232 protein-coding genes, 2 tRNA genes and 1 pseudogene (1 of these 235 cut by a window edge) are annotated in these 230,686 nt (G+C 42.7%); 155 read left to right on the plus strand and 80 right to left on the minus strand.

The genetic code is table 11. The features are described 5' to 3' along the window. Positions 1-493: 493 nt before the first annotated feature. Positions 494-1,603, minus strand: a complete 1,110-nt coding sequence (locus ACFQZS_RS15715; protein WP_377101882.1) for an alpha/beta hydrolase-fold protein — start codon at positions 1,601-1,603, stop codon at positions 494-496. Between the two features lie 419 nt (positions 1,604-2,022). Between ACFQZS_RS15715 and ACFQZS_RS15720 the strand changes: the two genes are divergently transcribed. Then, positions 2,023-2,172, plus strand: coding sequence for a hypothetical protein (locus tag ACFQZS_RS15720; RefSeq protein WP_377101883.1), 150 nt, complete (start codon positions 2,023-2,025; stop codon positions 2,170-2,172). Positions 2,173-2,459: 287 nt separating this feature from the next. On the opposite strand, the gene ACFQZS_RS15725 is transcribed toward ACFQZS_RS15720, so the two are convergent. Further along, a complete protein-coding gene (locus ACFQZS_RS15725; protein WP_377101884.1) occupies positions 2,460-4,688 on the minus strand; it encodes a S41 family peptidase in 2,229 nt (742 codons plus the stop codon). A 271-nt stretch (positions 4,689-4,959) separates the two neighbouring features. Between ACFQZS_RS15725 and ACFQZS_RS15730 the strand changes: the two genes are divergently transcribed. From ACFQZS_RS15730 to ACFQZS_RS15740, 3 genes are all read left to right on the plus strand, one after another. Then, positions 4,960-6,390 (plus strand): glycogen synthase, encoded by a 1,431-nt coding sequence (locus tag ACFQZS_RS15730; protein WP_377101885.1) that lies wholly within the window; start codon positions 4,960-4,962, stop codon positions 6,388-6,390. A gap of 12 nt (positions 6,391-6,402) precedes the next feature. After that, the gene (locus tag ACFQZS_RS15735) at positions 6,403-7,665 is read left to right on the plus strand and encodes a glucose-1-phosphate adenylyltransferase (RefSeq protein ID WP_377101886.1); all 1,263 of its coding nucleotides are present in this window, start codon (positions 6,403-6,405) and stop codon (positions 7,663-7,665) included. A 189-nt stretch (positions 7,666-7,854) separates the two neighbouring features. Next, positions 7,855-8,253 (plus strand): hypothetical protein, encoded by a 399-nt coding sequence (locus ACFQZS_RS15740; RefSeq protein ID WP_377101887.1) that lies wholly within the window; start codon positions 7,855-7,857, stop codon positions 8,251-8,253. Positions 8,254-8,260: 7 nt separating this feature from the next. Here the strand turns inward: ACFQZS_RS15740 and ACFQZS_RS15745 are convergent, their stop codons facing one another. The 4 genes from ACFQZS_RS15745 to ACFQZS_RS15760 form a co-directional block, all read right to left on the minus strand. Beyond that, positions 8,261-9,130 (minus strand): sterol desaturase family protein, encoded by an 870-nt coding sequence (locus ACFQZS_RS15745; protein ID WP_377101888.1) that lies wholly within the window; start codon positions 9,128-9,130, stop codon positions 8,261-8,263. A 432-nt stretch (positions 9,131-9,562) separates the two neighbouring features. Further along, entirely contained in the window at positions 9,563-10,354 is a 792-nt protein-coding gene (gene cdaA / locus ACFQZS_RS15750; protein ID WP_377101889.1) for a diadenylate cyclase CdaA, read from the minus strand. Positions 10,355-10,403: 49 nt separating this feature from the next. Further along, positions 10,404-11,462, minus strand: a complete 1,059-nt coding sequence (locus ACFQZS_RS15755; RefSeq protein WP_377101890.1) for a TerC/Alx family metal homeostasis membrane protein — start codon at positions 11,460-11,462, stop codon at positions 10,404-10,406. Continuing rightward, the gene (locus ACFQZS_RS15760) at positions 11,462-12,433 is read right to left on the minus strand and encodes a polyprenyl synthetase family protein (protein WP_377101891.1); all 972 of its coding nucleotides are present in this window, start codon (positions 12,431-12,433) and stop codon (positions 11,462-11,464) included. The genes ACFQZS_RS15755 and ACFQZS_RS15760 overlap by 1 nt, the downstream gene beginning before the upstream one ends. A 199-nt stretch (positions 12,434-12,632) precedes the next feature. Here ACFQZS_RS15760 and ACFQZS_RS15765 point away from each other — a divergent pair, with 199 nt between their 5' ends. Both ACFQZS_RS15765 and ACFQZS_RS15770 read left to right on the plus strand, forming a co-directional pair. Continuing rightward, a complete protein-coding gene (locus ACFQZS_RS15765; RefSeq protein ID WP_377101892.1) occupies positions 12,633-12,971 on the plus strand; it encodes a zinc ribbon domain-containing protein YjdM in 339 nt (112 codons plus the stop codon). 148 nt (positions 12,972-13,119) lie between these two features. Further along, positions 13,120-15,591 (plus strand): glycoside hydrolase family 95 protein, encoded by a 2,472-nt coding sequence (locus ACFQZS_RS15770; RefSeq protein ID WP_377101893.1) that lies wholly within the window; start codon positions 13,120-13,122, stop codon positions 15,589-15,591. Positions 15,592-15,678: 87 nt separating this feature from the next. Here the strand turns inward: ACFQZS_RS15770 and ACFQZS_RS15775 are convergent, their stop codons facing one another. Both ACFQZS_RS15775 and ACFQZS_RS15780 read right to left on the minus strand, forming a co-directional pair. After that, a complete protein-coding gene (locus ACFQZS_RS15775; RefSeq protein WP_377101894.1) occupies positions 15,679-16,161 on the minus strand; it encodes a YdeI/OmpD-associated family protein in 483 nt (160 codons plus the stop codon). 27 nt (positions 16,162-16,188) lie between these two features. Further along, complete coding sequence (locus tag ACFQZS_RS15780) at positions 16,189-16,692, minus strand: protease (protein WP_377101895.1); 504 nt, start codon at positions 16,690-16,692, stop codon at positions 16,189-16,191. Positions 16,693-16,895: 203 nt separating this feature from the next. On the opposite strand from ACFQZS_RS15780, the gene ACFQZS_RS15785 reads away from it, so the two are divergent. Then, positions 16,896-18,494, plus strand: coding sequence for a glycoside hydrolase family 28 protein (locus ACFQZS_RS15785; RefSeq protein WP_377101896.1), 1,599 nt, complete (start codon positions 16,896-16,898; stop codon positions 18,492-18,494). Positions 18,495-18,754: 260 nt separating this feature from the next. On the opposite strand, the gene ACFQZS_RS15790 is transcribed toward ACFQZS_RS15785, so the two are convergent. From ACFQZS_RS15790 to ACFQZS_RS15805, 4 genes are all read right to left on the minus strand, one after another. Further along, entirely contained in the window at positions 18,755-19,183 is a 429-nt protein-coding gene (locus tag ACFQZS_RS15790) for a VOC family protein (RefSeq protein WP_377101897.1), read from the minus strand. 28 nt (positions 19,184-19,211) lie between these two features. Continuing rightward, the gene (locus tag ACFQZS_RS15795; protein WP_377101898.1) at positions 19,212-19,703 is read right to left on the minus strand and encodes an SRPBCC family protein; all 492 of its coding nucleotides are present in this window, start codon (positions 19,701-19,703) and stop codon (positions 19,212-19,214) included. After that, on the minus strand, positions 19,696-20,019 hold the full coding sequence (locus ACFQZS_RS15800) for an ArsR/SmtB family transcription factor (RefSeq protein WP_377101899.1): 324 nt from the start codon (positions 20,017-20,019) through the stop codon (positions 19,696-19,698). Before ACFQZS_RS15800 ends, ACFQZS_RS15795 begins: the two co-directional genes overlap by 8 nt. A gap of 184 nt (positions 20,020-20,203) precedes the next feature. Continuing rightward, positions 20,204-21,148: a Smr/MutS family protein gene (locus tag ACFQZS_RS15805; protein WP_377101900.1), complete on the minus strand. Its 945-nt coding sequence runs from the start codon at positions 21,146-21,148 to the stop codon at positions 20,204-20,206. Between the two features lie 76 nt (positions 21,149-21,224). Between ACFQZS_RS15805 and ACFQZS_RS15810 the strand changes: the two genes are divergently transcribed. After that, entirely contained in the window at positions 21,225-23,288 is a 2,064-nt protein-coding gene (locus tag ACFQZS_RS15810; RefSeq protein ID WP_377101901.1) for a T9SS type B sorting domain-containing protein, read from the plus strand. 83 nt (positions 23,289-23,371) lie between these two features. On the opposite strand, the gene ACFQZS_RS15815 is transcribed toward ACFQZS_RS15810, so the two are convergent. Then, positions 23,372-23,459: transfer RNA gene (locus ACFQZS_RS15815), tRNA-Ser, on the minus strand. A gap of 541 nt (positions 23,460-24,000) precedes the next feature. Here ACFQZS_RS15815 and arr point away from each other — a divergent pair. Next, a pseudogene (gene arr / locus ACFQZS_RS15820) lies at positions 24,001-24,381 on the plus strand (NAD(+)--rifampin ADP-ribosyltransferase); the annotation flags it as partial. A 25-nt stretch (positions 24,382-24,406) separates the two neighbouring features. Here the strand turns inward: arr and ACFQZS_RS15825 are convergent. From ACFQZS_RS15825 to ACFQZS_RS15845, 5 genes are all read right to left on the minus strand, one after another. Then, positions 24,407-24,694 (minus strand): hypothetical protein, encoded by a 288-nt coding sequence (locus ACFQZS_RS15825; protein ID WP_377101902.1) that lies wholly within the window; start codon positions 24,692-24,694, stop codon positions 24,407-24,409. A 152-nt stretch (positions 24,695-24,846) separates the two neighbouring features. Continuing rightward, a complete protein-coding gene (locus ACFQZS_RS15830) occupies positions 24,847-26,955 on the minus strand; it encodes a hypothetical protein (RefSeq protein ID WP_377101903.1) in 2,109 nt (702 codons plus the stop codon). A 124-nt stretch (positions 26,956-27,079) separates the two neighbouring features. Continuing rightward, complete coding sequence (locus ACFQZS_RS15835; protein WP_377101904.1) at positions 27,080-28,738, minus strand: response regulator; 1,659 nt, start codon at positions 28,736-28,738, stop codon at positions 27,080-27,082. Beyond that, positions 28,713-29,369, minus strand: coding sequence for a hypothetical protein (locus ACFQZS_RS15840; protein WP_377101905.1), 657 nt, complete (start codon positions 29,367-29,369; stop codon positions 28,713-28,715). Before ACFQZS_RS15840 ends, ACFQZS_RS15835 begins: the two co-directional genes overlap by 26 nt. Before the next feature lie 18 nt (positions 29,370-29,387). Further along, a complete protein-coding gene (locus ACFQZS_RS15845) occupies positions 29,388-29,828 on the minus strand; it encodes a hypothetical protein (protein WP_377101906.1) in 441 nt (146 codons plus the stop codon). A gap of 172 nt (positions 29,829-30,000) precedes the next feature. Here ACFQZS_RS15845 and ACFQZS_RS15850 point away from each other — a divergent pair, with 172 nt between their 5' ends. Then, complete coding sequence (locus tag ACFQZS_RS15850) at positions 30,001-30,354, plus strand: DUF4180 domain-containing protein (protein WP_377101907.1); 354 nt, start codon at positions 30,001-30,003, stop codon at positions 30,352-30,354. Between the two features lie 77 nt (positions 30,355-30,431). On the opposite strand, the gene ACFQZS_RS15855 is transcribed toward ACFQZS_RS15850, so the two are convergent. Next, positions 30,432-33,620, minus strand: coding sequence for an arabinofuranosidase catalytic domain-containing protein (locus ACFQZS_RS15855; protein WP_377101908.1), 3,189 nt, complete (start codon positions 33,618-33,620; stop codon positions 30,432-30,434). 195 nt (positions 33,621-33,815) lie between these two features. After that, positions 33,816-34,070 carry a hypothetical protein gene (locus ACFQZS_RS15860; RefSeq protein ID WP_377101909.1) on the minus strand — a complete coding sequence of 85 codons (255 nt, stop codon included), beginning with the start codon at positions 34,068-34,070 and terminating at the stop codon, positions 33,816-33,818. Between the two features lie 188 nt (positions 34,071-34,258). Here ACFQZS_RS15860 and ACFQZS_RS15865 point away from each other — a divergent pair, with 188 nt between their 5' ends. The 3 genes from ACFQZS_RS15865 to ACFQZS_RS15875 all read left to right on the plus strand — a co-directional run bounded on the left by ACFQZS_RS15865 (position 34,259) and on the right by ACFQZS_RS15875 (position 39,731). After that, complete coding sequence (locus tag ACFQZS_RS15865; protein ID WP_377101911.1) at positions 34,259-34,726, plus strand: (2Fe-2S)-binding protein; 468 nt, start codon at positions 34,259-34,261, stop codon at positions 34,724-34,726. Beyond that, complete coding sequence (locus ACFQZS_RS15870; protein WP_377101913.1) at positions 34,723-36,849, plus strand: xanthine dehydrogenase family protein molybdopterin-binding subunit; 2,127 nt, start codon at positions 34,723-34,725, stop codon at positions 36,847-36,849. Before ACFQZS_RS15865 ends, ACFQZS_RS15870 begins: the two co-directional genes overlap by 4 nt. A gap of 134 nt (positions 36,850-36,983) precedes the next feature. Beyond that, positions 36,984-39,731 (plus strand): carboxypeptidase-like regulatory domain-containing protein, encoded by a 2,748-nt coding sequence (locus ACFQZS_RS15875; RefSeq protein WP_377101915.1) that lies wholly within the window; start codon positions 36,984-36,986, stop codon positions 39,729-39,731. A 71-nt stretch (positions 39,732-39,802) separates the two neighbouring features. Here ACFQZS_RS15875 and ACFQZS_RS15880 read toward each other — a convergent pair whose 3' ends face one another. The 8 genes from ACFQZS_RS15880 to ACFQZS_RS15915 all read right to left on the minus strand — a co-directional run bounded on the left by ACFQZS_RS15880 (position 39,803) and on the right by ACFQZS_RS15915 (position 45,110). Then, a complete protein-coding gene (locus tag ACFQZS_RS15880; protein ID WP_377101916.1) occupies positions 39,803-40,228 on the minus strand; it encodes a hypothetical protein in 426 nt (141 codons plus the stop codon). A gap of 3 nt (positions 40,229-40,231) precedes the next feature. Beyond that, complete coding sequence (locus ACFQZS_RS15885; protein WP_377101917.1) at positions 40,232-40,576, minus strand: phage holin family protein; 345 nt, start codon at positions 40,574-40,576, stop codon at positions 40,232-40,234. Between the two features lie 79 nt (positions 40,577-40,655). Then, the gene (locus tag ACFQZS_RS15890) at positions 40,656-40,922 is read right to left on the minus strand and encodes a YtxH domain-containing protein (protein WP_377101918.1); all 267 of its coding nucleotides are present in this window, start codon (positions 40,920-40,922) and stop codon (positions 40,656-40,658) included. A gap of 153 nt (positions 40,923-41,075) precedes the next feature. Then, on the minus strand, positions 41,076-42,128 hold the full coding sequence (locus ACFQZS_RS15895; protein WP_377101919.1) for an AI-2E family transporter: 1,053 nt from the start codon (positions 42,126-42,128) through the stop codon (positions 41,076-41,078). Between the two features lie 80 nt (positions 42,129-42,208). Next, on the minus strand, positions 42,209-42,406 hold the full coding sequence (locus tag ACFQZS_RS15900) for a hypothetical protein (protein ID WP_377101920.1): 198 nt from the start codon (positions 42,404-42,406) through the stop codon (positions 42,209-42,211). After that, the gene (locus tag ACFQZS_RS15905) at positions 42,407-43,807 is read right to left on the minus strand and encodes a sigma-54-dependent transcriptional regulator (RefSeq protein ID WP_377101921.1); all 1,401 of its coding nucleotides are present in this window, start codon (positions 43,805-43,807) and stop codon (positions 42,407-42,409) included. A gap of 179 nt (positions 43,808-43,986) precedes the next feature. Next, complete coding sequence (locus tag ACFQZS_RS15910; RefSeq protein WP_377101922.1) at positions 43,987-44,562, minus strand: outer membrane beta-barrel protein; 576 nt, start codon at positions 44,560-44,562, stop codon at positions 43,987-43,989. Positions 44,563-44,738: 176 nt separating this feature from the next. Beyond that, complete coding sequence (locus tag ACFQZS_RS15915; RefSeq protein WP_377101923.1) at positions 44,739-45,110, minus strand: hypothetical protein; 372 nt, start codon at positions 45,108-45,110, stop codon at positions 44,739-44,741. Between the two features lie 165 nt (positions 45,111-45,275). On the opposite strand from ACFQZS_RS15915, the gene ACFQZS_RS15920 reads away from it, so the two are divergent. From ACFQZS_RS15920 to ACFQZS_RS15930, 3 genes are read left to right on the plus strand one after another with little or no spacing between them, the layout of a single operon-like run. Continuing rightward, positions 45,276-46,313 carry a sensor histidine kinase gene (locus ACFQZS_RS15920; RefSeq protein ID WP_377101924.1) on the plus strand — a complete coding sequence of 346 codons (1,038 nt, stop codon included), beginning with the start codon at positions 45,276-45,278 and terminating at the stop codon, positions 46,311-46,313. Further along, on the plus strand, positions 46,303-46,980 hold the full coding sequence (locus ACFQZS_RS15925) for a LytR/AlgR family response regulator transcription factor (protein WP_377101925.1): 678 nt from the start codon (positions 46,303-46,305) through the stop codon (positions 46,978-46,980). The genes ACFQZS_RS15920 and ACFQZS_RS15925 overlap by 11 nt, the downstream gene beginning before the upstream one ends. 45 nt (positions 46,981-47,025) lie before the next feature. After that, positions 47,026-47,499, plus strand: coding sequence for a hypothetical protein (locus ACFQZS_RS15930; RefSeq protein ID WP_377101926.1), 474 nt, complete (start codon positions 47,026-47,028; stop codon positions 47,497-47,499). Between the two features lie 210 nt (positions 47,500-47,709). On the opposite strand, the gene ACFQZS_RS15935 is transcribed toward ACFQZS_RS15930, so the two are convergent. The 4 genes from ACFQZS_RS15935 to ACFQZS_RS15950 all read right to left on the minus strand — a co-directional run bounded on the left by ACFQZS_RS15935 (position 47,710) and on the right by ACFQZS_RS15950 (position 52,009). Then, a complete protein-coding gene (locus ACFQZS_RS15935) occupies positions 47,710-48,507 on the minus strand; it encodes a succinate dehydrogenase/fumarate reductase iron-sulfur subunit (protein ID WP_377101928.1) in 798 nt (265 codons plus the stop codon). Positions 48,508-48,527: 20 nt separating this feature from the next. Continuing rightward, on the minus strand, positions 48,528-49,142 hold the full coding sequence (locus tag ACFQZS_RS15940) for a ferritin-like domain-containing protein (RefSeq protein WP_377101929.1): 615 nt from the start codon (positions 49,140-49,142) through the stop codon (positions 48,528-48,530). 99 nt (positions 49,143-49,241) lie between these two features. Then, on the minus strand, positions 49,242-51,176 hold the full coding sequence (locus tag ACFQZS_RS15945; protein ID WP_377101930.1) for a fumarate reductase/succinate dehydrogenase flavoprotein subunit: 1,935 nt from the start codon (positions 51,174-51,176) through the stop codon (positions 49,242-49,244). A 50-nt stretch (positions 51,177-51,226) separates the two neighbouring features. Beyond that, positions 51,227-52,009: a succinate dehydrogenase cytochrome b subunit gene (locus ACFQZS_RS15950; protein WP_377101931.1), complete on the minus strand. Its 783-nt coding sequence runs from the start codon at positions 52,007-52,009 to the stop codon at positions 51,227-51,229. A gap of 193 nt (positions 52,010-52,202) precedes the next feature. On the opposite strand from ACFQZS_RS15950, the gene ACFQZS_RS15955 reads away from it, so the two are divergent. Then, complete coding sequence (locus ACFQZS_RS15955; RefSeq protein ID WP_377101932.1) at positions 52,203-53,342, plus strand: TlpA family protein disulfide reductase; 1,140 nt, start codon at positions 52,203-52,205, stop codon at positions 53,340-53,342. A 17-nt stretch (positions 53,343-53,359) separates the two neighbouring features. Here ACFQZS_RS15955 and pdeM read toward each other — a convergent pair whose 3' ends face one another. Beyond that, entirely contained in the window at positions 53,360-54,022 is a 663-nt protein-coding gene (pdeM, locus tag ACFQZS_RS15960; RefSeq protein WP_377101933.1) for a ligase-associated DNA damage response endonuclease PdeM, read from the minus strand. A gap of 414 nt (positions 54,023-54,436) precedes the next feature. Between pdeM and ACFQZS_RS15965 the strand changes: the two genes are divergently transcribed. From ACFQZS_RS15965 to ACFQZS_RS15980, 4 genes are all read left to right on the plus strand, one after another. Further along, positions 54,437-54,754 (plus strand): hypothetical protein, encoded by a 318-nt coding sequence (locus ACFQZS_RS15965; RefSeq protein ID WP_377101934.1) that lies wholly within the window; start codon positions 54,437-54,439, stop codon positions 54,752-54,754. 123 nt (positions 54,755-54,877) lie between these two features. Beyond that, positions 54,878-54,952 (plus strand) — tRNA-Val (locus tag ACFQZS_RS15970). A 523-nt stretch (positions 54,953-55,475) separates the two neighbouring features. After that, positions 55,476-55,862 (plus strand): BlaI/MecI/CopY family transcriptional regulator, encoded by a 387-nt coding sequence (locus ACFQZS_RS15975; RefSeq protein ID WP_377101935.1) that lies wholly within the window; start codon positions 55,476-55,478, stop codon positions 55,860-55,862. Positions 55,863-55,886: 24 nt separating this feature from the next. Then, positions 55,887-57,698, plus strand: a complete 1,812-nt coding sequence (locus tag ACFQZS_RS15980; protein ID WP_377101936.1) for a M56 family metallopeptidase — start codon at positions 55,887-55,889, stop codon at positions 57,696-57,698. 48 nt (positions 57,699-57,746) lie between these two features. Here the strand turns inward: ACFQZS_RS15980 and ACFQZS_RS15985 are convergent, their stop codons facing one another. Beyond that, positions 57,747-60,176, minus strand: a complete 2,430-nt coding sequence (locus tag ACFQZS_RS15985; protein WP_377101937.1) for a glycoside hydrolase family 2 TIM barrel-domain containing protein — start codon at positions 60,174-60,176, stop codon at positions 57,747-57,749. Between the two features lie 109 nt (positions 60,177-60,285). On the opposite strand from ACFQZS_RS15985, the gene ACFQZS_RS15990 reads away from it, so the two are divergent. Continuing rightward, the gene (locus tag ACFQZS_RS15990; protein WP_377101938.1) at positions 60,286-60,765 is read left to right on the plus strand and encodes a hypothetical protein; all 480 of its coding nucleotides are present in this window, start codon (positions 60,286-60,288) and stop codon (positions 60,763-60,765) included. Between the two features lie 58 nt (positions 60,766-60,823). Here ACFQZS_RS15990 and ACFQZS_RS15995 read toward each other — a convergent pair whose 3' ends face one another. From ACFQZS_RS15995 to ACFQZS_RS16005, 3 genes are all read right to left on the minus strand, one after another. Further along, positions 60,824-62,374 carry an Rne/Rng family ribonuclease gene (locus ACFQZS_RS15995; RefSeq protein ID WP_377101939.1) on the minus strand — a complete coding sequence of 517 codons (1,551 nt, stop codon included), beginning with the start codon at positions 62,372-62,374 and terminating at the stop codon, positions 60,824-60,826. A 248-nt stretch (positions 62,375-62,622) separates the two neighbouring features. Further along, a complete protein-coding gene (locus ACFQZS_RS16000) occupies positions 62,623-63,471 on the minus strand; it encodes a tetratricopeptide repeat protein (protein ID WP_377101940.1) in 849 nt (282 codons plus the stop codon). A gap of 17 nt (positions 63,472-63,488) precedes the next feature. Continuing rightward, positions 63,489-63,782, minus strand: a complete 294-nt coding sequence (locus tag ACFQZS_RS16005) for an HU family DNA-binding protein (RefSeq protein ID WP_100342764.1) — start codon at positions 63,780-63,782, stop codon at positions 63,489-63,491. A 173-nt stretch (positions 63,783-63,955) separates the two neighbouring features. On the opposite strand from ACFQZS_RS16005, the gene mutY reads away from it, so the two are divergent. Both mutY and ACFQZS_RS16015 read left to right on the plus strand, forming a co-directional pair. Further along, a complete protein-coding gene (mutY, locus tag ACFQZS_RS16010) occupies positions 63,956-64,999 on the plus strand; it encodes an A/G-specific adenine glycosylase (RefSeq protein WP_377101941.1) in 1,044 nt (347 codons plus the stop codon). 23 nt (positions 65,000-65,022) lie between these two features. Continuing rightward, on the plus strand, positions 65,023-65,451 hold the full coding sequence (locus ACFQZS_RS16015; RefSeq protein WP_377101942.1) for a single-stranded DNA-binding protein: 429 nt from the start codon (positions 65,023-65,025) through the stop codon (positions 65,449-65,451). Positions 65,452-65,590: 139 nt separating this feature from the next. Here ACFQZS_RS16015 and ACFQZS_RS16020 read toward each other — a convergent pair whose 3' ends face one another. From ACFQZS_RS16020 to ACFQZS_RS16030, 3 genes are all read right to left on the minus strand, one after another. Continuing rightward, on the minus strand, positions 65,591-67,006 hold the full coding sequence (locus ACFQZS_RS16020) for a hypothetical protein (protein ID WP_377101943.1): 1,416 nt from the start codon (positions 67,004-67,006) through the stop codon (positions 65,591-65,593). Between the two features lie 2 nt (positions 67,007-67,008). Then, positions 67,009-68,208: a hypothetical protein gene (locus ACFQZS_RS16025; protein ID WP_377101944.1), complete on the minus strand. Its 1,200-nt coding sequence runs from the start codon at positions 68,206-68,208 to the stop codon at positions 67,009-67,011. A gap of 376 nt (positions 68,209-68,584) precedes the next feature. Beyond that, on the minus strand, positions 68,585-70,738 hold the full coding sequence (locus ACFQZS_RS16030) for a S9 family peptidase (RefSeq protein ID WP_377101945.1): 2,154 nt from the start codon (positions 70,736-70,738) through the stop codon (positions 68,585-68,587). Positions 70,739-70,873: 135 nt separating this feature from the next. Here ACFQZS_RS16030 and ACFQZS_RS16035 point away from each other — a divergent pair, with 135 nt between their 5' ends. Continuing rightward, positions 70,874-72,403 (plus strand): serine hydrolase, encoded by a 1,530-nt coding sequence (locus ACFQZS_RS16035; RefSeq protein WP_377101946.1) that lies wholly within the window; start codon positions 70,874-70,876, stop codon positions 72,401-72,403. A 7-nt stretch (positions 72,404-72,410) separates the two neighbouring features. Here the strand turns inward: ACFQZS_RS16035 and ACFQZS_RS16040 are convergent, their stop codons facing one another. Both ACFQZS_RS16040 and aspS read right to left on the minus strand, forming a co-directional pair. Further along, positions 72,411-72,881 (minus strand): FKBP-type peptidyl-prolyl cis-trans isomerase, encoded by a 471-nt coding sequence (locus tag ACFQZS_RS16040; protein ID WP_377101947.1) that lies wholly within the window; start codon positions 72,879-72,881, stop codon positions 72,411-72,413. 75 nt (positions 72,882-72,956) lie between these two features. Then, positions 72,957-74,702: an aspartate--tRNA ligase gene (gene aspS, locus ACFQZS_RS16045; RefSeq protein WP_377101949.1), complete on the minus strand. Its 1,746-nt coding sequence runs from the start codon at positions 74,700-74,702 to the stop codon at positions 72,957-72,959. Positions 74,703-74,897: 195 nt separating this feature from the next. Here aspS and ACFQZS_RS16050 point away from each other — a divergent pair, with 195 nt between their 5' ends. From ACFQZS_RS16050 to ACFQZS_RS16075, 6 genes are all read left to right on the plus strand, one after another. After that, positions 74,898-76,631, plus strand: a complete 1,734-nt coding sequence (locus tag ACFQZS_RS16050) for a sensor histidine kinase (protein WP_377101950.1) — start codon at positions 74,898-74,900, stop codon at positions 76,629-76,631. Positions 76,632-76,644: 13 nt separating this feature from the next. Further along, on the plus strand, positions 76,645-77,400 hold the full coding sequence (locus ACFQZS_RS16055) for a LytR/AlgR family response regulator transcription factor (protein WP_377101951.1): 756 nt from the start codon (positions 76,645-76,647) through the stop codon (positions 77,398-77,400). A gap of 39 nt (positions 77,401-77,439) precedes the next feature. Continuing rightward, positions 77,440-77,976 (plus strand): AAA family ATPase, encoded by a 537-nt coding sequence (locus ACFQZS_RS16060; RefSeq protein WP_377101952.1) that lies wholly within the window; start codon positions 77,440-77,442, stop codon positions 77,974-77,976. Between the two features lie 340 nt (positions 77,977-78,316). Beyond that, the gene (locus ACFQZS_RS16065) at positions 78,317-80,704 is read left to right on the plus strand and encodes a TonB-dependent receptor (protein ID WP_377101953.1); all 2,388 of its coding nucleotides are present in this window, start codon (positions 78,317-78,319) and stop codon (positions 80,702-80,704) included. Between the two features lie 140 nt (positions 80,705-80,844). Then, positions 80,845-81,462: a nicotinamide riboside transporter PnuC gene (gene pnuC / locus ACFQZS_RS16070; protein WP_377101954.1), complete on the plus strand. Its 618-nt coding sequence runs from the start codon at positions 80,845-80,847 to the stop codon at positions 81,460-81,462. A 12-nt stretch (positions 81,463-81,474) separates the two neighbouring features. Then, positions 81,475-82,575, plus strand: a complete 1,101-nt coding sequence (locus ACFQZS_RS16075) for an acyl-CoA dehydrogenase (RefSeq protein ID WP_377101955.1) — start codon at positions 81,475-81,477, stop codon at positions 82,573-82,575. Here the strand turns inward: ACFQZS_RS16075 and lpxB are convergent. Beyond that, positions 82,546-83,658 carry a lipid-A-disaccharide synthase gene (gene lpxB, locus ACFQZS_RS16080; RefSeq protein ID WP_377101956.1) on the minus strand — a complete coding sequence of 371 codons (1,113 nt, stop codon included), beginning with the start codon at positions 83,656-83,658 and terminating at the stop codon, positions 82,546-82,548. The two genes, ACFQZS_RS16075 and lpxB, sit on opposite strands and share 30 nt — an antisense overlap. A gap of 30 nt (positions 83,659-83,688) precedes the next feature. Beyond that, positions 83,689-84,462, minus strand: a complete 774-nt coding sequence (surE, locus tag ACFQZS_RS16085; protein WP_377101957.1) for a 5'/3'-nucleotidase SurE — start codon at positions 84,460-84,462, stop codon at positions 83,689-83,691. A gap of 111 nt (positions 84,463-84,573) precedes the next feature. On the opposite strand from surE, the gene ACFQZS_RS16090 reads away from it, so the two are divergent. Then, entirely contained in the window at positions 84,574-85,872 is a 1,299-nt protein-coding gene (locus tag ACFQZS_RS16090) for an amidohydrolase (protein ID WP_377101958.1), read from the plus strand. A gap of 14 nt (positions 85,873-85,886) precedes the next feature. Here ACFQZS_RS16090 and ACFQZS_RS16095 read toward each other — a convergent pair whose 3' ends face one another. Both ACFQZS_RS16095 and acs read right to left on the minus strand, forming a co-directional pair. Next, positions 85,887-86,270 carry a hypothetical protein gene (locus ACFQZS_RS16095; RefSeq protein WP_377101959.1) on the minus strand — a complete coding sequence of 128 codons (384 nt, stop codon included), beginning with the start codon at positions 86,268-86,270 and terminating at the stop codon, positions 85,887-85,889. A gap of 7 nt (positions 86,271-86,277) precedes the next feature. Beyond that, complete coding sequence (gene acs, locus ACFQZS_RS16100; protein ID WP_377102261.1) at positions 86,278-88,209, minus strand: acetate--CoA ligase; 1,932 nt, start codon at positions 88,207-88,209, stop codon at positions 86,278-86,280. A 92-nt stretch (positions 88,210-88,301) separates the two neighbouring features. Between acs and ACFQZS_RS16105 the strand changes: the two genes are divergently transcribed. From ACFQZS_RS16105 to bshC, 7 genes are all read left to right on the plus strand, one after another. Further along, positions 88,302-88,493, plus strand: a complete 192-nt coding sequence (locus ACFQZS_RS16105; protein ID WP_377101960.1) for a hypothetical protein — start codon at positions 88,302-88,304, stop codon at positions 88,491-88,493. A gap of 129 nt (positions 88,494-88,622) precedes the next feature. Then, positions 88,623-88,856 carry a 50S ribosomal protein L28 gene (rpmB, locus tag ACFQZS_RS16110; protein WP_022830076.1) on the plus strand — a complete coding sequence of 78 codons (234 nt, stop codon included), beginning with the start codon at positions 88,623-88,625 and terminating at the stop codon, positions 88,854-88,856. Positions 88,857-88,935: 79 nt separating this feature from the next. Further along, positions 88,936-89,118: a 50S ribosomal protein L33 gene (rpmG, locus tag ACFQZS_RS16115; RefSeq protein ID WP_022830075.1), complete on the plus strand. Its 183-nt coding sequence runs from the start codon at positions 88,936-88,938 to the stop codon at positions 89,116-89,118. Positions 89,119-89,205: 87 nt separating this feature from the next. Beyond that, the gene (locus ACFQZS_RS16120) at positions 89,206-89,370 is read left to right on the plus strand and encodes a DUF4295 domain-containing protein (protein ID WP_377101961.1); all 165 of its coding nucleotides are present in this window, start codon (positions 89,206-89,208) and stop codon (positions 89,368-89,370) included. A 246-nt stretch (positions 89,371-89,616) separates the two neighbouring features. Then, on the plus strand, positions 89,617-90,582 hold the full coding sequence (gene ftsY, locus ACFQZS_RS16125) for a signal recognition particle-docking protein FtsY (RefSeq protein WP_377101962.1): 966 nt from the start codon (positions 89,617-89,619) through the stop codon (positions 90,580-90,582). A 123-nt stretch (positions 90,583-90,705) separates the two neighbouring features. Continuing rightward, positions 90,706-92,040: a 30S ribosomal protein S12 methylthiotransferase RimO gene (gene rimO / locus ACFQZS_RS16130; RefSeq protein ID WP_377102262.1), complete on the plus strand. Its 1,335-nt coding sequence runs from the start codon at positions 90,706-90,708 to the stop codon at positions 92,038-92,040. A 95-nt stretch (positions 92,041-92,135) separates the two neighbouring features. Beyond that, positions 92,136-93,758 (plus strand): bacillithiol biosynthesis cysteine-adding enzyme BshC, encoded by a 1,623-nt coding sequence (bshC, locus tag ACFQZS_RS16135; RefSeq protein ID WP_377101964.1) that lies wholly within the window; start codon positions 92,136-92,138, stop codon positions 93,756-93,758. Positions 93,759-93,864: 106 nt separating this feature from the next. Here the strand turns inward: bshC and ACFQZS_RS16140 are convergent, their stop codons facing one another. Continuing rightward, a complete protein-coding gene (locus tag ACFQZS_RS16140; RefSeq protein WP_377101965.1) occupies positions 93,865-94,887 on the minus strand; it encodes an aldo/keto reductase in 1,023 nt (340 codons plus the stop codon). A gap of 56 nt (positions 94,888-94,943) precedes the next feature. Here ACFQZS_RS16140 and ACFQZS_RS16145 point away from each other — a divergent pair, with 56 nt between their 5' ends. Then, positions 94,944-95,273 carry a hypothetical protein gene (locus ACFQZS_RS16145; RefSeq protein ID WP_377101966.1) on the plus strand — a complete coding sequence of 110 codons (330 nt, stop codon included), beginning with the start codon at positions 94,944-94,946 and terminating at the stop codon, positions 95,271-95,273. A 260-nt stretch (positions 95,274-95,533) separates the two neighbouring features. On the opposite strand, the gene ACFQZS_RS16150 is transcribed toward ACFQZS_RS16145, so the two are convergent. After that, positions 95,534-96,514 carry an acyl-ACP desaturase gene (locus ACFQZS_RS16150; protein ID WP_377101967.1) on the minus strand — a complete coding sequence of 327 codons (981 nt, stop codon included), beginning with the start codon at positions 96,512-96,514 and terminating at the stop codon, positions 95,534-95,536. A 55-nt stretch (positions 96,515-96,569) separates the two neighbouring features. Then, a complete protein-coding gene (locus tag ACFQZS_RS16155) occupies positions 96,570-97,688 on the minus strand; it encodes a glycoside hydrolase family 5 protein (protein WP_377101969.1) in 1,119 nt (372 codons plus the stop codon). A 61-nt stretch (positions 97,689-97,749) separates the two neighbouring features. Between ACFQZS_RS16155 and ACFQZS_RS16160 the strand changes: the two genes are divergently transcribed. Genes ACFQZS_RS16160 through ACFQZS_RS16175 form a run of 4 tightly spaced genes read left to right on the plus strand, consistent with a single transcriptional unit; the run spans position 97,750 to position 104,655 of the window. Beyond that, positions 97,750-99,096 (plus strand): sensor histidine kinase, encoded by a 1,347-nt coding sequence (locus tag ACFQZS_RS16160; protein WP_377101970.1) that lies wholly within the window; start codon positions 97,750-97,752, stop codon positions 99,094-99,096. Positions 99,097-99,111: 15 nt separating this feature from the next. Continuing rightward, positions 99,112-101,193 (plus strand): cellulose biosynthesis cyclic di-GMP-binding regulatory protein BcsB, encoded by a 2,082-nt coding sequence (locus tag ACFQZS_RS16165; RefSeq protein ID WP_377101971.1) that lies wholly within the window; start codon positions 99,112-99,114, stop codon positions 101,191-101,193. Between the two features lie 47 nt (positions 101,194-101,240). Continuing rightward, a complete protein-coding gene (locus ACFQZS_RS16170; protein WP_377101972.1) occupies positions 101,241-103,085 on the plus strand; it encodes a glycosyltransferase family 2 protein in 1,845 nt (614 codons plus the stop codon). Then, positions 103,072-104,655, plus strand: a complete 1,584-nt coding sequence (locus ACFQZS_RS16175) for a hypothetical protein (protein ID WP_377101973.1) — start codon at positions 103,072-103,074, stop codon at positions 104,653-104,655. The genes ACFQZS_RS16170 and ACFQZS_RS16175 overlap by 14 nt, the downstream gene beginning before the upstream one ends. A 22-nt stretch (positions 104,656-104,677) precedes the next feature. Here the strand turns inward: ACFQZS_RS16175 and ACFQZS_RS16180 are convergent, their stop codons facing one another. Beyond that, positions 104,678-104,872 (minus strand): hypothetical protein, encoded by a 195-nt coding sequence (locus ACFQZS_RS16180; protein WP_377101974.1) that lies wholly within the window; start codon positions 104,870-104,872, stop codon positions 104,678-104,680. Between the two features lie 167 nt (positions 104,873-105,039). Here ACFQZS_RS16180 and ACFQZS_RS16185 point away from each other — a divergent pair, with 167 nt between their 5' ends. Further along, entirely contained in the window at positions 105,040-105,309 is a 270-nt protein-coding gene (locus ACFQZS_RS16185; RefSeq protein WP_377101975.1) for a (2Fe-2S) ferredoxin domain-containing protein, read from the plus strand. On the opposite strand, the gene ACFQZS_RS16190 is transcribed toward ACFQZS_RS16185, so the two are convergent. From ACFQZS_RS16190 to ACFQZS_RS16220, 7 genes are all read right to left on the minus strand, one after another. Further along, a complete protein-coding gene (locus ACFQZS_RS16190; protein WP_377101976.1) occupies positions 105,306-105,836 on the minus strand; it encodes a ferritin in 531 nt (176 codons plus the stop codon). The two genes, ACFQZS_RS16185 and ACFQZS_RS16190, sit on opposite strands and share 4 nt — an antisense overlap. 87 nt (positions 105,837-105,923) lie before the next feature. After that, complete coding sequence (locus ACFQZS_RS16195) at positions 105,924-106,283, minus strand: hypothetical protein (protein ID WP_377101977.1); 360 nt, start codon at positions 106,281-106,283, stop codon at positions 105,924-105,926. Positions 106,284-106,375: 92 nt separating this feature from the next. Next, positions 106,376-107,797 carry a hypothetical protein gene (locus ACFQZS_RS16200; RefSeq protein WP_377101978.1) on the minus strand — a complete coding sequence of 474 codons (1,422 nt, stop codon included), beginning with the start codon at positions 107,795-107,797 and terminating at the stop codon, positions 106,376-106,378. A 125-nt stretch (positions 107,798-107,922) separates the two neighbouring features. Further along, positions 107,923-108,324: a hypothetical protein gene (locus tag ACFQZS_RS16205; protein WP_377101979.1), complete on the minus strand. Its 402-nt coding sequence runs from the start codon at positions 108,322-108,324 to the stop codon at positions 107,923-107,925. A gap of 100 nt (positions 108,325-108,424) precedes the next feature. Continuing rightward, a complete protein-coding gene (locus ACFQZS_RS16210) occupies positions 108,425-108,838 on the minus strand; it encodes a hypothetical protein (protein ID WP_377101980.1) in 414 nt (137 codons plus the stop codon). A gap of 546 nt (positions 108,839-109,384) precedes the next feature. Further along, positions 109,385-109,858 (minus strand): hypothetical protein, encoded by a 474-nt coding sequence (locus tag ACFQZS_RS16215; RefSeq protein ID WP_377101981.1) that lies wholly within the window; start codon positions 109,856-109,858, stop codon positions 109,385-109,387. Between the two features lie 141 nt (positions 109,859-109,999). Continuing rightward, positions 110,000-110,350, minus strand: coding sequence for a hypothetical protein (locus ACFQZS_RS16220; RefSeq protein WP_377101982.1), 351 nt, complete (start codon positions 110,348-110,350; stop codon positions 110,000-110,002). Positions 110,351-110,437: 87 nt separating this feature from the next. On the opposite strand from ACFQZS_RS16220, the gene ACFQZS_RS16225 reads away from it, so the two are divergent. From ACFQZS_RS16225 to ACFQZS_RS16235, 3 genes are all read left to right on the plus strand, one after another. Further along, a complete protein-coding gene (locus tag ACFQZS_RS16225; RefSeq protein WP_377101983.1) occupies positions 110,438-110,608 on the plus strand; it encodes a hypothetical protein in 171 nt (56 codons plus the stop codon). A gap of 1 nt (position 110,609) precedes the next feature. After that, entirely contained in the window at positions 110,610-110,861 is a 252-nt protein-coding gene (locus tag ACFQZS_RS16230; RefSeq protein ID WP_377101984.1) for a hypothetical protein, read from the plus strand. Between the two features lie 255 nt (positions 110,862-111,116). After that, positions 111,117-112,070, plus strand: coding sequence for a hypothetical protein (locus ACFQZS_RS16235; protein ID WP_377101985.1), 954 nt, complete (start codon positions 111,117-111,119; stop codon positions 112,068-112,070). Positions 112,071-112,217: 147 nt separating this feature from the next. Here ACFQZS_RS16235 and ACFQZS_RS16240 read toward each other — a convergent pair whose 3' ends face one another. The 6 genes from ACFQZS_RS16240 to metK form a co-directional block, all read right to left on the minus strand. Continuing rightward, positions 112,218-113,195 (minus strand): DUF6371 domain-containing protein, encoded by a 978-nt coding sequence (locus ACFQZS_RS16240; protein WP_377101986.1) that lies wholly within the window; start codon positions 113,193-113,195, stop codon positions 112,218-112,220. A 283-nt stretch (positions 113,196-113,478) separates the two neighbouring features. Further along, positions 113,479-114,546, minus strand: coding sequence for an AAA family ATPase (locus tag ACFQZS_RS16245; RefSeq protein WP_377101987.1), 1,068 nt, complete (start codon positions 114,544-114,546; stop codon positions 113,479-113,481). 333 nt (positions 114,547-114,879) lie between these two features. Further along, positions 114,880-115,617, minus strand: coding sequence for a lysophospholipid acyltransferase family protein (locus tag ACFQZS_RS16250; protein ID WP_377101988.1), 738 nt, complete (start codon positions 115,615-115,617; stop codon positions 114,880-114,882). 48 nt (positions 115,618-115,665) lie between these two features. Then, positions 115,666-116,226, minus strand: a complete 561-nt coding sequence (locus tag ACFQZS_RS16255; protein ID WP_377101989.1) for an NUDIX domain-containing protein — start codon at positions 116,224-116,226, stop codon at positions 115,666-115,668. 3 nt (positions 116,227-116,229) lie between these two features. Beyond that, a complete protein-coding gene (locus ACFQZS_RS16260) occupies positions 116,230-116,730 on the minus strand; it encodes a DUF3347 domain-containing protein (protein ID WP_377101990.1) in 501 nt (166 codons plus the stop codon). 67 nt (positions 116,731-116,797) lie between these two features. Next, the gene (gene metK / locus ACFQZS_RS16265; protein ID WP_377101991.1) at positions 116,798-118,048 is read right to left on the minus strand and encodes a methionine adenosyltransferase; all 1,251 of its coding nucleotides are present in this window, start codon (positions 118,046-118,048) and stop codon (positions 116,798-116,800) included. Between the two features lie 226 nt (positions 118,049-118,274). Here metK and ACFQZS_RS16270 point away from each other — a divergent pair, with 226 nt between their 5' ends. From ACFQZS_RS16270 to ACFQZS_RS16530, 53 genes are all read left to right on the plus strand, one after another. Next, positions 118,275-119,162, plus strand: coding sequence for a diacylglycerol/lipid kinase family protein (locus ACFQZS_RS16270; protein ID WP_377101992.1), 888 nt, complete (start codon positions 118,275-118,277; stop codon positions 119,160-119,162). An 8-nt stretch (positions 119,163-119,170) separates the two neighbouring features. Then, positions 119,171-119,509, plus strand: coding sequence for a translation initiation factor (locus ACFQZS_RS16275; protein WP_377101993.1), 339 nt, complete (start codon positions 119,171-119,173; stop codon positions 119,507-119,509). A 506-nt stretch (positions 119,510-120,015) separates the two neighbouring features. Then, positions 120,016-120,849, plus strand: a complete 834-nt coding sequence (locus ACFQZS_RS16280; RefSeq protein ID WP_377101994.1) for a MotA/TolQ/ExbB proton channel family protein — start codon at positions 120,016-120,018, stop codon at positions 120,847-120,849. An 87-nt stretch (positions 120,850-120,936) separates the two neighbouring features. Next, entirely contained in the window at positions 120,937-121,551 is a 615-nt protein-coding gene (locus ACFQZS_RS16285) for an ExbD/TolR family protein (protein WP_377101995.1), read from the plus strand. Between the two features lie 6 nt (positions 121,552-121,557). Then, entirely contained in the window at positions 121,558-122,100 is a 543-nt protein-coding gene (locus ACFQZS_RS16290; RefSeq protein WP_377101996.1) for an ExbD/TolR family protein, read from the plus strand. A 48-nt stretch (positions 122,101-122,148) separates the two neighbouring features. Further along, positions 122,149-122,973, plus strand: a complete 825-nt coding sequence (locus ACFQZS_RS16295; protein WP_377101997.1) for an energy transducer TonB — start codon at positions 122,149-122,151, stop codon at positions 122,971-122,973. A gap of 4 nt (positions 122,974-122,977) precedes the next feature. Then, positions 122,978-123,208, plus strand: coding sequence for a hypothetical protein (locus ACFQZS_RS16300; RefSeq protein ID WP_377101998.1), 231 nt, complete (start codon positions 122,978-122,980; stop codon positions 123,206-123,208). Continuing rightward, complete coding sequence (locus ACFQZS_RS16305) at positions 123,198-124,103, plus strand: PstS family phosphate ABC transporter substrate-binding protein (protein ID WP_377101999.1); 906 nt, start codon at positions 123,198-123,200, stop codon at positions 124,101-124,103. The genes ACFQZS_RS16300 and ACFQZS_RS16305 overlap by 11 nt, the downstream gene beginning before the upstream one ends. A 39-nt stretch (positions 124,104-124,142) precedes the next feature. Next, positions 124,143-125,858, plus strand: a complete 1,716-nt coding sequence (locus ACFQZS_RS16310; RefSeq protein ID WP_377102000.1) for a tetratricopeptide repeat protein — start codon at positions 124,143-124,145, stop codon at positions 125,856-125,858. An 80-nt stretch (positions 125,859-125,938) separates the two neighbouring features. After that, positions 125,939-126,310 carry an NADH-quinone oxidoreductase subunit A gene (locus ACFQZS_RS16315; protein ID WP_377102001.1) on the plus strand — a complete coding sequence of 124 codons (372 nt, stop codon included), beginning with the start codon at positions 125,939-125,941 and terminating at the stop codon, positions 126,308-126,310. Between the two features lie 434 nt (positions 126,311-126,744). Beyond that, on the plus strand, positions 126,745-127,287 hold the full coding sequence (locus tag ACFQZS_RS16320; protein WP_377102002.1) for an NADH-quinone oxidoreductase subunit B: 543 nt from the start codon (positions 126,745-126,747) through the stop codon (positions 127,285-127,287). Then, the gene (locus ACFQZS_RS16325) at positions 127,287-127,790 is read left to right on the plus strand and encodes an NADH-quinone oxidoreductase subunit C (protein ID WP_377102003.1); all 504 of its coding nucleotides are present in this window, start codon (positions 127,287-127,289) and stop codon (positions 127,788-127,790) included. The genes ACFQZS_RS16320 and ACFQZS_RS16325 overlap by 1 nt, the downstream gene beginning before the upstream one ends. A 3-nt stretch (positions 127,791-127,793) precedes the next feature. Next, complete coding sequence (locus ACFQZS_RS16330; RefSeq protein ID WP_377102004.1) at positions 127,794-129,005, plus strand: NADH-quinone oxidoreductase subunit D; 1,212 nt, start codon at positions 127,794-127,796, stop codon at positions 129,003-129,005. After that, positions 128,998-129,525, plus strand: a complete 528-nt coding sequence (locus tag ACFQZS_RS16335; protein WP_377102005.1) for an NADH-quinone oxidoreductase subunit NuoE family protein — start codon at positions 128,998-129,000, stop codon at positions 129,523-129,525. The genes ACFQZS_RS16330 and ACFQZS_RS16335 overlap by 8 nt, the downstream gene beginning before the upstream one ends. After that, complete coding sequence (gene nuoF / locus ACFQZS_RS16340; RefSeq protein WP_377102006.1) at positions 129,525-130,889, plus strand: NADH-quinone oxidoreductase subunit NuoF; 1,365 nt, start codon at positions 129,525-129,527, stop codon at positions 130,887-130,889. Before ACFQZS_RS16335 ends, nuoF begins: the two co-directional genes overlap by 1 nt. Positions 130,890-131,011: 122 nt before the next feature. After that, on the plus strand, positions 131,012-132,007 hold the full coding sequence (locus tag ACFQZS_RS16345) for a 2Fe-2S iron-sulfur cluster-binding protein (RefSeq protein ID WP_377102007.1): 996 nt from the start codon (positions 131,012-131,014) through the stop codon (positions 132,005-132,007). Next, positions 132,007-133,059, plus strand: coding sequence for an NADH-quinone oxidoreductase subunit NuoH (gene nuoH, locus ACFQZS_RS16350; protein WP_377102008.1), 1,053 nt, complete (start codon positions 132,007-132,009; stop codon positions 133,057-133,059). Before ACFQZS_RS16345 ends, nuoH begins: the two co-directional genes overlap by 1 nt. A 1-nt stretch (position 133,060) precedes the next feature. Beyond that, entirely contained in the window at positions 133,061-133,573 is a 513-nt protein-coding gene (locus ACFQZS_RS16355) for a NuoI/complex I 23 kDa subunit family protein (RefSeq protein ID WP_377102009.1), read from the plus strand. Between the two features lie 59 nt (positions 133,574-133,632). Beyond that, the gene (locus ACFQZS_RS16360; RefSeq protein WP_377102010.1) at positions 133,633-134,136 is read left to right on the plus strand and encodes an NADH-quinone oxidoreductase subunit J family protein; all 504 of its coding nucleotides are present in this window, start codon (positions 133,633-133,635) and stop codon (positions 134,134-134,136) included. Position 134,137: 1 nt separating this feature from the next. Then, positions 134,138-134,467, plus strand: a complete 330-nt coding sequence (nuoK, locus tag ACFQZS_RS16365; protein WP_377102011.1) for an NADH-quinone oxidoreductase subunit NuoK — start codon at positions 134,138-134,140, stop codon at positions 134,465-134,467. Positions 134,468-134,562: 95 nt separating this feature from the next. Further along, complete coding sequence (nuoL, locus tag ACFQZS_RS16370) at positions 134,563-136,485, plus strand: NADH-quinone oxidoreductase subunit L (protein ID WP_377102012.1); 1,923 nt, start codon at positions 134,563-134,565, stop codon at positions 136,483-136,485. A gap of 1 nt (position 136,486) precedes the next feature. Continuing rightward, on the plus strand, positions 136,487-137,935 hold the full coding sequence (locus ACFQZS_RS16375) for a complex I subunit 4 family protein (protein ID WP_377102013.1): 1,449 nt from the start codon (positions 136,487-136,489) through the stop codon (positions 137,933-137,935). A 6-nt stretch (positions 137,936-137,941) separates the two neighbouring features. Next, entirely contained in the window at positions 137,942-139,318 is a 1,377-nt protein-coding gene (locus ACFQZS_RS16380) for an NADH-quinone oxidoreductase subunit N (protein WP_377102014.1), read from the plus strand. Between the two features lie 64 nt (positions 139,319-139,382). Further along, positions 139,383-140,024, plus strand: coding sequence for a DedA family protein (locus ACFQZS_RS16385; RefSeq protein WP_377102016.1), 642 nt, complete (start codon positions 139,383-139,385; stop codon positions 140,022-140,024). Between the two features lie 5 nt (positions 140,025-140,029). Further along, positions 140,030-140,581 (plus strand): inorganic diphosphatase, encoded by a 552-nt coding sequence (locus tag ACFQZS_RS16390; protein ID WP_377102017.1) that lies wholly within the window; start codon positions 140,030-140,032, stop codon positions 140,579-140,581. After that, on the plus strand, positions 140,581-141,921 hold the full coding sequence (locus ACFQZS_RS16395; protein ID WP_377102018.1) for a hemolysin family protein: 1,341 nt from the start codon (positions 140,581-140,583) through the stop codon (positions 141,919-141,921). The genes ACFQZS_RS16390 and ACFQZS_RS16395 overlap by 1 nt, the downstream gene beginning before the upstream one ends. A 13-nt stretch (positions 141,922-141,934) precedes the next feature. Further along, the gene (locus tag ACFQZS_RS16400) at positions 141,935-142,642 is read left to right on the plus strand and encodes a 16S rRNA (uracil(1498)-N(3))-methyltransferase (protein ID WP_377102019.1); all 708 of its coding nucleotides are present in this window, start codon (positions 141,935-141,937) and stop codon (positions 142,640-142,642) included. Positions 142,643-142,649: 7 nt separating this feature from the next. After that, positions 142,650-143,309 carry a DUF4159 domain-containing protein gene (locus ACFQZS_RS16405; RefSeq protein ID WP_377102020.1) on the plus strand — a complete coding sequence of 220 codons (660 nt, stop codon included), beginning with the start codon at positions 142,650-142,652 and terminating at the stop codon, positions 143,307-143,309. A 3-nt stretch (positions 143,310-143,312) separates the two neighbouring features. Next, complete coding sequence (locus ACFQZS_RS16410; protein WP_377102021.1) at positions 143,313-143,816, plus strand: acetyl-CoA carboxylase biotin carboxyl carrier protein subunit; 504 nt, start codon at positions 143,313-143,315, stop codon at positions 143,814-143,816. A gap of 146 nt (positions 143,817-143,962) precedes the next feature. Continuing rightward, positions 143,963-144,943, plus strand: coding sequence for a deoxyhypusine synthase family protein (locus ACFQZS_RS16415; RefSeq protein WP_377102022.1), 981 nt, complete (start codon positions 143,963-143,965; stop codon positions 144,941-144,943). A 228-nt stretch (positions 144,944-145,171) separates the two neighbouring features. Next, on the plus strand, positions 145,172-146,440 hold the full coding sequence (locus tag ACFQZS_RS16420) for a c-type cytochrome (protein ID WP_377102023.1): 1,269 nt from the start codon (positions 145,172-145,174) through the stop codon (positions 146,438-146,440). A gap of 46 nt (positions 146,441-146,486) precedes the next feature. Next, on the plus strand, positions 146,487-149,531 hold the full coding sequence (locus tag ACFQZS_RS16425; RefSeq protein ID WP_377102024.1) for a TAT-variant-translocated molybdopterin oxidoreductase: 3,045 nt from the start codon (positions 146,487-146,489) through the stop codon (positions 149,529-149,531). A 23-nt stretch (positions 149,532-149,554) separates the two neighbouring features. Next, positions 149,555-151,024, plus strand: a complete 1,470-nt coding sequence (nrfD, locus tag ACFQZS_RS16430) for an NrfD/PsrC family molybdoenzyme membrane anchor subunit (protein WP_377102025.1) — start codon at positions 149,555-149,557, stop codon at positions 151,022-151,024. Positions 151,025-151,030: 6 nt separating this feature from the next. Beyond that, a complete protein-coding gene (locus tag ACFQZS_RS16435) occupies positions 151,031-151,567 on the plus strand; it encodes a DUF3341 domain-containing protein (protein WP_377102026.1) in 537 nt (178 codons plus the stop codon). Beyond that, a complete protein-coding gene (locus ACFQZS_RS16440; protein WP_377102027.1) occupies positions 151,551-152,135 on the plus strand; it encodes a c-type cytochrome in 585 nt (194 codons plus the stop codon). The genes ACFQZS_RS16435 and ACFQZS_RS16440 overlap by 17 nt, the downstream gene beginning before the upstream one ends. Positions 152,136-152,147: 12 nt before the next feature. Beyond that, positions 152,148-153,416, plus strand: coding sequence for a quinol:cytochrome C oxidoreductase (locus tag ACFQZS_RS16445; RefSeq protein ID WP_377102028.1), 1,269 nt, complete (start codon positions 152,148-152,150; stop codon positions 153,414-153,416). 50 nt (positions 153,417-153,466) lie between these two features. Next, entirely contained in the window at positions 153,467-154,639 is a 1,173-nt protein-coding gene (locus tag ACFQZS_RS16450) for a cytochrome c oxidase subunit II (protein WP_377102030.1), read from the plus strand. 9 nt (positions 154,640-154,648) lie between these two features. After that, complete coding sequence (locus ACFQZS_RS16455; protein WP_377102031.1) at positions 154,649-156,535, plus strand: cytochrome c oxidase subunit I; 1,887 nt, start codon at positions 154,649-154,651, stop codon at positions 156,533-156,535. Positions 156,536-156,616: 81 nt separating this feature from the next. Continuing rightward, the gene (locus ACFQZS_RS16460; RefSeq protein ID WP_377102032.1) at positions 156,617-157,678 is read left to right on the plus strand and encodes a COX15/CtaA family protein; all 1,062 of its coding nucleotides are present in this window, start codon (positions 156,617-156,619) and stop codon (positions 157,676-157,678) included. Further along, positions 157,675-158,565, plus strand: coding sequence for a heme o synthase (gene cyoE / locus ACFQZS_RS16465; RefSeq protein ID WP_377102034.1), 891 nt, complete (start codon positions 157,675-157,677; stop codon positions 158,563-158,565). Before ACFQZS_RS16460 ends, cyoE begins: the two co-directional genes overlap by 4 nt. A 61-nt stretch (positions 158,566-158,626) precedes the next feature. After that, on the plus strand, positions 158,627-159,151 hold the full coding sequence (locus ACFQZS_RS16470; protein ID WP_377102035.1) for a cytochrome c oxidase subunit 3: 525 nt from the start codon (positions 158,627-158,629) through the stop codon (positions 159,149-159,151). 25 nt (positions 159,152-159,176) lie between these two features. Further along, complete coding sequence (locus ACFQZS_RS16475) at positions 159,177-159,905, plus strand: cytochrome c oxidase subunit 3 (protein ID WP_377102036.1); 729 nt, start codon at positions 159,177-159,179, stop codon at positions 159,903-159,905. A 20-nt stretch (positions 159,906-159,925) separates the two neighbouring features. Then, entirely contained in the window at positions 159,926-160,279 is a 354-nt protein-coding gene (locus ACFQZS_RS16480) for a cytochrome C oxidase subunit IV family protein (protein WP_377102037.1), read from the plus strand. Continuing rightward, positions 160,279-160,977: an SCO family protein gene (locus ACFQZS_RS16485; RefSeq protein WP_377102039.1), complete on the plus strand. Its 699-nt coding sequence runs from the start codon at positions 160,279-160,281 to the stop codon at positions 160,975-160,977. The genes ACFQZS_RS16480 and ACFQZS_RS16485 overlap by 1 nt, the downstream gene beginning before the upstream one ends. Positions 160,978-161,083: 106 nt before the next feature. Beyond that, positions 161,084-161,659 carry a DUF420 domain-containing protein gene (locus ACFQZS_RS16490; protein WP_377102041.1) on the plus strand — a complete coding sequence of 192 codons (576 nt, stop codon included), beginning with the start codon at positions 161,084-161,086 and terminating at the stop codon, positions 161,657-161,659. A gap of 156 nt (positions 161,660-161,815) precedes the next feature. Further along, entirely contained in the window at positions 161,816-162,388 is a 573-nt protein-coding gene (locus tag ACFQZS_RS16495; protein WP_377102043.1) for an RNA polymerase sigma factor, read from the plus strand. Next, complete coding sequence (locus tag ACFQZS_RS16500; RefSeq protein ID WP_377102044.1) at positions 162,372-163,142, plus strand: hypothetical protein; 771 nt, start codon at positions 162,372-162,374, stop codon at positions 163,140-163,142. The genes ACFQZS_RS16495 and ACFQZS_RS16500 overlap by 17 nt, the downstream gene beginning before the upstream one ends. 29 nt (positions 163,143-163,171) lie before the next feature. Further along, entirely contained in the window at positions 163,172-164,014 is an 843-nt protein-coding gene (locus ACFQZS_RS16505) for an outer membrane beta-barrel protein (protein ID WP_377102045.1), read from the plus strand. Positions 164,015-164,142: 128 nt separating this feature from the next. After that, complete coding sequence (locus ACFQZS_RS16510) at positions 164,143-165,144, plus strand: ABC transporter ATP-binding protein (protein ID WP_377102046.1); 1,002 nt, start codon at positions 164,143-164,145, stop codon at positions 165,142-165,144. Between the two features lie 86 nt (positions 165,145-165,230). After that, on the plus strand, positions 165,231-166,328 hold the full coding sequence (locus tag ACFQZS_RS16515; RefSeq protein ID WP_377102047.1) for an acyltransferase family protein: 1,098 nt from the start codon (positions 165,231-165,233) through the stop codon (positions 166,326-166,328). A gap of 65 nt (positions 166,329-166,393) precedes the next feature. Further along, a complete protein-coding gene (locus tag ACFQZS_RS16520) occupies positions 166,394-166,516 on the plus strand; it encodes a hypothetical protein (RefSeq protein ID WP_377102048.1) in 123 nt (40 codons plus the stop codon). A gap of 61 nt (positions 166,517-166,577) precedes the next feature. Continuing rightward, positions 166,578-166,709: a hypothetical protein gene (locus ACFQZS_RS16525; RefSeq protein WP_377102049.1), complete on the plus strand. Its 132-nt coding sequence runs from the start codon at positions 166,578-166,580 to the stop codon at positions 166,707-166,709. 86 nt (positions 166,710-166,795) lie between these two features. Next, the gene (locus ACFQZS_RS16530) at positions 166,796-167,653 is read left to right on the plus strand and encodes a tetratricopeptide repeat protein (protein ID WP_377102050.1); all 858 of its coding nucleotides are present in this window, start codon (positions 166,796-166,798) and stop codon (positions 167,651-167,653) included. Positions 167,654-167,818: 165 nt separating this feature from the next. On the opposite strand, the gene ACFQZS_RS16535 is transcribed toward ACFQZS_RS16530, so the two are convergent. Further along, a complete protein-coding gene (locus tag ACFQZS_RS16535) occupies positions 167,819-168,145 on the minus strand; it encodes a hypothetical protein (protein ID WP_377102051.1) in 327 nt (108 codons plus the stop codon). Positions 168,146-168,333: 188 nt separating this feature from the next. Between ACFQZS_RS16535 and rpsL the strand changes: the two genes are divergently transcribed. The 5 genes from rpsL (at position 168,334) to ACFQZS_RS16560 (ending at position 172,174) form a co-directional block, all read left to right on the plus strand. After that, positions 168,334-168,747: a 30S ribosomal protein S12 gene (gene rpsL / locus ACFQZS_RS16540; RefSeq protein WP_073405808.1), complete on the plus strand. Its 414-nt coding sequence runs from the start codon at positions 168,334-168,336 to the stop codon at positions 168,745-168,747. 19 nt (positions 168,748-168,766) lie between these two features. Then, entirely contained in the window at positions 168,767-169,234 is a 468-nt protein-coding gene (gene rpsG / locus ACFQZS_RS16545) for a 30S ribosomal protein S7 (RefSeq protein ID WP_377102052.1), read from the plus strand. 100 nt (positions 169,235-169,334) lie between these two features. Then, entirely contained in the window at positions 169,335-171,446 is a 2,112-nt protein-coding gene (gene fusA, locus ACFQZS_RS16550) for an elongation factor G (RefSeq protein ID WP_377102053.1), read from the plus strand. Positions 171,447-171,575: 129 nt separating this feature from the next. After that, entirely contained in the window at positions 171,576-171,881 is a 306-nt protein-coding gene (gene rpsJ, locus ACFQZS_RS16555; RefSeq protein WP_022830652.1) for a 30S ribosomal protein S10, read from the plus strand. A gap of 83 nt (positions 171,882-171,964) precedes the next feature. Then, a complete protein-coding gene (locus ACFQZS_RS16560; RefSeq protein ID WP_377102054.1) occupies positions 171,965-172,174 on the plus strand; it encodes a hypothetical protein in 210 nt (69 codons plus the stop codon). Between the two features lie 415 nt (positions 172,175-172,589). Here the strand turns inward: ACFQZS_RS16560 and ACFQZS_RS16565 are convergent, their stop codons facing one another. The 4 genes from ACFQZS_RS16565 to ACFQZS_RS16580 all read right to left on the minus strand — a co-directional run bounded on the left by ACFQZS_RS16565 (position 172,590) and on the right by ACFQZS_RS16580 (position 175,694). Continuing rightward, positions 172,590-173,324, minus strand: coding sequence for a hypothetical protein (locus ACFQZS_RS16565; RefSeq protein ID WP_377102055.1), 735 nt, complete (start codon positions 173,322-173,324; stop codon positions 172,590-172,592). 101 nt (positions 173,325-173,425) lie between these two features. Then, positions 173,426-174,130: a DUF92 domain-containing protein gene (locus ACFQZS_RS16570; protein ID WP_377102056.1), complete on the minus strand. Its 705-nt coding sequence runs from the start codon at positions 174,128-174,130 to the stop codon at positions 173,426-173,428. Positions 174,131-174,359: 229 nt separating this feature from the next. Then, the gene (locus tag ACFQZS_RS16575; RefSeq protein WP_377102057.1) at positions 174,360-174,848 is read right to left on the minus strand and encodes a hypothetical protein; all 489 of its coding nucleotides are present in this window, start codon (positions 174,846-174,848) and stop codon (positions 174,360-174,362) included. Between the two features lie 33 nt (positions 174,849-174,881). Continuing rightward, complete coding sequence (locus ACFQZS_RS16580; RefSeq protein WP_377102058.1) at positions 174,882-175,694, minus strand: hypothetical protein; 813 nt, start codon at positions 175,692-175,694, stop codon at positions 174,882-174,884. A gap of 121 nt (positions 175,695-175,815) precedes the next feature. Between ACFQZS_RS16580 and ACFQZS_RS16585 the strand changes: the two genes are divergently transcribed. Beyond that, the gene (locus ACFQZS_RS16585; protein WP_377102059.1) at positions 175,816-177,075 is read left to right on the plus strand and encodes a prephenate dehydrogenase/arogenate dehydrogenase family protein; all 1,260 of its coding nucleotides are present in this window, start codon (positions 175,816-175,818) and stop codon (positions 177,073-177,075) included. Here the strand turns inward: ACFQZS_RS16585 and ACFQZS_RS16590 are convergent, their stop codons facing one another. From ACFQZS_RS16590 to ACFQZS_RS16605, 4 genes are read right to left on the minus strand one after another with little or no spacing between them, the layout of a single operon-like run. Then, a complete protein-coding gene (locus ACFQZS_RS16590; RefSeq protein ID WP_377102061.1) occupies positions 177,076-177,465 on the minus strand; it encodes an acyl-CoA thioesterase in 390 nt (129 codons plus the stop codon). 11 nt (positions 177,466-177,476) lie between these two features. Further along, on the minus strand, positions 177,477-178,328 hold the full coding sequence (locus tag ACFQZS_RS16595; protein ID WP_377102063.1) for an aldo/keto reductase: 852 nt from the start codon (positions 178,326-178,328) through the stop codon (positions 177,477-177,479). After that, positions 178,325-179,974, minus strand: coding sequence for a GMC family oxidoreductase (locus tag ACFQZS_RS16600; protein ID WP_377102064.1), 1,650 nt, complete (start codon positions 179,972-179,974; stop codon positions 178,325-178,327). Before ACFQZS_RS16600 ends, ACFQZS_RS16595 begins: the two co-directional genes overlap by 4 nt. 12 nt (positions 179,975-179,986) lie before the next feature. Further along, entirely contained in the window at positions 179,987-180,556 is a 570-nt protein-coding gene (locus tag ACFQZS_RS16605; RefSeq protein ID WP_377102065.1) for a putative colanic acid biosynthesis acetyltransferase, read from the minus strand. Positions 180,557-180,689: 133 nt separating this feature from the next. On the opposite strand from ACFQZS_RS16605, the gene ACFQZS_RS16610 reads away from it, so the two are divergent. From ACFQZS_RS16610 to rplQ, 30 genes are all read left to right on the plus strand, one after another. Beyond that, entirely contained in the window at positions 180,690-181,424 is a 735-nt protein-coding gene (locus tag ACFQZS_RS16610; RefSeq protein ID WP_377102066.1) for a hypothetical protein, read from the plus strand. A gap of 184 nt (positions 181,425-181,608) precedes the next feature. After that, on the plus strand, positions 181,609-182,226 hold the full coding sequence (gene rplC / locus ACFQZS_RS16615; protein WP_377102067.1) for a 50S ribosomal protein L3: 618 nt from the start codon (positions 181,609-181,611) through the stop codon (positions 182,224-182,226). Position 182,227: 1 nt separating this feature from the next. Further along, a complete protein-coding gene (gene rplD, locus ACFQZS_RS16620) occupies positions 182,228-182,857 on the plus strand; it encodes a 50S ribosomal protein L4 (protein ID WP_377102069.1) in 630 nt (209 codons plus the stop codon). 1 nt (position 182,858) lies between these two features. After that, a complete protein-coding gene (rplW, locus tag ACFQZS_RS16625) occupies positions 182,859-183,149 on the plus strand; it encodes a 50S ribosomal protein L23 (protein ID WP_294794555.1) in 291 nt (96 codons plus the stop codon). A gap of 8 nt (positions 183,150-183,157) precedes the next feature. Next, positions 183,158-183,985 carry a 50S ribosomal protein L2 gene (gene rplB, locus ACFQZS_RS16630; RefSeq protein WP_377102070.1) on the plus strand — a complete coding sequence of 276 codons (828 nt, stop codon included), beginning with the start codon at positions 183,158-183,160 and terminating at the stop codon, positions 183,983-183,985. A gap of 2 nt (positions 183,986-183,987) precedes the next feature. Then, the gene (gene rpsS / locus ACFQZS_RS16635) at positions 183,988-184,254 is read left to right on the plus strand and encodes a 30S ribosomal protein S19 (protein WP_100342678.1); all 267 of its coding nucleotides are present in this window, start codon (positions 183,988-183,990) and stop codon (positions 184,252-184,254) included. Between the two features lie 6 nt (positions 184,255-184,260). After that, positions 184,261-184,689 (plus strand): 50S ribosomal protein L22, encoded by a 429-nt coding sequence (gene rplV / locus ACFQZS_RS16640; RefSeq protein ID WP_377102072.1) that lies wholly within the window; start codon positions 184,261-184,263, stop codon positions 184,687-184,689. A gap of 7 nt (positions 184,690-184,696) precedes the next feature. Beyond that, positions 184,697-185,599: a 30S ribosomal protein S3 gene (gene rpsC / locus ACFQZS_RS16645; RefSeq protein WP_377102073.1), complete on the plus strand. Its 903-nt coding sequence runs from the start codon at positions 184,697-184,699 to the stop codon at positions 185,597-185,599. A 150-nt stretch (positions 185,600-185,749) separates the two neighbouring features. Beyond that, entirely contained in the window at positions 185,750-186,172 is a 423-nt protein-coding gene (gene rplP, locus ACFQZS_RS16650) for a 50S ribosomal protein L16 (protein WP_377102074.1), read from the plus strand. Between the two features lie 93 nt (positions 186,173-186,265). Next, on the plus strand, positions 186,266-186,475 hold the full coding sequence (gene rpmC / locus ACFQZS_RS16655; protein WP_377102075.1) for a 50S ribosomal protein L29: 210 nt from the start codon (positions 186,266-186,268) through the stop codon (positions 186,473-186,475). A 20-nt stretch (positions 186,476-186,495) separates the two neighbouring features. Continuing rightward, complete coding sequence (gene rpsQ / locus ACFQZS_RS16660) at positions 186,496-186,750, plus strand: 30S ribosomal protein S17 (RefSeq protein ID WP_129876199.1); 255 nt, start codon at positions 186,496-186,498, stop codon at positions 186,748-186,750. A 1-nt stretch (position 186,751) separates the two neighbouring features. Then, a complete protein-coding gene (gene rplN, locus ACFQZS_RS16665; RefSeq protein WP_073405786.1) occupies positions 186,752-187,120 on the plus strand; it encodes a 50S ribosomal protein L14 in 369 nt (122 codons plus the stop codon). A 1-nt stretch (position 187,121) separates the two neighbouring features. After that, on the plus strand, positions 187,122-187,460 hold the full coding sequence (gene rplX, locus ACFQZS_RS16670) for a 50S ribosomal protein L24 (protein WP_377102076.1): 339 nt from the start codon (positions 187,122-187,124) through the stop codon (positions 187,458-187,460). After that, complete coding sequence (gene rplE / locus ACFQZS_RS16675; protein WP_377102078.1) at positions 187,460-188,032, plus strand: 50S ribosomal protein L5; 573 nt, start codon at positions 187,460-187,462, stop codon at positions 188,030-188,032. Before rplX ends, rplE begins: the two co-directional genes overlap by 1 nt. Continuing rightward, positions 188,025-188,294 (plus strand): 30S ribosomal protein S14, encoded by a 270-nt coding sequence (rpsN, locus tag ACFQZS_RS16680; RefSeq protein WP_377102079.1) that lies wholly within the window; start codon positions 188,025-188,027, stop codon positions 188,292-188,294. Before rplE ends, rpsN begins: the two co-directional genes overlap by 8 nt. Before the next feature lie 135 nt (positions 188,295-188,429). Then, positions 188,430-188,828, plus strand: coding sequence for a 30S ribosomal protein S8 (rpsH, locus tag ACFQZS_RS16685; protein WP_100342668.1), 399 nt, complete (start codon positions 188,430-188,432; stop codon positions 188,826-188,828). A gap of 16 nt (positions 188,829-188,844) precedes the next feature. Next, positions 188,845-189,402: a 50S ribosomal protein L6 gene (gene rplF / locus ACFQZS_RS16690; protein WP_377102080.1), complete on the plus strand. Its 558-nt coding sequence runs from the start codon at positions 188,845-188,847 to the stop codon at positions 189,400-189,402. 5 nt (positions 189,403-189,407) lie between these two features. Beyond that, the gene (gene rplR / locus ACFQZS_RS16695; RefSeq protein WP_377102081.1) at positions 189,408-189,764 is read left to right on the plus strand and encodes a 50S ribosomal protein L18; all 357 of its coding nucleotides are present in this window, start codon (positions 189,408-189,410) and stop codon (positions 189,762-189,764) included. A 99-nt stretch (positions 189,765-189,863) separates the two neighbouring features. Continuing rightward, positions 189,864-190,382 (plus strand): 30S ribosomal protein S5, encoded by a 519-nt coding sequence (gene rpsE / locus ACFQZS_RS16700; RefSeq protein WP_377102082.1) that lies wholly within the window; start codon positions 189,864-189,866, stop codon positions 190,380-190,382. Between the two features lie 7 nt (positions 190,383-190,389). Next, entirely contained in the window at positions 190,390-190,569 is a 180-nt protein-coding gene (rpmD, locus tag ACFQZS_RS16705; RefSeq protein ID WP_377102083.1) for a 50S ribosomal protein L30, read from the plus strand. A gap of 7 nt (positions 190,570-190,576) precedes the next feature. Then, positions 190,577-191,023 (plus strand): 50S ribosomal protein L15, encoded by a 447-nt coding sequence (rplO, locus tag ACFQZS_RS16710; protein WP_377102084.1) that lies wholly within the window; start codon positions 190,577-190,579, stop codon positions 191,021-191,023. Between the two features lie 7 nt (positions 191,024-191,030). Further along, positions 191,031-192,368: a preprotein translocase subunit SecY gene (gene secY, locus ACFQZS_RS16715; RefSeq protein ID WP_377102086.1), complete on the plus strand. Its 1,338-nt coding sequence runs from the start codon at positions 191,031-191,033 to the stop codon at positions 192,366-192,368. 6 nt (positions 192,369-192,374) lie between these two features. Then, positions 192,375-193,157 carry a type I methionyl aminopeptidase gene (gene map / locus ACFQZS_RS16720; protein ID WP_377102087.1) on the plus strand — a complete coding sequence of 261 codons (783 nt, stop codon included), beginning with the start codon at positions 192,375-192,377 and terminating at the stop codon, positions 193,155-193,157. A 192-nt stretch (positions 193,158-193,349) separates the two neighbouring features. Beyond that, positions 193,350-193,568: a translation initiation factor IF-1 gene (gene infA, locus ACFQZS_RS16725; RefSeq protein ID WP_294794535.1), complete on the plus strand. Its 219-nt coding sequence runs from the start codon at positions 193,350-193,352 to the stop codon at positions 193,566-193,568. Positions 193,569-193,576: 8 nt separating this feature from the next. Next, positions 193,577-193,693, plus strand: coding sequence for a type B 50S ribosomal protein L36 (ykgO, locus tag ACFQZS_RS16730; protein ID WP_022833269.1), 117 nt, complete (start codon positions 193,577-193,579; stop codon positions 193,691-193,693). Between the two features lie 66 nt (positions 193,694-193,759). After that, a complete protein-coding gene (rpsM, locus tag ACFQZS_RS16735; protein WP_377102088.1) occupies positions 193,760-194,137 on the plus strand; it encodes a 30S ribosomal protein S13 in 378 nt (125 codons plus the stop codon). A 127-nt stretch (positions 194,138-194,264) separates the two neighbouring features. Further along, complete coding sequence (gene rpsK / locus ACFQZS_RS16740) at positions 194,265-194,654, plus strand: 30S ribosomal protein S11 (protein WP_377102089.1); 390 nt, start codon at positions 194,265-194,267, stop codon at positions 194,652-194,654. Positions 194,655-194,721: 67 nt separating this feature from the next. Next, positions 194,722-195,330, plus strand: a complete 609-nt coding sequence (gene rpsD, locus ACFQZS_RS16745; RefSeq protein WP_377102090.1) for a 30S ribosomal protein S4 — start codon at positions 194,722-194,724, stop codon at positions 195,328-195,330. A gap of 168 nt (positions 195,331-195,498) precedes the next feature. Beyond that, positions 195,499-196,491, plus strand: a complete 993-nt coding sequence (locus ACFQZS_RS16750) for a DNA-directed RNA polymerase subunit alpha (RefSeq protein WP_377102091.1) — start codon at positions 195,499-195,501, stop codon at positions 196,489-196,491. Positions 196,492-196,673: 182 nt separating this feature from the next. After that, on the plus strand, positions 196,674-197,303 hold the full coding sequence (gene rplQ / locus ACFQZS_RS16755) for a 50S ribosomal protein L17 (protein WP_377102092.1): 630 nt from the start codon (positions 196,674-196,676) through the stop codon (positions 197,301-197,303). 258 nt (positions 197,304-197,561) lie between these two features. Here rplQ and can (ACFQZS_RS16760) read toward each other — a convergent pair whose 3' ends face one another. The 3 genes from can (ACFQZS_RS16760) to ACFQZS_RS16770 all read right to left on the minus strand — a co-directional run bounded on the left by can (ACFQZS_RS16760) (position 197,562) and on the right by ACFQZS_RS16770 (position 200,281). Beyond that, positions 197,562-198,275 (minus strand): carbonate dehydratase, encoded by a 714-nt coding sequence (can, locus tag ACFQZS_RS16760; protein WP_377102093.1) that lies wholly within the window; start codon positions 198,273-198,275, stop codon positions 197,562-197,564. Between the two features lie 8 nt (positions 198,276-198,283). Further along, complete coding sequence (locus ACFQZS_RS16765) at positions 198,284-199,882, minus strand: SulP family inorganic anion transporter (protein WP_377102095.1); 1,599 nt, start codon at positions 199,880-199,882, stop codon at positions 198,284-198,286. A 66-nt stretch (positions 199,883-199,948) separates the two neighbouring features. Next, positions 199,949-200,281 (minus strand): hypothetical protein, encoded by a 333-nt coding sequence (locus tag ACFQZS_RS16770; protein WP_377102097.1) that lies wholly within the window; start codon positions 200,279-200,281, stop codon positions 199,949-199,951. Between the two features lie 376 nt (positions 200,282-200,657). Between ACFQZS_RS16770 and ACFQZS_RS16775 the strand changes: the two genes are divergently transcribed. The 7 genes from ACFQZS_RS16775 (at position 200,658) to ACFQZS_RS16805 (ending at position 209,809) form a co-directional block, all read left to right on the plus strand. Next, the gene (locus ACFQZS_RS16775) at positions 200,658-202,199 is read left to right on the plus strand and encodes an acyl-CoA carboxylase subunit beta (RefSeq protein WP_377102099.1); all 1,542 of its coding nucleotides are present in this window, start codon (positions 200,658-200,660) and stop codon (positions 202,197-202,199) included. A gap of 47 nt (positions 202,200-202,246) precedes the next feature. Then, a complete protein-coding gene (locus tag ACFQZS_RS16780) occupies positions 202,247-203,848 on the plus strand; it encodes a S8 family peptidase (protein ID WP_377102100.1) in 1,602 nt (533 codons plus the stop codon). A 314-nt stretch (positions 203,849-204,162) separates the two neighbouring features. Continuing rightward, positions 204,163-204,573, plus strand: coding sequence for a GNAT family N-acetyltransferase (locus ACFQZS_RS16785; RefSeq protein ID WP_377102101.1), 411 nt, complete (start codon positions 204,163-204,165; stop codon positions 204,571-204,573). Between the two features lie 67 nt (positions 204,574-204,640). After that, positions 204,641-205,756: a M42 family metallopeptidase gene (locus ACFQZS_RS16790; RefSeq protein WP_377102102.1), complete on the plus strand. Its 1,116-nt coding sequence runs from the start codon at positions 204,641-204,643 to the stop codon at positions 205,754-205,756. A 47-nt stretch (positions 205,757-205,803) separates the two neighbouring features. Next, the gene (locus ACFQZS_RS16795) at positions 205,804-206,706 is read left to right on the plus strand and encodes a nucleotidyltransferase family protein (RefSeq protein ID WP_377102103.1); all 903 of its coding nucleotides are present in this window, start codon (positions 205,804-205,806) and stop codon (positions 206,704-206,706) included. Between the two features lie 112 nt (positions 206,707-206,818). Then, complete coding sequence (locus ACFQZS_RS16800) at positions 206,819-209,074, plus strand: glycoside hydrolase family 31 protein (protein WP_377102104.1); 2,256 nt, start codon at positions 206,819-206,821, stop codon at positions 209,072-209,074. Between the two features lie 45 nt (positions 209,075-209,119). Further along, on the plus strand, positions 209,120-209,809 hold the full coding sequence (locus tag ACFQZS_RS16805) for a TMEM175 family protein (protein WP_377102105.1): 690 nt from the start codon (positions 209,120-209,122) through the stop codon (positions 209,807-209,809). A 79-nt stretch (positions 209,810-209,888) separates the two neighbouring features. Here ACFQZS_RS16805 and dnaK read toward each other — a convergent pair whose 3' ends face one another. After that, positions 209,889-211,802: a molecular chaperone DnaK gene (dnaK, locus tag ACFQZS_RS16810; RefSeq protein ID WP_377102106.1), complete on the minus strand. Its 1,914-nt coding sequence runs from the start codon at positions 211,800-211,802 to the stop codon at positions 209,889-209,891. A 258-nt stretch (positions 211,803-212,060) separates the two neighbouring features. Between dnaK and ACFQZS_RS16815 the strand changes: the two genes are divergently transcribed. Together ACFQZS_RS16815 and can (ACFQZS_RS16820) are read left to right on the plus strand one after the other, a co-directional pair. Further along, a complete protein-coding gene (locus ACFQZS_RS16815; protein WP_377102108.1) occupies positions 212,061-212,795 on the plus strand; it encodes a YoaK family protein in 735 nt (244 codons plus the stop codon). 18 nt (positions 212,796-212,813) lie between these two features. Next, the gene (can, locus tag ACFQZS_RS16820; RefSeq protein ID WP_377102110.1) at positions 212,814-213,482 is read left to right on the plus strand and encodes a carbonate dehydratase; all 669 of its coding nucleotides are present in this window, start codon (positions 212,814-212,816) and stop codon (positions 213,480-213,482) included. A 79-nt stretch (positions 213,483-213,561) separates the two neighbouring features. Here can (ACFQZS_RS16820) and pruA read toward each other — a convergent pair whose 3' ends face one another. Further along, a complete protein-coding gene (gene pruA, locus ACFQZS_RS16825; protein WP_377102111.1) occupies positions 213,562-215,202 on the minus strand; it encodes an L-glutamate gamma-semialdehyde dehydrogenase in 1,641 nt (546 codons plus the stop codon). Between the two features lie 184 nt (positions 215,203-215,386). On the opposite strand from pruA, the gene ACFQZS_RS16830 reads away from it, so the two are divergent. Continuing rightward, a complete protein-coding gene (locus tag ACFQZS_RS16830; RefSeq protein WP_377102112.1) occupies positions 215,387-216,874 on the plus strand; it encodes a PAS domain-containing protein in 1,488 nt (495 codons plus the stop codon). A 4-nt stretch (positions 216,875-216,878) separates the two neighbouring features. Here the strand turns inward: ACFQZS_RS16830 and bamE are convergent, their stop codons facing one another. Continuing rightward, positions 216,879-217,268, minus strand: a complete 390-nt coding sequence (gene bamE / locus ACFQZS_RS16835; protein WP_377102114.1) for an outer membrane protein assembly factor BamE domain-containing protein — start codon at positions 217,266-217,268, stop codon at positions 216,879-216,881. 393 nt (positions 217,269-217,661) lie between these two features. On the opposite strand from bamE, the gene fdhD reads away from it, so the two are divergent. The 3 genes from fdhD to ACFQZS_RS16850 are packed head-to-tail and all read left to right on the plus strand — an operon-like array spanning position 217,662 to position 221,191. Next, positions 217,662-218,516, plus strand: a complete 855-nt coding sequence (gene fdhD / locus ACFQZS_RS16840; RefSeq protein WP_377102115.1) for a formate dehydrogenase accessory sulfurtransferase FdhD — start codon at positions 217,662-217,664, stop codon at positions 218,514-218,516. A 3-nt stretch (positions 218,517-218,519) separates the two neighbouring features. Beyond that, positions 218,520-218,873, plus strand: a complete 354-nt coding sequence (locus ACFQZS_RS16845; protein WP_377102116.1) for a DUF7009 family protein — start codon at positions 218,520-218,522, stop codon at positions 218,871-218,873. Between the two features lie 2 nt (positions 218,874-218,875). After that, on the plus strand, positions 218,876-221,191 hold the full coding sequence (locus ACFQZS_RS16850) for an FdhF/YdeP family oxidoreductase (protein ID WP_377102117.1): 2,316 nt from the start codon (positions 218,876-218,878) through the stop codon (positions 221,189-221,191). 66 nt (positions 221,192-221,257) lie between these two features. Here the strand turns inward: ACFQZS_RS16850 and ACFQZS_RS16855 are convergent, their stop codons facing one another. Next, complete coding sequence (locus ACFQZS_RS16855) at positions 221,258-221,653, minus strand: YidH family protein (protein ID WP_377102118.1); 396 nt, start codon at positions 221,651-221,653, stop codon at positions 221,258-221,260. Between the two features lie 29 nt (positions 221,654-221,682). Then, the gene (locus ACFQZS_RS16860; protein ID WP_377102120.1) at positions 221,683-222,234 is read right to left on the minus strand and encodes an SRPBCC domain-containing protein; all 552 of its coding nucleotides are present in this window, start codon (positions 222,232-222,234) and stop codon (positions 221,683-221,685) included. Positions 222,235-222,533: 299 nt separating this feature from the next. Between ACFQZS_RS16860 and ACFQZS_RS16865 the strand changes: the two genes are divergently transcribed. The 5 genes from ACFQZS_RS16865 to ACFQZS_RS16885 form a co-directional block, all read left to right on the plus strand. Beyond that, entirely contained in the window at positions 222,534-223,178 is a 645-nt protein-coding gene (locus ACFQZS_RS16865) for an RNA polymerase sigma-70 factor (RefSeq protein ID WP_377102121.1), read from the plus strand. 59 nt (positions 223,179-223,237) lie between these two features. Beyond that, a complete protein-coding gene (locus ACFQZS_RS16870) occupies positions 223,238-224,335 on the plus strand; it encodes a FecR family protein (RefSeq protein ID WP_377102122.1) in 1,098 nt (365 codons plus the stop codon). Positions 224,336-224,548: 213 nt separating this feature from the next. Continuing rightward, positions 224,549-227,968 (plus strand): SusC/RagA family TonB-linked outer membrane protein, encoded by a 3,420-nt coding sequence (locus tag ACFQZS_RS16875; RefSeq protein ID WP_377102123.1) that lies wholly within the window; start codon positions 224,549-224,551, stop codon positions 227,966-227,968. Positions 227,969-227,979: 11 nt separating this feature from the next. Next, a complete protein-coding gene (locus tag ACFQZS_RS16880; protein ID WP_377102124.1) occupies positions 227,980-229,956 on the plus strand; it encodes a RagB/SusD family nutrient uptake outer membrane protein in 1,977 nt (658 codons plus the stop codon). Positions 229,957-229,985: 29 nt separating this feature from the next. Continuing rightward, positions 229,986-230,686: the 5' portion of a DUF3823 domain-containing protein gene (locus ACFQZS_RS16885; RefSeq protein ID WP_377102125.1), read on the plus strand. Its footprint extends 61 nt past the window's final position; the window shows 701 of its 762 coding nt (coding positions 1-701); it begins with the start codon at positions 229,986-229,988; its stop codon lies beyond the right edge, outside the window.

Consider the following 230,686-nt stretch of genomic DNA (forward strand, 5'->3'; position numbering starts at 1 on the left):
AACGTAACGTAGCCGCGGCGCATTTCGTTTTGCAGCGCAAAGGCTCCGTGCGGCAAAGAAGCCTCTCTGCTGACTTGATTTTTGGTTCTTTTTATCAAGAAAAAGAACAAAGGCCTCCGCGGCCATAGCGGGGCAAGACTGTGGAAGGGCCTGAACACAACGTTAACCCCTTCCCGCCATCGCACTACCCCGCCGCACCCTTCCCCAAGGAAGGAGTTCTAAGCTGCATTATGTTTTGAAGGGCTAAGGCTGCGGGCCTTTAATGTCGTTTAGTGCTTCAGTCAATCACCCACCTATCGTGTAGAGATTGCTTCGCTCCCGCTCGCAAAGACGATAGTTGTGGATTTGAAAAGGGTTAAAAGCAAAATGGGGCTTGCGCCCCATTTATCAGGAAAAAATCATCCTCAATAATAAAAACGTCATTCTCTTTCGCTCCACCGCATAACCTCCCCTGCTCTATCGAAATGACAACAAGGGTTTACCCAAACTCACGTTATTTAAACAAAAGCGGAGCCATCACCAGCAAACTGCGGCGCCATGTTTGAAACTCGTGCGCTGTTGCGTTTGAAATGTAGGTGGCAACATTATATCCGGCGGCCTTTAAGTCGGTTTCGGCTTTTGGAATTGTTTTTGATCTGTCTTCTTTACTGCCTGCGCTAATAAATAAAAACTTAGGTTTCATTTTGCCTTTCAGGTCGGCAGGGGCATATTCGCCACCGCTTAATAATCCCCAGTAAGCAAATACTTCGGGGTTGGCTAATGTTATTTCTTTTGTTTCGCGACCACCCATTGACAGGCCCGCCATTGCACGACCATTTCTGGTGGCTATGGTACGGAAGTTAGCATCAACATACGGAACCAACTCCTTTAGTAAAACGGTTTTAAATGTATCAACTGCAAACTGCCTGACCCCATTAACGCGTACAGATCTGTTTGTCATGCCGTAGGTCATCACAATTATAAATGGCTTTACTTTTTTTGCCGCTATCATGTTATCCATAATTAGGTTGGCATGGCCCTGGTTGCTCCAGGCGGTCTCATCCTCGCCCCAGCCATGTTGCAGGTACAGAACAGGGTATTTAACGGCACTTTTATCATAACCGGGAGGGGTGTAAACAAACGCGCGACGTGGTTCGCCTGTGCTTGGCGACGGGAAAAGAACCTGTTGCACTTTGCCATGCGGCACGTTTTTAAGTGCGTAAAAATCCTGGTCGTGGGCGGGTATTTCAATGCCGCTTTCCCATCTAACAGAACCATAAAAATTTAAAGTACCCGGATCATTAAATACGCCGCCATCGGTTATCAGGTGATAATAGTGAAATCCCTCATCCATAGGGCCGGCTGTTGTGCCTGTAAAATAGCCATCGGCACCTTTTTTCAATACTGTTCCGCCTTGTCCACCCAGCCCCAATGTTACGCGCATGCTATCAGCCTTTGGCGCAAAAATGCGAAACCTGGCATACCCCTGCGAGTTAACCTGCGGATATTGCGATAATGGTTGGTTGTAGGTGGATGGCTTAAAATCTTCTTTAATAGCCTGAGCGTTGCTAATGCCACTGATTAGGATGGCCATTAAAACAACAGCTAAAAATTTTACTTTCATTTTTTAATTTATTTAGGTTTTTAATTGGTTTTGCAGGATAAATTATGGGTGACAGGCGAAATTATGAACTGCCTTTGGTTAAGATAAATGCATCATCTTATGGTAAATATATAAATGTTTTAAAGACACTTAATTATATGTTTACTAATTATTTTGTTATTGAATATTGCGGCTGGGTTTGGTTTACAACAACCTAATGCCATTAACTACTACCACAAACAAATATGGCGATGTGTTGACTAACAATGTCGCTTGGTAAGGCCTTTACGCGCTAGGCTTTCCCCGCTCAATTGCCGCGGAGGCTGTTACTTTTGGCTTGATCCAAAAGTAACCAAAAGATCAAGCCAAGCTGATCGCTCCCACCACACCATGCCAGACTCCCGGCCGCGCACCTTGGCAGGCCTTTGCGCTTCTTTTGATTGGCGGCACTTGTTAACAAAACGAAATCCGTCAGCAGATCAGCTTCGGGCGAAAACGAAATGCGCATGAGGGGCTGTGCGCAGGCAAAGGCATCAGGAACGTTGCGGTTGCAGGTTGACGAAGCGGCAGGCTATGACGCCGCAACGTAACGTAGCCGTGGCGCATTTCGTTTTGCGGGGGTAAAGGCCATGTGCGCAAAGAAGCCTCTCTACTGACTTGACTTTTGGTTCTTTTTGTCAAGAAAAAGAACGAAGGCCTCCGCGGCCATGGCGGAGAAAGCCAAGCGTGAAATGCCTCACGCAACGGAAGTAATGCTGATATGTTGTTGTTTTAGTGCTTCTTTCAATCACCCACCTGTCGTGTAGAGATTGCTTCGCTCCCGCTCGCAAAGACGACATCTGTAGATCGGCCATAGCGTGTGCATGAGCCTAACGGTTTAGTTCGCCTCAATTATTTTAACCGCCTCCTCCAACAACTCATCCTTACCTGCTTTAACGCCTGCAATGGTTGGTTTAAGCGGCTTGTCAATTTTAACACCAACGCGCTGGCTTTCGGTGCCGTCAGGATACAAAATACCGATGCCTGATATGGCAGTCCTCAAGTCGCCGGGCAGTGTTATGTATGATACGTTTCCGTCGGCACCGGCGGTGGTACTGCCTATAACGGTTACATTGGTTGAGCTTTGAAAAGCCATGGTGGTATACTCGGCATTGCTTTGGCTGGTCTCATTAACAATAACTACTACTTTACCTTTATAAGCGTTAGCAGGGGGCCTTATGCCAAGCGATTGGTCAAAGGCAAAGTAGCCGGGCTTTTCAAGGCTTGGGCGGGTAAATTTTACAAAAGACGCTTTGCCTTGCTTTATGTACTCGGTAAAGCTGAAAGACATCTCATCCGCCGGGTAACACCGCATATCCACTATAATGCCTTTGGTATTGGCAAACAGTTTTTTAATGGCGGGCAGGGTTTTATTACTGTACCGCGCAGGATAAACATAGCCTATATCTTTGTTCAGCAAGTAATAGCCCGGCGAGTTGGGGGCAGGCGTATTAATTGCTGCAAAGTCAACGTAATTGTATTTAACAGCGTCAATACTAACCTTGTGCAGTTCATTGCTGCTTAATATGTCAAACTTAAAAACAGGCTTTTGGCTACGTAGCAAATAGTCTAAAGGCATGTCGCGCATTAGCGCTGCCTGGTTAGAGGCAGATGTCAAAGGCGAATATTTTTTGATCAGATCTTCAACCGGCACGCCGTTTATAGCTTTGATAATATCGCCCTTTTTAACCTGATTTTTTACAACAGTAGAGTCTTTATGGTAGCCGGTTATTACCAGTTGGTTTTCAATAAAGCTGGCTTTAAAAGGAGGTGCATAAGCGCCAACGTAATTATCAATTATTTTATTGCTGGGTAAAAATCCGTGGGTATCATGTATACGGCTAATAAGTTCTATCACGGTTAGCGCATAGCTTTCCGCATCGGTGTTTGCTATAAATTTCGGAATAAACTCGGGCAAAACTTTGTCCCAATCGCCTATGAGATGACGGTTTGGAAAAAAGTATTGTATCATATTCCAATACCGGTACAAGCTTAGCAGGCGATAGCCTGCGTCGGGGTAAGCTTTGTCGGGATAGGTCTTTTCATGCTCAAAAATTGGATTGCCAACGTTAGGAGTTAATCTTACATAATAACTTTTGGTGATCTTAGTATTTAAAATATTGGTAAGCTTGGCCCTAAAGGCGGGAGTAAGTACGCCATCGTCAAAAATATTCCCGTAATCAGGGCATAGCTTGGCATCCTTAAAATGGTAGGGTTTACAGTTGCTACACGCCGCCACGGCTCCAAATTTATCAAACCATTGCTCTAACAAATTGCTCAAAGTTGACGCGTCTTTTGCACTAATTACTGCCGGCATCACCCTGAATAGTTCGGCATCCATATTGGCATTACCGTCGGCAACCTCTGGGTGATGATATTTAACAAAGCCCCATACTTGTGCTAAAACAGCCAGGTTTTTGGTTGTTTGTGGGGTGATATTTACACTGTTTATGCCCGAACTACTGTTAAACGCCGTATCTGCCAGGGGCTTAGCTAACGGAATTTTTGAGGTATCTGCTTGCTCAATTGGTTTGCCATCTATAAATAACCTAACGTTATCAAACCACATTTTACCTTTTCCGGCTAATATTGCGCCAGCTCTTACATAAGTAACCAGTTTTTCCTGATAGGGTATTTTTATACGATACTCTTTCCAGGCGGTAGTACCCTTAATTCCGTTAGGCCCTTGCATGCTAACCGAATAATCTTTTCCGGCGGCAAGCCAAAAGCCCGCGCTTTCTGCATTTTCTGTTTTTAGGTAGCCGCGCAGTTCTATGTTACTGCCTTCAAACCGTTTTGCAATGTTAAAGCCCAGGCTGGCATAGCTTGCCTCATTTCCTGTTTGGCTTATCATAACAGCATATTTGCCATGTTGCTTTTCCACGCTGTCAAGGGTAACACTATAACCGGCCGGTATAACCACAGCGGATGGGTGCGTCCATCCTACCGGAAGCTTTCGCGAATTATCTATCTTTTCCAGGTCGCCGTTAATGTCAACCTGTGCCTGGGCATAATTAATAAACAGAGATAAAAATATAACTGTGAGGAGTGAATGTATAGGTTTCATAATATTATTGGTGCGAACGCGGCTAAGATACCGCAAAAAAAAACCGGCAATTTTTTTTAACATCTTTTAACGTGGCTGGGTCACGTATCTTACCTCCACGCCAATTGCCAAATCACCAATAACACCCACCGTTAAAACGGTATTTCTACGTGTTCATCAAAAAAATGTACCCTTTGTTTCAAAATCGCAATTTTTTAGAACACATTTTTTAAAATATACGCTTGTTCTATTGCATAAATGTTTAGTACCTTAATCGCTGTTACTATACCCAATGAGAATATACCATTTAAGTGCCGAATGCTATCCTGTTGCCAAAGTTGGCGGCCTTGCCGATGTGGTGGGCGCGTTGCCCAAATACCAGGTAAGGGCCGGTTTAGACGCCGCTGTTGTGCTGCCTTTTTACAACCGCAAATTTGTGCAGGAAAACCTGTTCGATCTGGTTTTTCAAAGCGCTACCCTGCTGGGCACACGCAGATTGTATTTTGAGGTTTGGAAAGAGCGTAACAACGTATTGGGTTTTGAGCTGTTTTTAATTAAGATACCGGGATTGATAGACCGCGAGGAAGTTTATTGTTATCCGGACGAGAACGAGCAGTTTATTGCCTACCAGCTGTCTTTTTTAGACTGGATAAGCTACACCGGGCAATCGCCTGATATTATCCATTGTCATGATCATCATTCGGGTCTGGTGCCTTTTCTGTTAAAATATTCATCGCTGTATAAGCGTTTGGCCAAAACGCCTACGGTGTTCACTATCCATAACGGGCAGTATCACGGCGCTTTCGGTTGGGACAAGGTAAGCTACCTGCCCGAGATAGACCTGACAAAAGCCGGCCTGCTGGATTGGAGCGGCGGCATTAATCCGCTGGCTTCGGCTGTGCGCTGTTGCGCAAAATATACTACTGTATCGCCAAGTTACCTGCTGGAACTGGAGGTAAGCTCAAACGGCCTGGAGCAACTTTTTAAAATGGAAAAGGCGCGGGGTATAGGCATAGTAAATGGAATTGATACCGAGGTTTGGGACCCTGCTACCGACACCATGCTGAAAGGCAACTACAATACCGCTACGGCAGCTACAGGCAAAGAGGCCAATAAACAGGCTATTTGCGATCGTTTTAACCTGGAGCCTGACCGGCCTCTGATATCGTTTATTGGCCGTTTGGTTTATGAAAAAGGTGCTGATGTACTGGCGCAAGCCATTGCCGATAGTTTGAAAACGCTTAGCGGCCAGGTAAACTTTGTATTATTAGGTGCAGGCGAGGCTGAAACCGAACATGCCTTGCAGGAGTTAAAGGAGCAATTCCCGGATGATTGTAACGTATTTATAGGATATAATGAGGAACTGGCGCACCTGGTGTATGCCGGATCAGACTTCTTGCTGATGCCATCGCGCGTGGAGCCTTGCGGACTAAACCAGCTTTATGCTTTGCGCTACGGCACAATGCCCATGGTACGCAGTACCGGTGGCTTGAAGGATACCGTTATTGATTTTGGCGATAAGGGCGGCTACGGTATACGGTACGATCAAACCAGCGTGGCGGATATTGAATACGCCATAAGCCGGGCATTGGTATTATATAAAAACAACAAACAATTACAGCAATTACGTAAACGCATGATGGAGCTTGATTTTTCGTGGGATGTATCTGCAAAGCAATATATTGATCTGTATAAAAGCTTAATCACAACAACAACTTTATAAAACTGTATATATATGACATCAAACGTAATTTGCATCGTGTTAGGCGGGGGGCAGGGCAGTCGGCTTTCGCCGCTAACGGCATCGCGCTCAAAACCTGCCGTACCTATTGCCGGTAAGTACCGGTTGGTTGATATTCCCATATCAAACTGTCTTCACTCGGGCATAACGCGTATTTATGTATTAACGCAGTTTAACTCGGCATCGCTTAACAAGCATATAAAAAACACGTACCACTTTAGCAGTTTCAGCGAGGCTTTTGTTGATATTCTGGCAGCAGAGCAAACCCCTATGAGCGGTGGCTGGTACCAGGGCACTGCTGACGCGGTGAGGCAAAGCCTGCACCATTTGGCTGTGCATGAGTTTGATTATGTGCTGATCCTTTCGGGCGACCAGCTATACCAGATGGATTTTGAGGATATGATTGCAAAGCACGTCGAGTCGCATGCAGAAATTTCTATCGCAACCATCCCTGTACATGCCAATGATGTGCCCGGCTTTGGTATACTTAAAACCGATGATAACAGCTTTATAACCGAGTTTGTTGAGAAGCCCAAAAGTAATTTTGAAAAGCTGGCATCTGATGTAAGCGAGGAGATGAAAGAGCAGGGCCGCAACTACCTGGCATCAATGGGTATCTACCTGTTTAACCGTAAGTTGTTGTTTGATACTTTGCAAAGTAATGAGCATCCTGATTTTGGTAAGGAGATCATCCCGGCGGCTATCCATAAAAATAAGGTGCTTAGCTATCAGTACGAAGGTTATTGGACAGATATTGGTACCATCCCGTCGTTTTTTGATGCCAACCTGGGGCTTACTGATGATTTGCCGCAGTTTAACCTGTTTGATAAGAACTACATATTTACCCGCGCACGCATGCTGCCGCCATCAAAGATATCAGGCACGCATATGGAGAAAGTTATAATTGCCGATGGCTGCATAGTAAATGCCAGCCATATTAAACGTTCGGTAATTGGTATACGTACGCGTATTGGCTATGAAACGGATATTGAGAACTGTTATGTGATGGGTAGCGATAACTATCAAACGCTTGACCAGATAGACGAGGCAATAGCCAACAACGAGCCGATTATGGGCATTGGCGACAGGTGCAAAATTAAGAACGCCATTATTGATAAGAACACCTATATAGGCAACGATGTATGCATTAACTGCGGCGAACCCCTTAAAAATGGCGATTACGGTACGTATACTGTTCAAGATGGAATTGTAGTTGTTAAAAAACGCGCCGTTATTCCGCACGGAACGGTGATATAGATACATAAAAGGGTAGGTGTCATCCTGAGCTTGTCGAAGGACGTGCGTAAAGGCCTTCCGCGCTATGGTTCGACAGGCTCACCATGACATCCTTTTAAGTACGGTTCGATCCGAAACCATTTGTTAAAAATGTTAAATTACTTGCTTGTTCGTAAAAAGCATTTTAATTTAGATCAACCATTCATAATTATGAAAAAGATCGTCATCACATTGGTAGTATTAGGTTGCGCATTTGTTGCAAAAGCACAGCTGGCCCCGGGGCCGTTACTTAAACAACAGCTTTTCAGAACAGATAGTTTGGGTGCAAAGCCTGTTACAAAGATCAACGTTATTGGCAACCGCAATATTGACAATATGCCAATTGCTAATATGCCGGGAAGATCAAACATGCCTGTGATGCAAACCGATGAAACTGCATATAATATGCCTGTAGCCGGAATGCAACAGCCACAAATTTATACTATGAAAAAGCCGGGTACTAATCCTGAGGTATTACCATTTTTCGATGGAAAGGCACCGGTATTTTATGAGTTTAAAAAATACCCTGATACTCCACCGTTACCACCGGCAGATACTAAAAAGCCATAACGCATTATCAAACCTGCTCGTTCATCATTTTAACTTCGGCGCTAACCTGTACAGGCGGTTTTTCTGTATCTGTTCCGTTAACATTTGGGTTGTTTTTTACGGCCTCGCGCTGGTTAACTACCTGCTCAAATACTTCTTCGTATTTAGGGTGATTGGTTTTCATCCAGCGATCCCATAAATTAAAATATAGACCGAAGTTATATTTAACATGCTTGTGGTGCATGTTATGGTGCGTGGCGCTATTGTGCCAGTTGGCGGCTTTATTTTTAGCAAAGCTTTTCGGGAAAAACTCGTAACCCATGTGGCCCATTATATTCATCACCAAAGCGTACCCTGAAAATATGGTGAGCGCCATGTAATGATAAGGCACAATAAAAACAATAACCGGCACTATGCCCACCTCAACCAGAGCCTCAACCGGGTGGAATGCATAGGCCGAGAAAGGCGTGGGGTTTAACGACATATGGTGCACTACATGCACCCGCTTAAACAGGGGTTTCCAATGCAGCAGCCTATGCGTCCAGTAAAAATAGGCGTCGTGTATCAGTATCATCAAAAACACGCTGAACACAAAATATCCGTAGCCGTACTTATCAATAGGACGGTATATAAGGGTCAGATCTTCAGCGCTTGCCCACATCACCAATACTATTACTACACTAAAAATGATGGAGGTAGAGATGGAATATTTTATTTCGCGCGATATGTCTTTTCTTGATGGAAAGCGTTGCTGGATCTTAAGGTAAAGGTATTGCGCTTTTTTCCATACATAAAACACCATGAACAGCCCGCCGGCTATCAGCATAAAATGCAGGGTAAGCAAAATTGGCGGTGCCAGCGCAAGCCACCATTTGTATATTGAGTTAAATAGCTCCATGTAAAGGCTGCAAAGGTACAAAAACTATACCTGCATTTAATTAACGCTTAACTATTGTAATTATGGCGATAGGTTTAAATTTAGTTGTTTCCACCTGGTGGATGGTGCGATTCCCTCCCCCCCCCGGGGCGGGTATCAATGTCGTTAAGGTAAGAAACTGCGCTAGGAATTAAAGGTCGGTAGAAAAAACAGAAGTAGAGAAGCGTGCCGTAGGTACGCAACTCAAGCATGCAGCATTGTGTGGCCGCTTATTTCTACCGGCCTTTTGCGTCTATAACGCATTTATTCTTCTACAAATTCCTTAAATAACGATATTGGGGGTAAGGTGGGACTTAGCAGCTTTGTTAAACCCCTTCCCGCCATTTCACAGCCTTCCGCACCCTTCCCCAAGGAAGGAGTTTTGATGGCAATCCATATTTCTATGCCTTTAAACTAAAAATCCTTATTAAGCAGCTTTTCCAACTCGACAAAGCTGATGTTCATTTTTACGCGGCCCTGTTTAGCGTAGGATATTTCGCCGGTTTCTTCGGATACAATGATGGCTGTAGCTTCATTAGCCTCGGTAACGCCTATACCTGCACGGTGGCGCAGACCAAATTGCGCAGGCAGATCCTGCTTATCTGTAAGCGGCAAAATACAACTGGCAGATTTTATTTTATTATCAGCAATTACCACCGCGCCATCATGCAGCGGACTGTTTTTTTGAAAGATGCTTTCCAGCAATCGCTTTGATATTTTGGCCTCCATCAGCTCGCAGCTGTTTTGGTAAAACTGTTCGTCGTAATATTTGGCGAAAACGATAAGCGCGCCGGTGCGGGTCTGTTTAAAGCTTTTGCAGGCATCAATAATAGGCTTAATGCGGGCATAATTGTTTTTTTCGGCTTCGGCTTTGCCAAAAAAGTACTGCCACCAGGCTTTATTGCGTTGCAACGATGCATTTTTACCCGCCAGCAGCAAAAACCTCCGGATCTCCTGCTGAAAAACAACAACAATTATTACAATGCCGCCGCTGGTAAAATACCCCAATATGCGCGATAACAGCTGCATGTGCAGCTTATCAACCACAAAGCTTAAAGCATATAAAATAAGCAGGCCCACTAATATGTTGGCGGCTATTGTGCCCCTTATCAGGTTATAAATGTGATAGATAATAAATGCTACCAGCAACACATCAACCACGTCAATAAACGATGGCATAAACGAAGAAAGATCGCGTAACTGCATTTTACTAAGTTAGTGTTTTAAACTTAAAACGTTTTGAGCCGGCGGTATTTTAGCTTTGCTTTACGCCGGTTTGTTTTTTGGGAAATACCAGCGATGCCACTACACTTATGGTAAGAATGCCTAAAATAATAAGTAAGGAATTAAATGTGGTTAGGCCTATCTGCTCGGCATAGTGCGAGGCCAGCATTTTTAAGCCGATAAAAGCCAGCAGCGCCGCCAGGCCTACCTTTAGATAATGGAACTTCTCGATGATGTTTACCAGCAAAAAGAACATGGAACGTAAGCCCAATATGGCAAAGATGTTAGAGAAGAAAACGATGTAAGGATCTTTTGTTATGGAGAATATCGCCGGGATAGAATCAACGGCAAAAATAAGGTCGGTGGTTTCAATGATGAGCAGCACCAGGAACAGGGGTGTGATCATTTTCCTGCCATCTATTTTTACAAAAAACTTATTGCCCTCAAAATGGGGGTGGATGGATAGAAACCTTGATGCAAATTTAACCACCGGATGATGCTCGGGGTCAATCTTTTCCTCCTTATTGCGGTTAACAAACATGCTGATGCCGGTGTAAACCAAAAACGCCCCGAACACATATAATATCCAATGGAAGCGTTCAATGAGCGCTGCACCCAAAAAGATAAACAGAAAACGCATCACAATAGCGCCAATAATGCCCCATAATAAAACGGTATGGTAGTTTTTTGGCGCCACACCAAAGGCGGTGAAAATAAGCACCATTACAAAAATATTGTCTACCGATAAGGCGTATTCTACCACATAACCCGTAAGAAACTCCAGTCCGAGTGTTTTACGGTAAGCTTGCAGGCTGGTAATAAGGTTATGATTATCAATGGCGAGGCGATGGAAATGCTTTTCATTGACTTCCCGTAGCCTGGCCAGGGTATCAACATCATGCAGTAAATGGCCAAAGTTTAAAATAAGCAGATAAAAAGCCAGTGCAAGTGTTACCCAAACCCCGCTCATAATGCCGGCCTGCTTTAAACTTACCGGTTTATTGGCCTTGCCAAACAAGCCAAGGTCAATAGCCATCATTACGCCGATGAAGATTATAAAGCCGGCAATAAAAAGAAGTTCTGTAGGCATTATTTTTTCCGTTCAGTAGTGAATCGCACCAGTTGCTCAAGGCCCCGCCTGGAGTCGTTATCCGGAAATGTATGTAATATAGAAAAAGCTTCGTCCTGGTATTTTTTCATCTGGCTTTCGGCATATTGCAGCCCGCCGCGCTGGTTTACAAATGCCACAATCGCCGCTATCTTTTCCGGATCATCATTATGGTTTTTTACCAGGTTGATCATCTTTTTTTTCTCTGCGCTATCGCAGTTATTTAAAGCATAGATAAGTGGCAGGGTAACCTTTTTCTCTTTAATATCAATTCCAACGGGTTTACCCACATCATCTGTGCCAAAATCAAACATATCGTCTTTGATCTGGAAAGCGATGCCTACCTTTTCGCCAAACAGTCGCATCTTTTCAACCGTCCCGGCATCGGCACCTGCGGACGATGCCCCGCACGCGCAGCACGAAGCAATTAACGAGGCTGTTTTTTGCCGAATAACTTCATAGTATACCTCTTCGCCTATGTCCATACGGCGCACTTTTTCTATCTGCAGCAACTCGCCCTCGCTCATTTGGCGCACCGCTTCCGATACGATCTTGAGCAAAGCAAAATCATTATGCTCAACCGATAGCAGCAGGCCTTTTGACAGCAGGAAATCGCCAACCAAAACGGCTATTTTATTTTTCCATAATGCGTTGATAGAGAAAAAGCCACGGCGCTGATAGGAGTTATCCACCACATCATCATGCACCAGCGATGCCGTATGCAGCAGCTCAACCAGGGCGGCCCCGCGGTGGGTTGCATCAGATATATTGCCGCAAATACCGGCCGAAAAAAACACGAACATGGGCCGTATCTGTTTGCCTTTGCGTTTTACTATGTAGTGGGTAATGCGGTCTAACAGCGGTACCGAGCTTTGCATAGAGGCCTTGAACCGTTCTTCAAAAACGTCAATATCAGCGGCAATAGGTTTTTTTATGTCGTTGATGCTCAGCATGGTTAATAGGTAGTATCTTATATGCTATATGGCTGTTATGCCGGGAACAAACATAAGGTAAAAAACGCTATTTCTGTTTATTGACACATGTTTTTAAACAGGGCATAGTTCCGGCTAATTATACAGCCACCCGGGCCGGATTTAAATCCATTATATTTTATCGCTTTGTTTAACTTAGCGCACTCCAAAAAAGAGTATTATGAGTCAACTTCCTCCGTGCCCTGTATGTAATTCGGCTTACGCTTATGAAATGAATAATATGCTTGCATGCCCCGAATGTGGGCATGAGTGGGCCGTTGTTGTTGATGTTGACGCGCCCGGTGGTTTAGTTGTTAAAGATGTTAACGGCAACGTGCTTACAGACGGGGATAGTGTTGTTACTATTAAAACCCTTCCGGTAAAAGGATCATCACAAAGTATAAAGGCAGGAACCAAAGTAAAAAACATCCGCCTGGTTGAAGGCGACCATAATATAGATTGCAGGATAGATGGCTTCGGCGCTATGGCATTAAAATCTGAATTTGTGAAAAAGGCTTGATGCGCCGGTTCGGCTCCCGGTATCTTCTGTTTTCAGGCTGGTATATTTTGTATAATGATTGGAATATACTGCTTAATATTTTTTCGGGCTATATGCTTAAAAAATAATTAATTTGGTCAACCAATTTTATTCAAAAACCAGTAATGAAATGAGAAAAAATCTACTCTTACTCTCGCTATTATTTATATCAATAACGGGCTTTGCGCAAACAAAGCCCGGCATGAAACTGTGGTACAAAACCCCGGCCGGTAAAGTCTGGGAAAACGCCATGCCTATTGGAAATGGCAGGCAGGGAGCCATGATATATGGCAACCCCGAAAAAGAAACCATCCAGCTTAATGAGCATACCGTTTGGAGCGGCGGCCCCAACCGTAATGACAACCCAATGGCTTTAGATTCATTGGCGCTGATACGGAAGTTAATATTTGAGGGAAAAAGAAAAGACGCGGAGAAATTAGCAGGAAAAGCCATTATCACCAAAAAGTCGCACGGACAAAAATTTGAGCCGGTAGGAAGCCTTCAGCTAACTTTTGACGGGCATGATAAAGCTTCCAACTATTACAGGGAGCTTGACCTGGAAAAGGCGGTAACAAAAACATCATATACCGTTGATGATGTAACCTATACCCGTGAAGCGTTTGCATCATTCCCGGACCGCGTGGTGGTAATGCGCTTAACAGCAAGTAAGCCGGGCAAGCTGTCTTTTAACGCCGGTTTTACCACCGTTCAGAAAAGGGCGACCATTAAAACAACCGCTGCTAAAGAGCTGACTATTTTTGGAGTTACCTCTGACCATGAAACGGTAAAAGGCATGGTGAACTATAAAGGTATTGTGCGGATGAAACTGGAGGGCGGCAATCTGGCTGCTACAGATACTTCACTTGCGGTAAAAAACGCTAACGCAGTAACCATCTACATTTCTATTGCTACTAACTTTAATAATTACCATGATGTTAGCGGCGATCAGAATAAAAGAGCCGCCGACTATCTGGACAAAGCTTACGCGAAGTCTTTTGCAGCTATGTTGCCTGCTCACATAGCAGCTTATCAAAAATATTTTAACAGGGTAAAACTTAATTTAGGAACTGCTGATGCAGCTACCGCGGCCCTGCCTACAGATGAAAGGTTGAAAAACTTTAACACAACCAATGATCAGTCTTTCGCAGCGCTTTATTACCAGTTTGGGCGTTATTTATTGATCTCATCTTCTCAACCGGGTGGACAAGCAGCTAACCTGCAAGGTATCTGGAATGATAAGATCAATGCCTCATGGGATAGCAAGTACACTGTTAATATTAACGCGGAAATGAATTACTGGCCCGCGGAGAAAGCTAACCTGCCCGAAATGCATTTACCGTTTATAGATATGGTAAAAGACATGTCTATAGCCGGCCAGCAAACCGCTAAAGATATGTATGGTGTACGTGGTTGGGTTGCTCATCATAACACAGACATTTGGCGGGCTACTGGCGCAATTGACGGCGCTACCTATGGCTTATGGAACGGAACAGGCGGCTGGACCAGTCAGCACCTTTGGGAGCATTATTTATACAGTGGTGATAAAGCCTATCTGGCTTCTATCTACCCGGTAATGAAAGGCGCGGCAACTTTTTATGTTGATTATTTGGTTGAGCATCCGGTATATCATTGGCTGGTAGTTGCGCCTGATGAGTCGCCCGAGAATCCATCAAAGCAACACCAGAACTCTGCTGTTGATGCCGGTGTAACCATGACCAACCAGATAGTTTTTGAGTTACTAAGCTCTACTATAAAAGCTGCTGAGGTTTTGAAAAAGGATGCCAAGTTTATTGACACTTTAAAGGCGATAAGAAAACGCCTTCCGCCTATGCATATTGGCCAATACGGCCAGTTACAGGAGTGGTTGGATGATGTGGATGATCCGAAAGACACCCACCGCCACATTTCGCACTTATATGGCTTGTTCCCGTCTAATCAGATCTCGCCTTTACGCACGCCACAACTGGCCAGCGCAGCTAAAACTACGTTAACCCATCGCGGCGACGTATCAACAGGCTGGAGCATGGGCTGGAAAGTGAACTGGTGGGCACGTATGCTTGATGGTAACCACGCTTATAAGTTAATCCAAAATCAGCTTACACCTGTTGGTTCTGGCGGGCGCGGAAGCGGTGGTACCTATAACAATCTTTTTGATGCTCACCCACCGTTCCAGATAGACGGCAACTTTGGCTGTACATCAGGTATTACAGAAATGTTGATGCAAAGCGAAAATGGCGAAGTTCATTTACTTCCTGCACTTCCGGATGTTTGGCAAAGCGGCAGCGTAAGCGGCCTGCGTGCTATGGGCGGTTTCCAGATTGTTAGTGTGGAATGGAAAGATGGAAAACTGGCAAAAGCGGTTATCAAATCTACCTTAGGCGGTAACTTAAGATTACGCGCGCCTAACGCCATTAAAGTGGCCGCCGGAGCACCTTTAAAGAAAGCGACAGGCAAAAATACCAACGCGTTTTTCCAGGTTGAAGACACGCCTACAGCTATCATATCAGAAAAAGCAACTTTAACCCCATTAACGCTGAAAGAAACAATCGTTTATGATCTGCCGACAACTGCAGGTAAAACCTATACGGTGGTAGCGCAATAATTGCTTATCAGAATAATTATAACAAAGAAGCCTGCATTTTTTAAATGCAGGCTTCTTTGTTATACGGCTATTGATGCGTGTAATATATTAAGGCTTATCCCGCGCCATAAACCTGTTCTTTCCGAGCAGGAAGCCAATTGCCAGTTGTATGTTCTTTGCCCGGCTTTCGCTTGTCTTTAGTGAAGCAATGTAACGTATGATCTCTTTTCTGCGGGAGGGTGGGAGGCTATTAAATACCGCTTCAGCTTCCTTGTTCCGGCTCAGCGCTTCCGTCAGATCAGGATGAGGGTAGAGCGTCCGGTCGCGTTTATCAATATCAATGGATACCTCTAAAATCTCGCCTATCCTTTTTGGGGAATGCGATAACATAGTAGTGTTGATGTATAAGCGCCATTCACCCTCATAACGCAACAGCGTCTGCTCAAATGGTTTTCCATTTACTAGTCCGCATACCGGGATATGCCCCATATCTTTTCCGGCCTCGGTAAACAAAGCCAGCAGAATGTCTTGCGGAACAAAGACGAAAGGGTTTATCCCTATGATATCTAAGCGGGCTTTAAACGTTGCCATAAACTGCAATATACAGCTTGAGCGGCATTACTTATAAATGAATGCAACCGTTTTATTTGCTTTTAGGCTGCTAATGCTTTCGCTGGTATATTCAATGGTGTATTTGCCGGGCTTGCTTAACGCATAGCCTTTTAATATATCAACCTTAGCCGTCAGGCTGTCTTTTGCATTAAGGGTAATGTAAGCATCGGCAGGGGGCGGCATCATTCTTTTGGCCATGGCACCTTTATACTCAACTTCCTGACCCTGCTCATCCTTTATATCCAGGTATTTGCTTAACAAAGGTTCAAAAGGTGTTTGCCATTTCAGGAATTTTTTAGCGCTATCGGTTGGGTTGTATACGGTAAACTTTAAAAGTACTGAGTCGCCGGTGCGGATGGTATCATTAATGGACATTGCGGCGTACATGTTTTTTTCGGTGGTAGTATCCCCGGTGGTTACCTGTGTGTCATCAACCTTGTTGTTTTGTGTACTGCATGATGTAATTTCAAATATTAGAAGAGCAATCGGCAGATAAAATATTTTTTTCATAAACGGGTATGTTATTTACGGGTATAGACAAGCAAATGTGGTTAAAGTTTTAACGCTGTACAAACACCCGGCCCAAACAGCCATCTGTTGGGCGTTTGCGTTCAACCCCAATTATCCGGGCGTTAATAGCGAAATCAAATTTTTATCGCAATATTTACAAAGCCTGTAAACCATACATGCTTATAAACAAACTAAAACCATTAATGAAATCGCTTTCTATCCTCCTGCTGCTCTGTATTTCATTTTCAGCTTTTCCGGCAGATCATAACATACTTGCGTACGGCGCTAAGGCAGATGGTAAAACCATCAGCACCAAAGCCATACAAGCGGCTGTTAATAAATGCAGTGCCGAGCATGGCGGGCGGGTTATTGTGCCGGCAGGTGTGTTTATGTCGGGCACCATTGTGCTTAAAAACGATGTGGAGCTGTACCTGGCAGAGGGCGCCGAAATAAAAGGCAGTGCGAACAATAAAGATTACCCTCAGCCCCAATCGGCCGACGGCAAAAAAGCTACCTGGGCATTAATAGTAGCGCTTGATGTTCATCACATCGCCATAACCGGGCGTGGAACCATTAACGGCAATGGCGCTGCCCCGGCCTTTCAATTAGGCGATGATACCGCGCCCGGCTATACCGGTATCCGGCCCAATATCATCACCATGGTAAACTGTAAGGACATAGAGATATTGAATATCCGTCTGCGCAATTCGCCGCATTGGATGCAAACCTACTTTCGTTGCGAGAACCTGCACATTAAAGGTATACACATATATAACCACGCCAACCTGAATAATGACGGTATTGATATTGACAGTAAAAACGTGCTGATAGAAGATTGTGTTATTGACTCGGACGATGATGGTATTTGCCTTAAAAGCGATGACGATACGGTTCCTTGCGAAAACGTTACTATTCGTAACTGCATCATCGCTTCTAATTGTGGCGCTATAAAGTTTGGCACCAGCTCGCACAGCGGGTTCAGAAATGTAAATATCAGTAACATAACTATCCATAAAGCATCGCAGGACCTGTTCAGACACTGGCAACAGAAAGTTCAGTTTGTTGACCAGCCTATAACGGCTATAGCCGGGATCTCTATTGAAAATGTTGATGGCGGTAAAACCGATAATATTACAATCGACAATGTTTTTATGGAGGATGTGCAAACGCCAATTTTTATTAAACTGGGTAACCGGGGTGCCACAAAAAGCAAGGATCCTGCCTCGTTCAATCCGGGTCATTTGCGTAACGTTACCATCAGCAACGTTACCGCGGTTAGCCATAGTAAAATTACCTCCAGCATAACCGGCTTCCCGGGTTTTGATGTAGAGAATGTGATCTTAAAAAATATCAGGATCACTACACCCGGCAAGGGCACAGCTGCCGAAGCAGAGGCCCCACTCCCGGAAAATGAAACCGCCTACCCCGAAGCCCGTATGTTTGGCGTTACGCTGCCTTCAAGCGGTTTGTACGTGCGCCATGCTAAAGGTATCGTATTGCAAAACATCACCCTGCAAACCCTGAATGTTGATGCCCGGCCTCAGATTATTATGGATGATGTAAAAGACGCGCAAATAAGTTTGCTGAATATTGAACAAACCCAAATTAGCAACGCTGTTATTAACCTCGTAAACAGTAAAAATATATTGTGGCTTAACCCTAATGTTATCCCGTCTTCGCACCCCTTATTAACTGTTGATGGTGCAAAAAGCAGTGGCATAACTGTTACCGGACTAAAAAGATCAGCCGGTAAAGTAAAGGTATCAGCTACCGTGCCTGATGGTGCTGTTAGTGTTGATTAACAAAGGCCACACATGCCTAAACATACTTGTCGGTTATCTAATAAACGTTATTGAATAGACTTGGGTTTAAAGCCAGGCCATTAAATCAAAGTATAAAAAGAAAATGTCATCTCGAACGCAGTGAGAGATCCATCCACAAGCCTGTCCTGTGGCTCAACTGTGTATAGATTTCTCGCTATCGCTCAAAATGACAACCTCCTTAATTAAGACATTGTAGGTGTGAACTCCGGAACGGGTTTTTCTTCAGTAAAATTTAGCCGTTATAAACTCGCGTCAAATTCAACTATCCATTCAATGCCGTACTTGTCTCTAAACATTCCGGCATAAGTTCCCCAGGGGCTATCGCCTATAGGGCCTTCAACTTCTCCTCCTGCAGATAATCCGTTAAATATTTGGTCGGCTTCTTCCTGGCTTTCGGCGCTAACAACTATTTTAGACCTGTTTTCATTTTCGCTTACCCGGCCCATAAACTCAGGCACATCATTAGCCATTAACACATTGTGTTTACCAAGTGGTAAGGCAATGGTCATTATTTTATCGGCTTCGTTTTCGGGTACTTTAAAATCATCACTTGCCAGGTCTTTAAACCGCACTATCCTGGTAAACTCGCCGCCAAAAACTGATCTGTAAAAAGTGAATGCTTCTTCGGCATTGCCGTTAAAGTTGATCCAGGGATTAATTGTTCTCATGGTTTTATTTTTAAGTTTTTTATAATTTCTATGATAAAGTGCTTAGCAGATCTTCCAGGTTTTTTAAAGTTATGGTGAAGCCAATTTTGAAACCTTCCAGTAATTTCTCCAACCGCTCAAACGATTCATTATAAATAACAATGTGCACTTTGGTTATACCATTTTGCTCGGTGAAATTATAATCCCATTCAGAACCCGGCAGCTCCCGGTTTTCGTCTTTATCAGCAAACGCGTTGTACATTTTAAAATTGGTTTTCGGCGTAATGGATGTAAACTCCTGCACAGACCAACGCTCCTGCCCGTCGGGGCTTATCATCGCGTAAAATCTACGTCCGCCTACCTCAAAGTTCATGTACTTTGTTTTGGCGCGCATGGGCGCGGGTGCTCCCCATTGGTCCAATAGCTCGGCTTTGGTAAAGGCATCCCATACTAAAGATTGGCTGGCATTAAACTCCCGGGTTATATAAACCGTCTTCGCGGTTTTGTCAACGTTAAAATCAAATAGCAAATCGTTACTCATTATTCTGTTCTTTAATTGTCGTTAATAATTGGTCAAGCTGGTTAAATTGAGTTTCCCAGCCTTGCCTGAATTGGGCTAACCAGTGGTCAAACTCCTGCATTTTTTTCGCGTTAAAGTGATAATAGATCTCCCTGCCGCTATGCTCAGGTTTGATCAATTCGCATTCGTGCAATACTTTAATATGTTTTGATACGGCCTGGCGCGTCATATCAAATTTTTCTGCCATTGCATTTGGCGTTAATGCCTGTATAGCTATTAAGGTTAAAATGGCCCGGCGTGTAGGGTCGGCTATGGCTTGAAATATATCTTGTTTCATTTTACTCAATTAAAATACGCAACCTGCGAGTTGCAAATATATATGCAACTTTTGAGTTGCGCAAATTTATTTTGAGTTTTTTTATCTATTGGCGGGAAACGCAAATAGTAGATATTTCAAAAAGAAATAGCCTGCTAAAACATCGCTTTAACAGGCTATTACCATAATGGGAGAAATCCAGTAACTATTTCAGCACAACCCTCGTAGCGCCATAACCAAATTTTTCTTTCTGGGCATCCATAAAGGTTTGCACTTTGGGGTGCTTGCTTAATATTTTCTGCAACTCGTGCCGTAAAGTGCCGTTGCCAGCGCCGTGAATAAAAATAACATCGGGCAGTTGGTGTACAATGGCTGCATCTAATGATTTGTTAAAATGGGCCAGTTGGATCTTGAGTATCTCGGTGCTGTTAAAAAGCTGGTGATCATCCCGCAGTTTTTCTACGTGCAGGTCAATCTCGCGGGCGGGTTTTGTTAGCGTGATCTTTTCTTCGGCTGATTGGAAAAAGCTTTCTTTTAACTTTTCTGCATCAATAACTAACTCCGGTTCGTCCAAACGCAGCTGCCATCCTTGTTGATTGATTATCGGCAGATTTTTCTTACTTCCTGAAAAATCTTTGGCTTTAAATTTCTCTGTAAATGTTAATGGTGCAGGCGCTTCAACATTCTGACCGGTATAATACAAAATATTGATCACCACCTTTGGCCAGATCTGCAGATCGGCCAGTTGCGCCGAGTAAACCTTTGCCGAACTGTTTGGGCCTATAATGCCCGCATATTCGCCTTTAAAGCCCTGTTTTTCGGTAGCCAGCGTTGCTAATAACTGAAAAGAGGTATCATTGATGAGGTGAAAATGAACTACCGAATTGGCCTTCGCATCAGGAACAACGCCCAGGTAAACGCCCTTGGTTTTAAATTCAGCCGCCAGTATTGGCGATTTATCACCCGGGTTAATGATTTCTGTACCCGGCGCTTTGTAACCATGTACCAGTGTAACCTTAGCAGCAGGCACAGGTATTTCAAAATCATCCTCTACGGTTACGCCAATCATTTGCTCGTCTATAATCCGGGTTATAAAACCCTCCAGTTTCTCGTCAACAAAGCGTACAAAATCTCCTAATTTATATTTCATGGTGTTGTTTTGGGCTAAAGTATAATAATTGTAATTAAGGGTGCTAAAATTATGTAGATTAGACGGTGCATAAACTATGAGGCCTAAATTCTATCAGATACTTATCTTTTTATCTATCTTTTTACCGTCAGTTTTAAAAGCGCAAACCAGTCAAACTGTTACAGCTGGCAGCCAAACCGCAGTTGTGAATTACCCCGTTTGTACATGTACTTATCAATGGACAAATGACATGCCTGCGATTGGGATAGGTATAAAAGGTACAGGTGACATTCCTTCATTTACTGCAGTAAACACTACTAAGGTACCAATTACAGCAACAATTGTAGCTACACCTTTAGGGTTTCAAGGTCAACCACCTTTACTTTACGTACCTGTTACCAGTCGTAACATTGTGTCTTCAATCAACGCGACAACCAGTGCTTTAATTACCAATATACCGGTGGGTGATGGTCCGAAGGCAGTTGCCATAAGCCATGATTATAACAAAGTTTACGTTGGCAACTTTAATGCTAATAGCATAAGCGTTATCTATATGCCCACTAATAGAGTAATAGCGACCATACCACTTAATTCAAGCCCGCAAGCAATAGTGGTTAGTCCGGATAATTTAAAAGTTTATGTTTCCGAATCGTCTTCCAACGCTATAGCAGAAATTGATGCTTTGACCAATACCGTAACCGGTAGAATAACGGTATGGAATAATCCAAAGGCAATTTCATTGAGTTTTGATGGAAGTAAAATGTATGTAAGCAACACAGATGGAACTATATCTGTAATAAATACAGCAACAAAAGCGGTTATATCCACAATTGGAATAGATCCGGATCCACTATACTCTTTATTGAGTAAGGATGATAAAACCTTATACGTAATTGATGGTGATAAACGTGAAATACAAGTCATTAACACAATAACAGGTACAATTACAACTCGTATCAGCATTGGTTTAACTACCCAGGGAGGTATGGTACTAAGCCCGGATGGAAGTCGTCTTTACGTATCCAATTGGGCCGACGACAATCTGGCTGTAATAAATACAACTACTAATTTGATTATTGGCACTATACCGGTTGGGGCCGGGCCGGATGGTATAACAATAAGTGAGGATGGTAATTGGCTTTATGTGTCTAATACAAGTAATAACACCATGTCTGTTGTTAATACGTCATCATTAAATGTAACATCGTTCAATTTAGCAGGACAATCAAATTCAAGAGGTAATTTATATATACCGCGTGCCGAATGTGGCCCGGTAATTACTTTTAACATAACGGTTAATCCAACCGGACCAAAGATTGATGCTGCCGGTAATTTACAACCACTTACTACGGTTTATGGTACGCCATCATTACCATCAAGTTTCACGGTTTCATCAACAAATTTGACAGCAGATGTTGTAATTACTGCGCCGGCAGGTTTTGAACTGAGTATAGATAAAGTAGCTTTTAGTCATACGGTAACAGTTAGTTCCGGTTCTACGGGTAATATTACGTCTACACCTATTTACATCCGTTTAGCAAAAACAACATCTGTTAAAGCTGGGGGATATTCAGGTGATATATTATTGCAAAGTTCAGGTACGCCTAACGCTACCATAGCGATGCCTGCCAGTACGGTAACGCCTGCGCAATTACTGGTAACTGCAGGTAATCAAACCAAAATGCGTGGCGATGATAACCCGGTGCTAACCATAAGTTATGTGGGCTTTGTTAATGGCGATGATGTAACACAATTAGCTGTGCAACCTATGGTAGCAACTACAGCTACACCATCATCACGAAGAGGGGAGTACCCTATAACTGTAAGTGGCGGTGTAGCCACAAATTATACATTTAAATATGTAAGTGGTGTACTTGTGGTTGCCTCGGTACCCAATGGCCCAATAACTATACCTAATGCTTTTACACCCAACGGTGATGGGATAAACGATATTTGGGATATTGTTAATCTGGATAGTTATGCTAATATCACTGTAACTATATTTAACAGGTATGGTACCAGCGTTTATTTTTCAAACGGGTACGAGGTGGCTTGGGACGGAAACTATAAAGGCAGCAAAGCGCCGGCAGGCACTTATTATTACATAATAACCGGTGTTAATAAAAAAAAATTAGCCGGTTATGTAACGGTGATAAGATAATTTTTGTAAACCTGATCATAAAGCCAAAAGGCCTGCAAGTGTTTAATTTGCAGGCCTTTTGTTACTTAATAAGCATTTATTTGCGGAGAGGGAGGGATTCGAACCCTCGATACACTTTTGGCGTATACACACTTTCCAGGCGTGCTCTTTCGACCACTCAGACACCTCTCCGGGAAAATTATCGGACGGCAAATGTAATAAAAAAACCGCCCCGAAACGTCGGAGCGGTTAAAACTAAATTATAACCTAAAAACTATACTCTCACTTTCACCATCATGGCAATTGCGGTGTTATTGTAATAGAGCATATTAATATCAAATGGTTTAATACGGATAATTATTTTTGTAAAATGAAATTCGATCCCAACAACAACATCATAAGACTTTGCATGCAAGGTATGGGCATGGAAGAAACGGGCAAACCCGCCGAAGCGGCTGAGCTGTTTTTGAGAGCATGGAACGAAGCTGTAAACGACTTTGAAAAGTTTATAGCCGCGTACTATATTGCAAGGCAGCAAAAATCTCTTCCCGAGAGATTAAAGTGGTATCAAACAGCTTCGCAATTTGCCACTACAATTGATGACCCTGCAGTAAAAGGGGCATTGCCCGCATTATATTTAAACATTGCCAAATGCTACGAAGAATTGGGCGATTTTGACAATGCTAAAAACAACTACGAATTAGCAAGCGCGTTTGCACAGCAACCGGCAGACAAGGGCCCGTTCTATCACGGTACCAAAGCCGACCTGCAAATTGGCGACCTGCTGACTGCCGGGTATGGTTCTAACTACCAGGACGACCTGCTGATGAACCATATTTATTTTACCGCTTTACCCAACGGAGCGGGCCTGGCAGCGGCACTGGCAAAGGGCGACGGACGTGAACGCGTTTATATTATTGAACCGACAGGGGGCTTTGAAAACGACCCTAATGTTACAGATAAAAAATTCCCGGGCAACCCCACACGCTCCTACCGCACCGCAGAGCCACTTAAAATAGTTGGTGAAGCTACCGATTGGGTGAGGCAAACACCAGAGGACATACAAAAATGGCGCGAACGATTGGCCAATAATAAAGGCGAGATCATTAATTAATTGCTCAACGTGATCGGGCAGGCAGTTATTTTTTAAATCCTTCTGCCGTGCGAGGCGCATCAGGTTGCTGCTCGTCTAACGATGTACGGTACCTTATACAGCCTTTCAGAAAAACGGGCCATTCGGGTACGGCAATTTGTGGTTCTGTTTTTTCGGGTAGCAGCGCCCAAAGGTCTGGGTGGTGCCAGCATAGTTCGTGCCCCGTACTGTCCCGGTGTTTGCGGATACCATCCCGCAGTTTTATTACTTCCTCAATGAGTTGCTCACGCGAAAGGGAGTTTAAATCATTGTCTGCTACTACAATATTTCCCATAATGTTGATTTTAAGATCAATACCTATAGAAAGTATACAAATAAATAGCGCGACGTGTTTTTGGGCATCAGCCGCCGGGCTGGGTATTTAATAAAAACGGCAGGTTCTATGTACAGAACCTGCCGTTTTATGTAAGATGTTAAACCTAATGTTTATTGCGGAGCTAAAATCACATTATAAGTTTTAACCATTCCTTTATAATTAAACTTAACTACTGCCATGCTCTTAGCTGTTTCAGGCTGAGTGATGCTTATTTTAACAGCAGGGTTATTTGACGATGCGGTAATAACAGGTGCCTTGGTACCTGCAGTGTATTTATACATCGTTTCGTAAATATCATACCCTGTAATTCCGTTAGCATTGGTAGACCTTAGCGGAGTAGGCGGAATAGTTACTGCCTGTCCATCAACAGCGATGCTTACCGTTGGCACAACCGGGCGGGTAATGCTTTTTGTTTTAGAACTGAAACCCAGCCCCATCAGATCAAACAGCGGGTCAGTTCCTTCGCCTTCTGCCACCAAAAATATGGCATGTTTTTTACCCATGTTATCAACTATTTTGGCAACGTCAGCAGTAAACTGTGTTACTTCTTGTTTTGAGTTGGCAGGTACAACTATCTCGGCTATCTTCTTTCCTTTCCAGGTAGCATTATCCCATGGCCCGTCAACCCAAACATTAACTTTAAAAGTTTTATCTGTTTTTGGTGTAAGCCATAGGTTAAACTTGGTGCCGTTACCCGGTTTAGTTCCGGCAAAAGGTTTCAGGCCTTTTTGAGCGGTTTTAAGCCCGCCAAAACCAAAATATTTGTAGCCTATTATATTGCCGTTTTTTGCTTTCTCTATAGGCATGTGGTTATCCCAAATGTCCCATGAATCTTGCTGGATGCTGCCGTTAGAAAGATAAGAAGCATACCCGGCAGAATAATATTGGTAAGGATCAAGCCCATAAATATGGAAACCTTCTGAAGTTACTTCACCGCCTTTATATTCTCTTCCCTGGCTGTCTTTTGCGGTCCAAACACCATCCGCGGCATAGGGGTCGTAGCCGGTTATAGTAACCGTACCACCTTCTGATACCGGTTTATCATCCCATTTAACACTAACCGGCGCTACTACAGGCTGGCGTGCAAATCCAAAGCCACGGGGTGGCCTGTGATAAAATACATACCATTGGCCGTTTATCTCCTGTATACTACCGTGGGTATTATGCCCTGCATTGGTGGTTTGTAAGGCCGTGCCATCCTGGTTTAACACCGGCGCGCGCGAGTCAACTACTACTCCACCGCTTTTCCATGGCCCCAGCGGCGAGTCGCCTACGGCATAACGCAACGTGGAGTTAGAGCTGCTAACACCATAATCAGGACCGGAGTGGCCACTAAAAACAGTTACATACTTATTACCAACTTTACGGATAGAAGAGGCTTCAAAAAAGTTAAATGCTCCCAGGTCCTGACCTGCATAGATGTTTGGATATACAGCTGTCGGTTCGCGCAAAACGCCGTAGCGTGAGCTTGCCGGAATAAGCAAATTAATAGGCTGTGTACCCGGCCTTAAAGAATACATGGTATTCTGATCTAACTGCGCGGCCGATGATTTTTGGAAGCCCCAAAAGCCATAGGCGCGGAAACCAATATTAAAATCAGGATCTTTTGGATCTGTTATATATTCGATGTATACGGCAGGATCAAATCCTAATATGCTGCCCGCAACTGTCCCTTTTCCGTCTTCTGTCAGGTTAACCGGTTTAAAAGGCCCGTCGGGGCGGTCGCCTTTACATACCATAGCTTCCCTGTTACGGCCGCGACTGTGCGGATACAGATAATATTCTTTTTTACCATTTTTTCTTTTCACCTCAACCAGGTCAGGAGCATACATAACGTCCCATTGGTTATCTATAAAGTAGGTAAAGATAGGGCCCTCGTCGCGCCATTGGGTTAAGTCTTCAACAGGTGCAGACCATGCTCTGATGTCTGGTCCGCAATAACTGGTTAGCCTTAGGTCGTGCGAGCCTATAATATAAGCGCGATATTTTCCCGGCTTATCAGGATCTTCAAAAACGCGTGGTTCGCCGTCCGGAACGTGCTCCCATAAGGGTAAGTAAGGGTTGCCGGCTTTTGTATTTACAAATCTTTCCGACACTTTTTGCCTGGCAGCACCGGCCGCGCCGTTTTGTGCGTTTACCTGCATTGCGCCAAACAAACACGTAACTGCAATAAACAAAGCGAGTTGATGCCGTTTAAAAACAAAGTTTGATATCTTCATAAGGGGTTATAATTATTAATTGTAATTATAACAATAATAAATTTAAATCATAGCGCTCAATCGCTTTACGGGCAATTTTAGATACTCAATTTTTAAGAAAACGTTGTAGTTGTGTTACGGAAAATCAGTTTTGTGCTGCGATGGGGGTCTGCTTCAACACTGTGTATAAGAGGTCTAATTTTAGCGGTTTGCCTAAAAAGTCATCCATGCCGGCGGCAAGGCATTCCTGTTGTTGCTCTGTTATCACATTAGCCGTCATAGCCACAATGTGTGGCTGCCAGGCACTGTTTTTACGTATATGCCTACAGGCAGTAAGGCCATCCATTTCGGGCATTTCAATGTCCATCAACACCAAATCATACCGTTGCTTATCCAGCAGCGCGATCACTTCAAGTCCATTTTCGGCAAGGGCAGGGGCATATCCCAAACGCTCAAGGATCTTTAAAATAAGCATTTGGTTTATCTTATTATCTTCGGCCACAATGATATTTAGCGGATGCGCGGCCGCGAATTCTTTATTTAGCAGGCTATTGCTTTTAGGCGCGGCGGGAGCACCTTTGTTAAGCGCCGATAATAAAGTATGAGCTAAGGCCTGTTGCTTAACCGGCTTGGTTAACACTGACGAAAACTTTTCCCTTTCATTCCTTTCAAACTCTGCACCTGCTTTTACCATTAATATTACAGGTATTGCTGCATTGGTTATCCGCGCCGAGGTCAGAAACTGTTCTTCTCCATGTTCGGGCAGGCCCGCGTCAGTTATTATCAGATCAAAACTTTTGTTGCTGTTTATCAGATTAATTGCAGCCGGGGCATTGTTTACCGCCGTAACAGCTATTTGCCAGGAGCTTAATTTAGCGCTTAGCAACTGCAATGCAGTATCATTATCATCAACTAACAATATACGCAATCCCCGTAAACGGGTAACATCCACGGCATCATCGCGCTGCCGCGCATCGCTAACAAAGCCACAGGTTATTGTAAAATTAAAAGTGGTGCCTATTTGCGGCTCACTTTTAACAGCGATATCGCCGCCCATCAGGTTTACTATCTGCTTACAGATCATCAACCCAAGGCCAGATCCGCCATATTTACGCGCTGTTGAAGCGTCGGCCTGTGTGTAGGGTTCAAATAAGTGGGGCAGCTTATCTTCGGGCACGCCTATACCGGTATCTCTTACTTCAAAAGCAAGTTCAATTTTATCATCATAGGTTGATTTAAGGGCTACGCTTAAATATATTTCGCCATGATGGGTAAATTTTATGGCGTTACCTATTAAATTTATAAGTATCTGCCGTAAACGCATGCTGTCGCCCAGTAAGCGGGGTGGTAGCTGCTCATCAATGCTGTACAGCAGTTCAACATTACTGTTGGCCAGTTTTACAGAAAATACGCCCAACAGATCTTCCACGCAATCCAGCAACGAGAATTCGTGGCTTTCAAGCACCATCTTGCCCGATTCGATCTTTGAAATGTCCAGCACGTCATCAATCACGTTCAGCAGGGCCTCGCCACTTTGTACTATAGCCTGCACATACTCTTTTTGCTCGTCGTTCAGGTCTGTTTCCTTCAGCAGTGTTGCCATGCCCATTACGCCGTTCATAGGCGTGCGTATCTCGTGGCTCATGGTGGCCAAAAAAACACTTTTAGCCTCGTTAGCATTTTTATGCCTGAAAGCGTCTAATTGTTTGCGGTATATAACTATCAGAAAACAAATAACGATGGTGAATGAGCACATCATGGCTACAATCACCAATACATCAATATTTTCTGTTATTCCGCTCATAATTAATTGCCCAGAAAATTAGCAGGTACATAATCAATACAAAAGTACCATGCAGATCCCATATTAACAGCTTTATATTACTGCTCGCGTGTTTACTTATTTCGTTTGAGAATATAAACTGAAATAAGGAGCTGCAAAAATAGATCATAAACCCCGCAGCTACCAACCTTCCCGACCTCGTTATCAGTTCGCGATTCTTAAAGCTGCTTTGCATGGTCATGTAAGCAGTTGTAAACAGAATAATAATTATGGCGCTTAAAGGCCGCGTAAAGGTATTGAATGTATAAATGCTTTGAATAAAAGAAAAATTGATAATACAGATAACAGGGAATATTACCATTACAGCTTTTATCCACTTACCTATATCGCCCTTGCCGAAAGCATATAGGTAATAAAGCATTACCGTTAACACTTCAACAATGGTGTAAACATGCAGCAGGGGCAAGTTGTTAATGTTATGCGATGCCAAAATGCTGCCGGCTGTATTTATTATAAACGATGCGATTAAATAAACCTGCAGCGTTCGCAACGGCTTATTTAATCGCTTATAATAGATCAGGCCCGCAATAATAGGTAGTAGTGTGGCCCCGGGTACAATGTATCCCAGGTAAAACGAAGAAAAGGATCTCATTATCAATAAAAAAAATTATTAGCCGCCGTAAAGAGGACTGTCAGGATCGCAAACGTCGGGGCACGGCTTTGTAAAGTCGTACACATTTGATGGTTCGCCGCCCGGGGCACCATTCCCATTGTCTGAAGACGCGTAAAGTACATCATCGCCAAAGGCTTTACTTTCGCTCACCCTTACCAGCACCATTACAAACTTAACTTCGTTTTTTATGGTCTCTGAAAACTCGTTGTTAAGGGTAAAATACGCGCGTACACCCGCAATGCTCTCATCTGCTTCGCATTGCTTTGCCATATCTATTATGTCTGTTTTGGATATGTACACGGCTTTAGGGATTTTTCGCACATCAGAAGCGGCCGTTTTTTCCTTCATAAAATTGCGCCAGTGGGTAGTTCTTTCAATGGCGGTTTCTACAGGGATAATTACTCTTGTGGGTTCGGTCAACCGGTTTTTTGATTCCATTTTTTAGGGTTTTTAATTGTGATTGTGGTATAACAGCAAGTTTTATTTTGCCTGTGTAATAATAATGGAATTTACTTAAAAAAATAATATTGATGCAAGTAAGTTGAGCAGATAAAAGTGCGATTCCTTCCGGACGAAAATAATTCACTATTATGCGTATAAAAAAAATGAAATGGAATTTACAGAAATTGACAATACAGGCATAACAGAAATAATTGCAGACGGCATAATCATCAATAATGTAGAAGACGGAACAGACCTGGTAGGAAACATCCGCTATCAAGGATACGACAAGGTGATAATACGTAAGGCCAATATCACTCCCGATTTTTTCGACCTCAAAACAAAACTGGCCGGAGAGATACTGCAAAAGTTTTCTAATTACCGGGTTAGGGTAGTTATTCTGGGCGATTTTAGCAAAGTTGAAAGCAAGAGCCTGCAGGACTTTATTCGCGAAAGCAATAGGGGCAAACTGGTTAATTTCTTATCCTCAAAAGAGGAGGCAGTAAGCAGGTTATCCATATAACAATTCCGTATCGCTTAAAACCAAAACACCCCACAGCCGTAAGGTTGTGGGGTGTTTTATATTGTAATATTAAATCTCTACTTCTTCACCGCATAAACATTAGCCGCTCCGGGTGTTGGCCCTGCGCTGGCTACCTGTGTTCCTGCATTGTGGGCCTTGGTTAGAGCCGCAGCAAGTGTAACACCACTGCCCGATACCTGCACCCCTGCCGCCTGCGCATTTTTAAGCGGAGCGGTTAAAGTAACAGAATTACCCGGCGTTGCAGCAGCGCCCGCTGCTGGCGGACCGCCAAAACCACGGCGTGCCGCGGTAACAGTGCCAATAATAGCTGTTTCCGTAGAAGCGCCGCTGCCTATGGTAATGGTTTGGCCAACGGCAAAGCCCGCCACACTGCTAACCGGTATCAGGGTTTCGCCTGCGTTAATGGCGGCGATTGTTGTGGTTGCGCCGGTTGTACCCACATTGCTTATCACAATATTCTCCGCGTTTGCACCAGAGCCGATAATAAGCTTTTGGCCAGCGGCAAGATTGGCTACACTTGCCACCTTGATATTATTTGAGCCCGCCGCTGCCGGAACTACAATATTTACGGTGTTTTGTACATAAAAATCGCCGCAGTTGCTGTCGCTGTCGTTACCGTCGGGGTAGCGGCCAACGCTGCGGTTGGTAAGGTCGGTAGCCGAAGCCCTTGATGGTTGAGGCCGCGCGGTTGACCACGGCAGCACTACAATGCATCCGCCCATACCTTGTTCTCCCTCCAGCGTAGCAATCTCTGTACTGGCTATAGTGCCGTTAGCACTCGAGCTGCTTTGTTGCGAGCCGTATACCATACCATCAACCAACACTTTGCCGCTGGCATCCATCAATGCTATTGAGCCTGCGTTGTTAGATAACGGAATGCCAAACCATTGGTTAGGTTGCCCCTGGTAGCCAAACGATGCATCGCCCGCGTGGTGCAGCGGTGCGCCTTCCTCATGCGCTCTGGCTACATAATTATTCAGCGTAATGCCGCTGCCCAATGCCTGCACCAGATCAGCGCTTTTATGATCAAAGCGTAACGCCGGTGTAAAGCTAATGCCGGTACCCTTTCCGAATACATCAACGTCAACCATATGATCTTTTTTCAGCGGAGCATCTAACTCAATCTCGCCGCCTGCGCCGGGAGCAGCGCCACGGGCCGGAGCGGTATACGTGCTGATTATTCTTTTAACCTTTACATTTTCAATGCGTGCACCTGTATTGATGCTTAAGGCGTCGCCAACATTTATGGCCGAGTTATCCGTTACTTTAATAACGGTTTCACCGGCTTTGGCCGCCACAGAAAGGTTAGCTTGTGTGCCTGCTTTTCCTACCGCGGTCACCATGGCCACTTCATATTTGCCACCCATGTCAATGCCTATCTTTTCGCCAACCACAAAACCTGCCGCGCTGGTAACCGGAATATTGGTTGAACCGGCCGGAATGGTTAGCCTGGAAGAAGTAGAAACCGGAATATAAACAGTGGTTGCAGGAGCGGCTGCTGTGCCTAATCTGCTTATCCTGCGGGTTTCGCCATCTACATCCAGTACCTGGCCTTCGGCCAGGCCATCTATGTTTTGAACATATATGTCGCCATCGCCCGCTTTTACGGGAGCAACTATACCAGAGGTAGCCAAACCTAGCACATAAAAACCACCGGCCTTAATTTTTGTGCCTGCCGGGATAGTAGCCATTTTAACCGCGCCCCACTCGCTGCGGGTGTTGATTAGTTTCCAGTTTGAAATATCTACCGAAGATGATGATGAATTGTAAAGCTCAACAAATTGGTTACTTAAATTATTGCCGGTGCCAAAGCGCACTTCGTTAATTTTTACCGGTAAAGCGCTGCGTACACGCTGGGTAGTAATATCAGACTGTGCGCCTGCCCAATCTGCTTTGGCGCTTAAAAATGCAAGTTCAGCATTAGCGGGGGCAGTTACTTTAAAAGTAACGTTAACCGTTGCCCCTGCCGGTACCGGATAAGTAAATGTTTTTGATGTGGTTGCGGTACCGTCAACAGTTGCTGTCCAACCTTTAAGCGGCACTATGCTTAATTTCAATCCACTAACAGGAGCGCCTGTAGTATTGGTGAATTTTACATTCACATCCTGCGATGCCTTAGGCGTAAAGGTTTTAGCGCGAGAAACGCTTAGTCTTTCCACATCATATTTAGCAGCTACTATATTGGCCTGCACGGCATCGGTAGTAGCCATTGTAGGGTATCCCGTTGTCATTACTCCCTCGTAAAATGTGCCTGATGAACCGGCACCGTTATCGCCGCCGTTACCTAATAATACGCCGCCTTTTTTGTGCATAGGATAATAGGCGCTACTGCCCGGTGTTCCGGGACGAACGCCATCATAATACGTAGTTAACTTGCCTTTTTGCGCGTCGCCGCCACGCAGATCCCACTTGTTGCCGCCACCGCCATCAACAAAAGCGCTCACAAACCGCCACCCGTCAATACTCGGAACGTCATTCTTTTTAGCATTAAAGCCAGAGAAAAGGCCCGCCTCCATGTCGGCCATTATCCATGGGCCTGCACCGTTACCACTGCCCCAGGCCGTGGCATTACCGTAATAGGTGGTTTCCATGGTGCCGGTACCTACCGCACGGCTGTTGGTTGATGAGTTGCCGTAATCAAAACAGCAACCGCTATCGTAATGCTTACCATTAATAACATAATATATCCCTTCCGGTTCATCGTTGATAGCGAGGTCGCGCGCGTTGTTGTTGCGTAAGCCCATACCCGGCATTATAAATACGCCGTATGCTTTATGCCCGCTTACGGTTACCGGTGCCATATCTGCTATTGGTAAAGCATCATAAGCGCCTTTTTCAGGGCCCTTAAATGTACCCGGAGGGGCTTCGGTCAAATGATTTCCCTTGCCCGATTGATCATATAAGGTTGTAATACGGCAGAGTGCACCGGCACAAAAAGCATCCTGTGCGGCAGCGTCGGCGTAGCCGCCTGCATCGCCATCAGTAGCCTTAACTATGCCTATATCCAATGATTGCCCGTCGCTTTCGCGCATAACCCGGTAAAGCGGGCCGTTGTAGGCTTTGTACAAAGCACGTGTGGTGCTGTGCGCAGCCACACAGGGTGTGCCGCCGCGTGCATAAATATCGCAGGTTCCTTCTGGGCGCTCAAGCGCCGCCATTGGGTTTCCTGACATGGACATTACCATCAGTGCTGAGGGTAATGTAACCGCCGTTATCTTTAAGGTTGTTAGTAGTTGATTTATCATGATAGCAATGCTTTTGGTTAATCTGCAACACCGCCAACAATAGGGCGTTATGTAGATTGTTTTTATTGAAAAACCGGTTTATAATTAGTACTAAGGTATTACAAATATGAATAAATGCCTATTTGCTTTTTTATCAAAAAAAGACTGTTTTTTATCATGGCTAATTTCAACTGTAGCCTTCGCACACAGGGGGGACTATTCGTGTGTGCTGTGTTCCGGCTTCCAAAAACCGTAACTTTTGGTCCAGCCGCGGGTTTTGTATCTGTACCAAAAATGCAGGCATAACGATGCGATAATTAATAGCGAAAAAACCAATCCGAATGAGCCGCCATTCCAAAGCATGCAACCCAGGAAAATAAACAGGCAATACTTGGTTATTCTGAACCACAGGGGCTGTGCGCGCTTTGAAAACGCCACCTGCAATTCACGCTTTATAAGTTTGGTATTCATTTTTTATGCCTGCCGAAAGCCGAAATTATTACAATATCAGAATTCAAACGAGTTGTTGGGGAGATTTTATACTAAGCTTTTAATTAGACGTTGCCGCAGCGAATAATAGTATAATTTTAGTTACGAAATAGGGATAGTTTTGATATCTAAAGCTATTAATTTTTATATTTGAGAATAAACTTAATGATATGGCCAGTTATAACCTTAATATCAACGGTAAAACCATGACCGTTGAAGCCGATTCGGATACCCCAATGCTGTGGGTATTGCGCGATCATTTAAACTTAGTGGGTACTAAGTTTGGTTGCGGCATTGCGCAATGCGGCGCCTGTACCATTCATGTTAACGGTGTAGCAACACGCTCATGCCAGTTACAGGTGGCATCAGTAGGCAATAATAAAATAACCACTATTGAAGGCTTGAGTAAAGATGGTAATCATCCTTTACAAAAAGCGTGGGAAGAAATGGATGTTGCGCAGTGCGGTTATTGCCAGGCGGGCCAGATAATGGCTGCAGCTTCCTTGTTAAAAACAAAACCAAAACCAACCGATGCTGATATAGACGCGGCTATGAATAACATATGCCGTTGCGGCACACATTACCGTATACGCAAAGCCATTCATTTGGCTGCAGAGAAAGGAGCGGTAGCGAAATGATAGAGCAAACAACATCAAGACGTAACTTTTTAAAGATCACCTCAATAGCCGGTGGCGGTATGCTGGTTGGCTTTAATCTGGTATCAGACTCAGCAGCAGCTGCTGACGACGCCGTTTTCGCGCCCAACGCATTTGTGTCCATCAGCTCTAAAGGCGTGGTAACGTTGATGTCGCCTAATCCAGAGATAGGGCAGGGTGTTAAAACCGCTTTGCCGATGATCCTTGCCGAAGAGCTGGAAGTGAAGTGGGATGCCGTAGAAGTTGAAATGGCACCGCTTAACCAACAAAAATACGGGCAGCAAATTGCAGGGGGTAGTGGAGCTGTTAAACAAAGATACATGCCTATCCGCACCGCAGGTGCTACCGCTAAAACAATGTTGGTTACAGCAGCTGCTCAGCAATGGGGCGTGCCAGCCGAAGAATGCTATGCTGAGAATGCTACCGTTATACATAAGCCAAGCAAAAAGAAATTATCTTATGGCGATCTGGCGGCCAAAGCGGCAGCACTACCTGTACCAACTGATGTAAAACTTAAAGATCCGAAGGATTTTAAAATTATTGGTACCCGGGTACCTAATATTGATAATCATAAAATTGTAACCGGGCAACCTTTGTACGGTATAGATACCCGCAGAGAGGGCATGCTTTACGCAGCCGTATCACGTCCGCCCGCATTTGGTAAAGCTTTAAAATCATTTGATGATACAGATGCCCGCAAAGTAACAGGTGTTAAAAATGTGGTAAAAGCAGGCAATGTGGTTGCCGTATTAGCAACCTCTAACTGGGCTGCCAAGAAAGGTAAAGCCGCGTTAAAAGTAGAATGGGAAGACAAGGGAAAACTGGAAAGTACTACCGACCACGATGCTAATTTTGCTGAAATGTTAAGCAAAACACCTGAACGGGCAGGAAGAAATGACGGCGATGTTGAAGCTGTGTTGAAAGACAGCAAAAATAAGATAGTTGAGGCTGTTTACGAAACACCTGCATTATCGCACGCCAACATGGAGCCGCTTAATTTTTTTGCTGATGTAAAAGGTGATAAGGCTGAGTTATACGGCCCTACACAGGTACCGGGAAATTTACGTTCATCTGTAGCAAGGGCATTAGGTATACCCGAAGCTAATGTTACCCTGGCTATGCCAAGGCAAGGAGGCGGGTTTGGTCGCAAACTGCAACCTGATAACGGCGTTGAGTGCGCTCTCATTTCGCAAGCGGCTAAAGTTCCGGTGCAAATGCTTTGGGCACGCGAGGATGATATGCAGGGCGATTTTTACCGTCCGGCATCTATGTTTAAATATCGTGCAGCGATTGGACCCAATAATGAGCTTTTGGCCTGGCATTTAAATGCAGGTGTATTAGCTGGTCCTACAGGCGGCAGGGCTGCCGCCCCTGATGCGTTTCCGGCCGCAAGTATAGTTAATTTCAGGGTTGACAACCAGGCACAGACAAGTAACATACAGTATGGCCCATGGCGTGCACCAACTGCCAACTCGGTTGCTTTTGCCGATGAAAGTTTTATTGATGAGGTGGCTCATCAAATGAAGAAAGACCCTGTTGCGCTGCGCCTGGAACTGATAGAAAAAGGTAAGAACCAACCTGTAGGTAAAGCTTTAAGCTATGATCCGGTTAAGTATAAAAGCGTTATAGACCTGGTAGTACAAATGAGTGGCTGGGGTAAAGCCAACAAGCCTAACGTTTACCAGGGTTTTGCTGCACATTATTCGTTTTCAACCTACGCGGCACATGTTGCCGAAGTTACCAAAATGCCCGATGGCAAATTACGGGTAACCAAAGTTTACAGCGCCATTAATTGCGGCAGGGTAGTAAACCAAAGCGGTGCAGAGAACCAGGTAGAAGGTGCAATTGTTGATGGTTTAAGTCATGCGCTATTTAGCAAGGTTACTTTTGATAAAGGAGCGGTTGAGCAAACCAACTTCCACACCTACCGCTTTATGCGCATGAAAGACGCGCCAATTGAGGTGATTGTGAAGTTTGTCCCTTCGGAAGATGCACCAACAGGTTTGGGCGAACCAGGCTTACCGCCGATAGCCCCTGCAGTGGGTAACGCTATTTTTGCTGCAACAGGCAAGAGGTACCGTAAGCTCCCTTTTGAATTAGGATAAATAGTTTTGTTACTATAAATAAAAAAGCGATTGGTTTAAACTGATCGCTTTTTTGTTTAACAAGAATGCATTTTATTTGCATTGACTAATCTTTTAGTTTATCTTCGGTTTAGCTCATTTTAAACCTTGTTGACGTGAAGTTATTGGCACTTAAACTATGCATACTGATTGCTATTATTAGCTGTGTTAATAATTATACCTACGCCCAGCAAACACCGGCGGTTAAACTTAGCAATTATGCGAGCGCTTTAAATAACCTGCGCGAGCTAAAACCCATTGAAAAGCTTTACCTGCAAACTGATAAGCCATATTACAACTCGGGCGATACGCTGCGATTTAAAGGGTACGCGTTAAACGCAGACTTTTTAACCCCATCTGTACAAAGTGGCATGTTGTACATTGAACTTGATGATGAGAAAGGTAAAAGCGCAAAAAGGGTAATGGTGCCTTTAGCAAATGGGTTAGGATGGGGTAATATAGCTTTGGACAGCGTTGAAGTACCCAACGGAGCTTATACCCTGCGCGCTTACACCAACTGGATGCGCAACTTTGGCGAAGACTATATTTTTAAAAAGACCATTAACGTAGCTAAAAGCGCGGATAACCCATTATTGATTAAGGCTAACTTTAAACAGCAAGGCAGCAACGTAGTGGCAGGACTACAGTTTAGTTTGCTTAATGGCGCGATACAGGCTTTTAAGGATGTTGAGCTTAAGGTAATGAACGGCCGACGAAACCTCTCAAAAGATAAAGTTATTACCGGTGCAGACGGTACGGTAAACGTCAACTTTCCTATCCCAGAAGGTAGCTCGGCTTTAAATATACAAGCTGCTGTTGCAGGTAGCGGCACGTTTAATATTCCGGTAAGCATTAACCGTACAGAAAATATTGATGTACAGTTTATGCCCGAAGGGGGGCGGTTGGTGGCCGGCCTGCCTATTAAGGTTGGTTTTAAAGCGATAAGTGAAAACGGCAAAAGTGTTAACCTAAAAGGCTCCCTATTGGATAGTAAGAATAGGCAGGTAGCCGCCTTTAGTGTCACATATGCCGGTATGGGGACTTTTGAGTTTACCCCGTTGGCAGGCGAAACTTACTCAGCGAAAATGGAGGGAATTACTAAGATGTATGTGCTACCCGCTGTTAGAACAGGCGGCACAGTTTTGTCAGTTGCAGCCATTCACCCCGACTCGTTGCAGGTTACAATATCAGCAACGGCTGATGCAAAAGGTGTATATAACCTGGTGGCCCAGGCAAATGGCATAGTTTGTTTTGCGCAGGCTATAAAACTAGACGGTGTAAGCAGAATCAGCATACCTAAAGATCTCTTCCCCACGGGCATAGCACATTTTATACTATTTGATAATTATCAGCCATTGAATGAGCGATTGGTTTTTGTTGATCATCATGATGAACTTAAAGTGAGCGCAAGCGCTGATAAACCGTATTATTTTACAAGAGATAGCATTGCGCTAACCATAAACGTAAAAGACAAGGACGGAAAGCCCGTTAAAGGCAATTTCTCGGTAGCTGTAACAGATAACAGCCAGGTTAAGCAGGATAGTTTGGGTAGCAACATACTGAATCATCTTTTATTAACATCAGACCTGAAAGGAAATATAGAAGAGCCGGATCATTATTTTAAGGCAGGCAATGAAAGCGATCTGGACAATTTGCTGCTTACCCAGGGTTGGGTGGGTTATAGCTGGCAGGAGGCTTTTCATCCCCGGTTACCTTATACTTACAAGCCCGAAAAGGAGTTTGTTATAACCGGACGGGTAAGCACTGCCTTTGGCAAGCCTATTGAAAGATCAAATGTGGTGTTAGTAGCCAACAGGCCGCTTACATTTAAAGATACATTGACAGACAACGCCGGATGCTTTATTTTTAAGGACTTGTTCCCGGTTGATACCGCGATATTTAAGTTACAGGCCCGCAATAAACGGGGCAAAGAGATGAATGTAAAAATAGATATGGACGAGTTTGCTCCGCCCGTATTTGGACAGGGCAGAATGCCCGCCCCCTGGTATTTAAATACCGACAGTATTTTATTGAATAATTCTAAAAACAGGATAGAGGAAGCCAGGGCATTGTCGGGTTTTAGGGGAGAGGGCAATGTTTTGAGCACAGTTAATATAAAAGCCAAAAGAATTATACCCGGTTCGAAAAACCTGAACGGGCCCGGAGAAGCAGACCAGATAATTGACGAAGAAGAGTTGGTAAAGGCCAATAAAATGACGCTGGAAGAGCTGCTGGTTCAAAAAATAAAAGGATTTCAAATTTTTGGTGCAGGGAAAGAGTTTACCCCATACGTGATCAATCGCAATAAAGTGAGTTTAATAATTGATGGCTTTAATTTGAACTACTTTTATACCGGCCATAGCAACAAGGAGCGTTATTTTTTTATGAAGCAATACCTTGACTATTTCACGGCCGAAGATGTTACCGGAATTGAAGTAATGTATAACCTTAAATATATCGCAAATTATAATGTGGAATATTTCAACTCGGGCGGTATAGAACAGATGAGGATGCCGCCGGCAGCCCACGCTCCAATTGCCTATCTGGAAATAACCACCCGCTCAAAAAAAGGCCCTTTTATGCAGGTAACACCGGGAACGTATCTATACAAAACTTTGCCGTTTAGCGTAGCTAAGCAATTTTACAGCCCTAAGTATACTATTGCAAATAAAACAACGGCTGTGGGCACAGACCTCAGATCAACCCTGTTTTGGGAACCTAATGTGGTGACCGACCAACAGGGCAAAGCCACCCTCTATTTTTACAGCGCTGACAAAGCAGCCAACTACACTATTATTATGGAGGGTACAGATATGGATGGGCGGGTGGGCTATGGCAAGCATCAAATAGTGGTAAGAAAATGATGTGCAGAAAATAAAAAAGGTATGCGGTTATTTAAACAGCATACCTTTTATTAAACGATATAAATTAAGCTTTAATCTTTCTTTATCTTTTTAAAAGATGGAGCCGTTTTTTTTTCTTTTTTGCTTAAAAGGCCACCCAATACACCCTTGGCTTTATCCCAAATACCGGTAACAGTATCGGTTGATACGTAGCTGGATGCTTTTTGTGAGGCAATGCCCACCAAAGCTTTCATTAAAAAGCCCGAGCCACGAAACAGCGTTTTATTTAACACCACAGGTATGATAAAGCGGGATAAAAAGCCCACCCAATCTTGCTTCGGTTCCTTGTCGTCAGATTTTGAATCGCCACCACCGGTTAGCAAACCAAAAACAGTTGATATCACTGCTCCGGGACTGCTAAAATGTTGTTTCAGCGCTATCTGTTTTTCAAACTTAACCTGTTGCAGCCTGAATATCTCAGCCCTAAGCTCACTTTGGTTTCTTATCAGCGTATTCATAGCTTATTCGTTAATTATTTTGTTGATCATCTTATCAGCTATGCGGGCTTTAATGGCCTTGCTGCTTGCTAAAAGTATCAGCACTAAAATAAGGTACAGTCCGGCTACGCAGCCAAAACCGGCCCAGAAAGATTGCAGCACATCTGCCAGGTAAAACCCTAACGCAGTACTGGCAAACATAACGAGAAAAATAACCAGCAGTGCAAGCAGGGTACCCACTATTGCAGATGCTATCACTCCAGAACTCCCGTCAATTGCCTTGTACTTGGCAATTTTTATCTGTAACTCAATGTATTCTTTTATCTGATCAATAAGAGATTGAGGTTGCGTATCTTTTTGGTCTTCCATTGATAGTAGGTTAGCCGGGCATATACATTAAGCCCGGATATTTTGTAAGCCAATCGGGGCTTAATGGGTTTACTTTAATTTACGCGTGCTCCAGGTCGTCCTGGTATTCTTCTTCAGCACCTTTAATTTTGGTTTTGATGTTCTCAACTATCTTGTCTTTTAAACCTACCAGGTTATCAATTTCGGCAGAGGCGGTTTCTTTTATTGAGTCGCCAAGGTTTTTTAATGATTCAGCTAGTTTATCGCGTGTTTCATCGCCTTTGTTAGGAGCAAACAATATGCCAAGGGCAGCCCCTGCCGCCAAGCCGGCAAGCAGCGCAACAACTACTTTTGTGTTATCTTTCATAATAATGGTTTTTTAAGTTGAACATTCTGGTTTTATAACGACTAAATATCTTGCCAAAATATATAAGGCGATAGATTTTATTTGAATTTAGATAAAAAACGCCGTTTTTTAAATTAAAGGGATCAAATTATTGTTCAGAAAACTGTCCATGTGTCAGGTCGCGCCCTCTTCGTTTGCCGATTGAATGCGCTCCAGCCTTTCAGCAGCCATACGGTTGGTTTCATAGATCTCTACCAGTAATAAAAAATACGAAAACAAAAGCGGCCCGAAAACCAGGCCCAATATGCCAAATAACGGCAAGCCAATAAATACGCCTATTACCGTAATAATAGGGTGGGTGTTTGATACGCGCTTGTTTATCATCATGCGCAATACATTATCAATATTGCCTATAAAAAGCACGCCGTAAAGCAGGAGTAGAATACCCTTGGCAGGATGCCCCTGGGCGTATAAAATAGCCCCTGCGGGGATGGTTAGCGTAGGCGCCCCCACAACAGGTAAAAACGAAATGAAAGCACCTATAACCCCCCAAAAAAGCGGGTCGGGTATGCCGCATATCCAAAAGCCGTTGGCCAGCAGCGCACCTTGCACTACCGCTATAAGCCCCTGCCCCAATACGTTTGAATAGGTAGAATTACGCAGCTCTTCGGCAAATTTTAACGCGTATTGCTCCCGAAAGGGGGCATATTTAAGCAGCCCGGCCTCAAACTGCTTTATCTGTACAAACATAAAGTACATTAAAAAGTAACATACCAGCAGCATCAGCACAATATTAACCACACTGCCAATAAGCGACGGAAACAACTCGGTGGCGTAAGTGCCTAGTTTTTGAACAGTTTCTTCGGCAAAACGGGGTTTTCCTATTGTTCTGCCGGTAAACTCGTCAATTTTAACCAGCCAATCCTGTATCGGGAAGTTCTTGCTGTTCAGCTCGGATATTTTGCCTATTACCATAAAGCTAAGCGCCAAAAACGGCAGCACTATTACTACAAATGAAAACAGGATAATGAGCACGGCAACAAGCGGGCGGTTCCAGCCTTTTTTGTCAACCATATATAAATAAAACGGCCTGAAAATGGTAAAAAGCACAATGGCCCCTAATATGGAAGGAAGAAAATCGCTTAAAGCATAAAATATAAAGCAGCCTAATATAATTATGCTTATCAGTATTATTATGTTGCGCTGTTTATAGTTAAAAATTGACATGCGGTAAAATATATAAGCAAAACAAAAATGCGCCCAAAAGTTTTAGCGCATTTTTATAAATATTTTCCCTGAAACCGTGGTTAAGGTATCTGCTTTATTAAGGCATCAATTTTTGCCGCGCTGGCAGCAATGGTGTCAACACAAAATTTAACGTCTTCGTTGGGGTTGATCACCTCGTGTTTAATAGTATCTAAAGCCAGATGGATGTTTGAAAGCTGGTTCTTTATATCATGTTTAATTAAACGTATAGCCTTCAGGTCAACCCGTTCGTTTTCCATTTATTTTAAATTAATGGCCTTCATTTTATTATAAAGGGTTTTTCGGTCTATCTGCAAAATTTCGGCAGCTTTGGTTTTATTAAAATTCACTTCGCGTAGCACCTTTAGTATAGTTTCGTACTCGGCCTCCAGGGCAGCGTTCTTCAAATCATGGCGCGGCTCTTTAACCGCCTGTTGATCTGCCGACTGCCCCTGCGCCGTATCAATAACAGGCATGCGGTAGTTGGATATCTCTAAAGGTAATGATTTGGTAGTTATCTCGGTACCCTCGCTTATTAAAGCCGCCCTGCGCACTATATTTTTAAGTTCGCGCACATTGCCCGGCCAGCGGTAGTTCATAAAGCACTCCATGGTTTCGGCGGCAAATGTGGTAACATGGCGGCCCAGTTCCTTATTGGCTTCTTCCAGAAAAAACTCTGCCAGTAGTAAAATATCGTTGCCCCGCTCGCGCAGGGGTGGCATGTAGATGCTAAACTCGTTAAAGCGGTGGTAAAGGTCCTCGCGGAAACGGCCTTTCTGTATGCCTTCCTGCAGGTTCTCGTTGGTGGCTACAATAATGCGTACATCCAGATCTATCTCTTTGGTGCTGCCAATTCTTTTTACTTTACGTTCCTGCACGGTTCTTAGCAGCGCGGCCTGTATCTCGTAAGATAGGTTGCCCACTTCATCTAAAAACAAAGTGCCGCCGTTAGCCATTTCAAAGTGACCAATTTTGGTGGCAAAAGCGCCGGTAAAAGATCCCTTTTCGTGCCCGAAAAACTCGCTCGCTGCCAGTTCTTTGGTTAATGATCCGCAGTCCATAGCTATAAAGGGTTGGCTATGGCGATGGCTGTGCAGGTGAATGCTTTTAGCCACTTCCTCTTTACCTGTACCGCTTTCGCCTAAAATAATTACGCTGTAATTGGTTGGGGCAACCAGTTCTATCTGCCTGTAAAGCTCTTTTGATGCCCGGCTGGTGCCCACCACAAAGCCAGACAGGTTTTGCTTTTTATTAGCCTTTGCCACTGCCGGTGTACTACTTTCATCCTCAATTAAGGCATGGTGCGTTTCAATAGCTTTGGTAATGGTATTTAGTATCTCGTCGGGATAAAGAGGTTTGGTGATATAATCATACGCGCCCATCTTTATCAGCTCTACCGCCATTTTTATATCAGAGTAGCCCGTAATAATAATAACCCCTGTTTTTGGATACTGGGTTTTTATTTTTTTCAGCATTTCGCGCCCATCAGTATCTTCCAGCCTGAAATCGCACAAAACAAGATCAAACTCTTCGTTTTTCAGAATTTCCATACCGCTGTTACCGCTTGAAGCTGTGCTTACATCAAACCCGTTGCGGGTTAAAAATTTAGACAGCAATAAGGCAACATTCACTTCATCGTCAATGATGAGTATCTTTTTCATATGGGCTTAGTATTATTAGGCAGATGCACTAAGGGCTTAATTTACACAAAAAACGGAAATATGGTAGAATTAAGCAAGAAAAAACGATTTCGAGATCAATTTACACCCAATTCTGCTTAAACAAAAAAGGGGAGCGCTTTAAAACGCTCCCCTTTGAGGGTAAAAATTACCGGTACTAATTACTTAGTGTCAAAAGCGTAGGCTAAACGCAGACCTAAAAAGTTGATCTTGCTATCTTTAACCAGGCTGTTAAATTTGGTGCTGGCCTCGTAACGGATGCCTGCATCAAGGTAGCTTTTATTGCCTACCGGGAATTGGATACCCACCTGCGGTGCCCAAACAAAAGCGGCTGAGTTATCAAAACCCAGGTCTTTTTTGTTTAGCGCTATGCCTGCACCGGCTTCGCCCTGGATGTAGAAGTTACTTACAGGGAAGAATTTTAAACCAGCTTTAACCGGCAGCAATTGAATATCAGTTGCTGATACTGCGCCAACGGTTTTACCGAAGATGTTGTTGTAACCCGCGTTAACGGTAACAAACAATTGTTGTGCAACCGGGATGTCGGCTTGTACAGATCCGCCCAGGTTCCAGTTGTGCGAATCATTTAGTTTGCCTGTAGGGATTCCGGTTTCCACACCGATAGATAAACGTACGCCATTTGCATTGGTAGATGTAGGGGCGGTTTGTGCTTTTGCGGCGAAGGTAAGACCGGCAAAGGCCACAACTAATGCCGAAATTTTTAATGTACTTTTCATGGTATATAAGATAAATTGTTGTGTGTTTTTTTAAACACGGAGCAAATTAAAGCAACAAATTATATACGATTTATCAGGCAAAAGTCACGAATATTTAATCGATTGATTAACAGAATTTTAATTTTTGACCGAATGGGGATTTTGGTCAGGATTGTGTAAAAATTATTTGAAAACTGCTATTTAATTGAATAGGAATTGGAATACGTTAGCAGATCAGCATAAAAAGACAACGCTAACGCCATAAGAATAAAAAGGAAAAACAAGTGCCCGAATAAATAAAACGCACGATATTTATTATAAGGCTCTTTAGCTGTATAACTTTTAATGGAGTAAAATATGCCTACAGGTGTTATAATATAGAGTGCCAACGTCGGTATCGCCATAAAAAAAGCATCCATTATGCCGCTTGGCCAAATTGCTTTAGCTATTTGAGGATATAAAATTACCCATAGAAAAATATAAGCCGAATACCGGTAAAACCCCTTCGACTTGCTGAAGTACTTAGGTGATATGTAGGCACTTTGATCATTGATAACGGGTTCAGTCATAATTTAAATATAGGGTGATAAGCCTTAAATCGCAAGTTTAACTTCCATTTCCATTTAACCCATATTATCCCCATTTTGCCAGCTAAACCCACCCGCTTGCAGAAGTTATTATATTAGGGGCATGTACAAACCGATTTTTAACATGTTAAACTAAATCAACACAACATGAAAAAGTCAACCGTACTTATTGTTTTAATGCACCTTGTTTACTGGTTCTCGCCACTGGCACGTTTTTATTTTTTAAGTTTACCTACCTCCGGCGCCGGTATTGATTTCGAGATCAGCTATTTCACTTACACCAGCGCATCGCTACTGTCTGTTGTCGTTTTTTATTTGTTTTACTTTTTCCTGTTCCCGCGGTTTTTATACAAACCCCAATTAATAAAATTTACTGCGTGGAGTTTAGTAACTATGGCAGCTGCTGTAGTGCTGGGTTTGGCGTTCGCTTTGGTGTACGTACGCTATTATTATAACCCCGGCGTAGTTAGAAGCATCATTGGCGTTGGCAATATGTCTATGTTATTGGTTAGGGTAGTAAGCGCGGCAACGGCGGCCTGCGTAATGAAGGGCTTTATAACCTGGTTTACAGAGATCCGCTATAAAGAGCAATTAGAAAAGCAAAATGTGGCAACCAACCTTGAACTGCTAAAGGCCAAGATCAACCCACACTTTTTGTTCAATACCTTAAATAATATTGATGTGCTGATAGAGAAAGACGCGGCCACCGCATCGGTCTATCTTAAAAAACTGTCGGATATTTTGCGTTTTACACTGTATGAAAGTCCGTCTGATACGATACCATTAAAGAGGGAACTGGATTATATTTTACAGTATATTGATCTGCAGAAGATCCGCACCAGCAACCCCCATTTTGTAACGGTTGATTTTGGCAATGCTAATCAGGATATGGAGATTGCGCCGATGTTGTTTATGCCATTTATTGAAAATGCCTTTAAGTACAGTACCAATAAAAAAATAGATAACGCTATAGTCATAAGTATAGCGGCAAAAGCAAACACGGTTGTGTTTAACTGCAGCAACGTATATGATGCCAACGAACAAATTACCGGCGAAGGAGGCTTGGGAATGACTATAATGACAGAGCGTTTGCAGTTGCTTTATCCCGGCAATCATCAGTTAGAAATTAACAAAACGGCTGATCGTTTTATAGTAAATTTGACCATAACCCTGCATGATAATTAATTGCATTATAATAGAGGATGAGCCACTGGCTATGGATCGCATTAAAAGCTTTGTGCTTAAGGTGCCTGATCTGAACCTGCTGGCTTGCTTTGATAATGCTGTAGCGGCTATAAGCTTTATAAAAGCCAATAAAGCCGATCTGTTGTTTCTGGATATACAAATGGATGGCTTTACAGGCATACAGCTGTTAGAGGCGCTGCAAAAGCGCCCGGAGGTTATAATTACCACCGCGTTTGACCAATACGCCCTTAAAGGGTTTGACCTGAATGTTACCGACTACTTGCTGAAACCATTTACATTTGAACGTTTTATGCAGGCTGTAACCAAGGTTTACGACAGGCTTTTACCTGCCGAAAGCAGTAAGGAAATAATTTTTGTTAAAACAGAGTATCGCCTGGAGAAGATTGTATTGAATGACATTTTGTTTATTGAAGGCATGCGTGATTATCGCTGCATCAGGCTGCCCGGTAAAAGTATAATGACCCTGCAAACTTTTAGCGACCTGGAGCAGGAACTGCCGGCCGCCAAATTTTGCAGGGTTCATAAATCTTACATCGTGGCGATTGATAAAATAGAACATGTTGAGCGGGACAGGATAAGGATTGGAAACGAAATAATACCTGTATCTGATACGTTTAAGGATGGATTTTATAAACGGATAAGATAGAAATCATGGGTTGTAACAAAATACATTATAACACGGCATATTGATATGAAATTACGCTACGGTGGTTTAGCCTTTTGTTTATTATTGTTTGCTTCGTGTTATTCAAATTATAAAGCGGTAGCTATTGCAAATGCTGATAAGCAACCTGTTGCCTTAAACGCCCGCCTGATTGGTTCAACGGTTAGCTTATTGCCCAAACCACGTGCAGAAGGTTACACCGCATACCTTGAATTTGAAAATAAAAGCGACACAAGCTACCGTATCAGCAACTTACACGTGAGCTTAAAAAATGCTTTTCCGAGATCCGAAACCCCAACCAGAGGAAATGCAGACACTGTGATTGTTTCCCCGGGAGGAAATATCTCGCTGAAATATGATTTTTATGGCAAAAGCCGTTTGTTTCCTCATAAGGTTGCCGTGCAAATAACCGGAGATATTCAACAGGGTAATCAGATGTATACCCTTGCGCAAATGTTCCATTTTAAACGATATATGTATGTTAATGTAGGGGGGATTTAACCTTATTCATTTTCTTAAAGTGTTCCTTTTGCGATGGAGTGGATTGTTTTATAAGTTATTGATATAAAAGCCATTGGTCGAGTTTTAAAGCTAACCTTCCTGACTTATAAGTTGCTTCGCGTTGTTCCGCCTGTTCCGGAGCACCGCCGCCAACAAAAAAAGCCTCCCCGGAATCCGGGAAGGCTTAACTTATATTGCTTTAGGAATTGCTTATGCGCCGCCACCTATATCACCGCTATGCACACCTTCCTCGCGGAATAGCTTAGCGCTTAGGTAGTCATTATTCATGCGGCTGATGTTGGTCAGCGTAATTTCTTTAGGGCATTCTGCTTCGCAGGCGCCGGTGTTGGTACAGTTACCAAAACCTTCTTCGTCCATTTGGGCAACCATGCTTTGCACACGGCTCCAACGCTCTGGCTGGCCCTGTGGCAACAAAGCAAATTGCGATACCTTAGCCGATACAAACAGCATAGCCGAAGCATTTTTACAAGCAGCTACGCAGGCACCGCAACCAATACAGGTAGCAGAGTTAAAGGCCTCGTCGGCAATTACCTTAGGGATGGCTATCTCGTTAGCATCAGGCACGCCACCTGTGTTTACAGATACGTAGCCGCCTGCCTGCTGTATGCGGTCAAAAGCAGAACGGTCAACCGCCAGATCCTTTATAACCGGGAAAGCAGCAGCGCGCCATGGCTCAATAGTAATGGTCTCGCCATCATGAAAGCTGCGCATGTGCAGCTGGCAGGTAGTAATGGCGCGTTTTGGCCCGTGCGGCTGGCCGTTAATATATAAAGAGCACATACCGCAAATACCTTCGCGGCAATCGTGATCAAAATGTATAGGGTCCTCGCCTTTTTTTGTTAAGCTTTCGTTCACCACGTCAAGCATCTCTAAAAATGACATATCAGGCGAAATGTTTTCGGCCTTATAGGTTACCATTTTACCCGAGGTTTTGGCGTTTGCCTGTCTCCACACCTTAAGTGTGAGGTTCATATGATTGTTTTCCATGCTTTGGAATATTTGTATTATTAAACTTGTTGTACTGCTTTATCAACGGGAGCGTGCGCTTGCTTTTTCTCTCCGTAACCAGGGCAATACCTATTCGTATCTTCTAAATAAAAACCTGCATCCAGGTCTATGTCATTCTTTTTATTATTGTTTCCCCATTTAAAGAAGCGCTCAAAAAACGGGAGCATTTTGCTGTTCTTTATACTTTCGTAAAAGTACACCTCGTGCTCCTTCTCCTTTAAGCTCATTTCATATAAAACAGCATCGTGCTCTGTTATATCCAACGCGTTAAAAAGGCGTTTCATCCGCACGTATTCGCATACGTTGCCGCTTTCCAGGTTCCCGGCAAAATAGAAGGGCATAAACCAACCTATTACGTAACAGCTCGCGCTTATTACTTTGCCTATCAGGTAGCTTTTAGCTTCCTGTAGCTTAGAAACCGGCACACCGTATTGCTGCATCATTGCCAGCACTTCGGCACGGTGGTTCCACTCGTCTATTTCAATTTGCCTGATGGCCAATTTCTCATCGGCACTTTTTACTGATCCCGCATGTCCCTGGTAAGCAAAAGCAGCGGCCTTTTCGCCGGAATATGCTTTTTGCAGCAGGTCTATCAATACAGGATCTTTTAACATATCCTTTTAATTAAAACTCACTATTCACAACTCACCAATCGATAATTATAATTTAAAACTATTAAGTCTTGATTCTTGCATCTTGACTCTTGGTTCTTTCTACTTATAACTCCGTTGTGACGGATGCACCGTCTCAAATATCAGTTCTTCTTTATGCAATTCTTCGGGCTGATTTTCGCCTTTAAACTGCCACGCGCCAACAAACAGGAAGTTCTCATCGTCACGCAATGCTTCGCCTTCTTCTGTTTGCGATTCCAGCCTGAAGTGGCCACCGCATGATTCTTTACGCATCAGCGCGTCGTCAACCATCAGTTCGCCCAGTTCAATAAAGTCGGCAACGCGGCCGGCTCTTTCTAATGAGGCATTCATCTCTTCGTTAGCTCCCATTACCAAAGCGTTTTTCCAGAAATCAACCTTAAGCGCGGCTATCAATCCTTTTGCTTTGGTCAGGCCCTCTTCGGTGCGTGCCATACCGCAATACTCCCACATAATGTGGCCAAGGTCGCGGTGGTACTCGTTAACTGTTTTGGTGCCTTTAAGCGCCAGTAGTTTATTTATGCGTTCTATTACTTCCGTCTTAGTTTGCGCAAAAGCAGGATGGTTAGCATCAACCGGTTTTGGACCGATGGTAGCCAGGTAATCGCCTAAAGTGTATGGTATAACAAAGTATCCGTCGGCCAGGCCCTGCATCAACGCCGAAGCTCCTAAACGGTTAGCGCCGTGATCAGAGAAATTACATTCGCCCAAAGCGTATAAGCCCGGTACGGTGGTCATCAGGTTATAATCAACCCAAAGGCCGCCCATGGTATAGTGTACCGCAGGGTAAATACGCATTGGCTGGGTATACGGGTCCTCGTTGGTGATCTGATAGTACATATCAAACAAGTTGCCATATTTGGCAGCTACGGCAGGCTGGCCAAGACGCTTAATAGCATCAGCGAAGTCAAGGAATACGGCAATACCTGATCCACCAACACCACGGTTATCGTCAACCATCTCCTTGGCGTTACGTGATGCCACGTCGCGCGGTACCAGGTTACCGAATGATGGATATTTACGTTCCAGGAAGTAATCCCTGTCTTCTTCTTTAACATCGCTGGCCTTTAACTGGCCCTTGCGCATTTTCTCGGCAGTTTCAACCGTTTTTGGTGCCCAAACACGTCCGTCATTACGTAATGATTCCGACATCAGCGTTAATTTAGACTGATGGTCGCCGGTTACCGGGATACAGGTTGGGTGAATTTGCGTATAGCACGGGTTAGCAAACAAGGCACCGCGTTTGTGCGCGCGCCATGCTGCTGTTACGTTAGAGCCGATAGCGTTGGTTGACAGGTAGAACACGTTACCGTAACCACCTGTACACAACAATACAGCATGACCGGTGTGGGTATCAATTTCGCCTGTTGTTAAATTACGGGTGATGATGCCTTTGGCGTGTCCGTCAATAGTAACCACGTCCAGCATTTCGCTGCGGGTATACATTTTAACTTTACCTTTATGAATCTGGCGGTTAAGCGCAGAGTAAGCGCCTAACAGCAACTGCTGTCCCGTTTGACCACGGGCATAAAACGTCCGTGATACTTGTGAACCACCAAATGAACGATTATCCAGCAAGCCGCCATATTCGCGGGCAAAAGGTACGCCTTGAGCTACGCATTGGTCGATAATATTTACAGAAACCTCGGCCAAACGGTGAACGTTACCTTCTCGTGCGCGGTAGTCGCCACCTTTAATGGTATCATAAAACAAGCGGTAAACACTGTCACCATCGTTCTGATAGTTTTTTGCCGCGTTTATACCACCTTGCGCAGCTATAGAGTGCGCGCGACGCGGACTATCCTGAAAGCAAAAAGCTTTTACATTATAACCCAACTCGCCTAAAGTGGCTGCTGCCGAAGCACCGGCTAAACCTGTACCTACCACAATAACGTCATACTTACGTTTGTTGGCAGGGTTAACCAGCTTTAAGTTAAATTTATGCTTGCCCCATTTTTCGGCCAGTGGGCCGGCAGGGATCTTCGCGTCTAACTTCATATTTTCTTTATTTCTTAATTCTCTATCCTAAAACAATAACCTCTGTCTGCCTATCTGCAGAAAAAATAAACTACTGGCATCAACGCGAAACCAATAGGTATAATAACGGCGAAGAACCACGTACCTATAAACTGAACTACAGGCGTATATTTTCTATGCGTCCAACCCAGGGTTTGAAAAGCGCTCTGGAAACCATGCAGCAGGTGAAACGATACAGCAATCATTGCCAACACATAGAATGCTACATACCACCATTGCTTAAAAGCGATCTCAACGGTTTTGTTAAGGTCTTTGGCAATCATTACCTCGGTAGTGCCTTCTGTGTAAACAGCATATTCGTATTCGCCGGCCGGAAGATCAATAGCAGATATTTGCTTGCCGGTGGTAAGGTCAGTTTTGTATTCTTTATAAGTTACGGTTGAGTTGCCTGCAAAATCATGATAATTAAACCAAAAATCTTTCATGTGTATAACAATGAAAAGCAGCAACACTGACCCCAGCAATCCCATGTTTTTTGATGACCATGACGCAGGTGATTTTGATTGTGAAGCATACGCTATCGGACGAGCCTTGCGGTTCTTCACCGTTAAAACCAAAGCGTAAACAGAGTGAACCGCTATTGACAGGTACAATAAATACGACACTACCTTAATTGGCGGGAAATGCGTCATGAAATGGGCATACGCATTAAATGCCTGTCCGTTATCGTGCTTAAACAACGATAGATTACCGCTAAGGTGTACAATAATAAACGTACACAAAAACAGGCCCGTTAGTGCCATTACCAGTTTTTTACCCAGCGATGAGTTTAGAGTTTGTTTAAATTCACTCATTATGTATCTAAAAATTTTTTGTCAAAAGTATTTATTAAATGCCGAAAGATAGAAAGGCAATCAGGGTTTTACCTATCAAATAGTTATTTAGAATCAATCTAAAAAAATGACGGGGTTTTGACCATGTAACATTTTAAAATCAGCTTTAAAAAATGCATTACTTTAGATAAATTGCCTCCGCTAAACTTTATATATGCGCTACTTTTTTTTCTTTTTAGCTGCCGTTTTTTTATTGACAGGCTGTGGCAACAACACGGTTGAATTTACAGGAACAGTTTTGGGTGCCAACACCGGTAAGGTGATGATAAGCAATTCTGCAAACGAGATAATTTACCAGGGCGAAATAACCAAAGGCAAATTTTATATTAATAAACAGGCCCTGCAATCCGCGGGTTTTTATCAATTGGTATGCTTTGCAGGTAATAGCCAGTCTGCAAAACATGAAATTTACCTTGAACCGGGTGTTTACTATACTATTGATATCGACGCGAGAAGTGCAAATGCATATCCAAAGATAACAAGCACATCAAAAAAGCAGGCTGATCTTTCAGCTTATCAGGATATGCTGAAGGCTGCTAAAGAATCAGCGCGAGCCAAAGTAATGTCGTATGATGCGGAAATGCACAAGCTTGACGACGAGGCATTGACCTTTACCGAACGCGACACCAGAATGCAGCAACTACGCAATAAGCAGTTAGACGCCAACGTGGTTGATATGGTTGCTTTATTTAATGCTTTTGTAAAGCAGCATGCTGATAGTGAAATTACGCCTCATTTGATGTTGAACACCGAGTACCAGTTAAACCCGGTTGGTTATAACGAGGTTTTTAAGAAGCTTAGCAGCGCTGCAAAAAGTACCGATGAGGGAAAACAGTTAGAAGAAAAATTGAACCAGCTTACCCGTTTAGCCGCTGGTGGAGAGGCCCCCGAAATTGAGGGCACTACACCCGACGGAAAAACGGTAGACCTGAAGGCGCTTAATAAAAAGGTTATTATAGTTGATTTTTGGCGGGCACTCAATTCGCAAAGTTTGCGGGACCATATAGAAATGGCAACAAACCTGCTGCCTAAGTATAAAGGCAAGGGCCTTGATGTTGTAAGTGTATCGTTTGATGATAACCGTGTTAAATGGCTGGCCTATATTGCCAAAAGCAACATGACCTGGACGCAAGTTTCTGATCTGAAAGGTGACGCATCGCCCAATGGTGAAAATTGGGCTATTACAAAAATACCTACTTACTATTTGTTGGAAGGCAACGGCCGCATAATTAAACGTTGTACAGACTACTATGAGCTTGAAGTAGCTGTTAACGATTATATGGCGAAGCATTGACAGCAACGCATTTTAAGCTAACACGGTATCACCTTATCTTTCAGCACCGCAAATATTTTGTCGGTTTTACAGGTTTGTACGGCTACGCGGCCTGTAAATTTGCCGAACGAGGGCAGTATAGCCTGTTTACTGCCAAATGCGAAGCAGGGTAATGTGATGCTTTGCCGGCCTTTTCCGGTTAAATTAATGCCGGGATGAATGTGGCCACAGAAAGCATATTGCTCAACTAATTGCAGATCGGCTTCGGTTAGCGGGTGATGCAGCATTAAAAATGGCCCCATTATCATTTGTTTATGCAGGGCGATATTTAACTGATCATAATACTTATCCGCAATAATATCATGATTACCTCTTACCAGATCAATTATAAGTTGGGGGAACTGTTGCCGCCACATAGCAAACCATTCCCAGTCGGCGTTGATATCGCTGTGGAACAGATCGCCTAAAAAAATAATACGGTTGGGTTTAAACTCGTTCACCAGGTCTGATAGCGTAGCCAGATCATTTTGTTCCATATCGCGCGGAACGGCTATTCCGGCTTTTCTGAAATGCCCGGTTTTACCCAAATGTACATCGGCCACCAACAGCGTTTGTTGCTGCTGCCAGTAAATAGCTTTTTGGGGTAGTAATAACAGATCCTGATCAAGTAATTTAAATGATGCACCCGCGCTTATCGTCATCCGGCAAAAATAATAAATTGGATGTAATCTGTTTTGCGGCGTTGATGGGTGATGACAGTTTTTGAGGCATAAAAAAAGGGTCGGAAAACTCTCGCAGTTTTACGACCCTACATCTACCTATGAAAAACAGCCCTTTGGGTGGGCCTATGGCTTTACGTCATCCAAAAAAAATGCCAAGAGTATTTTATGCGTTTTTGGGTCAAAATACAACTACAGGGTGTGGAAATATTTTACTAACAGGAAAATACTTCCCCTAATTGGGTAATTTTTGCCATAATTCCCCGCGCTTTTATTTAACTATTACTAAATGTCGTCAATGGGGTGTGATGAGAGGCGATATAGCACCGCTATAATAATTGCCACTAAGCAAAATAATTGTGAAACCTTTCGCATCAAACTATTGTTAGAAGAAATATGGAGTACAATGTGTATTTATTAGCTACCGACCCGAAAAATCCTTGCAGAGACGTAATACACTCAAGAGATACCGGTTTAAAGATCAGGGTTTACTGTTTGGATAGCGATAAAATAAGCGCGGATCCGAACGAAATACAGCTTTTTGGCTATGCCCATAATAAACTTTACGCTTTTGAGACCATTGACATAACCGCCGAGGATGCGCTGGATGTAGTAGGCGCGATACAATGGTACGCGGAATATATTAACTACCCCGAAATGGAAATTTTACCCGAAGACCCGCGTCCGGGCCATAGCAATGATATTGCCATGTAACCATAAACAGCCATTTTCCAGGCTAGCCGAACTGTAAATAACACTATATGAGGGTGATAAAATAAAGTGAAAATTATTTTTGCAGAGTTGTTTGCGAATTCTATATTTGCAGTCCCAAAACAAGGGAGTTTAGCTCAGCTGGTTCAGAGCATCTGCCTTACAAGCAGAGGGTCACTGGTTCGAACCCAGTAACTCCCACTTAAAAGAAAAGTCCGACAGAAATGTTGGACTTTTTTGTTTACACGTTTTTTGCTGGTTTAGTGCATCCCGATTACATCGGGAGAGTCACTATCGTCGCAGCCGCAATCGTCATAAGGTGTTAAACAATGGCATCCCATTAAATTTTCGCCCCCATTTTCATGGAAAACCCAATAATTTTTAGGCTCCCAATTTTCAAATTTGTTAGTTCCCATGGTTATATTTTTTAGAAAACAAGTTAAGATAAAGGGTGCCCGGAACGAGATTCGAACTCGTATAGCCGAGGAGGGACTCGAACTATCTTCGGGCACATCAATAATAACTTCATTTTTTTAAAAACAATTCTCACCTGCGCAAATACTAAAGGTTTTTTTTATTACGCCTAACTTTCATATCCTTTCAAAGTGTGTTCGCAAAGCCCTTTTAATCTGTACGAACAACACGAATTAAAAAATATTTTCAAAAAATTATCCTAATATTTGCTTCGTACGAAAATGTTCCTACCTTTGATCTATTCGATATTATGGAAGATCAAAACAAGAGGGTGGAACCCACCAAATCTGAACTGGAAATATTGCAGGTGCTATGGGAAAAAGGCCCGCTGACCGTTCGCGCGGTTAATGACGAGTTGCTTAAGCAGAAGGATGTAAACTATACTACTACCTTGAAGCTAATGCAGATCATGGCTGAAAAGCGCATCCTAAAACGCGATGAGAGCCAGATGAAACACATCTATCACGTAATAGAAGCAGAACACAAAACCAAAGATCACCTGCTGGACAGATTTATCGACTCGGTGTATCAAGGGTCGGCAGGCAAACTGGTTATGCAGCTGTTAGGCAACAAAAAAGCGTCAAAGGAAGACCTTGATAGTATCCGTCAAATGTTGGATAAATTAGAAAATAAATAAACACTTACCTAAACCTGATAAATTATGTTAGCCTCTGTAATTACCCCCGCCTTACTTGATAAAATAATGATGGCGCTAAGTACCACATTGCTGTATTCATTAGTTTTGGGCATTGTATTGGCCGCGTTTGCGGCGCTGGTAATTTTGCTTACCCGAAAGACAAGTTCGGCCACGCGTTACAATTTACTGGTAGGCCTGTTGGTATTGTTTAACATTGCATCCGCAGTAATATTTGGACGAGAGTTTAGCAATATTCACCGGTCGGCCGTTGCTTTATCTACAGGTAATTTTACGGGCAGTATTTACCCGGCGACAACGGTGGTTACATCGCCACTGCAGGTACAGCACAATTATCTAACAGATGTTTCTGCCTACGTCGCCAACCATCATGATACTATAGTACTCATCTGGTTTCTTATCATTTGCATTAAGGCTATTCAAATGGGGGTGGGTTTACAGGATGTTTACCGTTTAAAGCGTAGAGATACTCACCAGGCAACAGAACAGTGGAACACAACTGTACAGCAAATGGCGCGGCGCCTGGGCATAACACAAAAAGTTGAACTACTGGAATCGGGCGCGGCAAAAGTTCCTATGGTAATTGGCAATTTAAATCCGGTTATACTGATGCCGATAGGGCTGTTAACCGCTTTAAGCACTGCTGAGGTGGAAGCCATATTAATGCATGAACTGGCGCATATCTCCCGTCGCGATTATTTGGTTAACCTGCTGCAAAGCTTTGTAGAGATAATTTTCTTTTTTAACCCTGCTGTATTGTGGGTATCACATTTAATTAAAATTGAGCGCGAAAACTGTTGCGACGATATTGCGCTAACCAACGGCACCGGCAAACATAATTATATACAGGCACTGGTAAGTTGCGAAGAATACCGGCAAGCTAAACCTGCTTATGCGGTAGCTTTATCGGGCCAAAAAGACAGTTTAATGAGCCGGGTAAAACGTATGGTAAACAACAGTAACCATAGCCTCAATACATTTGAAAAGACCTTGCTCACTATCTGTGTTGTTATAATTGGCTTGTGCCTGTCGGCTTTTGAACAAAAAGAAACTATTAAGAATACCATTAAGCAGGTAGTTAATACTATTACACAAAGGGATGAGAGCAAAAATAATGTTGCTGAAAGGGTGGCTCCTGCTCCAATCAGGTTAAAACAAAAGCCCGCGCAGATAGATACCATCCCTAATAACACCAATAAGCAAGTCCCTTTTGATGAGGCAGCGTGGTTTAGACGGGTAGATTCACTTAAGAAAAGTATTACAACAGGCGGAGTAATTGTCAACGAAACGAGTACAGTAAGTGTTTCGGTAACCAATTCACCCAAAACGAACACAAATGCGCTAACAAGGTTGGATTCTGCAAACAGCTCTGCTCCACTAACACCACCAGCTACAACCGTTAATGCAAATACACCAAAAGCCACCGGCCCTATCTGGGAAGAGATGGTAAAGGATGGTTTAATGCAAGAGGGCAAACCCGTACCCTTTAGTATTAACGAAAAGATATTTGTGGTAAATGGGAAGGTACAATCTGAAGCCCTGGCTCAGAAATACCGGGCACTATTTAAAAAGGATATTCCAAAATTTGATAGAACGCAGCAGCGGGAAACCATAAACCAAATTATTTTGGAAATGGCAAAAGATAAACTTTACACAAAGGGCGAAGACAGTTTTTCTTTTACGCTAAATAATGATGAGTTTATAGTAAACGGCAAAAAGCAACCCGACGAAGTTTTCCAAAAATATTTTAATGACTTTTTAAAAAATGCACCGGGTGGTCAAAGTGGCTGGAACTACAGTTCTGTCAGAACCCAGTAATTACCGTAGAAAGAAGCCCTACGGCAGCGTAGGACTTCTTTTTTCACATTATTTCAACTCAACCACCACTTCTCCGCTGCTCAATCCTGCAGCATCAACCTTTAATTTAATACTTCCCTTTTTGTTGTTTGCTAATGGCCGTAATATTGCCAGTGCCTGGCCCCGGTAAGTTTTGCAGATGGGGCTGTTTACGCTTTCCATATCGTTAGGAGATGCGCTGCCTGATCCTGCTATTTCCCCATCGCCAGAAATGGTGAGTTTTACCGGGATGGTTGCATCAGGTATAATATTACCCTGCGCATCTGTAATAACGATCTTAACGTACGACAGATCATTGCGGTTAGCCTTAATGCTCTTTCTATCTGCAATAAGCTTGATCCTGGCGGGAGTCCTGGTAGTTGTAAGCAGCCTCGACTCCATCTCCTTTCCATCTTTAATACCTATCGCTTTGAGTGTGCCCGGCTGATAAGGCACTTTAAATGTCGCTATCAGTTTGGTGTCGTCACCTGCTTTTTGCTCAGCTATAACCTTTCCGTTTAACTCCAGGCGTACCAGCGGATAGCGTGTAAATACCCGTACATCCATGGTTTTTCCTTCGTTACCGGCCCAGTTCCAGCTTTGCCATTCATCCGGCCAGCCCCACTGGCTAACAATTTCTCTTTTCCCTTCGGGGACAGGAGCATGCACGGCCATTTCTAACTGGCTGTTTCGCCATATTACGTCCCTGTAAAGCATTTGGGTCTTTTTGGTTCCGGTGATGTCAATATCACCGCAAAAGCCGTTAAACCACGGGAACGGCCTTAAAATGCCTCTTACGGTTTCATCGTTCAGCCTGCTGTTGCCCAATCCTGTTTCGCCAAAATAGTCCATCGCTGTCCAAACAAAATCACCTATTATATAAGGGTTTTTCTCCACTAAGTTCCAGTAATCATAAGCTTCTTTAGGATATGATTCTGTACCCATCATCACCCTTTGCGGAAATTTCTGATGGTCGGCCTCGTACTCTTTCCACATATAGTTATACCCGCCAACGTCAAGCATGGCAAATGCCGGAATAGTACTTTCCCACTTATAACCCGGATGATCCCAAAAGCTACAAATGGCTTCGGTAACAGGCCGGGTGTTATCCAAACGCTTTACCTCTGCAACCAGTTCTTTCTCAATAGCCAGGCCCAGCGAGTCTACACGTTCATTGATCTCGTTGCCTATGCTCCAGAAAATTACCGAAGGGTGGTTCCTGTCGCGGTGAATTAATGCTTTCAGATCCTTTTTCCACCACTCTTTAAAATACAGGTGATAATCCTGTGGGTTTTTGGGCCGCTCCCACATATCAAAGGCTTCATCAATAACCAATATGCCATTTCTGTCGCAGGCATCTAAAAACTGTTTAGATGGCGGGTTATGGCTGGTGCGGATAGCATTGAAGCCATTAGCCCTCATCAGCTCAACGCGGCGCTCTTCGGCACGGTCAATAGTAGTAGAGCCTAAAAAGCCATTGTCATGATGCAGACAGCCGCCTTTTAACAGCACCCTTTTGCCGTTTAACGTAAAACCTGTGGCAGCATCAAAATGAATGGTACGTATGCCAAATGCAGTGGTGCTTTTATCCAATGTTTTGCCGTTGCGGATAACTTCAACACTGGCGGTATACAGATCCGGCTTTTCAACCGACCACGCTTTTGGCTTATTAACGATGATTAATTGATCTGTCTGTTTTCCGGCAGTAACAGGAACGGTTGCAGTTTGAGCAACTTTACCATCCGGACCGATAAGTTTAATTAAAAGTTGGAGTGCAGAAGTTTTAGCTGCACTTTCTACAATGGCCGAAACTTTAACCTTAGCCTGATTGGCTGACAGGCTTTCTGTATTTACCCAAACCCCGTTTTGTGCCAGGTGCACAGGCTGCTTCCTGATCAGATAAACGTGCCTGTAGATACCTGAGCCACTATACCAGCGCGAATTTCTGCCTTCGTTGGGCACTTTTACAGCTATTAGGTTGGGTTGCCCGGCCGGTTTCAGCGCAGCACTGATATCCACATCAAATGGGGTATAACCGTATGGCTGTTTGGCTAATAATTTCCCGTTTACATATACTTCACAATTCATGTATACACCATCAAAGTTGATGATGGTTTGTGTGTAAGGCTCACCGGCTTTTAGGGTAAACGTTTTTCTGTACCACGCTGTGCCCCCCATAACGTAGCCGGTAGCTGTATTGCCGGGACTTTGTTTAGAAAAGGGCCCAACTATTTCGCCGGGTTTTTGATCAGGTAAGTTTTCAATGCTCCAATCATGCGGCAGGTCAATATTTCTCCACGTTGCATCGTTAAAGGCATTTGCTTCTGCGCCGTTTACGTCTCCCCTATAAAATTTCCAGTTTGCGTCAAAAAGCGATTCATTTCTTGCATTTTGCGCATTGGTGCTTAAATTTATAAAAACAAAGCAAAGAGTTATAAGCAATATAACGTTAGGTTTCATAACAGATTGGTTGTTATTGGGTATTCAATTATACTGTTTTTTTGACAATCTATTAAGACTTAGCAAGAAAAATTACATCGATGTAGTATATTTAATGGTATAAGATAAAATGATGAAGGAGGGCAAATCAATCAGGCCGGAGTGGGTGCCGCAAGCTTATCAAGAAGCTCAACATAATGAAGCAGTAATAATTCCCGCTATAGAAACATTCAGTTACCGTCGTGAAGGAGAAAAGGAGTATTGGTTTGCCTTATCTGAAACTATTGTGGCTACGAACAAAGTTGAGCTTAGTTTAATTACTCAGAATAAACGGGCACCTACCAGTAATCAAATAATGCGTCTTGAAGAAGTTCTTAAAGGACTCGGTGAATATGAAGATGCTTTGTATACTCATTTAAAAGACGCGCATGACGAACTGTCTTTGGTGGACCTTAAAAAAATGTACTTATTAGTTGCAATAGAAATTAAGATTAATGCCGACGAATTGTGGTTTACCCTTGAGCCTATGCATAATATCCTTTCTACATATGATCAATTTAAACGTTTTACAGTAATTGGAAAAGAGGTTGTTTGGAGTAACCTAAAATAAAAATGTGCAGATGCTTTTCAAAACATCTGCACATCTGCATATCCTCTCATCCGCACATCTACAGCTTAATCTCTTCGTCTTTTGATGAGAAAAAATGAAACTCAGTTATCTGGTATGCCGGGTTGCTTTTAACTTTTATCCACTGGTGATATTTAAAGTACCACTTACGCTGTATATTGAATAATCCCTTTTTAATATATGCCTCTATATACGGGTGTACACAAAGGGTTATGCCGCGCTCGTTTTGCTCAAGCAATATGTAGTTAAAATTATTCTCAATATCGTCTATCAGCAATACAGTTGGGCGTATGGTGCCGGTGCCGTGGCAGGCCGGGCAAACCTCGCTGGTTACGATATTCATTTCGGGCCTTACCCGCTGGCGGGTAATTTGCACCAGGCCAAATTTGCTTGGCGGTAAAATGGTGTGCTTGGCCCTGTCGTGCGCCATTTCTGCGCGCAGGTAGTCAAACAACTCCTTGCGGTTGGTAGGCTTGTGCATGTCAATAAAATCGATCACCACAATGCCGCCCATATCGCGCAGGCGCAGTTGCCTTGCAATTTCCTTAGCAGCTTCTTTATTCACCTGGAAGGCGTTCTCTTCCTGGTTTTCTTTGCTTGCTGTGCGGTTGCCGCTATTAACGTCAATAACGTGCAACGCTTCGGTATGTTCAATAACCAGGTAGGCGCCGCCTGCCAGGTTAACGGTTTTACCAAACGCTCCTTTTATTTGCTTGTCAATACCGTAATGTTCAAATATCGGTTCTTTGTGCTTGTGCAGCTTAACGATACTTTCCAGATCCGGAGAGATGTCTCGTATATACGATTTCACCTCTTCAAACAAACTTGGGTCGTTTAAATAAATATTCTGAAAATCAGGGTTTAATATATCCCTTAAAATTGTTGAGGTACGGCCAATTTCGCCCAATACCTTCTTCCCCGGCTCTACCGTTGGCAGGCGCGTAACAAAGGCTTCCCACTTTGATATCAGATCAAGCAGGTCTTTTTGCATTTCGCTTACACCTTTCCCTTCGGATACGGTGCGGATAATAACCCCAAAGTTTTTGGGTTTAATGCTTTCCACTATCTTGCGCAGGCGTGTGCGTTCTGTGTTGCTCTTTATCTTTTTTGATATGGATATCACATCAGAAAAAGGCACCAGTACAACGTAACGGCCTGCAATTGACAAATCTGAGCTTAAACGCGGGCCCTTGGTAGATATAGGTTCCTTGGCTATCTGCACCGGAACAAGCTGATTTTTTACCAATACTTCAGAGATCTTTCCTCCCTTACTTATATCGTCATCAAGCTTTAAACTATCTAACAATTTAGATTTGTAGCTGCCGCCACGCACCTGCTTGGTCAGTTTAAGCAGGCTTTGCACCTGCGGACCAAGGTCTAGATAATGCAGAAAGGCATCTTTCTCGTAGCCAACATCAACAAAAGCGGCATTTAGCCCGGGCATTAGCTTTTTAATGCGCCCGAGGTAAATATCGCCAACAGTATAATTGTTGCTTATTTGTTCTTTATGAAGCTCTACGAGTTGTTTATCCTGTAATAATGCAATGGTAGCCCCGTTGGGGGATGAATCGATAATTAATTCTTTTATCAACTGCTACTCCATTTCTTATAGCCTGTTTTGAGCAAGGCTCAAAAGGCATATTAATTTGAGGGTAAAAAACAATAAATGCTATCTGCTTTGGCTATAAAGCAAACAAAATAGGGGGCTTAAAAGCCCCTTATCTTATTTCTTTTTGTGCCTGTTTTTTCTTAAACGCTTTTTGCGTTTGTGCGTAGCCATTTTATGTCTTTTACGTTTTTTACCGCTTGGCATAATAATAATTTTTTAATGTGTTTAACTTAATTTTGTAATTCCTTTATATACTGGTCAATGCGCTGAGTAAATGTTGGGTCAGGCATTAATTCCTTGCATTTTTGGTAAGCCGCAATAGCTTCCTGTTTTTTGCCGATTTGCTTGCAGCTTTCGGCTAAATAAAAATAAGCTTCAAAGTCAGGCTTAATAGCTATCAGCGTTTTAAAGCGTGCAACAGCCTTATCATACTGGCCCGATTTCATTGAAAACAAACCCAGGTTCATGTTAGCCGCCACGTTGTTAGGGTCCTTATCAACTACCTCGCGCAATAGGGCAATACCCTGCATTGGCGATGCGCCACCGTTTACATAAGCCACACCCAAACCTGTTTTTGCATCAAGGCTTGATGGGTTAATTTTGGTAGCATTTTGAAAAGCCTCAACAGCGTTGGCAACAAATGTAGGCGCAGCAGCCGTGTCTGACGACATTTTGTAAGCGTCGTTAAACCGGGTACCGGCGTTCATCCATTGACCGAAAGTGTTTTCTTTACGCGCAGCCGCCAAATAATAAAACGCCGCAGGCGCAGGCTGATTCACATCGTCCCAGGTTTTTGCCAGTTGTTTTTCAAGATCTGTTTTTTCAGCATCAGCTGATGCTTTTTGAAGCTTTGCTTCCAGATCATTGATCTTTACCGACAAACCTTCGCCTATAGCAGCTTTTGCAGTGGCAGAAACGGTTTCAACCGTAACATTTGCTGCCGGGGCAACACCTGCATTGGCGCTCTTAGGGGTATCATGGCTGCTATCAGCCTTGGTTAAAGCCTTTAGGGGTTGAACGTACAAATAGCCCATAACAACCAAAATGGCGGCGGCAAATGCTATTTGTTTTGTTTTCATCCTTTAAAATTGATTGCTTATTTAGAAGCTTTGTTGCCGGTTTTAACTTTCTCAACAAAGGTTTTTGCTGGCTTAAAGCTTGGAACAAAATGCTCCGGGATAATGATGGCGGTATTTTTTGAAATGTTACGCGCTGTTTTCTTTGCTCTTTTTTTGATAACAAAACTACCGAACCCTCTAACATAAACGTTCTCACCGCTTACCATTGAGTTTTTCACTACTTTGAAAAACGCCTCAACTGTTTCCTGAACGTCAACTTTTTCTATACCTGTTTTAGAAGAGATCTCGGTAATAATTTCTGCTTTAGTCATGTTTTTATTTTACTTTAATATATTATTACTTAACTGATTTGGGGTTGCAAAAGTATCTCTTTATTGGCAAAGTTTGAAATAAATAGCGCTTTTTTTTTCCCAGGGTACCTAATACACATATATATATTACAAATGCCACACAATTAGCTGTATAACTTATACTTTTGCCGGTCATGCACGTTACAGAAGAGCTTATAAGCTGGTACAACGCAAACAAGCGCGATCTGCCCTGGCGCCACACTACTGATGCCTACACCATATGGCTGTCTGAAATTATTTTACAGCAAACCCGGGTAGAGCAGGGGCTGCCTTACTTTTACCGGTTTTTAGAAAAATACCCTACGGTAGCTGACTTTGCCGCTGCGCCCGAGGATGATATATTAAAGTTGTGGCAGGGCCTTGGCTACTACTCGCGCGGGCGCAACATGCTTAAAACGGCTATACAGGTACAGCAGGAATATGGCGGAATATTCCCAACGGCATATAACCAACTTATAAAACTAAAAGGGGTAGGCGAGTATACCGCCGCGGCTATCGCATCCTTTTCGGTTAACGAGGCGCGTGCCGTGTTGGATGGCAATGTATTCAGGGTATTGGCGCGCTACCTGGGGATAAGCGAGGCTATAGACACTACTACCGGGAAAAAGATCTTTCAGCGGGCCGCTGCTGATTTTCTTAACACCGAAAATCCGGCGGCACATAACCAGGCTATGATGGAGCTGGGAGCGCTGGTTTGCAAACCTAAAAACCCCGCCTGCGGCACCTGCCCCATAAAATTGGGCTGTTACGCCTTTTTACATAATGCTACTACCGCATTGCCGGTTAAATCAAAAAAAGTAAAAATAAGGGAGCGGTATTTTAATTATTTCCTGATAGCGGAGGATGACAGGATATTAATAAATAAGCGGGGCGAAGGTGATATATGGGCCAATATGTACGACCTGCCTTTGATAGAAACCACCCACCCAACCACCGTTGATGAGCTGTTATCCATGCCCCAAACGCTTAAAACTTTTAGCTCTAATTTGATAATTAGTAAAATATTACCCACAACGAAACATATTTTAACTCATCAGCATTTGTCCATCCGGTTTATTGTTTTAGCAGAAAAGCCGCATGTAATGGATAAAAACTGGGTTTTCATAGAAGTAGAAAATTTAAAAAAGATGGCGCTACCCAAGCCTATTTTTATATTTTTAGATAATTTTTTAAATTAGAAATAAATATCTACTTTTATGGCATGTCTGGAATTAATAAAGTAATACTGGTGGGTCACTTAGGCAAAGACCCCGAAATTAGATATTTAGAAGGTGGTGTATCTGTAGCGAGTTTCCCTTTGGCAACTTCAGAAACGTACAATAAAGACGGAAAGAAAGTAGAGCAAACCGAGTGGCACAATATAGTATTATGGCGCAGCCTGGCTGATGTGGCTGCAAAGTATCTGCAAAAAGGAAAGTTAGTTTACATTGAAGGTAAACTGCGTACCCGCTATTTTGAGGATAAAGAGGGCGTAAAGAAATACACTACCGAAGTAGTTGCAGAGAACTTTACCCTTTTAGGAAGAAAGACAGATTTTGAAGCAGATAATTCACAGCGCCAGGGTATAAAGCTACCCGAAGGCCCGGCAACCTTTGATGATGCCGCAACCGCCGACGATATACCTTACTAAACACAATTATAAACCAAACGTAGAGAGCCTCCCGACATTCCTGTCGGGGGGCTTTGTTTTTAATTACGGTCCGCAGCATCTGTCATAGAACACCCTGCGGACCGTAACAATAAGTATTAAGCTAAGGTTTGTACAATGGCTATTTAACGCCGGTAACGCTTACCAGCGACATTTCATTGTTATTAATGGTGCGGCCGAAAAGCAGGCTGCCTTTATCAGGAAAATAAGCAACCAACTGATTTATAAAGCGATTACTGGTATTGCCATAGGGGTCGCCCGGATAAAAATAGATCACAGATTCGCCACGATCAAATGTTTTAGTTAGCTGATAAACACCGTTCCCCCCTGCATTAATGTAATAGTTGCCCTTTATATTCAACACGCCAAAAGAATGGTATGACTCACCCGCCGCTTTGCCATCTGTGTATAGCTTTTTTGTCGCTTTTAACTGACCATCAAAAGATAGCACGTATAAATAGCCCGGTCCCCAGTTATAGGCCACGTCAAAACTACTCATATTTGAGAAGCCGTTACCGGTTTGTGGCGCGGGCGCTTTTGCATCTGCAAATACGTGTATCTCATTGTTTTGGAGTACTATATCGCGGATATCAACATCTGTAAGCTGTTTTACCGAGGCAAAATCGCGGGTTTTTGTGTTGTTTAATATTTTGCCGCTTTTAAGGTCATATAACATTAAGTTATTGTAATAATCTTCGCGGAAGTTTTTATTGTCTGAATTAAAAGCCACCAGGTATTCATCGGCGCCAATGGATATGGCTTTCATACTATTCAGAAATACCTGCGCTTCAAAGTGCTGGTCCTCCTGCTTGTCTGCCGAAATTATGCTCAGATAGGTAATCCCTTTTTTAGAGCCCTTCATGTCCCGCATCATTACTACCTTGCCCGAGTTGGTAACGGTATAATTTTGCGAAGTGAACTCATCATTAAATGTAAGCTCTTTCTGCCAGGCAACATTAAGGGTATTGGCGTCAATAACAATCAGCAGGTTTTTATCGGGTGCGGCTTTATCACGGTAGTTGTGGTAGTTTACAGCAATGTATTTGCCATTTAATGATCGTTCTGCGTAAGCATTACCCGCTTTCATTAGCGAGGCAATACTATTCTCTGCCAATACTGTGCTTGTAAATTTTGATGTTGCCTTATTAAATTCAAACTTGTAAATTATACTTTTAGCAGCATTGCCTGAATGGGCCTCGGCAAATACAGCTACCTTACCGGTAGCAGCGCTTTCGGCGTATCCCAAATAGTCATATAAAGTACCCAGGGGTTCAATTTTAGGATAATCAAAAGTAAAGGTTTCAACCAGGGTGTTTTTCTGATCAAACTTTCTAACAATCATCTGGTGCCCGGCACCAATGCCATCTACATTTAAATTGGTAAGCAAATAAGTATTGTAGTTATCCTGCAACACAAAATGCGCGTCTTTCTCGTTTTTTACATCGAAAGTGAATTTTTCGCCATATTGATTCTGCATTTGCGCCAGGCTTAAGTTAGCAAAGCAAGCCGCCAGTATAAAAGTAACCAGATACTTCATAATTATTTTTTGTTTTGATAGATGTTCTTTTCCATGCGCTTCAAGTCGTTATTCTCGTCATACGATAGTTTGATGTAAACAAGGTTTTCTTGTAGGGCATTAAGATATTTTTCGGCCTCGGCAAGTTTATTCAAGGCAATATTAAGGTTGATCAAGTTAAAGTAAATGTATTTGGCAATCTTATCGTTAAAATCGGCCTTGTCATTTTTGTATTCAATTTTGGCAAGCGTTTGCACCCATATATCAATACCTTTTTGCATGTTGGCAAATGCCGCGCTGTTTATTTCGCTGTTGGTAGGCTGCAACTTGCGCAAATTGGTTTTTACATATATATCGGCTCGCTCCAGGTCGTCAAACTTGCCTTTATTTTTAACACTAAGTATTTTTACAGTTTTAGGGATAGCCTGAAAACCATACATGTTATTGATATAATCATTCAAAAACCTGATAACTTTTGTAAGGCTATTTTTTTCCTCGGCTTGCTTATCAATATTATTGGTTGGCGAAGAAGACAGGAAAGTGTAGTCTTGAAAAAAAGTAGTGTTAACCTTCTCAACCCCTTTTATTTTAATACTTAATTTTGTTGGCTGGTTAGCAAACGTTTGCCCGGCGTTATCCTGAAAGTTTACCGCTTTAATATCTACGTTAATATCAATATCGGCAGCGCCCCGCGTAAAACCACTAAGTGATATTTGAGATGCCAACACATTATTGTCTACAATGGTATAATTGTTTAGGTCGGGTTCAACGTATACAGGTGGCGCGGGTTTTACATATCCGGGTTTTGCAGGAAGCACCAGTTTGGGATTTTTATTGTCATTAGTTAAAGATAAGCGCTCTAAAATGGAGTATTTTTTAAATTGCTCTGATTCTATTGCAAACTTTTCTTTTGCTTTTGCAACTTCAGCATCATAGTCTTTCAGTTTTTGCTGATATTCTTTTTCGCTATTGATAACTGTAGCACTGTAATTATTTACCTCACTTTGAAATTTGGCCTTTGCTATTCTTACTACATCTTCTGCAGTAAGATTATATGGGGATGTAACGGTAACTTTAAAACTGCGTACGCTTTCATCTAAAGCCACCTGGGGCTGTTTAAGATATTGAAAGTCGACGGTTTCTGAAGAAATGCTTTGCGCGTGTAAGCTAAACGGAGATAGCGCGAATGCTATCAAAAGCAACCAAATATGTTTAGGTTTCATTTTAAATTTTTTGCAAATATAACCATTTTGCGCTTAGCGTGTAACGTGGTTCAGTCAACACTTGTGAGTAACTGTTGCCATGCTGCCCGGTTTTTTTGGTGAATGTGTATGTGAAAAGCGGTTAATAAAGGCAATTTTTTGTCCCAAAGCGGGACAAAAAAATTGAAAATTACAGGTTGTTGTTAATCAGTATTTTAAGTAAATTTTACAGCTAAATTTCCTGACTTATAAGTAGTCTCACTTTGTCCCAGGCGAAAACTTTAAATAGTTAATTAACAGCACATTATAGTAAATATTGTCCCAACGTGTCCCACTTTGTCTCACACGCACGTGAGACAAACAAGCCACTCATCTCCAATTACTGATCAACCAATTACTATCTGCCTCCCGGCGGGCAATGCTCCTTTAAAAACTTGGTAAATATGGTTTGCAAATGCTTGGTGGTTCCCTCGCCTTCTGATATGGAGTGCGTACGGTTTGGGTACAGCATTAGTTGGAAAGGTTTGTCGTACTTCACCAGCTCGTTAATCAGCAGCTCGGCGTTTTTGTAATGCACGTTATCATCGCCAGTACCGTGAATATACAGCAGGTCGCCTTTCAGATTCTTAGCATAAGTAACCGGCGAACCTTTTTTAAATACCGCCCGGCCCTCATCTGTAGTAGGTACACCCATGTAACGCTCCTGGTAAATGTTGTCATAAGTCAACTGATCATCTACCGCTGCTACTGCAATACCCGTTTTGTAGATCTCAGGGTACTGGAACATCAGGTTCAATGTGGATGAACCGCCGCCGCTCCAGCCCCATACAGCAATGCGGGTAGGATCAACAAAGGGCCATTTCATTATCTCGGTAGCGGCCATAGCCTGATCGCGTATGTTGATAAGGCCTATGTTTTTATAAATAGCCTGGCGCCATGCCGCCCCCTTGGGCGCCGGGGAGCCACGACCATCAACAGATATGTAGATATAGCCATCGTCGGCCATACTGCCCGCGTATCTGGAGTTTTTACCGGCGCCGTAGGTGTCGGCACTGGTTTGGGTTGCGGGTTCGCCATATACATAGAACACAACGGGGTATTTCTTATTCGCATCAAAATTGGTGGGTTTAACCATCCATCCGTCCATCTCAATGCCATCAACGGTTTTAACTTTAAAGAACTCCGGCTTATTCTTAGCTGCGAGGTTGAGGATTATGCGGGTCCCGCTTATATATTGGTGATCAGGCAAACTTACAACGTCGCCTGCATTGGCAGTATAACTGTTCTGAAAGCCATGTAAAGCCACCTTTCCGTTAGGCGAAATATCATAGGTATGCGTTCCCGGTAAAGCATATGGCGAAAGCCGCTCTGGTTTGCCGCCACCTATTTTAACCCGGTGCAGGTAACGCTGTGTAGCATTCTCCGGCGAAGCGATAAAGTAGATGTAGCCGCCTTTCTCGTCAATTAAACTAATGCTTATTACATCGTAATCGCCGGGCGTTAGCAAGGTTTCTTTGCCGTCAATGCCTACCCGGTAAATATGCTTCCAGCCGTCTTTTTCCGTCAGGAGCAAAAATGCCTTGCCCTGGCTTACCCAGTCCCAGCCCACGGCCTTTCCGCGCACATCAACCCAGGCATTACTTTTTTCCTGGTAAATGGGTTTGGCAGCACCACTTTGCGCGTTGCATATAAATATCTTCTCCTCGTTTTGAGCGCGGTTAAGTTGAAGTAGTATCAGTTCGTTGGCGTTGGTGGTCCATTCCATACGCGGTATATAGTGCTGAATGGCATCGCCCGGTACATCCATCCATTTGGTTTGGGCGTTGGCCACATCAACCACACCTACTTTGCAGGCGCTTGGGTCTTCGCCGGCAACCGGGTATTCTACGGGCACTACAAAAGGGTAGGTAGCGTCGGTAGCGTTCAGCATCAGGTAGTTTTTTATCTTGCGGGCATCTATCTGCCAGTAAGCAATGCTCTTACTATCCGGCGACCAACGGAAACCGTCGCGGCAATCAAACTCCTCTTCGTATACCCAATCAAAAGTACCGTTTATTATCCGGTCCGTTCCATCAGTAGTTAATGCTTTGACAGTGCCGCCTGCAACATCCTCCACATAAATATTGTTACCGCTAACGTAAGCCACCTTGCTGCCATCAGGCGATAGCTTGGCAAACATTAATGACGATGCGGGTTTATCTTTGCCTATCTGCTTAAGGGTTTGGTTTGTGGCGTCAAACAGCCAATAGTCGCCACGGGTATCCTGCCGCCACACTTTTTTTGTATTGGTGTTGATCAGGATCTTTTGCCCATCGGTTGTAATGGTAAAACGGCGTACGTTGATAGCCTTGCCACCCTGAGGTGTAAGCTGTGCCACACTTGCTAAAACGGTTTTCTTTGTCGCGTCGCGCGCGTCAAGGGCCACTATTTCGCCATTTTGTGTGGTATAATACTGATAGCCATCAGGCGCCCAATAACGTTGGGCGGTGGCTACATGCACAAACAATAAGATCGCCAAAACAGGCGATAAAAATTTTATGAAAAACTTCATGAGAATATGTTCAGTTAATGTAAAATAAGCTAATGCTTAATTTAGCGTTAAAATTAATATTTTATTGCGTTATTTAAACCATCGCAAACCTAAATGGCGTTTACGTTATTATAAACTTATATAGATCCTGTTTTAATGAGAAGAGTGGTATTGATAATTGGCTGCATATGCCTTGCTATTAATGTATTTGCCCAGCGTGCAGACAGGAGTTCGTTTATAAGGGATAGCCTTGACGTTTACATAAACCGCGCCATGACCACCTGGCGAATACCGGGTGTGGCGGTTTGTGTTGTGAAAGATAATCAGGTGGTATTGATGAAAGGTTATGGCATTAAAGAGATGGGGCTTAATGAGCGCGTGGATGAGAATACCTTATTTATGATAGGCAGTAATACCAAGGCTTTTACCGCTACAGCATTGGCTACGCTTGCGGATGCGGGCAACCTTTCTTTAGATGATAAAGTTACCAAATACTTCCCCTGGTTTAAGCTGGATGATAAAGCAGCGGGCGAAATGGCTACGGTGCGCGATCTGTTGTGCCATCGCCTGGGTTTAAAAACGTTTCAGGGCGATTTTACTTTCTATAACAGCGACCTTACCCGTTTGCAGATCACCCAAAAAATGAGTCAGCTTAAAGCGGCTTATCCTTTCAGAACCAAATGGGGATATGCCAATTCGGCATTTTTAACGGCGGGCGAGATCATTCCGCGGGTTTCCGGGAAATCCTGGGAGGCTTATTTAAAGGATAATATTTTTGCGCCCCTGGGCATGAGTAATACCATAGCGTTAACCGCCGAAATGCCCAAGTCAATAAACCGCACCGTTCCGCATACTTTTATGGATGAGCGTTTAAGCCCTGTGCCATATGGACAATTGGATAATATGGCGCCTGCAATGAGCATTTCATCATCAGTAAACGATATGAGCAAATGGGTGATGATGTTGCTGAACAACGGCAAGGTGGGAACAAAGCAGGTTATACCGGCAGCAGCAATTGCGGCCACGCGGGCTCCGCAGGATGTTGTGGGCACGGTACGCCGTTTAAACGGACAAACCAATTATTCGTTGTATGGCTTAGGCTGGCATCTGGAAGACTACGCAGGCCATAACCTGGTGATGCATGATGGCGGGGTTACCGGCTATGTATCGTCGGTAGCATTGGTGCCTGATGAGCGTTTAGGCATTATTGTTTTAACCAATACAGACCAGAATGAATTTTACGAAGCTTTAAAGTGGGAACTTATGGACGTTTTTCTGAAGTTGCCATTCCGCAATTATAGCGAGCAGTACCTGGCCCGTGCTAAAAATGAAAAAGCTGTACAACAGCAGGCAGATAGAAAACTGCGCGACTCGGTTGCTTTAAACTTACAGCCCGTACCTTTTGTAAGCAATTATACAGGAACCTACCAAAATGAGCTGTATGGCAACTTAACTATAACGCGAGGTTTAAATAACGATCTGGAAATGCGGTTTGAACATCATCCGCGCATGTTTGTTAAACTGCAGCCGTTGGGTGGCACACGCTTTTATGCTACTTTTTCTGACCCGATATATGGTAAAACCGTTTTCCCGTTTACCATTCAAAACGGAAAGGTTGTTTCAGTAAGGGTGAAAGTGGATGACTTTATAGAATCAGACCCTTACGAATTTAGGAAAATTAACTGACCAGTTTTTAATTAAAATTGATCAGCGTAATATCAAATATCAAAACAGAGTTAGCAGGGATGCTACTATTGTCCTGATTTTTGTAACCAAGGCCCGAAGGGATAAACAACATAATTCGCCCTCCTTTTCCTATCTTAGGTAAACCTATTTTCCAGCCCTCAATTAAGCCGTCAAGTACGCTGAAATATTGGGGACTAGTTGACCTATCTTCAAAAACGGTGCCGTTTGACATTAACGAGCCTTTATATGTTATATATGGCCCATTGTTTAATGTAGGTTTTTCTGATGAACCAGGTGTAATTATCTGATAATATAGTCCTGAAGCATCCTTGACAGCAGTAATGTTATTTTTAGCCAGGTAGGCCACTATCTGCGCATCGTCAAGCTTCGCTTGCGCTTCGGCATCAAATTTCTCCGTCTTTTTACAGGCTGAAAGCGTGGTTATTATCAGGCAGAAAAAAAGTAAATATCTTTTCATATAAATTTATGGTACTTGCTATGCAAGTGTAACGCAAAAGTACTTTAACTATTTTGTTTATACTGTTAAAGAATGTTAAAGCGCGGTTTTAATTTTTAGTTCATTTAACTGTGCATCGGCAATGGTTGATGGCGAATCTATCATCACGTCGCGCCCTGAGTTATTTTTAGGGAAAGCTATCACGTCACGAATAGAATCCAATCCGGCAAAAATAGAGCATAACCTGTCAAACCCGAAAGCTATACCACCGTGCGGAGGAGCGCCATATTCAAAAGCATCCATTAAAAAGCCAAACTGTTTTTGAGCTTCTTCTGTGCTAAAACCTAAATGTTTAAACATAAGGGCCTGCAAGGCACGGTCGTGAATACGGATGGAGCCACCGCCTATTTCTGTTCCGTTTATTACAAGGTCATAAGCGTTTGCACGCACTTCGCCGGGTTTTGTATCCAGCATAGCAATATCTTCCGGCTTTGGCGAAGTAAACGGATGGTGCATAGCATGGTAGCGTTCTGTTTCTTCATCCCACTCTAACAGCGGAAAATCAAGCACCCAAAGCGGCGCAAATGTATTTTTATCGCGCAGGCCTAAACGGTTACCCATTTCTAAACGCAGCTCATTTAATTGCTTGCGTACTTTATCGGTATTACCGGCTAGCACCAGCATCAGGTCGCCTTTTTCGGCACCGAAAGCTGTAGCCCATTTATTAAGCTCTTCTTCGCTGTAAAATTTATCAACGGATGATTTAAGCGTACCGTCAGTATTATAACGGCAATAGATCATGCCGGTAGCGCCAATTTGCGGGCGTTTTAGCCACTCGGTAAGCTCATCAATCTGTTTGCGGGTATACTCGGCACAGCCTTTGGCGTTGATGCCGACTACCAGTTCGGCATTATCAAAAATGCCCAGGCCTTTGCCTTTAACAATATCATTCAGCTCAACAAACTGCATCCCGAAACGGATATCAGGTTTGTCTGAGCCGTATAAGCGTGCAGCATCAGCATATTGCATCCTTGGGAAGTTATCAAACTCGACACCTTTAACGGTTTTAAATAAATGGCGGGTTAAACCTTCAAAAATGTTCAGGATATCTTCCTGGGTGATGAAGGCCATTTCGCAATCTATCTGTGTAAACTCAGGTTGCCTGTCGGCACGCAGGTCCTCATCGCGGAAGCATTTTACGATCTGGAAATAACGGTCGAACCCGCTAACCATTAATAACTGCTTAAACGTTTGTGGCGATTGCGGCAAGGCGTAAAACTCACCCGGGTTCATGCGGCTTGGTACCACAAAGTCGCGTGCACCTTCGGGTGTTGATTTGATCAGTACCGGGGTTTCAACCTCAATAAAGTTCAATCCGTCCAGGTACTTGCGTATTTCCTGCGCCATTTTATGGCGAAGCACCAGGTTATTACGTATAGGATTGCGGCGCAGATCAAGATAGCGGTATTTGGCGCGAAGCTCTTCGCCGCCATCCGTATCATCCTCAATTAAAAACGGAGGGATCTTAGCTGCATTTAATACTTCTATATCGCTAACGGCTATCTCAATTTCGCCGGTAGGTATTTTAGTGTTTTTGTTGGTCCGCTCAATTATAGTGCCTGTAACTTTAATTACAAACTCGCGGCCCAGCTCGCGGCTAACTTCACGCAGTGCTGCATCGGTATCGGTGTTAAAAACCAGTTGGGTTAATCCGTAACGGTCGCGCACATCAATAAAAGTAGTGCCGCCCAGGTCGCGCGATTTTTGCACCCATCCGCATAAAGTAACCGACTGGCCTAAATGACTGATATTTAATTCGCCGCAAGTATGTGTACGTAGCATAGCAGTGTTTTGTGTAAAGTTTGCAAAAGTAATGTTTTGAGGTGAAAGGCAAAAGGGAAAAGGCACCCTGTTAATCAAAAACCATTTTAAGTTTAGGAATACTCACCAAACAGGGCGGTTTACTCATTGTGTATTGGCTTGGTTTTTTAATTAATTGAGTTTTGGGTATTAAATATTACTTTCAAAACGTATAGCATGAAAAGAACAACTCTAATATTAATTTTTGTTACGCTTATTAGCCCTGTATTTGCGCAAATCACCACTGCGGTAGTTTATCGGTCAAACGCAAAAGATGAACGTGTCATAACATTCGATGGACACCAAAACAGGCGGGTAAGCGGCATGGGAGATGTTTGGGTGAGCGTTATGGAATCCCGGATTGATGATATATACCAGTCAATGAAGGAGCCTGTATACGCGCCCGGCTATAAACCCACGCCGTATGACGTGACCGGTAAGTGGACACCTAAAACACCAATTATATTAGGAGTAGCTTATGCAAGAAAAGAAAATAAGTATCCGCCAAGATACACCGTAACGTCACTTTCAAAAAATTATACCGCTTATATGATGAGTGATGAGAATTCGGCTGTTGAGGTTGTGGGTATGGGAATAAATAAAAGTAACCTGAACGAGTACCGTTTTAGAGTTATTGAAAACGACAGCACCGAACTAATACCCTGGACAACTCCAACACTTGAGCAGAAACACGGGGCGAAGCACACTTATGGTTATTTGGGGAAATTTTATTCGCCCGGCAAGGAAGTAACTGTTGAGGTGGTTAATATTAAAAATTACAACAATAGAGACGGGATTGTACTTAATTGGCGTAGTAATTTACGACCTGCAATACATGGTGTTGTTGGGTTTATACACGGAAAGGGCGCTAACGGAGTGCCGTTGTTAAGTTTGAACAAAAAAAGTAAGCAGTCAATACTTTTAAATCCTGACAGCGTACAATCGATCAATATTATTTTAAAAGATCACCAAACGGTGCCATATAATATTTACTGGGTGCAAGAGCGAAGCATGTTCCGGGCAACAACTGATACCATTTGTATTGGAGCGGGCATAAGGGATAGTATTTTTGGTTTTACCAGCCAATACTATATGAGTGACGGAAAATACCGTTTGCTAATATATCCCATCGGCACAAAGGATAAAAACAGAGAATCCAGTATTGATTTTACTGTGCAAGGGCGGTCAGAATATAAAAAGGGGTACACTGTTTTGCAGCTATTGCCTTATCTATTATTAGCCCTGCTGGCATTTGGTATTTATTATCTATTTAACAAGCGCCGGGTGCGCAACCTTGGCAGGCAGAAGGAAATGGCCAATTTAAAATTAGGATCGGTACGTGCCCAGCTTAACCCGCATTTTATGTTTAACGCGCTAACATCTATTCAAAACCTGATGAACCAGCACGATGCTGCCGGCGCAAACCACTATTTATCTAAATTTGCTAACCTAACCCGGCAAGTGCTTAATGCAACCAGTAAAGAACTGATAAGCCTGGAGGATGAGTTAAAAATAATAAACGACTACCTGCAAATTGAGCAGCTTCGTTTTGGTTTTATTTACAGTGTTGATGTGGATAAAAGCATTAACGTGGCTAATACGCAAGTACCGGCAATGTTAATGCAGCCTTTTATTGAAAACGCTGCTAAGCATGGCATAGCCGGGATGTTGCATGCAGGGAAAATTGATATCGCCATAACCAAGCAGGAAAACAACCTGATGTTTACGATTGCCGACAACGGAAAAGGATTTGACGCGCAGGCCAACGTTTCTGCCGGCTTTGGTTTAAAACTTGGCCGCGAACGTATCGCTTTACTCAATCAGATATATAAAAGCCAGCTTATTAAATTACAAATTGACAGCAACGCAACGGGGACAACAATTATAATTACGCTAACCAAGTGGTTTTAACGAAATTTACGACATGGAAATAACCAGTATTATTATTGATGATGAGCCTAACAATATCCAAAATTTGCAAACAATATTGCAAGCCAACTGCCCTGCAATAAGCGTGATAGCTACGGCTCAAAATGCCGACGACGGTATTGCAGTCATCAAGGAACACCAGCCCGCGCTGGTGTTCCTTGATATACAGATGCCCCAAAAATCGGGTTTCGAAGTATTGTCAGCATTTGCAGAGCCCTGGTTTGAAGTTATATTTATTACCGCTTATGATCAGTACGGAATACAAGCCATTAAATTTTCAGCGCTTGACTATTTGCTAAAGCCCATAGATATTACCGAATTAAAAACCGCGGTTGAAAAGGCGGCAAAAAAGATCGCAGCGAAAACAAAAGACCATAAACTGGAAAACTTGCTCAACTACATAGCACGCGGACAAAAAGATGTGCCAAAAATAGCATTGCCTACGTTTAAAGAAATACGTTACGTTAAGGTTGATCAGATTACCAGGTGCGAAGCTTCTGATAATTACACATCGTTTTATATTAAGTCTGGAGAGACAATATTGGTGAGTAAAACACTTAAAGAGTTTGCCGAAATATTACAGCACCATGGTTTCACGCGTACCCATCAATCGCACCTGGTAAACGTTGAATTTGTTAAGAGCTTGCTTAAAGAAGACGGCGGCGTGCTTTTAATGACGGATGATAAAAAGATCCCCATATCAAAGCAAAATAAAGATGAAGTTAAGCTGGCCTTAAAAGGAATGCTTTAAGGTTTGTTGATGGGCTGAGGTATATTTGAATAACACATCATGGAACTAAAGAAACCCATCATCATTTTATCAGGCCCCATAGGGGCAGGCAAAAGCACCGCAGCGTGCGAACTGGTAAAGCTTTTGCCCCAACCGCTGGTACATATTGAAGGCGACAGCTTTTGGGAACATATTGTAAAAGAGCGCCCTGATTTTAACGGCAAGGAAAATTTGCGTATGACCGCCGCCGCCATATTTGCAGCGGCAATACCTTACGCGCTATATGGGCATACCGTATTACTTGATTTTGCCTTTACACCCGGCGCTTTGAAAAAAGCGCTCGAGATAGCCGCCAGGCGACAAATCCCTGTAAAATATATTGTGTTACGGCCCGATATGGAAGTTTGCGCAGTACGAGCCGCCAACCGCAAGGAATGGGCTTTTGCAGCATACGATGAACCGTTGCAACGGTTGTACCGTGCTTTTGATGACGCGCAATCGCATACAATTTATGACAATACCGGTGATGCTGCCGAAATAGCATCAAAAATTATAGAGGGACTGGATGAAGGAGCGTTTGACGCAGACAAGCTTTAGAACGCCAAATTCAACAAATCCGAAATCGCACATCGTAATTCCGAAATCATTTCTACCTTTGCCTCATAATTCTCAAGGGGTGCCTTGCTTTGGTTATAAGATAAACTGCAGGTTATTTTACCAAACATAAAGACAGGCTGAGATCAAACCCAAGTTGAGTTGAAAGTTACATGTTGAAGGTTGTAGGTTAAAACTTACAACACACAACTCGCAACATACAACACAACTGCACCTGATCCGGGTAATGCCGGCGTAGGGAGAGGTAATAACAAGTTAAGTGTACTGCACATTCAACCCTGGTGGGCAGATGGTTTAACGTTTTTTTTATTTAATAACCATTTTGAAAAATTTATTTACGGCATTATTTGCCCTGCTGCTGCCTGTCCTGGCATCGGCCCAATTCTCTATTTCCGGAAAAGTGAATGACAGCTACGGAAACGCTTTGCAGGGAGCCACGATCAGAATTGAAAACTCAACTATCGGAACCACATCGGATACAGACGGAAATTTTAACCTAAATAATCTAAGACCCGGTAAGTACAGTTTAAAAGTAAGTTTTATTGGATTTGAAACGGAACAAAAAAATGTTTCCTTATCAGCCAATATTCGGTTAAATATTGCTTTAACTGAAATGCTTTTTACGGAAGAACAAGTTGTTATAACCGGCGTAAATGCATCCTATAAAACCCCTGTAACGTTCACCAACCTGCACAAAGCTGACATCGCAAAGAACAACTCCGGTAGAGGTTTTGAATATCTTTTAGAGCAAACGCCATCGGCGGTAGTAAGCTCAAATGCTGGCGCGGGTGTGGGCTACACAGGTATACGCATCCGTGGATCAGATGGTACGCGTATTAACCTGACTGTTAACGGTATTCCCATTAATGATGCCGAATCGCAAGGCTCCTTTTCTGTAAATCTTCCTGATCTGGCCTCGTCTATTAACAGCATACAGGTGCAGCGTGGTGTAGGCACATCTACCAACGGTGCAGGTGCATTCGGGGCAAGTATCAACATCCAAACCAACACCCGGCAGGATACTGCTTATACTGAGCTGAACAATTCAGCAGGATCATACGGAACGGTAAAAAATACCGTAAACATGGGTACAGGCTTATTGGGCGGCCATTTTAGTTTTGATGGCCGTTTATCGCGTACCGTGTCCGACGGATATATCGAGAGGGCTTCGTCTAATTTAAGGTCGTTTTTTTTAAGCGGCGCTTATTACGGCAAGAATGATCAGCTTCGTTTGAACGTGTTTTCCGGTCACGAAAAAACCTACCAGGCCTGGAATGGTGTGTTAGAAGAAACTGTAACTGCGGGCAATCCCCGATATAACGAGGTGGGTTACATTGCCAAAACAGGTGGATTTTATGATAACCAAACTGATAATTACACGCAAAACCATTACCAGTTATTGTACGATAGAAAGTTGAGTGACAAGCTAACCTTTAACGGTGCCTTGCACTATACCCGCGGCTATGGCTATTACGAAGAGTATAAGAACGACGCTAAATTTAGTAACTACGGTTTAACACCCGTTGTTATTGGCGGTGTAGCCATTACCAACAGCGATTTGGTGCGCCAGCTTTGGTTAAGCAACCATTTTTATGGCACCACCTATAACTTTACCTATAAGCCCAACCAACGCGTTAAGTTTATTTTAGGCGGCGCGTATAACGAATACAAAGGCGACCATTATGATAAGATAATGTGGACGCAGCAAAGCACCAACATTCCGCCCGGATATGAGTATGCGCGTGATTTTGCCAAAAAAACAGACTTTAACGTTTTCGGGCGGTCTGAGGTAACTTTAGGGGGCTTTCTGTTATACGGTGATCTGCAGTATCGGCACATCAACTATTCGTTTTTAGGGTTTGACCGTAATCTGAACAATGTACAGCAGCAGGCCTTGCTTGATTTTTTTAATCCTAAAGTAGGGGCAACTTACAGCTTTGGCAACAGTAACGTTTACGCTTCATTTGCGGTAGGCAATCACGAACCTAACCGGAACGATTTTACTAACTCCACCCCGGCAAGCCGCCCCAAATCAGAAAACCTGAAGGATTTTGAAGCCGGCTACCGTTTTGATTCCAGAAACTTCAGCGCTACCGTTAACGGATTTTATATGCTGTATAAAAATCAGCTGGTGCTAACCGGATCATTAAATGATGTAGGAGCTGCCATACGTACCAATATTGATGATAGCTACCGTGCGGGTGTTGAGGTAAGCACACGTGTAAGAATTGCCGGGCAACTTACCTGGCTGGCCAACGCTACGGTAAGCGCTAATAAGGTTAAAAACTTTAACCAGTACCTCTACAACTATGATACGGACACGTATGATCTGACACGTTATACAAAAAGCGACATAGCCTATTCGCCTGCATTTATAGCAGGCAGTACAATTAGCTACAAGCCCATAAAAAATACAGAAATAGCCTTCATTAGTAAATATGTAAGCAGGCAGTATTTGGATAACACCTCAACAAAAAGTCGCTCCTTAGCTGCTTATTTTGTAAACGATGTGCGCCTTGCCTACAACTTTAAGTTTGCGGGGGTTAAAAATATAGGCCTTGGCTTATTGATCAACAATGTGTTTAGCGAAAAGTACCAGTCGGACGGCGCTACTTACCCGGATATTGAAAGTGGCGTAGTGAAGAACTATAATTACTGGTTTCCGCAGGCACCGATCAACTTCCTGGGAACATTGAATGTGAGGTTTTAAGGGGGGGCTCACAGGGGGCTCACAGGGGCTCACAGGGGTGCACGGGGGTGCACGGGGGCTCACATAAACTGTGAGCCCCCCTCCTCCCATAAGCGATTCAAGATTATTAGCTATCGCTCAGAATAATAACTAAAAAGACAATGCAAGCAGACCATTGGTTACACTTATTTAAAGAACAGGTAAAGCAAACCTCATTACTGGAGTGGGCTTCTGTATCTTTCAGCGTGGCCGAAGTTTTACTGGCTAAGGTGAATAACGTGCTGCTGTACCCAACGGGTATTATCGGCATTTTGCTGGGCACTTATATTTTGCTGGATGTTGGTTTGTATGCCGAATCTATTTTAAACGGCTATTACCTGGTGATGAGTATTTACGGCTGGTGGTACTGGATAAAAAAACGTAACGAGCCACCAGTAAAAATATCGATGACTAATCGACGCGAGTGGGTAATAACATTACTGATTGTTTTTGTGGGATGGGGTGTACTATACATATTACTCAAGCACTTTACAGATTCTACAGTACCTGTTTGGGATGCCTGGGTATCGTCAACCGCATGGGCGGGTATGTGGCTGTTGGCAAGGCGTAAGCTGGAGAACTGGGTTTTATTGAACGTGAGCAACATCTTCGCTATACCTTTATTATGGCACAAACAACTGGTAATGTTTTCGGTACTCACCCTGTTTTTATTTATTGTAGCCATTTTTGGTTTTTTTGATTGGCGGGCTATCCTTAAAAAAGATAAAGCCGCCGCATAATCCTAAATTATTATGGGAGAGATTCTTCACCCTTCAAAATATATTGATCCGCGGTACGTGGATGTTATTCGCAGTAATGCTGCCGAAGCAGAGCAAGGGGGCATGTTAAATGCTCCCTCGCTTGAAATTGTCTGCAAAGAAAAATGGTTCCGGTTGCTGGTGCCTGAGGTTTATAACGGGCGGGAAATTACTTTACCGGAATTGGTGCGTTTACAGGAAGCCATAAGCTGGATTGATGGTAGCACCGGATGGGTGGTTACCCTATGCAGCGGCGCGGGCTGGTTCGGTGGTTTTATCGACCCGGAAGCTGCTAAAGTTATATTCAATGCCGAAAATGTTTGCCTGGCCGGGAGCGGAGCGGCAAGCGGCACAGCAGAGAAAACCGGTGAGGGGTATTTGCTTAAGGGCACATGGAACTATGCCAGCGGAGCACACCATGCAACGCACTTTACGGCTAATTGCTTTATTACCCAAAACGGCGAAAAGATTTTAGATGAAACAGGCGAGCCGATCATCCTTCCTTTTGTGGTTGATAAAAAAGACGTTACCCTTTTACCCACCTGGAAATACATGGGTATGGTAGCTACGGGCAGCCACTCTTTTGAAATGAAGGATGTGCAGATATCCGCTAACCGTTGCTTTAAAATTGATGCCGGGCACGCTAAAGTTGCAGGCAAATTGTATCAATACCCTTTTATGCAACTGGCCGAGGCCACTTTAGCGGTGAATCTGTCGGGCATGGCGGTACATTTTGTTGATCTGTGCAGGGATGTTTTTGATGAAAGAAAAGCCCATCCCAGGATCACACCATCGCAGCATCAATTAATGAATCAAACTTTGCTTGATAATACAGAAGAATTGAACCTGGCGCGTATGGCGCTTTTCGCTGCTGTTGACGTGTCGTGGGAAGAAACTATTGATACCAATTTAAAAGAGGTAAGCAGAACAAGCCGCATTTTGGCGGCAAAGGTTAGGGAAGTTGTAGCCGCGCTTTATCCATATTGCGGATTAAAAGCTGCTGAAACAGGCACTGAGCTCAATCGCGTTTGGCGCGACCTGCACACAGCAGGGCAACATTCCCTATTAACTTTTCTGGATGTAGCCGACGATTAGCGCAGCCGTTTTTGCCGATGCGCCGGGCTCGCCCATTAGCTTATCCAACTCATCATATCCCGCAAGCATTTGCTGGCGATAAGCATTATCATGCAAAATGCTTTCTAACTCTGCCGATATTTTATCGGGGTTGCAATCTTCCTGTATAAGCTCTTTAACTATCAGCTTATCCATTATCAGGTTAACCAGCGAAATAAACTTCAGCTTAACAACAATGCGCGCCAGTGTAATAAATATTGGGTGCCCCTTATAAACTACAACCTGCGGGGTGTTCAGCAGCGCCGTTTCCAGTGTTGCTGTGCCCGATGCTACCACCGCAGCTTCTGCATTGTTTAAAAGGTCGTACGTGGAATTAAATACGATAGGGATATTCTTGCCATTTAGGTAAGGTCTATAATATTCCGCATCAAAAGATGGGGCTCCTGCAATTACAAACTGATAACCTTTAAAGCGGTCTTTAACCGCCAGCATATCAGGCAGCAATTTGCTGATCTCCTGTTTACGGCTGCCGGGAAGTAAGGCTATCAGTTTTTTGCCGGTAAAGTTGTGTTTAATCAAAAAAGTGTTATCGGGTGTAAATGCGGCAACTGCATCCAACAATGGATTGCCTACATAGTTAACCTCCATGCCCCATGTTTTATAAAAATCAACCTCAAAGGGTAGTATGCAAAACAGGTGATCAACAACGCGCTTTATTTTTAAAACCCGTTTTTGGTTCCATGCCCAAACTTTTGGCGAGATGTAAAAGCAAACAGGTATGCCTTGTTTTTTTACAAACTCAGCTATTTTTAAGTTAAAGCCAGGAAAATCTATCAGTATTACCGTATCAGGCTGCCAGGATAAAATATCCTGTTTGCACTGCTTCATGTTGCGTAAAATGGCAGGCAGGTTCATTACCACCTCAACAACGCCCATGTAGGCCATTTCTGTGTAATGCTTTATTAAACTGCCCCCTTCTGCCAGCATCAGGTCGCCACCAAAAAAGCGGAACTCGGCCTGCGGGTCAAGTTTTTTTAGTTCCTTCATTAAATTAGCCCCATGCAGATCGCCCGAGGCCTCGCCGGCTACCAGGTAGTACTTCATGCGTTGGGGTTATTTAATGGCAGCATATTATTAAATATTAAACTTCCAGCTGTTTAAAACAGGTATGGCGTGATGCGCGGTCATATCAAAATGCACCGGCACAACAGACACATAGTTATTATCTAAAGCCCACGAGTCGTTATCCTCGCCGTTATCATTCAACTGAAAAACGCCGGTAAGCCAGTAATAGGGGCGGTTATGCGGATCAAGTCTTTCATCAAACTCCTCGGCCCATTTGGCGTTGGCCTGGCGGCAAATTTTTATGCCTTTTAAGCCGTCGCCTTTAGGGAAGTTAACATTCAAGAGCGTAGCTGTTGGCATGCCGTTTTGCAGAACCTGTAAAGCTATTTCCTTAATGTATTTAACGCAGTGTTTAAAATCGGCTTGCAGGGTGTAATCGTCTAAAGAAAAACCAATAGCAGGTATGCCTTCAATAGCGGCTTCAACGGCTGCCGACATTGTGCCCGAGTACAATACATTAATGCCGTTATTTAAGCCGTGGTTTATGCCCGATACACACAGATCAGGCTTTTTGCCTTTAAATATTTTATTAACGGCAAGCTTTACACAATCAACCGGAGTGCCGGAGCAGCTGTACATTTCAATGCCATGGTAAACGCTTACAGGATCTAAACGCAAGGGCTTGCCTATAGTAATGGCATGCCCCATACCCGATTGTGGACTGTCCGGGGCTACCACAACCACACGGCCAATTGTTTTCATTACATCCATTAAGGCTTTTATTCCGGGCGCGGTAATGCCATCATCATTTACTACCAGTATGGTGGGTTGGTGCTTTTTCATTTTGCTGCGAAGTTAGCTATTATTAAAATAAGCTATTGCCACAGTCCGAAATTATAGAAAGGCGCCTAAAATAAATCGCTATATTTAAGGCAGATACTTAATTCTGCCTGCATGAAAAAGTTTTTCCTTTTTGCCTTCGCCGCAGCTTCGTTTTCTGCATCGGCGCAAACTACGGTTATTAGCACTAAAGCCGATGCGTTGAAAGATAAGATCATAGCGTGGCGTCGTGATTTCCATGAGCACCCTGAGTTGGGCAATCGTGAGGTGCGCACCAGCGGTATAATAGCTAAACATCTACAATCTTTAGGTATTGAGGTTAAAACCGGTGTGGCCACCACAGGCGTTGTTGGTGTTTTAAAAGGCGATAAGCCCGGCCCTGTAGTGGCCCTGCGTGCAGATATGGATGCTTTGCCCGTTATTGAGCGTACAGCGTCGGCTTTTGCATCTAAAGTAAAAACACAGTATAACGGCCAGGAGGTGGGTGTAATGCATGCCTGCGGGCATGATTCGCACATGGCTATATTAATGGCGGTCGCCGAAATCCTTTCCGGCATGAAGAAGGATTTGGCTGGGACAGTTAAATTTATATTCCAGCCTGCAGAAGAGGGTACACCGTTAGGCGAAAAAGGCGGCGCCGAGCAAATGGTAAAAGAGGGCGTATTGGAAAATCCAAAAGTTGATGTTGTTTTCGGGTTACATATTGATTCACAAATAGAAGTGGGTAAAATTACTTACCGTCCCGGCGGCACAATGGCAGGTGTAAGCGATATGCAAATTATAGTAAACGGACGGTCGGCACACGGAGCCAGCCCATGGAGCAGCGTTGACCCGGTGCTGGTATCGGCACAAATTGTAAATAATCTGCAAAGTATTGTGAGCCGGAATGTTAACGTAACCCAGAACCCGGCGGTTGTAACTATTGGTACCATAAAAGGCGGCACTCGCTTTAATATTATTCCGGAAAATGTAGTGATGGAGGGCACCCTCCGTTACTTTACAGCAGGTGACGAGAAGATACTAAAAGATAATGTACGCCGCATAGCTACAAAAACTGCTGAGGCCTACGGTGCTACCGCCGACGTGAAAATACCCTACAGCAACCAGTACCCGGTGACTTATAATGACCCGGCGCTTACGGCGAAAATGCTGACTACGCTTGAAGCAAGTGCAGGCAAAGGGAATGTATTATTAAAACCCGCTGTAACAACAGCCGAGGACTTTAGCTTTTACCAGCAAAAAGTACCCGGATTGTTTTTCTTTTTAGGCGGCATGCCCAAAGGTGCTGATCCGCTAAAAGCCCCATCGCACCATACCCCCGATTTTTATATTGACGAAAGCGGGTTTACCTTAGGCGTAAAAGCGCTTTGTAATTTGACGTTGGATTATATGGCGGGTAAGTCAGGCAAATAAGAGTAACACAGCAGTTATTTAACTCTTTTCCAATCAGGCGGATTCTGAGATTTTATTTTCTTATCTATCCATTTGCCTTTAACCAATTCTCCCGAGCTTATACAAAATAGTGCTTTGTTTCGGATCAGGTATTTATATCTGTGAAAGATTACCTTCCCTCCATCCTCTTCGTGAGAATCATCTGGTTCTGTTAAAAACAGTGTATCTTTTACTATTTTATAAGTGCAATTAAATGTATAATCCAATTCACAATCATAGGAGTCGGCTTTGCCTTTTGCTTTTAGCTTTAAAGTATTAACACATCCTTTAGCAACGGGATATACCCATACAGAATTGAGATAATCGCTACTGTCTCGTAAGATGATTACTATAAAAAGTGTTAAAACCAGTTTCATCATAACGGATCTACAGCGCCCCAGTCTTTATCTCATCCACAACAGCCGGATCCAACAGTGTAGAGGTATCACCCAAATTACTTGTATCGCCTTCCGCCACTTTACGCAGTATGCGGCGCATAATTTTGCCCGAACGTGTTTTAGGCAATCCGCTTACAAACTGAATTTTATCGGGCTTGGCAATAGCGCCTATAATGCGGGCTACGGTCATTACAATATCTTTGCGGGTAAGCTCGTCATCTTCGTGTTTATTAGGGCAAACCACAAAGGCATATACGCCTTGTCCCTTAATATCATGCGGGTAACCCACTACTGCTGACTCCACCACGCTGCTGTGCATGTTAATTGCGTTCTCTACTTCGGCTGTGCCAATGCGGTGCCCCGATACATTCAATACATCATCTACCCTGCCGGTAATACGGTAATAGCCGTTCTCATCGCGCATGCAGCCATCGCCGGTAAAATAGAGGTTTTCATAAGCCGAGAAGTAAGTAGTGCGGCAGCGCTCATGGTCGCCATAGGTGGTGCGCAGCATGCCCGGCCATGGAAACTTGATACACAGATTGCCATTTACACCATTGCCTTCAATTTCTTTACCGTACTCATCAACCAAAATAGGCTGTACACCAGGCAAAGGCAGGGTAGCAAAGCTTGGTTTAAGCGGAGTAACATTGGCTATAGGCGATATCATAAAGCCGCCGGTTTCGGTTTGCCACCAGGTATCAATTATAGGACAATTGCCATGACCAATCTTTTCATCAAACCAATGCCATGCCTCTTCATTAATAGGCTCGCCTACGGATCCTAATTTGGTTAGCGAACTTAGATCCTTATTTTTCACCACATCATCGCCAAAGCTCATTAACGAGCGGATGGCAGTTGGGGCGGTATACAGAATATTTACCTTAAACTTCTCTACAATTTCCCATAGCCTACCCGGACTTGGGTAAGTAGGTATACCCTCAAACATTACCGAAGTTGCACCCTGGGTTAATGGCCCATAAGCAATATAAGAGTGGCCGGTTATCCAGCCTATATCAGCAGTACAAAAATATACTTCGCCCGGTTCGTACTGAAACGCTGTTTTAAAAGTGTAGCCGGTGTAAACCATGTAACCACCGCAGGTGTGTACCACGCCTTTAGGTTTACCTGTTGAGCCTGATGTATATAAAATGAACAGCATATCCTCCGCATCCATCTCTTCAGCCGGGCAGCTTGGGTTTCCCTGTGTTTCTACTTTCTTTATTTCATCTTCCCACCAAACGTCACGCCCTTTTATCATGGCAACAGGGGTGCGGGTACGGGTAAGTACTATAGTTCTTTCTACTGTAGGGCATTGTACCAATGCATCGTCAATAATTGATTTAAGCGGCACCTCTTTATTCCCGCGGAAGCTGCCATCGGCAGTTATAACAATATTGCAGCTCGCATCCTGTATACGGTCGGCAATTGATTGTGCCGAAAATCCACCAAATACAACCGAGTGTATAGCGCCAATGCGCGCGCAGGCTAAAACAGCAATAGCCAATTCAGGCACCATAGGCATGTAGATACAAATGCGGTCGCCTTTTTTTGCGCCGTTATTTTTTAACACGTTGGCAAACTGGCAAACTTTTTCGTGCAGTTGTTTATAAGTAAGTACGCGGTGCTCATCTTTCGGGTCGTTAGGTTCCCATATAATGGCCGCTCTGTCGCCATCCTTTTCCAAATGGCGGTCAAGGCAGCTTTCGGTTATATTAAGTTTACCACCTTGAAACCACTTAACGTTTGGCTCTTTAAAGTTCCATTCTAAAACTTTGTCCCACTTCTTTTTCCATTGAAAAGTTTCGGCTATACCTGCCCAAAACTCTTCGGGCTGTTCAACACTGTGCTTATATACTTGTTTGTATTGGTCAAATGATGTGATCTTCATGATTTTAAATTGGTAGCGCAAATTAGTGATTTCCCGAAGATGTATAAACTGAAATAATTATTGCAGCCATATTTTTTACGAATACGAAAGAGTTGTTTGTATATTTATAAAATATGCAACAAATGTTCACAAGGAAATTATTTCGTCAGGTGTACATACCCTTAGGAATTGCTTTCATACCCTTTGCATTAGCGCTTGAGTTTTGGGTAGGTTTTAAGAGCATGGATGTAGCTATTACCTATGCACTAGCTGTTATTATGGCGATATTGGGCCGGGTTATCTGGTTAAAAGTGAAGCAAAACAGTGCTATTTGAACTTGCTTTGTGCTCAGTTTTTGAACTAACAGAAAATTTTAAAATATTTTCAATCCGCTGTTGCTCATTTCATTCAAAATCCTGATATTTGCAAACTCTTTTAATAAAAGGGTATTAAAATTAATTGTCATGTCAAGAATTTGTGATCTAACAGGAAAAGGCTCTATAGTTGGTAACAACGTTTCTAACTCGAACGTTAAAACCAAACGCAGATTTCATCCAAACCTGAAACTTAAAAAGTTTTATATTCCTGAGGAAGATAAATGGATTACCTTAAAGGTATCTACGTCAGCAGTAAAAACCATCAGCAAAAATGGTATCACTGCCTGCATCAATAAATTTGTAAAAAAAGGATACATATAGTAGAGAAAGATTGAAGATCGGTGCTTTTGCTTAAGCAAATCACTTATTCACTCATTCACTCCTTCAATAATTAAATCAGATGGCTAAGAAAGGTAATAGAGTTCAGGTAATTTTAGAGTGCACAGAGCATAAAACCAGTGGTATGCCGGGCATGTCTCGTTACATTACCACCAAGAACAAAAAGAACACTACCGAGAGATTGGAGCTTAAAAAATTCAACCCGGTTTTACGTAAAGTAACTGTACATAAAGAAATTAAGTAATTAATTAGTTGTAAGTTGCATGTTATAAGTTGTATGGTTTAAATACTGCTTACAACCTAAAACTTAGAACTTTCAACACATAAAGACATGGCAAAGAAAGTAGTTGCAACCCTGAAAACAGGTCAAGGAAAAGAATACTCAAAAGTAGTTACAATGGTTAAGTCGCCTAAAACCGGTGCTTACTCATTCAAAGAAGTAATTGTGCACAACGATCACGTTAAAGACGCGATCAACGCTGCAAAAGGTCAGTAATTATTTTTGATGATGATATAAAAGCCGTCTTGTGTTAACGAGAGGGCTTTTTTTGTATGTGGGCTAGATGTGCGGATATGCAGATATGCAAATGCCTTAATTATTAAATTGATTTGATAATTCTTAAAATACAAACCATGATATTTGCAGATATGCTAGTTAAGCGGATATTTCTTAGACAGATAGATTTGAATATCCGCACATCTGCATATCTGCACATCTAAAACAATCTGCACATCAACAAGCATGGGACTATTTGATTTTTTTAAAAAGAAAGAAAGCACGCCGCAAGAGCAGGAGGCGCTTGATACCGGCTTGGAAAAAACCAAGGATAGCTTTTTTTCAAAGATCACCAAAGTAATAGCCGGTAAATCAACCGTTGATGATGACGTGTTGGATGACCTGGAAGAAGTGCTGGTAACATCAGACGTTGGCGTACAGACCACCCTTAAAATAATTGAGCGCATTCAGGCCCGTGTTGCCCGCGATAAATATGTAAGCACGGCCGATCTTAACGGTTTGCTGCGCGATGAGATACAGCAACTATTAGCAGAAAACAACAGCAACGATTTTTCAAGCTTTGAATATGGTACCCATAAACCTTATGTAATTATGGTGGTGGGTGTTAACGGCGTGGGCAAAACCACTACCATTGGCAAACTGGCCAATAAGTTAAAACAGGCAGGCAACAAGGTGGTGTTAGGCGCTGCTGATACCTTTCGTGCTGCCGCGGTTGACCAGATAAAACTTTGGGGCGAGCGTGTTGGTGTAAAGGTAGTAGCGCAGGCAATGGGATCAGACCCGGCATCTGTAGCGTTTGACACATTACGTTCAGCAGTTGCAAACGGGGATGATGTTGCTATAATAGATACTGCGGGCCGTTTGCATAACAAAGTGGGTTTGATGAACGAACTCACCAAGATTAAAAATGTAATGGAAAAGGTAGTGCCAGGCGCTCCGCACGAGATTTTGCTGGTGCTGGATGCATCGACCGGGCAAAATGCCATAGAGCAATGTAAGCAATTTACTGAGGCTACCGCCGTTAATGCTTTAGCATTGACCAAGTTAGATGGTACTGCAAAGGGTGGTGTTGTGATAGGGATATCAGATCAATTTAAAATACCCGTAAAATATATAGGTGTAGGCGAAGGGAAGGATCAGCTGCAGTTGTTTGATCGCAAAGGTTTCGTCGACTCGCTTTTTAAAAACTAAAAAAGATAGATTGTCATTCTGAGCTATAGCGAAGAATCTTATACGCCTTGCTACTGAGCGCTTTGCTGGTACCGTTTATAAGATTCTTCGCTATAGCTCAGAATGACAGCAAGGAAAAGATTAATGCGTACAAAATCGATAAAATCCCCAATAGCTATTAAAAAGCCGCGCGTAAACGTGGTTACTTTAGGCTGTTCAAAAAACATCTACGATTCGGAAGTTTTAATGGGCCAGCTTAAGGGCAACGCTTTTGATGTAGTGCACGAAGCTAATAAAGTGGGCAAGGATGATATTATTGTAATAAATACCTGCGGTTTTATTGATAATGCCAAGCAGGAATCAATTGATACCATTTTACAATACAGCGAACTTAAAGAGCAAGGCAAAGTAGGGAAAGTAATTGTTACCGGATGCCTGAGCGAGCGTTACAAACCTGAGCTGGAAGCTGAAATAACCAATGTGGATGCCTACTTTGGCACCAACGATCTGCAAAACCTGTTAGGCACTTTGGGTGCCAACTACAAGCACGAACTGATTGGCGAGCGCTTGCTTACAACACCATCGCATTTCGCTTACTTTAAAATAGCAGAGGGCTGTAATCGTCCGTGTTCATTCTGTGCCATACCGTTGATGCGTGGTACCCACGTATCCACACCAATGGATGAGTTGGTAAAAAATGCGGAGAAATTGGTGCGCAACGGCACTAAAGAACTGATACTGATAGCACAGGACCTAACCTATTACGGCCTTGATGTGTATGGCAAACGGAACCTGGATGAGCTGCTTCGCCGCTTATCAGATGTTAATGGTGTGGAGTGGATCAGGCTGCAGTACGCTTATCCTTCAGGCTTCCCTATGGAGATACTTGATGTGATGAACGAGCGTAGCAACATTTGCAAGTACCTGGATATGCCGCTACAGCACATCACTGATAATATGTTAAAATCAATGCGCCGTGGCATTACCAAGCAAAAAACCATTGATGTCGTTAATCAGATCCGCGATAAGGTGCCCGGCATTGCCATGCGTACCACGCTAATAACCGGTTATCCCGGCGAAACCGAGCGCGATTTTGAGGAAATGCAGCAATGGGTAGCCGATACAAAATTTGACCGCCTGGGTTGCTTTACGTATTCGCACGAGGAAAAAACCCACGCACATAGTTTAGTGGATGATGTACCTGATGAAGTGAAACAGGAACGTGCCGACGCCATTATGGAAATACAGCAAGGGATATCGTTTGATAAGAACCAGGAGAAAATTGGTAATACCTATAAAGTACTAATTGATAAAAAAGATGGTGGCTATTTTGTTGGCCGTACCGAGTTCGACTCGCCCGAGGTGGATAACGAAGTTTTGATCAATTCAGCTATAGATTATGCTACAATTGGCAGTTTTGTGCAGGTTAAAATTGATTCGGCAGAAGACTTTGACCTTTATGGACATATTGTAAAATAATCGGGATTTACGTTAGCCATTATATTTTTAAGATTTTAAAATCTAAATTCGGCATTCGGTAAATCCGAAATAGAACATCCGAAATCCGAAATCAAATGGACGTTTCCTGTATAAGCTATAAAGACACCGGTTTTTTTTCTTCGGGCCTAACCGATTACCTGGAGGGTAAAGCCGAGCTTGACCCATTTTATAGTTATCGCCCCAATTTTGAAGGTTTTGCAGAGCTGCTAAAAAGCAAGAAGGTTATTGCGGACCGCGGAGTGCTTGCCGGTGTTTTAACGGAACAATATCAAATAATAACCAAATACGCCCGTATCTGGGACCCTTCTTTTGAAATTCCTGATGCTGTTCGGCAAAATATTGAACGGCTTCGTCAAAACAATAGTTATACTATTACTACCGGCCACCAGCTTAATATTTTTGCCGGTCCGTTATATTTTATTTACAAGATAGTTACCGCCATTAAACTGGCGCAGCAGTTAAAGGAAAAACATCCGGATAAGGATTTTGTACCGGTTTACTGGATGGCCTCAGAAGATCACGACTTTGCAGAAATAAGTTATACCTACATCGGCGGTAAAAAAGTGCACTGGTGGCTCGAGGCATCGGGTGCTACAGGCCGCATTAATCCTGAAACTTTAAGACAGGCGCTTAATCAATATAAGGGAGTTTTAGGTATGGAAAACTTTGGCCCTGAATTAGCCGAAGTTGTTGAAACCGCTTATACCCGCTTTGACAAACTGGCCGATGCTACCCGTTACATGGTTAACGCCTTGTTTGGCAAATACGGGTTGGTAATTATTGATGCGGACAATAGTCGCCTTAAACACCAGTTTGCGCCTATTGTAGAACGCGATATTATTGAGCAAAACAGCTTTAACAACATCAATGCTACCAATAAAAAATTGCACGATCTTGGGATGCACATTCAGGTAAACCCGCGCGAGATCAACTTTTTTTACATGAAGGGGGGCACCTTGCGCGAGCGTTTGGTTTTTGAGGATGGTGTTTACAAAGTTTTAGATACCGAGATACGCTTCTCTGAAGAAGAATTGAAGCAACAAATTACCAGGCATCCCGAGCGTTTTAGTCCCAACGTGGTGATGCGGCCGCTTTACCAGGAGTGCATTTTACCCAACATAGCGTATGTTGGAGGCGGTGCCGAGATTATTTACTGGTTAGAGCTTAAAGCAAACTTTGACTTTTATAAAGTTGATTTCCCGATATTGATATTACGTAACTCGGCTATGGTGGTACGTAAAGAGTCGGCAGGGAAAATAAAGCGAATGGAACTGACGGTTGCTGATCTGTTTAAACCAACAGATGCCATAAAAACCAAGTGGATAAAGCAGCACAGCGTGAGTAACCTGTCTATACAAAGCGAATGGCAGCAAATGCAGGCTGCTTTTGATCAGATAAAAGTTAACGCGTCTCGTATTGACGTATCGCTTGTGCCATCAACCGAGGCGGTGCAGGCCCGCTTAAAAAAGGCGATGGATAGTTTGGAGAAAAAGTTGATTAAAGCCGAAAAGCGCAACTACCAAACGCGCTTAGAGCAGATAGATCAAATAAAAGAGGAACTTTTCCCTAACGGGGGTTTACAGGAGCGCACCGAAAATTTTGGAATGCTGTACGTACGTTGGGGGCAAAGTTTTATTGACGAATTGATCCGCCACTTTGAACCGCTTAACTTTGAGTTTGCGGTGGTAACGGAGTAGTTTCAATTTTAAGTCATGCTGAACTTGTTTCAGCACCTCATCAAACAGCCAGCGCATTGCTTAGCGCGTGAGGTACTGAAACAAGTTCAGTATGACCTGTCAGATTTTATTTCCGCTTTTCTATCCTAGCATAAAACCCACCGAAAACATTTTCCTTAACCGCTGCTTCCCTAAAAAACTCGCCCGGGAAACCCAGGTCTATTTTACTCACCTCATCTAATTTTTGCAGATGTTCTGCACTTAATTTTACATCAACTGCCTTCATGTTTTCTTCCAACTGACTCACCTTAGTGGCACCAGCGATAGGGATAGATGAAAAGCCCTGACTCATGGTCCATTGCAATGCAACGTGACTTGCCGGTACGCCTAACTCATCAGCTACAGCAACTACAGCCTCTGCAATTTTTGTACTCCTGTCATTGCGTCGGTTGCTTTCAGCTTTAACACGGCCTTGTTCACCGCGCAAGTATTTACCGCTCAAAACGCCGCCACCCATCGGGGCCCATGGTGTAACCGTCATGCCGAAATGCCTGGCCATAGGTATCAAATCGCGCTCGGGGGTGCGTTGCAAAAGGCTGTACTCAACCTGCAAAGCAATAAACTGGCTCCAGCCCATCAGCTCAGCCATGGTATTGCCTTTGGCTATCATCCAGGCTGGGGTATCGCTTATGGCAGCGTAGTTTACCTTGCCCTGGCGGATGAGATCATCCAATCCGCGCAACACCTCATCAATAGGGGTAAGGTCATCCCAAATGTGCAGGTACAAAACATCAATAAAATCTGTTTTTAATCTTTTCAGGCTTTCCTCCACGCTGCGCATCATATTTTTACGGTTGTTGCCGGATGCGTTGGGGTTGCTAATGTTGTCTTTTAAAGAATACTTGGTAGCCACAACAAAATAATCACGGTCGTGATTAGACATGTATTCCCCAATTATCTTTTCGCTGGTACCAAGTTTGTAAATATTCGCGGCATCTAAAAAATTGCCTCCTGCTTTGGTAAAAGCATCTAATATGGCAAAGCTGGTGTCTTTATCTGCACCCCAGCCAGCTTCGGTGCCGAAGCCCATAGTGCCTAAACATAATTCGGAAACTTTAAGGCCGGAGCGACCTAATAATTTGTAGTTCATAACGTAGTAGTTTAAAGCAAACTTAAACAATAATTGCCTTGGCTTGTACAATAAGTATGAAAGTAATCACCCTACACCAGCGTATAGCAATTGATGAGCTTTTCAGTCATCTGCAGCAAAGATTGAACCCCCTGTTTAAAGAACAGCGACAAACCGATATCGATCTGCAGATATTTAAGGCAGATGACGCGGTTGAAATAGCCATACCGCAATTATATGAAGGTGCGCTTTTCCAGATAGCCATTAACGGCACTGAGCTTTGGATAACACGCAATGAGCATTACGTTGACGACGTTAACTCGTTGACTATCGAGTCTATCCTTAATTCTTTATTTGAAGACCTGACGGGTGATATACGCGGGACGGACCTGGTACAGGAAGGATAATTTTACAACTTTTAGAAAATCCTGACGGCCCCTATTTGTCATCTTGAGCGATAGCGAAAGATCTTGTAAAACTGACAGATAAGCCGTCGTTAAGCCACAAGTTCAGCATGGAGTATAAGATCTTTCGCTATCGCTCAAGATGACATGAATTTATCCAGAACACTGTAGCTCGTGTGATTAAAAAAGCTTTGGAGTGCTCCCATAAAAAAGGCCAAAACTATGTAGTTTCAGCCTTTTAATTTGAATACTTTTAAATGTAATTACCCGTATATCCAGCTAAACTTATACTCCAGCATAGGGTTTTTCATGCGCTCAGCCACGCGAAGCAAACGTGCAGGTAATGCTAAAACATAATCGCGGGCTTTTTCGCCTTGCTCGTTTAAGCCGGTAACTTTTTCTATTTGCCATTCCTCTATCAGGTCTTTTAAAATATCCACATAGTCAACAGCTGTGTAGATACCCAGGCGTTGCGCAGCATCAGTAAAGTGACCAAAGGTCTGGCCTATCTTTAAACCCACTTCGCGTAGAAAATGCGCGGGCATCACTATCTTTTTACGCATCATATCTTCAAATGCCAGCATAGCTTCGTTGGCATCAACCTCAAAAATGCGTTTTATAAAGTAGGTGTAGGCTTTAGCATGGCGGGCCTCGTCTGACGCGATAACACCACACATTTTTGATAGCAGCGCGTCGCCATCTTTTTTAGCTTGCGATGCCACCCTGCGGTGAGATACGTTGGTAGCCAGTTCCTGGAAAGAAGTATAAATAAAATTGCGGTACGGGTCATGCCCGGTGCCAATGTCAAATCCATCAGCAATTAAATATTGTGTTGATACCTCCATGGCGCGCATGTTAACGCGGCCGGTTAGGTAAAGATATTTGTTAAGCAAATCGCCGTGGCGGTTTTCTTCGGCGGTCCAGTGACGGGTCCACTTCATCCAACCACCCTCTTCGTTGTCTGATACGCCTTCAACCATGGTTAACCATGATTCATAGGTAGGTAAGGCCTCCTCGGTAATTGTATCGCCAATTAATACGGCCATCAGATCATAAGAAAGACCTTTGGAGCTTTCGCGTAACTCTTTAATTTCGGCAAAAAATGTCTCTTTTGAAGAATCGGGCAAAAAATCAGTTGGCTGCCAAATGGTGTCTATGGGCTTTAAGTATTCGTGCATTTTTTCGAGCATAAATTGCTCAATATGCTTCATTACTTCCCGCCTTTTTTCTTCAAAAAATCTCATAATAATGTATTAGCGTGCAAAGGTAATGATTTAAATGTTTTGTAGTTATCAAATTTTAACGGTGTACCCCCAGTGCTTGTTTCATACAATCCGGCAAAGTTTCCATTGATGGCTTATCCGTAAAAATAGAAAAAGTTCCGTTATAGTCCCATAACATTCCGGGTATGTTTAATGTTTTAAGTGTGCTGCGCATTGCCTTTATGTAGCGGCAACGGCTGTCAAGATCGGCATATTTATTATATACGCCATATTCCCCACATAAAATGGGCACCTTATATTTATCGCCCCACTTTTTAACCAGGGTAAGTTTATCAAATAAGGCCTGCTCGGTACCTTCTGGTTTGTACTTGTAATAATTGGTTTCGCCCCACGTGTTTTTAGCTTTAGCATTAAGTGCAGGAAATTTTTCCGCATTATAAGGAAATGGCACCCCAGTGGTAGCCATTTGGTCGCCCACCCATTCCGCACCTTGGTGGGTAAAGAAAAAAGGTTCGTAAAAATGGAAAGTGTATATAACATTTTCATCGGCAAGCCGTACAAAACGGCTCAGCTCGTATATGCTGTTATAGTTGGATGCACCCACAATAAGCGTTCTTTTTTTATCGATTTTGCGTATAGCGGTAGTGATATTATAAGCGGCATCCTTCCATGTCTGCGGGTTCATTGGAGGGGGCTCATTGTATATTTCAAAAAATAAATTGTCGGCGCTTACGCTTTTGTACCTTTTAGTTAAAATAAGCCATAAATTGATTATTTTGGGCGTTTCAGTTAAGAAATTGTTGTCATTAAGGTCGCCGTAATGGTAATCAAGTACTAGTTTAAAGCCATATTTATTGCACAGATCAAGCACACGGTCAATTTGGGCCAACACGTTGTTAAGAGGTATTTTTTGCTGCTCAATAAAGTTAAACGCAATAGGTATCCGCACGCTTTTAAACCCCAGGGATTTAAGCAAAGCAAAATCCCGTTGGTCAATATCAGCTTTTAATATATCTTTATTCCAGGTTTGCTCAAGCCATGATATACTTATGCCATTATCTAAACTTTTAGCCCGTTTGAAAGCCATTGCACGCTCAACCGGAACACTTGGTTTGCTTTTTGCATGGGGTTGGGCCAAAACATTTGATTTAGCAAGTGGAATAAATATAGCAAGTGCTAATAAAATATTTTTCATCAGGTATTTTTCAATTATTGATAACAACCGTCTAATCTTTTCATAATTTTAGAAACTAATAATGTTTGTTCAGATAACAAAAGAAGAGTTTTCAAAAGAAGTTTTAAAAAAAGCATGGTACCAAACCAACAACATTGTTTGGACCCTTATTTTTTTATATCCTTTACTTGTTGTTGTTGACTTTATTTATGCCCCGGATTTCTGGGTTCAGTTCTTAATAGTACGTATAATAGTTGTTATTGTTGTTTACGGTTTATACACTTTTTTTAAAACCAGTAAATACAATTACCGCATACTGCTACATTGCTGCTTTTTCCTGGTATCGTGTACTTCGGCCATCTTTTGCAACCTGGTACATATAGATCATTTAACCGTTTACTGCCTTGTTTACTCGGCGGCGCTTTTGTTTTTCAATATACAGGTTTTTTGGGAGCCGGTGCATTCTATAGTGCAATCGCTGGCTGCGCTGGTATTGTTATCGGTGTTTTTTAATACTTTGAATACCGGAACCGCGGAACAATTTATTAATGGCGGCGGGCAATTCTTTTTCATCATTGCGGCTATATCCTGCCTTATACCCGGTGCCCGTTTTAAAGTATTAGAACGCGAAGCCAGGCAACAGCTGCAGATAGAAAAATCTAACGAGCAACTGAAGGACCAAAACCAGGATATTATTGAAAAGAACCGCATTATTGACATGCAGTATGAGCGCATGCTTAAAATGGACGAGCAAAAAAACAGCTTTATTAATATTGCAGGGCACGATCTTAAAAACCTTATCGGGTCGATAGTGATGAGCTCTAACATGATAAAGGAAGAGGAGTACAGATTAAGTACAGATCAGCGGGAGTTTTTGGGCTATATCACTGAGTCATCAGAGAAAATGCAATACATGCTTAACAAATTGATGGATGTTAAGGAGATCGAATCGCCTGAGCTGAAGTTCAATATGGAGATATTTGACATTAACGTAGAGGTGCGCCGCATTTATCGCGGCTTGATAGAGACCGCGCAGATGAAGAACATCCACCTGATGGATAACATTCTTAAACTGCCGCTTAATGTTAAATTAGATAAAGTATTTGGCGGTCAGGTGTTTCAAAACCTATTGTCAAACGCTATTAAGTTTTCGCAAACAAACAATACCATAAAGGTTATAACCGGTTTACAAAGGCAAAAGTTTGTTTTTGAGATAGTTGACGAAGGTATCGCCATCGGGCAGGACGAATTGGACATGATGTTCAATAAACTGCAAACACTTAACGAGGCATCAACCAGCCCGGAAAGCCGCCTGGGGTTGGGCCTTTCTATAGCTAAACTAATAACCCGCGAAATGGGTGGCGAACTGTATTACCGTAGCGACGAGAACGGCAATTACTTCAGAGTAGAATTTAATGTAATAAACTAAATATATCAGCAAGCGATGAACAAATTTTTAAGCTTATTAACCTTTTTATTTTTACTGAGCACTGTTTCCTTTGCTCAGAAGATAGTATCGTTTAAAGCAATGGGGCATGAGGACGAGGCGGTGCAGGGAATGAGCGGCAGTACGGCCTATTACATAAAAATAGATCCGCTTATTGAAATGAACGGAAGTAAGCTGGTATTATTTTTTGAACCTTCGCAGGCGCTTATTCGCGAGAAATCGTTTGTTAACGTAATTATTAATGACAAGTCTGCATATAGCTCGCGTCTTACCAAAGATTCAATACAGCAAATTAGCCTTAACTTAAGTCGTAATGATCTTTCAAGCGACAAGTTTCTTAAAATTCAGGTAAAAACGTTGCTTACCGTATCTGACGAAAAATGTAAGGATCTGGATAACCCGGCCATGTGGTTAAGAGTAAAATCATACTCATACCTTAACCTGGTTAAAAGCAATGCCAACTTTTTTGCCAACGTAAACATTGGTAACAGTTTTGAAACCATGCGCGCTATCACTTATCCGGCCAATCCTTCGCTGCATGATCTTAAAGCAGTAGCCTGGGCTTATTCGCGTTTAAAGAAAGCTGATGCTAAAAATATTCAGGTATATCAGGAAGGCCACCTGCCTGATAGTGTGAAAAATTATGTAGTAGTAGGGCAACTTTCGCGCCTCAACGCAACGCAACGCAGCCTTATAAAAGTTACTCCGCAGCGTGGCGAAGGCTTAATGTATTTAAATAAAGCAACCGTTAGCGTAGCCGATACCATTGTACGTTTGGTAAATGCAGGCGGCAAAATAATGGCAATAAAATCATTAGCTGAAAGTACGGTGCCATCAGAAATATTATTTATTACCGGTGCTGACGAAACAGGTTACGAAAAATCAATCACAGCCTTAGGTAACATCAATATTTTGAATTCCACTTTCGGCGATTACCTGTTGATCAACAAGGCAGAGAACACTTTCTTTAAAACTATTGACGAGAACCGCTCAAAACTGAGTTTCAGACAGATTGGTGGTACAACCAACTTCCTATCGGGTATTGGTAATCTAAGCAGTGTATATAATTTTAAGAATAGCGATTTTAGCTTTACTCCAAAAGAAGTGGAGATACGTGTTATAGCTAACTACAGTAGCCTGGCTCCGGGCGACAGAGGTTACCTGAACATTTATTTGAACGGGATGCTGATCCAATCTGAAAGGCTGGATGGCTCTGGCAAATTGAATACCGCGGTAACTATTAACCGTTACCAGCACCATAAATATAACACGCTTGAAACGGAGTTTAGGTTTTACTCAAGCGGCGGTAACTGTTTAAACAGCTTTAACGGTTTCTTTGCCGAGGTGGATGTAGATAAATCATACTTAGAATCAAAAAACCCATTTGTTACCAGTGATCTTAGCTTTTACCAATATCCTGAAGCATTTAATAATGGCACAACACGTATAGTTATCAGTAAAAAATACGCGCCTTTTGCCGCCGGCGCTTTGGGCGAAATAATTTACGAGTTAAACAACAACATCAACGCCAATAATTTCCCTGAGTTTACTTACTCTGGCGATATGGATGTAAATGATCTAAAAAAGAACCACATCATTGCGCTGCTGGCTGCAGACGATCCTTTAATGAAGGAGTTTCCGGATGCGCCTATACAATTTGACCGGAAGTTTAGGTTATATAATAACGAGAACAACAAGATTGTATATGAGCTTTCAGACTCGGTGTCTAACGGTTTAGCGCAGATCTTTTACGGGCGAAGTAACAATGCGGTGCTGGTTTTAACAGCAACAGGTAAAAACCTGTCTGAGGCCTTCAGTTCTGCTTCGCGCTCTATTACAGAGCAGCTTTCAACCTTGTCAAGTAACGTGGCTATATCAGATGTAAATAACAACAAGTATCTGTTCAACATCAGCAAATCCAGCGAAAATCTGGAATATATAGATACCAAGAGCGTTCTTACCCGTTTCTGGGAAAGTTACAACCTGTATATATTATTGGCTATGCTGGTGCTGATATTGCTGTCGTTCCTTTACATACGCGCCAAGGTTCAAAAATCACAGGACATATTCACCGACTAATTGCACACGCTGGTTGCCCCCGGCAACCAGCGTATTTATTATAATACATGAAATTATCTGTCCCGAAAATTTTACAGCGCGACGGCTTTTTAACGCAAGCCGACCAGGACAGGATCGATGATTTTTCGCGACGTTCCGGGTTATCTTTTATTAAAATAGCGCTTAACTTTGGTTATATATCCCGCAAAAACTATGAGCGCTCGCTAATTAACGAGGGTTACGTTTTTCAGCAGATACGTGAAGAGGCATTTGACCAGGATGTGCTGGATAAAATTGAGCTCATGTTTGCTGATGAGCACCTGGCTTTACCGTTGCGTATAGAAAGCAACAAGGTGGTTACCCTGATGGCCAATCCTACTGATGAGCTTTTTATTGATTACATCAGGTTTACCTATGATCTTGAACCCGAAATAATAGTAGCATCAGACCTTGATATCACCTGGTTAAGCCACGTTTTACTGGGGCAAAAATATGTTAAATCTGCAGTTTTTGAATTGCTGAACCGCGACCCCAAAAACTCCGCCCTTACCACGTTTACGACCCCGCAGCTAATCTTCACGTTCGGGTTGCTTGGCGCTTTAGTTGCCGGCCTGGTTTTAAGCTTTTCTAACACAGCTATTATTCTTAATGTAATGCTAAGTAGCTTCTTTTTAGTGGCTATTGTTTTTAAGCTGTTCCTGGCGCTGGTAGGTTCGCGTTTTGAGTTAGACGAAGCGGTTACCAAGCAGGAGGTGCGCGAGGTTGTTGATGATGAGCTGCCTATTTACACTATACACTTGCCGGTATATAAAGAAGATAAGCTGATAAAAAAGCTGATCTGGAATTTGCAAAGTATAGACTATCCGCGCGAAAAGCTTGACATTAAGTTACTGATTGAAGAGGACGACGACAAAACCCTCAACGCGGTACGTAATTTGGATTTTCCGGCGGTATTTGAGGTAATTGTAGTGCCGTTCCACATGCCTAAAACTAAGCCCAAGGCATGTAACTATGGCCTGCATTTTTCAAGGGGTAAATTTCTTACCATTTATGATGCGGAGGACGTACCCGATACCGATCAGCTTAAAAAAGTAGTGGCCTTGTTTAATAAACTGCCCGATAACTACATCGTTATTCAATGTGCGCTGAACTATTTTAACCGCAACGAGAATTTCCTTACCCGTATGTTTACGTTGGAGTATTCGTACTGGTTTGATTATATGTTGCCGGGCCTTGATACGTTTGATATCCCTATTCCGCTGGGTGGTACCAGTAATCATTTTAAATTTGAATACCTGATCGAGCTGGGCGGCTGGGATCCCTTTAATGTTACCGAAGACGCCGACCTGGGTGTGCGGGCGTATGATAAGGGGTATAAAGTAGCTATTGTAAATTCAACTACCTACGAAGAAGCTAATAACGAGATGTTCAACTGGGTGCGTCAGCGTTCCAGATGGATTAAAGGTTATATGCAAACCCACCTGGTGCACATGCGCAACCCTGTAGCCTTGTGGAAGAAGATAGGTTGGAAAGGCTTTTTAGGTTTTAACTTCTTTATAGGCGCTACACCCATCACATTTTTAGTGTACCCGCTGCTACTTGGCATTTTTTTCTGCTACGTGGTTTTTGACCTGGATACTATACGCACGCTTTTTCCGGATTGGGTGTTGTTTATGTCTATCATTAACCTTATGGTGGGTAATATATTAATGATATATGTAAACATGATGGCCGTATTTAAACGCCGGTATTACGAGTTGATATTGTTTGCAGTAGCCAACCCGGTTTACTGGTTGTTGCACTCGTGGGCGGCTTATAAGGGCCTCTACCAACTTGTTGTAAAACCCTTTTACTGGGAAAAAACTAACCACGGCTTAAGTAAAACCCATAGTCCTACAAATGCGGTTCAGTAAAATAAAAATTAGTAAAAGCCAATCGTTGCTGATAATAACATTGCTGCTGGCAGTTTATTACCTGGTGTGCGGTTATGTGCTTAATGATATGGGCTACAGCAACCTCGAGTCGCTGTTTTATGTGGAAAAGGTGCGTATCATATTTGAGGGAGTTGGCTATAAACTAAAGGTTATAGGCCTTACAGCGCCCATCATACCGTTTTTTGCCACCATTGCATTTACCATCATTAACCCGTTGCTGGCTCCTGTAATAGCATCGTGCATAGGTACGGCCTTTCTTTTTTACCTGATAGCCGGCACTCTTGTAAGAAACCTTAAGGACGACTTTTACCTGTTTTTACTGCTCGCGTTGTTTTTATTTCATCCCGGGCTTGTTTATACAGCGTGTTCGGGAAAGTCTATATACATGGTGTTGGTGTTCTTCTATTTGTTTTTTTTCAACCTGTTCAGATACTATACCTCAAACACAACGTTTCACATATCAATTGCCAGTGTATGTTTAGTAATGTTGCTGTTTTGCGATTATAAATTTATTTGGCTTACCTTATTCTTTATACCGCTTATTTTCTCAATGGCTATACACAGCCTTAACCTGGCCGAAAAGGAATCTATTTTCCGGATGACGATGAGCTTTAATAATCCCTCATTGCGCCGTAAACTCATTAATAAAACTTTCGCGCTGTATATTATACTTTTCATTTTACCTATAGCGTCTGTTATATGTTACAAGCTGCTTAACCTTACCAACGCTAACGACGTTGATTACTTTTTGCAGAGCCCCTACGCCACCTGGACAGTACTGGCAGATCGCCTGAACTATGATCTGGCAGCAGCCGACCCGAAAGCTGAAGTGGCGGAAATTTCTTTGCTTGTTTCGGCTAAAGCGGCAATGTTTTGTCCGCTTATTATTGTAATGATGTTTTTTTTCAGGGATAAGCTTTACCAGATACTTACCTTGTTTACACCCTTTGCATTTGTTGAGTTTCTGCATTTAAAGTATGAAAAAACGCCGATAGCCTATCAGTACTACCTGATTTTTTTGGTGTTGGCCATTTTATGCATAATTATTAAAGGGGCATCTATTAAGCAGCAGTTTGCATTTAAGATTATACTTGGCGTAGTTATAACGCTGCAGGTTTTTACCGGGTACTATTTTCTAAAAAACTCAGCTTCGGCCGAGGAAAGGAAATTCATTGCCGCATTTATTGACAAAAAAGCGGATGAGAACGATGACGAGCAGGACGAGGATAAGGAGATGGCCAATTATATTAACGGCTTGCCGGAAAAGTCGCGTGTTTTACTTGATGACGCGGTAGCTTATAAAATAGTTGCTTTTACAGATAATATAGGTGGTTTAATTTTGCCTTATCAGGAAACCTACCTTGGCGCGGTAGAAACACCGAGAGATTATGCGGAGTACATATTGGTTACTACACCAAAAAATTTAATGTCGGGCTACACACTGCTAAGTTCTAAGTATCCGCCGCTGCTCTATCAGGCAACAAGTAATTACGCTACGCTGCAAAAAGTGCACGAAACCCCTAACTGGGCGCTTTACAGATTTTTATAGCTACAATAACAGCCGCGTTTTTTTATTTTTTTTGTGCCTTTAGCGTAATATTTATCTTAGCCAGGCTGTCTTTAATCTCAGCATTTTGCGTTTTCAGGCTATCTACCTGCTGTTTAAGCTCATTTAATTTCAGTGTCATTCTGCCCTCGGGCGATGATTCAGGTCCGCACGCTGTTAGTGCGACGGATAATATTAGCAACAGTACTACTACTTTCATGATGGGGTTATCTATTAGGCGCAAATAGGGTGAAAATATTACATCCTAAAACGTTTTTAATTATGTTTAATTTGCGCGTGTCTTTTAAACATAGCCGGCAAATGTAGCCGCGCCGGTAAAACATAAAGAATAAACGTACGTTCTAAATCAAATATAACACTTTAAAGATGAGTAAGTTTACCATTCCGGGCAATACCTTATACATTTGCACAGGCAGCAAGTGCGCTAAGCGTGGCGGCAAGGAGGGTTATAAAGCAGCTAAGAGTTATCGTAAAATGTTGTCTGCAGAGATTGATCTTGAGATCATTCGTACAGAATGCACAGACCGTTGCGATTACGCGCCCGTCTGTGCATTGCAGCCAGGTAATACCTGGTTAAAGGAGTATCGTGTTAAACATGTGCTTGCCCTTATGGACGAGCTTGCAGCAGGTAATTAAGCTTCGCTGTCGTATTTAATATCGCCAACGTGCTTGTCTATCTGCCAACGGCCTGTACCTTCTTCGCCAATAACTTCAAACAGTTCAAGCGCGCGGCGTGCCTTAAATTCTTCTTCACGCTGCTCTTTCAAAAACCAGTTTAAAAATTCATTAGTAACAAAGTCCTGTTCTCTGAGGCAGGTAGCGTAAATGTTTTTTATAGATTGGGTAACGTTGATCTCCTGTTCTAAAGCTTCCTCAAACACCTCGCGGAAAGAGTTGTACTCGTGCTTGTTTACAGTAACATCCGGCGATACCGCGTTGCCGCCCATATCTAATATATATTTGTAGAATTTTAGCTGATGCGTTCTTTCTTCTTCGGCCTGTTTAAAAAAGTAGGTTGATGAGTAATCATAGCCGTTGCGGTTACACCATGATGCCATAGCTAAATATACTGCAGAAGAGTAAGCTTCCATTTTAACCTGCTGATTCAGCAGTCTTTCAACGTTTTCAGATATAAGCGTTTTCACGCGGATAAGATCTTTCATAGTCTTATGTTTTAATTGAATATAATAGCAATAATAGTGCTAATATGTATCAATCCGGAAAAACAAAGTAATATGAAATTAATCTAATTAAAGCGGTAGGCGGTATAAAGTGTTGTAAATTATCTGGTTAAGTTCCAGCATTACAAAAGTGCCCTGCAAAAGTTCGCGCAGATTAATTACCTGCAGAAGTGACAGTACGTAAGTATGATCGCAGGCGCAAATAAAAATTATTTCAACATCAGGAGCCGCAGCGTGGTGAAGCAGTTTTTCTTCAACATCAATGCGGTAAAGGCAATCGCGCAGCTTAAGCAGGCAACGGTAATCAAAATTGGCTTGTTTGCCACCAAAATCAACTACCCAGCAGCGAGCGGCATCATTTTGATAAACAGCACCATGTACTGTTGAAAAAACCTCGTTAACTGAAACCTGCTCTAAAACGTTTACCATCTTGATGCTGCAAATTTGCACCTTATTTAGATTAAATCCAAATGTTAAGTGGAATTATTCTAAATAAATTTACAGCAGGAGCCTGCGATGTTTTAGCTTGAGGGTATGGTGTTTATCTCCGCAAGCAGAGCGGCATCCAAATCACCTGTTTTTTTATATTTTTCTGCCAGTTTTGCAATGCGTGCATGCCGGTTAGTTGCCCTCCGTTTTTCAAGAGCCAGCGCTACCAGGTAAGTACGCAGATCAGAAATTTGCAAGGGCTGAGTGCCCCCGGCAGATTCCATATACAAAACTGTATAATAATCTTTTGTTTGTACCGGCATGGAGCTTTGGCCGGGCTGCAGTCTTATCAAGGTTTTTCTCAATGTGTCAATAAGCTGCTTACTCCCTTCGTCAAATTTGATGTGCCGCTTTTCTGACAGCGCATTTTTTAACCGCGTGGTATCAGTAGGTTTTAGTCGTAAAGTGTTTTGCGCCTCAATAGCGTCCTGGAAATTGGCAAACGTAAAAAAGCCGTAAACAATTTGGGTTGGCCTTAGCATATAACCCTTAACCCCGTTGTAAGCACTTAAAATCTCGTTTTCGGTTACTTTCGGGTCACCGGTTAATTGCTCGTCCTGGTATTTACGGAATACTACATTATCAGTAAAATTCTTTTTGCTTAGTTTAAATTCGGGGTTGTCCAGCACCCCCATTTTTTTTGCGTCGTTAATTATATAAATATTAGAGGCCCAATTCTGTATATATTCCAATATAACTGTAGTATCAACAATAGGGAGCTTAATGGGTAAATTATTATAATAGTCTGCAAGATCAGCCACCCTTAACGCTATAATTTTATTTTCGGGGTTACGGTAGGTAGCAATATCAGCATTTAAAATATCGGTTATATCTGCTTTTTTTATCTCGTGTGCTTTTTCATATTTTGCCAGGGCTTTGTTTAAAACAGCCACTACCTGTTTGTCTGCTTTAACGGTTGACCTGATCTTTATTTTTTCGTGGTAGTTGGCAATGGCCTTTTGCTTTAAATTATTAGTAACAACATTTATGTTAACCCCCGGCTGTGCAGCTACAGCTTTTTTTACCTCATCCGCGCTAACGCCTTCCATTATTTTTTTATCTATTATTCCGTTGGGCTGTGTAAGCATCATAACAGCCACACTTTCCGCAGTGCTTTGTACATCAGCGCGATCATAATATCCCTGGGCGCGTGCATCTGCTAAGATGTATGCGCGTTCAATAAAATCATTCGCCCATAACTTCACGTCGCCCTGACCCGGGTAGCGCCCGCTTTTTTGTGTAAAATTTTGCGTAAACATTTTAAAGTGTTTTTGCAATTCAAACACCGTAAATTTTTCTGAACCAACTTCCAATATCACTTTCTCATCAACGTCCCCTGTAGCTGCCCCGGTAGGGGTTGCAGACGCGTTATTCGCAGCATCCTTTTGTTTACACGAGCTTAAAGCAGTTATACTAATAAGAAAAATTAATGTCGAAAATAGATACGATCTCATAAAAGGCATTCGTTAAAGGGTATTAATAGTAGATAAATTATTAGTAGATATAAAACGTAAAATTGCCGGGAAAGGTTGATTTCCCGGCAAACGGGTTAGTGCTAACACCGTATCAATTAATTTTCTTACCAGCTGGCCGATACCGAGGCGATTGATCCGGTTCCGTAGGTGGTGGCTGTAAGATTAAGCCAGCCCTCAAATAGCCAACCGTAAGCTTCGGAATAGTATGGAATAGTTCCGGAATATGGTCCGGTACCATAATAGTGATAAGGGTGGCCTGAGTTACTTGCCCAATTAGCTGTGCCATAAGCAAGGTGATCCTGGTCGTCAGTGGGTACGTAAGCATAAAAGTAAACCTGCAGATCCAGGCCTGTTGGAGTTACCCAAAAGTCGCGAGTCGCGGTAAAACCATCAGTTGCGCTGCAATATGCGGCATTACCACTCTGATAACAACCAGACGTGGCCCGGCTTGCATTTACTAATAATAACGAAGCAAAAATTAAACTAAATATTGTTGTCTTTTTCATAATTAAGTATAAAGGTTAATGATTATTAGATGAAGTAATTGCCGGGAAGCTTTAAGTTCCCGGCAAAGGGTTAACGCTAACTAAGTAGTAATAAAATTATTTACCAGTCGGCCCACACTCCGGCATATGAACCGGGTCCGTAGGCAATAGCGGTAAGATTAAGCCAGCCCTCAAATAGCCAACCGTAAGCTTCGGAATAGTATGGAATAGTGCCGGAATATGGTCCGGTACCGTAATGGTGATAAGGGTGCCCCGAGTTACTTGCCCAGTTGGCAGTGCCGTAAGCCAGGTAGCCTTCTGCTTCACTGGGTATATAGGCTGAAAAGTAAACATGCAGATCCAACCCTGTTGGAGTAACCCAAAAATTGTCAATAGCGTATGCTGCACTAAAAGAACCGGCTGTTACCGTACAACCGGCAGTATTGCCGCTCTGATAGCAACCAGGTGTAGCCTGACTGGTATTCACTGTTAACAGCGAAACGAAAATCAAAACAAAAAATGTTATCTTTTTCATAATTTAATGGATAAAGGTTAATAATTAGTATGTAAAGGGTGTTAGCGTAACTGCATTTATAATAGGATAAGGCTGATGTTTAAGAAACCGTTGGGGGAGGTATCTTTTTTGTTACAACTAAGGTAGACGGCCTTTATTGAAAAACATAGCGTTTTTTTTAAAAACAGACGTATTAGTAAGTGAAAATCAAATAATTACGATTTTTTAGCTTCACTAAATAAGCGATGCATTTCTCTGGCATTCCTTTTGCGAACGGCTAAAACCATGCTTTAAGGGGTGTAATGGAGTACTATCCCGGGCTAAGTTTTAGTCCATATTTAGCACTTTGCGTCTTGTTAATTACCGGTAGCGGGTTTCGGGAATTTAAAGTAGTAGCGTCCGGGGGATTTATAAATTGTAAAAGCTCCTTCCGCTGGGGATTGTCCGAAGGAGTGCTTGTAAGGTTTGGTAGGCTGTGGAATGGCGTGAAAGGAGTTTAGTGTCTTTGCTAAACCCTTCATGTACCCTGCCAACGCGAGGTGTGATAAACAGGGTTATTAACGCATCTTAAATCATAATAGCAATAGCATATATACACAAGCCCCATGCAGCAGCTTCGGGCAGTAACCTTAGCGGACTTAACCCCACCCACCATTTAACAATACTACGCAGGCGGTTGGGTTCAACATGTTCGGGTTTCATTATATAGCGCAGCATTACGGGTATAAAATAACTGAAAGTAATTACCCGCGATATAAATATAATAACCGCCGCGGTAAGCCAAACGCACCTGGCAGGGCCATCATGCAGATAAGCCATCGTGATGTTGGCTACAGAAAGTAAAACCTGCGCCGGCGACACCAGCGGCCAAAACTTTGTGCCCGCCAGCATTTGGCCCGAGCTGTGCAGCTTTGCTAATAACGTTGAGGGATGCACATCTTTTTTCCAGTTGGGATAGATAACCAGCGTTTCGTACAGGCCGCCACCCAGGCTTAAAGTGATGGTAAGCAGCAAAAGTGTTAAAAGGATCAAGTTTGTCATGCCGCGAAAGTAGCACTGCGCTGATTACCCTGAAATGATTATCAGGCGAAAAGCTATATTAAATCGGCAAAGTGCGGATTGTTTCGGTGAGGATGAGTGTTTGTTCGATAAGGATGCCGAACAATTTGCAACAGCCGAACACTAATAATGATAATGCCTGCGCTCGGCAGGGCATAGGCTTGATGCTTTGGGGATGCTTTTTACAAACAGATCTGTCCCTAAAACCGAGTGGAAGAAAAAATCAACACCGGCCTTTAGTTGGTCCGCGTCAACCTCGCCGTTGGTTAAGTGGTTAACGGGGTTAATCAGCTCAAAAAAGTAGCTGCATTTGGGTACAAACCCGCCTTGCTCAATATACAAGGTAGCTTCAATAACGGGCGTATCGCCGGGCAGGGTGGTGGTGGCGGCATCAAGTACCCGCAGTTGTATACCCGTTTCAATGGCTGTTATAATTGTAATTCCCTGCGCTGCTGCTACTGTAAACTTATCCATTGTTGAAACTTTTAACTACACAAAATTGCTAAAAATATTAGTATTTTCAAAGTGTATTCTTTTAATTTGTGATAAATATTTACGGCGATGGCAGATGCAAAACAACACCAAATAACACACCAGCAACTTTTAACTGATGCCCTTGATCTGCTGGGCGACATGCAGCACCGCATGGGTATGTTTGAGAACCAGGACTATTGGAAGATTAAGCTAAAAGCCGAAGTGTTAAACCAAAAAGCTACCGAGGAGGATAAATAGTATGGCACGCCGTAAGTTTAAAAAGGTGTTTTTGATATGCGAAAACAATAAAATTTTTGGCGACTACAACTACCAAATGGTTAACATGTACCGCGAACGCAAACATGCCGAAAGCGTATGCAAAAGCCAAAACCAGTTAGCTGTGGGCGAAGCGCAAAAACTTTACAACAAAAGCCAAACTATAACCCAAGGCACCGTGCATGCTTATTACCTGGTGCACGAGAGTTATTTTGATGAAAAGGAGAATAAATAGTGTTTGTTTGGTAAGGTTGCAAACATTTTGCAACAGGTTGAACACCCATACCCACCACGTCATTGCGAGGAACGAAGCAATCCCCGAGGGAGAGGAATAGCAGGTTTATGTCACGAGTACTCAGCCCGCTGGCCTGCGCTGCATACTCGCGCCAGCATGGGGACAATAATGTCCGACATCATTGATTTGTTGGAAAGAATTGGATAACTTAGCATAGAAACTCAACGATTTATCACAATTGACGATAGCTCCGTAATGTTATTTAAGAAAAATATTCAGCTTGCTTTCGGTGTGGCTTTTACTCTGATAGGAATTTTACTTCTGTTTTTGAGGGATGATTTAGCTTATTTTATATTCGCAAATAAAGATAGCACTATTACTATTGCACTTGCGGCAGTAGTTTTTTTACTATCCGGAGTTGGAAATATACTTTACAGCTATTTGCAATTCAGTCAAAAGGTACCATATGAGGATTTATCGTCCTTAAAAACAAATGCTTATGAAAAAGAATTAGAAAGAATTAAATTGGACCTACTAAAGATTAAGAGTAGTGTCAATTCTAACGATATCAATCAACAAGAAATAGATGGCCTGATTAAAAAGATTGTTGAACAAAATTTGGAAAAATCTAGTTTTTTGAAAATATTAGAAACTAAATTCGGGCACAACATAATAGAAGCTAATAGAATTGATCAAATTACAAACGATTTTGAGACTATTGGACAAAGAATTAATTCGGAGATTCAACGCCTTACTAAAAGCGCAAATCTAAATTTGGTTTTTGGCAGTATCACTACGTTGATAGCTATTGGCTTTTTAGCATATGAAGTTCTTTATAAGGAAGTCAATTTTACAGAGCTTATACCACTTCTTTCCCACTATATTCCTAGAATTGCAATTGTTATTTTTGTTGAAGTATTTGCTTTTTTTTTCCTCAAGATATATAGAGCTAACTTAATCGATATAAAATATTTTCACAACGAAATGACTAATGTTGAGTTAAAGTTTGTAGCAATAAAAGCCTCTATAGCAAGTAAAAATGAAACAATTATTCAGATGGCAATTCAGGAACTAGCCAAGACAGAGCGAAATTTTGTTTTGAGAAAAGATGAGTCAACTATTGAATTAGAAAAGGAAAAGATTGATTTGCAATCGAGCAAGGGCATAATAGACGCTCTTAAGGATATAGTAAAGTTAAAAGGCAATTAGTTCCTCCCTCTGGCGCGAGTATGCAGCGCAAGCCAAGCGGGCTGAGTACCCGTGACAAACAATTTCCTATTCCTGTCTCTCGGGGATTGCTTCGTACCTCGCAATGACGCGTGGAGAACATGTTCGTTCTCGCCCCACACACAACAATCAAACACCCCAAACACCCGTTAACCAATCCGCAATATCAACGCCATTGGGCATTTCATCTACCGGCATAGCGCCTTCGGTGTAGCGGGCCATGCCAAAGCGTACATCGGGCAGGCGGATGCGCAGTTGCCGCACGCGTTCTTCCCATTTATCGTACATACCCGCATCGGGGAAAAGCAGCACCTGTCGGCCTTTTAACGGCTTGCATTTTTCAAACGTTAGTCCTTCAACACCACCGGCTGCCAGCCAGCAATGCTCTGGCATGTAGCCTGATGCTATTACGGCCGTTTTCTCGCTCTCAACAATAGCAACCAGGGCATCGGTATCGTACTGTAGCAGGTGCTCGCCAAAAAAGCATTGCTTCAAGTTAAATTCTGTACCTGTTGAAGTGCGGGCGGGTATGGCGCTGCCCTCCCTTATTTCGCGGTTAACGCCGGGCAGCGTATGTACCCATGCTATGTGCGAGTAAGGCTCTTTAACACGCTTGCCGGTAACAGCATCATACAACATAATTTTGCCGGTACGTACCTTTTCGTTACGGTCAACCTGCCAGAATATTACCGAGCCGGGCCAGCGTTTTGCGGTGCCAATGTGGTAGTCTTCAATCAAGCGGTTAACGGTTTCCTCCTCAAAAATATTAAGCAGGTATTGCACAAAATAGTTATGCTCATAAGCCTTTAAAGTGGCCTGTAACGATGCCATTGATATGGTGCTTGGCATTATTACCCGCGGCGGTGGTGGCCGCCACGATGCTGTGCTGTAGTTATAGGGCTGTTGGTGGGGATTGGCTTCAAAGTATTGCTTTGGCGTGTAATGGTAGCCGCATTTATCAATACGGTCGCATTTGCCAACGTGGTCGGCAACGTGGGTTTTGGTTTCTACATTAATATACCGTGTAAACTTTTTATGCTGCCCGCATTGCGGACAGGTAAACCGCGATGACGGCGTTTTGTAAGGTTGCAGGGTGAAGCGGTGCATGGGGGCTGGTTAGTTAGAGAATAGTTGATTTGGTTTTAGTGGTTGATAGCATAAAAACTCCCTCCCCCGGGAGGGGCGCGGCTGGTGGTGTTGTGGCGGGGAGGGGTTTAACACGCGACTAAACCCCTCCCTACACCCTCCCGAGGGAGGGAATCGCACGGGGCCTAAGCTTTGTAAGTGTTCGTTCGTTCCATTGTGCCTGGCAGCCGAAACAAACGAACAGTTGGTGATTAGCTGACTGATTGGTGAGATCTAGTCAACTAATTAACCGGTCTCTAATCAACTAATCTACCGGTTTAGCCGACGCTGCTTTGAGCAACCTATCTACCTTTGAAAAATGGATGCCCATAATGGCAGCGGTTTCGCGCAGACTTTTGCCTTCCAGTTTAAGGGCCACGGCCTGCTCCACCAGCTTCTGGCTCAACCCCTCGCTGCGCTTGCTTAGGTGTTCCCACTCTTTGCCGTAGGTTAAAAACTCGTACTGTAAAAAGTTATGCGGTTTGGCTATGGTAAACAGGCAAACCTTTTCGGCACCGTATACCTGCTCGGTATTGCGCTGTTTAATCTGCTTGAGGTAACGCAAGCTGTTATCCTGCTGACTTTCGCCAATGGCGAATGAGCTATCGCAAAAGTTCATCAGCATTTTGCTGCCCTGCAAATCGTTTCGGGTTATGGCCTGCGTCATATCGCGCTTGGGGGTATGCGCCAGTACCAAAATGGATAGATCGTACTTGGTTTTTAAGGCTTTAAGGTGCTTCATTAATGGTAAGGCATCCTTAGCCTGCTCATTCTCGGTACCCAAATAAGTAATGTTATCAATTACAATTACTTTGGCTTTTGTTTGTACTATCGACCGCTCTAACGCATGGTTTAGGTACTGGTTAAAATTGGTAAAGCCATCAGGCAGTTCCATATCATTCAGTTGGCCACGATACAGATCATCCCTAAAAATATAATGGTCTGCAAACTCACGGCTGTAGCGTGCCTCAAGCTGCTTGCTGGTTAGCTCAAAATCATAATACAAAACCGGTTGTGCATCCGCCTCAAACTCAAAAGGGGCAATGGGCACACCACGATTGATGGAATTGGCAATTTGCACCGCAAGGATAGATTTGCCCAGGTTGCTATCGGCAAACATAATGCAGAGTTCGCCCTCGTACCAAAACCTGTCGAACAGCATTTTAGGCACCTTGTGGGTGGCAGCTTCGGCCAGCCAGGTGTTGGCGCTTCGTATTTTAAACAGGTCGTCGCTGTCGGCAAGGTCTTGCACTTCCAGCTTAAAATGCTCGCATTGTTGTTGCAGGGCATTTACTACCGCATGTGGGTAGGTTGGGGTTAAATCTTGGGTCATGTGTATGGTAAATTATTAAATGGCAAAATTTATAAAATACCCCTCCTACAGCCTACCTACAGGTTAAGTGGCTGTTATTGCAGGTTTGATGTGCAACTATGCAGACTATGTATTTGGTTGTGGTGTTTGTTCGGCAGAGATATGCAACACTTTGAAACGAACAAACACTAATTAGAATAGGATGCGTAGGTAATACTACCAGTGAGGGTTATATTCACCACAAATATACAGATTAATCTTTATAATCAAAGAAAAATCTTTAAAAAAGAATTAAATAGGTGTTCGTTCGTTGCAGATGTAGTGGTTTATGAAACAAACACAACAGCCGTAGGGCTATGCCTGCCCCAACCGTTCCCTTATACGGCTTTCTGCCAAAGCCACCAACTCATCAACGGGGGCTCCGTTAGGCTCAATAGGTTCAAGCACTTGCAGGGTAACGCTTATAAATGTGTTAAGCGGGTAAATGCCATAGCGCACCACTTGCCACGAGTTATTAATGGCGATGGGTACCAGCAGGGCGTGGGGGCATTTCTTCAATATAGTAGCAATCCCCGCCGACTGGAACTTGCGCACAACTCCATCGGCAGAACGGGTACCCTCGGGGAAGATAACGGCAGACCAGTTGTTGTCTTTCATGCGTTGGCCCAGTTTCATTAACTCGGTTATAGACTGGCGCTGGTCCTTACGGTCAATATTAGCGCCGCCGCCTACCTTTAAGTTGTAGGATATAGAGGGAATGTTTTTGGTAAGCTCTATCTTAGAGATAAACTTAGCGTGATACCTGCGCAGGTGCCATATTAACGGTGGTATATCCAGCAAACTTTGGTGGTTAGCCAAAAATATAATGGGGCGGCCTACGGGTAAGTTTTGATGGTTGGTATAAGTTACTGTATCGCCCAAAAAGTAAAAAGTAGCGGTAAGGCAAAAGTTAAGTATATCAACCGAGCGCTTATGCGCGGCATACCCGCCCAGCCTGTAGCAAAGCCACTGTACGGGCTGGAAGATGCACAGCACCAAAAAAAACAATACTATAGTTATGGGCGATAAAAAGTAGCCTAAAAGTTTCCTCATGCCGGTAATTGCGCCTGCTAAATTAGAAATATTTTATCTATTGTAAGCTCAAATGCTGCCTTCCAGCATCATCAGTTTCACCCGCAATATTCCCGCTACCGTAACCGAGTCGGTTATGCGGCCATCGCACACCATTTGGTAGGCCTCGTTAAAAGGCAGCTTGCGGGTTTGCAATTGTTCAGTGTCCTCGGGTTCGGCCTCAAACTGTTCCAGGCCTGTTGCCAGGTAAATAATACAAAGTTCATCACATACCGAGTTGCTTAGGTACATGCGCTGTATCTCTGTCCAGTTACTGGCTTTAAGGCCGGTCTCTTCAAGCAACTCGCGTTGGGCGGCGGTTAAAGGGTCCTCATTTAAAGGGGCACCACCTTCGGGCAGTTCCCAGCTATATTCATCCAGCGGAAAGCGGTATTGGCCTACCAGGTAAGTGTTCCCATCGGCATCAAGCGGTACAATGCCTGTAGCGCGGTTCTTAAAATGCACTTTGCCATAAATGCCCGGGTTGCCCGATGGGTTAATAACCTGATACTCGGTAAGGTTTATCCAGTTATTATCGTAAATATTCTGCTGCGATGTTATTTGCCAGGGATTCTCTTCGGAATGTTGCATAGCCTATTTGCGCACATTTAAAATGTCATCAATATTGCCGCATTTTTTGTTCTTATCCGCCTTGGCAACATAGGGGTTACTTACCGTGGCCGATTGCGTTAGCCACACGTTACCGCTGCAGCTAAGCTTATAAACAGGTTTTTTATTAAGGTTGAATAACTTAAGGGTTTGGAAAAACTGGGCAGACAGTTCAGAAAACTGCAGCTTTTGTGCATCCAGATTACGGCCCTGGCTTATGCCGCGGCAGGCCATCATCAGCTTGTCTAAATGGCCTATCCATTGTCTGCGCTGGGCATCGCTCATTTCGCTGGCATGCATAGCCCGCACATCCCAAATAAAACCCTGCGAATTTTCGGTAACGCGTGTGGCATTCCCTGCTTCAATAGCATTGCGCATATTGGTGTAGTCTTCAGTAACCTTACTAAGCGCGTCGCGTAAGTTTTGCGCGCTGGCGGTATAGGCAAGCATTACCGGCAATACTAAAAGTAGTTTAGCTATTTTCATATCAATTAATAAAAACAAAAAAGGGCGGTTATATACCGCCCTAAATTAAAACTATTAATTAATATTCTTACAATCCGAATGCTGCTTTAACTTTATCTACATAATCCAGCTTTTCCCAGGTAAACAACTCCACCTCGCGGGTAATTACAGATCCATCATGATGGGTAAAGTTTTTAGTTACAGTTTGGCTTGGCTTGCCAAAGTGGCCATAAGCCGCGGTTTCGCTGTAAATAGGATTGCGCAGTTTAAAGCGGGTTTCTATGGCGTATGGGGTCATATTAAATATGCCTTCAACTTTTCTGGCTATATCGCCGTCATTTAAACCAACCTTTGCGCTGCCATAAGTATTTACATAGATACCCATGGGTTGCGCTACACCTATTGCGTAGGATACCTGAACCAATACCTCGTTGCAAACGCCTGCTGCCACTAAGTTTTTAGCAATGTGGCGGGTAGCATAAGCTGCAGACCGGTCAACCTTTGAAGGGTCTTTGCCCGAGAAAGCACCACCACCATGCGCGCCTTTACCACCGTAGGTATCTACAATTATCTTTCTACCGGTTAATCCGGTATCGCCGTGCGGCCCACCAATTACGAATTTACCGGTTGGATTAATGTGATATTTAATATCGCTGTTAAAAAAGTGCGCGTATTTTGGATATTTAGCCTTTATCCTTGGGATAAGTATACCGATAATATCTTCGCTGATTTTAGCCAGCATTGCTTTTTCCTCGTCAAAATCATCATGCTGGGTAGATATTACAATAGCATCTATACGGGTAGGCTGGTTATTATCATCATACTCCAGCGTAACCTGTGATTTTGCATCCGGGCGAAGGTATTTTATATCAGAATTTTCTCTGCGGATGGCTGCCAGCTCAATTAACAAAGCGTGGGCAATATCAAGCGCTAAAGGCATATAGTTATCAGTTTCAATGGTGGCGTAGCCAAACATCATTCCCTGGTCGCCGGCACCTTGTTCTTCTTTTGCCTTACGGTCAACACCCTGGTTAATATCAGGAGATTGCTCATGGATGGCTGAAAGCACGCCGCAAGAGCTACCGTCAAACATATATTCGCCTTTGGTATAGCCGATCTTGTTGATCACCTCGCGCGCAATTTTCTGAACGTCCAGATAAGTTTTGGATTTTACTTCGCCAGCCAGCACTACCTGTCCGGTGGTAACCAATGTTTCGCAGGCCACTTTTGATTCGGGATCAAATGCAAGAAAATTGTCTATCAAAGCATCCGATATTTGGTCGGCAACTTTGTCTGGATGTCCTTCTGATACGGACTCTGAAGTAAATAAATAAGGCATTTTTATTATTAAAATGAATGTATAACAGTAAACGCTGGTGGGGAGTTTACAATTGAACTAAGTAAAGAAGCATGGTTTTAGCACTTTTTTACGTGGTTGCAATCCGGCCGTTGTTAATAAGCACAAGCTGGGCATCTAAATCAATCCACTATCAGCGGGCCAAAAGTAAAACAATTTTCACAAAGCAGAAAATACAATTACTTTTGGCACCTTAATTAGTAGGTGGTTGAAAAAGAAAGCATTATTTATTATAAATCCGATATCGGGGGGTAAGAAAAAGGATGAAGTGCCGGGGCAGATAGAAAAGTATTTGGATAAAGCTTTGTTTGAGCCTACCATTGCGTTTACAACCGGCGTAGCGCACGCGCGTAAAATGGCCGCAGATGCTGTAGGAAAATACGACATTGTTGTTGCAGTGGGAGGGGATGGTACGGTAAACGAAACAGCGTCTGGATTGGTTGGAAGTAATGTTACCTTGGGTATAATTCCATGCGGATCAGGTAACGGATTATCGCGTTTTTTAGGTGTGCCAATGAATATTGCTGAGGCAATACAAACGTTAAATAAACTGCACATAGAAGCTATTGACTCGGCCGAAGCCAACGGGCATCCATTCTTTAATATAGCTGGAATGGGTTTTGACGCGCACATAGGCCAGGTTTTTGCCGGTGGGAAAAAGCGCGGGTTTTTCAGCTACGCCAAATCATCGCTTGCTGAAATTATAAATTACAGATCGCATACATACTATTTAAGTATTGATGGCGTTAGTTATACCCGTAAGGCGTTTATTTTAAGTATAGCCAATTCATCGCAGTACGGTAATAACGCGCATATATCGCCAAAGGCTTCGGTGCAGGATGGATCACTCGACGTGTGTATAGTAAAGCCATTCCCACTGTATCGTTTTCCTGAGATGGTATTGCGTATGTTTACCAAAACGGCTGATGGCTCAAAGTTTGTTGAAATAATAAAGGGACAAAGCATAACTGTTAAACGCGACGAGGCCGGGCCGATGCATCTGGATGGCGAACCTGCGAAAATGGAAGCGAAAGTAGATATAACCGTAAAGCCCGCTACTTTAAATGTAATTGTTGGCGATACTTTTAAGAACTAAAAACCAACATGGCAAAAAAATTGAATAGTTTTTCCGGACTGGTTTATTCTACCGATCCGGAGTTTAAAGTTGAGCAAGAGCAAAGTGATGGAGTGACAATACCACCGCAAAAGCAAAATTTAAAAATATATCTGGACAGGAAAGGTGGCGGTAAAATGGTTACAGCCATTACAGGTTTTGCCGGGAAGCTTGCAGATATGCAGGATTTGGGTAAGAAACTCAAAACTAAATGTGGTGTGGGAGGTTCTGTTAAAGATGGAGAAATACTGATACAAGGCGATTTTCGAGATAAAATTTTGGCCATGCTAATAGCTGAAGGCTATAAAGTAAAAAAAGCCGGCGGATAAATAATTATAGACTGTATTTACAAGTAAAAAAAAATTGTATCAGAAATAATAAAATAACTATTTTTTTAGTTATACTTGTAATGATTATTATTGTGCAACCAATTAAACCAATTTTATAAACGTATTGCAAGTGTTGTTTTAAAACATGGCGAGTTTTTACTTGAATGCCGTATGCGGGCGAAAGTTTATCTTTAGCACGCATGTTTAAGTAACAAACACGAAAGTTTAACTATAACAGTATAATTACATAAAATATGTAAATTATTGTTTGCGATTATAAAAAATAATGGGTTTCATTGTAAAATATTGTTTAATACAAAGATTTCTAGGTATCTGCGTTTGATAGAGAGAGGCCAGGAATTTTTATTATTAAATAATTGTTAAAGAATAACAAAACAGTTTTTTTATTTCATTAAAAGTTTAATTTTGTTATCCGCAAAAAAAATGCACGTTATAATAATTTAAAACATAAACAAAAACTAAAATCAAAACTAAAATTTAAAGTAATGGCAAACGCACCAACAAAACCAACTACTACTGCTAAACCAGAAAGCGCAAGCAAAAGCGGCATTTTTGCAAGCCTGACTATTCCAATCTGTATTCTTGTGGCAATCGCAATATTTGTATTTATATTAGGTAATCCAAGCCATTATAAAGGAGGAGACGTTATTGACGGCGAGCCAACAGACATCTTCGGCATCGTGCATAAAGGTGGTTACCTGGTACCAATTGGTATGGCTTACGTATTAATGGTTATCGTATTCTCAATTGAAAGGTTTATCGTTATTGGCAAAGCTTCTGGCACCGGTAACGTTGACGCATTTGTTAGAAAAGTACAAGGCTTTTTAAATGCAGGTAACATTGATGCAGCTTCTGCTGAGTGCGACAAGCAAAAAGGCTCAGTAGCTAACGTAATCAAATCTGGTTTGAAAAAATACCGCGAAATGGAGCAAGACGCTACATTAGATGTTGATCAAAAAACATTAGCTATCCAAAAAGATATTGAAGAAGCAACCGCGTTGGAAATGCCAATGCTTGAGCAAAACTTAACTATCATAGCAACATTAGTATCTATCGGTACATTAACCGGTCTGTTAGGAACGGTAATCGGTATGATCAAGGCCTTCTCTGAGTTATCAGGTTCAGGTAACAATACTTCTAAACTGTCTGCAGCTATCTCTGAAGCACTTGTAAACACTGCAATGGGTATTACAACATCTACTGTATCAATTGTAATGTACAACTTGTTCACTTCAAAAATCGATGGCTTAACTTACGCTATTGACGAAACAGGATTCAGCATTGTACAAACATTTGCTGCATCGCATAAAAACAAATAAATTTTAGTGTTTGCCTAATATCCGGCCCCAAAAGGGCCGGATATATAAACAAGTTAATTTAAACACTAAATATTAAAAGATTAGATTATGCCCAGAGCAAAAGTAAAAAGAAAGAGTACAGCGATAGACATGACCGCCATGTGCGACGTGGCTTTTCTCTTGCTAACATTCTTCATATTATCGGCAAAACCAAAAACGCAGGACCCAATTACCGCTAACCCACCTGCTGCCACTTCGGAGGTTAAACTTCCGGAAACAGATTTTGCTGCTATTATTGTTGGCCAGGGAAAAGTGTTTTACAGTATTGAAGGTCAGGACCTGAGAATGGAAGCACTAAAGTCAATGGGTGAAAAATATGGAGTAACATTCACACCCGAAGAAGTAGTTGCCTTTAGTAACACAGAATCGTTCGGTGTGCCTATCAAACAGTTAAAACAATTACTGGCTGTCCCTGTAGCTGATCGCGCAGATGTTCAGCAACCAGGTATTCCTGTTGACACCACTGACAATAATGAACTGTTCCATTGGGTGAAGGAAACACGCAAAGCTGATGCAGCACTTCACAATGTTGTGCTAACGGTTGCTATTAAAGGTGATAGTAAGGAAGAGTATCCTAAAATTGCCGATATTATAAAAACCTTGCAAAAGCAGGAACAAAATAAATTCAGTTTAATTACTTCTCTTAAAAAAGAGCAAAAATAAAAGGAAATGGCAGAATTAGATACCTCCGGGGGGGGTAAAAAAGGTGGTGGGAAGGTAAGAAGTAAAAAGGCATCAACACGTGTGGATTTAACTGCAATGGTTGACTTGGCTTTCTTGCTTATTACGTTCTTCATCCTTACTACTACCCTCCAAAAACCTAAGGCAATGGATCTTACCATGCCTGATAAACAGGAAGACAACAAAAAGGTAGAATTAGACGTGGCCGAAAGCCGTACAATGACTATTTTAATTGGAAAAGACAATAAAGTAGAATGGTACATAGGCCAATTGTTAAAACCTATAGCAGGCCCAACTATTGAGGGTTTTGGAAAAAATGGTTTAATAAAGACTTTAGTTGAAAAACAAGCTGAGATCAAACGGACCCAAGGGAAAGATATGATCGTAATTATAAAGCCAAGTGCCAAATCTACTTATGAAAATGTTGTTACTGTTATGGATCAACTAAACATAATAGGTAACCAGATAAGAGCAATACAAGACATTTCGCAAGATGATGTTGGTTTGCTTACTGCACACGGTTTATACTAAGGAATAATAAATAGAAGAATATAAACGTTAAAAATTAAACTCGGAACCATGCTGGGATCTAAATTAGACATATTAAAGCAAGAGTGGATCGACGTTGTTTTTACCGGGCGTAACAAAGCATACGGAGCATACGAGCTAAGAAAATCTAATCCGCGTAATACTAATCGCGCATTGGCATTTGGCATTGTATTTTTCGTACTGGTTATATCCCTTAAAACAATCATCAATATTATTGATGGGTTCATTCCGAAGGCCGATGAGAAGGTTAAAATGACGGATGTTATTTTAGCCCCGCCGCCGCCAGAAGAACAGAAAAAAGTGCCACCTCCGCCACCACCGGAGCCGCCAAAACCAAAAATTGACCAGGTAAAATTCCCTCCTTTGGTTGTTAAGCCGGATGTTGAGGTGAAAGAAGATCCACCAACTCAGGAAGAACTGAAGGTAGCCGATCCTGGTCCAAAAGATCAGAAAGGTGACCCTAATGCGGAGATCAGAATTGATGAGCCCGTAGGTAACTCAGACATTAAACAGGTTACAGAAGACGAAAATAAAATTTTCGTTTCGGTTGAATCTTCACCCGAGTTTCCGGGTGGTGCGGCTGCCTTTACCAAATATTTGGAGAAGAATATCAAGTATCCGGGCGTTGACAGAGAAAACAACGTATCGGGTAAGGTTTTCATTTCATTTGTGGTAGAGAAAGACGGAAGCTTAACTGACATAAGTGCAGTGCGCGGCCCTAGCTCTACTTTAAAAGAAGAAGCCGTACGTATACTTTCAAAATCACCAAAGTGGAAAGCCGGTATTCAAAATGGCCGACCAGTACGTGTACAATATACCGTTCCTATCAACTTTACGCTCGGCGAAGAGCAATAGTGTAATGTCGTTAAAATTTGATAGTAAGCAAAAATCGCTCAAAAGGCGGTTTTTGCTTATTTTAGGAGCTGTAACTGCTGTTTGCGTTTTGGCCCTTGGCCTTATGGTAATATTTTGGAAAGACATGTTACCACAGCTTTCGAGCTTTCAGCGAACCGGATTTGGCGTTTTGATTATGGTATATGCGGTGTTAAGATTTGCCCGTTTGTTAAGAAAGGACCCGGATGAAGTTTAAAGCAAAATATTTGTTTGTTGCTTTGCTGGCAATCACCGCGTGCGGAGAGAAGAAGAGCGAGGGGAAGCAGAAGGAAACTACAATAAGTGGTACAACTTTAATCGCCGTTGATGAGTCGTGTCAGCCTATTGTTGATGAAGAGGCGTTTATTTTTAAAAGCCTTAATGAGGGCGCAAATTTAAATATAGTATACGGGTCAGAGAACAGGGCGGTAAGAATGCTGTTAAATGACAGTGTTAGATTAGCCATACTGTCGCGTAAATTGAGCACTCAGGAGGAAAGGATACTCATAAATAGGAATTTAGCGCCACTGGTTGACAGATTTGCCGTTGATGCAGTTGCACTCATAGTAAATAACGCATCAGTTGATACGTTGATTACCGTAAGTGAACTAAAAAGTATGCTTAACGGAAAGACTAAAACAGAATTGAATATTGTTTTTGACAACCCTAATTCAAGTCTGGTAAGGTATTTGAAGGCTTTTTCTGGCAGTGCAGATTTAAAGGGAAGAAATATTTATGCCCTTAAAGACAATAAGGAAGTAATAAAATATGTTAGCCAGCACACAAATGCTATAGGCATAACAGGTTTTAGCTGGCTAAATGATCCGGATGATGATTTTGCTGATGCGGTTAAAAAGGTTAAACTGGTTGGAGTAAAGGATGACAGTAATAAGACAGAGTATTTTAAACCTTCGCAGTCTACTCTGGCTCTAAAACAGTATCCGCTTACCCGCGATCTTTACATCGTTAATAGTACAGGCAAACAGGGTTTAGGATCAGGATTTGCTTATTTTTTGCTGGGAGAGAAGGGCCAGCGGATACTCTTGCAATCAGGAATATTGCCTGATTCAATACCAACACGAGAAGTGAATATTATAAAGAAGAACAAGTAACAGACGTAAATTATAAAACTAAAATAGTAAAAGATGAAAATGATCAGAAGAATAGCTGTAGCTGTAACGGGCCTTGCGCTTATGGGATCATCAGTTTTTGCACAAAGCCTTGCTGATGCCAAAAAAGCAATTGATGCCGAGCAGTATGTAAAAGCTAAAGCGATGCTAAAGAACTTGACAAATACGCAGCCAACTAATGCTGAGGCATTTTTTCAGTTGGGTTGGGTATACCTTGCGCAGGAATATGTTGATTCTGCTAAAGTAGTATTTGACAAAGGCGTTCAAGCCGATGCTAAATCACCTTTAAATTTTATAGGTTTAGGTGCTGCGGCTCATTTAAACAAAGACGAAAAAACCGCTACCGAACAATTTAACAAAGCCATTGAGTTAGCGAAGAAAAAAGACGCTGAGCCTTTTCTTTATATAGGCAAAGCTTACCTTTTAGGTGCCGAGGATGGTAAACTGTCTGGTGAAAATGCCAGGTTGGCCATTGCCGCGTTAAATAAAGGTAAAGAGCGCGATGATAAAAATGTTGATGTATATATTGAACTGGGAAATGCTTATCGCTCGCAGTTTAATAGCAACGACGCTTTTAAAAACTACCAGGAGGCTTTAACGCGTGATCCAAAATCGGTTAAGGCTAATACAGCTGTAGGCGTATTGTGGAGATATGCAGACAGCTTTGACACAGCAGAAAAGGCTTTCCAGACAGCTACCGCAATAGATGCCAATTTTGGCCCTGCGTACCGCGAGTGGGCTGAAACTGAAAGTCGCCAGGCTGGCACCGACCGTAAAGTGGCTGTTGAAAAAATAAATTCTGCTGTAAAACACTATGAAAATTTTATAACGCTAACAGACAAGTCTGAGGAAACACTGTTGCGTTATGCAGACTTTTTAGTACGTGCAGGTAAATGGGCTGAGGTAAAAGATGTTGCTACCAAATTGGCTGCTTCACCTAATGCTAATGCGCGTGTTTACCGTTATTTAGCTTATGCTGCTTTTGAACTTAAAGATCCTAAAGCTGCCAATGAGTGGATGGGTAAATGGATTGCAAAGGCTGATCCAAAGCGTGTTATTGCTCGCGATTTTTTATATCACGGTCGTGCCCAAATAGCAGCGGGCCAGGATACTACTAAAGCGATAGAAACGCTGACAAAAGCTGTTGAGTTAGACAGCACATTTGCGGATGTTTATAGGGATATAGCAAAGGTGAATGTGGATAGAAAAAGATATGTGCCCGCTTTCAATGCTTATTCTAACATATTGAGAAAAGATAAGAACCTGACTTTTGGCGATTATTTAAGTGTTGGTAGATTTGGTTATTTTGCATTTACTGATCAGGTTACTAAGGCAAAGACTGACCCAAGTATTAAACCAGATTCAAGCTTGTTAGTGAGGGCTGATTCTGCGCTTAGTTACATGCAGAAAAAGATGCCTACCCCAACTTTTTATGCTCCTTTATTTAGAGCGCGAATAGCAGATCTTCGTGATCCTAATAGAGATAGTAAATTAGGTTTAGCTAAGCCTTACTATGAGCAGGTTATTCAACTTTTGGAGCCGAAAGCAGCTTCAGTAGCCGGACAGGAAAGAACCGCGTTGATAGAAGCTTATGATTATTTGGGTAACATTTATGCTTACAAAGAAAAAGATGATGTAAATGCCGCATTGTACTTTAACAAAGCAAAAGCACTTGACCCTGCCGACGCGCAGGCAGACTTTTACTTTAAGCAAAAGGCCGGCGCTAAAAGCAAGTAACAAATAACATTTTATGTAATAACAAAGGCTTCTTTTTAAAGAAGCCTTTGTTATTTATAAGCCCTTTGTATATTTGCAGCATGGAAACTCAAAGTTTACCGGTAAATTACTTACCAATAATTTTCCAAATGCTGGTTGCACTTGGTTTTGTTGTGGCAACCATGTTTGGTACGCACAAATTAGGCCCCAAACGGGTAACCAAGGATAAGCTTACGCCTTTTGAATCGGGTATTGAGGTTATTGGTAACGCGCGTACACCTATCTCTATTAAATATTTCCTTGTAGCCATACTTTTTGTATTGTTTGATGTAGAGGTAATATTTATGTACCCCTGGGCGGTTAACTTCAAAGCGTTAGGTAAAGATGGCATGATAGAAATGTTTATTTTTATGGCCACCCTTTTAGCAGGCTTTATTTACGTTATAAAGAAAAAAGCGCTGAACTGGGACTAAAGAGCACATGCTGGTCGCTTAATAGTGGGCAAAGCTTTTCAGAGCAGCTGTTCCAAAAGTGTTTCACTTAAGTTGTAAATTTTCGTTATTTGCAATCGCTTGACAGGCAGTTTGTTAGGATTATTTTACAGCTAAATTTTCTGACTTATAAGTTGTTTCAAAGTGTTTCAGCACATAGTATTATCTCGTTGTATATCAGTTGTTTAACAATTTTGGCTGTTCCACGTGTTTCACTTGTTCCGCGGAACACTTAGCAGCATATTTTTAATAGCAACGTTAAAACGATAAGCAGGAGCGAGGCTATAAGCGCAGTTGTTTAGAATAATTCTAAATATATTTGGTTTAGCCTTTAGTGTATCTATTACAAGGTATTTTATCATAAATTTGCGCGTCCAAATGGCATACTTTGGATGAGTATTTGATAACTATAATTCATGAGTGATATTCAAATAGTTGGGGCTCCCGCGGGAGTAGAGGGATCGGGATTTTTTGCAACATCATTAGATAAGGCTGTCGGATTGGCTCGCGCAAACTCGCTTTGGCCTTTGCCTTTTGCCACTTCATGTTGCGGTATCGAGTTTATGGCCACCATGGCCTCGCATTATGATCTTTCGCGTTTCGGTGCAGAGCGTTTAAGCTTTTCGCCACGCCAGGCCGACCTTTTAATGGTTATGGGAACCATCGCCAAAAAGATGGGCCCGGTGCTACGCCAGGTTTATCTGCAAATGGCCGAGCCACGTTGGGTAATGGCCGTTGGCGCATGCGCATCAAGCGGTGGTATTTTTGATACTTATTCGGTTTTGCAAGGTATAGACGAGATCATTCCGGTTGACGTTTACGTGCCAGGTTGCCCGCCACGCCCCGAGGCCATTATTGATGGCTTTATGCACATACAGGAGCTGGTTAAAACAGAATCAACCCGCAGGCGCGAAACTCCTGAATACCAGAAATTATTAGCTTCATACGGAATTCAATAATGGGTAAGATAACTAACGAAGAAGTATTAAATAGCATAACTACCCAATTTGGTGATAAAGTAACGGTAGTGGGTGAGCCTTTTGGTTTGCTTACGGTTGAAACTACAAAAGAGCAGATAAATGATCTGTTGGCTTTGCTTAAAAACTCAGCAGTTCTTCAGTTTATTTACTTAACAGATATCACTGCAACGCATTACCCTGAACAGGAACTTACAATAGGTGTGGTTTATCACCTGCACAGCCTGGTAAATAATGTGCGTGTGCGCATAAAAGTGTTTATTGATGGTGATAATTGCCATATCCCTACAGCAACCAACCTTTGGAATGGTGCCAACTGGATGGAGCGCGAAACTTACGACCTGTTCGGTGTAATATTTGACGGCCACCCTGATTTGCGCCGTATATTGAATGTTGACGATATGACGGCATTTCCGATGCGCAAAGAGTTCCCGCTGGAGGACCCGAACCGCGTTGATAAGAAAGATTATTTTTTTGGAAGATAGAGCATGGAGAATCATCCCGTATATATAGATAACGATCCGCAAAGCGAACATTCCACGCTTAACCTAGGCCCTACGCACCCGGCCACCCACGGCGTTTTTCAAAACGTATTAGAAATGGATGGCGAGCGTATTATTAGCGGCGTTTCAACCATAGGATATATCCACCGTGCGTTTGAAAAAATTGCCGAGCATCGCCCTTTCTATCAGATAACTCCACTTACCGACCGTTTAAACTATTGTTCATCGCCCATAAATAACATGGGCTGGCACATGACGGTTGAGAAACTGTTAAATATACAAACCCCGAAACGTGTAGATTACTTACGCGTTATTGTAATGGAGCTTGCCCGTATTGCCGACCACATTGTATGTAACGGTGTATTGGGTGTAGATACCGGTGCTTTTACAGGTTTCCTTTACATGATGGAGTTCCGTGAATCTATTTATGAGATTTACGAGGAAGTTTGTGGCTCTCGCTTAACAACCAACATTGGCCGTATAGGCGGATTTGAGCGTAACTTTAATACAAAAGCTTTTGCCAAACTGCGTAAGTTTTTGGTTGAGTTCCCTAAAACATTAAAAGAATTTGAAGCGCTGTTTACGCGCAACCGCATATTTATTGATCGTACCAAAGGCGTTGCAGCTGTAACTGCTGAGGATGCTTTAAGCTACAGCTGGAGCGGGCCGTTATTGCGCGCTGCCGGTGTTGATTACGATGTGCGTGCCATGAATCCCTACTCAAGCTATGAGGACTTTGATTTTGAAGTCCCGGTTGGCGAGAATGGTGATGTTTATTCGCGCTTTTTAGTACGTAACGAAGAAATGTGGCAAAGCCTTCGCCTGATAGAACAGGCATTGGTAAAGCTGGAAAAAGAGAACAGCGACATTTTCCACGCTGATGTGCCGGAATTTTACCTGCCTCCGAAAGAGGAAGTTTATAATAACATGGAAGCGCTTATCTATCACTTTAAAATTGTGATGGGCGAGATACCTACCCCACATACCGAGGTTTATCATGCTGTTGAAGGTGCTAACGGCGAGTTAGGCTTTTACCTGATAAATGATGGTGGCCGTGCACCTTACAGACTGCATTTCCGCAGGCCGAGTTTCATCAACTACCAGATGTATGCGCCAATGAGTGCGGGTATGTTGCTTTCAGATGCGATAATTAACATGAGTAGTTTAAACGTTATAGCCGGAGAGTTAGATGCTTAGAGTTGAAAATACCGAACTGGTTCCGGTTGAGTTTTCAACCTCGCTAACCAACCAATTTGCTGACATTGTTAGCCGCTATCCCGAAGGAAAACAAAAATCGGCTTTGCTGCCAATACTGCATTTGGTACAAGCGGAGTTTGGCTGGGTTAGTGCACCGGCAATGGATAAGGTTGCCGAATATTTAAAGATACAGCCTGTTGAAGTATACGAGGTGGCAACGTTTTACACCATGTACTTTATGCGCCCTCAAGGCAAATATGCATTAGAAGTTTGCCGCACAGGCCCATGCTGTTTAGTGGGCGCCGAAAAAATAATGGATCACCTGGAACAAAAACTGGGTGTTAAAGAAGGCGAAATTACTGCCGATGGCTTGTTTAGCTGGCGCGGTGTAGAGTGTTTGGCTGCATGTGGTTTTGGCCCTGTTTTACAGATAGGCCCTGAATACACATTTTATGAGAAACTGACTAACCAGTCTGTTGATCAATTGATAGAGGATTTAAAAGCTAAGGCGAATAATTAATGGGACGCAAATTACTTTTAGAACATATAAACGTACCTGGCATCAATACTTTTGATGTGTACCGCCAAAAAGGTGGCTACAGATCTGTTGAGAAAGCTTTAAAACAGATGTCGCCAGAAGAAGTGGTGGAGGAAGTTAAAAAGTCGGGTTTGCGTGGCCGTGGTGGTGCAGGTTTCCCTACCGGGATGAAGTGGAGTTTTTTGGCTAAGCCGGAAGGTGTTGCACGTTACCTGGTTTGTAATGCTGACGAGTCTGAGCCCGGTACTTTTAAAGATCGTTATTTGATGACCTACATCCCTCACTTGTTAATTGAGGGGATGATCACATCAAGCTATGCTTTAGGCGCAAAAACATCATACATATACGTTCGCGGCGAAATGATGCCGCAGATCCGCATACTTGAAAAGGCCATTGCCGAAGCAAAGGCGGCAGGCTTTTTAGGTAAAAATATTTTAGGTACCGGCTATGATCTGGAGTTGTATGTACAACCCGGTGGCGGTGCTTACATCTGCGGTGAAGAAACTGCCTTGTTAGAATCATTGGAAGGTAAACGCGGTAACCCACGTATTAAACCACCATTCCCGGCTATTGCTGGTTTGTATGGTTGCCCTACAGTGGTTAACAATGTTGAATCTATCGCTGCAGTAGTGCCTATTATTAATGATGGCGGCGAAGAGTATGCTAAACTAGGTATTGGCCGTAGTACAGGTACTAAACTGATATCTGCGGGCGGTAACCTGGCTAAACCGGGTGTTTACGAAATTGATCTGGGCCTGCCGGTTGAAGAATTTTTATACAGCGACGAATATTGCGGTGGTATTGCCAACGGCAAACGCTTAAAAGCGGTTGTTGCAGGTGGTTCATCTGTGCCAATTTTACCTGCTAACCTGTTTATGAAGACAGCCGCGGGCGAAGGACGCTTAATGAGCTATGAGTCATTGTCTGACGGTGGCTTTGCTACCGGCACCATGATGGGTTCAGGTGGTTTTATCGCTTTTGACGAAGATCAGTGCATTGTACGCAACACCTGGAACTTTGCCCGTTTTTATCACCACGAAAGCTGCGGTCAATGTTCGCCTTGTCGCGAAGGTACCGGCTGGATGGAAAAAGTATTGCATCGCCTGGAAATGGGCCATGGCACCATGAGTGATATGGACCTTTTGGTTGATGTATCAAAGAAAATAGAAGGAAATACAATTTGTCCGCTGGGCGACGCGGCAGCATGGCCGGTAGCCAGCGCTATACGCCATTTCAGAGATGAGTTTGAGTGGCACGTGAGCCATGCAAGCGAGGCGGTAACAAGGAATTATGGATTGGCACATTATGCTGATCCGTTGCCTGCACCTGTTCAGGCTGCACAATAAAAGTTGTCATTGCGAGGTACGAAGCAATCGCAAGGACGCAAAGCAATCATGCATAATTCGCGATTGCTTCGTACCTCGCAATGACAGGAAAAATATTAAAATTGACTAATATATAACGTCAAATGAAGGTTACGATAGACGGAATATCAGTAGAAGTGCCAGACGGAACAAGCATCCTTAACGCCGCAAGGGTTATAGGTGGCGATATCGTTCCGCCTGCTATGTGCTATTACTCTAAATTGGCCGGCAGCGGTGGTAAATGCCGTACCTGTTTGGTGCAGGTTAGCAAGGGTTCTGATAAAGACCCGCGCCCTATGCCTAAGTTGGTAGCATCATGCCGTACTAATGTTATGGACGGCATGGAAGTGAAAAATATCACTTCGCCGGAGGTTATTGAGGCACGTAAAGGTGTGGTTGAAATGTTATTGATAAACCACCCGTTGGATTGCCCTGTTTGCGACCAGGCAGGCGAATGCCATTTACAGGATCTGGGCTTTGAGCATGGCAGGGAGAAAACCCGTTATGAGTTTGACCGCCGTACGTTTGAAAAAATTGATATTGGCGATAAAATTCAACTACACATGACGCGCTGCATCCTTTGCTACCGCTGTGTTTTCACTGCCGATCAGATTACAGATCATCGCATCCATGGTATTTTAAACCGTGGCGATCACTCCGAAATATCAACCTACATTCAGGCTGCTGTTGATAATGATTTCTCAGGAAACGTTATTGATGTTTGCCCTGTGGGTGCTTTAACTGATAAAACTTTCCGCTTTAAAAATCGTGTTTGGTTTACCAAACCTGTTGAGGCGCACCGCGATTGCAACCACGAAAATTGCAATGGTAAAGTAACCCTTTGGTATAAAGGCGAAGAGGTTATCCGCGTAACTGCACGTAAAGATCAATGGGGAGAAGTAGAAGAATTTATCTGTAACGAATGCCGTTTTGATAAGAAGAAAACTTCTGATTGGGTGATTGAAGGGCCGCGTAAGGTATCGCATCATTCGGTAATCAGCGCTAATCACTACGAAATGAAACCGCTTCCGGTTGTTAAAACCAACCCTGTTTTGCAGGAAGCTAATAAAACACAATTTGAACGGGAGACACGTTTATAATGGAACTAACTGATATCCTTATAAAATTTACGCTGATAGTGATCATTTTCGCTATTAGTTTGGTGGTAGCCATGTACTCTACTTACGCCGAGCGTAAGCTGGCGGCATTTTTTCAGGATAGGGTAGGCCCTAACCGTGCCGGTCCGTGGGGTATATTACAACCCCTTGCCGATGGTGGTAAAATGTTTCTGAAAGAAGAGATCATTCCTACCAATGCAACAGGTTTTCTGTTTATTGTAGGCCCGTCCCTTGCAATTTTTACCGCATGTATCGCATCAGCAGTTATCCCATGGGGGCAGAAACTCACTATAGGTTCAACGGTAATTGATCTGCAGGTTACTGATATTAACGTAGGTATATTGTACATTTTTGGTGTGGTATCATTAGGCGTTTATGGTATTATGATAGGCGGCTGGGCATCAAATAATAAATACTCTTTATTGGGTGCTATCCGTGCTGCATCACAAAATATCAGCTACGAAATTTCAATGGGCCTTTCTATTATCGCTTTGATAATGGTTACGGGCACCATGAGTTTAGGCGAAATTGCCGGGCAACAGCATGGCTTTTGGGCCGATGGCTGGTTTAGCTGGTTTGTATTTAAGCAACCATTAGGGTTTTTGCTATTTATAATTTGTGCATTTGCCGAGACAAACAGATCTCCGTTTGATTTGCCTGAGTGCGAAACGGAGTTAGTGGGTGGTTATCACACAGAATACTCGTCAATGAAACTGGGCTTTTACCTGTTTGCAGAGTATATCAACATGTTTATATCATCCGCAGTAATGGCTACGCTTTATTTTGGTGGCTATAACTATCCGTTTATGGATTGGGTGGCTGCCAATGCAGGTACCAACATATCTGTGATATTGGGTGTGGTATTGCTATTTGGCAAAATATTCGGTTTCATCTTCTTCTTTATGTGGGTGAGATGGACAATACCGCGTTTCCGCTATGACCAATTGATGGACCTTGGCTGGAAATCATTAATACCATTGGCCATAGCAAATATTATTATAACAGGTTTGTGGATGACTTTTATTAGAGGATAATATGGAACCATTAAGTAATAAAAGAAAGGTATTAGAGTCGAAGCCGCTTACTTTAATGGAGCGTGCTTACCTGCCTGCTATTTTGAAGGGTTTGAGCATTACCATGAAGCACTTTCTGAAAGTGGTTTTTGCTAAAGGCGATGTGACCATTCAGTATCCCGAACAAAAACGCGAATTCTCTGAGAACTTTAGAGGAATGCACTCGCTTAAGCGCGATGAAGATGGTAAAGAGCGTTGCACTGCCTGCGGATTATGCGCTTTATCTTGCCCGGCAGAAGCAATTACCATGACAGCCGCTGAACGCCAAAAAGGCGAAGAGCACCTATATCGCGAAGAAAAATACGCTGCTGTTTATGAAATAAATATGCTGCGTTGCATTTTCTGCGGTTTATGTGAAGAAGCCTGCCCTAAAGAAGCTATTTACCTGGATGGTGATATTGTACCATCAGATTATTTGCGGAAGGATTTTATTTACGGTAAGGACAAATTAGTAGAGGCTCCGTTAAATCAATAAAGAAGTTTTATACCTTTGCCCAACTTTTTCAGGGGTGTAAGGTACGTTAATAGATAACCATGAATCCATTTTACATTGTAGCGTTTTTGTCTATCTGCTTTGCCATTTTGGTGATCAGCGCAAAAAACCCGGTGCATAGTATACTTTATCTTATACTAACCTTTTTTACCTTCACTATTCACTATATTTTACTGAACGCGCAGTTTTTAGCGGTTGTGAATTTTATAGTTTATATGGGCGCTATATTGGTGTTATTCTTATATACACTGATGCTTATTAACCTGAATGAGGATTCGGAGCCGGCAAAATCAAACTTTGTAAAAATAGCCGCGGTTATTGGCGGCGGGTGTTTTTTGGTAACCATTGTGGCATCAATAAAAGCCCTGGGTGCATCAAACGAAGTATCAATGAAAAACCCTGATCTGGGTTTGGTTAAAAACCTCGGAAAAGTATTGTTTAACGAATATTTATTGCCATTTGAGATCTCGTCAATATTGCTGCTATCGGCAATGGTAGGCGCGGTGTTATTGGCTACTAAAGATAAAGACCCAAAAGCAGCGTAATATGCAAAGTTTAACAAATACTATGTTGGGTGTGCCGCTTAATCATTATATACTATTTAGCGCCATCATATTTTCTATAGGTGTTATGGGTGTATTGTTACGCCGTAATGCCATAGTGATCTTTATGTCTATTGAGCTGATGTTAAATTCGGTTAACCTGTTGCTAACAGCATTTTCGGTTTACCGTGGTGATGCTGCCGGACAAGTGTTTGTGTTTTTCATTATGGCACTGGCCGCAGCCGAGGTTGCAGTGGGATTGGCCATCATTGTAATGATCTATCGCAATACTAACTCGGTAGATATTAACGTGCTGAACAGGTTGAAATGGTAGCCCCCCAGCCCCCTAAAGGGGGAGTTAAAGGGCAAATAATATAAAAGAAAAGACCACCATTGTTCCCCCTTTAGGGGGTTAGGGGGCAAAATATTATGGATAAATATATCTGGCTTATTCCTTTATTACCGCTGCTGGGCTTTGTTATCAATGGCATCGGTCGCAATGCGTTATCAAAAGGTGTTATCGGCGCAATAGGAAGTTTAGTAATACTTGCATCTTTTGGTTTAAGCGTTGCTGCTTTTTTCCAAATAAAATCTACAGGTGTACCAATTAACGTTGATCTGTTTACCTGGTTCAGCGTGGGCTCATTGCATGTAAATTTCTCTTTCCTGGTAGATCAGTTGAGTTCTATAATGCTGCTGATCATAACCGGAGTAGGTTTCCTTATCCATTTATATTCTACAGGCTATATGCATGATGATGCAGGCTTTGGTAAGTTCTTTTCTTACTTAAATCTGTTCGTTTTCTTCATGCTGCTACTGGTAATGGGTGCTAATTACCTCATCATGTTTATTGGCTGGGAGGGCGTAGGTTTATGCTCATACCTGTTAATTGGCTTTTGGTATACCAACGCAAGCTACGCTGATGCTGCGAAAAAAGCTTTTATAATGAATCGCGTAGGCGATTTAGGATTTCTTATCGCCATATTCTTGATCTTTAATCACTTTGGAAGCATCAGCTATGCCGAGGTGTTTGAGAGCGCTAAAACATTAGGTGCCGGTGGTGCTCCGCTTGTATTGATCACCATTCTGCTGTTTGTAGGTGCTACGGGTAAATCGGCACAATTGCCATTGTTTACCTGGCTGCCTGATGCGATGGCTGGCCCAACACCTGTATCAGCATTGATACACGCGGCAACAATGGTTACAGCAGGTATCTATATGATAGCCCGTTCTAATATCCTGTTCACAATGGCTCCCGAAACGCTGGAGGTTATTGCCATAGTAGGGTTAGCTACTGCCTTGTTTGCAGCACTAATAGCACTTACACAAACTGATATTAAAAAGGTACTGGCTTACTCCACCGTATCTCAATTGGGTTATATGTTTTTAGGCTTAGGGGTTGGAGCGTTTACCGGCTCATTCTTCCACGTATTAACCCATGCTTTTTTTAAAGCATTATTGTTCCTCGGCGCAGGTTCTGTTATCCATGCCATGGGCGGCGAGCAGGATATGCGCAAAATGGGCGGCTTAAAAGGCAAGATCAAAATAACGTTTATTACCATGCTGATAGGTACTATAGCTATCGCAGGTATTCCTCCGTTTTCCGGCTTCTTTTCAAAAGACGAAATTTTAGCGGCAGCTTATGCGCATAACCCAGTTTATTATGTAATAGGAGTTATTACTGCTATGCTAACGTCATTCTATATGTTCCGTATGATGTACCTTACCTTTTGGGGTAAATTTAGAGGAACGCATGAGCAGGAGCATCATTTACATGAGTCGCCTGCAAGCATGACCATTCCATTAATTGTTTTGGCTGCTCTATCTGCTGTTGCCGGTTTTATAGGTGTACCCCAAGTACTTGCCCCCTATGCAGTTGTTGATCATCATGCGTTAGGAAGTTTCCTTGCTCCTGTTTTTGAGGCATCACATACAATAATGGGCGAGCATGAACTGAGCCACAGCACAGAATGGCAATTAATGGGGCTTTCAGTTGGAGGCGCTTTAATTGCTATGGCTTACGCTTATTCAAAATATGTTAAAGGCGCGCATGTGCCTGTAGCAGATGAACAGGAGCGCACGTTTTTTGCAAACCTATCCTACAATAAATTTTATGTTGATGAACTGTATGATGCCATTATCCGCAAGCCATTAGATGCCCTTTCGGTGTTTTTCTATAAAGTTGTTGACAGGTTGGGCATAGACGGTATTGTGAACAGCTTGGGTAAAGGCACCATTGAAGCCAGTAAAAGCTTCAGATTATTGCAGGCAGGTAACGTAGGTTTCTACATATTTATGATGGTAGTTGGCATTATTGCCATCCTGCTATATAGCTTAACAAGTGTTATTTAAAATGACGGTTAGTATACTTATATTTTTGCCGGTAATTGCAGCGCTGGTTGTGGCGTTCCTTAAAAACGAGACAGCTAAACACGCCGCGTTATTTTTCTCGGTTGTAGAACTGGCAGTTGCGCTGTTTTTTCTAAGCAATTTTGTACCCGATGCCAGCGTACAGTTTAAAATCGACGTACCCTGGATCTCACGTTTAGGTATTTATTTTACCGCAGGCATCGATGGTATCAGTATGATAATGATATTGCTCACCACGGTATTGGTTCCGTTAATAATCCTTACCACCTATCAGCATAACTATAAAAACGCAGGAGCCTTTTATGCACTGATATTGTTTATGCAAGCTGCTATGCTTGTTGTATTTACGGCATTAGACGGGTTTTTGTTTTATGTTGGATGGGAAGCGGCATTGATACCTATTTACTTTATTTGTGCTTTGTGGGGTGGCGAGAATCGTATTCGTATCACTATTAAGTTCTTCATTTACACATTTGCCGGCTCGCTGTTTATGCTGGTGGCGATGATCTATTTATACACTGCAACGCCTGATAAGCTGTATAGCCTGGAAAGTTTTTACCATTCAGGTTTAACGCACGACCAGCAGATATGGGTATTCTGGGCATTCTTCCTGGCATTTGCCATAAAAATGCCGGTATTCCCCTTCCATACCTGGCAGCCGGATACTTATACCGAGGCACCTTCAGCAGGTACCATGATGTTATCAGGCATTATGCTTAAGATGGGTGTATATGGCGTGATCAGGTGGCTTATTCCAAATGCGCCAATAGCTGCTTTTGAGTGGCAGAATTTAACCATTATATTATCAATAGTTGGTATTGTGTATGCTTCTATCATAGCATTTAAGCAAACAGATGGCAAGCGTTTGGTGGCTTATTCATCAATTGCCCACGTTGGGTTAATAGCCGCAGGCATATTCGCGTGGAACGTACAAGGTTTGCAGGGATCAATGGTGCAAATGCTTAGCCACGGTATAAACGTAGTAGGCATGTTCTTTATATGGGATATCATCAGCCGCCGTTTAAATACACGCGATCTTTCGCAATTAGGTGGTATTGCTAAGTCAGCACCGGTTTTTTCTATCGCTTTCCTTATCATCGTTTTAGGTACAGTGGCACTGCCGCTAACCAACGGTTTTATTGGCGAGTTCTTGCTGCTGAACAGTGTTTACCAATACAATATATGGCTGGCCGCAATAGCCGGTTTAACCATCATATTTGGTGCCGTTTACATGTTGCGTATGTACAAAAGTGTTATGCAGGGCGAAGCTAACGCGTTGACCGCTGTTTTTACAGATGTTAAAGGCTCAGAAGCTATCGCGTTAGGCATAATTTGTTTTTTAATAATAAGTATTGGTGTTTATCCGCAGCCTATTTTGCATATATCCGAAGCTGCGGTTAACAATTTGATACACACTATAAATCTCAGGTAGTTTAATATGAATACTCTAATAGTTATATCTGTTTTACCTATTGTGCTGCTCTACCTGGGCCTGTATAAAATGCAGAAGGCGCTACTGCCTGTTACCGTTGTTGGGTTATTAGTTGCACTTGGCCTGGCCGTAGGCCATTGGAATGACGGAGCCGTACCCATCTTTAGCGGAATGATGTTGTTTAACAACTTCTCGGTAGTTTTTTCATCAGTTGCTATCATATCCACCCTGTTAATATTACTGCTTTCAAAAGATTATTTTGATAGAATAAGCTCGCACGTGGCAGAGTATTACGCGGTTATTTTATTCTCGCTGGCAGGTATCATAGTAATGGTATCCTACTATAATTTATCGATGCTATTTATTGGTATCGAGATCATGTCAGTAAGTTTGTATATCCTCGCTGGTATCAAAAAGCGCGATTTCGCATCCAACGAGGCTGCGTTAAAATACTTTTTAATGGGTGCCTTTTCAACAGGCTTTTTACTGTTTGGTATCACTTTAATATACGGCGCATCAGGCTCATTTAATTTGGAAGAGATCCGTAACTGGATGTCACATGATACGCACATTGATTGGCTATCATTCACCGGTATGATGTTGATATTAATTGGCCTTTGCTTTAAGGTTGGAGCCGCGCCTTTTCATTTTTGGACGCCGGACGTATACGAGGGTTCTCCAACGCTTATAACCGCGTTTATGTCTACAGTAGTTAAGGTAGCAGGCTTTGCAGCGTTCTACCGTTTATTTTCAGTGTCATTCGGCGTTGCAAACGGGTTTTGGATACAGCCCTTATCAATCATTATTATTCTCACTTTATTCGTAGGGAACATAACGGCTTTATATCAGCAAAGCTTTAAGCGGATGCTGGCTTATTCAAGTATTTCGCACGCGGGGTATATGCTTTTTGCAATAATAGCTTTGGGCGGAGGTTCTGCAGTTTCAGTATTTGTATACGGTAGCGCCTATTCCATCGCTTCAATAATTGCATTTGGCGCGCTTATATTAGTACAGCAGCAAAGTGGTAATGATAATTTTGAAAGCTTTAATGGCTTGGGCAAATCTAACCCGTTTTTAGCCCTGGTATTAACCATCAGTATGCTTTCTTTGGCGGGTATTCCGCTAACTGCAGGCTTTATAGGTAAATTTTACATGTTTAGCACGGCTATAAGCAAGTCGCTATATTGGCTTACCGTTTTAGCTGTTATAAATGCTATAATCAGTATCTTCTATTATTTCAGGGTTATTATAGCAATGTATTTCCGCAGCAGCGAGCGTACAGCTGTTATAGTACCGGGTAATTATGTTTTTGTATTTGCAATTGCTGCTATAGCAACCATTGTTATCGGAGTTTACCCCGACCTGATATCCCGGCTTATTTAAAATTCATTAAAATCAAAATCCGTTTCTAATTGGTTTAATATTTGTAGTTTTACAAATATAGTTAATGGAAAATTTTTGGGAATACCTGCAAAACCTAACCGACGCTAAATCTATTTTAAGCAAGGGAGGGTTTTATTTTTTGCTGGTTGTGGTTTATGCCGAAACAGGATTGTTTTTCGGCTTTTTCCTGCCCGGCGACTATCTTCTGTTTTTAGCCGGACTATTGTGCGCATCTGGGATGATAGACGTTCCATTGGGCACCTTGCTTTTTGCTGTTATGGCGGCGGGGGTGTTAGGTAACTTTACCGGTTATTGGTTTGGCTATCGCACAGGGCCAATGCTGTTTAAAAAAGACGATTCTATTTTCTTCAAGAAACGTTATATAACAGTTGCCGAAGAATTTTATAACAAACATGGAGGTATGGCATTAGTTTTGGGAAGATTTTTCCCTATAATAAGAACTTTTGCACCTATCTTTGCGGGGGTTGTTAAGGTTGATTTTAAAAAATTTACCATATACAATCTGGCCGGGGGTATTGCATGGACATGTACCTTTATTTTGTCCGGTTATTTTTTAGGGCGAAAGTATCCACAGTTGAATGATTACCTTGAATATGTTATATTAGGGCTTATAGTTATTACATCGATACCGCTATTAATAGCTTTTTTAAAAAGAAAGACTGCAAGTACTGAAAAACATACATAATATATATGGCTACACTACACCCATGGCACCAGGTTTCTACTGGCGATAACGTTCCGGAAATTGTTAATGCGATAATTGAGATCCCTAAAGGCTCAAAAGCAAAATACGAAATTGACAAGGAGTCCGGTCTACTTAAATTGGACAGGGTTTTATTTTCGTCAGTAATGTATCCGGCTAATTATGGCTTTATCCCGCAAACTTATTGTGATGATAAAGACCCATTGGACATTTTAGTGCTATGCTCTATAGATGTTTTCCCAATGTCAATGATAGAGGCGAAGGTTATTGGCGTAATGCACATGGTTGACAATGGCGAGCAGGACGACAAAATTATCGCGGTAGCAAAAAACGATATGTCAGTAAATTATATTAATGATCTGAATGAGTTGCCACCCCACGCCATGACGGAGATAGTACGTTTCTTTAAAGACTATAAAAAGCTGGAAGGCAAGAATGTTACCATTGAGCACATGCTGGGTAAACGCTACGCCTACAAGGTTATTAGCGAAAGCCTTGAACTTTATCAGGCTACCTTTCCTTCACCAATAAACATTTAATGGACCCCGGAGACTATCATATAAGCGGCTTTAGTATTTTAGCAACCATTTTTCTGGTTCTTTTAAACGGCTTTTTCGTTGCTGCAGAATTTGCCATGGTTAAGGTGCGTACCTCGCAGATAGAACTGCGGGCAAAGGCAGGCAACAGCGTAGCAAGAATTGCCCGTGGCATGATGCACAACCTTGACGGTTATTTGGCAGCCACCCAGTTGGGTATAACCATAGCGTCACTTGGATTAGGTGTTGTGGGCGAAGAGGTTGTTACTAATTTGATGGTAAATGCGTTCAGGGCTTTTAATGTAGAACTTGCTCCGGGTGTAATAACAGCAAGCCACGTCATCGCTTTTGCAACCATTACTATTTTTCACATAGTCTTTGGTGAATTGGCACCTAAATCATTAGCCATCCAGCGTTCGTTACGCACGGTAATGACGGTGTCTATCCCGCTTAGATTTTTTTACATTGTTTTTAAGCCTGCCATTTGGGTGCTTAACGGGTTTGCTAATTTTATGCTGAAGTTGTTTGGTATAAACCCCGTTGCCGGGCACGAAGCGCATCATAGTTCTGAAGAGTTGCAATATTTACTTGAACAAGGCAGAGAAACCGGGGCACTTGATTCGTCTGAACATGAACTGATTCAAAATGTATTTGATTTTAATGAGCGCGTAGTAAAGAATATCATGGTACCCCGTACCAAAATATCGGGCATTGAACTTAATACCGAAAAAGAGGAATTATTAGAAATGCTGATCTCCGAAGGATATTCGCGTTTGCCGGTATATGATGAAGTTATAGATAAGATAGTAGGCATTGTTCATGCTAAAGATATATTGCCTTTATTGGCGCGTGGCGAAGAAATTGTATTGAAAGATATTATACGCAAACCTTATTTTATCCCCGAAACAAAAAAGATCAATGATCTGATGGCCGAGCTGCAGCAAAAGCGTATACAGATTGCCATTGTTTCTGATGAGTTTGGCGGTACAGCGGGTATGGTAACCCTGGAAGATATTGTTGAAGAGTTGGTTGGCGAGATACAGGATGAGTATGATGAAGAAAAGCCAATTGTTGAAGTAGTGAACGAGCGGGAGTTTATTGTTAACGCGCTGGCTCCTATTTACGATGTAAACGAACATTTGCCACATGATTTGCCAGAAGACGGCGACTTCGATACTGTATCAGGGTGGCTTGGCCATGTGTTTGGTAAAATACCTGATGTTGGCGAGCAAAAAGAATCAAATGGCTATAACATTACCGTTTTAAAAAAATCTGACCAGAACATTGAATCAGTGAAACTGGAGTTATTGCTAAATGAGGAAGATACAGTAGATTTGCATTGATCTGCCGTAAAGTATGCACCTGTTTTACACACCCGATGTTGATGCTTCGCACCCGATGTATTTCCTCAGCGAGGAGGAAAGCAAGCACTGTGTTAGGGTTTTACGCCTACAGGCAGGTGACGAGGTTCAACTGATTGATGGTCGCGGTGGTTTGTATCAGGCCGTAATACACGAAGCTCATCCCAAAAGAACCATTCTTAAAATAACCAGCGTACAATCCGGGTTTGGTAAACGTAATCACCACCTTCACATTGCCATAGCGCCCACCAAGAATATTGAGCGTTTTGAGTGGTTTTTAGAAAAAGCTACCGAAATAGGTATAGACGAGATAACCCCTATTATCTGTCAGCGCTCTGAGCGCAAAGAAGTAAAAACAGACAGATCTGCCAAGATCATAACCTCTGCCATTAAGCAATCCTTAAAGGCATACCATCCCATTTTAAATCCCCCAATCCCATTCAGTAAATTTATCCGGCAGCAATTTGATGCGCAAAAATTTATTGCGCATTGCATAGCGGATAGCAAAACAAGTTTATCAGCCGAGGTTGAAAAACAGGGGAGTTATGTAATATTAATAGGGCCGGAAGGGGATTTTACCCCTGCTGAGGTTGATTTGGCTTTGCAAACCGAATTTAAAGCTATAACTTTAGGTGATAGCAGATTGCGGACAGAGACAGCCGCCCTGGCTGCTTGTTTTGAGATCAATTTTTTAAACCGGTAAAATAACAATGAGGAATTTGGTATACACAGCTGTACTGCTTGGTTTAATTACGCTAAGCAGCTTTAACGCGCCTACCTATAAAATTGCCAAGCTTAAGTACAGTGGCGGCGGCGATTGGTATGGCGACCGTACCGCTTTGCCCAACCTTATTAAGTTTTGCAATGAGAATTTGAAAACAAATTTTGACAGAGAGGATGATATAGTTGAACCGGGCAGCTCACAGCTTTTTAGCTATCCGTTTGTTTTTATGACGGGCCACGGTAACGTTATTTTTTCTGATCAGGAAGCGCAGAATCTGAGGAAGTATTTAACCGCAGGCGGCTTTTTGCATATTGACGATAACTATGGTTTGGATAAATTTATACGGCCGCAAATGAAGAAGGTATTCCCTGAACTTGATTTTGTGGAGTTGCCTGTTAACTATCCTATCTATCACCAAAAATACAGCTTCCCTACAGGGCTGCCTAAAATACATGAGCATGATGGCAAACGCCCGCAAGGTTTTGGGCTGATCTATAAGGGCAGATTGGTGTGCTTTTACTCGTTTGAGTGCGATTTGGGTAATGGCTGGGAAGACCTGGGCACTTATGCCGGCGACTCGCAGGAGGCGCGCCTTAAAGCACTACGCATGGGTGCCAATCTGGTTCAATACGTTTTAACCCAATAACGCATGTTAGAGGTTACAGTAAATAATGCGCATAAATACACGGTTGAAGAAAGTGCCGACGGTGTAACTACTATCAATAGCGAAAAAGTTGATCCTGATATAAGTGAAGTGGGTGCCTCTGCCTGGCATATCATTAACGACCTGCAATCCTACAATGCCGAAGTTGTCAGCTTTGACAGCGCCTTGAAAACCGCCCAAATTAAGATCAATAACAATTTGTATACCGTATCGGCGAAAGATCAATTTGACCTTTTACTGGATAAAATGGGTCTGAGCAATTTAAACAGCGCTAAGATTGGTGAACTTAAAGCGCCAATGCCCGGGTTGGTACTTCGCACTTTTGTAAAAGAGGGAGACGCTGTAAGCAAAGGAGATAACCTGCTGATACTGGAAGCCATGAAAATGGAGAATATTATTAAGTCGCCGGTTGATGCTGTTGTAAAGGCAGTTAAGGTAAGCGCCGGCGATAAAGTAGAAAAAGGACAGATACTCCTATCCTTTTCCTGACTGTAGGGGGGCTCTGAGCCGGGTGAGCCACCGTGAGCCCCGTGAGCCTCTGTGAGCCACCCTCACGGGTAGCTTTGTCATTTACAAAAACAAATCCCGCTTTCCCGCAAAATACCTACTTTTGCGCAATCAAAATTCAAACGATAATGAGCACTACCAAAGGACCCATCTCTCAGTTTATTGAAAGAAACTACCTGCATTTTAATGCTGCCGCTTTAGTTGACGCGGCCAAAGGTTACGAAACACACCTTACCGAGGGCGGTAAAATGATGGTGACACTGGCCGGCGCCATGAGTACTGCCGAATTGGGCATCTCACTGGCCGAGATGATCCGTCAGGGCAAAATTGATATAATTTCGTGCACCGGGGCCAACCTTGAAGAGGATATTATGAACCTGGTGGCACACTCGCACTATAAACGCGTACCTAATTACCGTGATTTGAGCCCACGGGATGAGTGGGATCTTTTAGAGAATCACTACAACCGTGTAACGGATACCTGCATACCCGAGGAAGAGGCTTTTCGCCGTTTGCAAAAGCATATCCACAAACTTTGGAGCGATGCTGATGATGCCGGCGAGCGTTATTTTCCGCATGAATACATGTATAAAATGCTGTTAAGCGGTGTGCTGGAGCAGTATTATGAGATAGACCCAAAAAACTCGTGGATGCTGGCGGCTGCCGAAAGGAACCTGCCGATAGTAGTACCGGGATGGGAAGACTCCACCATGGGTAATATCTTTGCATCCTACGTTATAAAGAATGAAATTAAGGCCACCACCATGAAGAGCGGTATTGAATATATGGCCTGGCTGGCAGATTGGTATGTTAAAAATTCATCAGGTAAAGGTGTAGGGTTCTTCCAGATAGGCGGTGGTATAGCGGGCGATTTCCCGATATGCGTTGTACCTATGCTTTACCAGGATATGGAGATGCCCGAGATACCATTCTGGGGGTATTTCTGCCAGATCTCAGACTCAACAACGTCTTACGGTTCTTACTCCGGCGCGGTGCCGAATGAAAAAATTACATGGGGTAAATTAGACATCCATACACCTAAGTTTATAGTGGAGTCTGATGCAACTATAGTAGCACCATTGATATTTGCGTGGATATTAGGACAATAGCAAATAATTTAAATTGAGCTGATATTATCGCAAATAATTGCAACAATTAGTTATAAAAATTACAACATTTCTATTTATTTAGAAAGATTATAAATTAGTTATTACTGTCATTTATTTGTCAGCGATTATTTAATAAATTATACTTTTGTGGCTGAAAAATTGGCTAAAAGTGGCTTCTTTTAACAATTTCAACACATAAAAAATAAACTATTTACACAATACAACTTTATGAGAAGCATCTCATTGATTTTTAAACAATTCACTAAACCGGTTTTACTTGCGTTATGTTTTACCGTTTGGGGATTTTCTGTTAAAGCGCAAGGGGACCCTGCAAAAGGAGAAGCCTTGTTTAAATCAAATGCCTGTAACAGTTGCCATGCTTTAGATAAGCGGATGACCGGTCCGGCTTTGGGCCCTTTGTTAACAGAGGATAAGGACGACAAATGGATAACCAAGTGGATCCAGAACAACCAGGCGTTAATTGCTGCTAAGGATGAAAAAGCGCTTAAGATATACAATGAGTATAACCAGGCGGGTATGCCCACTTTCCCCAGCATTACTGATGCTGAGGCGGCAGACATTATTGCTTATGCACGCGATGGCTACAAAAAATTAGAAGATGCTAAGAAAACAGCGGGCCCTGCGGCTGGCGCAGTTGCCGAAGAAAAAGGCCCAAGCAACTTAGTTATTATTGGTCTTATTGGTGTTGTTGTTTTAGCGCTTATCATCATCCTGGTATTAAACAGGGTAATTGGTACGTTAGAAACTGTTGTTACTAAAAAGGGTATTGTACTTGATGCGGAGGACGCAGAAGGTGAGCAGGTTGACCGTTTTGCTACCCTGAAAAGGATGGCTAAAAATAAAAAGCTGGTTTTCTTTGTTCTGTTGTGCCTTACTATAGGTGGTGGTGCCTGGCAGTGGAACATTTTGTGGAACACAGATGTACATAGTGGTTATCAGCCTGTACAGCCTATTAAATATTCGCATGAGCTGCATGCCGGCATCATGAAAATTGAATGTCAGTATTGCCATACCGGCGCGTTCAAATCTAAGAATGCTTCCATACCATCACTAAACGTGTGTATGAACTGCCACAAAACAGTTAAACAGGAATCGCCTGAGATACAAAAAATATATTCTGCTTTGGGTTACGATCCGGCAACTACTAAATACGATAGCACCAAAGCGCATCCTATTCAGTGGGTACGTATACACAACCTGCCAGATCTGGCTTACTTTAACCACTCGCAGCACACTACTGTAGGCGGCATTAAATGCCAAACCTGCCATGGCCCAATAGAGACCATGCCGGAAGTTAAGCAATACAGCCCGCTTACCATGAAATGGTGTATACAGTGCCACAAACGTACCGAGGTTAACAGCAAAGGCAGCGCTTATTATGATCAGGTATTAGCCGCTCATGATGAGATCAAAAAAGGCCACAAGCCAACCGTAGCATTGTTAGGCGGTATTGAGTGCGGCAAGTGCCATTATTAATATACAGATAGAATTTAGAGCATTACAGTTTTATATTACAGCTTAAATGGATAGCAATAAAAAATACTGGAAAGGTGTTGAAGAACTAACCCGAACCCCGGAATTTGTTGAACTGAACAAAAACGAATTTGCGGAGCCTATTCCAATTGAAGATGTTTTGGAAGGTGGCGGCCTTGCGGGTAAAACTCCTCGCCGCGATTTCTTAAAAGCGGTAGGTTTTGGTGTTGGCGCGGTTACATTGGCTGCTTGCCAAAGGGTACCTGTACACAAATCCATCCCATATTTAATTAAACCGGAAGAGGTTACGCCGGGTGTTGCCAATTACTACGTGTCAACTTACGAAGGTTCGGCCATTATGGTTAAAACCCGCGAAGGAAGGCCTATCAAAGTAGAAGGTAACCCGAATGATCTTCTTTCAAAAGGTGGTTTGAGCGCTCAGGCTCAGGCATCGGTACTTGAACTTTATGATGTTAACCGTGTACAAGGTGCAGTTAAAGATGGAGCAGGCGTTACCTGGAGCACACTTGATGATCATGTTATATTAGAGTTAGCTAAGATTGTTGATGCCGGTACAAAAATCCGTATCGTATCTTCAACCATTTCCAGCCCGTCTACACTAAGCGTAATTGCTGATTTTATAGCTGCTTACCCTACTGCAAAGCATGTAACTTATGATGCAGTATCCTACACAGGTATTATTCAGGCTAACCAAAATAGTTTTGGTAAAGCTGTTTTGCCTCACTATAATTTTGATAAGGCTGACGTGATTGTAAGCTTCGGCGCCGACTTTTTAGGCACCTGGATCTCAGGCGAAGAATTTACCCGTCAGTATGTATCAAAACGCGCTGCTAAAGCACTGGAAGAGAAAAAAATGTCTCGCCACATCCAGTTTGAAACAGGCATGAGCTTAACCGGCACCAACGCTGATGTGCGCATAGCGCTAAAACCATCAGAAGAGGGTATTGCTTTGGTTAATCTTTACAACGCTATTTCTGGTACTACTTTACCGGGCAGCAAAGCATTGCAGAATAAAGCTGCCAATAACGCTATAGCTGTTGTGGCTAAAGAGCTAGTTGCAGCTAAAGGCCGCTCGCTGGTAGTTGCAGGCTCAAATGATGTAGCTATACAAATATTGGTTAACGCTATCAACGGTTTACTAGGCAGTTACGGTACTACAATTGATCTGGATAACTATTCAAGACAATATGCCGGTAACGATGCTGAATTAGCTGATTTTGTTAACGAAGTTAAGCGCGGCGAAGTTGGCGCGGTATTCTTCCTGAATGCTAACCCTGTTTATGATTTTTATCAAGGCGCGGCATTAGCTAAGGCTATTGAAAAAGTTCCGTTGCGTGTATCATTCTCTGACACAAAAGATGAAACTGCAGCTATATGTAATGTAATAGCACCTAACCACCACTACTTAGAGTCTTGGGGTGATGACAGCGCTATTGAAGGTTACTATACCGTAATGCAACCAACCATTAACCCGGTTTATGATACCCGCCAGGCTGAACAAAGCTTATTGGTATGGTCATCTAACGCGGTTAATAATTACTACAACTATGTTAGAAACGTTTGGAATACAAGAGTACTTCCGTTAGCAGGTCTTTCAGGCCAGGCCGGATGGGAAAGTGTGTTGCAAACAGGTTTTATAAAAGCTGCTGATAAACCAGCCGGTGCTTACGCATTCAGCTTTGATCTGAATGGTGTAGCGCAAAAAGTATTAAGCCAAAGCGCTCAGTTAGCCACTTCAGGCGATAACCTGGAATTGCAGATTTATCAAACTTCAGCAATCCGCGATGGTAAGCATGCTAATAACCCATGGTTACAGGAGCTGCCGGATCCGGTCTCTAAAGTTACCTGGGATAACTTCGCTGCCATGTCTTTAGAGGACATGAAGCGTTTAAGTTTAGTAGAAGGTGATGTAGTTACAATTGACGCTAACGGATACTCAATTGCTTTACCTGCTTTATTACAGCCGGGCCAGGCAGCCGGAACGGTATCAGTAGCGGTAGGTTATGGCCGTACCAGCGGTGGCTTGGTAATTGAAGGTGGTGTAGGTAAAAACGCTTTCCCTTTCTATAGCTTGCGTAATGGCACCTTCCAAACTACAACTGTTGCTAAGGTTGGTAAAACCGGCGACAACATACAATTAGCACAAACACAAACACACCACTCTATTGAGGGGCGTAACATAGTGCGCGAAACCAGCCTTGCTGAGTTTGTTAAAAACCCTGCACACGCGGTTGGCCATCACGAAGGGCATAAAAAATATGATCTTTTCTGGCAAGAGCATGAGCGCCCTAATTATGATTGGGTTATGGCTATCGACCTTAACGCCTGTACCGGTTGCGGTGCCTGTGTGGTAGCTTGTAACGCCGAAAATAATATCCCGGTTGTTGGTCGCGATGAGGTACGTCGTCGTCGCGAAATGCACTGGATCCGTATTGATCGTTACTATACTTTCAACGAAAAAGGCGAAGGTATTACAGAGGAAACTGAAATAGCTAAACTGGAAGATATCAGCAATGTATCAGTTGTTCACCAGCCAATGCTTTGCCAGCACTGCGATCACGCTCCGTGCGAGACCGTATGCCCGGTATTAGCTACCGTTCACTCATCAGAAGGTTTAAACCACATGGCTTACAACCGTTGTGTGGGTACACGTTACTGCGCTAACAACTGTCCGTTCAAAGTACGCAGGTTTAACTGGTTCAACTACTGGAACGACTCACGTTTTGATAACTACCTGAATAATCCGCATACACAATTAGTATTAAACCCTGATGTAACTACCCGTTCACGTGGTGTTATGGAAAAATGCTCAATGTGTATCCAAAGGATACAAGCAGGTAAGCTGAAAGCTAAAGTTGAGAAACGCCCTGTACGTGATGGCGAGATAAAAATGGCCTGCGAGCAAACCTGTTCTGCCGGTGCCATCATATTCGGTAACCGTAATGACCCTAACTCGGCAGTGTCAAAAGCATTGAAGAGCGAAAGAACTTACTATGTGCTTGAAGAATTTAACGTTGAAGCAGGTATAGGTTATCAGGCAAAAGTTAGAAACACATTTGAATTAGAAGCTTAAGCTATCATTATTATATATAAAGTATGGCATCTCATAAAGAATCAATAATAAGGGAACCGTTAATTACGGGCGAAGGCATTACCTACGCCAAAATAACTAACGATGTTCTTACACCTGTTGAAAATGCACCTAACAAAGCCTGGTGGATAGGTTTCATCGTATCTGCTATAGGCGCTTGCCTTTGGGTGTTTGCAGTTAGCTGGACCTTTTGGTACGGTATCGGATCATGGGGTTTGAATAAAACAGTTGGCTGGGCCTGGGACATTACCGGTTTCGTGTGGTGGGTAGGTATCGGTCACGCCGGTACGCTTATCTCGGCAATCTTGTTACTGTTCCGTCAAAACTGGCGTAATTCAATTAACCGCTCTGCCGAGGCGATGACGATCTTCGCGGTAATTTGCGCCGCTACTTATGTAGTATCGCACATGGGCCGCCCATGGTTGGCTTACTGGCCTTTGCCGCTTCCAAACCAGTTTGGTTTGTGGGTTAACTTTAACTCGCCGCTGGTATGGGACGTGTTCGCGATATCAACTTACTTCTCTGTATCATTAGTATTCTGGTACATTGGTTTATTACCGGATATTGCCTCAATCCGCGACCGCGCTACAGGCCTTCGCCGCAGAATTTACTCAATCTGCTCATTCGGTTGGACAGGTTCAGTTAAAACATGGCAGCGTTTTGAAACTGTATCATTAATATTAGCAGGTATATCAACGCCACTGGTACTTTCGGTACACACCATCGTATCAATGGACTTTGCTACCTCATTAGAGCCGGGCTGGCACACAACAATTTTCCCTCCTTATTTCGTTGCCGGAGCAATCTTCTCGGGTTTCGCCATGGTGCAAACACTATTGCTGGTTACCCGTAAGGTTTTAGGTTTGGAAAACTACATCACCATGTTCCACATCGAATCAATGAACAAGATCATTCTTGTAACAGGTTCAATAGTAGGTGTGGCTTACTTAACCGAGTTCTTTATCGCTTACTATTCAGGCGGCGAGTACGAGCAATATACTTTCCTTAACCGCTTTACCGGTCCGTTCTGGTGGGCTGGCTGTATGATGTATGGCTGTAACATCCTGATGACCCAGGTAATGTGGTTCAAAAAGATCCGTACCAATATCGCCATGGCTTGGGTGTTATCTATTATAGTAAACATCGGTATGTGGTTTGAGCGTTTTGTAATTATCGTAACCTCTCTACACCGCGACTTTATACCATCAAGCTGGTCAATGTTCTATCCAACATGGGTAGATGTGAGCGTGTTTATTGGTTCAATTGGCTTGTTCTTTACTTTGTTCCTTTTGTTCCTTCGCGTGTTGCCTTCAATTGCAATGGCCGAAGTGAAACTGTTACTGAAATCATCAAGCGAGCAAGCTAAGAAGAAACAAATTGAAGAAGGTCACCTTGATCCGGAGCAGGTTCAATACTATAAAGATTCATTGATCCCTTACGATACGGTAGATTTAGAAAAATACGAAAACGCATAATCAACAATGAGCAGCACTAAATATATATTAGGACTTTTTGACGATCCGGATGTGATGATGCACGGGATTGACAAGTTACAGAAAAATAGTATCCCTATTTATGATGTATACACCCCCATGCCTATACACGGTATTGACGCCAAGTTGGGCGTTAAGGAGTCGCGCCTGGGTTATGCGGCATTCATGTTCGGTTGCTTAGGCGGTACCGTTATATTCAGTATTATTTACTACTGTTTGGTACATGACTGGCCAATGAACATTGGTGGTAAACCCTATTTCGCCGTTCCGGATTTTATTCCGGCAACTTTTGAGTGGACGGTTTTATTTACCGCTTTTGGTATGGCGTTCACCTTCTTTTACGCTACGCACCTTTTTCCGGGCAGAGCGCCAAGAGTAATGGACCTGCGTGCAACTGATGACCGTTTTGTAATAGCAATTGATGCTAAGGGCAATGTACCGCACGAGGATATAACGAATATATTAAAAGAAGCAGGAGCAGTAGAAGTTAAGCATAACACCAGAAAATATGTTAGCTATGAATAAATATAAAATATTGGGAACAGCGGTTGTGGCTGTTGTTGCATCGGTGGTAACTACATCATGTAATGACAAACGCAGTACCGGATGGGAGTATGCACCCAATATGTATGAGCACATTGCATATGATCCTGATCAGAAGAATGAGCAATTTAAAGACGGTAAAACAGCACAGGTTCCGCCTGCTAATACCACACCAATAGGCTTTACCCGTTTTGATTTTCCGAGTAGTAATGAAGGATATGCAGCAGCTGCAACAGGTATTGTAAATCCACTTGCTGCTAACCCTGCAACTTTAGCCGAAGGTAAAAAACTGTACATTACATTTTGTTCGCCATGCCACGGTGCTACCGGCGCGGGCGATGGTGAAGTGGTGAAACATGGCTTCCCGCCGCCACCAAATTATGCTACAGGCCAGTCATCACGCGGCGGTACAATGAAAGAACTTAGCGATGGCAAGATCTATCATACTATAACTTACGGCTTAAACGCAATGGGATCATACGCATCGCAACTGGCGCCAGAAGAGCGTTGGAAAGTTGTAATGTATGTTCACCATTTACAAAACTTATAAGAAACAAATTTGATGAAGACTCATAATAATTTTGACGAACAGTTTGAATTTGCGGGCAAAGCAAAAACCTGGAGCCTTGCGGCCATCGCTATAGGTGTTATAGTGATTGCGCTTGGTTTTATTACGGGCCAGGTTGAGCGTACCTTTTCTAATTTATTACTGATGGGCTATTATACTACCTGTGTAAGTTTGGCTGGTGCGTTCTTTTGCGCCATTCAGTATGTAACTCAGTCGGGTTGGTCAGCTTCAATACTTCGCGTTCCGCATGCTTTTATAAAGATATTGCCTATACCTGCTATTATTTTGGTAGTGATTATAATTGCCGGGCTTACTTTTACCCAAACTATTCCTAATGAAGAAGGGCATAATGTTGTGGCACCTTACCTTTACAAAATATGGGGCCAACACGAGATCACTAAAGCAGGTACAGAAGGATACGATGCAATTATTGCCGGTAAATCTGGCTACCTTAATTTAGGATTCTTTTTAGCACGCGTAATTGGCTTCTTATTGGCTTACATATTACTTAGCCGTTTATTTGTGAAATACTCAACTAACGAGGATGAACTAGCGGGCATGTCAAATTACGACAAAAGCTTTAAACTGGCCTGCGTATTCCTGGTAATATTTGGTTTCACTATCCCGGTATTCGCGTTTGACGTTATCATGTCATTAGAAGCACACTGGTTCTCAACTATGTTCGGTTGGTACAACTTTGCCGCCCTTTGGGTAACCGGTTTAGCCACCATGACGCTAATTATCATTTACCTGCGTAAGCAAGGATACTTAGCGTGGGTAACGCAAGATCATTTGCATAATATGGGTCAGTTAATATTCGGTTTCTCTGTGTTCTGGACTTACCTGTGGTTTGCTCAGTTCCTGTTAACCTGGTATGCTAACATTCCTGAGGAGACAGCTTATTTCTATAAGAGATGGGAGCCTGATTTTAAACCATGGTTTTGGTTAAGTATAGTAGTTAACTTTTTAACACCATTGCTTGTGTTGATGGCGCGTGATTCAAAACGTTCAACTGCTATATTACAGGCAGCTTGTGTTATCCTGATAGTTGGCCACTGGTTTGATTATTTCCAAATGATAATGCCAGGTACCGTTGGGCATTTTTCTGAATGGTTTGTGGCTGTTTCATGGATAGAGGTGGGTACGTTTATTGGGTTTGCCGGTTTATTTGCATTCCTGATATTTACTGCCCTAAGCAAGTTCAAGGCTTTGGCGCCGAAGAACCACCCGTTCCTGCAAGAGAGCTTACATCATCACATATAATTATATTGTTAAATTTGCAACAAAAACAGAATACCAAACTACCAATTACAATGGGATTCAATCAAATACTAATTTCTAAAAAGAAGCTTTCGCTTGCTGCTGTTTTGATGCTTACCGGCACCAATTTGCTTATGGCGCAAGGTACTGCTACTGCGGCAGCAGAGAAGCCGGGTGTTGACTGGTTAAGTGTGAGCTATTATATATTGCTTTTCGTACTGGCTTGCATAGCTGTTGCTATTGTCGGCAAAATTTTGCGGGTTTATGATCTGAGCCAGAAGATACAAGGTAAAACAGGTATCCACTGGAATAACCTTATGGGTGTTATTTGTATCCTATTCCTGGTAGCTGGTGGCATTGGCACCGTTTGGTCTTTTTCCGTACACGGAAACATGATATTGCCTGAAGCAGCTTCTAAACATGGTGTTAAAATAGACAGCATGTTCTGGACAACTACCGGCATTACCATGGTGGTTTTCGTAGTTACACAGATATTACTTTTTGGGTTTTTATTTGCATACAGGCATTCAGCAAAACGCAGGGCTTACTTTTTACCACACAATAACACTATTGAAAAGGTATGGACAATTGCACCGGCTATTGTATTAACCGTATTGGTAATTTTCGGCTTTTTTACATGGCAGGAAGTAACCAATACTAAAGAGGTTAAGGGTGATATAAACGTGGATATAACAGGAGAGCAATTTGCCTGGAACCTGAGATACCCGGGGCCGGATAACTTGTTAGGTAAAAAGAACTACAAGTTGATTGCAGGCGCAAATAAACTGGGTATTGATTATACCGACAAAAATAGCCTTGACGATTTGAAAGCCGACACTATGTACTTACCGGTTAACAAATCAATAAGGTTGAATATCGGCTCTAAGGATATTATCCATAGCGTTTACATGCCACACTTCCGTGTTCAGCTGAACGCGGTACCCGGCTTGCCTACGTTCTTTAAGTTTACACCAACGTATACTACAGAACAGATGCGCCAAAAAACCGATGATCCTAAATTTGAGTATCTGGTTTATTGCAACAAAATATGCGGAGCCAGCCACTACAACATGCAAAAAATTGTGCGTGTAGTAAGCGAGGCCGAGTACAACCAATGGTTAGCCAAACAACAACCTTATTTAACACCGGCTTTAAGAACGGAGTTGAAATTAGCCGAGGTTAAAAAAAATAATATTTCTACAAACAGGTTAGCGTTAAACAATTAATTAGCGAATATGTCAACATTAGCAGTTCACGATCACGCAGTAGGACATCACGAAGAGGGTCACGAGCATCACCATAAAGACACTTTTTTAACAAAATACATTTTCAGTCAGGATCATAAAATGATCGCTAAGCAATTCCTTATAACAGGTATCGCTATGGCTTTCATCGCAATGATACTTTCTATATTATTCCGGATCCAGTTAGCCTATCCTGATAGAGCATTCCCTTTATTAGAAACATTATTGGGCCGTTTCGCGCCTGAGGGTCGCCTTGATTCTGAGTTTTACCTTTCATTGGTTACTATACATGGTACCATCATGGTATTCTTTGTGTTGACAGCCGGCTTGAGCGGTACTTTCAGTAACTTATTAATACCATTACAGGTAGGTGCGCGTGATATGGCTTCGCCATTTATGAACATGTTATCATACTGGTTCTTCTTTACGGCCTGTGTAATAATGCTTTCATCATTCTTTATCCAAAAAGGGCCTGCCGGTCCGGGATGGACAATTTATCCGCCGTTATCAGCATTACCAACCGCGATGAAAGGTTCAGGCATGGGCATGACGCTGTGGCTGATCAGTATGGTATTTTTCATTGCTTCATCGCTAATGGGTGGTATTAACTACGTTAGTACCGTGTTGAACATGCGTACTAAAGGTATGGACCTTTGGAAGATGCCTTTAACTATATGGGCATTCTTCTTAACGGCTATCCTGGGTGTATTATCATTCCCTGTATTAGTAGCAGGTGTTGTGTTGTTAATTTTTGACCGCAGCTTTGGTACCAGCTTTTACCTATCAGACATCGTAGTACAAGGACAGGTTATGCCTTTTGAAGGTGGTAGCCCTATCTTATTCCAGCACTTATTCTGGTTCCTGGGTCACCCTGAAGTATACATCGTAATTATGCCGGCAATGGGTATCTCATCAGAGATCATGTCGGTAAATTCACGTAAACCTATCTTTGGTTACCATGCAATGGTTTACTCATTAATTGGTATTACAGTATTATCATTTATAGTATGGGGTCACCACATGTTTGTAACGGGTATGAATCCGTTCCTGGGCGGTGTGTTCATGATCACGACATTGATCATCGCGGTACCATCAGCTGTAAAAACGTTTAACTGGCTGGCTACTATATGGCGCGGTAACATCAGGTTTACACCTGCTATGTTGTTCGCTATCGGTATGGTGTCGTTCTTCATTTCTGGTGGTATTACAGGTATTTTCCTTGGTAATGCTGCTTTGGATATCAATCTTCACGATACTTATTTCGTAGTAGCTCACTTCCACCTGGTAATGGGTTCTGCGGCTATATTTGGTATGCTTGCCGGTGTTTATCACTGGTTCCCTAAAATGTTTGGCAAAATGATGGATGACAAATTAGGTTATCTGCATTTCTGGTTAACCTTTATAGGTGCTTACCTGGTGTTTTTCCCAATGCACTTTATGGGTCTTGATGGTGTACCACGCCGTTATTACGCATTCACAGAGTTTGTTTCTATGGAGCGTTGGTTATCAGTTAATATGTTTATTACCTGGGCCGCCATTATATCTGCATTAGCGCAGGTTGCGTTCCTGTATAACTTTATCCACTCTATATTCTGGGGTAAGAAAACCATTCAAAACCCATGGCAGGCTAATACCCTGGAGTGGACCGCGCCTGTTGAGCATTTCCACGGAAACTGGCATGGAGAGATACCTTCGGTTTATCGTTGGCCTTATGATTATAGCAAGCCTGGTGCCGAAGAGGATTATATATTACAAACTACTCCATTGTCGCAAACTATGAGTTCAAACGTTCCGCATGATTTTGAAGATAATCCTGCCGGTTTAGAGGAACTTAGTAAATGGACAAATACACAAAAAGCTAACGAAGAAGTAAAATAATATTTACTGATCTGATTCTTTTAGGGTATCTGTACCGGAGTAATATCCATAACAGATACCCTAATTTTTTAAGATAGATAGATGCACAAAACCACCGCGAAACATAGATTTCAAAGGATCAATCTTTTTAGCATTATACTGCTTTTTGTTTTGATACTTGCAGGCGGCGTGGTGCGCAGCACAGGTTCGGGCATGGGATGCCCCGATTGGCCTAAATGTTTTGGGAGTTATATACCTCCCCTAAGTGCAGACCAGTTACCTGAAAATTATAAGGACAAGTATTTGGAGGGCCGGAGAGCTAAAAACCAACGCTTTGCCAAAACCTTGGATGTATTTGGCTACACTGATTTGGCAAAACGCCTGCGCGAAGACCGGTCAATATTGGTTCCGGAAGAGTTTAATGCCGCCCGCACGTGGACAGAGTACGTTAACCGCTTAATTGGCGCTGCATCCGGCATATTCTTATTACTTACCGCCGTTTATTCTTTTGCTTACGCTGATAAAAATAAACTGATACCATTTTTAAGTGTTTTTAACCTGGTACTGATCGGCTTTCAGGCCTGGTTGGGGTCTATAGTAGTATCAACTAACCTGGTGGCATGGATAATTACTGTACACCTGTTATTGGCACTCGCCATTCTGGCTATATGTATTGCAACGTATCATCTGGCCCGCGCAAGTGGAAGACCGGCCTTGCGGGTTAACATGATAACCTATATCGTTACTATAGCGGCATTGGCTTTGTCGGTTGTACAAATAACATTTGGTACAGAAGTACGTGAGCGTATTGACGCTATTGCTACGCGCCTGCAGGACGGCTATCGCGCTACATGGATAACTAATGCCGGTAAAATTTTTACTGACCACCGCGACCTTGCCTTACTGGTACTCGCGGTGAATATTGTTCTATACATCCTGATACGCCGGGGCTTTAACAGGCACTCTATACAGCAGCAGATAATGAGCTTTTCGTTCCTGATGATCGTATTGCAAATAGTTACCGGTGTTGCATTGGCTTACATGGCGCTGCCACCTGTGGCGCAAGCCAGCCATATACTGTTGGCGAGTTTATTGTTTGGAGCGCAGTTTTATTTGTTGCTGAATTTATATCGCTCGGCAAGTTTACACGGGGGGCATCAATGAAGTATAGCGATTTTTCAAAGCTTATAAAATTCAGGCTCACCTTTTTGGTGGTGTTTTCTGCATCTATATCCTTCATCATAGCGGTAAAAGCTAACGGCGGTAACACCTGGGGTTCATTATATAGTTCAACAATGTGGTTAAACTGGGTAAAGCTGGTTGTTGGCGGGTTTTTGGTAACCGCAGCAGCTAACAGCTTTAACGAAGTTATAGAGGTGGATCTGGATAAGCTAATGAAACGCACTAAGGACCGCCCTATGCCTGCCGGACGTATGACCACCGGGCAAGGTTTGGTTTTAGGTTTAGGCATGGGTATGGCCGGCACTTATATATTAGGCACCCTTAACATACTTACCGGCCTGCTCTCTGTTTTGTCAATTTTGTTGTATGCCTTTGCCTATACGCCGTTGAAAAGGAAATCGCCTATATCGGTTTTTGTGGGAGCTTTCCCGGGCGCGTTTCCGGCATTGATAGGTTATGTTGCGGGGCAGCCACACGGACGTATTGACGAGATCGCGTTGGTGCTGTTCTCCATACAATTTGTGTGGCAGTTTGTACATTTCTGGGCTATAGCCTGGGTTTTGGATGATGATTATAAGCTGGCAGGTTTCCGTTTGTTACCCACCGGGAACAGGGACGCCGGCAGCGCCATAATTACTGTTATATTTGCCGTAATATTGGTACCCGTAAGCTTGCTGCCAACTATTTTAGGTTATGGGGGTTACTACGTGGGTGGTGTATCATTAATTTGCAGTCTGATATTTTTATACCAGGCAATTATGTTATTGCGCACCCGGCAGATACCCGAAGCGAGGAAACTGATGTTCGGATCGTTTTTTTGGTTGCCGGTAGTGCAGTTAATGTTTTTATTTGATTTTATAGGAAAGTGAGATGATGATGGCTCAGATACAACAAGAAGATAAATTAAACCTCGGCGCTAAAAAATTCAACATGTGGATCTTCATATTCACATCGTTTATGTTTTTTGCGGCCTTAACCAGTGGTTTTATTGTATACATAGGCGGCAGGGGCGGCAAAGCCCTTGGTATGCAGCTGCCCGATGCTTTTAAATACAGTACAGCGGTAATTGTGCTAAGCAGCATCACCATATTTATGGCTTCAACAGCTGCAAAGCGTTTGCAGTTTGGTAAGCAACGGCTATACCTTTGGGTAACAATTTTGTTAGGGGTAGCTTTCTTTGTTATACAGGTATTAAGTTGGGGGCAGCTGGTAAAAGCGCAGGCCTTTTTAGTTAATACCAATGCATCTATATCCTTTGTATACATATTTACAGGGATGCACCTTTTGCATATTATAGCCGGGTTGGCTTTATTGAGCTTCACATTATTCAGAAGCTATCGCAATGCGCCACAGGTTAAGAACTTATACAACATGCAGATGTCATCTATTTTTTGGCATTTTGTGGATATTATATGGATTTATCTGTATGTTTTTTTACTTTTGAACCAACATTAATAACAATTCTATAGCTAAACTACAAATGAGCGAAGCAGTATCAAAAATTGATGAAATAAAAACAACCCCATGGGCCGGTGGTCATTCTCCTTTTAAGGTTGAGTACGGTAAAATGATGATGTGGTTCTTCCTTTTATCGGATGCCTTTACCTTTTCTTCATTACTTATATCATATGGTTCCCTTCGTTTCAGCATGCCTACATGGCCGGCTGCCGATAAGGTTTTCCAATCTGTACCGGGTTTGGTAGATAGCGGTTATCCTCTGGTTTTTGTGGGTATCATGACGTTTATCCTGATCATGAGTTCAGTTACCATGGTATTAGCCGTTGAGGCGGGCCATCGTAATTCAAAAAGCGAGGTGGTTAAATGGATGATCTGGACAATTATTGGCGGTTTCGCGTTCCTGGGTTGCCAGGCTTTAGAGTGGACGCACCTGCATCACGAAGGTTTCTGGTGGGCAAGTATCCCTAAAGATCCTCATGTATTAAAAGAATTTTTTAGTGATGAGCATGGCGTTTTAGCTACGCAGCAAACAGCAGCGCAGGCTTTTGCCAACCTGTTCTTTACTATTACCGGTTTCCACGGTTTCCACGTATTTAGCGGTGTTATTATCAATATTATTATCACCCTCAATGTTTTAGGCGGTACCTATGAGAAACGCGGCAGCTATTTAATGATCGAAAAAGTTGGCCTTTACTGGCACTTTGTAGATCTGGTTTGGGTATTCGTATTTACCTTCTTCTATTTGGTTTAACTTTTTAACAGATATATATTATGTCATCACATACAGACGTTGCACACCACGATCACGACCATGATCATGGCGAAGGAATGACCGCCAAGAAAATCTGGCAAGTGTTTTTCGTATTGCTTGGAATAACAGTAATTGAGTTCATTATAGCGCTTTACTTTGTCGAGAAAGGATATATAGATCGCAGTATTGCTAATCCAATATATATAATTTTAACACTGGCTAAAGCCTTCTACATTGTAGCTTACTTTATGCACTTAAAGTTTGAAAAAGTGGGTTTGGTTTATTCTATCATAGTTCCTATTCTGTTCATCATCGGTTTAATCCTGGTGCTTACTAATGAGAGTCACCACTGGATTGGATTGAGACATCCGTAATGAAACCCAGTTTACTGAAAAAAATATTGATCCTGGTAGTGATATTAGCACTACCGGGATTTTTATATTATCTACTTACCGCAAAGGGTAAAAACAGGTATAAACCACTTCCGGTTTATGGCCCCAAACAGGTTGCCAAAACCGGGCATAAGTTTCACGGGAAGTTTATTCCTGATACCATTTATCATCAGCTGCCTCAGTTTAAATTAACCGACCAGGATGGCAACGAGGTGACTACCAAAGGCCTTGATAGCAATATTTTTGTAGCTAACTTTTTTTATACCAATTGCACCGGTGTTTGCCAGGCTACTAATACTAATTTGAAGGCCCTGCTTGACACTTATAAAAAGAATAAACTGGTTTCATTTATATCTATAACGGTTGATCCCAAGCGCGACTCGGTAGCCGTATTAAAAAAATATGCTAAACAGTTTAATCCCGCGGGCGTAAAATGGATGTTCCTTACAGGCGACACCGCGAGCGTGTATCCGTTGGCCCGGCAAGGGTTTTTGGTAAACGCTGTTGATGCCGGCAATGGCAATTTTATATATAGCGATAAGCTGATATTGATAGACAAAAAGAAACGCATACGCGGTTATTACTCCGGCGCGTCAATAACGGAGATAACCCGGTTAAACGACGAAATAAAAGTGTTGATAGCCGAAGAATTGCGCGAGATGGATGAACCGCTTTATTAGATTCAAGAAGCAAGAGTCAAGAAAATAGGCGATTATCGGGAGGGTTACTATTTTAATAATGCAAAGAATCTTGACTCTTGGCTCTTGATCTTACATCTAACAAAAAATGACTGATAAATTTATATTCCGATTCGTAGCCATTGTAACCGTTGTGGTTATACTGGTGGTAGTTGTTTTAAACCGGCACATCATCCCGGGTCCGGCTGTAACACCTGCCTTTACACCTTATTTGCCCATGCTTAATGCCTTTATTAACGGCACTTGTACGGTGTTGCTGCTGGTATCACTATATTATATAAAGCAGGGCAACATAACTGTGCATAAAAGGCTAAATATTTTAACCTTTTGCCTGTCGGCTATATTCCTGGTGTCGTACATCCTGTTCCATTACCTTATGCAACGCGACACCATTTATGGCGACATTAACGGCGATGGCAAAGTTTTAGGCAATGAGATAACACAGTATGGCACGCTGCGCAAAATATATCTCGCTATTTTAACCCCGCACATTATCCTGGCTGCCGGGGTTTTGCCATTAATATTATTAAGTTTCCATCGCGGCCTGCAAATGCAGGTTGAAAAGCACCGCAAACTGGTGCGCTGGGCCTTCCCTATATGGTTATTTGTAACTGTAAGCGGGGTAGTGGTTTATTTAATGATCAAGCCATTTTATCACTTTTAAAAAATACGCTAATCATAAAAGGTAAAAAGCCTCCTGCGCATGTTCTTGCGGGAGGCTTTTTGTTTAATGGCTAAGTTTAACTTAGCTTTATCAGGGTCTTAAAAATATTTCGTTTTCTCTGCAACCAATTGCCTGTAGCTTTCATCATACTATTAAATGCGATTATTGAAACCAACTTACACAATTGATGAATTAGTTACCCGCTGCAAAACGGGCGAGCGGAAGGCGCAGGAGATATTGTATAAACTGTTGGCTTCAAAAATGCTGGGGGTTTGCATGCGTTACGCCACAGACAAAGCAGAAGCCGAGGACATGCTTCAAAACGGTTTTATCAACCTTTTTAAAAAGTTGAATGACTATCGTGGCGAGGGCGCATTTGAAGGGTGGGTTAGAAGAATAATGGTACATAGCGCGATAGAGTATCATCGTAAGTATCATAAATCGCTGCAATTGATGGATGTTGTTGATTCGGCTCATGAGCCTTCAGTTAACGCCGTTGCAATTGCCACATTAAGCGCAAAAGATCTGATGGGGATTATACAGGATCTGCCGCACAATTACAGGATAGTATTTAACCTGTATGCTATTGAAGGGTATTCGCACAAAGAGATAGGGGAGATGGTGGGAATAACCGAGGGTGCGTCAAAATCGCAACTATCAAGGGCCCGCTCAATTTTAAAAGATATGGTTATCAAAATGGAGGATAAAAGATATGGAAATGCAGGATAAGGAGTTTGACCAGCTATTTAACTCAAAGTTGGGCGACTTTGAAATGGAACCATCAGCACATGTTTGGCAGAACATTACCCGGGATTTAGATGGTAAAAAAGCCAAACGCTCAATTATGCCTTACCTGGGTATTGCAGCAAGTGTTATTGTACTGGCCTGCGTATCCGTGTTGTTTTTAAATAAAACGGTTAAAAAACCCCATCAGCCTGTTACTTTGGTAAAAGTAAAACCCGTTAAGCCGCTATCAACAAGCGATACCAGCAAGCCCCCTGTTGAAGTTGACAATGTGGAGGATGATACTTATTTAAAAGAAAAGGCAGTGGTGGCGGTTGAGCCAAAAAAGCCGGTGCCGGCAAACAAAGTACCGCAGGTTGAACAGGTAAAAGAAGAAACTATACTATCCTCGAATCCTGTAGCACAAAAAACAGAACCGGTTTTAGCTAATGCGACGGTAGAGAAGCCAATACTTTTGCGGCCCCAGGCTCCTGATACAGAGATCGGCGCGGTTACGGCAACCTTAATTAATCAGCCGAAGACGATCACGGAAGCACCTGGATCATATATAACTGACCCGATACCAGAAAAAAGCCCCGAAAAAAAACGCGCTCATGGCTTAGGCGGCTTTTTTAATACCATTATTGCCGCTGTTGATAAAAGGGAAGATAAACTGATAGAATTTACAGATGCTAATAACGACGAGGGAACAAGAATTACCGGCGTAAACCTGGGCATTTTTAAAATAAAAAAACAATAACATCCTATTATTATTAATACATACGATATATGAAACGCTTTTTACTTACCGCCATAATAGCTGCGGTTGCAAGCATGGGCTTTGCACAAACCGTTACAACAGTAACAACAACTACAACAGTAACAAAAAATGATACCATAGTAAAAACCGACACTACCGTTACGGTTAAAAAAAGGAAGATGGTTATGTTTAGTTTTGGCGACAGGAAAGCCAAGGTTGACAGCGCGCGTAAAGCCAGGGCCGGAGCGCCTGGATTTAATTTTGGCATTACTTTTTCAAGGTTTGACATAGGCCTGGCTACGCTGATTGATAATGGCAGCTTTACCCTATCGCCGCAAAACCAGTTTTTAAGTTACCGCTCATGGAAAACCAGTAACGTAGGTTTTGACCTTGTACAGTTTGGTTACCGCTTTAACAATCACTTTAAAATGTACATATCAGGTGGTTTCGACTGGACACTTATCCGCCTTAGAGAGAACGTAACTATACAAAAAGGTGGCTCGTCATTAACCTATATAAATGATAATGTTAATTTCAGCAAAAACCGTTTCTCATCAACCTATTTGCGTATCCCGCTTTCGTTTGAGTTCAGGACAAAGGAATTTTCTAATGGCAAGCGCTTCAGGTTTGTAACAGGTCCGGAGGTTGGTATTTTAACCGGAGGGCGCGTTAAACAAATTAGCGCTGAACGCGGCAAACAAAAAATAGACGACGACTATCACTTTACCAAAATGCGCTACGGTGCGTTTGCGCGCTTAGGGTATGGCGGTGGAGGCATATTTGCCAAATACTACTTTAACGATATGTTTGAGAACAGCCCGGCGCAGGCAGGTTTAAAGGGCTTTAACTTCGGGTTTACGTTTGGGTTTTAAAGACCAATAGATTTGAAAATGTTATGCTAAATTTATTTCAGTATCCCATAAGCTCAGCATGGGTTGAGGTTTGGTGGGTTGCCGAAATAAATTCGGCATGACGTTTTTAGTGGCTATCTTTGCCACCCATGGCAAACCAATCTCCATTTCTTGAGGCACAATCCGTAAGTAAAATTTACCCGGGCAAGCAGTCGGCCGGGGTAAAAACAACAACACTAAGTATTGCGCAAGGGAAAATAACCGCGATTATAGGCGAGAGCGGCAGCGGGAAAAGCACCCTGCTTAAAATGCTGTATGGGTTGCTGTCGCCGGATGAAGGAGAGGTGAAATTTAAAGGAGATCGCGTTTGGGGACCGGAGGAGAAACTGATACCCGGCCATGATGCCATGCGCATGGTTACCCAGGACACGGATGGTTTGAACGTTTTTGCCAAAGTATGGGATAACATTGCCGTGCTTTTACCTAATACGGATGTAGCTGCCAAGGAGGAAAACACACAACGTGTACTGCAGCAACTTAACATTACCCGGATAGCAGACAAGCAGGTAACTTTTTTAAGTGGTGGCGAGAAGCAGCGCGTAGCTATAGCCCGTGCCCTGGTAACTAAACCCGAAGTTTTATTGTTAGACGAGCCTTTTAATCAGGTTGATACTTCCTTCCGCGAAGGATTACAACAGGATATAAGACAGATAGTAAAAGAAACCGGGCTGACAGTAATAATGGTATCGCATGATCCGGCTGAAGTGCTGAGCATGGCAGATGAACTGATAGTTTTAAAAGATGGCGAGATACTTGAGGCGGGCCATCCAAAGCAACTCTACCAAAAACCGCAAAACCTGTACACCGCGCGTTTGCTTACCGGCTGTAATATACTCAACCAAAGCGAAGCAGCCGTTTGTGGTATACACAGCGATAAAGAACATATAGTGATTTACCCTGAATGGGTAAGGCCTACCACCAGTTGGACCCGTAAAGACTGGATGATAAAACAGGTGCTTTTTAAAGGCAGCCACGAAGGATTATTGGTTGAGAAAAATGAAGTAACCCTGCGTTTGCTGAATGACCAGCCGGATAAATATCAAGAGGGAGATAAGGTGCATATCAAAATAAGCAGGTACTTGGAGTTTTAAAGCTTTGCTATATAAGCCACATCACAAAGCCCCTGGATTTTTTAAAACGCGGGTCAAAGCGTATTTTAGCGTTTAAAGGGGTAATCTTGAAACAGCATCAATCACAAACACTCAATCCCGGCCTGCAAAATACTTACCAGCCCCATCTTGATGGCCTACGCGGAGTTGCTATAATTTTAGTGATACTGGCTCATATTGGCTTTGGGCAAATAATACCGGGTGGTTTCGGTGTTAGTCTGTTTTTCTTTATCAGCGGCTTACTGATCACCCGCTTGCTGATAGGTGAGTATAATACCAACAACACCATCAACCTCAAGAATTTTTACCTGCGGCGTATAATAAGGCTTTACCCTGCTTTATTATTAATGACAGTGCTGGCGGTAGCGCTGTTACTGATATTTCATTCGCGCGTACAGCCATTAGCCATTCTTTCTTCGCTGTTTTATTTTGCTAATTACTACTACATCTACCTTAAACCGCCGGCCACTAACGGGTTTGATGATATTTTTAACATAGTATGGTCATTGGCTATAGAAGAGCATTTTTACCTGGTTTTTCCTGTATTGTTTTACCTGCTGCATAGTAAAGGCAGCAAATTGCTTTATTTGTCGCTTGTGGTATGCCTGGCCGCTTTTTTATATAGACATTATGTACTTTATAATGCCGGCAACAATTACGCTGCAACAATGCGCATTTACGTGGTAACCGAAGCCAGGGTTGACGCTATTATGTGGGGCTGCATTTCGGCATTGCTTATTTATCAAAAGCAGGCCAAGTGGTATATTAATATTATAAAGTCGCCCTGGGCTTTGCTCATAGGCATAGTTATTATATTAAGTTCTGCTGTGTTTGGTAGTCACATTTTTGCCGAGTCGTTCAGATTCACCAGGCAATCCATTGCTTTTATGTTTATCGTACCTGGTATTGGCTACCTGGCCCATACTTCCATCATCAGAAGGATATTTGAAAATATTGTGCTGGTTTTTATCGGTAAGTTAAGTTATTCGCTGTACCTTTTTCATTGGCTGGCGGTTACCGTGGCCAATCATTATTTTGCATTTGCCACCCCAACGTGGCTTTGTTTAATGCTGGGCTTAACGCTTCTGTTGTCGCTGGCATCTTATTATTTAGTAGAGCGCCCGTTTGTCAGGCTTCGTAAAAAATTCGGATCGCTTGCGCGGTAATGAACCTCCTTTTAGTTTTCTGAAACAAAATAACCCGGTAGCTATTATATACTAAACTGCCCGCTATGAAAAAACGAATTGTTACTTTGCTGTTCCTTGGTGTGTTTTGCACCGCGCTTATTGCCGGATGCGGTTCATCGCGCCGTGTTTCACCGCCACCCGCGCCACCCGGAGCACCGCAAGGTTAAGTTTAAAAGCTTTTAAAACAAATGGCATCCTGTGGGTGTCTATCATAAAAACATCACAGCTATGAAAAAGAAATTAATAAGCATGCTACTCTTAGGCGCAATTTTCGCTGCTATTGGCGCGGGTTGCGGTTCTTTACCAAAACCGGGGCAGGCGCCGCCACGGCCAGCAGGTGCACCGGGCCCGCCAAGATAGAAGGCTCCAACCAGGCTCCCCGCTTTTTAAGCCGGGAGCTTTTTTGTTTTATAAAATAAACCTAACTTTAGTAAAAATAACCCTGAATGAAGAACCTTGTCCTGTCTTTTGTAATGCTTTTGTGCGCATTTAAAGCGGTATCGCAAAACCCACCCGACCTTAAATTTGATAAAAATTTTACCGCCTGCGAAAAGAAATGGGTTGTTTTTGAACGCGATGCGGCCCGTGGATATCCTTATGGATTTGTTTATATAGATCTGACTGCCGGGTTTACATTTGATTTGAAAGGTTTTTTTTCTGTACTGCCTGATGGAAAGTTTGTTGCCGATAGCACGATCTCAAAGAACGGAAATATCAAATATCGCTTAGCGCAGGGTACTAAAAACGTAGCAATTTTGCCGGATGCACGTATAAAAGAGCTTAACTTACCGGCTGAACCCTACTGGATAAAAGTGTACTACACCGGGGTTAAAGATAGTGTGTATTATAATTACCGCATGGGATGGAACTACAACGCGGCCGGCAACCCAACCATCGCGCTTAAGTATCTGGAAAAAGCTAACCGGGTAAACCCCGCAGATGATAAGGTTAGATTTGAGATGGTATTTGCGTACAATGCCCTGGGTCGTTTTGAGGATGCAATTAAAATGCTGGAGGCTGATATCCAAAATAAGCCTAAAGACTTTAACCTTTACAAGGAGTTGGGTTATGCCTATAGTGGTACAAAAAAGTTTGATAAAGCCATTGAGGTATTTAAAAAAGGATTGTTGCTTTTTCCTGATAATGTAAAGTCTGATCAGCGCGGCGAAATGGCAGTGAACACCGCAATTGCATACAAAGACCTGAACAATAAAGAAGAGTACACCAAATGGATGCGTTTAGCTAAAGAGTATTACCCGGTAGGATCGCCCACCTATCAAAGGATTGTAGCTTCGGGGTTTTAGGCGATGAAATTAAATCAGTTAGTTGTTCAACACTGTTATTGAAAAGCCACCATACGATAAGTAGTATCCGCGTTAGGGATTGCAGCGGATACCGGCCTTGCGCCTAAGGCCTGCAGGCGTATGAGCGGAAAGCCCGGCCGCAGGCAACGCCCATGTTATTTATATTCAGTTTATAGAAAGATACATTATTAAAGGAAGGGCAATTAGCGCGCTCATAATCAAATAAAAAAAACGCTTTTTCCGGTCAATAAGTGCGTTTAGTAACATTACTATTGTGCCACCTATACTTAAAAGAAATATTAGCAAATATCCATACATTACACCCTCACCTCTGGCTACTTTTTCTCCAGCGTCCATGTGGTCAATTTCGGTGTGGTATTGTGATTGCGTACTTACTGTGATCCACCAAATAGCCAGATAAAAGGAATAGGCTATAATAGTTGCCTTATAACTTTTATAAAAAGCGACGACTCTTATTAATCCAGACTGCATATACATTAATACGGCCATTATAAAAAGGTGACCTTTAGACTGGCGTACCACCCACCCAATGAACTTAATGCAACCACTCACCCCAAAACAAAAAACTTTTTCATCCAACCACTTGAATATCAAAAAATAACTCCGTACTTTTGCAGTCCCGAAAACCGGGATAAAAACAAATAGACAAAAAGGAAAGAATGCCTACTATTCAACAATTAGTTAGAAAAGGTAGAGTAGCTCTGGTTGACAAGAGTAAGTCGCCAGCGTTGGACAGCTGTCCACAGCGAAGAGGCGTGTGCACACGTGTGTATACCACTACCCCTAAAAAACCAAACTCAGCAATGCGTAAAGTTGCGCGTGTACGTTTAACCAATGGTAAAGAAGTTAACGCCTACATCCCTGGAGAAGGCCACAACTTGCAAGAGCACTCTATCGTGTTAATTCGCGGTGGCAGGGTTAAAGATTTACCGGGTGTACGTTACCACATCATTCGTGGTGCGTTAGATACTTCTGGTGTTGCAGGTCGTAACCAGCGCCGTTCTAAATACGGTACTAAACGCCCTAAACCAGGACAAGTAGCCGCGGCTCCAACAAAAGGCAAAAAGAAATAATTAAAGGAGGATAGTACAAATGAGAAAGTCAAAACCAAAAAAGAGAATCCTTCTTCCTGATCCAAAATTCAATGATATTTTGGTAACCAGGTTTGTAAATAACATGATGTACGATGGTAAAAAATCTACCGCGTATTCTATATTTTATAATGCAGTAGAGATTGTTGAAAAGAAAACAAGCGAGAACGGTTTAGAAACCTGGAAAAAAGCTTTAAACAATGTTATGCCTGCAGTTGAAGTAAAAAGCCGCCGCGTTGGTGGTGCTAACTTCCAGGTACCTACCGAGGTTCGTCCGGAGCGTAAAGTTGCTTTGGGTATGAAATGGTTAATTAGCTATGCACGTCGTCGTGGCGAAAAAACCATGATGGAGAAATTGGCAGGCGAGATCATATCAGCAGCTAAAGGTGAAGGTGCAGCAGTGAAGAAGAAAGAAGATACGCACAAAATGGCTGAGGCTAACAAAGCGTTCTCACACTTCCGTTTCTAATGAGTGAATTAGTGATTGAGTGAATGAGTGAATTGTTGATTTGGTAATGTTATGCTAATCAATAATTCGCTCATTTGCCCATTCACTCAATAAAAAAAACATGTCAAGAGATCTAAAATATACAAGAAATATTGGTATTGCCGCTCACATTGATGCGGGTAAAACCACCACTACCGAGCGTATTTTATACTATGCCGGTGTTAGCCACAAAATAGGCGAGGTGCACGAAGGTGCTGCTACTATGGACTGGATGGCGCAGGAGCAGGAGCGTGGTATTACCATTACATCAGCTGCTACTACCGTTAACTGGAAATACCGTGGTGATAACTACCACATGAACATTATTGATACCCCGGGCCACGTGGATTTTACCGTAGAGGTAAACCGTTCATTACGTGTGCTTGATGGTTTAGTGTTCTTATTCAGCGCGGTTGACGGTGTTGAGCCTCAGTCAGAAACTAACTGGCGTTTGGCTAACAACTACAACGTACCACGTATTGGTTTTGTTAACAAAATGGACCGTAGTGGCGCCGATTTCCTTAACGTGGTAAAACAGGTTAAAGAGATGTTGGGCAGTACTGCTATCCCATTGCAATTACCTATCGGTGCTGAAGACCAATTTAAAGGTGTGGTTGACCTGATCAACTGGAGAGGTATTGTTTGGAACGAGCACGATAAAGGAATGACCTTTACTGAAGTGCCAATTCCTGATGATATGATGGAAGAAGCTACCGAGTGGAGAGAGAAATTGTTAGAAGCTGTAGCTGATTTTGATGATTCTTTAATGGAGAAATTCTTTGACGATCCAACCACTATCACTGAGCGCGAGGTATTAGACGCTTTACGTCAGGCTACATTAGCCGGTAAAATTGTTCCGATGACCTGCGGTTCATCTTTCAAAAACAAAGGTGTGCAAACCATGCTGGATTATGTGATGGAGCTTATGCCTTCACCTTTGGATTCAAAAGGTGTTGTTGGTACTAACCCTGATACCGGCGCAGAGATCATTGTTAAACCGGATGTTAAAGAGCCATTTGCAGCTTTAGCATTTAAGATAGCTACCGACCCGTTTGTAGGCCGTTTATGCTTTATCCGTGTTTACTCGGGTAATCTTGATGCGGGTTCATACATCTACAACATGCGTTCAGAGAACAAAGAGCGTATCAGCCGTATCTTCCAGATGCACGCTAACAAGCAAAACCCTATCCCTAACGTAGGTGCAGGTGATATTGCTGCGGTAGTGGGCTTTAAGGATATTAAAACAGGTGATACGCTTTGCGACGAGAAACACCAGTTGGTTCTGGAATCAATGGTATTCCCTGATCCGGTTATTGGTTTGGCAATTGAGCCTAAAACTCAGGCCGACGTTGATAAATTAGGTATAGCTTTAGGTAAATTAGCCGAAGAGGATCCAACCTTCCGCGTACAAACAGATCAGGATACAGGCCAAACTGTAATTTCTGGTATGGGTGAGTTACACTTAGACATTTTGATGGACCGTTTAAAACGCGAATTCAAAGTTGAGGTTAACCAGGGTGCTCCGCAGGTAGCTTACAAAGAGGCTATTACCGGAACAACCCAACACCGCGAAACTTACAAGAAACAAACCGGTGGTCGTGGTAAATTTGCCGATATCCAGGTGGTTATTTCTCCGGGAGAAGAAGGTAAAGAAGGATTGGAGTTTGTTAACGAGATTGTTGGTGGTTCTATCCCTCGCGAGTTCATCCCATCTGTAGAGAAAGGCTTCAAGTCTGCTATGGATAATGGTGTATTGGCAGGTTACCCGCTTACCAGCTTAAAAGTACGTTTAATAGATGGTTCATTCCACGCTGTCGATTCGGACGCGTTATCTTTCGAGATAGCTGGTCGTTCTGCATACCGCGAGGCATTGCCAAAATGTAAGCCGGTATTGTTAGAGCCGATCATGAAAATTGAGATCCTTACTCCTGAAGAGAACATGGGTGACGTTATTGGTGACATGAACCGTCGTCGTGGTCAGCTGCAAGGTATGGATACACGTGCAGGTTCTCAGGTTATCAAAGCCCAGGTGCCACTTTCTGAAATGTTTGGTTACGTAACACAATTGCGTACTATTACTTCAGGTCGTGCAACTTCAACCATGGAGTTTGATCACTACGAGCCGGCTCCGCGTAACGTACAAGACGAGGTAGTTGCTAAAAACAAAGGTAAAAAGCAAGTATCTGTAGACTAGTATCAATTTTGAATTATTGAGTTAGGGATGGAGTGAATGCTCTTAGCTAATTCAATAATTCATTAATTCAATAAATCAATAATTACACCTAATAAATAGCTCTTAGGGTAGTTTTAAACAAAAGTAAACATGAGCCAAAGAATCAGAATCAAATTGAAATCTTACGATTACAACCTGGTTGACAAATCAGCAGAGAAGATCGTAAAAACAGTAAAACCTACGGGTGCTGTAGTTAGCGGACCGCTTCCGTTACCAACTGAAAAGAAAATCTTTACAGTATTGCGTTCACCGCATGTTAACAAAAAAGCGCGCGAGCAATTCCAATTATGTTCTTACAAAAGACTATTGGATATCTACAGCTCAAACTCAAAAACTGTTGACGCTTTAATGAAGCTTGAATTGCCAAGCGGTGTTGAAGTTGAGATCAAAGTGTGATAGGACCGGAAGATCCGAAAAATATAGAAAGCCATTTCCGAAACGGAGTGGCTTTTTTGTTTGTCAAATTCTTATATTTGATTATGAGCACTTACATAGTAACCCCAACAGCTGAACAGGAAAAGCTTATAGCTGATTTTTTAGAAAGCGAGCATATCGCTTTTATTAGAGATGAAAGCGACAATTACCTGCCTGCCCACGTTTTAGATGGAATTGCGCAAGGGCAGGAAGATATAAAAGCAGGAAGATTTATTACTTATGAAGAGTTTAAAAAAAAGTATCCTGCTGAGTAATGTTATTCACCGTAGTTTTTACTAATAAAGCAGATTATACATTTGAAGCTATAGGTAATCAAATTTTAGATAGATGGGGAGAACATGAACGAAATGTTAACGAAGGCGTGTTTACGAAGTAATGGATACAATCAGCAGATTCCCATTTATTTTTAAAGCTATCGACAACGAAGGAAATGTTAGGAAGGGATTTGTTCACAGAAACTGTTCTGTTTTTTATCAGGTAAAAGATACAACTATCGAAATATTATTCTTTTGGGATAACAGACAAGATCCCATATTATAAGCGTCAAATCATTCTTGTTATACCGTGGTCTTTTTATTAACCACACCGTCATGCTGAACTTGTTTCAGCACCTCATACCCCAGGCCATCTGCAATTAATAACTGACTTTAAAGTAAGAACTTCCTGTCACTATTTTCCAACCTTTCCTGCTGCCACAAACCCGCCACCCGCCACAGCCAGCGCTAACAACAAAGTCGTCCATTCACCGCCATCCTTAATATTGGCCGCCAAAGTGGGTACACTATACAACAGGGCAAATACCAGCAGCAAGGCCCCCATAGCCAAAGCACATACCAGCGCGTAACGCCGGGCAACAATGCATACGCCAAGGCCAGTCATTGCAGCGCCAACAAAGTAGTCTATTATTGAAGCAGCCGGCAAATAGGCTGGTACTTTAGGTGTAATTAAAGCCGGGTGCATAAAATGGGCCACGCCCAATAATATTAAAGGAAGCGCGTATAAAGCGATGCCTGCCTTATTAAATGTTTTTGTAGAAGTAAGCATCAGGGCCGTACCTAAAATGGCCAGATCCTGCATAGCACGTATCCAGTTGTTTATCTCGTGCGGGGCGCTTATTAGTTTGGGTATGTGTATCAGCAGTATAAAGCCCAGCATCATCAGGCTTAAAAGCATTGCCGCTAAGGTCGTTCTTCGCCTAATTAGAAAACTTACACCAGCTAATATCATGGCAGCGCCTGTAAGCCCGGCCCAAAGTATTTTAACGGGCATATAAGCAGGCACTAAAGTGGCTACAAACTGCAGGTATATAAAATGTTGAAGCCCGGTGCCTATAAATGCTAAACCTAATAATACCGAACCGGCATAAATATATTTTTGGGCGGCCACCCGCTGGCGTATGCTCATAAGTGATTGGTTTTAATAAATGGTTAAACAAATTTAACTTATTGATTTACAAATGCAAACCGCGTTATCACGCTGAGTTATAAAATCCGTGGCCGCTAAGGCTAAGTGAGCATTAGGCATACCCCCGCGCCCACAGCCGTATTCAAAAAGTTAACCAGGTTATTTCCCATCCAACCCTTAAGCTCCAGTGTAGCGCCTAAAACAGAATCAAAAACATTACCTGCGAACCCGGCAATCACTATCCACAATGCCAATATGTTCCAACCAAAAAACAAGGCATAAATGGTAGCAATAGCAAAAGCGCCCGCTATACCAAATACCGTGCCTTCCAAACTCACCACCCCATCCAGGCCGCGTTTATCTTTTTTTAAGCTAATGATGTTATAAAAGTGCCTGCCGTAAACAGTTCCCAATTCAGATGATAAGGTATCGGCCATTGCGGCTGCAAAACTTCCCGCTATCATTAACTGAACTATCGGCAAATATTCATTCCGCCAAAAGGCCAATAGCGCCAGTATACCTGCAACACCGCTATTGGCAACTACCTGCCAGGCGGTACGGCGGCCCTCATTATGGTCCGAAGCATTCATCACGGCTTTCTTATGGCGCTGCCATTTTGTAGCTGCCGAGCCAATCAAAAAAAAGAAAGTCAGCATGATAAAACAGGCCAGGCCCGCGCCTTTAAATATGATAAAACCGGTAATAGCGCCTGTTGTGCTGCCTGCAATGGTAAGCTTACCCGAGGTATAGCTCCACACCCCGGCCAACAACAGGGTTGCATATACAATAATGTCGGTAACAGGCATTGGTTTTCTGTTTATGGTTTGTCTTTTTGTCCCGCGCGTGGGACAAAAAAGTCTGAATTTTCAGTATGTCTGATTATCAGTATTTTAGATAACATTTACAGCTAAATTTCCTGACGAATAAGTAGTCTCACTTTGTCCCAGGTAAAAATATTAGATCGCTAAATATCAATTAATTACGCAAAAATCTGTCCCGACTTGTCCCATTTTGTCTCAAACACACGCGGGACAACTACACCTCTCTATTCTCTAAAAAATCCTGCCAAACGCCTTCAAGTTCGTCAACCAGCTCAGGCTTAATTGATATACCTGACGCCTGCGGTGTCCAGGTTTGTTTGGCCAGGTTGCCGGTCTTTAAAATATCCAGGGTAAGTATAGTTTCCTTATCAGGATTCAGCAAGGTATCAAACTGAATGTTGACACGGTAATAATGCCGCCCGTTACGGTAAGCAACATAAGGGTCAGATGATATAACACCCGACGCGAAGATCCCCTTAGGCTCAACGCCCACCCGCATTACAAAGGCCCTGTCGCCCGGCTGTATGCTTTTATGGCTGGCAGCGCTCCAATTGTCTTCCAGTACCCCGCCTGATTGGAGAAGGGCTATGTCATCATCCAGATCGGCCCACGCAAACTTAACGGGGTTCCAGCCAAATAGGAAAGCCTTACCCCCTAACCCCCTAAAGGGGGAACTCTTATCTAAACTTACAAATGTCGACATATGTTAATCCTCCCCTTTAGGGGGCCGGGGGGGCTATTTGCCTGTCAGTTCATCCACCTTGTTGCGCTCGGTTTGTAGTTCGCGGGCCAGTTTCTTTTCCTTTTCGTTGGCTTTGGCTTTGTAGGTTTTGTACTCCTCTTCCAATTCACTATACAGCTTGGTACGGTAGGCAGCCTCAGATCGTGCACTGCCTGACCGGAATATTACGGTAGCGGCCACAGCCCCTAATACTAACACCAAGCCCCACATCATGGTGCTGTAACCGTTTTTAGAAAAGGATATGCCAATAAAATCAACAGAATCGGCTTCAGAGAGCTCGGTTTCATGCGCCGTTACACTCGTTTGCAATTGGTTGATAGATTGATTGCTTGCCGCCAGTTTATCGTTAACCTCTTTAAGTTGCCTGCGGTTGTTGTTAAGCGAGTCGCGTATGTTCTTCCAGAATGCAGCCACAAAAGGTTGCTGATAGTTGTAAACTTTGGTTAGCAGGTATTGGTACTGGCCATTCAGGCTCTTGTCAACCACAACGGGTGTGGCGGGTGCAGTTGCAACAGGTGCCGGTGTAACAGGCTGAGGGGTAACAACCTTTTTAAGGGTGTCCGCTTTCTTTTGAGCCTGATAAGCTTTCGCGTTAGCGCCATATCCCCACTTACTGTAAGGCCGCCCGGTTTTAGGATTAATAGGTATGCCGCTTTTCACTGCAACAGGAGCCGCCTTGGATGCCGGTTTGGTTACTACCGGTTTTGCAGCAGCCTTCCTGGTAGTGTCCTGTGCATTTGCGAATATGACGCTCATGCAAATAACCGCAATAACAATATTAATTCTCAATCCGACAGAGTTTCTCATGATAACAAAAAGTAATATACAGCTCCTAAAAAACACTCAAAAATAGCTTTTATTATGGTTTTTTTGTTGTGTAAGCTAATATTGGGCCAGAATTGTTACCTCCCATAACTATATTAGCGGGATGAATATCGGTATAATTGGTTTAGGTGATATGGGGCGGTTATACGCCAAAGCTTTTGCAAAGGCTGGTTATACCGTTTGCGGCTGCGACCTGCCTGCTAATCGTTTTGCACTGGAGCAGGAACTTGCACCACACCACATAGCGGTACTTAATACAGGGCGCGAGGTTGTAGAAACCAGCGACCTGATCATCTATTCGGTAGAAGCAGAGAAGCTGGAAGGGGTAGTGGCAGAGTTTGCTATCTACACTAAACCGGGCGCTATTGTTGCCGGCCAAACATCAGTAAAAACACCAGAAATTGCGGCATTTGAAAAACACCTGCCGCACGATACCCAGATAGTTACCTTTCATGGTATGCATGGCCCCGCGTTTGAACCGAAAGGCCAAACGCTTATATTAATACCGCACAGAGCCAATGAAACTGCCCGGCAGCAAATGTTGGACCTCTTCAACGCTATAGGCTCAAAAATAGTGGAACTGGTTGATTACCACGAACACGACAAAATAGTAGCCGACACACAAGCCGTTACGCATGTTGGTTTTGAGAGTATGGGTACGGCGTGGATGTCGGCAGGGTTTTTCCCATGGGAAAATGCATCGTACATAGGGGGTATCGATAATGTTAAGATATTAACCACCCTTCGCATTTTTAGCTACAAAGCACACGTTTATGCCGGGTTAGCCATAATGAACCCCTACGCCCGGCAGCAGGTAAGGCAGTACGCGGTTTCTGAATCAGAATTGTTTAAGCTGATGATACAGGAAGAGGAAGAAACCTTCCGCAAACGCTTATACCGCGCGCGCGATTTTGTTTTTCATGAAAGCCGCAAACCCATTATGCTGAGCGATAAGGTGATGAAGGAATTTTCGCTTTCTCAAAACCATGAGAAGCAAAAACCTAACTCGCATTTAAGTATTTTAAGTATGGTTGATGCCTGGTATCATTTGGGTGTTAATCCTTATGATAACCTTATTGGGCAGACCCCTCCGTTCCGTTTACGGTTGGGTATTGCTGAATATCTGTTTAAAAATGATGAGCTGTTAGAAGAATCTATCCAAGCGGCGCTGTACGATAAAACTATCCGTGGCGACGATCTGGAGTTTCATTCGGCCGTGCGCGAGTGGTCGTCTATTATAGGCTATGGCGATATGGAAGGCTACAAAAAGCACTTTAACCAGGTTCAGACATTCTTTAACGACCGTCTGGAGGAAGGCAAAAAGCAAAGCGCTGAGTTGATACGCAGGCTGATGATGGAGTAGTTATTCCCTCAATCTCTCATCCGTATAAATAATCTCAGTACGCCCGTGCGGAACCGGCTTGCCGTCTGCATCAACAGCTACAAAAACTATCTTATCAATGGTAAGTATGGTTTTCTGCGAGATCTTGTTACGCACCTCGCAGGTAAGTGTTAATGATGTACGGCCAAAGCGGATAGCTTTTATACCTAACTCAACAATGTCACCCTGTTTCGCCGAGCTCACAAAATTTATCTCAGAAATGTATTTGGTAACAACGCCATTTGTGCCCAATTGAATAGTGGTGTAAATAGCTGCTTCCTCGTCTATCCAGGCCATTAAGCGGCCACCAAAAAGCGTGTTATGAGCATTAAGGTCTTCGGGTTTTACCCATTTACGTGTGTAAAAATTCATATAAATTATAATCAGGATAATTCAGCCACCGCGGCATTCGCCGCAATATGATCGGTATTAAACATAGAACAAACAACAACGCTATTCGAAAAATCAGTATAAAGTTGCTTAAGCTTGTCAGCAGGTGTTATTTGTTCAGAACCACCTCGCATTGGCGAAAATATAACATTTGAGCTACTTCCTCTTTCTGCAGCTGCCTTGCCGTAACCCGGCGCGCCCGGCGAGTTATCAAATTGAAGCAGATCAAACTTATTTAAATATCCGGTATGCAATGGCATTTGGGTCCTCATGCAGGCTAAACCCAGCGCGCGTATCTTTCCTTGTTGCTTTAATAGATCAGCTTCAGCAATCAATTCATTAACATTAAGCAAAATCTCAAGGGGTTCGTGTATAAAAAGGCAATCAAGATAATCAGTCCCTAAAGCTTTTAAGGTCTTATCGAGACTTTTCCTCATTTCATCTGCGGTTATAGGCACGCGTTCTAAAAACCTGTTAGCAATGGTTACGCCAGTTTCTTGTCCCGTTGGTTTACTGGGCACCGGATTGCTTTTTTTAACCTTCCCAAGAGCGTAACGTACAAGCGGCTTTACCGGTGCTATTAAATTAGCTTTCCAGTTTGCTACTATACCAAATTTGCTGGCTAAAACCAGATCATGACGCATCCCCTTAATAAGTTTGCCCGCAAATTTCTCCGCCTCACCATATCCGTAGGAGCGGGCCAGGTCTAAATGATTAACGCCAGCATCTAAAGCACAATAAAGCGCGCGTTTTCCGGTAGATGCATCAACCGAACCCATGATTGGTGCGCAGCCAAATCCCAATATTGATGAATAGATGTCTTTTGCTAACTCAACCTTTCTCATGTTATTTTGCTTAAATGGCTGGCGAGCCTAACGGCAAAGGCGCCCAAAAAGAACGTTGGATTAGCCTGACCGGAAGTAGGAAAGACAGAACTGCTGCAAACGTAAATGTTATTTGTTCCGAATAGTTTTACATCACGATCCACCACGCCTTTATCTGCCGAGTCTGCAATACGCGTTGTTCCTAATTGATGCACGCCATCTTTAGAGATCTGCCTGATCATTTTTGCCCGTTCTTCTTCAGGATACCAATATTCTAACTCGCCGCAGTTGCACTTTCTTAGCCATTCATCCAACTCCTGGTGCAATGTAATAACAGACGATATATCTACATCTGTTAAATCATAATGAACAATCAGTCGTTCACCGTCTGGCCCAAGCTCCATGCGATTACCTTCATAAGGAATTTGCTCTGCATGAAAATGCAGGGCGTAACGGTTTTCGGGGTTATATAGAAAAACACCCGGTAACTTGCGTTTTAAACAGTAGCGGCGGTAAAATATAGATGCTGGTTTAAGCAGGGAACCGGGTAGGCCCTTTACTATATTCAACAAGTGTTTTGATATCCCGAACACCTTACCGCCTGTTACAGACAGCGCCACTGCCGGCGGCGCCAGCTTTTTACCCAAAACGGGCGTTATCATGGCCAGGTACATAAATGACATTGGGCCGCTGCCATGTTGTGGGTTATAATACAAAGGATTATCCAACCACATAGCGGTATTTAGCAGGTTGTTTTTTACCAAAAAGTCGGCAGAAAACTGGAAACGCCGCCTTACATAAACACCACCGTCATCCATTTGAAACCCGTAATCAGTTTTTTTAGGATCCCCATAAAATTTTATCGATGCTATTTTGCCCGATAAGTGGTTTTGATAGTATTTGCCCAGTGCCTTTGGCGGCTCAGGCAGCGCGTTAAACAACTGCAAATTACGCAGCAATAGGCGGGTGGTTTCCATCGCACCGGCAGCCAATACAAAAATATTAGCCTGTATTGTTTCAGTGGCTTTTGTTTTTAAGTCGTTTATATATAAGGTAGATACCTTGCCATGTTCATCAGGCTCAGAAAATGAGCGGGCTTCTTTGCCTTCAAAATAAGTTAAGTTAGTTAGGGCATTTAGCTCATCGGCATACCGGCTGCCAAAGCGGGTGGGCATGCTCCATCTTTCAACAATACTATCTGTAATATCGCCCTGAATAAATCCTTCGGCTATCCTGGTGGCTGATTTTGCCTGTATTTTATTGAGATCGAACAGAGCTCTGCCACATTCAAAGTAAGCTGCGGCCTTGTCGGTATATTGATCTATATCATCAAATAAAGCTTTATCCCAGGTGCAGTTTTCGCCAATGGCATCACGTTTAACAAAGTCAACCTCGTCGTAGTTTACGCAGCGCCCGCCCCAACTTGCAGATGTACCGCCAAGGCCTTTGTTGGTACATTCATACGGATAATGGTGGTTGACGGGATTCTTAATTGTTATGGAATCATCAAGATCATTTTCGGGCCCCAGGTTTTTAAAACCGTACTCAAGCAGTAAAACTCGTTTATCAGGATTTGACCTGCAGTATTCAAGCGCTGTAATTATTCCGGCCGGGCCGCTTCCAATTATACAGAGGTCATATTTAATGGATGTGTTCCCTTCCGTCATTCTTGCCGCTTATTAGGCTGATGTTACAATATTGCGCTTTTTAACCTCCACGGCCGGATTACCTGCATATACCGTCCAGGCCGCCATGTCTTTCCCTGTTACAGAAGCAGCGCCAAGCACACTGCCCTCATAGCAATGTACGCCGGGTAAAACCACCGCCCGGGCGCATATCCACACATAGGGTTCCATCACTATTTGCTTTTTTATATAAGTAAAATCAATAGTCTGGTAATTATGTGTAGCGCCGCATAAAAAAGCGTCTTGCGAAAGGATGGTATGGTGACCGAGTTTTACGCCACCGGGATTGTAAATTTCAACCCCGCCGCCAATGGTAACCACTTCTTCGGTTTCTAATAGCCAGGGTGCCCATATATTGCAGTTGGGATAGATGTAATTTCCCTCCCCGATTTTAGCCCCGAATAAACGTAGTATCATTGATCGCCACCTATGCATGGGCGCAGGCGTAAACCGGCATAATAAGAACCAGGTCATCATCCAAACAAAGCGTCTGATCTTGTCGGAAACAGGGAATGACGGTCTTTTATAGGCGTCTTCGGCGTTAGGATCGTGCGAGAAAATCATCAGTGCTATAAAGGTAAAAATAAAAAGTATACTTTGTCAATGAGTGGAATGTATGGACACACTCTGTATGTGTTATTTCCGGGACATATTTCTCTTAATGTTTTTATAAATTTGAGTTGCTATTTTATATTGTATGAGCCATGTGAATTATTCTCCTGAAGAGATACTTCAGATATTAAGGGACTTTTACAATTTTCAGTCAGTGTTTGACCCGGAGGTTGATGCAGGAGCACAATTGACCTTTGCGACATCCATTGCTGATTGGATTTCTATTTGCGATTTGATCAGTCATAAAAAGCTGGCGGAATATTATCACAAACTTTTTAATTTGAATACCCCGGTTTTTGATTTAGAAAGTATACTCAAAAATAAGAGCAGCACTTTAGAAGATTTTTGCAGATATATATCAGCCTATGCACAGCGACAACGAATAACGCCTGTTGTAATAATGAGCAAATCATGTGAAACTGCGGCTATTTTTAAAACTTTGATGAACAATTTGGCCAAAAGGGGTGTCGACACACAAAACATCAGCCCCGGTTCTGAAATAGCGCCGTTGTTTGAAAGGAAGAAAAGTTATATTTGGTTAGAGGAAGTAAATAAGCTGGCTCCTGGTTCATTAACAAAATTCAATTATCAGGAAAACAAAGTAATGCAAGTGGCTTGGGCCATGTTTGGTCTTTTTGCATTTTCTACGGTTGCTGTTTCCCTTATCCGGCATTTTCACTGGGGTTTATTGGTTATAATGTTTATCAGCGTAATCTTATTCGTAATGGGAAATCGTATTAAACCGGCCAAAATCACTATTGGCAGTTACAAGACCGTGCGAGATCTGGTATTGAGCATGCACGCAAAGATTAATTATTAGTCTTTTCAGGTTACCCACTTTAACCGTGCCCAGACCCTATATTTTCCCCTAAATAATTTATAAAAAAATAACTCACTAAGTATTTGACATTTAATACAAAATATCTATCTTTGCCGTCCCTTAACGGGGATAACATGCCTTGAACGAAGCCCTACTGCTTCGATGGGCAACAAAAAATATTAAAATGTCAGGAATAATTGGTAAAAAGGTAGGTATGACCAGCATATTCGATGGCACAGGGAAAAACATCCCTTGTACCGTTATCGAAGCTGGCCCTTGCGTGGTAACACAAATCAAGTCTGTTGATACAGACGGGTATTCTTCCGTACAGTTAGCTTACGGCGAGAAAAAAGAGAAAAACACCTCAGGTCCGTTAAAAGGACACTTCCAAAAAGCCGGAACAACCCCAAAACGTAAATTAGTTGAATTCAAATCTTTTGAAGATCAAAAATCTTTAGGCGACACCGTTACTGTCGAGATTTTTGCAGAAGGCGACTTTGTTGATGTGGTTGGTACCTCAAAAGGTAAAGGTTTTCAGGGTGTGGTAAAACGTCATGGTTTTGGCGGTGTGGGTATGCAAACTCACGGTCAGCACAACAGATTACGTGCTCCGGGTTCATTGGGTGCTTCATCATGGCCATCTCGCGTATTCAAAGGAATGCGTATGGCGGGCCAAATGGGTAATGAGCGTGTAAAGGTTCAAAACTTAGAGGTTTTGAAAGTTTATGCTGATCAAAATCTTATAGTAGTTAAAGGTTCTATCCCTGGAGCCAAAGGTTCAATGGTAATAGTGGATAAATAAGATGGAAGTTAAAGTATTAAATGTATCAGGTAAAGAAACAGGTGCCAAGGTGCAGCTTCCTGAAGCTATTTTCGGTATAGAGCCCAATGATCACGCTATTTATCTTGATGTTAAGCAATTTTTAGCTAACCAGCGTCAAGGTACTCATAAAGCAAAACAGCGTAATGAGATTGCAGGTTCAACCCGCAAATTATACAAACAAAAAGGTACAGGCGGTGCACGTGCCGGTAGCGTAAAATCACCATTGTTTAATGGTGGTGGCCGTGTGTTCGGTCCGCAGCCGCGCGATTACAGCTTTAAGTTGAACAAAAAACTTAAAACGCTGGCTCGTTACTCTGCCTTATCATACAAAGCAAAAGACAGCAACATTATAGTTTTAGAAGATTTCAGTTTTGATGCTATCAAAACTAAAAGCTACATCAAACTGGTTGCAGATCTGCAAGCTACTGATGTTAAAACATTATTAGTATTGCCTGCAGCAAATAACAATGTGTATTTATCAAGCAGAAACCTGAAAAAAACAAAGGTTATCACAGCCGACCAGTTAAACACTTATGATGTGTTAAACGCAGGCAAACTTTTGTTAACCACAGGTACTGTTAAAGTTTTGGAGGAAGCATTAGCTAAGTAATATGGAAATTTTAAGAAAACCCTTACTTACTGAAAAAGTTACTCAGTTAACTGATAAGCTTAACCGTTACGCTTTCCTGGTTCATCCAAAAGCTAACAAGATTCAGATTAAATCAGCTATTGAAGCCATGTATGGCGTTAATATAACAGCTGTAAATACCATGAGGTACGTTGGAAAACTTAAAACCCGCAACACTAAAGCCGGACCGGTATCAGGTCGTGCTGCTACAGTTAAGAAAGCGGTTGTTACGTTGAAAGACGGTGAAACAATAGATTTTTATAGCAATATATAAATAAGGAGATGGCAGTAAAAAGATTTAAACCGGTTACGCCGGGTACCCGCTTCAGAGTAGGTGCTGATAACTCTGACATTACTACAAATGTACCTGAAAAGTCATTGGTAGTATCTGTAAACACCAGGTCAGGTGGTCGTAACCATAGCGGTAAAATGACCATGCGCTACTTAGGTGGTGGTCACAAGCAGTTATACAGATTGATTGATTTTAAACGTAATAAGTTTGACATCCCCGCAACTGTTGCTACAATTGAATATGATCCAAACCGTTCAGCACGTATAGCATTGCTACACTTTGTTGATGGTGAGAAAAGATACATGATAGCTCCTGAAGGTTTAACAGTTGGACAAACTGTTTTATCTGGCGAGAACGTTGCACCGGAAGTTGGTAACACTTTACCACTTAAAACTATTCCATTGGGTTCAATCATTCACAATATTGAATTGAATCCTGGTCAGGGTGGTACAATAGCACGTTCAGCAGGTACTTACGCGCAGCTTGCTGCACGTGATGGCAAATATGCTGTTATCAAATTGCCTTCAGGTGAGACCCGTATGATCTTAGCTACTTGTTTAGCTACTATCGGTACAGTTTCAAATGGCGAAAGGCAAAACGAAGTATTAGGTAAGGCCGGCAGAAAACGCTGGTTAGGCCGTCGCCCAAGAGTTCGTGGTGTAGCTATGAACCCGGTAGATCACCCTATGGGTGGTGGTGAGGGTAGAGCCTCAGGTGGTCATCCACGCTCACGCAAAGGTTTATTAGCTAAAGGCTATAAAACCCGCGACAAGAAAAAAGGGTCTGATCGTTATATCATTGAAAGAAGGAAGAAATAATAATGGCACGTTCAATTAAAAAAGGACCGTATATTGATCATAACCTGGACAGAAAAGTTCTGACCTTGAATGAATCAAATAAAAAATCAGTAGTAAAGACATGGTCTCGTCGTTCCATGATTTCTCCGGATTTCGTTGGTCATACATTCGCAGTACACAACGGTAACAAATTTATACCAGTGTATGTAACAGAAAACATGGTTGGTCACAAGCTGGGAGAGTTTGCACCAACCCGTACATTCCGCGGTCACGCAGAAAAGAAAAAATAACAGGCAATGGAAGCAACAACAAAAATTAAAAGGTCTGTATTGATCAGGCAACAAAAGGAAGCTGCTAAAGCCGAAGTAGGTGGCGCTTCTGTTGCAAAATTACAGAACTGTCCAACTTCACCACGCAAAATGCGTTTGGTAGTTGACCTGATTCGTGGCGTTAACGTTGAGAAAGCGTTATATATATTAAAATTTACTAACAAAGAAGCTGCTATTCGTGTAGAGAAACTTTTGTTATCAGCTATTAAAAACTGGGAAGCAAAAAACGAAGGCAAACGTGTTGAAGACAGTGGCTTATTTGTAAAAGAAGTATCAGTAGGCGGCGGCCGTCAGGCAAAAAGATTACGCCCTGCACCGCAAGGCCGTGGATACCGTATACGCAAGCGTTCAAACCACGTAACGCTTATTGTTGATAGTAAAAATGAAAACAACTAATTAGGAAATGGGACAAAAAGCACATCCAATAGGTAACAGATTAGGAATCATCAGAGGTTGGGATTCTAACTGGTTCGGTGGCAACAACTACTCCGATAAATTAGTTGAGGACGAAAAGATCCGCAAATACTTATCAGCCCGTATCAACAAAGGCGGTGTAGCCAAAGTTGTTATTGAGCGTACTTTAAAACGCATAACTGTAACTATCCACACTGCCCGTCCGGGTATTGTAATAGGTAAAGGTGGTGCCGAAGTTGACAAGATAAAAGAAGAGTTGAAGAAACTGACTAAAAAGGAAGTTCAGATCAACATCTTCGAGATAAAACGCCCCGAGCTTGATGCACAATTAGTTGCAGAAGGCGTGGCCAAACAGCTGGAAGCGCGTATCTCTTTCCGTAGAGCAATGAAAACTACTATCGCTGCAACCATGAGAATGGGTGCAGAGGGTATCAAGATCATGACATCAGGCCGTTTAGGCGGTGCGGAAATGGCGCGTAGTGAGCAATATAAAGAGGGAAGGATTCCGTTACATACTTTCCGCGCTGATATTGATTACGCATTAGCCGAAGCTTTAACTACTTATGGTAAAATAGGTGTTAAAGTGTGGATTTGCAAAGGTGAGGTTTACGGCAAGCGCGACCTGTCTCCAAACATTGGTGGCACAAGCAGCGCAAGCGGTAAAGGTGGACGCCCTGAAGGCGCAGCAGGTTTCAGCAATGAGCGCGGCGGCGACAGAGGTGACAGAAGAGGCGGTGGTGACCGCAGAGGTGGTGCAGGTGGTGGCGATCGCGGCAGAAGCGGCGGTGCTCCGGGCAGCAACCCAAACAACCGTGGTGGTGGTAATAACCGTCCGGGTGGCCCAAATCGTGGTGGTGGCGGTAATCGTCCCGGCGGTCCAGGCAAGAGATAATTATTTAGACATTAGATGTTAGACACAAGATATAAGATTCTTGGTCTTATTTTCAAAGTCTGATTTATAGAAAAGTTGAATTAGGATAAAGGTTTTTGATAAGATTTACATCTTATATCTTAAATCTTGCATCTCAAATCTAAAAAAGAAATGCTACAGCCAAAAAGAACGAAGTTCAGAAAGATGCAAAAAGGCAGAATGAAAGGTTTAGCCACCCGTGGCGCCGAACTTTCATTCGGATCTTTCGGTGTTAAATCACTGGAAGCAGCCTGGATAACCAGCCGCCAGATAGAATCTGCCCGTATTGCTGTAACACGTTACATGAAACGTGAAGGCCAGGTTTGGATCAGGATTTTCCCTGACAAGCCTGTAACCAAAAAACCAGCAGAGGTACGTATGGGTAAAGGTAAAGGTGCGCCGGAATATTGGGTAGCGGTAGTTCGCCCCGGTAGGATCATTTTTGAAGCAGAAGGTGTACCACTGGAAGTTGCAAAAGAGGCTTTACGCCTTGCAGCCCAGAAATTGCCGGTACAAACAAGATTCGTAGTTAGAAAAGACTACGTAGAAGCATAAATTGAGAGTTGTAAGTTATAAGTTGTAGTTTATAAGTAATTATAAGTCTTACAACATACAACTCGCAACTTGTAACTGAAATTAAAAAACACAATGAAGAACTCAGAAATTTTAGAGCTCGCAACTGAAGAGTTGGTTGCAAAGATCGGCGAGGAAAGGGCAAACCTTACCAAGTTGAAATTTGCACACGCGGTTTCGGCCATAGAAAATCCAAGCCGTATTACAAAAGTACGTAAGGAGATTGCTCGCTTAAATACTGAATTAACTAAGCGTAAAGCGGCGTCAGCTTCTGAACAAAATTAATTTTTTACGCGTCGAGAAAAATGGAAAGAAATTTAAGAAAAACACGTACCGGCCTGGTAGTTAGCAATAAAATGGAGAAATCTATTGTTGTGGCTGTTGAGCGGAAAGTGAAGCACCCTATTTATGGTAAGTTCGTAAAGAAAACTACCAAGTTTATGGCACATGACGAAGCTAACACTTGTGGTGTTGGCGATACCGTATTGATTATGGAAACTCGTCCGCTGAGCAAAAACAAAAACTGGAGATTAGTTCAAATTTTAGAGAGGGCTAAATAAGATGGTACAACAGGAATCAAGATTAAATGTAGCTGACAACAGCGGCGCTAAAGAAGTTTTAGTTATCCGTGTGTTAGGCGGTACCGGTAAAAGATATGCCTCAATTGGCGACAAGATTGTAGTTACCGTTAAAAGCGCGCTGCCATCAGGTAACGTAAAAAAAGGTACTGTATCAAAAGCCGTAGTGGTTAGAACCAAAAAAGAGATTCGCAGAAAAGACGGTTCATATATCCGTTTTGACGATAACGCGGCTGTTTTATTGAACAACCAGGATGAGCCAAGAGGCACACGTATCTTCGGCCCTGTTGCAAGAGAATTGCGTGAGAAACAATTTATGAAAATCGTTTCATTAGCACCGGAGGTATTGTAACATGGAAAAGAAAACAAAAACAACTAAACTAAAGATCCGTAAAGGCGATTTAGTGAAAGTAATAGCCGGTGACTCAAAAGGATCACAAGGCAAAATTGTGGAAATAATAGTTGATAAAAATCGTGCTATTGTTGAAGGTGCCAACATGGTATCAAAACACACTAAACCAAATGCAGCTAACCCTAATGGCGGTATTGTAAAGCAGGAAGCTGCTATACATATTTCAAACCTGGCGCTGGTTGATCCTAAAACAGGAGCAACAACCCGCGTTGGCCGTAAGAAAAACGATGCCGGTAAATTAGTTAGAGTAGCAAAAAAATCAGGGGAGGAAATTAAGTAATGGCCGAGTCAACTTACACACCAAGATTAAAATCAAAATACAAGGAAGAGATACGCACTACCCTGAAAGATAAATTTCAGTACAAAAGTGTAATGCAGGTTCCTAAATTGGAGAAGATAGCTATCAACCAGGGTGTTGGTGGTGCTACTACCGATAAAAAACTGATTGAGAACACTATCACTGAACTAACTACCATCACCGGTCAGTTAGCAGTATCTTCAAAATCAAAAAAGGATATCTCTAACTTTAAATTGCGTAAAAATATGCCTGTAGGCGTACGCGTTACTTTGCGCGACAATACAATGTATGAGTTTTTAGATCGTTTGATCTCTGTAGCTCTGCCACGTATCCGTGATTTTAAAGGTATCAATGATAAAGGTTTTGACGGAAGAGGTAATTATACTTTAGGTATTACTGAGCAAATTATCTTCCCTGAGATCAACATTGATAAAATTAACAAAATACAAGGTATGGATATTACCTTTGTAACCTCGGCAACTAATGATGTTGAAGCATTAGAGTTACTGAAACAATTTGGTTTACCATTCAAAAATCAAAATAACAATGGCTAAAGAAGGCGTAAAAGCACGCGAACTTAAACGTGCTAAATTAGTAGCTAAATATGCTGAGAAAAGAGCAGCGTTAAAAGAAGCTGGTGACTGGGTTGCATTAGATGCATTGCCTAAAGCATCATCTGCTGTAAAACTGCACAACCGTTGCAAATTAACAGGCCGCCCACGTGGTTATATGCGTCAATTCGGCATTTCGCGTGTTACTTTCCGCGAGATGGCCCTTGAAGGCAAGATCCCGGGAGTTAAAAAGGCTTCTTGGTAATATTTTCAGTTGTAAGTTGTATGTTATAGGTTGTACTTTCAACTTATAACATACAACTTACAGCATAATAGGAATTAACCGATGAAAGGTCGCCCGGAAGGCCGGGAAGGAAACCATCGTCACAAACAATAAATAATGAATACAGATCCAATCGCAGATTATCTTACACGAGTAAGGAATGCTATTAAAGCCAACCACAGGGTTGTTGAAATTCCTGCATCGAACCTTAAAAAAGAGATCACTAAAGTTCTTTTTGATAAAGGTTACATTGCAAACTATAAGTTTGAGGATAATGGTCCGCAAGGCACAATTAAAGTTGCTTTAAAGTACCACCCAATAACTAAAATTCCAGCTATCCGTTCAATTGAGCGCATAAGCCGCCCGGGTTTACGCAGATACGCAGGTATGGACACCATGCCACGTGTATTAAATGGTTTAGGTATCGCCATCCTGTCAACTTCAAAAGGTGTAATGACCGATAAAGAAGCTAAACAGTTAAATGTTGGTGGTGAGGTTTTATGCTACGTATATTAATAGGAGGAATTAAGCAATGTCAAGAGTAGGAAAATCACCAATTGCAATACCTGCAGGCGTTACTGTTACCGTATCAAATGATAACGTGGTAACTGTAAAAGGCCCTAATGGTGAATTGCAACAAGCGGTTGATGCAGATATAAAAGTGGTACAGGAAGGTGCCGAACTATTGGTTCAACGCCCAACCGACCAAAAACGCCACAAGGCATTACACGGTTTATACCGCGCTTTGTTAAACAACATGGTTGTTGGCGTAACTACAGGTTACAAAGTTGTTCAGGAATTAGTGGGTGTGGGTTACCGCGCTACTAACACCGGTAACACTTTAGACTTAGTGTTAGGTTACTCTCACCATTATGTGTTTGAGTTACCAAAGGAAATTAAAGTTACAACTACTGCTGATAAGGGTAAAAACCCAACCATCATTCTGGAATCAAACGATAAGCAGCTGATAGGCCAGGTAGCGGCAAAAATACGCTCGTTACGTGCTCCTGAACCATACAAAGGTAAAGGTATCAAGTTTGCAGGCGAAGTATTAAGAAGAAAAGCAGGTAAATCAGCATCTAAAAAATAATCGTCATGGCAGCTAAAGCGAAATTATCAAGAAGAGACAGAATTAAAATGGGTATCAGGAAGCGCCTGTCAGGTTCTTCAACCCGTCCACGTTTGTCAGTGTACAGAAGCAATAAAGGTATTTATGCGCAGATCATTGACGATGTTAACGGTAAAACCCTTGTATCAGCATCATCTTTATCAAAAGAGTTTGCTGCTGATGGTACCAAGTCAGATCAGTCAGTAGCGGTAGGCAAACTGGTAGCTCAAAAAGCTATTGCCGCTGGTATTAAAGACGTTGTTTTTGACAGAAACGGTTACCTTTACCATGGTCGTGTTAAATCACTGGCCGAAGGTGCACGCGAAGGTGGTTTAAATTTCTAATTAGTGAATTAATGAATTAGCGAATGAGTGAGTGTTTGAATAAAGGAAACTAAAATCACACATTCACTAATTCACTCAATCACTCAATAAAAAAAGAAGATGTCAACAATTAACATAAAAAGAGTAAAAACCAGCGAGATCGAATTAAAAGATCGTTTGGTTAGCATACAGCGTGTTGCCAAAGTAACCAAAGGTGGCCGTACTTTTAGCTTCTCAGCTATCGTAGTGGTAGGTGATGAGCAAGGTGTAGTAGGTTACGGTTTAGGTAAAGCTAAAGAGGTTACAGAAGCTATTGCAAAAGGTATAGACGACGCTAAAAAGAACCTGGTAAAGGTTCCTATCATCAATGGTACTGTACCTCATGAGCAAATAGGTAAATTCTCTGGTGGTTTTGTATTTATAAAACCAGCCGCTAACGGTACCGGCGTAATTGCAGGTGGTGCAATGCGTGCAGTATTAGAGAGTGCCGGTGTACATAACGTATTGGCAAAATCAAAAGGCTCATCAAACCCACACAACGTGGTTAAGGCAACAGTATCAGCATTATCGCAACTGCGCGATGCTAACACTGTAGCTCAGCAACGTGGTATCAGTTTAGGAAAAGTATTTAACGGATAATCAGAACATGGCAAAGATCAAAATTACCCAGATCAAAAGCGTGATCGATAGGACCGAGCGCCAAAAAAGAACAGTGGAAGCACTGGGCTTGAAGAAAATAAACCACAGCGTGGAAGTTGAAGCTACTGCGGCTATTATTGGTATGGTTAGAAAAGTTAACCACCTGGTAGCGGTAGAAAAAATTTAATATCATCATGAACTTAAATAATTTAAAACCTGCAGAAGGTTCTACTAAAAATAGAAAAAGAATTGGTCGTGGTACAGGTTCTGGCCGTGGTGGTACATCAACACGTGGTCATAAAGGTGCCGGTTCACGCTCAGGTACAAGCACTAAAATAGGCTTTGAAGGTGGCCAAATGCCATTGCAACGCCGTGTGCCAAAGGTGGGCTTTAAAAACCCTAACCGTGTAGAGTACGTTGGCGTTAACCTGGATGTTTTACAAGGCTTGGCCGAGAAATTTTCAATTTCAACAATTGATCTGGCTACTTTGAAAGATCATGGTTTGGCATCAAAGAACGACAAGGTTAAGATATTAGGCCGTGGCGAACTGAAAGCCAAAGTAGAAATTACAGCACATGCATTTACTGCTACCGCGCAAAAAGCAATTGAAGCAGCTGGTGGTTCCATAGTTAAGCTATAATATTTGTATGAAGAAATTCTTCACCACATTATCCAATATCTGGAAAATTGAAGATCTAAGAGTGCGTATAACTAACACACTCTTATTTCTTTTGATATATCGCGTAGGTTCATATGTGCGCCTGCCTGGGGTAGACGCGCAAACCGGAACTAAGGAAGCCGAAGGCCTGGTTGGTTTGCTAAACATGTTTGCGGGCGGTTCTTTCTCGCGTATATCTGTTTTCGCTTTAGGTGTTATGCCTTACATCTCTGCATCTATCGTGATGCAGTTGTTGGGTATAGCTGTTCCGTATTTTGCTAAAATGCAGAAAGAGGGCGAAAGCGGCCGTAACAAGATCAACCAGTGGACCCGCTACCTTACTATCTTTATTACAGCCATACAGGCGGTAGCGTATCTTAATTCACAGGTAACTGCTAATGAGATATTGATTGCTAACCCAATGTTTACGATAATGAATACCATGGTATTAACCGCGGGTACATTATTTGTAATGTGGTTAGGCGAGAAGATTACAGATAAAGGTATTGGTAATGGTATTTCATTAATTATAATGGTGGGTATTATAGCCCAGTTACCAAGCGCTTTTGCAGCCGAGTTCTTAAACCGTACAGGTGGACAAGGTGGTTTAATTGCCTTTATTGTTGAGCTGGTAGCACTTATAGGCGTGGTAATGTTTACCATACTTATTGTACAGGGAACCCGTAAAATAGCGGTTCAGTATGCTAAGCGTATAGTGGGTAACAAACAATATGGCGGCGTTCGTCAGTATATTCCATTAAAGGTAAATGCTGCCGGGGTTATGCCTATAATATTTGCCCAGGCGCTTATGTTTATACCTGCAACTTTAGCTTCATTTTTTCCTAAAGCGGCATCAAACGGCATTCTGATACAGTTATCTAATTATACATCGTGGTTACACAATGGCCTGTTGGCTATATTGATCATCGTATTTACTTACTTTTATACTGCTATCACTGTTAATCCGAAACAGATGTCGGATGACATGAAAAAGAATGGCGGATTTATTCCGGGCATTAAACCAGGCCTTCCAACAGAGGGTTTTATTGATGGCGTTATTTCAAAGATCACCCTGCCAGGTTCTATATTTTTAGCTATTATAGCTATTATACCGGCTATTGCCAACATGGCAGGTGTAAACAACCTGTTTGCGCGTTTCTTTGGTGGTACTTCCCTTATAATTCTGGTTGGTGTTGTGTTGGATACTTTACAACAGATAGAAAGCCATTTATTAATGCGCCATTACGACGGATTGATGAAAACAGGCAGAATAAAAGGACGTTCGGCTGTACCAGCCGCTGCCGGAACAACTCCGACAGCCATATAATAACGCATGTCAAAGATCATTTATAAGTCTGCCGAAGAGATAGAACTGATAAGAGAGAGCGCACAGCTGGTTGCAAAAACACACGGCGAAGTAGCCAAAGTTATTGGGCCGGGTGTGCGAACTATTGATCTGGATAAATTAGCTGAAACCTATATACGCGATAACGGCGGTGTCCCCGCCTTTTTAAACTACGGCGGTTTTCCCTATTCACTTTGTATTTCCCTGAACGATCAGGTAGTGCATGGTTTCCCGGGCAAGTACGAGTTAAAGGATGGCGATATCGTATCTGTTGATTGCGGTGTAATACTTAACAAATATTATGGCGATTCTGCTTTTACCTTTGCCATTGGCGAGGTAAGCGAGCAAGCTAAAACGCTTTTGCGTGTAACCCGCGAGTGCCTTGACAAGGGAATTGAAAAGGCAGTTGTAGGTATGCGTGTTGGCGATATTGCTTATGCTGTGCAGGAGCATGCTGAGAAGCATGGTTTTGGTGTGGTTAGGGAGTTGGTTGGCCACGGTGTTGGAACCAGACTACACGAGAAACCCGAAGTGCCTAATTATGGCAAACGCGGGGCCGGTGTAAAGTTAGAAGAAGGAATGGTGATAGCTATTGAACCAATGATAAACGCGGGCCGTGCCGGTGTTAAGTTTTGGGACGATGGTTGGACAGTATCAACAGTTGATGGCAAACCATCAGCGCATTTTGAACATACTGTAGCCATACGCAAGGGTAAAGCTGATATATTATCATCGTTTGATTACGTTGATAATGTTTTAAAAGAAAAATAAATAATTGAAAATATTTTATTAATTTTGCGTCCCGCTTTTGGGGCGGATAATTGGTTGAAATAGAGATAAGATGCAGGAATTTAGAGCTAAGAAATAGCTACTTGTATCAATATCTTGAAAAAGACAAAAAAGAAGGCGATGCAGGTAAGGCTTATTTGTTAATTCTTGCATCATAAATCTAAAAGAAAAAATATGGCAAAACAATCTTCGATTGAACAAGATGGTACAATTCGGGAAGCGTTATCAAACGCGATGTTCAGAGTTGAACTTGAAAACGGTCATGAGATTATTGCGCACATATCAGGTAAAATGCGGATGCACTACATCAAAATATTACCTGGCGATAAAGTAAAGTTGGAAATGAGTCCCTACGATTTAAGTAAGGGGCGTATTACATACAGATATAAATAACAAACGAGATGAAAGTTAGAGCATCCATAAAAAAACGTAGTGCTGATTGCAAGATCATTCGTCGTAACGGCAAACTTTACGTTATCAACAAAAAGAACCCTAAGTTCAAACAACGTCAGGGATAATTAAAAAACGCGACAATTCGTACAACGGTAGCCGCCGTTCGGTTGTGCATAAAAACAAAAACAAATATGGCAAGGATTTCAGGTATTGATTTACCAAAGAACAAAAGAGGCGAGATAGGCCTAACCTACATTTACGGTATTGGCCGTTCAACTGCTGTTGATATTTTAACTAAAGCAGGTATCGATCTAAACACTAAAGTGCAGGATTGGAATGACGATCAGCTTACAGCTATTCGTACTATCATTAACGACGAGATTAAAGTAGAGGGAGCGCTTCGTTCAGAAGTTCAGCTTAACATTAAGCGTTTAATGGATATTGGTTGTTACCGCGGTACACGTCATCGTAAAGGTTTACCTCTACGTGGCCAACGCACTAAAAACAACTCACGTACCCGTAAAGGAAAACGTAAAACAGTTGCTAACAAAAAGAAAGCTACTAAATAGTGATTGATGAGTGGAGATTAGTTTTTCTATCTCCTTCATTAGGAATAAATAAATTATAAACGATTAGCGGGTCCGAATTATAATTCAATAATTCAGTAATTCACTAAATCAGTAATTAAAAAACAAAATGGCTAAAGCTAAAAAAGTAACCAAAAAGCGTGTTGTAATTGTAGAGCCGGTTGGCGAAGCACACATAAACGCTACTTTCAACAACATTATCATTACCCTAACCAATAAATCAGGTCAGGCTATATCATGGTCATCAGCCGGTAAAATGGGCTTCAAGGGTTCAAAAAAGAATACTCCTTATGCTGCCGGTCAAGCTGCAGGCGATTGCGGTAAAGCTGCTTATGATCTGGGCTTACGTAAAGTTGAAGTATTTGTAAAAGGCCCTGGATCTGGTCGCGAGTCGGCTATCCGTACCTTGCAAACTACCGGTATTGAGGTTACTACTATAAAGGACATTACTCCGCTTCCGCACAACGGTTGCCGTCCTTCAAAAAGAAGAAGAGTTTAATTAATTAATTTTTTAAAGCTAAGATTCAGCGGCTGCGGGCCGTTTGATACTTTAAAAGCAACAAACAATGGCAAGATATACAGGCCCCAAATCAAAAATTGCACGCCGTTTCCGCGAGCCCATCTTCGGTCCGGATAAAGCGTTAGAAAGAAAAAACTATGGCCCTGGTATGCACGGCGCTTCAAAAAGAAGAGGCAAGCAATCAGAGTACGCAGTACAGTTAATGGAGAAACAAAAGGTTAAATACACTTATGGTGTGTTAGAGCGTCAGTTCGAGAACCTGTTTCACCGTGCTTCTGCTAAAGAAGGCATCACCGGCGAAAACTTGTTAAAGTTCTTAGAAGCTCGTTTAGATAACGTAGTATTCCGTTTAGGTATTGCTCCAACACGTTCAGGCGCACGCCAGTTGGTTGGTCACAAACACATCAACGTAAACGGTAACGTGGTAAACATTGCTTCTTACCAGGTAAAAGCGGGCGATGTTATTTCAGTTCGCGAGAAATCAAAATCTTTAGAGGCTATTAGCTTATCAGTAGCTGGCCGCAAAATAAACAAGTATAGCTGGATTGAATGGGATGCTGCTAATTTAACAGGCAAATTCCTTAACTATCCAAACCGCGATGAGATCCCTGAAAACATCAAGGAGAACCTTATCGTCGAGTTGTACTCTAAATAAGATATAATAATTAAGATGTGAGGTCTGGGATCATAGAGGTCGCAGATTTCGCATTTAAATATGAGTCAAAAAAGGTGGCAGGCCTGAGATAGCTAAAAGAGACAAATGGTCTCAGATCTCAAAGCTCACATCTCAAATCTATTAACAAACAATAAATAAAGGATATAAATGGCAATTTTAGCATTTCAAAAACCAGACAAGGTTATCATGCAGAAATCGACTGATTTTGAGGGTACGTTTGAGTTTCGTCCGTTAGAACCAGGCTTCGGTGTAACCATTGGTAATGCTCTGCGTCGTATCTTACTTTCATCGCTTGAAGGTTATGCTATTACTTCTGTACGTTTTTCAGGAGTTACGCATGAGTTTTCAACCATAAAAGGAGTTGTTGAAGACGTTACCGAGATCATATTGAATCTTAAACAAGTTAGGTTTAAAAAAACAGGTGAGTCTGGCGATAGCGAAAAAGTTTTCGTGATCATTAACGGTCAGGATGCTTTTAAAGCCGGCGATATTACCAAGTTCTCAAACAACTTTACCGTTTTGAATCCTGATATGGTTATCTGTAACATGGATTCTTCAGTAACCCTTGAAGTTGAGTTTACTATCAACAAAGGACGTGGTTACGTACCAAGCGAAGAGAACAAAAACCCGGATGCGAACGTTGGCGTAATTGCTATTGATTCCATCTACACTCCAATAAAGAACGTTAAATACACCATAGAGAACTATCGTGTTGAGCAAAAAACCGACTATGAGAAATTAGTTTTGGATATTGCTACTGATGGATCTATCCACCCTGAAGACGCGCTTAAAGAAGCTGCTAAGATCTTGATCCAGCACTTTATGCTATTCAGCGACGAGAACATGATGTTAGAGGCGCAAGCTAAAGAAGAAACTAAAGAGGTTGACGAGGAAATTTTACACATGCGTAAGATCCTTAAAACTGAATTGGTTGATCTTGATCTTTCTGTTCGTGCGTTAAACTGCTTAAAAGCAGCTGATATCCGCAGCCTGGCTGACCTGGTATCATATGACGTTGCAGACATGCTGAAATTCAGAAACTTTGGTAAAAAATCGTTAACAGAAATTCAGGACCTGGTTAAATCAAAAGGATTATCTTTTGGCATGAACCTGGCTAAATTTAAACTGGACGAAGAATAATATTAGACCAGAGGTTAGAGATTAGTTAAATAGTCTTTAACCTCTTTTCATTTATAAGGTTAGAGAGGCGCTGGTGACTAATCTCTGATCTCTAATTAACTAATCACTAAAACCGCGTAATTCCGAGGGCTTGACGATAAACCGCCGCCCAACGGTATGCACGTGCCACAAAACAAAAAACAATGAGACACGGTAAAAAAGTAAACCACCTGGGCCGCACTAACAGCCATCGTAAGGCAATGTTAGCTAACATGGCTACCTCGCTTATCTTACACAAGCGCATTACAACTACATTAGCTAAAGCAAAAGCGTTACGCGTTTATGCAGAGCCTATTTTAACAAAATCAAAAGACGATACCACACACTCACGTCGTACAGTGTTTAGCTATTTGCAAGACAAAGACGCGGTGTCTATTCTTTTCCGTGATATTGCAGCTAAAATTGCTGATCGTCCGGGAGGCTACACTCGTATAGTTAAATTAGAAAACCGTTTGGGCGATAACGCTGAGATGGCAATAATTGAATTGGTAGATTACAACACTACTTACACTAAAGGCGAAGTTGCGGTTGCTAAAAAATCAACCCGTCGTCGTGGTGGTAAAGGTGCTGGTGCTGCTGTTGCTGCTCCGGCTAAAGAGGAAGTTGCTGTTGCTGAAGAAGTTGTTGAAACACCTGAAGCAGAAGTTGCAGAAACTCCTGTTGCTGAAGAAGTAGCTGAGGCTCCTGTAGCTGAAGAAACTGCTGCACCTGCTGCAGAAGAAGCTCCTGAAGCACCTGCTGCAAACGAAGAAAACGCAGAAAAAGGCGAATAAGCCCCCTCTAAATCTCCCCCGGTAGGGGAGACTTTATAATATTAAAACGGCCCTGATATCATCGGGGCCGTTTTTGTTTTTAAGCTATTTGAAACTGTGTATATTTATAATGGTTGAAAAAGAAAATCTTAATATTCGTAGTTTTTTCGCTTATCATAATAACGATCCTTTCCCTTAACAAAAAGGAATTACCACATAGCAAAAAAAATCCCGGCAGCCTTTCGGCATACCGGGAACCGGAAAATGAAAGTTTTATAATTAATGCACCGCTACCTCGTTTGCCTGTACCTCGTAAACATAGCCTAACTGGTGCGCATCATTAGCGCTAACGCCAAGGTCTTTTATCAACCCTGTGCCAATATCAACTATCCAGCCATGTACATAAAGGTCATCGCGTTCTTTCCAGGCGTTTTGTATAATAGTTGTTTTGCAAAGGTTATATGCCTGCTCTGTCACATTCAGCTCAACCAGCCGGTTTACTTTTTGCTCCTGATCGGTAATGCGGTCCAGCTCATGGCTGTGCAAACGGTAAACATCTTTTATGTGGCGCAGCCAGTTGTCAATCAGTCCGAATTGTTTGTTGCTTAAAGCGGCTGCTACGCCGCCGCAGCCGTAATGGCCTGCTACAATTACATGTTTTACTTTTAATACGTTCACAGCATAGTCTAATACGCTAAGCATATTCATATCCGTGTGTACGCATACGTTAGCTATGTTGCGGTGTACAAATACCTCGCCCGGTTTAGTACCGGTAACCTCGTTGGCAGGTACACGGCTATCGGCGCAGCCTATCCACAACACTTCAGGGCTTTGGCCCTTAGCCAGCGTGTTAAAAAACTCCGGGTCTTGCTGAAGCTGTTTATCTACCCAGCTCCGGTTATTTGATAGCAGCTTGGTGTAGCTTTCGTTATTTACCAATTGTAATTTATATTTTTCAGAAGTAGTTACTCCGTTATTATTATTGTTTTTCATCTGTAGTTCTATTTAAGTTCTTTTAACAGGTCTTTCATTTTGGGTACGTCGTACCTGTCTTTTATGTTTTCAAGTGATACTATAACCCCTTTAGTGTAGGCGTTATGTTTAAAGTTATGTATGATCTCCAGCACGTCTGGGTCTATATATCTTGATGCGGAGCCATCTATAACAACTTCTGTCTCTTTAGGTACATTAGTTAGCGTTACCTGTATAGCTGCCTTGTTCAGGAAGGACACTTCCTCTGCCAAACGGATCCGTATTTTTTTACCATTACTTTCTATGTGGTAGAAATAAGAGTTACGTAAGTTGGTTAAGAGCAGGAAGAATATAGCTACCACCATGCCAATGCCAACCCCTTTTAACAGGTCGGTAAAATAGATGGCAACAATGGTAACCACAAAAGGGATAAATTGAGGCAGGCCCTTGTGCCACATGTGTTTAAACAGGCCAATGCGCGCCAATTTATAACCTGTCATCAAAAGTATAGCTGCCAGGCATGATAGTGGTATCATATTAAGTACCATAGGTATGGTTAGCAGCGATATCAGCAGTAACATGCCATGTATTATAGCGCTTACCTTTGTGCGGGCACCCGCGTTAACATTTGCAGATGATCTTACAATAACCGCCGTCATTGGCAGGCCGCCTAACATAGCGCTTACTATATTGCCTGTGCCTTGTGCCAGTAATTCGCGGTTGGTTGGCGATACCCTTTTTATCGGGTCTATCTTATCAACGGCCTCTAAACTCAGCAATGTTTCTAAGCTGGCTACTATGGCAAAAGTTGCAGCCGTTAACAGTACGTCTACCCGGCCTATCTGGCTAAAGTCTGGCGACTTAAAGAGGCCAAAAAATTCGCCCATACTGTTTACCACAGGTATGTTTACCATCTGCTTATCGCGTAAGTCTATACCTGTTCCGCTAAAAGCCAATGCTAAAATAATACCTATTACCACAACAAGTAAAGGAGCGGGCACTACGGCCAGTTTTTTTACTTTGGGCCAGTAAATTAATATAGCCAGCGATACCATAGTAATGATAACAGCGCCGTAATTTATTTTAGATAACGCTATCATTACACCAGAAAGGGTATTGTGCTGATCAGTTTGAGTAAATCCTTCGTCTCCCTCAAAATCAGCATCATAACCTACAGCATGCGGAAACTGCTTCATAATAAGGATGATGCCAATAGCGGCCAACATACCCTCAATTACTGATGAAGGGAAGTAATTAGCTATTGTACCTGCCTTTATTAAGCCAAATATAATTTGCATAACCCCGGCCAGAAAAACAGCAAGCAGGAAGGTCTCGTAAGAACCTAAGCCTGTAATAGCATTTAATACAATTACGGTTAAGCCGGCAGCCGGCCCGGCAACGCTAAGTTGCGAACCGCTAACCATACCTACTACTATACCGCCAACAATGCCTGTAATAAGGCCCGAAAATAAGGGCGCGCCTGATGCGAGCGCTATACCTAAACATAAAGGTAACGCTACCAGAAATACTACAATACTTGATGGAATGTCCTTTTTAAGGTTTTTGGAAGAAAAATATTTTTTTATATTAAGGAAGCCAGCAATGCCTCCATTCTGCTCTGATTGCATAATGATGTTTTAGTTAAATTTTAATAAATAGGCGTACAAGCCGGGAGGATGCCCGGCTCAATTTAACTAAACGTTGGGAGGAGGGGTAGGAACTACTTTGTGATATAACCTTACCGCTAAAGCCTTTTCCTGATTATGCAGGCAATTGGTTTCAACCAATACGGGTTTGTAGTCAAAGAAGCTGTAAATATGTTCGTCAAAGTTCTTTTTTTCTTTAAAAGCATCTTTGTCGGTATCGCTTTTATCGTTTTTGCTCTCCTGCTCAAGCTGCATAATTACAGATGCAGCTATATTAGCGTCAAGCATAGAAAATATAGGAATAATGGATATCATCATCTTTGTAGAAAAGACGATCATAAACAGAAAACAAGCAAAGCTTCTTTTATTCCTATTATTCATTCGATGCAAATATATAAAAATATGCGCCCGCAAATTGTAAATCATTTGTGATGACACCTGTTTTAAAAATTAGGTCGGATTTATCTATTCAAAAAAATCAACCGCATGTTTCCAAACGTTTGCTAATGAGTCTTATTGTAAACAATAAATTTTTTTTATGTATGTATCACATTTGTTTCGCCAAACAAACGAAATCGCCTTTAAGAATAGGACAATTGTTCCAGCGGAACAACTGGTAGGAAGACGATTTTTGTATATACCAACCAATTGTTCCGCTGGAACAAAGGTAATTTCCATCTACACCTACTCTTGTTATTTAACTATATTATAACAGCAAGAATTACTATTTTTAGCATTACACATAACACAAACCATTGTGACCAACAAAATAAACGAGTTAAATAAGAGGCGCCGCGATGCGCTGGCAGGCGGGGGACAGGCAAGGGTAGAGAGCCAGCATAAAAAAGGTAAGTTAACGGCACGCGAGCGTTTGCACTTTTTAATGGATGAGGGCTCATTTCAGGAAGTTGGGATGCTGGTTACCCACCGTTCGGTTGATTTTGGTATGGAGACCGAAAAGTACCCCGGTGATGGCGTTGTTACCGGGTACGGTACAATTAACGGTCGCCTGGTTTATGTTTATTCGCAGGATTTTACGGTTTTTGGCGGCTCGCTTTCTGAAACGCACGCCGAAAAAATATGTAAGATAATGGATATGGCGCTAAAGAACGGCGCGCCTGTTGTTGGCTTGAATGATTCGGGTGGTGCACGCATCCAGGAGGGGGTGGTATCATTAGGTGGCTATGCCGATATATTTTACCGCAATACGATGGCATCAGGTGTGGTGCCGCAAATTTCGGCTATTATGGGGCCATGTGCAGGTGGGGCAGTTTATTCGCCCGCTATAACTGATTTTATTCTGATGGTTGAAAATACCTCGTATATGTTTGTTACCGGCCCCAATGTGGTAAAAACCGTTACGCACGAGATAGTAACATCCGAAGAATTAGGCGGAGCCAATACGCACGCAAGTAAATCTGGCGTAACGCATTTTGCATGTGCTAATGAGATAGAAGCCATCCAGCATGTAAAGAAACTACTATCCTACATGCCGCAGAATTGCGAAAGCATTGCGCCCGCCTTACCCTACGATGCGCAAAACGAATTGCGGCCGGAGTTAGACCATCTGCTGCCGGAAACCGCGTTGCAGCCATATGATGTGCGCGAAGTTATTGGCCATGTAATTGATGAGGGTGGTTTTTTGGAAGTTCACAAAGATTTTGCTGAAAATTTAGTGGTGGGTTTTGCGCGTTTGGCGGGCCGCAGTATAGGCGTAATTGCCAACCAGCCTGCGTTTTTAGCCGGGGTTTTAGATAGGCATGCATCTGTAAAAGGTGCCCGCTTTGTACGTTTTTGCGATAGTTTTAATATCCCGCTACTGGTTTTTGAAGATGTGCCGGGCTTTTTACCGGGAACAGACCAGGAGTGGAACGCCATTATTACTAATGGCGCCAAGTTACTTTATGCTTTTTGCGAAGCCACTGTACCGCGTGTTACGGTTATTTTACGCAAAGCTTATGGCGGTGCTTATGATGTAATGAACTCCAAGCATATTGGTGCCGACATGAACTACGCCTGGCCAACTGCAGAGATAGCCGTGATGGGTGCAAAAGGCGCTGCCGAAATTATTTTTAAGCGGGAAATAAACTCCGCTGCCGACCCTGAGTCGAAGTGGAGGGAAAAAGAGCAATTGTATTCAGAAACATTTGCCAATCCCTATCGCGCGGCAGAACGTGGCTTTATTGACGAAGTGATAGAGCCTGCCGAAACCAGGCTGAAATTGATAAACGCTTTTAAAATGCTGGAGAACAAAGTGGTAAACAATCCGCGTAAGAAACATGGGAATATCCCGTTATAACAGGTACTACCTAAAAAAAATAATACATTAACTGAATAATACAATAAATGAAAAGAATGAGAATGATCAAAAAATTAGCACTTGTACTATGTTTGTGCATACCGCTGTTAGCGTCTGCGCAGGAAGCTAAGAAACCGGTATCGGGCTGGCAAAACCTTGACCTTAAAACAGATTCACTATTTGGCATCGGTACAGAAAAAGCTTATAACGAACTGCTGAAAGGAAAAAAACATACTACTGTATTGGTAGCGGTAATTGACGGTGGGGTAGATACAGCGCATGAGGACCTGAAAAGCGTGCTATGGATAAACCCAAAAGAGAAAGCGGGCGATAAGATAGATAACGACAAGAATGGCTATGCCGATGACGTGCATGGCTGGAACTTTATAGGATCGGCCAAAGGCAATGTGCATTATGATAACCTGGAGATAACCCGTTTGGTGCGCGATTACAAAAAGAAATTTGCCGCATTGGATACTAATAAGTTAACAGGCGCTGATGTTGCGGCATTTGCACAATACAAAAAATTAAGTGAAGAAGTAAATGCCGACGTAGCTAAAGCGAGACAAAGCTTTACCGGTGTAAATAATTTTAAGGTAGCATTAGATGGCATTTTAACCGGTGTGGGTAAAAAAGATCCTACTGCCGATGAATTGGTTAAATATCAGCCTAAAAACACCAGGGAAGCCAGTGTGCAAAGAACGTTATTGGGGGCTTTACCCGAGTACAAAACTGTGAGCGCATTTGTTGAGGCCGAAGTAATGCCGGCCTGGGATCATTACAATGAGCAATTAGAGTATAACTACAATATTGATTTTGACCCACGCGGGATTGTCGGCGATAACTATACTGACAGCAAAGAGCGCCTTTACGGCAATACGGACATTACCGGCCCTGACGCTGATCACGGGTCGCACGTGGCAGGTATAATTGGCGCAAACAGAACCAACGGTATAGGTATTCAGGGTGTTGCAGATGATGTAAGGATAATGGGTGTTAGAACCGTACCTGCCGGCGATGAGCGCGACAAAGATGTTGCTAACGCTATACGCTATGCTGCTGCAAATGGCGCGCGTGTTATTAACATGAGTTTCGGTAAATCATATTCTTACGACAAGAAAGCTGTTGATGAGGCGGTTAAGTTTGCGATGACCAAAGACGTTCTGATAATACATGCGTCGGGCAATGATAACAACAATACCGAGAAGGAAAATAATTTCCCAAGCCGTATATACGAAGACAAGAGCGGGCAAGCAGCCGCCTGGATAGAAGTGGGTGCTTCGGGCCCCAAAAATGACCTTACCTTGAAAGCTTCTTTTTCTAATTATGGCAAAACAACGGTTGACGTGTTTGCACCGGGTGTTGATATCAACTCAAGTACACCGGGTTCAAAATACGCGTTGCATAGCGGCACAAGCATGGCGGCACCGGTAGTTGCCGGTTTGGCAGCGCTTATACGTTCTTACTACCCTAAACTAACAGCTTTGCAGGTTAAGGACATCATTTTACGGTCTGTAGAAAAAGTAAACCATAAAGTAACCCTGGTAGAAGGAAAAGACAAACGCGAAGTTAATTTTGATGAACTTTGCGCAACAGGAGGTATAGTTAACGCTTATAACGCGCTTAAACTGGCGGCAACTTATAAATAACCGAAGAAATTTTTTCAATGCAGACAAGATCAGTATTTCTTGTCTGCATTGTTTTTTGACTGGCTACACATTGGAAAACGCCTAAATTTTTGTCTCACTGTGGGACAAAAAAACTCAATTTTATAGTTTCTTGATAATCAAATATTTAACTCAAATTCACAGCTAAAAATCCTGACGAATAAGTAGTCTCACTTTGTCCCACTGCAAAATTATAATATATTAATTATCAGTTTGTTGCAATAAATATTGTCCCATGTTGTCTCATTTTGTCTCACACTCACGCGGGACAGCAGGAACGCCTAATAAGATACACCATGCTATCAATAGAACAGATCCGCCCCGAACTCACCTGGCGCTTAAGACGTGATGTGCTGTACCCATCTGAACCCCTTTACGCTATGGAAATGGAAGAGGATAACGATGGTTACCATTTCGGCGCGTTTGCAGATAACCAATTAATCGCCGTCGTCTCTGTATTTCTGATAGAAGATGATTGCCAGTTCCGTAAATTCGCTGTAGTACCCCAGGCGCAGGGACAGGGTGTGGGCCAGGCACTGCTTGCCTACATTACTGATTTTGCCACTAGCGAAGGTTGCAAACGTTTATGGTGCAATGCGCGTTTATCCGCCATAGGGTTTTACGTTAAGTATGGTTTAAAACAAACCGGCAATGCATTTACCCGCAATGGTGTTGATTATGAGATAGTGGAAAAGCTGATAAATTAAGAACATTATATGTGTGCCTTTGTTATATTTGCTTTCGGCCGGGTAAAGGCCAAAAAGCGAATACGATATGTCTAAAAAGAAATCCGAAAAACAACCTCATGTTGCAGTTGTAAACGATAAATCACTATCCTTTCTTGAAAAATACATCAACAATGCTTCGCCCACCGGTTTTGAGTGGAAGGGTCAGGAGCTTTGGCTGGATTATATTAAGCCCTACATTGATGATCATTATGTAGATAACTATGGTACGGCCGTTGGTATAATTAACCCTAAGGCGGAGTATAAGGTAGTTATTGAAGCACACGCCGATGAGATCTCATGGTTTGTGAACTACATTACCAATGATGGTTTGATCTATGTTATCCGTAATGGTGGTTCTGATCATCAGATAGCACCTTCAAAACGCGTAAATATCCATACAGATAATGGTGTAGTTAAAGCTGTATTTGGCTGGCCCGCTATTCACACCCGCTTAGGCGGCGAGAAGGAAGAAGCGCCATCCCTTAAAAACATATTCCTTGACTGTGGATGTACTTCAAAGGATGAAGTAGAAAAATTAGGCATCCACGTTGGCTGTGTAATTACCTACGAGGACGAGTTTATGGTGTTGAACGACCGCTACTATGTTGGCCGTGCGTTAGATAACCGCGTAGGCGGCTTTATGATAGCCGAGGTGGCCCGTTTGCTTAAAGAGAACAAGGTTAAATTGCCATTTGGGCTTTATATAGTAAACGCGGTTCAGGAAGAAATAGGGCTGCGTGGTGCTGAAATGATAGCACACCGCATTAAGCCTAACGTTGCAATTGTTACTGACGTAACCCATGATACCCAAACCCCAATGATCAGCAAAATAACCCAGGGCGATCTGGCTTGTGGCAGGGGGCCGGTAGTATCTTATGCGCCTGCCGTTCAGAATAACGTGAACAAAGTGCTGATAGAGACCGCGCAGAAAGCGGAAATACCTTTTCAGCGCCAGGCATCGTCGCGCTCAACAGGAACAGATACCGATGCTTTTGCTTACTCAAATGATGGCGTGCCGTCAGCTTTGATATCCCTATGTTTACGCTATATGCACACGACTGTAGAGATGGTGCACAAAGAAGACGTAGATAATGTTATAAGACTAATTTACGAGTCGTTGCTGGTAATAAAATCAGGGCAAGACTTTAGGTACATCAAGTAAACTTTTTAATATCAACAAAAACTAATCACACTACACAATACATCCTTATGAAACCTACTCTACTTATTTTGGCCGCAGGCATGGCCAGCCGCTATGGAAGCATGAAACAAACCGATGGCTTTGGCCCTAACGGCGAAACCATAATTGACTACTCTATATATGATGCCATTAAGGCCGGATTTGGGAAAGTAAGTTTCATTATCCGCGAGGAGTTTGCTGAGAAGTTTAAATCGATATTTGAACCTAAACTGAACGGCAGGGTAGAAACGGATTACGTTTTTCAAAGTTTTGACCTAAAACCATTTGGTATTGATAAAGAAATTGAACGCGCTAAACCCTGGGGTACTGCCCATGCTGTATTAGCTGCCCGTAACCAGGTGCACGAGCCTTTTTGCGTTATAAACGCCGACGACTATTACGGTTATGATGCCTTTGAAAAAATGGTTAAATTTTTAACTACAGAAGCTTCTGATACACAATATTCACTGATGGGTTATCAGATAGATAAAACGTTATCAGAAAATGGTTCAGTATCTCGCGGCGTTTGCGAGGTTGATGACAAGGGCAACATGACCGGCGTTAATGAACGTACCGAAGTATACTTTAAAGAAGACGGAAGCGTAGCCTATAAAGATGCTACAGGCGAACACCCGCTCCCTAATACTAAACCTGTATCTATGAACTTTTGGGGATTCACACCGGCAGTATTTGAGCAAAGCCTGCCTATGTTCCAAAAATTTGTTGAAGCTAATGCAGAGAACCCTAAAGCAGAATTTTTTATTCCACTGGTAGCTGACGAGTTGATCAAGAGCGGTACAGCAGCATTTAAGGTTATCCCTACACCATCAAAATGGTTTGGCGTAACTTATAAAGAAGATAAAGAAATTGTACAGGCATCTATCTCAGCTTTGGTTGAGAATGGAACCTACCCTGCAAATTTGTGGGACTAAATGAAGCTTAACAATAATAAATAGAAAAAGCCGGCTACTACAAGCCGGCTTTTTTATTGGTTTGAATATTTATCTTTTTCAAACCAAAGAATATTCTCAGCGTTGCATTAATATGCAAGTTGAACTTTTAGGAAACGTTGAATCTGCCGAAATGCGGAACGGCGCTTTTATCATTAATACCGCTGTTGCGCAGGCGCAGGTTACGGTTTATAGCGATACCATCATTCGGGTATGTATTACACGCAAGGGCAAACAGCCCGAGTCCCTGGCTGTAATTGAAAGACCGTTGGATAATTTCACCTATCAAAAACTGGATGATACTATTGAAGTGAATACGCCGGGCCTAAAACTGGTTATAGAAAAAAATCCTTTACGATTCAATTTTTTTACCGCGGATGGCAAGCATTTAAGCAGCGACGACAAGCGTTTTGGTACCACGCTGCATAGCGACAAGGTAATGAACTACCGCCAATTGCACAGTGATGAAAAATTTATTGGCCTGGGCGAAAAGACAGGTAACCTGAACCGCCGGGGTATGCATTACGTAAACTGGAACACCGATGCCGCTGAACACACCATAAAGGACGATCCTTTATATAAGACCATTCCCTTTTACATTGGCTTGCATAGCGGCGTTTGCTACGGCTTATTTTTTGATAATCACCACAAAAGTTATTTTGATTTTGGCGCCAGCACCGATGAACAGTTTACCTGGTTTGGTGCCGATGGCGGCGACATGAATTACTACTTTTTTGGAGCGCAGAGTATTGCTGATATTATTAAAGACTACACCTGGCTTACAGGTCGTATAGAAATGCCGCCATTGTGGAGTTTGGGGTATCAGCAATGCCGCTGGAGTTACATGAGCGCTGATGAAGTGTTGGGCATCGCCCGGAAATTCCGTGAGCGTAAGATTCCGGCTGATGCCATCTATTGCGATATAGATTACATGGATAACTTTAAAATATTCACCTGGAATAAACAAAATTTTCCTGATCCGAAAGGAATGGTTGATCAATTGAGAGCTATCAATTTTAAGTTGGTGACGATTGTTGATCCGGGTATTAAAATAGAAGAAGGGTACAAAGAATATGATGAAGGTGTTGCCAAAGGCTATTTTGCTACCTATCCCAATGGCGAGTTGTACACGGGCAGCGTTTGGGCGGGCCGCAGTCATTTCCCCGATTTTTTTAACGAAGAGGTGCGCGAGTGGTGGGGCAATGCCTTTACTGCACTTACTGAGCCGGGCGTTGAAGGCTTTTGGAATGATATGAATGAGCCCGCTGCCTGGGGGCAAAATATACCGCCAATTGTGAAATTTGGCGAACGTTACATGCCCGAGGTGAGGAATGCTTACGGTATGCAAATGGCACGTGCTACGCAGGCTGGCACAAAAAAGCTGCTTAAAAATAAGCGGCCATTTATACTTACCCGTGCGGCTTACGCCGGTACGCAGCGCTATTCTGCCATTTGGACGGGCGATAACTCCGCCAGCGACGAGCATATGTTATATGGCCAGCGATTGGTTAATAGTTTGGGTTTAGGTGGATTCTCATTTATCGGGGTAGATATTGGCGGTTTTATGGGTAATCCAACGCCCGAGCTAATGGTGCGTTGGAACTCCCTGGGCGTATATACGCCCATGTTTCGCAACCATGCGGCACAAGGTATGTGTATGAGAGAGCCATGGGAGTGGGGCGAGGAAAATGAAAGTATCATTCGCAAGGATATAGAACAGCGCTACAAATTGCTGCCTTACATCTATTCAGGCTTTTATCAATCTACCCAAACAGGTATACCCTTAAGCCGCACATTGGCAATTGACTATACATGGGATGAAAATGTTTATGATGAGCGTTTCCAAAATCAAAGTATGTTTGGCGAGGCTATTTTAGTGGCCCCTGTAATAAGTACCGCATTAAACGCCGACGTTTACCTGCCGCAGGGGGAGTGGTACCGGTTTAGCACTGATGAGTATTTTGAAGGTGGACAGGTAGTTAATGTAGCCGCCCCTTTGAATGATCTGCCTGTGTTTATAAAGGGCGGTGCTATTATACCAATGCAAAGCCTGGTGCAAAGTACCTCTGATAAAAATGATGGAGTGCTTTATATCCACATATGGAATGGCGCGAATGCGAATGAGTTTGTGTATTATGAGGACGATGGTATAAGTTATAATAATGAAAAAGGCGAATATTATAAACGTACTATCCGTTTTGAGCCGGAAAATAGAGCGGTAACCTTATTTGCAGTTGAGGGATCCTATCCTTCAAAATATAAAACCATGAAATTGGTATTTCATGGTTTTGAAGGAGCGGCGACTGTTGATAAGGAGAATAACAGCGATGTCATTATAATCAGTTTTTGATTTTTGAGGTTCACACCTTTTTTCTATCTTAATGGCATTATTGCCATGAAAGAACACGATCACCTTTTAGACCAGCACGACCCCGAGCGCAGGGATTTTCAGATAGAGCGCCTTATTTTATTTACCGACGCTGTATTTGCTATCGCTATTACGTTATTGATAATTGAGATAAAAGTTCCCGAGGGTCATCATAAGAATACCCACCAGCATATTGTTGATCTGCTGCATATGATACCAAAGTTCATCGGTTTTATAATGAGCTTTTTTGTTATAGCCATTTACTGGCGTAGCCACCACCGCATATTTGGTTTTGTGACCAGTTTTACCGAGAAGCTGATTTGGATGAATATGCTGTTTCTGTTTACGGTGGTATTGATGCCATTCTCGTCGGCATACTTTAGCGAGTACCAAATGGAAACTATTCCGTATGTATTTTATAACGCCAATGTTGTAATTATGGCCCTTGTTAATTATCGTATAATTAGCTATGTGTTCAACCCTGCTAATAAAATCGTGACACATATGCCGTCGGCACGGTTTTTACATTTGTTTAAAATGCGAGCCATAGCCATACCGGCATTCTTTTTTTGCTGTTTATCAATTGCTCTGATTTTTGGCGCCCCATTTCCGATAATATATTTTCTGATATGGCCAATGATGTATGTATTAAACAGATATAACAAACGCAAATTTGAAGCTAAGCCTGTAGTAGCCAACGAAGCAACAGCAGAGTAAATCTCACATCCACTAAAAACAAAAAGGCCTCCGGAAAATATCCGAAGGCCTTTACTATATATTGAGTTTACTTATTTTATTACTTCACTTCTTCGAAGTCAACATCTGTAACATCGTCAGCTGCACCTTGTGGGCCACCGGCGTTACCGCCGGCCTGGCCTGCGTCAGCACCCGGTTGTTGTCCGGCTTCGGCAGAAGCTTTGTACATGTCTTCAGAAGCTGCTGTCCATGCAGTGTTAAGTTCTTCTTGTGCTACTTCAATATCAGCTAAGTTTTTAGATGCATAAGCAGTTTTTAGCTTGGTTAAGCCTTCTTCTATAGCACCTTTTTTATCAGCAGGTATTTTGTCGCCATACTCTTTTAACTGTTTTTCTGTTGAGAAGATAAGGGCATCGGCACCGTTCAGTTTTTCAACTTCTTCTTTTGCCTTTTTGTCAGCATCAGCATTAGCCTCAGCCTCGTCCTTCATCTTTTTGATCTCAGCATCAGTTAAGCCCGAAGATGCCTCAATACGGATCTTCTGCTCTTTACCGGTTGCTTTATCTTTTGCAGATACATGCAATATACCGTTAGCATCAATATCAAACGTTACTTCAACCTGAGGCACACCGCGTGGAGCTGGTGGAATACCATCCAGGTGGAAACGGCCTATAGTACGGTTAGCCGATGCCATTGGGCGCTCACCTTGCAAAATGTGGATCTCCACAGATGGCTGACTGTCTGAAGCTGTAGAGAACACTTCCGATTTTTTGGTCGGGATAGTAGTGTTTGACTCGATCAGTTTGGTCATTACACCACCCATTGTCTCAATACCTAATGAAAGTGGGGTAACGTCTAATAGTAACACGTCTTTCACTTCGCCGGTTAACACACCACCTTGAATAGCTGCACCAATAGCAACCACCTCATCAGGGTTAACACCTTTTGAAGGTGCTTTTCCGAAGAATTTTTGAACAGCTTCCTGTATAGCCGGTATACGGGTTGAACCACCTACTAAAATAACCTCGTCAATATCGCTGGTGCTGTAACCTGCATTTTTCAATGCGGTTTTGCAAGGCTCAATAGTACGTTTTATAAGGCTGTCAGCCAGTTGCTCAAATTTAGCACGGGTTAAAGTTTTAACTAAGTGCTTTGGCACACCGTCACCCGCGCTAATGTATGGCAGGTTAATTTCTGTTTGAGTTGAGCTTGATAACTCAATTTTAGCTTTCTCTGCAGATTCTTTTAAACGTTGTAAAGCCATTGGGTCTTTACGCAGGTCAATGCCTTCGTCGCTTTTAAATTCGTCAGCCATCCAGTCGATTATAACCTGGTCAAAGTCATCACCACCTAAGTGAGTATCACCATCGGTTGATTTTACTTCGAAAACGCCATCGCCTAACTCCAGTACAGATACGTCATGCGTACCACCACCGCAGTCAAACACAGCAATTTTCATGTCTTTATGTGCTTTATCCAGGCCATAAGCCAAAGCAGCAGCAGTAGGCTCGTTGATGATACGACGAACTTTTAAGCCTGCAATTTCACCGGCTTCTTTAGTAGCCTGGCGTTGCGCATCGTTAAAGTAAGCTGGTACGGTAATAACAGCTTCAGTAACTTCGGTACCTAAAAAGTCTTCGGCAGTTTTTTTCATTTTCTGCAAAATCATGGCAGAAATTTCCTGCGGCGTATATTTACGGTCGCCAATTTCAACACGCGGGGTGTTGTTGTCGCCTTTTACTACACTGTAAGGTACGCGGTCCGCCTCTTTAGTAACCTCGTTAAACTGGTTACCCATGAAGCGTTTGATAGATGAAATAGTTTTGGTAGGATTAGTAATAGCCTGACGTTTTGCAGGATCACCTACCTTACGCTCGCCATTGTCGATAAAAGCTACTACTGACGGCGTAGTACGTTTGCCCTCGCTGTTGGCTATAACTACAGGCTCATTACCTTCCATTACAGCTACGCAGGAGTTTGTTGTTCCTAAGTCGATTCCGATTATTTTAGACATATGATTTATTGTTTCTTTACTTGATTGTTTTACCTAATACAGGGTTATTAACAAGGGTTGTGCCAATTTAGGTTTGTCAGTTGTTATTGAGGTGAAAGGTATAAGGTAAATGGTAAAAGGTATTATTTGGTCAGTTTTTGACCGAAAACGGTGACAGGTTGGCAGGGTTACAGGTGAGTGGGTTGGTGGTTGTACATTGGTTTGGTTAAGTAAGATTTGAAAGCTTTTCCCTATCTTTAAAATACAAACCATCCATCTATGCTACGCAAGTCAAAAACAGACCGTTCCCTTCGCGATAATTTGTTGCTGGCCTCTTCAACGGCCACGGTGTCTGGCATTACCAACGTGGCAGGCATGGTGGCGTTCCTGGCCTTTACCTCGAACGTTACCGGGCATGTGGCTACTATGTCAAAGCATTTGGTTGAGCAGAATTTCGGCGAGATATTGGTTTTTGCCGTCTGGCTTTTAATGTTCTTTGCCGGTGCGTTCCTGTCCAGTTTTATTGTGCGGTCAATGGAGGGCAAGAGTTATTACCGGGCACATGCTACACCCATTATAATAGAGATTGTCATTTTATTATTTGTGGCTATTTATGGGCACAATTTTTACCGGGAAACTGATACCGAACGCGAGATAGTTATAGCCGCTACGCTGTTTTGTATGGGTTTGCAGAACAGCCTGGTTTCGGTTATTTCCGGCGGGTTAATAAAAACTTCTCACTTAACCGGGTTATTTACTGATCTGGGTGGCGATATTTCCGACTGGCTGCATCCCAAGGTAGAAACCACTGAACTTATCCGGAATAAGATCCGCATCCGCTTTACTGTGCTGGGTTTTTATTTTTTGGGTGGTATAATTGGCGGATACTTCTTTAATTTGTATGAGTTTGGTATATTTTACGTTGTGCCTATAATACTGGCAACAATTTTATATTACGATATATCTACAGTCGCCTTAAAGAAATTAACAAGCAGGCTTGCAAGAGCCAGATAACACATTTACAAAAAACCTATGTGCGCACAAATTCACGATACTACCCACATTACCTACGAGAGCCTTTTAGAGGGTAATCAAAAATTTATTGATAAATCGCTGGCGCTTGACCCGCAGTATTTTGAAAAGCTGGCCAACGGGCAAAAGCCGCCCATTTTATGGATAGGCTGCGCGGATAGCCGTGTACCCGCCAACCAGATAACCAATACGCAACCGGGCGAGATATTTGTACATCGTAACATAGCCAATATGGTTATCCATACGGATATGAACATGCTAAGCGTATTAGATTATGCTGTTAACGTGCTAAAGGTAAAGCATGTTATAGTTACCGGCCATTATGGCTGCGGCGGCGTAATGGCTGCCATGAGCAACAAGGAATTCGGGCTTATAGATAACTGGCTGCGCCACATAAAAGACGTTTACCGTATTTACGCAGAGCAATTAGACAGAATTACCGATGAGCACGAACGTACCAACAGACTTGTTGAATTGAACGTGGTAGAGAACGTTTATAATCTTTGCAAAACTTCCATAGTACAGAATGCGTGGTCCGCTGGGCAGGAGCTGGCTGTGCATGGCTGGGTTTACAGTATTGAAACAGGTAAGATAAAAGATATGGGCGTAAGCACCCGCAATAATGAGAATATGGATGAAGTGTTCAGATTTAGCCCCCCTGCCCCCTAAAGGGGGAGTTTTCGCCGCAAAATACAAAAGCCCGACCATGCAATATGATCGGGCTTTATGCTTTTCAAAAGCTCCCCCTTTAGGGGGCGGGGGGGGCTAAGAACGGATACCTGTAATCCTTCGGCGGGTCAAAAGTTTCCTTAATTGTTCTTGGCGATACCCAGCGCAGCAGGTTGATCATGCTGCCTGCCTTATCATTTGTACCGGAGCCGCGGGCGCCGCCGAACGGCTGCTGCCCAACAACTGCCCCGGTTGGTTTGTCGTTTATGTAAAAGTTACCTGCCGCGTTACGCAAATGGTAAGTGGCTTGCGCAATAGCATACCTGTCTTGTGATATGATACTGCCGGTAAGCGCATAAACAGATGTTTTATCAACTACATCCAATATCTCGTCAAATTGTTCATCCTCGTAAACATAAACCGTAAGCACCGGACCGAATAGTTCAGTACACATGGTTACGTAGTAGGGATCGTTTACTTTAAGCACAGTAGGTTCAATAAACCAGCCTTTAGTTTTATTGTAGCCGCCACCTGCAACCACTTCAACACCACTATCGGCTTTGGCGGCATCAATGTATTTAGCCAATTTGTCAAATGATGCTTCGGTGATAACCGCGTTAACAAAGTTGCCAAAATCCTCAACCGGCCCCATTTTAATTGAAGCCAGATCCCGCTGCATTAACTCTTTTACCTTTGGCCACAGGGAGGCAGGTACATAAGCCCTTGAAGCAGCCGAACATTTCTGCCCCTGATACTCAAAAGCCCCACGAACCAGGGCGGTGCTAACCACTTCGGCATTGGCGCTTGGGTGGGCTAATACGAAGTCTTTACCGCCAGTTTCACCTACAATGCGCGGGTAGCTTTTATATTTATGTATGTTGTTCCCGATAGTTTGCCATATGGTTTGGAAAACCGGGGTAGAGCCTGTAAAATGTATCCCCGCAAAATCAGGGTGATTAAATATCACATCGCCTGCAACCGGGCCATCCACGTAAATTAAGTTGATAACACCCGGGGGCACTCCCGCTTCGCGGAAAACCTGCATCAATACATTGGCCGCGTAAATCTGGGTATAAGCAGGTTTCCAAACCACCACGTTACCCATCATAGCCGCGGATGTTGGTAAGTTACCGGCAATAGCTGTAAAATTGAATGGTGTAAGCGCAAATACAAAACCTTCCAATGGGCGCTGTTCAACGCGGTTCCAGATCCCTTTGGGCGATATTGGAGGTTGCTGCTGGTAGATCTCCGTCATGTAATGCACATTAAAGCGCAAAAAGTCTATCATCTCACACGCCGAATCAATCTCTGCCTGGTAGGCGTTTTTTGATTGCCCCAGCATGGTGGCAGCGTTTATCTTCATGCGGTATGGTCCCGCAAGTAGGTCGGCAGCTTTTAAAAATATGGCAGCGCGTTGTTCCCATGGCAGGCGTTCCCAATCGGCCTTAGCGGCCAAAGCAGCGGCAATGGCATCTTTTACAGTGCCTTCGTCTCCTTCAGAAAAAGTGGCTAAAACGTGTTGGTGATCGTGCGGTGGGCGTATGTCCAGTTTAGTAGCAGTGCGTACTTCTTTATCGCCGATATACATCGGGATATCAATTTGCTGCGATCTCGCCTCGGTTAAAGCGGCTTGTAGTAAAGCCCGCTCGCTACTTCCGGCGGCATAATTCAATACCGGTTCATTGTGCGGTGTGGGCACATTGAAAAATCCTTTGAGCATAGTAGTATCAGTTAATGGAGATCAAATGTAACAATAATACTTCGGAAGATGGAAAGGGAGTAGGTCGGGAAGATGTAAAAATTTGGTCCCGCAAACCAATTATGCAGTTGACACACAGCCGCAAACTCCTGTTTGATTTGTGGCTGTATTGTAGTAATTTTAATTGCCGATATTTTATCCACACATGATCATCGAAAACGACCCATCGCAACTTTACTCATTGCTGCAATCCATAGGAGCAATAGTTTGGAATGCTGATATGGGTATGCAGCGGTTCTTTTTTATTGACGAGCAGGTAAGCACGGTTTTAGGCGTCAGTCCTGATGAGTGGCTACAGACTCCCGGCTTTTGGGAAGCAAGGATACATCCGGATGATCGCGGCATTATTGAAAAATACAAGGGGTTAAACCATGAAGCAGCATCAGGGCAGGTTTTTGAATACCGCATGATAGCAGCAGACGGAACCGTAGTATGGATAAGAGATACGGTTTCCATCGCGTACAACGAAGAGGATGGATACAGGCTATGCGGCGTAATGCTTGACATAAGTGTTACTGAACGCTTGCAGGTAGTAGAAAATTTGGAGCGTAATATTCTTCGTCTCAACTCAGACCTGTCTGTGTCTCTAACAAACGTGCTTATGGCATATCTTAAAGGCCTGGAAGAATTATTTCCGCAAATGAGCTGTTCTATACATCGCATTGCCAATCGGCGGCTAACCGAGGGTTTGGCGCCTTCCTTGCCTGTAAAGTATATGGAAGCGATTTCCGGCATAGCTATCGGCGAGAATGTAGGCTCATGCGGTGCCGCAGCTACATTGAAGCAACAGGTTATTGTAAGCGACATAGCCACAGATCGCCGCTGGCAGGAATACACGATGCTTGCAGAACAGCATGGTCTTGCAGCATGTTGGGCCAACCCGGTTATTAACGCCGATGGTAAAGTAATTGCTGTGCTGGGAATGTATTATAACCAGCCTAAAAGCCCCGGCCGCGAGGAGCTTAAAGTAATGGAAAAGGCCACCGCGCTGCTACGCATAATTTTAGAGAACCGGCAGCAAACAGAAGTAATCAGGGATGCAAACCTGCTGATGCTGCAAAGCCAGGAACTGGCCCATTTTGGCAACTGGCGATGGGATATTGTTAATGATGTGGTTAGCTGGTCGCCGGCGCTGTATACTATTTATGGGCTTGATCAGCACAATTTTAAAGCGACATTTGCGGGTTACCTGGAACGCCTGCACCCTGATGATCACGACAGAATATACAGAATAATTAAGCAGGTTTTAGACACCGGGGAAGGAGCCGAGTTTGATGAGCGCGTGTTCAGGCCTGATGGTAGCCTGCGCTACCTGCGGTCTTGGGCTAAACTAAAAACAGACAGTACAGGCAGGCCACTTGAAATGATTGGGGCGTGTTTGGATAATACCGAAAAAGTGCTCTATGCTACCGCCGTTGAGCAGCAAAGCAGGCAACTGCTGGATATTGCGTGGCTCCAATCGCATGCCATACGGTCGCCGCTGGTAAGGATAATGGGTATTGCCGACCTGCTTTGTAATATGCGCAACTCTGAAGAAGAACAAAATAAACTAATGGCTTACTTAATGACCTCAGCGCGCGAGCTGGACGAGCAGGTAAGGCTTATCTCCTATAAAACTGAATCAGCCGGGTAATTGATTATTTCACCTCTCTGGTTTTTTCAGTTACCTCTTTTTTGGTTACTATTGAATCTTTGCTGAAGTAAAGCACCAGGTTTTTTGTATAAATGGGCTTCTTTTTTGGGTTATACTTGGTGCCGGTATCTTCTATCTGGTAAGAATATTTAAAGACGCTTGTATCTCTAAATTGTGGGCTTCCTAAAAGTTGAACAACCTGGTAATGGTTAAGGCCTACTATTTTGTGGTTGGCTAACAGGTCATCCAGTATGTTCTTTCTGGATGGGAAATCCAGCCCATCGCCATAGTGCCACAATTCCCGGGTAAACTTTTGTTGATTGTTACAGCCCGTAATGCCTATAGCAGCAAGTACCACAAGCGTTAACATAAAAAATGTCCTGTTCAAACTCATTAAGGCAAAGCTACTAAATGCTTTGTTAAACCTATAGCCTTGCGGGCTAATTTGTAGGTGGTGAAATTGCTATTGGTGCTTATTGCTATAACGCTGGTGTTGCAGGAATATAGGCAACACTTTGCAACACTTGCAACAGTGTTTTTTGCAACTAGTTGATAATTAATTATTTATAACCATTGAATGTTTAAACATGCAACACTTTGCAACACACATATTCGTCAGAAAATTTAGCTTCAAGAATCATATAAATATCTAATTATCAATTAATTGAAAAAGGGTAAAATTTTAGCTTTTTGTAGAGGTATTTGCAACACTCTTTTTTGTTCCCGGGTGGTTATCACGTAAGTAATAATAGTTTAACTTTGAGTAAAGACATTTAACGGTACGCCAATGATAGCTCCAACTTTAGCGCCTACAAAGCATTTAACGATAACTACCGTTAAAGCCGGCGAGGTGCTGCAAGGTGCCGATGTTGTTTCAATTGAGGAGCCCCTGGAAATTAAACTGGATTATGGACCCGGTAATGATCGCGCAACTAAAAATTTATCGGTTACCATGCGTACGCCGGGGCATGATGATGATCTGGCCGCAGGGTTTTTATTTACCGAGGGAATAGTTAATAACGCAGGCGATATTGAGGACATTTTTTATGCCGACAGGTATTGCGCAGAGCAGAAGCAAAACAGCATTGTTGTAAAGTTGGTCGCCTCATGTTTACCGGTGTTGCAAAACGCCGACAGAAATTTCTACACCACATCAAGCTGTGGCGTGTGTGGTAAAGGCTCCATTGAAGCTATCCGCACGGTTAGCAAATTCGGTACTTTGAATGGGGGTGATATAAAGGTGGAAAAAAATATTTTATATCAACTCCCGGCTGCGCTGATGGAGCACCAGCACGATTTTTCACAAACAGGCGGCATCCATGCAAGCGCGCTATTTTCCCTAAGCGGCGGGTTGTTATCGCTTCGCGAAGATGTTGGCCGCCATAACGCCTTGGATAAGTTGATAGGCAATGCCCTGGTTACAGGTCTGCTTCCGCTAAATAACCACCTGCTTTTATTAAGTGGCAGGGCAAGTTTTGAGTTGGTGCAAAAGGCCGCCATGGCGGGTATCCGCATTATCGCGGCCATTGGGGCACCATCAAGCCTTGCAGTGGAGCTTGCGGCCGAATTTAATATTACTTTGGTTGGATTTTTGAAGAGTAACAGGTTTAATATCTATACATCACCAGAACGCATCGTATAAAACATGAAGATAAGGATAAAAGGAAACTCGTTGCGGTTCAGGCTTACAAGATCTGATATAGCCACACTTGGAAGTGGCAGCGCCATTAAAGAGCAGACGGAATTTTTATCAAAAGCCTTCGGATATCAGATCATCCCTTTTGATGGAGAAATCATGAATGCCGACTTTGACGGGGATAACCTGGTCCTTCAAATGCCAAAATTGATGATAGATGAACTGGCGCATACAGACAAGGTTGGATTTAGCGCCATTAGCGGAGCTGTTACGGTGCTGCTTGAAAAAGATTTTACTTGTTTGGATAATGTAGATGAAGACCAGAGCGATAATTTTCCGAATCCGTTACTAAAAAAGTATTAGCCGTGACAAACAATAAAAGCCAGCAAGCAAATCCGCAAAACCCGGAGAAACTCTCGGAACTTAAATACACCGGAGTAAAGAATACTACCGGGGGGATACCGGCTTTAACAGCCTCTATAGCTGATGTGCTGAAAGAGGGGATACCTTTACGCGGAACTACCGCGCTGTTTGCCATGAACCAAAAAGGTGGTTTTGATTGCCCCAGCTGCGCATGGCCCGATCCGGACGATGATAGGTCGCCGTTAGGAGAGTATTGCGAAAATGGTGTAAAAGCGTTGGCGGAGGAAGCCACTACGAAAAAAGTAACGCCGGCATTCTTTGCAGAAAACGCGGTGTATGACCTTGCAAAGCTTACCGATTTTGAAATAGGAAAAAAAGGGCGCTTAACAGAGCCAATGTATCTTCCGGCAGGTGCAACCCATTATCAGCCTATTAGCTGGGATGATGCCTTTAAAAAAATAGCAGGGCATTTAAACGCGCTGCCATCGCCTAACGAGGCTATATTTTACACTTCGGGCCGTACCAGTAACGAAACGGCCTTCTTATACCAGTTGTTCGCCAAAGAGTTTGGCACTAACAACATGCCCGACTGCTCTAACATGTGCCATGAAACATCAGGAACGGCTTTGCTGCCTACCATTGGCATTGGCAAGGGCACGGTTACACTGGATGATTTTTACGATACGGATGTAATAGTAATTATTGGCCACAACCCCGGCACCAATGCGCCCAGAATGATGAGCGCTTTGGAAAAAGGAAAAAAGAACGGTGCCAAAATAATTGCCATTAACCCCTTGCCCGAAGCGGGCCTGATGGGTTTTAAAAACCCGCAGGAATTTAACGGCATATTAGGTAAGGGTATTCAACTGGCAGATCTGTACCTGCCGGTTAAAATAAACGGCGACATGGCGCTGCTGAAAGCGATTGAACTGCTTTTGATTGAATCAGAAAAACAATTTCCGGGTGAGGTTTTCGATGCGGAATTCATCGAAAAAAGCACTACCGGAATAGAAGCATTTTTGGGTCAGTTTAAAAATTACGACTTAGACACCCTGGCTAACCAGGCGGGCGTTTCTGTTGATGATCTGAGAGAAGCGGCAGCCATGCTATCATTTAAAAAAAGCATTATATTTTGCTGGGGAATGGGCCTTACCCAGCAGCCCAACGGCGTTGATATGATACGCGAGATACTAAATATTTTGCTTTTAAAAGGCAGTATAGGTAAACCCGGTGCAGGGTTATGCCCCGTACGCGGCCACAGCAATGTGCAAGGAAACCGCACTGTGCTGATCAATGAGAAACCCACTAATGCACAATTGGACCGCTTGAAGGCAGTTTTTGGTTTTGAGCCGCCGCGTAAGCATGGTTACGATGTGGTAAACTCCATTAAAGCCATGCACGCCGGCAAGGCAAAAGTGTTTTTTGCTATGGGCGGTAATTTTTTATCGGCTACGCCGGATACCGTATATACAGCGGAAGCGCTCAGAAAGCTTGATCTGACTGTCCATGTATCAACCAAGCTTAACCGCAGTCATTTAATACATGGGCGCGAGGCATTGATATTGCCCACACTATCGCGCAGCGACAAGGATATTGTAAATGGCGAAGTGCAGTTTATCAGCACAGAAAACTCTATGGGTGTTGTGCAATCGTCAAAAGGTGTCTTGCAGCCCGTATCAGAGCATTTAATTAACGAAACCAGTATTGTATGCCGCATGGCAATGGCAACGCTGGGCAGCCGGTCGGTAATTGACTGGAACAGGTATATGTACAGCTACGATGCTGTGCGCGATGTTATTGAAAAAAGCATACCCGGTTTTGAGAACTATAACCAGCGTGTGCGCGAAAAAGCCGGTTTTTACCTGCCCAACGCGGCACGGCAGGGAAAGTTTATTACAGAGAAGTATAAAGACAGGGCACCATTTACCCTTACCAATGTTCCGCAAAATATTTTGGCCAATGATGAATATTATATGGCCACCACCCGCACGCACGATCAGTTTAACACCACTATATACGGCCTGGAAGACAGATACCGCGGTATTAAAGGCGAGCGCAGGGTAGTGCTGATGAATAAGAAGGATATTGATGCGGCGGGCTTTAAAGCAGGGGATAAGGTTGACTTGTTTAATTATGACGACGGCATGGAGCGTATAGCCCGGCTGTTTGTTATTGTAGCCTACCCCGTACCCGAGCGCAACACGGTAACCTATTTCCCCGAGACCAACGTTTTACTATCTATTAATAATGTAGTAGGCGAAAGCAATATGCCGGCGGCTAAGTTTATTAAGATAAAAATAAAGGCGCATGTTAGTTAATGGTTTTCTTTGTCACCTTTATATGACAGCCAATCTTATGGTAAAATGCATAGATAATCCGGGCCATCAAGTCGTCATAACCAGATAAACCAAAAGCGCTATACTTATCAAAAAGATGAACCCCACAAGCAGTTTTATCAGGAGCGAAGAATGGTGATATTCGTCTGAATCTAACTGGCGCTCGGTATGCCGGTACTGGATGTAAGCAAACACTATGCTTAACGTGCCTAAGGCCACAAGCACAATACCTATTTCGGCTGAGTAGCCATGCGGTTTTGTAAGGTTCTTGCCAAGCACCGCGGATACCTGCCGAACAAAAAGCGAGAACTTTACTACCGCGAAACCAAAAGCGATGATGCCTATGCCGGTACGCACCCAGGCAAGCATGGTTCGCTCGTTAGCTAAATGGTCTGCTACGTTTTGTTTCTTAATAAGTTGCTCGGTGAGTTTCTTTTCCTCCATATATTGCTTGTAAAGCCTGGATGGCTATGTTATTTGGATTTGAATAATGCGGTGAGTTCTTTGTAGGTCCAAATATTCCCCTTATCAAAAAAAGCGTAGGTTTTATCCCAGTCCGCACCCTTTCCCCAGCCAATCATTGATGAAACAATTTTGGTATGGCTGTCATCAATAGCAATAAACTGTATTACCTCTTGCAGGTTTTTATCTTCGGCCCTGGCCTTTTTAGTGAAATTACCATTAAGATTAACCTTAAGGGTTATAAGTTCATTCTCTATATAATTAACGATATCATTTCTGATGGCAGACTTATCCGTTATTGACTTGGTTTTATCATAATTCGTCAGCAAGGCGCCTCCCGTTTTAAGATCAATATGTGCCACGGGTGCTATCCATAGCTTCAGTTTTGCATCGTTTGTAAAATATTGCCATGCCTGCGCCTTTGATAATGGAAGAACAAATTCCAGGCGCAACACCTTCTCGCCTGATTTAGTTTGATAGGAGGTATTTGTTACATCCTGCGCTTTCAATTGGCATATGCTGCCGGCCGCTATGATTAACAGCGTGATAAACGTTTTTTTCATTAGGCGTAAATATAATAGTTTATGAATCAACTATTAACGATGATTAAAGAGGATGTTTTTAACTTAATCTTTAGTTAAAGAAGTTTCAAATCAACGTAGGTGTAAATTTTTTCAACCTAAACGCAAACGATGTAGTGGCAGGACGGCTAATTTGGTACTAACCAATTAGTGAGTAATAGTGGTTTATTTAATATGATAGTACCGTTGAGGTTTTGATAACGGGGAAATGCTGTTTTTATTGTAGCCGCTAATACATTAAATTATTATTAAACTGGGGTATCCCCCACCTGATTAAAACATTGAACTACAAAAAAGAGCATATTGTGCCGCTTTGGCAACGCATATGTTTTAACGACGACGTTAAGGCATTTGAGGCGTTCTATTATTTGCTGTATGATGCATTGGTGCGGTTCAGTATGATGTATATTCATCAACGGGAAGAAGCCGAAGAGATAGTAACTGATGTGTTTGTAAAAAGCTGGATGAACCGAAGTAATATGCAACACGTGGAGCGCCCCGATACCTATTTTTTTGTAGCTGTAAAAAATCAATCGTTAAATCACCTTAAAAAATTCTCTTCCATTCATATTGTACCGGTTGAAGACTCAAAGGAAGTAGATCTGATAGACACGGCTGATCCGCAGGTTCAGCTTGAAAAGAAGGAATTGCATTTTCATTTGGATCAATCTATTGATACATTACCACAGCAATGTCGCATTATTTTTAAGTTAATTAAAGAGGACGGCTTAAAATACAAAGAGGTAGCAGAAATATTAAATATATCTCCGCGTACTGTGCAAACCCAATTATTTAGGGCAATGCAAAAACTTAGCGTTTGTTTAGCAGGTTATGCTGCGGCCCCTTCGCGCCGGGCAAGCGGTGGTAATATAGTGTCCAAAATTGTGATGGCGCTGGTTTTTTCAGAATATTTTTCTAGCCTGTAGGCAATTTCCATTTTTTTCTTGTCCTTACATTAAACCAATTATAATATTCTTTTTGTTACATGATTGAAACGCGATTTGTTGAGTTGCTTACAAAGGACTTGATAGAAGGGCTAACTCCGGCTGAAAAGCAGGAGATTGATCTTTTATTACAGCAAAATCCTTTGTATAAAAAGCAGAGCGCTATCATAAAAGAATATTGGAACAGCGACAAAACAGCCTATAAAAAAAGCGCGGCTAATTTTAGTAAATTAATGGATGTTATCCAGGTTACTGAGCAGTCTGTTAACGGTAATAGCAGTACAGCCGGTAAACACAAGGAGCGTAAGTTATGGCCTGTGCTAAGGTATGTGGCTGCGGTTTCAATTTTCTGCCTTACATTAGGCTGGTATATTTTAGGCAATCCGGGTAATGGCATTGCAATAGCATCAAACTGGAAAAATAAAACTACTTCGCCGGGCGAGAAAGAGCGCCTGGTATTGGCAGATGGTACAATTGTAATGCTTAACGCAGGCACTACATTGCGCTACCCGCTTTCCTTTGGCAGCAAAAACAGAGAAGTTTATTTAAATGGCGAAGCTTTTTTTGAAGTGCATAAAGACCGCGAACATCCTTTTATTATTCACACAAAAAAGATGAATGTAAGGGTGCTGGGCACTGTTTTTAACATTAAATCTTATGACGATGCTCCGCAGAGCGAAACCTCGCTTATTCAGGGCTCAATAGAAGTTACGATTAACGATCGTAAAGCCGACCGCATTATACTTAAGCCAAAAGAGAAATTGGTTATTGAGAATGCGCCGGCATCGCAATTACTTACAAATAAACCAACAGGCCGTAATTTAAAGGCCGTTATAGAGGGAACCCAATATTCCCTTACCAATTTAACCTATCTCCCCAATATTGACAGTGCAGCAGTTGAAACCTTATGGTTGAAAGACAAGCTGGTGTTTAAAAATGAAGACTTTGAATCAATTGCAGCAGACATGGAACGCTGGTACGGCATTCAGATAGTTTTTGAACACGAACAATTAAAGCATTTAAGGTTTACTGCAACATTTGAAAAGAACACCACCGTTTCATCGGCGCTGAGATCTTTGCGTGCAGCTGAGCCTTTTCAATTTAAAAAGAAGAGTTTAACGTTTTACATTTCAAAATAAATATGCCTATGCAAAGAGAATGACCTACCAAAAAAAAACGGGACAACCTAATGGTTAGTCCCGATCCAGTAAGATGACCAATTATATATAACAGCAGATGTTGTTGGCACGGCTACCTGTTGTTATTTCACCTTAATCTTTAAAGTTATGAAAATATTTATGCACTCGTGGAGTGTATCGGATAAATTTTATCTATTTAAGCGTCTGTTAATAATGAAACTGACACTATTTTTTATATTAATATTTAACATCGGAGCGTTTGCGAATGTTTTTTCGCAAACTACTATATCCCTTAATTTAAAGGATGCCGATTTGGAAAAAGCAATTCAAACCATCGAAAGTAAAAGTAGTTTTCGTTTTGTTTATAGCACTACAAAGAAGCTTACAGACAAAAAAATTAGCTTAAGGGCTGATAACGAGAACCTTACTGATGTGCTTAATAAAGTATTCGGTGAATTTGGCTTAGCTTACAAAGAGGTTGATACACACTTGGTATCACTTACAAAGGCTGGTGAAGCGACTACTTTTGACGATGTGCAACAAGGTTTTAGAGTAACCGGTCAGGTTACTGATGAGACCACGGGCGAAACCCTTATTGGAGCAACAGTTAAAATAAAAGGCACAACTAACGCTGTAGCGGTAGACGTTAATGGTAGGTTTACATTAGATGTACCAAACGCTAATTCTGTTTTGGTAGTGGCTTTTATTGGTTACACCGAACAGGAAGTTGCTGTTGACGGTAAAAGAGTACTTGATGTGAAGCTTACAAAAGTAACACGTAACTTAGAAGAGGTTGTTGTTTCTGGTTTTGGTTTAACCAACAGAAAAGCGACACTTGCCGGAGCGATAACAACACTTAGCGGCGACGATCTGTCGCGCTCACGTGCTACATCAGCCTCAGGTGCGTTGGTTGGTAAAGTATCGGGTGTTAACTTTAGGCAAACTAACGGAAGGCCGGGTGCTACACCTACTATCCGTATCCGTGGCTTTGGTGGCGATCCGCTTTACGTTATTGACGGTATAAGCCGTGACGCCGACGCGTTTAATAACCTTGACTTTAATGATATTGAGCAGATAAACGTATTGAAAGACGGTTCTGCAGCTATTTACGGTTTCGCGGCCGAAAATGGTGTAATAGTTGTAACCACCAAGAAAGGTAAACGTAATCAAAAACCTACAATAGGTTTTGATAGCTATTACGGTATACAGCAGGTGGCAAACTTTAACAAACCTGCTGATATTAAAACTTATATTAAAGGTATTGTACAATCAGAAACCTACGGTAATGGTATAACAAGCAATGCCGTAAGGTCAGTAACCAAAGCTGATTATGATAAGTGGATGGCCGGTACCGAACCAGGTTACCAGGGTTTTGACTGGTACAAATATATTTATAAGGATGCGCCGCAAAGCCAATACAGAGTTACCTTATCCGGTGGTTCTGAAAATGCTGATTATTATATAGCCGGATCTACAACTGCCCAATCGCCTATGCTGCGCGATTTCGGTACTGGTTTTGTTCGTCACAATATTCAGGCAAATATTAACGCTAACGTTAGTAAACGTATTAAATTCGGCGTTGGAATTAACGGTTACTGGTCTAAACGCGAGAATACCAATATACCGGGCGATGACTACGATTTTGCAGCGGAAACTTCTTACCGCAACTTGCCAACTAAAGGCCCATTTGCTAACGATAACCCTTTATATCCGCAAAATTCAGCAGCCGGAGACTGGACCTACAGTTACGGATTGGTTAATGGAACGCGTTCAGGGGTAGAATCAAACACTACCAGAAACCTGCAGGTAAATGCCAACATGGAAATTTCAATTGTTGACGGACTTAAAGCCCGTGTGCAGGCCGCTTACGCCTTTACAAGTAATCACCTTAGCTCACGTCGTTTGTCAAATACAACGTACAAGTATAACGCCACAACCAATACTTACGATGTAGATCAGTTTAACGACAGCCGTAACCTTGATCGTTCCATATCGCTTTCTGATCAAACAACTTTACAGGGTCAGTTTGATTACAAAAAAGCATTCGGCAAGCACAACATTAACGCCGTTCTGGGTTTTGAAAAAAGATTAGGCTACAATCCGAGTTTAAGGGTTAATGGTAACCCGCCGGCAAATAACATTCCATATACCCCCAATGTAAGAGATTTCATTACTAACATTGAGGACAATATAAGTAATTACAACCCAAGGCTTGGTTATATTGGAAAGGTTAACTATGACTATGCCGGAAAATATATTGTTGAAGTAAGCGGTCGTTATGATGGAAATAGCGGCTACCCTACTTCAAGACAATATGGATTTTTCCCGGGTGGTCAGGTAGCTTACCGTATCTCTCAGGAAGATTTTTGGAAGAATAGCTCAATTTTGAGTAAGATAGATGACTTTAAGATCAAAGGTTCTTATGGTGTTGTTGGTTTTAACGAAGGAGCCAACACCTATTTCACAGGCTATACTTATAATCCAACAAACAACGGTCAGCCGCAGCCTCCGGGTGTATTGAACGGATCGCAAATTTTAGGTACAGCAGTAAGAGGCTTACCTTCAACCTTAACTTGGGGACGTGTTTACCAAAGTAACGTAGGTATCGAAGCTACCTTGCTTAATAATCGCCTGAGTTTAGACTTAGCCTATTTTAACAAGACCAGATCAGGTATAGCAGCGTCAAGGGATGTTAACCAACCAGACCTGGCAGCTATTACTCCCGGACAGGAAAACCTTAACTCTGATAAAAACCGTGGTGTTGACGGCTCTATCCAATGGCGTGACCGTATAGGTGAAGTTAGCTACAACATTGGCGGTAATTTCAGCTACGGAAGGTCTATTACCGGTTTCCGTTTTAACCAGCTCTTCTCAAGTACTTATAACAGATGGAGAGGTAGTGCCGTGGATCGTTTAAACGGTGGCCCATTCCAGTTAGTAAGCGTTGGCCAGTTCCAAAGCTGGGAGGATATTGCTACTTACCCGATTGATCAGGATGGTAAGGGTAACCAAACCTTCAGGCCCGGCGATTTCAAATTTAAAGACACCAATGGCGACGGATTTATAACCGACGAGGACAGGCAGAGAACAGGTTATGGTTTAAATACCGCTAATAACGGTAACCCGGCACCGGCGTTGCTAAACTTTGGCTTCAACTTTGGCGCTACTTACAAAGGCTTCAATTTCAGTGTTGATTTTGCCGGCGGTACAATGATGACGTTTGACCAGGGTGGATTTATGCGTGAGTGGGAGCAGAACAAAAATACCTCGCAATATTTAATGGATAATTCAAGCTGGTACAGTGATATATGGGATAGAAACAGCCCTATAATTGTGGGCAAATATCCTTTACTATTACAACAAACAGCCATTGTGGGTTCAACACTTACACACTCGGGCTGGCAAACTAACGTAACTTATGTTAAGATGCGCAACGTTGAAATAGGTTATACCCTGCCTTACACACTTTTGAAACCAATAGGCATATCTAATTTTAAAGTTTATGTGTCTGGTCAAAATGTGTTGCAAATTTCAAACATGCCGGCGGGCCTTGATGCTGAAATTGCATCAAGCGGTGGTAACGCTATGCCAAGCCCAAGAGTATTAACTGCGGGCGTACAAGTTAAATTTTAAAAATAAAGAAGATGAAAACGAAATTTTTATATTGTTTATTTGCACTCTTTGTTGTAAACGTATTGTTTATTGGGTGTAAAAAGGAGCTTTCGGTTAAGCCGAACAACCTGGTGCTGGATGAAGACGTTTTTACTGATAAAAACTTGATAATTTCAGTTTTAGCCAGGTTCTATCAAACTATATATACCAATACCACCACCGCAGCTGCTAATGGCGGGGAGCAAAACAATAACGGTTGGAATTCATTCCAGCAAGACCCTGATGATGGTGTTAACAATAACGGTGGGCCAAGTACCGGTAACCTTACGTGGAGCCGTGACAGGTATAAGACGTTTGATTACCAAAGGATCCGCGAGTTGAACCAGTTTTTACAAGGCATACGGTCTGAGGCTTCAAAAAAAGCGATGACCGCCGGTGAAAACACCAGCTTTGAAGCGCAAGGTATGTTTTTGCGCGCCTACCTTTTCTTTAATATGGTGAAAACCCTAGGTGGCTTGACCATTGTTGAGGATAAAGTATTTGATTATACTCCAGGTGATGATATAACCCCATTGAGATTGCCACGAAATTCAGAGGCAGAATGTTACCAATATATTATTGCCCAATGTCAATCTGCAGCTGATAAATTTACAACTGCAGGCGCTCAAAATGCTAACCTTGGTCTTAATAAGACCACTAATTCTGCTATAGCAAACAAATGGGCAGCGTTAATGCTTAAAGCTCGTGCAGGTCTGTATGCAGCTTCAATAGCTAAATATACTCCGTTGCGTGCTGCTGCTAACGTTAAAAAAGACGCCAAGGGTACAGATGTGGTTGGTATACCTGCAACCATGGCTAATGACTTTTATACTACTGCCCTTGCTGCTGCAGAAGACGTTATTGCTAATAGTCCATACGTTTTACAAACCAACTCAGCCAACCCTGAATTGGCGTTTTACCAGGCAACTACCATTAAAGCAGCCAACACCGAGGTAATATGGGCTACAGACAGGAAAAGCCCGAGTGGAAATGAGAACATAGCTACACAATTCACCAGACACACAGCACCTATTAGTAAGGGCCATAACGATGGACAAGCCGAAGGCAATAGCTTAGGCCCAACTTTGAACCTTGTTGAGGCATTTGAAAACAGGGACGGTTCTGATCCGAAAATAAAGGATTTTGATGCTTCCGGCAATCACATTATTTATGACGATGTAGAAGCCCCGTTCAAAGCAAAAGACGCTCGTTTATGGGGAACGGTTATATGGCCATACGCGGTATTCCGCGGTACCCCTGTTCCACTTAGAGCCGGAGAGTTAAGAAGCTTTACCAGAAGCAATGGTGGCACCGGAAGTTACACTTATACAGTTAACGCGCCTAACGCGAACAGAACAGATGGCCCTGAAGCTACAGGTCCAAACGGGCCCGCTGACGTGAGCACCAGTTTTATAAATAAAACGGGTTTTAACATGCGTAAATGGGTTGATGAAACACCAAACTCAGGTATTGCTCCTAACTGGAGTGAAATATGGTGGCCGCGTTTCCGCTTGTCAGAAGCATATATGATTGCTGCTGAGGCCGCATTTGAATTAGGACAGACTACTAAAGCCTTAACTAACATCAATAAGATCAGGGTAGAGCGTGGCCGTATTCAACCGCTTACAGCAGCTACACTCACCTTTGATAAGATAGTTAATGAAAACCGGGTAGAGTTTGCGTTTGAAAATCACCGTGTTTGGGATTTGATAAGATGGAGAATGGCCCACATTTATTGGAACGGAATAACTGATGATCCGATTGCACAGGCAATGGAATTATATCCTTACAGGATAAATATTTCTGGCAATCCTAACAACGGCAAATGGGTATTCAGAAGGGCGAGATCTTACAGAAGGGTAACTACTCCTTTTACTTTTAACATAGATAGTTACTATTCAACTATAACTCAAACTTGGGTTAGCCCGAATAACCCTAACTGGGTGGGTAATCCTTATCAAACGTTTTAATAGGACCTTTTAAAATTAAAAGACATATTATGAAAAAGAATTATAGAATAACGCTTGTAATAACGTTGCTGGCTGCTGCCGGTTTCCTGTTGCAATCATGCGGTAAGGATAATCTGGTGTCGTATCCTACCTCAATAATAAAAGGTGCAATTACTTATAACGGACAGCCGGTACGTTTAATGAGTTCAAATAATCAGCTTAACTCTGGTGTTGCTACCCAAAACTTAAACACTTTGGTTTTAAGACAAACAGGCCCACAGCCATTGCAAGGGGGTGACAACAGGATTTTCGCCAGAAATGACGGAACATTTACTGTTAACACTTTTGACGGTGACTACGAACTAAGACCGAATCCGAGCAGAGCTCCTTTTCAGGACTTTACTCCTATTCCGTTTACGTTGAATGGTGAGCAAACTATTAACATACCTGTAACCCCATACTTTTGGGTAAGTAACTTCCAATCAACCTTTGTCGATTCTGTTTTTACAGCGACTTTTAAACTGGATAGGATAGTATCTACTGCGGCTTTACAGGAAGTTAGGGTGTATTTTAACACAACCAACAAGGTTGATGCAAGCGCACAGGTTTTTTCGCGACAATTTACAACCGTTGCTCAAGGTGTTAATATTAACGGTAATTGCACAATTACTGTTAATTTAAAAGGCTCAGGCATGACACTTGCTGAAAAGCTATCGGTAAAAGCAACCACGAAAAGACTTTGGGCTAACGT

The organism is Mucilaginibacter calamicampi, assembly GCF_042676765.1.
Lineage (GTDB): Bacteria > Bacteroidota > Bacteroidia > Sphingobacteriales > Sphingobacteriaceae > Mucilaginibacter > Mucilaginibacter calamicampi.

Bases quoted from the DNA above. Each gene is read 5' to 3' on its own strand.
- rpsH (WP_100342668.1), top strand. From the start codon at position 188,430: ATGAATACAGATCCAATCGCAGATTATCTTACACGAGTAAGGAATGCT.
- ACFQZS_RS16160 (WP_377101970.1), top strand. From the start codon at position 97,750: ATGTTTGTTCAGATAACAAAAGAAGAGTTTTCAAAAGAAGTTTTAAAA.
- cdaA (WP_377101889.1), bottom strand. From the start codon at position 10,354: ATGCAGTTACGCGATCTTTCTTCGTTTATGCCATCGTTTATTGACGTG.
- rplF (WP_377102080.1), top strand. From the start codon at position 188,845: ATGTCAAGAGTAGGAAAATCACCAATTGCAATACCTGCAGGCGTTACT.
- ACFQZS_RS16005 (WP_100342764.1), bottom strand. From the start codon at position 63,782: ATGACTAAAGCAGAAATTATTACCGAGATCTCTTCTAAAACAGGTATA.
- rpsL (WP_073405808.1), top strand. From the start codon at position 168,334: ATGCCTACTATTCAACAATTAGTTAGAAAAGGTAGAGTAGCTCTGGTT.
- ACFQZS_RS15745 (WP_377101888.1), bottom strand. From the start codon at position 9,130: ATGGAGCTATTTAACTCAATATACAAATGGTGGCTTGCGCTGGCACCG.
- ACFQZS_RS16205 (WP_377101979.1), bottom strand. From the start codon at position 108,324: ATGAAAAAGACAACAATATTTAGTTTAATTTTTGCTTCGTTATTATTA.
- rpsG (WP_377102052.1), top strand. From the start codon at position 168,767: ATGAGAAAGTCAAAACCAAAAAAGAGAATCCTTCTTCCTGATCCAAAA.
- ACFQZS_RS16595 (WP_377102063.1), bottom strand. From the start codon at position 178,328: ATGAGAAAGGTTGAGTTAGCAAAAGACATCTATTCATCAATATTGGGA.
- ACFQZS_RS15885 (WP_377101917.1), bottom strand. From the start codon at position 40,576: ATGGAAGACCAAAAAGATACGCAACCTCAATCTCTTATTGATCAGATA.
- ACFQZS_RS16280 (WP_377101994.1), top strand. From the start codon at position 120,016: ATGGCAAACGCACCAACAAAACCAACTACTACTGCTAAACCAGAAAGC.
- ACFQZS_RS16505 (WP_377102045.1), top strand. From the start codon at position 163,172: ATGAAACGCTTTTTACTTACCGCCATAATAGCTGCGGTTGCAAGCATG.
- ACFQZS_RS16090 (WP_377101958.1), top strand. From the start codon at position 84,574: ATGAAAAAGTTTTTCCTTTTTGCCTTCGCCGCAGCTTCGTTTTCTGCA.
- infA (WP_294794535.1), top strand. From the start codon at position 193,350: ATGGCAAAACAATCTTCGATTGAACAAGATGGTACAATTCGGGAAGCG.
- lpxB (WP_377101956.1), bottom strand. From the start codon at position 83,658: ATGAAGTACTACCTGGTAGCCGGCGAGGCCTCGGGCGATCTGCATGGG.
- ACFQZS_RS15915 (WP_377101923.1), bottom strand. From the start codon at position 45,110: ATGACTGAACCCGTTATCAATGATCAAAGTGCCTACATATCACCTAAG.
- ACFQZS_RS15850 (WP_377101907.1), top strand. From the start codon at position 30,001: ATGGAATTTACAGAAATTGACAATACAGGCATAACAGAAATAATTGCA.
- ACFQZS_RS15935 (WP_377101928.1), bottom strand. From the start codon at position 48,507: ATGGAAAACAATCATATGAACCTCACACTTAAGGTGTGGAGACAGGCA.
- ykgO (WP_022833269.1), top strand. From the start codon at position 193,577: ATGAAAGTTAGAGCATCCATAAAAAAACGTAGTGCTGATTGCAAGATC.
- pdeM (WP_377101933.1), bottom strand. From the start codon at position 54,022: ATGACGATAAGCGCGGGTGCATCATTTAAATTACTTGATCAGGATCTG.
- rpsS (WP_100342678.1), top strand. From the start codon at position 183,988: ATGGCACGTTCAATTAAAAAAGGACCGTATATTGATCATAACCTGGAC.
- rplE (WP_377102078.1), top strand. From the start codon at position 187,460: ATGGCCGAGTCAACTTACACACCAAGATTAAAATCAAAATACAAGGAA.
- ACFQZS_RS16570 (WP_377102056.1), bottom strand. From the start codon at position 174,130: ATGCCTGTTACCGACATTATTGTATATGCAACCCTGTTGTTGGCCGGG.
- ACFQZS_RS15730 (WP_377101885.1), top strand. From the start codon at position 4,960: ATGAGAATATACCATTTAAGTGCCGAATGCTATCCTGTTGCCAAAGTT.
- rpsC (WP_377102073.1), top strand. From the start codon at position 184,697: ATGGGACAAAAAGCACATCCAATAGGTAACAGATTAGGAATCATCAGA.
- ACFQZS_RS16190 (WP_377101976.1), bottom strand. From the start codon at position 105,836: ATGAAAGATCTTATCCGCGTGAAAACGCTTATATCTGAAAACGTTGAA.
- ACFQZS_RS15800 (WP_377101899.1), bottom strand. From the start codon at position 20,019: ATGAAACAAGATATATTTCAAGCCATAGCCGACCCTACACGCCGGGCC.
- rplP (WP_377102074.1), top strand. From the start codon at position 185,750: ATGCTACAGCCAAAAAGAACGAAGTTCAGAAAGATGCAAAAAGGCAGA.
- ACFQZS_RS16860 (WP_377102120.1), bottom strand. From the start codon at position 222,234: ATGAAAAAAACGTTTATCACGCTGTTAATCATAGCGGCCGGCAGCATA.
- ACFQZS_RS16875 (WP_377102123.1), top strand. From the start codon at position 224,549: ATGAAACTGACACTATTTTTTATATTAATATTTAACATCGGAGCGTTT.
- ACFQZS_RS16225 (WP_377101983.1), top strand. From the start codon at position 110,438: ATGGCAGATGCAAAACAACACCAAATAACACACCAGCAACTTTTAACT.
- ACFQZS_RS16780 (WP_377102100.1), top strand. From the start codon at position 202,247: ATGAAAAGAATGAGAATGATCAAAAAATTAGCACTTGTACTATGTTTG.
- ACFQZS_RS16230 (WP_377101984.1), top strand. From the start codon at position 110,610: ATGGCACGCCGTAAGTTTAAAAAGGTGTTTTTGATATGCGAAAACAAT.
- ACFQZS_RS15755 (WP_377101890.1), bottom strand. From the start codon at position 11,462: ATGCCTACAGAACTTCTTTTTATTGCCGGCTTTATAATCTTCATCGGC.
- ACFQZS_RS16315 (WP_377102001.1), top strand. From the start codon at position 125,939: ATGGAAACTCAAAGTTTACCGGTAAATTACTTACCAATAATTTTCCAA.
- ACFQZS_RS16870 (WP_377102122.1), top strand. From the start codon at position 223,238: ATGATTGAAACGCGATTTGTTGAGTTGCTTACAAAGGACTTGATAGAA.
- ACFQZS_RS15810 (WP_377101901.1), top strand. From the start codon at position 21,225: ATGAGGCCTAAATTCTATCAGATACTTATCTTTTTATCTATCTTTTTA.
- ACFQZS_RS15895 (WP_377101919.1), bottom strand. From the start codon at position 42,128: ATGTCAATTTTTAACTATAAACAGCGCAACATAATAATACTGATAAGC.
- ACFQZS_RS16165 (WP_377101971.1), top strand. From the start codon at position 99,112: ATGAACAAATTTTTAAGCTTATTAACCTTTTTATTTTTACTGAGCACT.
- ACFQZS_RS16765 (WP_377102095.1), bottom strand. From the start codon at position 199,882: ATGCAATCAGAGCAGAATGGAGGCATTGCTGGCTTCCTTAATATAAAA.
- rplV (WP_377102072.1), top strand. From the start codon at position 184,261: ATGGAAGCAACAACAAAAATTAAAAGGTCTGTATTGATCAGGCAACAA.
- ACFQZS_RS16770 (WP_377102097.1), bottom strand. From the start codon at position 200,281: ATGAATAATAGGAATAAAAGAAGCTTTGCTTGTTTTCTGTTTATGATC.
- ACFQZS_RS16610 (WP_377102066.1), top strand. From the start codon at position 180,690: ATGAGCCATGTGAATTATTCTCCTGAAGAGATACTTCAGATATTAAGG.
- bamE (WP_377102114.1), bottom strand. From the start codon at position 217,268: ATGAGTTTGAACAGGACATTTTTTATGTTAACGCTTGTGGTACTTGCT.
- can (WP_377102093.1), bottom strand. From the start codon at position 198,275: ATGAAAAACAATAATAATAACGGAGTAACTACTTCTGAAAAATATAAA.
- ACFQZS_RS16105 (WP_377101960.1), top strand. From the start codon at position 88,302: ATGTTCACAAGGAAATTATTTCGTCAGGTGTACATACCCTTAGGAATT.
- ACFQZS_RS16375 (WP_377102013.1), top strand. From the start codon at position 136,487: ATGACGGTTAGTATACTTATATTTTTGCCGGTAATTGCAGCGCTGGTT.
- can (WP_377102110.1), top strand. From the start codon at position 212,814: ATGTGCGCACAAATTCACGATACTACCCACATTACCTACGAGAGCCTT.
- rplC (WP_377102067.1), top strand. From the start codon at position 181,609: ATGTCAGGAATAATTGGTAAAAAGGTAGGTATGACCAGCATATTCGAT.
- ACFQZS_RS16095 (WP_377101959.1), bottom strand. From the start codon at position 86,270: ATGATGAAACTGGTTTTAACACTTTTTATAGTAATCATCTTACGAGAC.
- ACFQZS_RS16535 (WP_377102051.1), bottom strand. From the start codon at position 168,145: ATGCAGTCTGGATTAATAAGAGTCGTCGCTTTTTATAAAAGTTATAAG.
- ACFQZS_RS15910 (WP_377101922.1), bottom strand. From the start codon at position 44,562: ATGAAAAGTACATTAAAAATTTCGGCATTAGTTGTGGCCTTTGCCGGT.
- ACFQZS_RS15795 (WP_377101898.1), bottom strand. From the start codon at position 19,703: ATGAGTAACGATTTGCTATTTGATTTTAACGTTGACAAAACCGCGAAG.
- nuoF (WP_377102006.1), top strand. From the start codon at position 129,525: ATGGGACGCAAATTACTTTTAGAACATATAAACGTACCTGGCATCAAT.
- ACFQZS_RS16155 (WP_377101969.1), bottom strand. From the start codon at position 97,688: ATGAAAAATATTTTATTAGCACTTGCTATATTTATTCCACTTGCTAAA.
- fdhD (WP_377102115.1), top strand. From the start codon at position 217,662: ATGATAGCTCCAACTTTAGCGCCTACAAAGCATTTAACGATAACTACC.
- ACFQZS_RS15905 (WP_377101921.1), bottom strand. From the start codon at position 43,807: ATGAAAAAGATACTCATCATTGACGATGAAGTGAATGTTGCCTTATTG.
- rplX (WP_377102076.1), top strand. From the start codon at position 187,122: ATGGAAAAGAAAACAAAAACAACTAAACTAAAGATCCGTAAAGGCGAT.
- ACFQZS_RS15865 (WP_377101911.1), top strand. From the start codon at position 34,259: ATGGCCAGTTATAACCTTAATATCAACGGTAAAACCATGACCGTTGAA.
- ACFQZS_RS16410 (WP_377102021.1), top strand. From the start codon at position 143,313: ATGTTAGAGGTTACAGTAAATAATGCGCATAAATACACGGTTGAAGAA.
- ACFQZS_RS15900 (WP_377101920.1), bottom strand. From the start codon at position 42,406: ATGGAAAACGAACGGGTTGACCTGAAGGCTATACGTTTAATTAAACAT.
- ACFQZS_RS16260 (WP_377101990.1), bottom strand. From the start codon at position 116,730: ATGAAAATAGCTAAACTACTTTTAGTATTGCCGGTAATGCTTGCCTAT.
- ACFQZS_RS15715 (WP_377101882.1), bottom strand. From the start codon at position 1,603: ATGAAAGTAAAATTTTTAGCTGTTGTTTTAATGGCCATCCTAATCAGT.
- ACFQZS_RS16500 (WP_377102044.1), top strand. From the start codon at position 162,372: ATGGAAATGCAGGATAAGGAGTTTGACCAGCTATTTAACTCAAAGTTG.
- surE (WP_377101957.1), bottom strand. From the start codon at position 84,462: ATGAAAAAGCACCAACCCACCATACTGGTAGTAAATGATGATGGCATT.
- rpsK (WP_377102089.1), top strand. From the start codon at position 194,265: ATGGCTAAAGCTAAAAAAGTAACCAAAAAGCGTGTTGTAATTGTAGAG.
- ACFQZS_RS15760 (WP_377101891.1), bottom strand. From the start codon at position 12,433: ATGCTGAGCATCAACGACATAAAAAAACCTATTGCCGCTGATATTGAC.
- fusA (WP_377102053.1), top strand. From the start codon at position 169,335: ATGTCAAGAGATCTAAAATATACAAGAAATATTGGTATTGCCGCTCAC.
- rpmB (WP_022830076.1), top strand. From the start codon at position 88,623: ATGTCAAGAATTTGTGATCTAACAGGAAAAGGCTCTATAGTTGGTAAC.
- ACFQZS_RS16460 (WP_377102032.1), top strand. From the start codon at position 156,617: ATGCACAAAACCACCGCGAAACATAGATTTCAAAGGATCAATCTTTTT.
- ACFQZS_RS16290 (WP_377101996.1), top strand. From the start codon at position 121,558: ATGGCAGAATTAGATACCTCCGGGGGGGGTAAAAAAGGTGGTGGGAAG.
- ACFQZS_RS15725 (WP_377101884.1), bottom strand. From the start codon at position 4,688: ATGAAACCTATACATTCACTCCTCACAGTTATATTTTTATCTCTGTTT.
- ACFQZS_RS16520 (WP_377102048.1), top strand. From the start codon at position 166,394: ATGAAAAAACGAATTGTTACTTTGCTGTTCCTTGGTGTGTTTTGCACC.
- ACFQZS_RS16060 (WP_377101952.1), top strand. From the start codon at position 77,440: ATGGAACTAAAGAAACCCATCATCATTTTATCAGGCCCCATAGGGGCA.
- ACFQZS_RS15835 (WP_377101904.1), bottom strand. From the start codon at position 28,738: ATGAGCGGAATAACAGAAAATATTGATGTATTGGTGATTGTAGCCATG.
- ACFQZS_RS15785 (WP_377101896.1), top strand. From the start codon at position 16,896: ATGAAATCGCTTTCTATCCTCCTGCTGCTCTGTATTTCATTTTCAGCT.
- ACFQZS_RS16055 (WP_377101951.1), top strand. From the start codon at position 76,645: ATGGAAATAACCAGTATTATTATTGATGATGAGCCTAACAATATCCAA.
- ACFQZS_RS16440 (WP_377102027.1), top strand. From the start codon at position 151,551: ATGTTAGCTATGAATAAATATAAAATATTGGGAACAGCGGTTGTGGCT.
- ACFQZS_RS16220 (WP_377101982.1), bottom strand. From the start codon at position 110,350: ATGGATAAGTTTACAGTAGCAGCAGCGCAGGGAATTACAATTATAACA.
- rpsM (WP_377102088.1), top strand. From the start codon at position 193,760: ATGGCAAGGATTTCAGGTATTGATTTACCAAAGAACAAAAGAGGCGAG.
- rplB (WP_377102070.1), top strand. From the start codon at position 183,158: ATGGCAGTAAAAAGATTTAAACCGGTTACGCCGGGTACCCGCTTCAGA.
- ACFQZS_RS16585 (WP_377102059.1), top strand. From the start codon at position 175,816: ATGAATATCGGTATAATTGGTTTAGGTGATATGGGGCGGTTATACGCC.
- ACFQZS_RS16345 (WP_377102007.1), top strand. From the start codon at position 131,012: ATGAAGGTTACGATAGACGGAATATCAGTAGAAGTGCCAGACGGAACA.
- rplN (WP_073405786.1), top strand. From the start codon at position 186,752: ATGGTACAACAGGAATCAAGATTAAATGTAGCTGACAACAGCGGCGCT.
- ACFQZS_RS16480 (WP_377102037.1), top strand. From the start codon at position 159,926: ATGTCATCACATACAGACGTTGCACACCACGATCACGACCATGATCAT.
- ACFQZS_RS15770 (WP_377101893.1), top strand. From the start codon at position 13,120: ATGAGAAAAAATCTACTCTTACTCTCGCTATTATTTATATCAATAACG.
- rpsJ (WP_022830652.1), top strand. From the start codon at position 171,576: ATGAGCCAAAGAATCAGAATCAAATTGAAATCTTACGATTACAACCTG.
- ACFQZS_RS16445 (WP_377102028.1), top strand. From the start codon at position 152,148: ATGAAGACTCATAATAATTTTGACGAACAGTTTGAATTTGCGGGCAAA.
- ACFQZS_RS16025 (WP_377101944.1), bottom strand. From the start codon at position 68,208: ATGAAACCTAAACATATTTGGTTGCTTTTGATAGCATTCGCGCTATCT.
- ACFQZS_RS15830 (WP_377101903.1), bottom strand. From the start codon at position 26,955: ATGAAGATATCAAACTTTGTTTTTAAACGGCATCAACTCGCTTTGTTT.
- rpmD (WP_377102083.1), top strand. From the start codon at position 190,390: ATGGCAAAGATCAAAATTACCCAGATCAAAAGCGTGATCGATAGGACC.
- ACFQZS_RS15890 (WP_377101918.1), bottom strand. From the start codon at position 40,922: ATGAAAGATAACACAAAAGTAGTTGTTGCGCTGCTTGCCGGCTTGGCG.
- dnaK (WP_377102106.1), bottom strand. From the start codon at position 211,802: ATGTCTAAAATAATCGGAATCGACTTAGGAACAACAAACTCCTGCGTA.
- ACFQZS_RS15990 (WP_377101938.1), top strand. From the start codon at position 60,286: ATGATGAAGGAGGGCAAATCAATCAGGCCGGAGTGGGTGCCGCAAGCT.
- ACFQZS_RS16495 (WP_377102043.1), top strand. From the start codon at position 161,816: ATGCGATTATTGAAACCAACTTACACAATTGATGAATTAGTTACCCGC.
- ACFQZS_RS15950 (WP_377101931.1), bottom strand. From the start codon at position 52,009: ATGAGTGAATTTAAACAAACTCTAAACTCATCGCTGGGTAAAAAACTG.
- ACFQZS_RS16195 (WP_377101977.1), bottom strand. From the start codon at position 106,283: ATGGTAAACGTTTTAGAGCAGGTTTCAGTTAACGAGGTTTTTTCAACA.
- map (WP_377102087.1), top strand. From the start codon at position 192,375: ATGTCAAAGATCATTTATAAGTCTGCCGAAGAGATAGAACTGATAAGA.
- ACFQZS_RS15955 (WP_377101932.1), top strand. From the start codon at position 52,203: ATGCGCTACTTTTTTTTCTTTTTAGCTGCCGTTTTTTTATTGACAGGC.
- rpmG (WP_022830075.1), top strand. From the start codon at position 88,936: ATGGCTAAGAAAGGTAATAGAGTTCAGGTAATTTTAGAGTGCACAGAG.
- ACFQZS_RS16120 (WP_377101961.1), top strand. From the start codon at position 89,206: ATGGCAAAGAAAGTAGTTGCAACCCTGAAAACAGGTCAAGGAAAAGAA.
- ACFQZS_RS15780 (WP_377101895.1), bottom strand. From the start codon at position 16,692: ATGAAAAAAATATTTTATCTGCCGATTGCTCTTCTAATATTTGAAATT.
- ACFQZS_RS16400 (WP_377102019.1), top strand. From the start codon at position 141,935: ATGCACCTGTTTTACACACCCGATGTTGATGCTTCGCACCCGATGTAT.
- ACFQZS_RS16295 (WP_377101997.1), top strand. From the start codon at position 122,149: ATGCTGGGATCTAAATTAGACATATTAAAGCAAGAGTGGATCGACGTT.
- rplD (WP_377102069.1), top strand. From the start codon at position 182,228: ATGGAAGTTAAAGTATTAAATGTATCAGGTAAAGAAACAGGTGCCAAG.
- ACFQZS_RS15945 (WP_377101930.1), bottom strand. From the start codon at position 51,176: ATGAAGTTAGACGCGAAGATCCCTGCCGGCCCACTGGCCGAAAAATGG.
- ACFQZS_RS15975 (WP_377101935.1), top strand. From the start codon at position 55,476: ATGGAAGATCAAAACAAGAGGGTGGAACCCACCAAATCTGAACTGGAA.
- ftsY (WP_377101962.1), top strand. From the start codon at position 89,617: ATGGGACTATTTGATTTTTTTAAAAAGAAAGAAAGCACGCCGCAAGAG.
- rplW (WP_294794555.1), top strand. From the start codon at position 182,859: ATGGAAATTTTAAGAAAACCCTTACTTACTGAAAAAGTTACTCAGTTA.
- ACFQZS_RS16355 (WP_377102009.1), top strand. From the start codon at position 133,061: ATGGAACCATTAAGTAATAAAAGAAAGGTATTAGAGTCGAAGCCGCTT.
- ACFQZS_RS16245 (WP_377101987.1), bottom strand. From the start codon at position 114,546: ATGACCCAAGATTTAACCCCAACCTACCCACATGCGGTAGTAAATGCC.
- nuoH (WP_377102008.1), top strand. From the start codon at position 132,007: ATGGAACTAACTGATATCCTTATAAAATTTACGCTGATAGTGATCATT.
- ACFQZS_RS16420 (WP_377102023.1), top strand. From the start codon at position 145,172: ATGAGAAGCATCTCATTGATTTTTAAACAATTCACTAAACCGGTTTTA.
- ACFQZS_RS16185 (WP_377101975.1), top strand. From the start codon at position 105,040: ATGAGTAAGTTTACCATTCCGGGCAATACCTTATACATTTGCACAGGC.
- ACFQZS_RS15735 (WP_377101886.1), top strand. From the start codon at position 6,403: ATGACATCAAACGTAATTTGCATCGTGTTAGGCGGGGGGCAGGGCAGT.
- rplQ (WP_377102092.1), top strand. From the start codon at position 196,674: ATGAGACACGGTAAAAAAGTAAACCACCTGGGCCGCACTAACAGCCAT.
- aspS (WP_377101949.1), bottom strand. From the start codon at position 74,702: ATGCTACGTACACATACTTGCGGCGAATTAAATATCAGTCATTTAGGC.
- ACFQZS_RS16180 (WP_377101974.1), bottom strand. From the start codon at position 104,872: ATGAAAGTAGTAGTACTGTTGCTAATATTATCCGTCGCACTAACAGCG.
- ACFQZS_RS16800 (WP_377102104.1), top strand. From the start codon at position 206,819: ATGCAAGTTGAACTTTTAGGAAACGTTGAATCTGCCGAAATGCGGAAC.
- ACFQZS_RS16300 (WP_377101998.1), top strand. From the start codon at position 122,978: ATGTCGTTAAAATTTGATAGTAAGCAAAAATCGCTCAAAAGGCGGTTT.
- ACFQZS_RS16215 (WP_377101981.1), bottom strand. From the start codon at position 109,858: ATGACAAACTTGATCCTTTTAACACTTTTGCTGCTTACCATCACTTTA.
- ACFQZS_RS16560 (WP_377102054.1), top strand. From the start codon at position 171,965: ATGAGCACTTACATAGTAACCCCAACAGCTGAACAGGAAAAGCTTATA.
- ACFQZS_RS16455 (WP_377102031.1), top strand. From the start codon at position 154,649: ATGTCAACATTAGCAGTTCACGATCACGCAGTAGGACATCACGAAGAG.
- ACFQZS_RS16150 (WP_377101967.1), bottom strand. From the start codon at position 96,514: ATGAGATTTTTTGAAGAAAAAAGGCGGGAAGTAATGAAGCATATTGAG.
- ACFQZS_RS15925 (WP_377101925.1), top strand. From the start codon at position 46,303: ATGATAATTAATTGCATTATAATAGAGGATGAGCCACTGGCTATGGAT.
- ACFQZS_RS16815 (WP_377102108.1), top strand. From the start codon at position 212,061: ATGCTACGCAAGTCAAAAACAGACCGTTCCCTTCGCGATAATTTGTTG.
- ACFQZS_RS16050 (WP_377101950.1), top strand. From the start codon at position 74,898: ATGAAAAGAACAACTCTAATATTAATTTTTGTTACGCTTATTAGCCCT.
- rimO (WP_377102262.1), top strand. From the start codon at position 90,706: ATGCGTACAAAATCGATAAAATCCCCAATAGCTATTAAAAAGCCGCGC.
- ACFQZS_RS16015 (WP_377101942.1), top strand. From the start codon at position 65,023: ATGTCTGGAATTAATAAAGTAATACTGGTGGGTCACTTAGGCAAAGAC.
- ACFQZS_RS16530 (WP_377102050.1), top strand. From the start codon at position 166,796: ATGAAGAACCTTGTCCTGTCTTTTGTAATGCTTTTGTGCGCATTTAAA.
- ACFQZS_RS16580 (WP_377102058.1), bottom strand. From the start codon at position 175,694: ATGAGAAACTCTGTCGGATTGAGAATTAATATTGTTATTGCGGTTATT.
- ACFQZS_RS16590 (WP_377102061.1), bottom strand. From the start codon at position 177,465: ATGAATTTTTACACACGTAAATGGGTAAAACCCGAAGACCTTAATGCT.
- rpmC (WP_377102075.1), top strand. From the start codon at position 186,266: ATGAAGAACTCAGAAATTTTAGAGCTCGCAACTGAAGAGTTGGTTGCA.
- ACFQZS_RS16030 (WP_377101945.1), bottom strand. From the start codon at position 70,738: ATGAAGTTTTTCATAAAATTTTTATCGCCTGTTTTGGCGATCTTATTG.
- ACFQZS_RS16390 (WP_377102017.1), top strand. From the start codon at position 140,030: ATGGCTACACTACACCCATGGCACCAGGTTTCTACTGGCGATAACGTT.
- ACFQZS_RS16380 (WP_377102014.1), top strand. From the start codon at position 137,942: ATGAATACTCTAATAGTTATATCTGTTTTACCTATTGTGCTGCTCTAC.
- ACFQZS_RS16035 (WP_377101946.1), top strand. From the start codon at position 70,874: ATGAGAAGAGTGGTATTGATAATTGGCTGCATATGCCTTGCTATTAAT.
- ACFQZS_RS16250 (WP_377101988.1), bottom strand. From the start codon at position 115,617: ATGAGGAAACTTTTAGGCTACTTTTTATCGCCCATAACTATAGTATTG.
- nrfD (WP_377102025.1), top strand. From the start codon at position 149,555: ATGGCATCTCATAAAGAATCAATAATAAGGGAACCGTTAATTACGGGC.
- ACFQZS_RS15765 (WP_377101892.1), top strand. From the start codon at position 12,633: ATGAGTCAACTTCCTCCGTGCCCTGTATGTAATTCGGCTTACGCTTAT.
- ACFQZS_RS16415 (WP_377102022.1), top strand. From the start codon at position 143,963: ATGAGCACTACCAAAGGACCCATCTCTCAGTTTATTGAAAGAAACTAC.
- ACFQZS_RS16510 (WP_377102046.1), top strand. From the start codon at position 164,143: ATGGCAAACCAATCTCCATTTCTTGAGGCACAATCCGTAAGTAAAATT.
- ACFQZS_RS15870 (WP_377101913.1), top strand. From the start codon at position 34,723: ATGATAGAGCAAACAACATCAAGACGTAACTTTTTAAAGATCACCTCA.
- ACFQZS_RS16805 (WP_377102105.1), top strand. From the start codon at position 209,120: ATGAAAGAACACGATCACCTTTTAGACCAGCACGACCCCGAGCGCAGG.
- rpsN (WP_377102079.1), top strand. From the start codon at position 188,025: ATGGCTAAAGAAGGCGTAAAAGCACGCGAACTTAAACGTGCTAAATTA.
- rpsD (WP_377102090.1), top strand. From the start codon at position 194,722: ATGGCAAGATATACAGGCCCCAAATCAAAAATTGCACGCCGTTTCCGC.
- ACFQZS_RS16335 (WP_377102005.1), top strand. From the start codon at position 128,998: ATGCTTAGAGTTGAAAATACCGAACTGGTTCCGGTTGAGTTTTCAACC.
- ACFQZS_RS15980 (WP_377101936.1), top strand. From the start codon at position 55,887: ATGTTAGCCTCTGTAATTACCCCCGCCTTACTTGATAAAATAATGATG.
- ACFQZS_RS16385 (WP_377102016.1), top strand. From the start codon at position 139,383: ATGGAAAATTTTTGGGAATACCTGCAAAACCTAACCGACGCTAAATCT.
- ACFQZS_RS15825 (WP_377101902.1), bottom strand. From the start codon at position 24,694: ATGGGAAATATTGTAGTAGCAGACAATGATTTAAACTCCCTTTCGCGT.
- metK (WP_377101991.1), bottom strand. From the start codon at position 118,048: ATGCCTTATTTATTTACTTCAGAGTCCGTATCAGAAGGACATCCAGAC.
- ACFQZS_RS16470 (WP_377102035.1), top strand. From the start codon at position 158,627: ATGTGGATCTTCATATTCACATCGTTTATGTTTTTTGCGGCCTTAACC.
- rpsQ (WP_129876199.1), top strand. From the start codon at position 186,496: ATGGAAAGAAATTTAAGAAAAACACGTACCGGCCTGGTAGTTAGCAAT.
- ACFQZS_RS16000 (WP_377101940.1), bottom strand. From the start codon at position 63,471: ATGAAAACAAAACAAATAGCATTTGCCGCCGCCATTTTGGTTGTTATG.
- ACFQZS_RS15845 (WP_377101906.1), bottom strand. From the start codon at position 29,828: ATGGAATCAAAAAACCGGTTGACCGAACCCACAAGAGTAATTATCCCT.
- ACFQZS_RS15965 (WP_377101934.1), top strand. From the start codon at position 54,437: ATGGAGTACAATGTGTATTTATTAGCTACCGACCCGAAAAATCCTTGC.
- ACFQZS_RS15790 (WP_377101897.1), bottom strand. From the start codon at position 19,183: ATGAGAACAATTAATCCCTGGATCAACTTTAACGGCAATGCCGAAGAA.
- ACFQZS_RS16305 (WP_377101999.1), top strand. From the start codon at position 123,198: ATGAAGTTTAAAGCAAAATATTTGTTTGTTGCTTTGCTGGCAATCACC.
- ACFQZS_RS16320 (WP_377102002.1), top strand. From the start codon at position 126,745: ATGAGTGATATTCAAATAGTTGGGGCTCCCGCGGGAGTAGAGGGATCG.
- pruA (WP_377102111.1), bottom strand. From the start codon at position 215,202: ATGCTCAAAGGATTTTTCAATGTGCCCACACCGCACAATGAACCGGTA.
- cyoE (WP_377102034.1), top strand. From the start codon at position 157,675: ATGAAGTATAGCGATTTTTCAAAGCTTATAAAATTCAGGCTCACCTTT.
- ACFQZS_RS16235 (WP_377101985.1), top strand. From the start codon at position 111,117: ATGTTATTTAAGAAAAATATTCAGCTTGCTTTCGGTGTGGCTTTTACT.
- ACFQZS_RS16210 (WP_377101980.1), bottom strand. From the start codon at position 108,838: ATGAAAAAGATAACATTTTTTGTTTTGATTTTCGTTTCGCTGTTAACA.
- ACFQZS_RS16240 (WP_377101986.1), bottom strand. From the start codon at position 113,195: ATGCACCGCTTCACCCTGCAACCTTACAAAACGCCGTCATCGCGGTTT.
- ACFQZS_RS15775 (WP_377101894.1), bottom strand. From the start codon at position 16,161: ATGGCAACGTTTAAAGCCCGCTTAGATATCATAGGGATAAACCCTTTC.
- ACFQZS_RS16830 (WP_377102112.1), top strand. From the start codon at position 215,387: ATGATCATCGAAAACGACCCATCGCAACTTTACTCATTGCTGCAATCC.
- pnuC (WP_377101954.1), top strand. From the start codon at position 80,845: ATGCAAGCAGACCATTGGTTACACTTATTTAAAGAACAGGTAAAGCAA.
- ACFQZS_RS16175 (WP_377101973.1), top strand. From the start codon at position 103,072: ATGCGGTTCAGTAAAATAAAAATTAGTAAAAGCCAATCGTTGCTGATA.
- ACFQZS_RS15940 (WP_377101929.1), bottom strand. From the start codon at position 49,142: ATGTTAAAAGATCCTGTATTGATAGACCTGCTGCAAAAAGCATATTCC.
- ACFQZS_RS16600 (WP_377102064.1), bottom strand. From the start codon at position 179,974: ATGACGGAAGGGAACACATCCATTAAATATGACCTCTGTATAATTGGA.
- ACFQZS_RS16845 (WP_377102116.1), top strand. From the start codon at position 218,520: ATGAAGATAAGGATAAAAGGAAACTCGTTGCGGTTCAGGCTTACAAGA.
- ACFQZS_RS16525 (WP_377102049.1), top strand. From the start codon at position 166,578: ATGAAAAAGAAATTAATAAGCATGCTACTCTTAGGCGCAATTTTCGCT.
- ACFQZS_RS16750 (WP_377102091.1), top strand. From the start codon at position 195,499: ATGGCAATTTTAGCATTTCAAAAACCAGACAAGGTTATCATGCAGAAA.
- ACFQZS_RS16075 (WP_377101955.1), top strand. From the start codon at position 81,475: ATGGGAGAGATTCTTCACCCTTCAAAATATATTGATCCGCGGTACGTG.
- ACFQZS_RS15855 (WP_377101908.1), bottom strand. From the start codon at position 33,620: ATGATAAATCAACTACTAACAACCTTAAAGATAACGGCGGTTACATTA.
- ACFQZS_RS16425 (WP_377102024.1), top strand. From the start codon at position 146,487: ATGGATAGCAATAAAAAATACTGGAAAGGTGTTGAAGAACTAACCCGA.
- ACFQZS_RS16325 (WP_377102003.1), top strand. From the start codon at position 127,287: ATGGGTAAGATAACTAACGAAGAAGTATTAAATAGCATAACTACCCAA.
- ACFQZS_RS16255 (WP_377101989.1), bottom strand. From the start codon at position 116,226: ATGCAACATTCCGAAGAGAATCCCTGGCAAATAACATCGCAGCAGAAT.
- ACFQZS_RS16285 (WP_377101995.1), top strand. From the start codon at position 120,937: ATGCCCAGAGCAAAAGTAAAAAGAAAGAGTACAGCGATAGACATGACC.
- ACFQZS_RS16880 (WP_377102124.1), top strand. From the start codon at position 227,980: ATGAAAACGAAATTTTTATATTGTTTATTTGCACTCTTTGTTGTAAAC.
- ACFQZS_RS16485 (WP_377102039.1), top strand. From the start codon at position 160,279: ATGAAACCCAGTTTACTGAAAAAAATATTGATCCTGGTAGTGATATTA.
- ACFQZS_RS16565 (WP_377102055.1), bottom strand. From the start codon at position 173,324: ATGAGCATACGCCAGCGGGTGGCCGCCCAAAAATATATTTATGCCGGT.
- ACFQZS_RS16605 (WP_377102065.1), bottom strand. From the start codon at position 180,556: ATGATTTTCTCGCACGATCCTAACGCCGAAGACGCCTATAAAAGACCG.
- ACFQZS_RS16200 (WP_377101978.1), bottom strand. From the start codon at position 107,797: ATGAGATCGTATCTATTTTCGACATTAATTTTTCTTATTAGTATAACT.
- ACFQZS_RS15805 (WP_377101900.1), bottom strand. From the start codon at position 21,148: ATGAAATATAAATTAGGAGATTTTGTACGCTTTGTTGACGAGAAACTG.
- secY (WP_377102086.1), top strand. From the start codon at position 191,031: ATGAAGAAATTCTTCACCACATTATCCAATATCTGGAAAATTGAAGAT.
- ACFQZS_RS16475 (WP_377102036.1), top strand. From the start codon at position 159,177: ATGAGCGAAGCAGTATCAAAAATTGATGAAATAAAAACAACCCCATGG.
- ACFQZS_RS16395 (WP_377102018.1), top strand. From the start codon at position 140,581: ATGGACCCCGGAGACTATCATATAAGCGGCTTTAGTATTTTAGCAACC.
- ACFQZS_RS16040 (WP_377101947.1), bottom strand. From the start codon at position 72,881: ATGAAAAGATATTTACTTTTTTTCTGCCTGATAATAACCACGCTTTCA.
- ACFQZS_RS15740 (WP_377101887.1), top strand. From the start codon at position 7,855: ATGAAAAAGATCGTCATCACATTGGTAGTATTAGGTTGCGCATTTGTT.
- ACFQZS_RS15985 (WP_377101937.1), bottom strand. From the start codon at position 60,176: ATGAAACCTAACGTTATATTGCTTATAACTCTTTGCTTTGTTTTTATA.
- rplO (WP_377102084.1), top strand. From the start codon at position 190,577: ATGAACTTAAATAATTTAAAACCTGCAGAAGGTTCTACTAAAAATAGA.
- ACFQZS_RS16330 (WP_377102004.1), top strand. From the start codon at position 127,794: ATGGAGAATCATCCCGTATATATAGATAACGATCCGCAAAGCGAACAT.
- ACFQZS_RS16435 (WP_377102026.1), top strand. From the start codon at position 151,031: ATGAGCAGCACTAAATATATATTAGGACTTTTTGACGATCCGGATGTG.
- ACFQZS_RS16855 (WP_377102118.1), bottom strand. From the start codon at position 221,653: ATGGAGGAAAAGAAACTCACCGAGCAACTTATTAAGAAACAAAACGTA.
- ACFQZS_RS16785 (WP_377102101.1), top strand. From the start codon at position 204,163: ATGCTATCAATAGAACAGATCCGCCCCGAACTCACCTGGCGCTTAAGA.
- ACFQZS_RS16275 (WP_377101993.1), top strand. From the start codon at position 119,171: ATGGCAAAAAAATTGAATAGTTTTTCCGGACTGGTTTATTCTACCGAT.
- rpsE (WP_377102082.1), top strand. From the start codon at position 189,864: ATGTCAACAATTAACATAAAAAGAGTAAAAACCAGCGAGATCGAATTA.
- ACFQZS_RS16360 (WP_377102010.1), top strand. From the start codon at position 133,633: ATGAATCCATTTTACATTGTAGCGTTTTTGTCTATCTGCTTTGCCATT.
- ACFQZS_RS16020 (WP_377101943.1), bottom strand. From the start codon at position 67,006: ATGAAGTATCTGGTTACTTTTATACTGGCGGCTTGCTTTGCTAACTTA.
- ACFQZS_RS15860 (WP_377101909.1), bottom strand. From the start codon at position 34,070: ATGAATACCAAACTTATAAAGCGTGAATTGCAGGTGGCGTTTTCAAAG.
- ACFQZS_RS16490 (WP_377102041.1), top strand. From the start codon at position 161,084: ATGACTGATAAATTTATATTCCGATTCGTAGCCATTGTAACCGTTGTG.
- ACFQZS_RS16450 (WP_377102030.1), top strand. From the start codon at position 153,467: ATGGGATTCAATCAAATACTAATTTCTAAAAAGAAGCTTTCGCTTGCT.
- ACFQZS_RS15920 (WP_377101924.1), top strand. From the start codon at position 45,276: ATGAAAAAGTCAACCGTACTTATTGTTTTAATGCACCTTGTTTACTGG.
- ACFQZS_RS15880 (WP_377101916.1), bottom strand. From the start codon at position 40,228: ATGAATACGCTGATAAGAAACCAAAGTGAGCTTAGGGCTGAGATATTC.
- ACFQZS_RS16145 (WP_377101966.1), top strand. From the start codon at position 94,944: ATGAAAGTAATCACCCTACACCAGCGTATAGCAATTGATGAGCTTTTC.
- ACFQZS_RS16575 (WP_377102057.1), bottom strand. From the start codon at position 174,848: ATGTCGACATTTGTAAGTTTAGATAAGAGTTCCCCCTTTAGGGGGTTA.
- bshC (WP_377101964.1), top strand. From the start codon at position 92,136: ATGGACGTTTCCTGTATAAGCTATAAAGACACCGGTTTTTTTTCTTCG.
- ACFQZS_RS16310 (WP_377102000.1), top strand. From the start codon at position 124,143: ATGATCAGAAGAATAGCTGTAGCTGTAACGGGCCTTGCGCTTATGGGA.
- ACFQZS_RS16170 (WP_377101972.1), top strand. From the start codon at position 101,241: ATGAAATTATCTGTCCCGAAAATTTTACAGCGCGACGGCTTTTTAACG.
- ACFQZS_RS16795 (WP_377102103.1), top strand. From the start codon at position 205,804: ATGAAACCTACTCTACTTATTTTGGCCGCAGGCATGGCCAGCCGCTAT.
- ACFQZS_RS15930 (WP_377101926.1), top strand. From the start codon at position 47,026: ATGAAATTACGCTACGGTGGTTTAGCCTTTTGTTTATTATTGTTTGCT.
- mutY (WP_377101941.1), top strand. From the start codon at position 63,956: ATGCACGTTACAGAAGAGCTTATAAGCTGGTACAACGCAAACAAGCGC.
- rplR (WP_377102081.1), top strand. From the start codon at position 189,408: ATGGCAGCTAAAGCGAAATTATCAAGAAGAGACAGAATTAAAATGGGT.
- ACFQZS_RS15840 (WP_377101905.1), bottom strand. From the start codon at position 29,369: ATGAGATCCTTTTCTTCGTTTTACCTGGGATACATTGTACCCGGGGCC.
- nuoK (WP_377102011.1), top strand. From the start codon at position 134,138: ATGCAAAGTTTAACAAATACTATGTTGGGTGTGCCGCTTAATCATTAT.
- nuoL (WP_377102012.1), top strand. From the start codon at position 134,563: ATGGATAAATATATCTGGCTTATTCCTTTATTACCGCTGCTGGGCTTT.
- ACFQZS_RS16790 (WP_377102102.1), top strand. From the start codon at position 204,641: ATGTCTAAAAAGAAATCCGAAAAACAACCTCATGTTGCAGTTGTAAAC.
- ACFQZS_RS16140 (WP_377101965.1), bottom strand. From the start codon at position 94,887: ATGAACTACAAATTATTAGGTCGCTCCGGCCTTAAAGTTTCCGAATTA.
- ACFQZS_RS16405 (WP_377102020.1), top strand. From the start codon at position 142,650: ATGAGGAATTTGGTATACACAGCTGTACTGCTTGGTTTAATTACGCTA.